Source organism: Streptomyces rubradiris (assembly GCF_016860525.1).
Classification (GTDB): domain Bacteria; phylum Actinomycetota; class Actinomycetes; order Streptomycetales; family Streptomycetaceae; genus Streptomyces; species Streptomyces rubradiris.
Genome location: NZ_BNEA01000001.1, coordinates 947501 through 1178186, shown reverse-complemented (window position 1 = coordinate 1178186; position 230686 = coordinate 947501). Strand labels below are relative to the sequence as shown.

Here is a 230686-nt window from a genome sequence, read left to right as displayed (position 1 = left end):
CACCGTCCCGTCCTGGCGGCCCGACCTGACCGACCCGAACGACCTCGCCGAGGAGGTCATCCGCCTGGAGGGCTACGAGAACCTGCCCTCCACGCTGCCCAAGCCGCCCTCCGGCCGCGGTCTGACCCACCGCCAGCGGCTGCACCGCCGGGCCGGCCGCGCGCTGGCCGGCGCCGGGTACGTCGAGGCGCCGAACTACCCCTTCGTCAGCGAGCAGGTCTTCGACCAGCTCCAGCTGGCGGCCGACGACCCGGCCCGCCGCGTCGTCAAGCTGGTCAACCCGCTCAGCGACGAGGAGCCCGCGCTGCGCACCACGCTGCTGCCGGGCCTGCTCGGCGCGCTGCGGCGCAACGCGGGCCGGGGCTCGCACGACCTGGCGCTGTTCGAGACCGGACTGGTCTTCCACCCGCGCGAGGAGAGCCGTGCCGCCGCGCACCTGCCCGTCGACCGGCGTCCCACCGACGAGGAGATCGCCGCGCTGAACGCCGCGCTGCCCGAGCAGCCGCGGCACGCGGCCGTCGTCCTGGCGGGCGCGCGCGAGCAGGCCGGCTGGTGGGGCAAGGGCCGCCCGGCGGACTGGGCCGACGCCGTCGAGGCGGCGCGCGCCCTCGCCCGCGAGGCCGGTGCGGAGCTGGTCGTGCGCAAGGGCCAGTACGGTCCCTGGCACCCGGGCCGCTGCGCCGAGCTGGCGGTCGTCGCCGACGGCACCGAGAAGACCGTCGGCCACGCGGGCGAACTGCACCCGCGGGTCCTGAAGGCCCTGGGCCTGCCCGAGCGCACCTGCGCGATGGAGCTGGACCTGGACGCCCTGGAGGCGGCGGGCGACGGCGTTCCGCAGGCCCCGGGCATCTCCGCGTTCCCGGTCGCCACGCAGGACGTCGCCCTCGTCGTCGACAAGCCGGTACCGGCCGCGGAGGTCGAGGCGGCGCTGCGCGAGGGCGCGGGCGAACTGCTGGAGTCCATCCGGTTGTTCGACGTCTACGAGAACGCGGAGCAGCTGGGCGAGGGCCGCAAGTCGCTCGCGTACGCGCTGCGGTTCCGGGCCACCGACCGGACGCTGACCGTGGACGAGGCGTCGGCCGCGCGGGACGCGGCGGTCGCCCTCGCGGGCGAGCGGACGGGAGCGGTCCTGCGCGGCTGAGCGCGGGTGGGTTCGGTGCCCCTTTTCGGGCACTGATCCCTCCACCAACTGCATAAATGCGGGTTGACTGACGGTCGGATCACTCATTTGAGTGGGAACTCGGGGTGATCCGGTCCGCCCGGGTCCTTCCCTCGACAGAATCGGACCGGCCTTTCGGGGTCGGTCCGACTGCTCTGTCAGGCCCACATGGGGGACCACAGGCATGATCCGCATCAAGGCACGGGCGCCCACCGGGCGGGCGACGGTACTGCCCGCGGTCTGGGGAGCCGTCGCGGTCGGCTACAAGTTCGGCTGCCCGCTCGCCCAGCAGAACGGCCTCGGGGCGCGCATCGTCACCAGCGCCGTGTTCTTCGCCGTCGGCACCGGCCTCATCCTGCACGTGCGCCACACCCTGCTCAGGGAGCTGCGGATCGCCCGGAAGGTGGCCCGTACCGCGCAGAACGTCGTACTGCGTCCGCCGCCGCCCCGTGTGGACGGGATCGACGTGGCCGCCGCCCAGCTCTCCGCCGACCGGGGCGCGAGCGTGGGCGGCGATCTGTACGAGGCCATCGCCACCGAGCACGGCGTCCGCGTGGTGATGGGCGACGTACGGGGGCACGGCCTGGCCGCCCTCGGCACCGTCGCCGCCCTGCTCGGCAGCTTCCGCGAGGCCGCCCACGACGAGCCCGCACTGGACCGGGTGCTGCGCCGGCTGGACCGCGCCCTCGCCCGCCACCTGCGCGAACGCGCCCGCGCCGAACATCCGGCGCACGGCGGCCCCGAGCCCGACGCCCCGGTCGCGGAGGAGTTCGTCACCGTGCTGCTGCTGGAGATCGGCCCGGACGGCGAGGTGCGCGCCCTCAACTGCGGCCACCCCTGGCCCTATCTGCTCAGCGGTACGACGGTCGGCCCGCTCTCGCACCTCGATCCGCTCCCGCCGCTCGGGCCGTTCCCGCTGCCGGCCGAGCTGACGGCCCGGTCCTGCGGCCGGCTGCTGCCGGGGGAGTTGCTGGTGCTGTTCACCGACGGGGCGGAGGAGGCACGGGACGCGCGGGGGCGGTTCTTCCCGCTGCCGAAGGTGCTGGCGAACGCGGTGCGGGGGCAGCCGGTGACCCCGCAGACGGTCCTGCGCACGGTCGTGAGCGCCCTCCTCGACCACACGCGCGGCACCCCCGACGACGACGTGGCGCTCCTGGTGCTGCGCAACGCGCGCGGACCCGGGCCCCGGGCGGCGGCCACGGAGCCCGGCGCCCGGTTCACACCCCGTGTGAAGGCGGAGCCACTACGCTGACGGCACCAGGCCACCCGGGGGGCATCCCATGCAGCCCAACACTCTGCTCGACGCGATCCTGGACGAGGCGGGGATCTCGCACGCCGGACTCGCCGCCCACGTCAACCAGGCGGGCCGCGCCCGCGGTCTCGCGCTGCGCTACGAACACACCGCCGTGGCGCGCTGGTTGAAGGGCCAGCGGCCCCGCGGCCAGGTGCCCGACCTGATCTGCGAGGTACTGGCGGCCCGGCTGCACAGACCGGTCACGCTGGACGACATCGGGCTCGGCGTGCCCGGCGGGCCGGGCAGCCCGCACGCCGGTTCGCTGGGCGGGTTCGTGGAGCGGGCCACCGCCCTGTGGCGGTCGGACGAACAGCAGCGGCCCCATGTGCTGGACGCCCCCGCGGTCACCGGCACCCCGGCCGTGATGCCGGTGTGGGAGTGGGAGAACCCGCCCGAGGACGTGGACGTCTCCCGGGGCGGCCGGCAGCAGGTCACCGAGGCCGACATCGAGGTGCTGCGCGCCGCCCGGGCGCACTACGAGCAGATGTACCGCAAGGCCGGCGGGATGGCGACCCGCACCCGGGTCGTCGGCTTCCTCAACTCCGAGGCCGCGCCGCTGCTGCGGGGCAGCTACACCGACGCCACCGGACGCCGGCTGCACCGTGCCACGGGCGCCCTGGTGGCGATCGCGGGCATCTGCGCGTACGACTCCGACGCCCATGGCCTCGCCCAGCGCTACTTCCACCAGGCGCTCAGGCTCGCCAAGGCCAGCGGCGACCGGGGACTCGGCGCCTATGTGATCGCGCTGCTGGTCAACCAGTCGCTGTTCATGCGGGAGTACCGGCAGGCCGTCGCCTTCGCCGAGGCCGCGCTGCGCACCGCCGGCCGGCACATCACCCCGGCGCTCGCCTCCGACCTGTACGCCATGCAGGCCAAGGCGTACGCCCACCTCGGCGACAGCGGCGGCGCGCTGTCCCGCATCCGGCGCGCGGAGACGGCGGCCGAGCGGATCCGGCGCGGCCACGAGCCCGCCGAGACCGGGTACGTGCAGCCGGGGCTGGTCAATGTGCAGGTGGCCGAGGCGCTGCTCAGTCTCGGTGACCTCACCGGCGCCCGGGAGCACGCGGCGGCGGCCGTCGGCACCCCCGCCCACGACCGGGGCCGGGTGCACCGGCTGGCCATGCTCAGCACCATCGAACTGCGCCGGGGCAACGCCGACCAGGCCGTGGCCACCGCCGTGCAGATGGCGGAGCAGTCCCGCGGCATGGAGTCCCAGCGGCTGCGCGACCGGCTGCGCGCGGTGCGCGAGCACCTGGTGCGCTGCGGCTCGGCGGGTACCGCCGAGGCCGCCGAACTGATCGACGGAGCGCTGCGCGTGCCTCTGTAGGCCCACTGTGGGGTACACGGTCCCTGCTGCGATATTGCCACTCCCCGACGGAAGGTGGCATACCGTGCAGTGGACGAAACACTGTGAGAAATCCGTGTATGAGACCCGCTGGTTCCGTGTCAATCTGGCGGATGTCGAGCTGCCGGACGGCCGGCACCTCGACCACTTCGTGATCCGGCTGCGGCCCGTGGCCGTGGCGACGATCGTCAACGCGGCGAACGAGGTGCTGCTGCTGTGGCGGCACCGCTTCATCACCGACAGCTGGGGCTGGGAGCTGGCGGCGGGCGTGGTCGAGGACGGCGAGGACATCGCGAGCGCGGCGGCCAGGGAACTGGAGGAGGAGACCGGCTGGCGGCCGGGGCCCCTGCACCACCTGATGACCGTGGAGCCGTCCAACGGCCTCACCGACGCCCGGCACCACATCTACTGGTCCGACCGGGGCGAGTACGCCGGACATCCCGTGGACGACTTCGAGTCGGACCGGCGGGAGTGGGTACCCCTCAAACTCGTCCCCGACCTGATCGCCCGTGGGGAGGTCCCGGCCGCCAACATGGCGGCCGCGTTACTCCTGTTGCACCACCTCAGGCCCGCCGAGGGCTAGTGGGCCGACAGCGCCTGCCAGAGCGTCACCACGAGCGCGCCGAGCGCGGTCAGCGCGGCGAGCGAGGGCAGCGGCCAGCGTGCGTGTTCCAGCGAGGCCATCCGGGAGTTCAGCTCGTCCAGTTCCTTGGCGGTCTCCTCGGTGCGGTGGCGCAGCAGCGCCAGTCCCCCCTCGACCCTGGCGTAGGCCACGTCGAGGCGGCGCCGTAACTCTGCGAGTTCTCCATGGACCACGGGATGCTCCGGTTCGGTGGTCACGGGTTCGTTCCTCTCGGTAGTCGAAATGAGTGGTTCCGCATCCCCTGCATGCGCATGATGAGTCAACTCGCCTGGTGGGCGCGTGGGGAGCGTGTGTGGCGGGCATATGTGTGCCCGGCGCGCACACGGTGTGTGAAACAGTCGGGCCCGGCACCGTACTCCGGTGCCGGGCCCGACGGGCGTCGCTCTTCGTAATCAGCCGTGGGTCAGCCGTAGGTGTAGAAGCCCGACCCGGTCTTCCGGCCGAGCCGGCCCGCCTCCACCATGCGCTGGAGCAGCGGGGGAGCGGCGTACAGCGGCTCCTTGTACTCGGCGTACATCGAGTTGGCGATGGAGACGATGGTGTCCAGGCCGATCAGGTCGGACAGCTTCAGCGGGCCCATCGGGTGGGCGCAGCCCATCTCCATGCCGTTGTCGATGTCCTCGCGGCTCGCGATGCCGGACTCGAACATCCGGATCGCCGACAGCAGGTAGGGCACCAGCAGCGCGTTCACCACGAACCCGGAGCGGTCCTGCGCGCGGATGGCGTGCTTGCCGAGCGCCTTCTCGGCGAAGACCTGGGCGCGGCTGAGCGTGCCCTCGGAGGTGGTGAGCGCCGGGACCAGCTCGACCAGCTGCTGCACGGGGGCCGGGTTGAAGAAGTGGATGCCGACGACGTGGTCCGGGCGGGAGGTGGCGACGGCCAGCTTCACCAGCGGGATCGAGGAGGTGTTGGAGGCCAGGATCGCGTCCGGCCGGGTCACCACCTGGTCGAGCACCTGGAAGATCTCGGTCTTGACCTGCTCGTTCTCGACCACGGCCTCGATCACCAGGTCCCGGTCGGAGAACTCGCCGAGGTCGGTGGTGAAGCTCAGCCGCGCCTGGCTGGCGTCCCGCTCCGCCTCGGTGATCTTGCCGCGCTCGGCGGCCTTGGCCAGGGAGTTGTACAGCCGGGTACGGCCGATCTCCAGGGCCTCGCCGGTGGTCTCGGCGACCCGCACGTCCAGTCCCGCACGGGCGCACACCTCGGCGATGCCCGCGCCCATCTGGCCGCAGCCCACGACTCCGACGCGCTCGATGTCGGTCACATCGTCCCCTTCGCTGGTCTTCCGGCTGGCTGGCAGGATCTCCGGGTTTCGGCGCCTGCTCCGACCGTGCACGTTACCGCCAAGTATCGATGATCGATCGCCGGGGTAGGGACATCCTGGAGCGTGAAACGATCCGTGACCGGACGGATCCGAGGCGTATGGGGAGACTCGGTGGCGCGTATCTCGCGACGGACCCTCGCACGGGCAGCGCTGTCCGCACTGGCCTTGCCGGCCCCCGTCCCGGGCGCGCCGGGGAACACCGGCCCCGTCCAGGCCGCACCGGGGGCGACCGCGGGCACCGGTATCGCCGCCCGGAGTGCTTCCGGGCCGCCGGGGCCGTACCGTCCGCCGCGGGCGACCGCGGAGATGCGGGGCGTCTGGATCGCGAGCGTGGCCAACCGGGACTGGCCCTCGCGGCCCGGCCTGCCGGCCGACCGGCAGCGGGCCGAGCTGATCGCCCACCTCGACCGCGCGGTCCGCCACCGGCTCAACACGGTGATCCTCCAGGTGCGGCCGGCCGCCGACGCGCTGTGGCCGTCGCCGTACGAGCCCTGGTCCGAGTGGCTCACCGGCACCCAGGGCCGCGACCCGGGCTGGGACCCGCTGGGCACTGCCGTGCGGGAGGCCCACGCCCGGGGACTGGAGCTGCACGCCTGGTTCAACCCGTACCGGGTGGCGAACCACGCCGACCCCACCCGACTGGCCGCCTCCCACCCGGCCCGCGAGCACCCCGGCTGGGTGGTGCCGTACGGCGGCCGGCTGTACTACGACCCGGGACAGCCCGAGGTCCGCGCCTTCGTGCTGCGGGCGATGCTGGACGCGGTCGCCCGCTACCCGGTCGACGCCGTCCACTTCGACGACTACTTCTACCCCTATCCCGTCGCCGGGCAGACCTTCGACGACGACGAATCCTACGACCGCCACGGCGGGGCCTTTCCCAGCCGGGCCGCCTGGCGTCGGCACAACATCGACACGCTGGTGCGCGAGACGGCCGCCGGAATCCGGCGCGTCCGGCCCGGCACCCGGTTCGGGATCAGCCCCTTCGGCGTCTGGCGCAACGCCGCCACCGACCCGCGCGGCTCGGAGACCCGGGCGGGCGTCCAGACGTACGACGACCTGTACGCGGACACCCGCACCTGGGTCCGCGAGCACTGGATCGACTACGTCGTCCCCCAGCTGTACTGGCACATCGGCAACGCCGACGCCGACTACGCGGCCCTCGCCGCCTGGTGGTCCGAGACCGCCGAGGGCACGGCGACGCGGCTGTACCTCGGGGAGGCCCTGTACAAGGCGGGCGACGCGGCGCAGCCGTCGGCCTGGCAGGACCCGGTCGAGCTGTCCCGCCATCTCACCCTCGCCGCCCGGTATCCGCAGGTGCGCGGGCACGTCTTCTTCGCCGCCCGGGACGTGGCGGCCGACCCCGCCGGGGCGATGGCGCGCGTGGTCGCCGACCACTACCGGGGGCCGGCGGGACCACCGCGCTGACTACCGCTGCGGGTGCTTCTCCTCGTGCTTGACCTGGCAGTCGGGCCCGGGGGACATGATCGTCTCGTGACCGTTCTCGGCGCGGACACGATAGGGCGGGTTGCCCTCGGGACCGAGTACCTCGACCACTTCCACGACATGGTCGTGCTGACCGACCACCCTGCCGTGCTGGACCAGCTTGTCGCCCTTGGATGCGCGCATCTGGGCCCTCCTTGCGCTCACGACCGCTGCGTGACGGCGATGCACACGAGCACGGCCACGGCGGTCAGCGGTGCGGCCACCGTGAAGTGTTCGCCCAGCAGCAGCGCCGACCACACCAGTGTGAGCAGGGGCTGGGCCAACTGCAACTGGCTGGCCCGCGGGATGCCGATGGCCGCCATGCCCCGGTACCAGACGACCAGGCCGAGGAACTGCGAGCCCAGGGCCACCCACAGCAGCCCGGCGACGCCGTGCCCGGTCAGGTGCACGGGTTCGTACGCCAGCGCCACCACGGTGGCCGGCACGCTGAGCGGCAGACACAGCACCAGCGCCCAGCCGATGACCTGCCAGCCCGGCATGACGCGGGCCAGCCGGCCGCCCTCGGTGTAGCCGGCCGCGCACACCAGCAGCGCCGCGAAGAGGTAGCCGTCGGCCGTGGTGAGCGCGCCGCCGCTCTGGGTGAGGGTGAAGGCGATGACGGCCGCCGCGCCCGCCACGGCCGCCAGCCAGAACCGGCGGGAGGGCCGGGCGCCGGTGCGCAGGGCGGAGAACACGGCGGTGGTCAGCGGCAGCAGCCCCACCACGACGGCCGCGTGGGCGGTGGTGGACGTCTCCAGCGCGAGCGTGGTCAGCATCGGGAAGCCCAGCACCACCCCGGCGGCGACCACGGCCAGCCCGGCCAGATGGCGGCGCGCCGGGAGCCGTACCCGCAGCGCCAGCAGACAGCCCCCGGCGACGATCGCGGCGAGGACCCCGCGCACCGCCACCAGCGACCACGGGCCGAAGCTCTCCAGGCCCCAGGCGGTGGACGGGAAGGTCAGCGAGAAGGCGATCACGCCGAGACCGGCCTGGACGGTGCCGAGGCCCCGCAGGTCCCCGGGGGCGGTGACTGCTATCGGGCTCGCGGTAGTAGCGCTACTCTGTGTTCTCATGCAACAGCGTAGCAGTGTGGGAGAGCTGACAGAACAGCTCCGGAGAGAGTTCGACCGCTACTCTCCTGGAGGAAAGCTCCCGTCGAGCAGGGCTCTGGTGGAGCGGTTCCGGGTCAGCCCGGTGACCGTCTCCCGGGCCCTCGCCCAGCTCGCCGCCGAGGGCCTCGTGGTCACCCGTCCCGGCGCCGGTGCCTTCCGGGCCCGGCCGCACCGGCCGGAAGGCCCCGCCGGGGACACCTCCTGGCAGGAGGTCGCCCTGAGCGCCGACGGCGCGGCCGAGCTCGTCCCGCGCACGGTGGACGCCTCGGGCGTCACCGTCTCGCTGGCCGCCCCGCCGCCCGGGGTGCTGGAGTTCAGCGGCGGCTATCCGCACCCCTCCCTGCAACCGGAGCGGGCCATGGCGGCGGCCCTGGCCCGGGCCGGCCGGCGCCCCGGCGCCTGGGAGCGGCCGCCGCTGGAGGGGCTGCCGGAGCTGCGGGAGTGGTTCGCGCGCGGGATCGGCGGTGCCGTCACCGCCGCCGAGGTGCTGATCGCCGCGGGCGGCCAGGCGGCCCTGGCCACCGCCCTGCGCGCGCTCGCCCCGCCCGGCGCCCCGGTGCTGGTGGAGTCGCCCACCTACCCGGGCATGCTGGCGCTCGCCCGCGCGGCCGGGCTGCGGCCGGTCCCGGTGCCCGTGGACCCCGACGGGGTCCGCCCCGACCTGCTCGCGGACGCCTTCCACGCCACCGGCGCCCGGGTCTTCGTCTGCCAGCCGCTGTTCCAGAACCCGACCGGTGCGGTGCTGGCCCCGGCCCGGCGCGCCGAGGTGCTGCGCATCGCCCGCGAGGCCGGGGCGTTCGTCGTGGAGGACGACTTCGTGCGCCGGCTCGTGCACGCCGACGCCGGTCCGCTGCCCCGCCCGCTGGCCGCCGACGACCCGGACGGCGTGGTGGTGCACGTCGGCTCGCTCACCAAGGCGACCTCGCCCAGCTTCCGGGTGAGCGCGCTGGCCGCGCGCGGGCCGGTGCTGGAACGCCTGCGCGCGATCCAGGTCGTGGACAGCTTCTTCGTGCCCCGCCCCCTCCAGGAGGCCGCCCTCGAACTCGTCGGCTCGCCGGCCTGGCCGCGCCATCTGCGGGCGTTGTCGGCCGAGTTGAAGATCCGCCGTGACGTCATGACGGGTGCGCTCGCCCGGGAGCTCCCGGCGCTGGCCCTGCCGCACATCCCGACCGGCGGCTACCACCTGTGGCTGCGGCTGCCCGACGGGCTGGACGAGGCAGCGCTGACCGCGGCGGCGCTCCGCGCGGGCGTCGCCCTCACCCCGGGCCGCCCCTATTTCAGCGCCGAAGCGCCCGCCGCCCACCTCCGGCTGAGCTTCGCGGCGGTGGCCGGCACCGGGGAGATCACGGAGGGGGTGCGGCGGCTGCGGGCGGCGTACGAGGAGGTGCGGTGAAAACCCCTGGTCCGTACGGAGCGCGGACTGTGAGGATCATCGTATGAGCGATGCATCCGACCTCCCCGAGGGTCCCGGCCTGCCCGAGCGTCCCGACCTCCCCGAGGCTCCGGCCCTTCCCGAGGGTTACGAGTTCTCCGCCGACACCGCCCGCGTCGACGTCGACCGCGTGCACGGCTGGCTGTCGTCCGACGCGTACTGGGCGCTCGGCCGCCCCCGCGACAAGCACGAACGGGCGATGGCGTCCTCGCTGAACTTCGGCGTCTACGCCACGGAGTCCGGGGAGCAGGTGGCGTACGCGCGGGTGGTCACCGACCGGGCGCTGTTCGCCTGGCTCGCCGACGTGTACGTGGACCCGTCGGTGCGCGGCAAGGGCCTCGGCACGGCGTTCGTCGGCCGGATCCGCGACCACCTGGCGCCCCTCGGGCTGAGCCGGCTGCTGCTCGCCACCGAGGACGCCCACGAGGTGTACGCCAGGCTGGGCTTCCGGCCGCTGGAGCGCCCGGAGCAGTACATGGCGCACTCCTTCGAGTGAGCGCCCGGCCTCCTTCGGGTGAGCGCCCGGTTCAGCCCTCGCGGGTGGTGTCCCCGGTGAGCACCTCGCGGGTGTAGTCCGTGGTGAGTTCCAGGTCCTTCGCCGGGCCGCCGACCCGCCACACCGTGCGCCAGCGGCCGGCGTCCAGCACGGTGAACTCGCCCCGGTAGAGGTCGGCCGCGCAGGGGTGGTCGGCGATGTACCGGCCCCGGGTCAGGTCCAGGTCGTGGAAGGGCCGGCCGTCCGCGAAGCGCACGTCCACCCGGCCCGGCGCGGGTCCCGGCAGGAACCGCAGGGTCCGGGTGGCCGGCCGGGTCACCCCGCGCCAGGTGAAGTCGCCGGACTCCTCGTGCAGCAGCCCGCCGCCGTCCAGCGGGCCGAAGACGGTACTCCCGGCGAAGTGCCCTTCGTCCCCGCTCGCCAGATCCCGCACCGCGCGCTCGACGCGCCAGCGGCCGGCCAGGTAGGCCAGCGGGTCGGCCACCGGCCAGAACTCGTCCTCACGCGCATCCGCGAGGGCCGGCCTCTCTTTCCGTCGCATCCTCTGCGGCCTGCCCCTCTTTCCGTACGGTCTCGGTCCGCCCCATTGACGTGCCCATACCCCTTCCCTATCTTGCCGTTCGAAGTGCTGACCAATGTCTGATATTTCGAACAATCGAGCCGCGGAGTATCCATGTCACGCACCACCCGCTTCAGACTCGGCCTGGGCGCGGGCGCCGTCCTGCTCGCCACGGCCGCCCTCCCCGCCCCGGCCCACGCCGAGGAGGTCACCGACTACGCGATCACCGTCGACCCCTCCGCCGCCGGTCCCGCGATCCCCCGCACCATGTACGGGGTCTTCTTCGAGGACATCAACCGCGCCGCCGACGGCGGCCTGTACGCCGAACTCGTCCAGAACCGGTCCTTCGAGTACTCGGCCGCCGACAACGCCTCCTACACCCCGCTGACCGCCTGGACGGTCTCCGGCACCGCCCGGACGGCCGACGACTCCGGCCGGCTCAACGAGCGCAACCGCACCTACCTCGCGCTGGCCGCCGGCTCGTCCGTCACCAACGCCGGCTACAACACCGGCATCGCCGTGCGAGACGGCGAGAAGTACGACTTCTCGGTGTGGGCCCGCTCCGAGACCGGTGCCGCGCTGACCGTCTCCCTCCAGGACTCCGGCGGCCCGCTCGCCACCGCCCGGCGGATCGCCGTGAAGAAGAACGGCTGGGCCCGGTACAAGGCCACCTTCACCGCCACCCGGACCAGCACCACGGGCCGGCTCACCGTGGCCGCCGACACGGCCGCCGCCCTGGACATGGTGTCCCTCTTCCCGCGCGACACCTACAAGCACCAGCCCAACGGCCTGCGCAAGGACCTCGCCGAGAAGGTCGCCGCCCTGCACCCGGGCTTCCTCCGCTTCCCCGGCGGCTGCCTGGTCAACACCGGTTCCATGCGGGACTACAGCGAGGCGTCCGGCTGGCAGCGCAAGCGCGCCTACCAGTGGAAGGACACCGTCGGCCCGGTCGAGCAGCGCGCCACCAACGCCAACTTCTGGGGCTACAACCAGAGTTACGGCCTCGGCTACTATGAGTACTTCCGGTTCGCCGAGGACATCGGCGCCATGCCGCTGCCCGTCGTACCCGCCCTGGTGACCGGCTGCGGCCAGAACCAGGCCGTCACCGACGACGCCCTGCTCAAGCGGCACATCCAGGACACCCTGGACCTCATCGAGTTCGCCAACGGCCCGGCGACCTCCACCTGGGGCAAGGTGCGGGCGCGGATGGGCCACCCGAAGCCCTTCCGCCTCACCCACATCGAGGTCGGCAACGAGGAGAACCTGCCCGCCGAGTTCTTCGCCCGCTTCCAGCAGTTCCGCGCGGCCGTCCAGGCGAAGTACCCGTACATGAAGGTCATCTCCAACTCCGGCCCGGACGACTCCGGCACGGTCTTCGACACCGCCTGGAAGCTCAACCGGGACGCCCGGGTCGACATGGTCGACGAGCACTACTACAACAGCACCCGGTGGTTCCTGCAGAACAACGACCGCTACGACTCCTACGACCGCTCCGGCCCCAAGGTCTTCCTCGGCGAGTACGCCTCCCAGGGCAACGCCTTCAAGAACGGCCTCGCCGAGGCGGCCTTCATGACCGGCCTGGAACGCAACGCGGACGTGGTCGAACTCGCCTCCTACGCCCCGCTGTTCGCCAACGAGGACTACGTCCAGTGGCGCCCCGACCTGGTGTGGTTCAACAACCACGCCTCCTGGGGCACGGCCAACTACGAGGTGCAGAAGCTGTTCATGACCAACGTGGGCGACCGGGTGGTGCCGAGCAGCGCGACCGGCACCCCGGGCGTCAGCGGACCCCTCGCCGGCGCGGTCGGGCTGTCCACCTGGAACACCCGCGCCGCCTACGACGACGTACGGGTCACCGGTGCCGACGGCACCCCGCTGCTCGCCGACGACTTCTCCGGTGACGCCTCGAAGTGGACCCACACCGGGGCCGGCAGCTGGACCGTCCGGGACGGCCGGTACGTCCAGACCGACGACACCGCCGAGAACACCATGGTCCAGGCCGGCGACCCGTCCTGGCACGACTACGACCTGCACGTGAAGGCCACCAAGGAGTCCGGCAAGGAGGGCTTCCTCGTCGCCTTCGGCGTCAAGGACACCGGGAACTACTACTGGTGGAACCTCGGCGGCTGGAACAACACCCAGTCGGCCGTCGAACAGGCAGTGGACGGCGGCAAGTCCACGCTGATGACCAAGGCGGGCTCCATCGAGACCGGCCGCGCCTACGACATCGACGTCAAGGTGCGCGGCCGCCAGGTCACCCTCTACCTCGACGGCGAGGAGTGGGGCGGCTTCACCGACGACAAGCCGGCCGAGCCGTTCCGCCAGGTCGTCACGCGCGACGCGAAGACCGGCGAGCTGATCGTCAAGGTCGTCAACGCCCAGTCCGCCGCCGCCCGTACCGCCATCGACCTGGGCGGCATCGAGGTCGCGTCCCGGGCCAGGGCGACCACGCTCGCCGCCGCGCCGGACGCGGTGAACACCGAGACCTCCACGGCGGTCGCCCCGCGCACGTCCACCGTCACCGGGGTCGCGGGGAAGTTCACGTACACCTTCCCGGCGAACTCCGTCACCTTCCTCAGGATCAAGGAGAAGTAGGAGCGGGCGGGCGGCTCAGACCCCGAAGTACCGCTGGGCCGCCCGCACCCCCGCCACCAGCGCGTCGACCTCCTCCGGGGTGTTGTAGACGTAGAAGCTCGCCCGGGTGGTCGCCGGCACGCCGAACCGCCGGGCGAGCGGCCGGGCGCAGTGGTGGCCGACGCGGACGGCGACGCCCCGCTCGTCCAGCACCTGCCCGACGTCGTGCGGATGGACGCCGTCCACGGTGAAGGAGACGGCCGAGCCGCGGTCGGTGAGGTCGCGCGGGCCGACGATCCGCACCCCGGGCACCTCGGCCAGCAGGTCCAGGGCGCGGGCGGTGAGCATGTCCTCGTGGGCCGCGACCTCCGCCATGCCCAGCCGCTCCAGGTACTCCACCGCCGCCGCGAGCCCCACCGCCTGCGCGGTCATCGGCACCCCCGCCTCGAAGCGCTGCGGCGGCGGCAGGAACGTGGTGCGGTCCATCTCCACGATCTCGATCATCGAGCCGCCGGTCAGGAACGGCGGCAGGCCGGCCAGCTCCGCCGCGCGGCCCCACAGCACGCCGATGCCGTTCGGGCCGAGCATCTTGTGCCCGGAGAAGGCCAGGAAGTCCGCGCCCAGCTCCGTCACGTCCACCGGGCGGTGCGGCACCGACTGGGCGCCGTCCACCACCACCAGCGCACCGGCCGCGTGCGCCCGGTCGGCCAGCTCCCGCACCGGGTTCAGCGTGCCGAGGACATTGGACTGGTGGGTGAGGGCGAGCACCTTGGTCCGCTCGTCCAGCAGCTCCGCCACCCGGGTCAGGTCCAGCCGGCCGTCGTCGGTCAGGCCGAACCAGTCCAGCGTGGCGCCCGTCCGCTCGGCCAGCTGCTGCCAGGGCACCAGGTTCGCGTGGTGCTCCATCTCCGTCACCACGATCCGGTCGCCGGGCCCGATCCGGCCGGCGTTGCCGAGCGCGTACGCGACGAGGTTGACGGCCTCGGTGGTGTTCTTGGTGAAGACCACCTCGTCGTCGGCGGCGCCGATGAACCGGGCGACCGTGTGCCGCGCCCGCTCGTAGGCATCCGTCGCCTCGCCGGCCAGCTGGTGCGCCCCGCGGTGCACGGCGGCGTTGCGGGTGAGGTAGAAGTCCCGCTCCGCGTCCAGGACCTGGAGCGGCTTCTGGGTGGTGGCCCCGGAGTCCAGGTAGACCAGCGGCGCGCCGCTCTCCACCGTCCGTCCCAGGATCGGGAAGTCCTTGCGCAGCGCGTCCACATCGAAGGCCAAGACGATCACCTCTAACGGTTTCTCGGATCATTCTCCGTGAGGCACGCTAAGCCCTCCTCACGGAGAACCGCAAGAATTGCCGTGAGAGACGGCTAGGATGTGGCCGTGGAGCACGAGACCCCCGTCTATCTGCACCAGCTCCCGGTCCCCGGCGAGGACCGGTACGCCTCGCTGGCGCTGGTCAACACCCGGTTCACCGTCAGCCACGGCCGGGTCGACCTGCTCGACGGCGCCGAGGCGGCGCACCTGTGGCTGGTCCGGCACGCCCTGCTGCCCGACCCGGTGGAGCTGAACGGCCGCCAGTCCGGCCGGCTGCGGGCCCTGCGCGAGGCGCTGCGGGCCCTCTTCACGGCCCGGGCCGCCGGGACCCGGCCGCCCGGCGACGCCCTCGACACCCTGAACGCCGCCCTCGCCGCCGCCCCCGCCACCCCCCGCCTGGCCTGGGGCGCCGACGGGCCGCGCCGCGCCGACCTCCCCGACACCGGCAACCCGGCCGCCGCCGCGCTCTCCCTGCTCGCCGAGGACGCCACCGACCTGCTCACCGGCGCCGACGCCGCCCAGCTCACCGAGTGCGCCGCCCAGGGCTGCGCCCGCTGGTTCCTGCGCTCCCACGGCGCCCGCCGCTGGTGCACCACCAAGTGCGGCAACCGGGTCCGCGCGGCCCGGGCCTACGCGGCCCGCAAGGCCGGTTCACCTTAAAAACACCTGCCGGAAATCCAGAGTTGTCCGGCCGGTCATCAAATTCACTCGGTGTTTCCCCGGTCCGGAGAAAGTCGCTCCATTTTTCGGTGAGCGCACAACCAATCGGAAACGGGCTCCGTCTAAGACCGCGAACAGACGGAGTACGCATTCTGTGAGGACACCGAAAATGCAGTGCAGCACTCCACCGGACGCGCCCGGCAATGCCGGGCGGAAGTCACGGCCGCACCCGGACGGGAACCGCGTGTGAAAGCGACCTCCCGGCCGGGGCGGGCCGCCTGCCTGCTCGCCGCCGCCCTCACGGTCACCGCGTTCTGCGCCGGCGACGCCCTCGCCCGCAGCTACCCCTTCGGTCCGCGCACCCGCGGCGTCAACGACCTGGGCAACCAGTTCGTGCCCTTCCACGCCCACCTGTGGGACCTGCTGCACGGCAGGGCCGAGGGCGGCCTCCTCGTCAACTGGCGGTCCGGCTACGGCGCCTCCTTCCTGCCCGACCTCGGCACCTACCTGGGCAGTCCGTTCGCCCCGCTGGTCGCCCTCTTCCCGCGCGACCAGATCGACCTCGCGGTGTACGTGATCACCGTCCTGAAACTCGCCTGCGCCGCCGCGGCCATGACCGGGCTGCTGCTCGCCTTCCGGCCCGGCCGCTGGTGGGCGGCGGGCCTGCTCGGCGCCTCGTACGCGCTGTGCGGCTGGACCCTGGCCGACGCCGACTACAACCCGATGTGGCTGGACGGGCTGATCGCCCTGCCCCTGCTGTGCCTGGTCGGCGAATGGGCGCGCGCGAAACGCCGGTTCCTGCCCGGCGTGCTCGTCGTCGCGCTCGCCTGGACCGCCAACTTCTACACCGCCTACATGGCCACCCTCGGCGCCGCCCTGGTGCTGCTGCTCCGGCTGCTGCTCGCCCGGCCGCCGGGCCGGCAGGCCCTCGCCACGGCCGGCCGGGCCGCCCTCACCACCGCCCTCGGGACGGGCCTCGCCGCCCCGCTCGTACTGACCGTGTACTTCGGCACCCGGCACGCCTATCCGGGCCGGGTGCGCGCCTTCGCCCCGGTGCCGGCCGAGGACGTGCTCGCCCGGCTGCTGCCGACGTCGTACGGCTGGGGCTCCCCGGCCCTCTACGTCGGCACCACCGCGCTCCTGCTCGCCCTCGCCCTGCCCTTCCACCGGGCCGTTCCCGGGCGGGTCCGGGCCGGCTGGACCGCCCTGGTGCTGCTGGCCGTCCTGTCCCTCCAGTGGGCGCCCACCCACCTGGTCTGGCACGCCTTCGCCACCCCGCAGGGCAGCCCCTACCGGCAGACCTTCGTCGTCTGCGGCCTCCTCGTCATCGCCGCCTGGCACACCCTGTCCCACGGCCCGCCCGGCCCGCGCGCCCTCATCCCGGCCGCCGCGCTGTTCGCCCTGATCACCGCCCTCGCCGCCCGCAGCACCGTGCTGCGGCCGCTCACCTGGCCGGTGCTGCTGCTCGCCGTCGCCGGCGCGCTGGGCGGCCTCGCGCTGCTGGCCCGCGCCGGACGGCGCGGACCGCTCGCCGCACTGGCCGTCGCCTTGCTGCTCGGCGCGCAGGCCGGGGAGAGCGCCGCCACCACGGCCGTCACCACCCGGCTGCACCTCGCGCGCCTGGACGACTACGCCCCCTGGGGCGAGCGGCAGGAGAGGCAGTCCGCGCTGATCGCCGAGGCCGACGGCTGGCCCCGCCACCGCACCGACCCCGGCCGGGAGCAGACCGTCGGCAACGACCCGCTGCTGGTGGGCGGCGAGGGCGCCCAGTACTACAGCAGCCTGACCTCCGACGTCCTCAGCCGCACCCTGACCGCCCTCGGCGGCGGCTGGACCTCCCGGGGACGCAGCGTGCAGAGCCTGGACAACGCCGTCACGGACGTGCTCTTCTCCGTCGGCGCCCGGGTGCACTCCCCGCCCGACCCGCACCAGCGGCACTCCCCGCCCGCCGCGTACCCGGCGCACCTGACCCGGCGGGACGTGCCGCCCCTGGTGACCGTGCGGCCCCGCCCGGACCACCGGCCCTTCGGCGACTCGCCCTACCGCAACCAGGAGATCCTGCTCGGCAGCCGCGTCTACACCGTCCCGCCGCTCGCCGTGCGGGACGACTCCGGCCGGCCCCTGCCCGACCGCCGGACCGGCACCGGCACCGCCCGGACCCGGCCGGTGATCACCGCCCGCTGCCCGGCGGGCACCCAGGTCCACCTGTGGGCCCCGCACTACTCCGGCACCGCCCGGCTCGCCGACGGCACCGCCACGCTCTTCAACGCCAAGGACACCCGCAGCCGCGCCGCCATGGCCCCGCTCGGCACCGCCCCCGCCTCCGGGCGGCTGACCGTCCGGCTCACCCCGAACCGGCCCGGCAGCATCCCGCCCGGCGCGATCGGCTGCCTCGACACCGGCCGGCTGCGCACCGCCGCCGCCCGCCTGACGGCCGGCGGGGCGCGGGAGGTCACCGTCTCCGACGGCACCGTGCACGCCCGGCTGCCCGCCGGGAGCCGGGGCCTCGCGGTCCTCGCCGCGCCCCGCATCGCCGGCTGGCGGTGCGCCACCGGGGACGGACCGGCCCGGCCGGCGGGGGAGTACCACGGCCTGATCGCCGTCCCCGTCGACCCCAGGTCCACCAGCCTGACCTGCACCTTCCACCCACCCGGCCTGCGGCTGGGCACGGCGGTCGGCGGCGCCTCGCTGCTCGTCCTCGCCGTGCTGACCGCCGGCAGTGCCCTGCGCCGCCGGCGCGCGCCGGCGACGCCCACCACCACATCACCGCGCGAGCGGGTGACCACCGCTCACTGATCGCGCCCAGGGGGAAACCGCCATGCTGATATCCATCGTCGCGCCCTGCTACAACGAGGAGGACGTCCTCGCCCGCTTCCACGAGGAGGTCCAGAAGGTCGCCGAGGAACTGCTGCCCCTCGGCCACGACATGGAGTTCGTCTACGTCGACGACGGCAGCCGGGACCGCACGCTCGCCGTCCTGAAGGAGCTGGCCGCGGGCGACGCCCGGGTGCGCTACGTCTCCTTCAGCCGCAACTTCGGCAAGGAGGCGGCCCTGCTCGCCGGGCTGCGGCACGCCTCGGGCGACTCGGTGATCGTCATGGACGCCGACCTCCAGCACCCGCCCGTGCTGATCAAGCGCATGGTCGAACTGCGCGAACAGGGCCACGACCAGGTCATCGCCCGGCGCACCCGCACCGGCGACCGGCTGACCCGGACCCTCACCGCGCGCCTGTACTACCGGCTCGTCAACCGCCTGGTCGACGTCGAACTCGTGGACGGCGTGGGGGACTTCCGGCTGCTGTCGCGCCGGGTGGTGGACGCGGTGCTGGACCTGACCGAGTACAACCGCTTCTCCAAGGGCCTGTTCGCCTGGGTGGGCTTCCCGAGCACCACCTTCGAGTACCAGAACGCCGTCCGCGAGGCCGGCCGCAGTTCCTGGAACCTGCGCGGACTGCTCAACTACGGCCTCGACGGCCTGCTGTCCTTCAACAACCGCCCGCTGCGCGCCGCCCTCTGGCTCGGGGTGACCCTGCTGCTGTGCGCGGGGGCGTACACCACGTGGATCGTGGGCGCCGCGCTCGTCCACGGCGTCCAGACGCCCGGCTATGTGACCATCATCACCGCCGTGACCGCCCTCGCGGGCGTCCAGATGGTCATGCTGGGAGTCATCGGGGAGTACACCGGCCGCATCTACTACGAGGTGAAGAGGCGTCCGCACTTCCTGGTGAAGGCTACCAATGCGGAACGGACGAAGGATCTCATTCCCTGATGCGGCAGATACTGACCTTCGCGGCGGTCGGTGTCGTCAATACGGCGACCTACTATTGTCTTTACCTGTTGTTCCTGACCGGCCTGCCGTATCTCGCGGCGCACATCCTGGCCTTCACGCTCGCCATGGTCGGCTCTTTCTTCCTCAATGCGCGCTTCACTTACCGGACCCCGCCGACCTGGCGGAAATTCCTGCTGTTCCCGCTGACGAACGTCACCAACTTCCTGATCACGACGGCCGGGGTGTATCTGATCGTGGACGTCCTGCACGCCGGGAGCCGCTTCGCCCCGCTGGTCGCGTCCGCCGCGGCGATCCCGGTCACCTACGTCGTGTCCCGCTGGGTGATGCTCCCCAAGTCCATTGCATAAACGTGCAGCGATACGTATAGTCATGCCATCCAGAGGAGGATGGACATGGCAGTACGTGCGGCGGTGGCCGGAGCGAGCGGATACGCGGGCGGAGAGGTCCTGCGGCTGCTCCTCGCACACCCCGAGGTCGAGATCGGTGCCCTGACCGGGAACTCCAACGCCGGGCAGCGGCTCGGAGCGCTCCAGCCGCACCTGCTGCCGCTGGCCGGCCGCGTGCTCGCCGAGACCACGCCCGAGGCCCTCGCCGGGCACGACGTGGTCTTCCTCGCGCTGCCGCACGGCCAGTCCGCGGCCGTCGCCGAACAGCTCGGCCCCGATGTGCTGGTGATCGACATGGGAGCCGACTTCCGGCTGAAGGACCCGGCCGACTGGGAACGGTTCTACGGCTCTCCGCACGCCGGCACCTGGCCCTACGGCCTCCCCGAACTCCCGGGCGCCCGCGCCGCGCTGGAGGGGTCCAAGCGCGTCGCGGTGCCCGGCTGCTACCCGACCGCCGTCTCCCTCGCCCTGTTCCCGGCCTACGCGGCCGGCCTCGTCGGGCCCGAGGCGGTGATCGTCGCCGCGTCCGGCACCTCCGGCGCGGGCAAGGCCCCCAAGCCGCACCTGCTGGGCAGCGAGGTCATGGGCTCCATGTCGCCGTACGGCGTCGGCGGCGGCCACCGGCACACCCCCGAGATGATCCAGAACCTCAGCGCCGTCGCCGGGGAACCCGTGCGGGTCTCCTTCACCCCGACCCTGGCCCCGATGCCCCGCGGGATCCTCGCCACGTGCAGCGCGTCCGCCGCCGCGGGTGTGACGGCCGACAGCGTCCGCGCCGCCTACGAGAAGGCGTACGCCGACGAGCCGTTCGTCCACCTGCTGCCCGAGGGCCAGTGGCCCGCCACGGCGTCCGTCCACGGCTCCAACGCCGTCCAGGTACAGGTCGCGTACGACGCCGCCGTGGGCCGTGTCATCGCGATCAGCGCCATCGACAACCTGACCAAGGGCACCGCCGGCGGTGCCGTCCAGAGCATGAACATCGCCCTGGGTCTCCCCGAGACCACCGGGCTTTCCACGATCGGAGTCGCGCCGTGAGCCGGGGGCACCTCCCAGCGGTGGCCGGGGGAGCGCGTGCGGCCACCGGGCCGCAGACGACGACGATGACCGCACCGCCGCACTGCACGGGCGGAGAAGCGAACAAGGAGACGCAGTGAGTGTCACGGCAGCCAAGGGATTCACGGCGGCGGGGATCGCCGCCGGGATCAAGGAGAACGGCGACCCCGACCTGGCCCTGGTGGTCAACGGCGGGCCCCGCCGTGCCGCCGCGGGCGTCTTCACCTCCAACCGCGTCAAGGCGGCCCCGGTGCTGTGGTCGGAGCAGGTCCTGAGGAGCGGCCAGGTCTCGGCGGTCGTCCTCAACTCCGGCGGTGCCAACGCCTGCACCGGGCCGAAGGGCTTCCAGGACACCCACGCCACCGCCGAGAAGACCGCCGAGGTGCTCGGCCGGGGCGCCATCGAGGTCGCCGTCTGCTCCACCGGCCTGATCGGCGAGTTGCTGCCCATGGACAAGGTCCTGGCGGGCGTGGAGACGGCCGCCGCCTCCCTGAGCGAGCACGGCGGCGAGAAGGCCGCCATCGCCATCAAGACCACCGACACCGTCCACAAGACCTCCGTGGCGACGCGGTCCGGCTGGACCGTCGGCGGCATGGCCAAGGGCGCCGGCATGCTCGCCCCCGGCCTCGCCACCATGCTGGTCGTCCTCACCACCGACGCCGACCTGGAGAGCGAGGTGCTGGACAAGGCGCTGCGCGCGGCCACCCGGGTCACCTTCGACCGCGTCGACTCCGACGGCTGCATGTCCACCAACGACACCGTGCTGCTGCTCGCCTCCGGCGCCTCCGGGATCACCCCCGACTACGACGAGTTCGCCGAGGCCGTGCGCGAGGTCTGCGACGACCTCGGCCGGCAGCTCATCGGCGACGCCGAGGGCGCCAGCAAGGAGATCAAGGTCGAGGTGATCAACGCGGCGACCGAGGAGGACGCCGTCGAGGTGGGCCGCTCCATCGCCCGCAGCAACCTCCTCAAGTGCGCGATCCACGGCGAGGACCCCAACTGGGGCCGGGTGCTCTCCGCGATCGGCACCACCCGGGCCGCCTTCGAACCCGACCGACTGAACGTCGCCATCAACGGCGTCTGGGTGTGCCGGAACGGCTCCGTCGGCGAGGACCGCGACCTGGTCGACATGCGCTACCGCGAGGTGCACATCGTCGCCGACCTGGCCGCGGGCACCGAGACCGCGACCATCTGGACCAACGACCTGACCGCCGACTACGTCCACGAGAACAGCGCCTACTCCTCATGACAACCCGCAAACACACCGCGCTGCCCAAGGCCCGCATCCTCATCGAGGCGCTGCCCTGGCTCACCCGGCACCACGGCAAGGTCGTCGTCATCAAGTTCGGCGGCAACGCCATGGTGGACGAGGAACTGAAGGCCGCCTTCGCCCAGGACGTCGTCTTCCTGCACCACGCCGGCCTAAGGCCGGTCGTGGTGCACGGCGGCGGCCCGCAGATCAGCGCCGCCCTCGACAGGCACGGCATCGCCAGCGAGTTCAAGGCGGGCCTGCGCGTCACCACCGAGGACGCCATGGACGTGGTACGGATGGTGCTCGCCGGGCAGGTGCAGCGCGAGCTGGTCGGCCTGCTCAACCAGCACGGCCCGCTCGCCGTCGGCCTCACCGGCGAGGACGCGCACACCATCAGCGCCACCCGGCACACCCCCGAGATCGACGGGGAACCGGTCGACATCGGGCGGGTCGGCGAGATCACCGCCATCGACACCGGTGCCATAGCGGCCCTGCTGGCCGACGGCCGCATCCCGGTCGTCTCCTCCATCGCCCGCTCCGAGGACGACGGACACGTCTACAACGTCAACGCCGACACGGCCGCCGCGGCACTCGCCGCCGCCCTCGGCGCCGAGACCCTCATGGTCCTCACCGACGTCGAGGGGCTCTACGTGGACTGGCCCCACTCCGACGAGGTGATCAGCCGCCTCACCGCCTCCCAGCTGGAGAAGCTGCTGCCCGACCTGAGTGCCGGCATGGTGCCCAAGATGGAGGGCTGCCTGCACGCCGTGCGCAACGGCGTGCACACCGCCCGGGTCATCGACGGCCGGGTCCAGCACTCGATCCTGCTGGAGATCTTCACCGACGAAGGCATCGGCACCATGGTCGTGCCGGACGAACAGGGGGAGTCATGAGCAACCAGGAACTGACCGCGCGGTGGCAGGGCGCGCTCATGGACAACTACGGCACCCCGCGCCTGCCCCTCGTCCGCGGTGCGGGCACCCGGGTGTGGGACGCCGAGGGCCGGGAATACCTGGACTTCGTCGGCGGTATCGCCACCAACGCGCTCGGCCACGCCCACCCCGCCGTCGTCGCCGCCGTCAGCGGGCAGATCGCCTCCCTCGGCCACATCTCCAACTTCTTCATGGCCGAGCCCACCGTCGCCCTCGCCGAACGGCTCCTGCGCCTCTTCGGCCGGGACGGCCGGGTCTTCTTCTGCAACTCCGGCGCCGAGGCCAACGAGGCCGCCTTCAAGATCGGCCGGCTGACCGGCCGCACCCAGGTGGTCGCCACCGAGGGCGGCTTCCACGGCCGGACCATGGGCGCCCTCGCGCTCACCGGCCAGCCCGCCAAGCAGGACCCGTTCCGGCCGCTGCCCGGCGAGGTCACCCACGTCCCCTACGGCGACGCCCAGGCGCTGGCCGCCGCGGTCACCGAGGACACCGCCCTGGTGGTCATCGAGCCGATCCAGGGCGAGAACGGCGTGGTCGTGCCCCCGGCCGGCTATCTCAAGGCCGCCCGCGCGATCACCGCCGCCACCGGCGCGCTGCTGGTCCTGGACGAGGTGCAGACCGGCATCGGCCGGACCGGGACCTGGTTCGAGTACCAGGCCCACGAGGGCGTGCTGCCCGACGTCGTCACCCTCGCCAAGCAGCTCGGCGGCGGGCTGCCGCTCGGCGCGACCGTGGCCTTCGGCCGGGCCGCCGAACTGCTCCGGCCGGGCCACCACGGGACCACCTTCGGCGGCAACCCGGTCGCCTGCGCCGCCGGACTCGCCGTGCTCGACACCATCGAGGCCGAGGGCCTGCTGGACAACGTCAAGCGGCAGAGCGAGCGGCTGCGGGAGGGAATCGAGGCGCTGAACCACCCGCTGGTCCACGGTGTCCGGGGCGCGGGCCTGCTCCTGGGTATCGTGCTCACCGGGCCGCGCGCGCCACAGGCGCAGGCGGCGGCCCAGGAGGCCGGGTTCCTGGTGAACGCGCCCGCCCCCGACGTCGTACGGCTCATGCCGCCGCTGAATCTGCGCGACGACGAGGTGGACGCGCTGCTCGGGGCGCTGCCCGGCATCCTCGACGCAGCGGGCCCCGTGGACGGGGACGGACGATCCGGAGAATGAGACGACGATGAGCGAGGCGCAGGACCACGAACAGGGCGTGGGGGCCGGGCCCGCCGTACCGCAGACCCGCACCGCACGGCACCGCCGGATCGTGGACATCCTCAACCGGCAGCCGGTGCGGTCGCAGAGCCAGCTGGCGAAGCTGCTCGCCGACGACGGGCTGAACGTCACGCAGGCGACGCTCAGCCGGGATCTCGACGAGCTGAACGCGGTCAAGATCCGCAACACCGACGGCGACCTGATCTACGCGGTGCCGAGCGAGGGCGGGTTCCGTACCCCGCGTGCCCCGCTGGGGGAGTCGGCGAAGGAGGAGCGGATGCGGCGGCTCTCCCAGGAGCTGCTGATCTCCGCGGAGGCCTCGGCGAACCTCGTGGTCCTGCGCACGCCTCCCGGCGCCGCGCAGTTCCTCGCCTCCGCCATCGACCAGGCCGAACTCCACGACATCCTGGGCACCATCGCCGGCGACGACACGCTGCTGCTGATCAGCCGGAACCCCACCGGCGGCCAGGCGCTGGCGGACCACTTGCTGCGACTGGCCCAGAACGGCCACTGAAGGGGGCGGCGGCGGGGGAGCGCCCGGTGCGGGCCCGCAGGCGCCGACCGCGCGGCCGGGACGCCGCACGGGCCCTCCGGCCGAGACCCCGGTGCCGGGGCGGACAGAGCTGGAGCGCGGTCCCGGGACGAGGAACCGCCGGCGGACCAGCCGGCCCGCCTCCGCGCCCATCCGGAGGTCAGGCCGCCGACGCTACCGAGTGCCATCGGGTGGCCGGCCGGCAGGCCCGGTGATCCGGCCCGCTCCCGGCATCCGGCCGGTGCCGTCGGCGACAGCCGGCGTGGTGTGCCACCACAGCCACAGCCGTAGCACGTCCGCCGCACCCGCCCGAGCGGCGAGCGGCAAGGCGGCCGGGGAACGGCGCGGGCGGGCGCGGCGCGTCCGGGGGCGCCTCAGTAGCGGGTGACGGCGGTGGCCCCGTCCTCGGTGCCCACCGCGATGTGCGGCTCGCGCTCCGGATCCGCCCAGCGCAGGATCCGCTCCATCGCCTCCTTGGGCACCGACACACAACCGGACGTCGGCCCGCGCCCGTTGACGTGCAGGAAGATCCCGGCGCCGCGTCCGCGCACGGGCCGGTCGTAGTTGAAGCCGATGACCAGGCCGTGGGCGTACTGCTCCCGGTAGTCGGCCAGGTGCTCGGACTCGGCGGCGCGGCAGTCGGCGGGCAGCGGGTCGACCCAGCGGTTGTAGGAGCGGGAGCCGTTGTCCTGGCACCACCAGGAACTGTCCTTCACGGCCCGGTACTCCACGCTCGTCCCGGCCGGCGCCGGCTCGGTCCCGAAGCCGAACGGGAGGTCGTACAGGCCGGTCGGGGTCGTTTCGGTGCCCTGTGTGCGGGTGGTGCCCTCGACCAGCCCGTGCGCTCCGAAGCGGGCCGGCGCGGTTCCGGCCCGGACCCATCGGCCGTCCCGGAGGTCCCACCAGGCGACCGTGCCCTCGGTGGCGCCGGTGTCCGGGGCCTGGGCGACGATCAGCTGGGAGCCGCCGCCGGTGTCCGCCATCCGGGCCGGCAGCGGTGCCGGTTCCCGGCCGGGGGCGGCGCCGAGCAGGGCGAGACAGGACACGGACACGAGGGCGAGGACCACACCGGGGCGCATGCCTCAGACGCTAGACGGGGGCAGCGGCAACGGCAGCCCGGGCAGTCCGTCCAGGCTGGTCGCGATGTGCTCCTTCTGGGTGAAGTACGCGCTCAGTGAGGCGTCGTCCTCGCGGGCGAAGCGCCTGCCGTGCAGGTCGCGGTCCTCCTCGTACGCCATGAAGGGGACGGCGTAGCCGCAGGAGTCGCGGACCACATCGGCGTGCACCACGATGACGGCGCGCAGTCCGTGCGCGGTGTGGTCGATGTCCGGGAAGCGGGCGAGGAGGTCCGGGAAGCGCGGGTCGTCACGGAAGACGGGCTCGCCTCGGCCGTGCACGCGCACGATGTTGGGCGGGCCCTGGAAGGCGCACCACATCAGTGTGATCCGCCCGTTCTCCCGCAGGTGGGCGATGGTCTCGGCGGTGGACCCGGCGAAGTCCAGGTAGGCGACGGTGAGTTCGTCCAGCACCACGAAGGAGCCCTTGAGCCCCTTGGGGGAGAGGTTGACCGTGCCGTCGCCGGAGAGCGGGGCGGTCGCGGTGAAGAAGAGCGGCTGTGCCTCGATGAAGGCGCGCAGTCTGCCGTCTATGCGTTCATAAGTCTTTCCCATGACTAACGATTATCGCGGAAGATCCTTCGCCTGTCTAAGTATTTCTCCCTCGAAGGGCTGATTGACGAATCATGCAGACTCCTGCATACTCATGCATATCAGCGAATGCACTGTGAGGAGAAAACTCGTGACCGAGCGCGTCGTACTGGCCTACTCAGGCGGTCTGGACACCTCCGTCGCCATCGGCTGGATCGCCGAGGAGACGGGCGCCGAGGTCATCGCCGTTGCGGTCGACGTCGGCCAGGGCGGCGAGGACCTGGACGTCATCCGCAAGCGCGCCCTCGCGTGCGGTGCCGTCGAGGCCGAGGTCGCGGACGCCAAGGACGAGTTCGCCGACGAGTACTGCCTCCCGGCGATCAAGGCCAACGCCCTGTACATGGACCGCTACCCGCTGGTCTCCGCCCTCTCCCGGCCGACCATCGTCAAGCACCTGGTCGCTGCCGCCAAGAAGCACGGCGCCACCACGGTCGCCCACGGCTGCACCGGCAAGGGCAACGACCAGGTCCGCTTCGAGGCCGGCATCGTCGCCCTCGCCCCCGACCTGAAGTGCATCGCCCCGGTCCGCGACTACGCCATGACCAGGGACAAGGCGATCGCCTTCTGCGAGGCCAAGCAGCTCCCGATCGCCACCACCAAGAAGTCCCCGTACTCCATCGACCAGAACGTCTTCGGGCGCGCCGTCGAGACGGGCTTCCTGGAGGACATCTGGAACGCCCCGATCGAGGACATCTACGAGTACACCTCCAACCCGGCCGCCCCCCGCGAGGCCGACGAGGTGGTCATCACCTTCGAGGCGGGCGTCCCGGTCGCCATCGACGGCAAGCCCGTCACCGTCCTGCAGGCCATCCAGCAGCTCAACGAGCGGGCCGGCGCCCAGGGCATCGGCCGGATCGACATGGTCGAGGACCGCCTGGTCGGCATCAAGTCCCGCGAGGTGTACGAGGCCCCGGGCGCGATCGCCCTGATCACCGCCCACCAGGAGCTGGAGAACGTCACCGTCGAGCGCGAACTCGCCCGGTTCAAGCGCCAGGTCGAGCAGCGCTGGGGCGAACTGGTCTACGACGGCCAGTGGTTCTCCCCGCTCAAGCGCGCCCTGGACGGCTTCATCAACGAGGCCAACCAGCACGTCTCCGGCGACATCCGGATGACCCTGCACGGCGGTCGCGCGGTCGTCACCGGCCGGCGCTCCCAGAAGTCGCTGTACGACTTCGACCTCGCCACCTACGACACAGGCGACACCTTCGACCAGTCGGCGGCCAAGGGCTTCATCGACATCTACAGCCTGTCGTCGAAGATCGCCGCGCGGCGTGATCTGGCAGGCGGAGCCTGACGCAGACCTGGCCTGACACACGAGGGTCACCTCACCCGCATCGGCCCGACAGCCGCCTCCCCGCCCGGAAGCGTGGGGAGGCGGTGGCACATCACGAGCTTCGAGGAGCAACGCAAGTGAGCAGCAACAGCGGTGACGTACGGCTCTGGGGCGGCCGTTTCGCCGACGGACCCGCCGAGGCCCTGGCGAAGCTGTCCGCGTCCGTCCACTTCGACTGGCGGCTCGCGCCCTACGACATCGCCGGCTCGCGTGCCCACGCGCGCGTCCTGCACAAGGCGGGGCTGCTCACCGAGGACGAGCTGACCCGGATGCTGGCCGGCCTCGACCGACTCGAAGCGGACGTCGCGTCGGGCGCCTTCGTCGGCACCATCGCCGACGAGGACGTGCACACCGCCCTGGAGCGCGGCCTGCTGGAGCGCCTCGGCCCGGACCTCGGCGGCAAGCTGCGCGCCGGCCGGTCCCGCAACGACCAGGTCGCCACCCTCTTCCGGATGTACCTGCGCGACCACGCCCGGATCATCGGCGGCCTGATCGCCGACCTCCAGGACGCCCTGATCGGTCTTGCCGAGGCCCACCCGGACGTGGCGATGCCCGGCCGCACCCACCTCCAGCACGCCCAGCCGGTGCTCTTCGCCCACCACGTCCTCGCCCACGTCCAGTCCCTGTCCCGGGACGCCGAGCGGCTGCGCCAGTGGGACGAGCGGACGGCCGTGTCGCCGTACGGCTCCGGCGCCCTCGCCGGCTCCTCCCTGGGCCTGGACCCGGAGGCGGTCGCCCGGGACCTCGGCTTCGAGCACGGCAGCGCCGGCAACTCCATCGACGGCACCGCCTCCCGGGACTTCGTCGCGGAGTTCGCGTTCATCACCGCGATGATCGGTGTGAACCTCTCCCGGATCGCCGAGGAGATCATCATCTGGAACACGAAGGAGTTCTCCTTCGTGACCCTGCACGACGCCTTCTCCACGGGCTCGTCGATCATGCCGCAGAAGAAGAACCCTGACATCGCCGAGCTGGCCCGCGGCAAGTCCGGCCGGCTGATCGGCAATCTGACCGGCCTGCTGGCGACCCTCAAGGCCCTGCCCCTGGCGTACAACCGAGACCTCCAGGAGGACAAGGAGCCGGTCTTCGACTCCTGCGACCAGCTGGAGGTGCTGCTGCCCGCCTTCACCGGCATGATCGCCACGCTCACCGTCCACCGCGAGCGCATGGAGGAGCTGGCCCCGGCCGGCTTCTCGCTGGCCACCGACATCGCCGAGTGGCTGGTCAGGCAGGGCGTGCCGTTCCGGGTGGCGCACGAGGTCGCGGGGGAGTGCGTCAAGGCCGCCGAGGCCGAGGGCAAGGAGCTGGACGACCTCACGGACGAGCAGTTCGCGAAGATCTCCCCGCACCTCACCCCCGAGGTCCGCACGGTCCTCAACGTCCCCGGCGCCCTCGCCTCCCGGTCCGGCCGCGGCGGCACGGCCCCGAGCGCGGTGGCGGTCCAGCTCGCGGAGGTCAAGGCGGACGTGGCACGTCAGCACGAGTGGGCGGTGGCCAAAAAGAAGCAGTAGGGGAGCGCCCCCTCAGGGGCGCGGAACTGCGCGACAAGCCACCACGCACACGCACTCGCCGACGAGCCGGTACCGCCCGGGTTCTCCAGGCGCCCGGCTCCACAAGTGGGGTGTCATCGCGGGTTACGTTGGCCGGAAGCCCACCGCTACCGACCGAACGGACCCCGCGATGCCCTTCGCCCGCCTCGCGACAGCGACCACCCCCACCCGCCGCATCGGCCTCGGCCTCGCCGCCGTCGGCCGCCCCGGCTACATCAACCTCGGCCGTGGCGAAGACCTCGGAGAGAACCGCGGCGTCGAGGCACTGCGCGCCCGGACCCACGCACTCCTCGACGCCGCCTACGCCCAGGGCGTCCGCTACGTCGACGCCGCCCGCTCCTACGGCCGCTCCGAGGAGTTCCTCGCGGACTGGCTGGCCGCCCACCCCGGCATCGACGACGTGGTCATCGGCAGTAAATGGGGCTACACCTACACCGCCGGCTGGTCGGCGGACGCCGAGACGCACGAGGTCAAGGACCACAGCACCGCCGCCTACGACCGGCAGCGCGCCGAGACCGACGCCCTGCTCGGCGACCGGCTCGACCTCTACCAGATCCACTCGGTGACCCCGGACAGCCCGGCCCTGACCGACAAGGACCTGCACGCGAGGCTCGCGGAGGCGGCCGCCCGGGGCCTCACCCTCGGCTTCTCCACCAGCGGCCCCGCCCAGGCCGACACCATCCGCGCGGCCCTCGCCGTCACGGTCGGCGGCGAGCCTCTCTTCCGTACCGTCCAGTCGACGTACAACCTCCTGGAGACCTCGGCCGGTCCCGCCCTCGCCGAGGCGCACGACGCCGGGCTCACCGTGATCGTCAAGGAGGGCATGGCGAACGGCCGGCTGGCCGGTCCGCACGCCCCGGACGCCCTCAAGGCCGTGGCCGCCGCCACCGGGCTCGGCTGTGACGCGGTCGCCCTCGGCTGGATCCTGCGCCGGCCCTGGGCGGGCGTGGTCCTCTCCGGCGCGGCGACCGTCCCCCAGCTGCTGTCGAATCTGCGCGCCCCCGCCGTCGACCTGGACCCGGACCGGCTGGCCCGTCTCGCCGTGCTGCGGGAGGAGCCGCACGCCTACTGGGAGCGGCGCCGGCAGCTGCCCTGGCACTGACACACACCCGCTACGAGCTGGGAAAATGAGCCACGCGTGCCCAGGATGAGACATCAACGTCTCATCTGGGCTACTCTTGTCTCATGGCCATCGACCGTGACCACGTGCTGCGCAGCGCAGCCGCCCTGCTGACCCGCAAATCCACCGCGACCATGGACGAGGTCGCCAAGGCCGCCGGGATCAGCCGGGCCACGCTGCACCGCCACTTCGCCGGCCGCGACGCCCTCGTCAGGGCCCTGGAACAGCTCGGCATCGCCGAATGCGAGGCCGCGCTGGACCGCGCCCGGCTGGAAGAAGGTCCCGCGGCCGAGGCCGTCCGCCGGCTGGTCCGCGAGATCCAGCCGGCCGCCGGACTGCTGTCGTTCCTCTACGGCGAGAACCAGCTGTGGGAGGGCGACGGGCTGAACGAGGGCTGGCAGCGCCTGGACGCCCGGATCAGCGCCCTGTTCCAGCGCGGTCAGCGCGCCGGCGCATTCCGTATCGATCTCAGCCCGGTCTGGCTCACCGAGGCGCTGTACGGGCTCATCGCCTCGTGCGCCTGGGCCACCCTGGACGGCCGGGTGGCCTCCCGGGACTTCCCGACCATGATCGCCGAGCTGTTGCTCGGCGGCGCACTGCGAAGAGAGGAACCATGACCAGCACCCTGCGGCCGGACCGGACGACCGAGGCGGTGAAGCGCCCGGGCCGCTGGCTGGCGCTGTCCGTCCTCGTCCTGGCCGTGCTGCTGGTGGCCGTCGACGCCACCGTCCTCGGCCTGGCGACCCCCTACATCAGCGAAGACCTCCACCCCTCCGGCACCCAGCTGCTGTGGATCGGCGACGTCTACTCCTTCGTCATCGCCGGTCTGCTCGTCTCCATGGGCAGCCTCGGCGACCGCATCGGCCGCAAGCGGATCCTGCTGGTCGGTGCCACCGCGTTCGGCGCGCTGTCCGTGCTCAACGCCTACGCCACGACGCCCGAGCTGATGATCCTGGCCCGGGCGCTGCTCGGCGTCGCGGGCGCGACCCTGATGCCCGCCACACTGGCCCTGATCCGCAACATCTTCCACGACCCGCGCGAACGCAGCCTGGCCGTCGGCATCTGGGGCGCCACCGCCTCCGCCGGCATGGCCGTCGGCCCGATCGCCGGCGGATTCCTCCTGGAACACTTCTGGTGGGGCTCGGTCTTCCTGATCAACCTGCCGGTGATGGCCGTCCTGGTGCTGGTCGGCGTGCGCACCCTGCCCGAGTCCCGCAACCCGCGCCCGGGGCCGTGGGACCTGACCAGCGTGCTGCTGTCGCTGGCCGGCATGATCGGCCTCGTCTACGCCGTCAAGGAGGCGGCGGCGCACGGCTTCTCCTGGCCGGCCCTCGGTGCCGGCCTGCTGGGCGCGGCGGCGCTGTACGGCTTCGTCCACCGCCAGCTGACCATGCCGGTGCCGCTGCTGGACATGCGGCTGTTCCGGCGGCGCGGCTTCAGCGGCGCGGTCCTCGCCGACCTGCTGACCGTCCTCGGCATGTCCGGCCTGGTGTTCTTCCTCTCCCAGTTCCTGCAACTCGTCCAGGACCGGCACCCGTTCGAGGCGGGCCTGGCCGAACTGCCCGCAGCGGTGGGCGCGGTGGCGGCCGGTCTGGTCGCGGGCCGCGCGGCCCGGCGCTTCTCGGTCCGCGCGGTCGTCGCGGGCGGCCTCGCCGCGGTCGGCGTCGCCCTGGCGGCACTGACCATGATCGGCCAGACCACCGGCTATCCCGTCCTCGGCGCCGCCCTGCTGGTGGTCGGCGTCGGCGCGGGCCTCTCCTTCACGGTGACCGCCGACGTCATCCTCTCCAGCGTCCCGAAGGACCAGGCGGGCGCGGCCTCGGCGGTCTCCGAGACGGCGTACGAACTGGGCGCCGCCCTCGGCATCGCCCTGCTGGGCTCCATCGTGACCGGCGTCTACCGCGACTTCGCGGGCCCGGCCGGCACCCCGGCCGGGGCCCACGAGTCGCTGGGCGCCGCGGTGCAGGCCGCCGCGCTCCTGCCCCCGCACCAGGCCGAGGGGCTGCTCGGCGCGGCCCGCGAGTCCTTCGTCCACGGCCTCCACCTGGCCTCGGCGGCGGGCGCGGCGGTCCTGCTGACGGCGTCGGCGGTGGCGTGGTTCCTGCTGCGGGGCCAGAAACTGGACGGCGACGCCGGGTGAGCCGAGCGCGCCGGCCGCGCCGCCCTCACTTCTTGTAGCCGAGGACCGTCATCATCCCGCTCTCCGAGTGGTACTGGTTGTGGCAGTGCAGCATCCACAGCCCCGGGTTGTCGGCGTCGAAGTCGAGCACCAGCTTGCGGTGCGGCAGCACCAGCGCGGTGTCCTTGCGCGCGCCCGCGGAGTCCAGCCCGGTCACCGCGAAGGTGTGCCCGTGCAGGTGCATCGGGTGCCACATGTCGGTGGCGTTGATGAGGGTGAGCCGCACCCGCTCACCGGCACGGACCGGGTGGCGCTGCTGCGGGGTGTAGGTCCTGTGGTCGAACCCCCAGTCGAACTTCGCCATCGTCCCGGTGATCCGGATGCGCACCTCGCGGTCCGGCTTCCGGTCGTCCAGGGCCACGGACTCGTGGGGCAGCAGCCGGCGCGCGGGGACGGTGTTGCCGTCGATCTCCCGCGGGCGGACCTCGCCGGCGGGCGGGGACTTGCGCGTCTTGCCGGTGTGCAGGACGGCGAGGGCCCTGCCCTTCTTGCCCTCGGGGAGGGCGACCAGCGGGAACATGCCGTCCCGGGCGGTGATCAGCACGTCGTACCGCTCCGCCATGCCGACGAGGAGCGCGTCGGTCTCCTTGTGCCGCACCGGGTAGCCGTCGGTGTGCGTGACGGTCATCTTGTGGTCGCCCAGCGCCACCCGGAAGGCGGTCTCGGAACCGGCGTTGATGATGCGCAGCCGCACCCGCTCGCCGGGGCGGCAGCGGAACACCGACGGCGCGTCGGGCAGCCGGCCGTTGATGAGGTAGTGCGGGTAGGCGACGCTGCCGCCCTCCCCGTTGAGCATGCGGCTGTGGGACTTGTGCAGCACCCGGTTGGGGCCGGTGGGCTTCTTGGACGGCTTCGGGTGCCCCTTCGTCGGGTGGCCGGGGCCCATGGCCATGCCTCCCATGTCCATGGCGCCGCCGGGCTTGAGCTGTTCCAGGACGTTCTCGGGGGTGGAGCCCTCCACACCGTCGAGCCAGTCGTCCAGGACCAGGACCCACTCCTTGTCGTAGGAGAGGGGTTCCCTGGGGTCCTCCACGACGAGCGGCGCGTACAGGGCCCGGTCGGGCTGCATCCCGACGTGGGAGTGCAGCAGGTACGTTCCCGGGTGCGCGACGGTGAAGCGGTAGCGGAAGTCGGTGTCCGGGTGGATGGCGCGCTGGGTCAGGTCGGGGACGCCGTCCATGTCGCAGCGCAGCCGCACCCCGTGGGAGTGCAGGGTGGTGGTCTCGGGCAGCCGGTTGGCCAGTGTCAGGTCGAGCACGTCCCCGGCGGTGACCCGCACCAGGGGGCCCGGCACCTCCTCGTTGTACGCCCAGGTACGGACGGAGCGTCCGCCGATGTCCAGCTCGGTCTCCGCCGCGGTGAACCGCAGGACGCGCTCGCGGCCGGCCCCGCGTCTGCGTTCGGCGGCCAGCACCTCCGGATCCGAGGGATTGACGTAGCCTCGGGGCCCGGCCGGGACGAACCTCTCCCCGCCGCCGGGATGTTCGGGTCCGGAGCCGGACTCCGGGCCGGAACTGGTGCAGGCTGCCAGGAATCCCGCGCCGGCGGCGGCGAGGGGGGTGCGGAGCAGGGTACGCCGAGAAGGTGTGAACATGTCTAAATAAGACATGTTGGGTGGTCAGGTGGCCCGGTAATGCGGCCGAATGCCCTATGTGTCGGGGGCAGATTCCACCGGCAGGCGGAGGGCGAGGGGCGGTACGCGCTCGCCCCGGGGGGCTCAGGCGGCCTTCGCCTTGGTGGCGTACATGTCCACGTACTCCTGCCCGGACAGCCGCATCACCTCGGTCATCACCGAGTCCGTCACCGCCCGCAGGACGTAGCGGTCCCGGTCCATGCCGTCGTAGCGCGAGAACTCCATGGCCTCGCCGAACCGCACGGTGACCCGGCCCGGCCGCGGGAGGCCCTTGCCGCTCGGCTGGAGCTTGTCGGTGCCGATCATGGCGAACGGCACCACCGGCGCTCCGGTCATCAGGGTCAGCCGGGCGATGCCGGTGCGGCCCCGGTACAGCCGCCCGTCGGGCGAGCGGGTGCCCTCCGGGTAGATCCCGAAGACCCGGCCCTCCTCCAGGACGCGGCGCCCGGTCATCAGCGCCGCCACACCGCCGTTCGCCCCGTCCCGGTCCACCGGGATCATGCCGACGCCGGTGAAGAACCAGGCCATCAGCCGCCCCTTGAAGCCCTTGCCGGTGACGTACTCGTCCTTGCCGATGAAGTGCACCTGCCGCTTGGTGACCAGCGGCAGCACGATCGAGTCGATGAAGGTGAGGTGATTACCGGCCAGAATCACCGGGCCGTCCCCCGGGATGTGCTCCGCGCCCTCCACCTGGGGGCGGAACATCAGGCGCATGATCGGTCCGAGCACTGCCTTGATGAGCGCGAAGCGGGACAACGGGTCCTCCGATGTCAAGGGGGGCGATATGAGTCTGTGCAGGTGAGGACATTACTCGCGGGGCACGCCCGCGCGCACATCGGAGGCGTCCGCTTCGCCGAGGTCTTACCAACTATTGACACGCGTTCACCTGGGGTGGCGCGGGCCGGACGGCGGGTAACGGCCTTGTGCGCGTGTGACGGACATCGCGCCGGCCCGGGTCCCGCCCCCCGGCCGACGCCCCGTCACCCTCCACCGCCCGCCGGACACCCGACGGCACCCCGGTGTTCGAACGAGGGCCTCCCTTCGGTCATGTGTACGCCCCTACGATCGGCGCGCACCGGCAGAAGCGAACGGCAGGAGGGCGCTCATGGGCGGCGACCAGGACAACGGGCAGACGCAGGCGACGGGACGGCGGGCACTGCTCGGCGCCGCGGTGCTCGGCGCGGGCGGAGCGGTCCTCGGACTGCCCGGAACCGCCCGGGCCGACGCGACCCGCCCGGCCGGACGCCCGGGCCGCGGGCTGAAGGGCCTGCCGGTGCCCACGGTCATCGCCCACCGGGGAGCCAGCGGCTACCGGCCCGAGCACACCTTCGGCTCCTACGACCTCGCGCTGGACCTGGGCGCCGACGTGGTCGAGGCCGGCGACCTGGTGCCGACCAAGGACGGCCACCTGGTGTGCCGGCACGAGCCGGAGATCGGCGGCACCACGGACGTCGCCGCCCACCCGGAGTTTGCCGGCCGCAGGACCACCAAGGTGCTCGACGGCGTCCCCACGACCGGCTGGTTCACCGAGGACTTCACCCTCGCCGAGCTGAAGACGCTGCGCGCCGTCGAACGCGTCCCGGCCAACCGGCCGCACAACACCCTCTACGACGGCCGCTGGGAGATCCCCACCTTCGAAGAGGTCCTGAAGTGGCAGGACGAGCAGACCCGCAGGCGCGGCCGGCAGGTCTGGATCTACCCGGAGACCAAGCACCCCACCTACTTCCGCGAGCTCGGCCTCGGCCTGGAGGAGCGGGTGGCCAAGCTGCTGCGCAAGTACGGCAAGGACGGCCGGCACTCCCCGGTCGTCATCCAGTCCTTCGAACCGACCAGCATCCAGCGGCTGAACCGGCTGGTCGACAACCCCCTGGTCGTCCTGCTCTCCTCGGCGAACAGCCGGCCCTACGACTTCGTGGCGGCGAACGACCCGCGCACGGTCGCCGACCTCGTCACCCCCAAGGGCCTGCGGGAGATCGCCGGCTACGCGCAGGGCATCGGCCCCACCGTGGACCTGGTCATCCCGAAGAAGGCGGACGGCACCCTGGCCGAGCCCACCACGCTGGTCTCCGACGCGCACCGGGTGGGACTGGTCGTGCACCCCTACACCCTGCGCAACGAGAACCCCTTCCTGCCCGCCGAGTACCGCAGGGGCGGCGCGGCCGACGGCTACGGCGATGCCCTCGGTGCCTTCCGGACGTACTTCGCGACCGGCATCGACGGCGTCTTCACCGACAACCCCGACACCGGACTGCTCGCCCGCGCCGACTTCCTGGCCGGCTGACGCCGTCAACCACCGCACCGGCCGTCCCCCCGTTCGGGGTGAGTGTGCGCCGCCCCGGCAACCCGCCGCCGGGGCGGCTCGTCGTTCCGCATATGACCCACGACCTGGTAGCCGCCCTGCGCCCGCTGCTGGCCGCCGAGGCCTCCGCCGAGGCATATGCCTCCGGAAGCGAGCCGGGCGATCTGGAGCAGGCCGTCTGGCTCCGGCTGCTGGAGCGGCTGCGGAGCGACGGGCCGCCGCCGGACCCGCCCGGCTGGCTGCGCGAGGCCGTCCGCGCCGAGGCCCGCCGCTCCCGGCACGCCACCTGGCGGGAGCGGCCGTACGACGGCGAACCCCCCGACGTCCTCGGCCCCGGGCCCGAACAGCACGCCCTGACCGCCGCCCGCCACCGCGCCCTGCGCCAGGCGGTCCGCCGGCTGCCCGGACGCTGCCCGCGCCTGATGGAGGCGCTGCTCTCGCCGCAGGACCTCACCTACCGGGAAATCGCGGGCGAGTTGGGTATCTCACAGGGCAGTCTGGGACCGGAACGTTCCAGATGTCTCGGTTGTCTGCGGAGATTGCTCACACCGGAGGTTGCGACGCGCGGAGCGCGGGGATAGGAGTGGGGGACGACAGGTGATCAGGTGAGCGGGAGGCGTGCGCACATGGGCATGAGCGTGACCATCTCGGCGGCGACCGAGCAGGACGCGGAGCAGATCTTCAGGCTCCAGTACCTCTGCTTCCAGAGCGAGGCCGCGCTGTACGGCAACTACCGCATCGACCCGCTCGTGCAGACCCTGGACTCCGTCCGCCAGGAAGTCGCCACCGACTGCGTCTTCGTCGCCCGGCTCGGCGAGGAGGTCGTCGGCTCGGTGCGCGGCAAGGTGACCGAGGACGGCGCGGCGGCCATCGCCAGGCTCTGCGTGCACCCCCGCCTCCAGGGCCACGGCATCGGCGCCCGGCTGCTGCACGCGGCCGAGGCCGCACTGGCCGAGCGGCACGGCGCCACCCGCTTCCGCCTCCACACCGGCCACCGCAGCGAGGGCAACCTCCGCCTGTACCGCAAGGTGGGCTACCAGGCGGTGGGCCGGGCCAAGGGCGACGACGGCGTGGAAATGATCATCCTGGAAAAGGAGACGGGCGCCTTCGTCGCCACGGCGTGACGAAAAGCGCCCCCGAAGGGGCGCGGGGAACTGCGCGACGAGCCACGGACGACCCGCACCCGCCGGCGTTCGTCAGGCCCCCCTCCGCTCCCGCGCCCTCCGCAGCCAGTACATCGCGGACAAGGGCAACAGCACGGGAATGAACACGTACCCCATCCCGTACTCGGACCACACGGTCGCGTCCGGGAACGCCGACGGCTCCACCAGCGTCCAGGTGCCGACGACCAGCACCCCCGCCAGCTCGGCGGCGCAGCACACCAGCGCCGCCCTGCGCGCCGTCTCCCCGCCCCGCACCAGCGTGTACGTGATGAACGCGTACACCACACCCGCCACGGCCGACAGCGTGTACGCCAGCGGCGCCCGGTCGAACTCCGTGGCGATCTGGTACACGGAACGCGACAGCGCGCCGACCACCATCACGCCGTAGAACCAGACCAGCAGCATGCCCGGCCCGCTGATCAGCCGGGCCGGCTTCTCCTGAACCGCCGTCACCTCAGCCTCCCCAGATGTCGTAGAGCCGTACTTCCAGGACGGCCAGCACCACCCCGGCCGCGGCGACCGTCACCGAGCCCCAGCGGGTCCGCTCGGCCAGCGACATGAGCCCCGCGGCCGGCACGCACGCGAACGAGCCCAGCAGATACGCCACGAAGATCGTCGTGCCCTGCTCCGGCTTCTCGCCCCGCGCCAGCTGCACGATCCCGGCCACCAGCTGGACGAGGGCCAGCACCGACACCACGGCCATGCCGATGAAATGCCAGTCCTTCGTCGGCTGGTCGCGATAGGCGGCCCAGCCGCACCACGCGGCGAGCAGGAGCGCGGCGACCCCGGTCACCAGCATCAGGGCGTTGAGCATGCCGTGACCTTATTACGGCCGAAACGTGCCCCGGCCGCCGCCCCCGCCGAACGCCGTAGGGCCTGCACCCATGACGATCCACGCGCACGCCCTCCTCTCCGACGACGACGGCACCCTCGTCTCCTCGCCCGACTCCGTCGAGCGCTGCTGCTCCTTCCCCCGAGGACTCCGGCAAGCTCCGTCCTCGGGGGGACCCCCACCACCCAGGAGTACGGGATCACCGCCGAGGAGTTCGGCCGCGTGGAACTGCGCGGGCGCCCGGCCGCCGAGATCGTCGCCGACCTGCCGCCCGCGCACCTGGTCCCGGAGGCGGTCGCCCGGGTCGAGCGGCTGGAGGTCGAGGACGTGCCGAACGGGGGCGTACGCCTGCTGCCCGGCACCCGGGACTTCCTGGACGCCCTGCCCTCCCCCAACTCCTCGGCTTCGCTCGGAGCCGGGGGACCCCCATCCGCTGGGCCGTGGTCACCTCCGCCACCCGCCGCCTCGCCGAGGCCCGCCTGGGTGCCGTCGGCATCACGCCGAAGGCCCTGGTCTCGGCCGACGACGTCACCCGCGGCAATCCTCACCCCGAGCCCTGTCTGCCGGCCGCCCGGCAGCCCGGCGTGGACACTGCCCAGTGCGTTGTCTTCGAGGACGCCCCCGCCGGACTGCCGGCCGGCCGCGCGGCCGGCATGACCACCGTGGCGTTGGCCACAACCCACCGGGCCGCGGACCTGGACGCCGACCTGGTGGTCGACGACCTGTCGGCCTTGTCCGCACTGGTCACCGACCGGGGCGTGACGACATCCCGCCGCGGCCGAGACCCCGGCCCGCACTGTCCGCCGTTGTCCAGCATCCGGACATCGGCGGCCGTCCGGGACCGCCCGTCTGGTTTACTGAGCGCATGACCACGACGAGCTGCCGCACCCTTGCGACCGAGGCGACCATGACGCCCGGTGCTCGTTGTATGTGTCGCCTGATGTGTCGAATGTGCGCCTTCTAGAGGGCCCCCGCATCAGCCAGCCTCGCGCCCCGAAGCGAGACCGTGGCATGTCCGTGCGCCGTAGGCCGTACGAGACGCACCCCCCGCTCCATGCCGCAACCGCATGCACCCGTGCCCGGGCACACCCACGCCCGCGCACTCGACAGTGACGGAAACCCACGTGATCACCACCTCGGGCCTGACCAAGGTCTACCGCTCCCGCGGCCGTGAGGTCACCGCCCTCGACGGCGTCGATCTGCACGTCCGCGAAGGCGAGGTCTACGGCGTCATCGGCCAGTCCGGCGCCGGCAAGTCCTCCCTCATCCGCTGCGTCAATCTGCTGGAGCGCCCCACCTCCGGCACCGTGACCGTCGCCGGGCAGGACCTCACCGCCCTGGCCGGGCGCGGCCCGCGGGCCGGCCGGGAGCTGCGCCGCGCCCGCAGCCGGATCGGCATGGTCTTCCAGCACTTCAACCTGCTGTCCTCGCGGACCGTCCAGGACAACGTCGAGCTGCCGCTGGAGATCCTCGGCAAGTCCGGCAAGGAGCGCTCCCGCAAGGCCCTGGAGCTGCTGGACCTCGTCGGCCTCGCCGACAAGGCCAAGGCCTACCCCGCCCAGCTCTCCGGCGGCCAGAAGCAGCGCGTCGGCATCGCCCGCGCCCTGGCCGGCGACCCCAAGGTGCTGCTCTCCGACGAGGCCACCAGCGCCCTGGACCCGGAGACCACCCGCTCCATCCTCCAGCTGCTGCGCGACCTGAACCGGCAGCTGGGCCTGACCGTCCTGCTCATCACCCACGAGATGGACGTCGTGAAGACGATCTGCGACTCCGCCGCCCTCATGGAGCGGGGCCGGATCGTGGAGTCCGGCACCGTCAGCGAGCTGCTGGCCACCCCGGGCTCCACGCTGGCCGCCGCGCTGTTCCCGGTGGGCGGCGAGGCCACCGGCGCCGACCGGACCGTCCTCGACGTCACCTTCCACGGCGAGAGCGCCACCCAGCCGGTCGTCTCCCAGCTCGCCCGCACCTACAACATCGACATCTCGATCCTCGGCGCCGCCATCGACACCGTCGGCGGCCTCCAGGTCGGCCGGATGCGCATCGAACTGCCCGGCCGCTACGAGGACAACGTGGTCCCGATCGGGTTCCTGCGCGAGCAGGGCCTGCAGATCGACGTCGTGGGCCAGGACGCCCCGCTGGTGAAGGAAGGTGCCAAGTGACCTGGTCGGAGATGCAGCCGCTGCTGTCGGACGCGTGTAGCCAGACCTTCACCATGGTGCTCTGGTCCACCGTGATCGCCGTCGTCGCGGGCCTGCCGCTCGGCATCCTCCTGGTCCTCACGGACCGGGGCGGCCTGCTGCAGAACGTCCTCGCCAACAAGGTGATCGGCCAGGTCGTGAACGTCGGCCGGTCCATGCCGTTCATCATCCTGATGGTCGCGCTGATGACCTTCACCCGCTGGGTCACCGGCACCACCATCGGCACCACCGCCGCCATCGTGCCGCTCGCCATCGGCGGCATCCCCTTCTTCGCCCGCCTGGTCGAGACGGCCGTGCGCGAAGTCGACCAGGGACTCGTCGAGGCCGTGCAGTCCATGGGCGGCAACACCTGGACGATCGTCCGCAAGGTCCTCGTCCCCGAGGCCCTGCCCTCGCTGATCGCCTCCACCACCACCACGATCATCGCCCTCATCGGCTACTCCGCCATGGCCGGCACGGTCGGCGGCGGCGGCCTCGGCGACCTCGCCGTCCGCTACGGCTACCAGCGCTTCGAGACCGAACTGATGTGGATCACGGTGGCGATCCTCGCCGTCGTCATCTCCCTCATCCAGTTCGCCGGCGACTTCGCCGCCCGCTCCCTGCACCGCCGCGGCGCCCGCTCCGGCCCGGCCCCCAAGCTCCGCCTGCTGAAGGCCAAGGAGCCCGCCGCGGCCGAGATCAGCAAGGTCGCGTAACGCACCCGACCGGCCAGGCCGCGCCAGGCACCCCAGGCTCCCCGGCCACTCGTACCCGGGGTCGCACCACCCTTAAGGAAAGGCACTTTTCGTGCGTAACACCGCCAAGCTCACCACCGCCGTCCTCGCCGCCTCAGCCCTCACCCTCGGGCTGACCGCCTGCGGCTCCGACAAGGACTCCGGCTCCCTCGACGCCGACGGCCCGCTGATCGTCGCCGCGAGCCCGACCCCGCACGCCGAGATCCTCAACTTCGTCAAGGACAAGCTGGCGAAGAAGGCGGGCCTCGACCTGGAGGTCAAGGAGTTCACCGACTACATCGCGCCGAACACGGCGACCGAGGACGGCTCGGTGGGCGCCAACTACTTCCAGAACCAGCCCTACCTCGACGACTTCAACAACAAGCGCGGCACCCACATCGTGCCCGTCGTCACGGTGCACCTGGAACCGCTCGGCCTGTACTCCCACAAGGTCAAGAAGGCCGACGCCCTCAAGAGCGGTGCGACCGTCGCCGTCCCGAACGACGCCGTCAACGAGGCCCGCGCCCTGAAGCTGCTCGCCGACAACGGGCTGATCACCCTCAAGGACGGCGCCGGCAACGAGGCCACCCCGCGGGACATCACCAAGAACCCCAAGAACCTCAAGTTCAAGGAGGTCGAGGCGGCCCAGACCCCGCGCTCCCTGGACGACGTCGACGCGGCCGTGGTCAACGGCAACTACGCCATCTCCGCCGGCCTGAAGCCCGCCAAGGACGCCCTCGTCCTGGAGTCCCCGAAGGACAACCCCTACGGCAACTTCCTCGCCGTGAAGAAGGGCAACGAGAAGGACCCGCGGGTGACCAAGCTGGCCAAGCTCCTCACCTCGCCCGAGGTCAAGAAGTTCATCGACGACAAGTACCAGGGCTCGGTCATCCCGTCGTTCTGAGCCGCCGAGGGGGACTGACGCCATGCGCACGTCCGTCGCCGCGGTGGCGGCCCTGGCCCTCGGCCTCGGCCTCACCGCCTGCGGCTCCGGCACGGACTCAGGCAAGGGCGGTGGCAAGGACGACACCCTCGTCGTCGGCGCCACCGCCGTCCCGGCCGGCGAGGTGCTCACCTACATCAAGGACCACCTCGCCGCCAAGGCCGGCCTGAAGCTGGAGATCAAGGAGTTCACCGACTACGTCCTGCCCAACACCGCCCTCCAGGAGGGCGAGCTGGACGCCAACCTCTACCAGAACCAGCCCTTCCTGGACGACTTCAACGAGTCCAAGGGCACCGACCTGGTCCCGGTCGTCAAGCCCTACCTGCCGCCCATGGGCGTCTACTCGCACCGGGTGAAGGACATCACCGGCCTCGCCGACGGCGCCACCGTCGCCGTACCCAACGACATCACCAACGAGGGCCGCGCCCTGAAGCTGCTCGCCGCCGGCGGTGTCATCAAGCTCAAGGCGGGCGCCGGCGCCGACGCCTCACCCCGGGACGTCACCGACAACCCCCGGCACCTGAGGTTCAGGGAGCTGGAGGCCGCCCAGCTGCCCCGCTCGCTCGACGACGTGGACGCCGCGGTCGTCAACAACAACTACGCGCAGGACGCGGGCCTGAGCCCCGCCGAGGACGCGATCCTGCTGGAGTCGGCGGAGGACAACCCGTACGCCAACCTCCTCGCCGTCAAACGCGGCCACGAGGACGACCCACGGGTGAAGAAGCTCGCCGGCCTGCTCGTCTCACCCGAGGTCCGCGCGTTCATCAAGGACAAGTACCACGGGTCCGTCCTGCCCGCGACCGGCGGCTGACGGCACGCACACCGGGTACGGCGACGCACGGGGTCCCCTCCCTCACGAGGAGCGGACCCCGTCGTGCGCTCCGGTGGTTTCATGCTGCATGCTGGGCAGTTCAGCGGACCTGACGGCCCTGACGGTCTTTCCGAGGAACTTCCGAAGGTTACGGAGCGGCGCATGACGAGCACCTTCCCCAGCATCTCCATCAGCACGGAGCGGTTGGTGCTGCGTCCCTTCGACGAGGACGACGTGCCCGCCCTGGCCGAGATGATGAACGACGAGCAAGTCGTCGCCTGGACCAGCGTCCCCCACCCCTACACCGAGGCCGACGCCCGCCAGTGGATCACCCGGCTCGCCCCCGAGGAGCGCACCGCGGGCCGCGGCATCGTGCTCGCCGTCACCGAGTTCCTCACCCAGCGGCTCGTCGGTATCGTGCACCTGAGGAACACGGACTGGCGCATCCGCTCCAGCGAACTGGCCTACGTCATCGCGCCCTGGGCCCGCGGCGAGGGCTACGCCTCCGAAGCCGCCCTCGCCACCGCCCAGTGGCTCTTCCACGACCAGGACTTCGAGCGGCTCGAACTGCGCACCGCCGCCGACAACACCGCCTCCCAGCAGGTGGCCCAGAAGATCGGCTGCATCAGCGAGGGCGTGCTGCGCAACGCCTGGATAGCCCGCGCCAGGACCGAGGACGGCACCTGGGCCCACGTACGCACCGACGTCATCGTCTGGAGCCTGCTGCCCGAGGACCTCGCCGGGGTCGGCGAGCAGCTGGCCGACGCGAGTGGTTTCACCTCGTACTCGGACTGGAACTGAGACTTCCGGGCCGCACCAGGTACGCTCACGGAGCCCGCGCACGGGCTCCCTCCCCGAAGACCCGAGCAGAACCACTGGAGACTGACGACGATGGCCGACCGGGTCACGGTGATCGGCTGGGACGGCTCGCCGCTGACCGCCGCGGCACGGGGCGCCCTCAGCGCCGCCACCCTCGTGGCCGGAGCCGCCCACCACCTGGCGCTGCCCGAGGTGCCGCCCGCCGCCGAACGCGTCCGCCTCGGCAGCCTCCCGCTGGCCGCCCGCCGCATCGCCGCCCACCGCGGCACCGCCGTCGTCCTCGCCGACGGCGACCCCGGCTTCTTCGGCGTCGTACGCACCCTGCGCGCGCCCGAGTACGGCCTGGAGGTCGAGGTCGTCCCCGCCGTCTCCTCCGTCGCCACCGCCTTCGCCCGGGCCGGCATGCCCTGGGACGACGCCCAGGTGGTCGTCGCCCACCCGCGCACCCTGCGCCGCGCCGTGAACGTCTGCCGCGCCCACACCAAGGTCGCCGTCCTCACCGCGCCGGGCGCCGGCCCCGCCGAACTCGGGCTCCTGCTGGAGGGCGTGCACCGCACCTTCGTCATCTGCGAGGAACTGGGCACCGAACGCGAACAGGTCAGCGTCGTCACCTCCGACAAGGCCGCCGACCACACCTGGCGCGACCCCAACGTGGTCATCGTCATCGGCGGACCGGCCGGCGCCGCGGAGGGCGGCGGCTGGATCGCCGGCCGCGACCCGGGCACGGGCCCGCGGGGCTGGGTACAGCCCGACGCGAGCTACGCCGTCGGAACGGCCCATGGCCCGGGCGGCGGTTCGGCCCATGGCTCGGGCGGCGGTTCGGTCAATGGTCCGGCCCACGGTCCGGGGGGTGGTCCGGGCGGCGGTCCGGCCGGGGTGCTCGGCGAGGGGGAGAAGGAGCTCCTGCGCGCCGCCCAACTCGCCCGCCTGGGGCCCCGGACCGGCGACCTCGTGTGGGACATCGGCTGCGGCGCCGGCGCGTTCGCCGCCGAGGCCGCCCGGGCCGGCGCGGCCGTCATCGCCGTCGACCGCGACCCGGCCGCCTGCGCCCGCACCGAGGGGGCCGCCCGCCGCTTCGGGGTCCAGCTCCAGGTGGTCCACGGCAGCGCCCCGCACGTCCTGGAGAACCTGCCCGAGCCGGACGTCGTCCGGGTCGGCGGCGGTGGCCCGGCCGTCGTCTCCGCGGTCGCCGACCGGCGCCCGCGGCGCATCGTCACCCACGCCGCCACCCGGGACGCCGCCGAGCGCGTCGGCCGCGACCTGACCGAGCACGGCTACCGGGTCCAGTGCGCCCTGATCCAGTCCGTCGAACTCGACACCAGGGCCTGGACCGAGACCGAGCGGAACGTCGCGTTCCTGCTCAGCGGGGTCCTGCCCGATCGCGCCCCGTGATCCGGTTGTCGTACCGCGCGCGGTAGGCTGGCCGATCGTTGTACCGCACCGGTGGCCCGGACTTCGTTCGCCAATGTCCGGATCGCACGCCCGTCTTGGGCGGGTGTGGTACTGCGGAACCGGAGGACGCGCAACGTGGCGCAGTCCACAGCGGGCTGTCGCGGATCATGCTGTCGCGACGGCGGAACGGCCGGGACAATGCCACTGAATGGCTTTGTCGCCTTTTCCGGCGGGTCGTTCGTGCCGCTGGGCACGGACGCTCGTTCTTCACTGCGGGGCGGTCGGTGCGCCGTTCCGGGTGAGCTGGTCGTAGGAAGCACTAACCGATGGGCGAGGGGTACGCATGACCGACACCGGCCAGGTCCCGGGCGAGGGGCAGCCGGAGAGCGCAGGCATGGTGGAACAGCCGGGCGTCCCCGCGCACGGCGCGTACACCTACCTGTCCGAGGCGCCCGCCGAGGACGAGGACCTGCTGCTGCCGGGTGCCCAGGGCGCGTGGGGCAACGAGGTGCCGCCACCCGCTCCGGAACCGGTGGTGGAGGCCGTCCACGAGCCGGGCCCGCACGAGACGGCCGGCCGTGACACCGGCTCGGTCGACCTCGGCGGCGTCCGCCTGCCCCACCCGGGTCCCGCGTCGGTGCCGCCGTCGCCCATCCTCTCGGCGCCGCACGACCCGGCCGCCGCGCCGCAGCCGCCGCGCCGTCCGCTGCACCTCGGTCCGCCGATCCCCGACGCCTCCGCGAGCCCGGTCCGCTCCCTCGCCGACCGCGGCCCCGCCGGAGCGCCGGTACGCCAGCCCGGCCCGGCGGCTTCCGGCCCCGAGTACCTCGACGCCCAGCCCCAGCCGGCCCCGCAGAACGCGACACCGTGGGGGGCGGCGCCCGAGCCCCAGGTTCCGGCGCAGACCGAGGCGCAGATTCAGGACGACGTGCAGGCTCAGGCAGGCGTACAGGGGCAGGGTGAAGCCCAGGCGCAGGCCGAGGTGCAGGCCCAGGCTCCGGTCGAGGGGCAGGCTGAGACGTATGTCCAGGCCCAGCCCGGGGTCGAGGCTCAGGTTCCGGCCGAGGTGCGGGCCGAGGTACAGGCCGAGGTTCCGGTCGAGGGACAGGCCGAGGTTCAGGGCCAGGACCAGGCTCAGGTTTCGGTCGAGGCGCAGGCACAGGCACAGGCTCAGGCCCAGGCGCCCGTTGAGGGCCAGCTCCCGGCTCAGGCTCCGGCCGAGGGGCAGGCCGTGATCCAGGCCCAGGCTCCGGCACCGGCCGAGGCTCCCGCCCAGGCTCCGGTCGGCGAGCAGGCACCGGCTGCGGAAACGGTTGTCCCGGCCGAGGCCGTCGAGCCCGTCGCCCCCGCGGCTCCCGCCCCCGCCGAGCCGGCCGACGCGGCCCAGGCCACGATGGCCCGCCTCGCGACCCAGGCGGCGGCCCAAGGCGCGTCCGGCGACACCGGTCAGTTTTCCGTCGTGCACGGTCAGGACGGGGCGTACACCGCACCGGCCGAGGCGCCGGCCGCCGACGCCGAAACCGAGGCGCCCGCCGAGGGCGTCGCGGCTGGCGCGGACGCGGCGGAGCCGGGCGTTCCGGCCCAGGTGGCGCCGCAGCAGGCCGTCGAGGACCCGGTGGCACCGGAGGAGGCCGTGCGGCTCGCGCAGGCTGCCGAGGCCGCCGCGACGAACGCCGAGGTCGCCGCCGCCGAGGCCCCTGCCGTGACCTCGGAAGCCGCCGTGACCGCCGAGACCGGCGGTTCTGCCGAGACCGGCGGTTCTGCCGAGACAGAGATCGCCGAGACCACCGTCGCCGAGCCGGCTGTGACGGAACCCGACGCGCCCGAGTCCGACGCGTCCGAATCCATGGTGGCCGAGGCCGCCGTGACCGAGGCGGTCCAGCCGGGCACGGACGCGGAGCCGATCGAGGCCGCGGAGCCGATCGAGGCCGCGGAGCCGGTCGAGCCCGCGCACCCCACCGAGGACCCGCAGATCACTCAGGCCGCCCAGCCGACCGAGGACCCGCAGACCGCCCAAGACACGCAGCCGGACATGGCCGCAGAGGTCGCCGACGCGCCGCAGGTCACCGGCTCCGCGCAGCCCCAGCCCGCCGTCGACACCCCGGAGCCGGTCGCGTCCGCCGGCCCGGCCGCCGATCAAGACGTGCCTCAGGACCCGGCCCAGCCCACCGCCCAGGTTTCCGCCGAACTCCCGGCCCCCGTCCAGGAGGTGGGTCCGGCCGCGGCCCAGGCCACCGACCAGGTGCCCGCCGAAGTCCCGCCCCCCGCCCAGGAGATGGCTCAGGCCCCTGCCCCGGCCGCTCCCGAAGCCCTGGCCGAAGACGTCGCCCCGGTGGCCGAGCCCACCGCCCCGACGGCCCTCGCCGAGCCCGGCCCCACCCCCACCGCCGTTCCGGCCCAGCCGGGCCCGGATGCCCCGGACGCCCCGGGCGTCGTACCGGCCGCCCAGCCCGCCGTAGCCCAGGCCCCGGAGGCACCACAGCCCCAGGCACCCGCGTCGGACGCACCCGCGCCGGACGCACCCGTGCCGGACGCACCCGTGCCGGACGCACCCGCGCCGGACGCCGCCGTACCGGGCCCCGAGCAGCCGCTCGGGCAGTTCGTACCGGTGCAGGGCCAGGTGCCCACCACCCCGCACCTGGCGCCCACCCCGCCGCAGCCCGTGGTGGCGCCCGCGGCCGAACCGCAGGTGCCGCAGGTACCGCACGTCGCGCAGGAGCAGCCGCAGCCGGTGGTCACGGTGCCCGCGCCCCGCGAGGGCGAGCCGGCCCAGGTACCGGCCGGGGCGGAGCCGCAGCCCGCCCCCGACGCCGTACAGCACACGGAGCGGACGGAGGACCCGGACACCAGGGCCGCCGACCAGGAAGAGAGCACGGCCGCGGTGGCGGAAGCACGACAGTCCACCGGCCCGGCCGCGCCCCCTTACGCCGACGCCGAACGCGAGGCCGTCCTGAAGGTGATGCGCGAGCGCCGCGACATCCGCAACGGCTTCCGCAGCGACCCCATCCCGCACGAGGTGCTGCTCCGGGTCCTGGAGGCCGCGCACACCGCGCCGTCCGTGGGCCACTCGCAGCCCTGGGACTTCGTCGTCATCAGATCCGCCGAGACCCGGCAGACGATGCACGAACTGGCGATGCGACAGCGCGAGGCGTACGCCAAGTCGCTGCCGAAGGGCCGGGCCAAGCAGTTCAAGGAACTGAAGATCGAGGCCATCCTCGACACCCCGGTCAACATCGTCGTCACCGCAGACCCCACCCGCGGCGGCCGGCACACCCTCGGCCGTCACACCCAGCCGCAGATGGCGCCCTACTCCTCGGCGCTCGCGGTGGAGAACCTCTGGCTCGCCGCCCGCGCCGAAGGCCTCGGCGTCGGCTGGGTCAGCTTCTTCGACGAGCGGGAGATGGTCCGCGCGCTCGGCCTGCCCGAGCACCTGGAGGTCGTCGCCTACCTGTGTGTCGGGTACGTCGACGAATTCCCGGACGAGCCCGAGCTGATGCAGGCCGGCTGGTCCAAGCGACGCCCCCTGTCCTGGGTGGTGCACGAGGAGACGTACGGCCGCCGCGCCCTGCCCGGAGAGGAACCCCACGACCTGCTCGCCGAGACCGTCGCACAGATCCGCCCGCTCGACGCCAAGGCGCTCGGCGAGGCATGGGAGCGCCAGAAGCGCATGACCAAGCCGGCCGGCGCGCTCGGCATGCTGGAGATCATCTCCGCACAGCTGTGCGGGCTGTCCCGGCAGTGCCCGCCGCCGATCCCGGAACCCGCCGCCGTCGCGGTCTTCGCCGGCGACCACGGTGTGCACGCCCAGGGCGTCACCCCCTGGCCGCAGGAGGTGACCGCCCAGATGGTGGCCAACTTCCTCGGCGGGGGAGCCGTCTGCAACGCCTTCGCCGCCCAGGTCGGCGCCGAGGTGTGCGTCGTGGACGTGGGCGTGGCCGCCGACCTGCCCGCCACGCCGGGCCTGCTGCCGCGCAAGATCCGCGGTGGTACGTCCGACATGACCGCCGGCCCCGCGATGACCCGCGAGGAGGCCAAGGCGGCCATCGAGGTGGGCATCGAGACCGCCCGCGACCTGGTGGCGGCCGGCAACAAGGCGCTGCTCACCGGTGAGATGGGCATCGCCAACACCACCGCGTCCGCGGCGCTGATCTCCGTCTTCACCGGCGCCGACCCGGCCGAGGTGACCGGGCGTGGCACGGGCATCAACGACGAGACGCTGGTCCGCAAGACCGAGGTCGTCCGCCGCGCGCTGGAACTCCACCAGCCGGACCCGGCCGACCCGCTCGGCGTCCTCGCGGCCGTCGGCGGCTTCGAGCACGCGGCCATGGTCGGCCTGCTGCTCGGCGGCGCGTCCCTGCGTACGCCGGTGATCCTGGACGGCGTCAGCGCCGGAGCGGCGGCCCTCGTCGCCCGCGCGATCGCCCCCGAGGTGCTCGCGGCCTGCATCGCCGGCCACCGCAGTGCCGAGCCGGGCCACGTCGCGGCGCTGAACAAGCTGGGCCTGCGTCCCCTGGTCGACCTCGACCTCCGCCTCGGCGAGGGCACGGGAGCCCTGCTGGCGCTCCCGCTGGTCCAGAGCACGGCGAGGGCCATGCACGAGGTGGCCACGTTCGACGCGGCGGGCGTCACCGAGAAGTAGGAGACAGGCGCCCGGCACGCGCGGCACCGGGCGCCTTCCGCCGTCCACGGGCCGGTTGCCGGGCATCCGGGGATGCCTTCCGGCGTACGGACCGGTGCCGGGCACCTGTCGACGCTCCCTCGCGTCGTCCACGGGCCGGTTGCCGGGCGCCCGCCGATGCCTTCCGGTGTCTGCGGGCCGGTTGCCGGGCGCCCGCCGATGCCTCCCGGCGTCCACGGGCCGCTGCCGAGCACCTGTCCATGCCCTCCTACGTCGTCCACCGGCCCGCGCCCGCCGGCTCCCACCACGACCGGTCCCCGGCGCTGCTGCCCAGTCACCGGACACCTGCCCCACCCACCCCGCCGTCACCGTAAAATCCGCACGTCAGCGCCACCGCAAAGCCACCGGAGGACGCCCTCATGGCCGAACATCCCGCCTACCCCGTAGGCCTCCGCCTCTCCGGCCGCCGCGTGGTCGTCCTGGGCGGCGGCACTGTGGCCCAGCGCCGCCTCCCCGCCCTGATCGCGGCTGGCGCGGACATCACCGTCGTATCCCCGCAGGCCACCCCCTCGGTCGAGGCCATGGCCGAGGCGGGGGAGATCACCTGGGAGCGGCGGGCCTATGCCGAAGGCGACCTCGCCGAGGCCTGGTACGCCCTCATCGCCACCAGCGACCCCGACGCCAACACCCGTGCCTCCGCCGAGGCGGAGCGGCACCGCGTCTGGTGCGTCCGCTCCGACGACGCCGACCAGGCCACGGCCTGGACCCCGGCGACCGGCCACAGCGAGGGCGTCACCGTCGCCGTACTGACCACGCACGCGCGGGGCCGCGACCCCCGCCACACCGCCGCCATCCGGGACGCGGTCGTGGCGGGCCTGCGCGATGGCACCCTCGTCGCCCCGCACCACCGCACCCGCACCGCCGGCGTGGCCCTGGTCGGCGGCGGCCCCGGCGACCCCGACCTGATCACCGTCCGCGGCCGGCGCCTGCTCGCCGAGGCGGACGTCGTGATCGCCGACCGGCTGGGCCCGCGCGATCTGCTCGCCGAGCTGCCGCCGCACGTCGAGGTGATCGACGCGGCCAAGATCCCCTACGGCCGTTACATGGCCCAGGAGGCCATCAACAACGCGCTGATCGAGCACGCCAAGCAGGGCAAGGCGGTGGTCCGGCTCAAGGGCGGCGACCCGTTCGTCTTCGGCCGGGGCATGGAGGAGGTCCAGGCGCTCGCCGAGGCCGGCATCCCGTGCACGGTGGTTCCCGGCATCTCCAGCTCCATCTCGGTCCCGGGCGCGGCCGGCATCCCGGTCACGCACCGAGGGGTCGCCCATGAGTTCACCGTGGTCAGCGGCCATGTGGCGCCCGACGACGAGCGGTCCCTGGTCGACTGGCCCTCGCTCGCCAAGCTCACCGGCACCCTGGTGATCCTGATGGGCGTCGACAAGATCGGGAAGATCGCCGAGACGCTCGTCGCCCACGGCAAGCCGCCGACGACGCCGGTGGCCCTGGTCCAGGAGGGCACGACGGCCGCCCAGCGCCGGGTGGACGCCACCCTGGCCACGGTCGCGGAGACGGTACGGTCTCAGGAGGTGAAGCCCCCGGCGGTCATCGTCGTGGGCGAGGTCGTACGGGTCGGCCCCGAGCCCGCCGCCTGATCACCCCCACGGGGAACCTCACGCCGGACCCCCGCGGAACCCTCTCGGGCAACCTCGAGTAACCTCAAGTAACCCCGGGTAACACAACCCTTACCCAGCCGTTGGCAGCCCATCCAGGACAAGGCAGTATCACCCTGTGGCCGATCTCATCACCGTCGAGGACCCCGACGACCCGCGCCTGGCCGACTACACGGGCCTGACCGACGTGGAGCTGCGCCGCCGGCGGGAGCCCGCGGAGGGCCTGTTCATCGCCGAGGGCGAGAAGGTCATCCGCAGGGCCAAGGAAGCGGGCTACGAGATGCGGTCCATGCTGCTCTCGGCGAAGTGGATCGACGTCATGCGCGACGTCATCGACGAGCTCCCGGCCCCGGTGTATGCCGTGAGCCCGGAACTCGCCGAACGGGTCACCGGCTACCACGTGCACCGCGGCGCCCTCGCGTCCATGCAGCGCAAGCCGTTGCCGACGGCCGGCGAACTGCTCCGCACCGCCCGCCGCGTGGTGATCATGGAGTCGGTGAACGACCACACCAACATCGGCGCGATCTTCCGCTCGGCGGCGGCCCTCGGCATGGACGCGGTGCTGCTGTCGCCCGACTGCGCCGACCCGCTGTACCGGCGGAGCGTCAAGGTCTCGATGGGCGCGGTGTTCTCCGTGCCGTACGCCCGCCTGGAGACCTGGCCGAAGGGGCTGGAGTCGGTCCGTGAGGCCGGTTTCACGCTGCTCGCGCTCACCCCGGACGAGAAGGCCCGCAGCCTGGACGAGGCCGCGCCGCACCGCATGGACCGGGTGGCGCTCATGCTCGGCGCGGAGGGCGACGGCCTGTCCACGCAGGCCCTGGTCGCCGCCGACGAATGGGTCCGCATCCCGATGTCCCACGGCGTCGACTCCCTCAACGTGGGCGCGGCGGCAGCGGTGGCGTTCTACGCGGTGGCGACGGGCCGGCCACAGCCCTGACGGCAGGGGCGGCACGCGATGCCCGTCCCCGGCGCCCGGTCACTGCCCTCGCAGCCCGGCGCGCGGAGCGGGCCGCCGGTACTCACCCCGGCCGCCGGTCCCCACCCCGCTGCGTCCGCTGGTGTTCACCTCGCCCCGGTGTGTGCCCCGGTGCCCCGTGCCCGCGCTTCCCCGGAAGCCCCCGGCTTGCGGTGCCGTGGCCCCGCGTCTACGCCGACCGCTCCCAGGTGAACCCGCCGTCACCCGACGGCCCCGTAACGCTCTGGTGTGCCGCGGCGCCCGGCTGGGCGTGCCGCTCCCGCTGGACCCCGCCGTCGCCGCCCAGCCCGCGCGCCGGACCCTGGCAGCCCTGGGCCACCGCGATGCCGAGCGCCACCAGCAGCGTCACCACCACGAACACGAACAGCCGCTGCCGCAGCAGCCGCGGATTGGCGGGCCGCAGACCGGTCCCCGTCGGGCGCCGCCCGGAGCCGCCGCGCGGACCCGGACGTCCGCCGCCGGAGCGCGGACCGCCGCCGCGCGGCGCCGGGGTGGGCCGTACCGCACCCGGCCGGACGGACGCGGCCCCGCCGCGCCCACCGCCGGCACCACGCGAGGGCACGCCCTCACGGGACGGCACGTCGCCGCGCGCGGAGACGCCTCCCCGGGACGGCATCCCGCCCCGGGCCGGGACGCCCGGGCGCGGCGGCGTGCCGGAGGAGCCCCGCCGCTGGGCGCGCTGCGGCTCGGGGTAGGTGTCGGCGAGCCGCCCGGTGGGCCGGTCGGCCTCGGCGGCCCGCGGGTGCGGCGGCCGTACGTCGTTCAGCCCCTGCGCCTCCCGGGCCGCGATCTCCTTCAGCCGCAGCGACAGCTGGAGCGTGCTGGGCCGCTCCTCGGGGTCCTTCGCCAGACACGCCCGGATCAGCGGGGCCAGCGCGTCCGGCACGCCGGCCAGCTGCGGCTCCTCGTGCACCACCCGGTACAGCATCACCTCGGAACTGCCGTGCCCGAAGGGCGAGTCACCGGTCGAGGCGTACGCCAGCGTGGCGCCGAGCGAGAAGACGTCGGTGGCCGGGGTGACGGCCGCGCCGCGCACCTGCTCGGGGGCGAGGAAGCCGGGGGAGCCGACCGCGGTGCCCACATGGGTGAGCGTGGAGGCGCCGGTGGCCCAGGCGATGCCGAAGTCGATGATCCGCGGCCCCTTGGGGGACAACAGGATGTTGGAGGGCTTCAGGTCCCGGTGGACGACACCGGCCTCGTGCACGGCGACCAGCCCCTCGGACAGGGCCGCGCCGATCGCCGCCGTGTCCGCCGCGCCGAGCGCCCCCTCCTCGGCGACCTTGTCGTGCAGGGAGGGGCCGGGCACGTACTGGGTGGCGAACCAGGGCCGCTCGGCCTCCAGATCGGCGGCGACCAGCCGGGCCGTGCAGCCGCCGCGGATCCGCCGGGCCGCGGACACCTCGCGCGCGAACCGCGACCGGAACTCCTGGTCCTCCGCCAGATCCGGCCGGATCACCTTCAGCGCGACCCGCTGCCCCTTCTTGTCGGAGCCGAGATACACCACGCCCATTCCGCCCGCGCCGAGCCGTCGGTGAAGCCTGAACGAGCCGACGACGCGCGGGTCCTCGCGCCTCAGGCGCATCATCGCCATGTTCATCCCCGCTGCCCGGTCCCTGTGACGTGGCCCAGCTTACGTTTCCACGGCCGCCCACGCGCATAGGCCGCGCCCTCTCGGCGGGACGGATTGCGCGGGCCGTCAGGGGAAGGTGAAACGCGGTCAGCAGTCCGGACCGCAGAGCGACTTCACGCCACCTTGACCCCCAACCCGCCTGCCGCTCCGGGAGGTTGAGCTCGCGCGGAGCCGGGGCACCCCGGGCGGCGCCCCGCCCTGCCGCCGACCGCCGGCCGCCCGCGGGCGGGGCCGGGCCCCGGACCGGGACCGACCTCCGGGACCCCTTCCGGTACCGGTCCGAGTGATCGAAGTCACTCCACCCGGTGAGCGGGACGCTTCCGAAATGACCGGACAGAGCGGACGACCCCTCCGGGAAGTCCCCGAGACCCGGGCCCGCGTCTCCACCCAGGGGAGTACTCGAAGGCTGGGGGCTCATCCTCCCGGAGGCCCGGCAATCGGTACGAGGGCATGACGTCAGCCCCGGGCGGCCCGCCTAGATTTGAGGACGACAAGCGGCGGGTGCGGTACTCGTCCCCCGAGGCCGGACATCCGCCGCTCGCAGCCGACAACCGAACAGTAAGGAGAAGGACCATGGCCCACACGGCACCGCGACGCCCGGCGTTCGCCTCCCGCCGCACGGGCCGCCGCCACCCGTTGGTGGCGACGCTCATGGCCCTTCCTCTCGCGGCCCTGCTCCTGCTCGTCTTCGACGGCTGGGAGACGGTGGCCACACAAGCGTCGTCCGTGGGTGCGATGCTGGGGCGCTGAGCGGCGACCCCAGGCCCGGAAGAGCGGTCCGGGCGGGGACATCGATCCATGAAACCCCGTGGGGACGGGGGTACGGCGGACGGCAGAATGCCGGCGCAGCTGGGGAGCTGCGCCGGCATCAGCCGTTTCCCGCCACGGCGTCCCGTAGGGGGCGCGCTTTCCCCCGGGCCCTTCTTGGCCGCGCGGGGGAGCGGCCGTCCCCGCGACCGGCCCCAGTACCCTCGGCCGGACAGCCACCCCTTCCCCGAGGCAACGGTGACCGCAGACACAGCCACCAGCACAGACACGCCCGCCGACCCCCTCATATCCGCCCTGACCGCCCGGGCCAGGGCGGCGGCCCACGGCACCCCGGCCCCCTGCCCGTGCGCCACCGCCGCCCTCGCCGTCCGCCCCGACGCCACCGTCGTCCGCCACGCCGGCGCCGTGGCCAAGGCCCACGCCCCGGACAGCGACCCCGCCGCCCTGACCCTCCGCGTCGCCACGGCCACCCGCCTCCCGGACGTGCTGCTGCCACCCCTCACCCCCGCCCCGGCCGCACTGCGCGACCCGCACGGCCGCCTGGTCACCCTCTGGCCGTACGGCGTCCCCGTGGACCGGGACGACCCCGAGGCGGCCCCCTGGGAAGCCGTGGCCACCCTCCTGGCCCGGCTGCACCGCACCCCCGTCCCCGCCGGCCTCCCCCCGATGCGCGGCCCCGCCAAGGCCGCCCGCGCCCTCGGCCGGCTCCGCGCGGCCCTGCGCGCCACGCCCGACGGCCCCGCCCGTCCCGCCGCCGGCCCGGTGCTGGCCGCCGGGGCCGCCCTGCCCGCCTGGGCCAGGGCCGAGGCCCCGATGCCCGGCCCGGCGGCCCTCTGCCACGGCGACCTGCATCTCGGCCAGCTCGTCCGGCACCCCGCGCCGGACGGCCCGTGGCGGCTCATAGACGTGGACGACCTCGGCCCGGGCGTCCCCGCCTGGGACCTGGCCCGCCCCGCCGCCTGGTACGCCTGCGGACTCCTCCCGCCCGGCGAGTGGACCCGCTTCCTGACCGCCTACCGGCGGGCCGGCGGCCCGGCGGTGCCCGCGGACGGAGACCCCTGGCCCGCCCTGGACGTCCCGGCCCGCGCGCTCACCGTGCAGACGGCCGCCCTGTCGATCGGCAAGGCGCTCGCCGCCGGCCGCCCGCTGGACGAGGTGGAGCAGGCCCTGGCCGACGCCTGCGCGCGCATGCCGTCCGCCCCCGCGCACCCTCCCGGTCGGACCCCCGGAACCCCGGGCTAGGCTGCAACCGCCCGGGGGCCGGACGGAGTCTGTCCCCGGGGAAGCACGAAGCAGTACCGACCGGCGAGGAGTTGAGCCGAGCATGCAGTGTCCGAAGTGCCATGCGCCGATGCACACCTACAACCGCAACGGCGTCCAGATCGAGCAGTGCAGCGGCTGCCGCGGCATCTTCCTCGACTACGGCGAGCTGGAGGCGCTGACCCGCCTGGAGGCCCAGTGGTCCCAGCCGGCCCCGCCCCCGCCGCCCGCCCCGCAGGCCTACCCCCCGGCGGCCCCGCCCGCGCCCGCCTGGGGCGCCCCGCACGGCGGCCACCACGGCGACCACGGTCACTACGGCCACCACCGCCACAAGAGCTTCGGCCACATGCTGTTCTCCAGCTGAGCGCACGAAGGAGCCCCCGGCCGTACGAGACGGCCGGGGGCTCCTTGCTGTGTGGACGATACTGGGATTGAACCAGTGACCTCTTCCGTGTCAGGGAAGCGCTCTCCCGCTGAGCTAATCGTCCGCGGACCGTGACCCGGGGGTCACAGGCAGTGCGCGATACTGGGATTGAACCAGTGACCTCTTCCGTGTCAGGGAAGCGCTCTCCCGCTGAGCTAATCGCGCGGGGGACCTTCGAGAAGATCCGGGATCCGAAGATCCAGTGGACGATACTGGGATTGAACCAGTGACCTCTTCCGTGTCAGGGAAGCGCTCTCCCGCTGAGCTAATCGTCCTTGGAGGTGGAGACGGGATTTGAACCCGTGTAGACGGCTTTGCAGGCCGTTGCCTCGCCTCTCGGCCACTCCACCAGGAGTGTAGGGGATCGGGATGACCCCTTCTTCCTTCGAGCGGACGACGAGGCTCGAACTCGCGACCTCAACCTTGGCAAGGTTGCGCTCTACCAACTGAGCTACGTCCGCTTGTCGTTTCGGTCCGCTTCCGCGTCCCGGCGACGTGTTGAACTCTAGCGGATTCCTGGGCCAGCACAAAAACGCGTTTGCGCAGCGTGCTGCGGTGCGCCCCGCGTACCCCGTGGTCAGCGCCCCCCGCGGGACATCCCGAGGTCACCCGGCGGACACCCGACCTAGACTCGACCACGTGCTCCACGACCCCTGCGGACTCCCTCCGCTGGCCCGTTTCGGCGACCGTGTCGCCACGGGTCTGCTCGACGTCACCAGCGACCCGGCCGCCCTGGACTCCACCGGCTTCTGGGCCGTCTGCGCGGACTACGAAGGCCGGCTGACCTGCGCCCGCTTCGCGGACGTACGCGAGGAGCCGGTGCCCGCGCCGCGCCCCGGCCGGTGGCGGGGCCCGGAGCCGGGGCAGTGGACGTCCTCCCTGGACCGCGCCGCGTACACGGCGGCCGTCCACCGCATCCGCGAGCACATCGCGGCCGGCGAGGTCTACCAGGCCAACCTCTGCCGCGTGCTCAGCGCGCCCGTCGCCCCCGGCGCCGACGTGGACGCCCTGACCGCCGTACTGGCCCGCGGCAACCCGGCGCCGTACGCCGGAACGATCCGCCTGCCGGAGCACGGCGTGGAGATCGCCACCGCCTCTCCCGAGCTGTTCCTGCGCCGGGACGGCCGGACCGTCGAGTCGGGCCCGATCAAGGGCACCGGACGGACCGAGGCGGACCTCCTGGAGAAGGACTACGCCGAGAACGTGATGATCGTGGACCTGGTCCGCAACGACATCGGGCGGGTCTGCGAGACCGGCAGCGTGACCGTCCCCGACCTGTGCGCGGTCGAGAAGCACCCCGGGCTCGTCCACCTCGTCTCCACCGTGCGCGGCGAGCTGCGCCCGGACGCCGGCTGGCCCGAGCTGCTGGCAGCGGCCTTCCCGCCCGGCTCGGTCACCGGCGCCCCCAAGCCGAGCGCCCTGCGGATCATCGAGGCGCTGGAGACGGCACCGCGCGGCCCCTACTGCGGCGGCATCGGCTGGGTGGACGCCGACCGGGGCACCGCCGAGCTGGCCGTGGGCATACGCACCTTCTGGATCGACCGCTGCGACGGCACCCTGCGCTTCGGCGCGGGCGCCGGCATCACCTGGGGGTCCGACCCGGAAGGGGAGTGGCGGGAGACCGAGCTGAAGGCGGCCCGGCTGCTCGCGGTGGCGTCGGGCGCGTACGAGGAGACCGAGGAGGCCCTCGGATGAGGATCTGGCTGGACGGCGGCCTGCGCGAGGCGGAAACCGCCCGAGTCTCCGTCCTCGACCGCGGCCTGACCGTCGGCGACGGCGTCTTCGAGACCGTGAAGACGGTCCACGGCCGGCCCTTCGCGCTCACCCGGCACCTCGACCGGCTGACCCGCTCGGCCCGCGTCCTCGGCCTGCCCGACCCCGACCACGACGAGATCCGCCGCGCCTGCACGGCCGTACTGGAGGCCAACCCGGTGCCGCTGGGCCGGCTGCGGATCACCTGCACCGGCGGTCACGGCCCGCTCGGCCCCGGCCGCGGCGAGCACGGCCCGACCCTGGTGGTCGCCGTCGCCGCGACCACCCGCCGCCCCGACTCCACCGCGGCGGTCACCGTCCCGTGGACCCGCAACGAGCGCGGCGCCCTCGCCGGCGTGAAGAGCACGTCGTACGCCGAGAACCTCGTCGCCCTCGACCGGGCCCGCCAACTCGGCGCCTCCGAGGCGCTGTTCGGCAACACGGCCGGACTGCTCTGCGAGGGCACCGCGACGAACGTCTTCGTCGTCCTGGACGGCGAGATCCACACCCCGCCGGTCGCCTCCGGCTGTCTGCCCGGCATCACCCGCGCCCTGGTCATCGAGTGGACGGGCGCCCGGGAGACCGACCTGCCGCTGGACGTCCTCGAACGCGCCGACGAGGTCTTCCTCACCTCGTCCCTGCGGGACGTACAGGCACTGCACCGCGTCGACGGCCGTGAACTGCCCGGCGCCCGGGGCCCGGTGACCGCCGAGGCGATGCGCGTCTTCGACGAGCGGTCCGGGAGGGACCTGGACCCCTGAGCCGGCGACCGGACCGACGACGGCGAGCCGCGGCCCGCCGGGACCGGGGAGCGAGGGACCGGTGGGCGGGGGCGAAAACCTGCTGACTCGGCCGGCCGGCACGGGTAGAACCTCTGTGATGACGACGACCCTGCGGCCGGCCGAGCCGCTCCGGCAGAACCCCGACGGGACCCGCTCACGGCGCTACGCGGTGTGCGTGAACAGCCGACCCGTCGGCGAGATCCACCTAGGCACCTCGCCGTCCCTCGGCGGCTCCGTGGCCCGCGTCATCGATCTGCGGATCGCCGAGCCCGACCGGCGGCGCGGGCGGGGCACGGTGGCGGCGCTGGCCGCGGAGGAGGTGGCCCGCGGCTGGGGCTGCGCGCAGTTGGAGGCCGCGGTGCCCGTCGCGGCGGACGCCGCCCTCGGCCTGTTCCGCACCCTCGGTTACACGGTGCGCAACCGCCGCATGGACAAACGCCTGGACGGCACCCCGCCCGCCCTGCCCGCGGGCAGCCGGGCGCGACCCATGACGGGCGAGGAGTTCGACGACTGGCTGGAGGCGGAGCGCGAGCGGTTCGCGCGTACATGGGCCGAGCGCGGCATCCCGGAGACCGCCGCCCGCGCCAAGTCCCGGGACGACCACGCACGGCTGCTGCCGCACGGCCTGGCGACCGACGGCATGCTCTTCAGCGTGCTGGAGCACGAGGGCAGCCCGGTGGGCACCCTGTGGGTGGCACTCCAGGAGGGCAAGGCGTACGTGTTCGACGTGCGGACGTATCCGGCCCACCGGGGCCGGGGACACGGCCGTACGCTCATGCTCCTGGCGGAACACCAGGCGACCGGCTCCGGCCGCCCGGTCCTGGGCCTCAACGTCTTCGCGGGCAACACTCCGGCCGAGGCCCTGTACACGTCACTCGGCTACGAAACGGTGACGTACTTCTTGAGCAAGCCCCTGTTGTAGACGCCCACGGTCGCTCCCGGGCCCGGTCGCACCCGGTGCGGTACTCAGGCCGGTCCGGTGGCCCGGCCGGTACCGCGGGGTTCCGTCCCGGCGGTGCTCAGCCCTGTTCCGGGCTGCGGCCGGCCAGCAGCCGGTCCGCGATCTGCTCGATGCGTTCGCGCAGGCCCGCCTGGCTCTTGCCGCCGTCGAGCCGCTCGCCCCCGATGACGTACGTCGGCGTGCCGGTCACGCCGATGGCCTTGCCCTCGGCGTGGTCGGCGTCCACGGCCAGGATGTGCCGGCCGTCGATCAGCGCGGTGTCGAATTCCTCCGCGTCCAGCCCGAGTTCCCGCGCCACCTCGACCAGGAAGGGTTCCCCCTGACGGTCCAGCTCCGCCACCCGCTCCAGCACGGCCTCCGCGTACGGCCAGCCCTTGCCCTGCTCCAGCGCCTCCTCGGCGGCCTGCGCGGCGGCGAAGGAGTGCTTGTGCTTCTCCAGCGGGAAGTGCCGCAGCCGCAGCTCCAGCCGGTCGCCGTAGCGGGCACGCAGGGCGCGTACGTCGTCCAGGGCCGTACGGCAGTCGGGGCACTGCAGCTCGCACCAGACGTCGAGGACGAGGGCTTCGGTGCGGGCGGGGGAGGAGTCGCTCATGGCCACCAGTCTTCCAGGCCGGGCCCGGGCGGCCCAACCGGACCTCGGCGCGCGGGCGGGCCGCGTGCCGGAACTCCAGCCGGGACGTGCCGGGACTCCAGTAGGAGAGAACCCGGAGATGTCCCTGATGTCCGGCTGGACCATGGCCTCCTGGGGAGCCGGCGGTGCACGATGGAAGCGACGGACGAACCCGCCAGGAGGACCGGATGATCGCCGAGACAGTCTGCTCCGCCGTTTCCGCGGCGGGCCTGGGTATCGCGGTGGTCACGGCCTACCGCAGACGCTTCCTGGCGGCGGCCCGCATCGCGGCCTATTCGCTGGTCCCGGTCGGCCTGGTGCTGACCGGGGTCGTCGGCTGGCTCGCCGACACCGCGCTGAGCCCCACCGCCTGGGCCGGCTTCGGAGTGCTCGGCGCGGCCTGGCTCCTGTTCACCGGCACCCGGGCCGTGGAGCGCCGGCGCGGAACGGCCGGCGCCGGGCGCAAGGCGGCGAGACGGGCGGAGCGGGAGGCGGTGGCCCCCGCGGCCACGGCGCCGCCCCTCGGCAGGACGACGGCCGGTCCCTCGGCACGCCCAGCCACTCCTCGGCCCGCCCCCCGGTCCGGCGACGCGTCGGAGGACTTCAGCGACATCGAGGCCATCCTCAAGAAGCACGGCATATGACAGTCACATGACTGGCCGAAGGGACACAGTGAGTCCCCGGGCGGCCGGAATCGTTCACGAGCCGGACGAGACCTCACGGTATTCGGCGAACTCCCGCAAGATCTCCGAGCGCTGATCGCGACCGGGCACCGGTTGCGCCATGATCTGCGGCGAGATGCTGGACACTACTCAGAGCGAGGCCGCGCCGCCCAAGGACGAGCCTCGCGGGTGCCTCTTCGCCCTTTCCCAGCCACCGCTGATGATCTTCCTGGCGGTGATCGGGTGTCTGCTGCTCATGGCTGCGCTGCACGATCTGCTGTTGCTGTGAGCCGTACACGTCCGTCCCGGCGCCACCCGCCGGGACCGACGTCGCATCGGGGGGCACCGTCCGGGCAGCAGCACAGGGCCGGCCGGCCCCGTCCGCCCCGCTCAGCCCGCCGCCTCCTTGCGCCGGGCCCGGTAGGCGGCGACATGCAGCCGGTTCCCACAGGTACGGCTGTCGCAGTAGCGGCGCGAGCGGTTGCGGGAGAGGTCCACGAAGGCGCGCCGGCAGTCCGGTGCCTCGCAGCGCCGCAGCCGCTCCTGTTCGCCGGCCACCACGAAGAAGGCCAGCGCCATCCCGCAGTCGGCGGCGAGATGATCGGCCACGGAGGCGCCCGGCGCGAAGTAGTGCATGTGCCAGTCGTAACCGTCGTGGTCGGTCAGCCGGGGAGTGGTGCCGGCGGCGGCGACCAGCTCGTTGATCATCAAGGCCGCCGACCGGGCGTCCGGGGCCGCGAAGATCGCCGCGAAGCGCCCCCGGAGCCTGCGCACCGCGGAGAGATCCAGCTCCGACAGCACGCCGATGTCGCTGATTTTGTGGCTTCGTACGAAATCCGTGAGTGCCTGGACGTCGGGCAGACCGTCCGCCGCCGCATCGTCCTCGGGCGCGGAGTTCACCAGATCCACCACGGTGTCGAGGGCGCACCGGGTGTCGTGGGTGATCAGCACGTTTCGCTCCCTGGCCTGGGGGTCGGGCGGGCGCCCGCCGATGCTGGCCGATGGTAGCGACTCCCGCGCCGACCGCACCCGTCCTTCCCCGACCCCGATTGCCGTGAGAACGCCCCCGCCCCGCACGGGGTTCCCGCCGCACCGGCCCGGCCGCGCGGCCCACGGCGCCGGGCCGGCCGCACGCGCACGACGGCCGGCCGCACGCCTGCCGCGCTCCCACGCGGGCATCGCGCACGCACGGCGTTCGTCCGCTCGCGGACCGCAGTCGACGACAGCAGACCGACGCCGCCCGTGAACGCTCACGAGGGCGGCGTCGGTCCGTTGCCGTATGCGGTTGTCCTGGCCCGAGCCGTCTCCCCGAGTGGACGGCGCCGGGCTGCTCTCAGGGGCCGCGGCCTAGCTCTCCGCCAGGATGTGCGAGAGCTCCTGATCCAGGTCGAAGTGCCGGTGCTCCGTGCCGGGCGGCACGGCGGCGTCGGTTCGCTTCAGGAAGGACTCCAGGGCCCGCGCGGGGGCCTCCAGCAGCGCCTCTCCCTCCGGGGAGCTGAGGGCGATGCACACGACGCCCTGACCATGGCTGCGGGATGGCCAGACGCGGACGTCGCCGGTGCCGGTGGGCCGGTGCAGGCCCTCGGCGAGGAGGTCGCGGGCGAACACCCACTCGACGGTCTCCTCGGCTCCGGTGTGGAAGGTGGCGTGCACGGCGTAGGGGTCGGCCGTGTCGTACCGCAGGCCTGCGGGGACAGGCAGGGAGGACTCGCTCGACACAACGAGGCGCAGGTGCAGCTCGCAGCTGACCGTGGTGTTCATAAGCGCCAGGGCCTTTCGCTCAGTGTGCGCTCGGGGATTCGCACGTCGGCGAAATCGACATGCCACCTACGGTGCCGTTGTAAACCCCTCTGAGGGTTTTGGGTGTGTTTACGTAACTCTTCCGGCCGAGAACTCGTACCGGATCTACGACCATCCCGGTGACTGGTTTCACTCGGGTAGGGTTTGTCTATATGAATACGGGGAGTGACGAACCGGGCGAGGTCGCCGTGGCATCCAACAAGGCCAAGACGGACCGGCAGGAAACCGCCGAGGAAGCCGGGAGCGGGCTGGGCTCGCGGGCGCCGGAATTCATCAAATCCCGCCGGCTCCTGCATCTGAGCTGGCAGGTCGGGGTCTTCGTGGTCGGCTTCGCGGTGGTCGTCGCGGGCATCATCATGCTGCCGCTGCCCGGGCCCGGCTGGGTCGTGATCTTCGGCGGCATGGCGATCTGGGCGACCGAGTTCGTCTGGGCCCAGCTCGTGCTCCGCTGGACCAAACGCAAGGTCACCGAGGCGGCCCAGCGGGCCCTCGATCCCAAGGTGCGCCGCCGCAACATCGCCCTCACCGTGATCGGACTGGTGATCATCGGCGTGCTCGCCGGGATCTACCTCTGGAAGTTCGGCCTCGTCATGCCCTGGAAGATCAAGGACCAGTGACGCGGCCTCGGGGGCCGGAGGCGTCCGCCGCCCGGCCCCTGGTCGGAAGCACCCCCTGACATGGGGTAATGTTCTTCCTGCGCCCGGGCGATTAGCTCAGTGGGAGAGCGCTTCGTTCACACCGAAGAGGTCACTGGTTCGAACCCAGTATCGCCCACCCGGACCGACGGCCCATCTGCGACAGTGCGGATGGGCCGTCGGCGTATCCGCACCGGCGCGGGCGCACGGCGGAGCCCCATCGGCACGGTCCAGGACAGGCGGGGGAGGGCACGGCTTGCGGTCGGGTGCGGGCGGGCGGTTCGCCGACAGGGCCGCCGGTCTCTGCGGGCCTCGGGCGGGCTCAAGGCCCATGAGGTTGCCTGGCCGGGCCCTTGCGGACTCGGAGCCCCCTGAGGCTGCCTGGCCGGGGCTCCTGGGCATTCCCGCTCCGCCCCCGTCCCCTGGCGGCATCAGGCGTCCTGCACCTCCGCAGGCTCCCCCCTCCGTGTCCCGTCCCTTGGACCCGTGCCCTCCGACCCCTTGGGCCTGCGAAGCCCCCCGCCCCGCGCGCGGCCCGGCTTGGCCCGCCGAAGGCGGTAGCGACCCTTGCGGCTGTGGCGTACCGACGTACGCCCTGTGGCACGCGGACGTACAGGGAGGCTCGGGACGCCCCCTGCGCTGGGCGTGCGGCCGGGCGTCGGTTCACGGACGGTGACCGGTTCGGACGCGCGGGCGTAGTCGGGGGCCGTCGGCCGTGGTCGGCCTCCACTCCGCCGCCGAGCGGACGCGTTTTGCCGAACCGGCAACAACCCTCGTCCCGGCCCGGCCACCCGCCGGATGATCGTGTTCAGGACCCCGGGCAAGAGTCACCCACCGTCTCCGGCACCCGTCTGCCCGTAACCCACGCGTCCAGCCCCCCGGGTCCGTTCCGGCCGGCCCTTTCGCGGGTCGCGCCCGGCACCAGCCGGTCTTCAGGTGCCGACCCACCCGACCCGCTCCCGGCGGGTCCGACCGCCCGCCCCGGCACCGCGCCACACCCCTGCCCGCTGCCCCTGCCCAGGACCCACCGAGGGCACCCGAAGAAACCCCAGGACCGCACCCAGACCCACTGGCCACCCCAACTCCCACAACCCCAGGAGATCCCGTGCCACCCACCGCCGGCTCCACCCCCGCCGCCTCCGTCGCGGCCGGCCGCTCCGCCCCCACCGGCCCCTCGTCCGCCGCACCCGCCTCCGCTCCAACCCACCGTCTCCTCCCTTCCCCGGCCGGTCGTGTCCACCTGGTCGAGCAGGGCAGCGGGCCCCTGGTGCTGCTCCTGCACGGCTTCCCGGAGTCCTGGTACGCCTGGCGGCACCAGCTGGCGGCGCTCGCCTCGGCCGGTTACCGCGCGGTGGCGATCGACGTGCGCGGGTACGGCCGTTCCTCCAAGCCGGAGGCCGTGGAGGCGTACCGGATGCTCGACCTGGTCGCGGACAACGTCGCCGTGGTGGAGGGTCTGGGCGAGCGTTCCGCCGTGGTCGTCGGGCACGACTGGGGCGCGACGATCGCCGCCATGTCCACCCTGACCAGGCCGGACGTGTTCCGGGCCGTGGGGCTGCTCGGCGTGCCGTACACCCCGCCCGGCGGCCCCCGCCCCAGCGAGGTCTTCGCCCGCATGGGCGGAGCCGGCGCGAGCGAAGAGCCCGGCGCGCACTCCCGCCCCCAGGAGTTCTACGTCTCCTACTTCCAGCGGCCGGGCCGGGCCGAAGCCGAGATCGAGCCCGATGTGCGCGGCTGGCTCGCGGGCTTCTACGCGGCACTGTCCGCCGACACCATGCCCGCCCCCGGCGCCCCCGACCCGCACTTCACCGGGGCCGGCGGGACACTGCGCGAGCGTTTCCCCGTAGGTGTGCTGCCGTCCTGGCTGGGGGAGGGGGACCTCGACGTCCTCGCCGGCGAGTTCGAGCGGACGGGGATGACCGGGGCGCTGAACCGGTACCGGAACATGGACCGGGACTGGGCGGACCTGGCCGGTTGGGCGGGGCGGCCGATCACGCGGCCCTCGCTGTTCATCGGGGGTGAACGGGACGCCTCCCTCGCCTGGCTGGCCGACGCCGTCAAGGCGTACCCCGAGACGCTGCCCGGCCTTCTCGGTTCGCACATCCTGGACGGTTGCGGGCACTTCGTCCAGCAGGAGCGTCCGGAGGAGACGAACCGCATCCTGCTCGACTGGCTGGCGTCCCTGCCCGCCTGATGCCCCGTCCGGCTCGTTCGGCCCGTCGGCCACGCTTCCCTCACCAGTGGGAACGGCCGACGGGCCGGTCGGTTTCCGGCGGTGGGGTCGGGTGCCGGGCCGGTCGGCCGGTCCGGGCGCCCGCAAGAAAATCCTGTCCGGGTCATTGACGCACCCCGGGCCCCTTCGTACCTTGTGCCAGCAAGCGCTTACTTGAAACGATTCATGCGCGTCGCGGAGATGCTGCGGGGAGGCCCGACTGTGGGAACCAGGAATCTTGACAGGCGTACGATCCTGAAGGCGGCCGGGGCGTCGGCGGCCACGCTCGGGCTCGCCGCGACCACCGGCTGCGGCGGCGGAAGCGGCTCCGGAGACGGCACGGTGACGATCCGTTACTCCTGGTGGGGTGCCGAGGAGCGGGCCAAGAAGATCAACCAGTCCATCGCCCTCTTCGAGCGGAAATACCCCAAGATCAAGGTCAAAACCGATTTCCAGACGTATGACTCGTTCTGGGAGAAGTTCCAGACCCAGGCCGCCGGCGGAAACCCCCCGGATGTTTTCCAAAACGCCGTCACTTTCCTCAGGAAGTACGACAAGCGCGGAATTCTCCTGGATCTCAAGCCTCAGGTGGAGGCCGGGAATCTGAGCCTGGGTCATTTCCGCGCGGGCGTCACGAAGGTCGGCGAGGTCGACGGCAAGCAGCTCGGAGTTCCGGTCGGCTCCAACACCATGTCACTCGTCATCGACAAGAAGGTCTTCCGGAAGGCGGGCGTCGAACCCCGGCCGGGCTGGACCTGGGACGAGTACTTCAAGGCCCTGAAGACCATCCGCGACAAGACGCGGGTCCCCGGGGACACCGGCTACTTCACCATCATGTACCTGTACGACCTCTACCTGCGCCAGAACGGCAAGGCGTTCTTCACCGACGACGGACTGGGCTTCGACCAGGCCGATCTGACGGAGTGGTGGACGGACGGCCTGGGCCGGGTCAAGGCCGGCGTCGTCACCGACCCCAAGGTCGTCCAGCAGGACAAGCCCAAGTCCTCCCTCTCCGCCGGCCACGGCGCCTCGGAGTTCACCTGGGACAACTTCACCGTCCGCTACTCGGCCGAGGGCGACAGCGAGTACGGCCTCGCGCCCATCCCCACCACGGACGGCAAGCACACCGGCCAGTACCTCGCCTCCCTGATGCTCAGCGCCTCCGCCCGCACCTCGCACCCCAAGGAGGTCGCGCAGTTCATCGACTTCATGGTCCACGACCCCCGGGTCGGCGAGATCATGGGTTACGACCGCGGCATCCTCACCAGCACCGAGCAGTTCGCGGCGTACAAGCCGGCCGACGCGGTCAACAAGGAGATCGCGCAGTACGAGGAGGACACCGCCAAGGCCGGCGTCCTCGGCACGATCACCCCGCACCCTTCCGGTGCCGACACCATCGAGGCCGCCTTCCTGCGCATCGGCGGAGACCTCGGACAGGGCAAGTCCAAGGTCTCCGACGCGGTGAAGCAGTTCTTCACCGAGGCCGAAGCCGCCTTCCAGGCCTGATGGGAAACGCCGTGACGCTCGTCAAGGACTCCGTGCCCGCGACCCGCGGCGCGCGCCGGGCCGCCACCGCGAGGACGGGGCGGCCGGGCCGGCGGCGGGAGAATCTCGCCGGCTATCTGTTCATGTCCCCGTGGATCGCCGGGTTCCTGCTGCTGACCGCGGGCCCGATGATCGCCTCCCTCTACTTCGCGTTCACCGACTACAACCTCTTCACCAGCCCCAAGTGGGTCGGTCTCGACAACTTCACCAAGATGTTCGACGACCCGCGCTGGCAGAAGTCGGTGGAGGTGACGGCCAAGTACGTCGTCATCGGCACCCCGCTCAAGCTGCTGCTCGCCCTCGGCGTCGCTCTGCTCCTCGCGCAGAGCCGCCGCGGCCAGGCCTTCTACCGGGCCGCCTTCTACGCCCCCTCGCTCATCGGCGCGAGCGTCTCGGTCGGCTTCGTCTGGCGGTCGCTGTTCTCCGACGGCGCCGTCGTGGACCGGACGCAGACCTTCCTCGGCTTCCACGTCGGCGGCTGGGTCGGCAACGCGGACTGGGTGATGTACTCCCTGGTCGCGCTGACCGTCTGGCAGTTCGGGGCGCCCATGGTCATCTTCCTGGCCGGGCTCAAGCAGGTGCCCAGGGAACTGTACGAGGCGGCCGAGATGGACGGCGCCGGAGCCTTGCGCAGGTTCTGGAACATCACCCTGCCGATGATCTCCCCGGTGCTGTTCTTCAACGTGCTGCTGGAGACCATCCACTCGTTCCAGATCTTCGGCTCGGCCTACGTCGTCTCCAACACCGCCTGCGGACCGGCCGACGCCACGCTCGTCTACACCTGCTACCTCTACCAGCAGGGCTTCAAGAACGCCCAGATGGGCTTCGCCTCCGCCATGGCCTGGATGCTGCTGCTCGCCGTGGCCCTGGTGACGGCCGTCCTCTTCTGGTCCCAGAAGAAGTGGGTGCACTACGAGGAGGACGCCCGATGAGCGCCACCATGACCAAGGCCCCGGTGCGCGCGGCCGGCACCCGGACCCCGGGCCCCGGCCGCCGGCGGGCCGGCTCCCTCGCCTGGCACCTCGGTGCCCTGCTGATCCTGGCCGTCATCCTCTATCCGGTCGTCTGGGTGATCGGCGCCTCGTTCAAGCCCAGCAAGGACATCATCAACAGCCTCACGCTGTTCCCGTCCCGCCCCATCCTGTCCAATTTCAAGGGCCTCGCCGACGGCATAGCGGACGTCAGGATCTGGACGTTCTTCCAGAACTCCCTGCTCTACGCGGGCGGCGCGGTCGTCGGCGTCCTGGTCTCCTGCTCGCTGACCGCCTACGCCTTCGCGCGCATCAAGTTCGCCGGCCGCAACCTGCTGTTCTCCCTCATGATCGGCACGCTCCTGCTGCCGTACCACGTGCTGCTGATCCCGCAGTACGTGATGTTCCAGAAGCTGGAGCTGGTCAACACCTACGTCCCGCTGCTGATCGGCAAGTACCTCGCCACCGAGGCCTTCTTCGTCTTCCTCATGGTGCAGTTCATGCGGAACCTGCCCCGGGAACTGGACGAGGCCGCCCGCCTCGACGGCTGCGGGCACCTGCGCACCTACTGGTCGATCGTGCTGCCGCTGTGCCGGCCCGCGCTCATCACCAGCGCGATCTTCACCTTCATCAACGCCTGGAACGACTTCATGGGCCCGCTGATCTACCTCAACGAGCCCGGCAAGTACACCGTCTCCCTGGGCCTGATGATGTTCCGCGACTCCGACGGCGTGGCCGCCAACTACGGCGGCATGATCGCCATGTCGCTGGTCGCGCTGCTGCCGGTGCTGCTGTTCTTCCTCGCCTTCCAGCGCTATCTGATCGACGGCATGGCGACCTCCGGACTGAAGGGCTGAACCATGTCCCAAGCTCGGGTGCGGCCGCGCCGGGAGTCCGGTTTCGCGGAGCGGTACGGCCTCTTCGCCGAGTCCCTGCTGACCGGGGTGTGGATCGCGGTGGCCTGCCTCGGCGTGGTCACCTACCCGGCCGCGTTCGCCGCCGGCGCCCGGCACCTGCGCCGGCGTACCGCCCACCAGGGCGGCGGATGGCGGGAGTTTACCGCCGACTTCCGCCGCGCGCTGCGCGGGGGATGGGCCGTCGGCGCCGTCGGCTGGGTCGCCGCGGCGGTCGCCTGGCTGGACGTCCGGGCCGTACGCGCCGGGCTGCCCGGCGGGCCCCTGGTCGGGGCCGTGGGGCTGCTCGCGCTGCTCGGGATCGCGGTGGCCGGGCTGCGGGCGGCGGCGGTGTGGGCGCCGGGGGAGCGCTGGCGGGCCCTGCTCGCCGACGCCGGGCGGCGTACCGTACGGGACCCCGCGGGCTCCTTACTGCTGGTCGCCGGAGCCGCCCTGACCTGCTGTTCCGCCCTGCTCATCGCCCCGCTGGCGGTGCCCGTGCTGGGAGCCGTGGCCGCGGCGGCCGTCGCCGTCGAGGAACGTCACCGCCGCCGCTGATCCCGGTCCCGCCGAGCCCGGCCACCGCCAAGACCGACGGTGCCCCGTCCGGCACCGGACGGGCTGGAAGCGGCGGCCCGCGGAGCGCGGCACCACCAGGCGACGGCAAAGCCGCGGATTCCGGAGCCGCCGGGACCCGCGTCCTCCGAAGACCGACGCCCCCTGGAACCCGCGGCTGCCGAGGACCGACGCCCTGGGACCCGCGGCCCCGGACCCCGGCTTCGCCGAACGGGCGGTCTGCGGGAGCCGGGCCGCTGAACGGGCGGTCCCCGGAGCCGGGCGCCGCTGAACAACGGGCGCTTCCTGGATCCAGGTGCCGCTGAACAGGTGGCTCCCGGACCGGGGCGCCGCTGAACGCCCGGCCCCGGGAGCCGGGCGCCGTCGGACCCCCGCCCCTTCTCGGGACCCGCGCCCCGAGCCCCGTACCGCACCTGTCATGCCCCTGACCGCACCGCCTCATGAAAGGAAAGGTCATGTCCCCCATCCCCCGCAGGTCCCTCCTCAAGGCCGCCGCCGTCGCCGGAGCGGCCGCCCAGTTCAGCTGGGCCCTCGGTGCCCGGGACGCCGAGGCCGCGCCCGCTGCCGCCGCCGACGGCGCCGACCCGGTGACCCTGGACTGGCTGGAGGACGGCGGCCTCGGCGCCGCGCCCGGGACCACCGTCGGCGTGCCCTGGCCGATGGGCGCCCACCAGCCGGACCAGTCCTTCGCGGTCACCGACGCCGACGGCGGGCACGTCCCCGTGCAGACCTGGCCGCTCGCCTACTGGCCCGACGGCTCCCTGAAATGGACCGCCCACGCCGTCGCCACCGGTACCGGCAAGCTCACGCTCACCACGGGCACCCCCGCCGAGCCCGCGCGGAAGGTCACCGTCGACAGCGGCGGCGGCACCATCGACGTCTCCACCGGCGTCATCACCGCGAAGATCGGCAAGAACGGCTCCACCCTCATCAAGTCCGTCACCCGCGGCTCCACCGAGATCGCCCGGAACGGCCGGCTCGTCCTCCTCCGCCAGCCCGAGATCGAGGACGAGGACCAGGGCACGGTCAGGACCGAACGCTTCGACGGCGCCGTCACCGCCGTCACCGTCGAACAGGACGGACCGGTCCGGGCCGTCGTCCGCGTCGACGGCAAGCACCGCAAGGGCGACCGGGAATGGCTGCCGTTCACCATCCGCCTGTACTTCTACGCCGGCTCCGACTCCTTCCGCATGGTGCACACCATCACCTACGACGGGAAGCAGGAGCCCGGCAAGGCGAGCGGCGACTTCATCCGCGGCCTCGGCGTCCGCTTCACCGTGCCGATGCGCGACGCGGCCTACGACCGGCACATCCGCATCGGCGGCGAGGGCACCGGACTGCTGCGCGAGGCCGTCCAGGGCATCACCGGACTGCGCCGCGACCCCGGTGCCGCCGTCCAGGCCGCCCAGTACGAGGGGAAGAAGCTGCCCGACCCCGCCACCTGGGACCAGCGGGTCACCACCCGACTGCGGTACATCCCGCACTGGGGCGACTACACCCTCGCCCAGCTCTCCGCCGACGGCTTCACCGTCCGCAAGCGCACCAAGAAGGGCCACGGCTGGATCACCGTCGGCGGCGGCCGGCGCGCCTCCGGCTTCGGCTACGTCGGCGGCGCGAGCGGCGGCCTCTCCTTCGGCCTGCGCGACTTCTGGGAGAAGTTCCCCGCCCAGCTCGACATCCGCGACGCCCACACCGACCAGGCCACCGTCACCCTCTGGCTCTGGTCACCCGAGGCCCAGCCCATGGACCTGCGCTTCTACCACGACGGCATGGGCCAGGACACCTACGCCGAACAGCTCGAAGGCCTCAACATCACCTACGAGGATCACGAGCCCGGCTTCGGCACCCCCTACGGCATCGCCCGTACCTCCGAACTCCTCTTCTGGGCCAACGACTCCACCCCCACCGCCGCCACCCTCGCCCGGCAGGCCGAGGCCGTACGCGTCCTGCCGCAGCTCGCCGCACCGCCCAGGCAGCTCATCAAGGCCAAGGTCTTCGGCCCCGGCCTGTACTCCGAGCCCGACCGCTCCACCCCCGCCAAGGCCAGGATCGAGGACCACCTCGACTTCCTCTTCACCTACTACAAGGACCAGGTGGAGACGCGCCGCTGGTACGGCTTCTGGGACTACGGCGACATCATGCACACCTACGACTCCGCCCGGCACGTATGGCGCTACGACATCGGCGGCTACGCCTGGGACAACTCCGAGCTCTCACCCGACCTGTGGCTCTGGTACGCCTACCTCAGAAGCGGCCGCTCCGACATCTTCCGCTTCGCCGAGGCCATGACCCGGCACACCGGCGAGGTCGACGTCTACCACCTCGGCACCTGGGCGGGCCTCGGCACCCGGCACGGCGTCCAGCACTTCGCCGACAGCGCCAAACAGCAGCGCATCGCCAACACCACCTACCGGCGCTTCTACTACTTCCTCACCGCCGACGAACGCGTCGGCGACCTCATGCACGCCAACGTCGACTCCGACGAGACCTTCCTCGTCCTCGACCCCCAGCGCAAGGTGCGCACCGACCCCTATACCCCCGACCGGCACGCCCTGTCCATCGGCTTCGGCACCGACTGGAGCGGCCTGGTGTCGGCCTGGCTCACCGAGTGGGAACGCAAGGGCCCCAAGTGGGAGAAGGCCAAGGCGCGCGTGCTGTCCACGATGGCGGGCATCGCCGCCCAGCCCAACGGCTTCGTCCAGGGCAGCGGGCTGTACGACCTCGACACCGGCGAGTTCGCCGTCGCCGACAAGCCGGCCGTCTCCGTCTCCCACCTCTCGGCCGTCTTCGGACTCAACGAACTGTGCGCCGAACTCATCCACCTCGTCGACATGCCGAAGTTCAAGGAGGCGTACCTGGACTACTGCCGCTACTTCAACGCCACCAAGGCCGAACAGGCCGCCCGCTACGGCACCCACTTCGGCAGCCTGCTGCTCTTCCAGGGCCACTCGCGCCTCGACGCCTACGCCGCCGTACAGACCGGCGACGCGGCCCTCGCCGAGCGCGCCTGGGCCAAGTTCTACGCCTCCGACGGCTACACCGAGTCCTCCCCCTGGAAGACCGAGAAGCTGACCGGACCGGCCACCTTGGTGGAGGGCGCCGAAGCGGCCTGGGTGTCCACCAACGACACCGCCCTCTACGGCCTCGCCGCCATCGAGAACCTCGCCCTGCTCGGCGACAGGATGCCCGCCTAGCCGGGAGGCGACTGGGGGAGCGCCGCAGCACGGGCGGCGGCGCTCGCCCACCCAGTGTGACCCGGCCCGCGGCGGGGCACATGAGTACGCGTACTCAGATTCACGCGCCCGCCCCGGCACACTCGCCCCATGGACCCCCACCACTACCGCTTCCACAGCACATGGCCCCTGCCCGCCACGCCGGCCGCCGTCTACGCGGTGCTGGAGCGCGCCGACGACTACCCCCGGTGGTGGCCCCAGGTACGGTCGGCGACCCGCCTGGCCGAGCACACCGGCCTCATCGTCATCCGCTCCGCGCTGCCCCTCGCCCTCACCGCCACCCTGCGGCAGACCCGCCGCGACCCGGCCGCCGGCGTCCTGGAAGCCGCCCTCTCCGGAGACCTCCAGGGCTGGGCCCGCTGGACGATCACCGCCGACGGCCCCGGCACCCTCGCCCACTACGAACAGGACGTCCGCGTGGCCCGGCCCCTGTTCAGGCGGCTCGCCCTGCCCGGACGGCCCCTCTTCCGCCTCAATCACCGCCTGATGATGCGGGCCGGGCGGCGCGGACTGCTGCGCCGCCTGGACGCGGTTTGAACGAAGGGCGCCCGGACCTGTATTGTTCAGTGCGTTCCCGGGCGATTAGCTCAGCGGGAGAGCGCTTCGTTCACACCGAAGAGGTCACTGGTTCGATCCCAGTATCGCCCACCGGGAAAGGCCGGTCCGCCGCGGCGGACCGGCCTTCTTCATGTCGCCGCCGTGCCCCCGCCGCCGCCCGGGTCACGCCGCCGCCGGCAGCTCCGGCCGCAGCGGCCACTCCGGGCACACCGTCTCCTCCGAACCACTGCGCGCGAACCACGCCTGCAACCCGCGCGCCTGCGCCGCGTGCCACTCCACCTGGAGCGCGTGCAACTCGGCCGGGGACAGCCGCTCCAGCCGGGACGCGAATCGCCGCCCCAGCGCCCGTACGACATCCAGCGCGGCCAGCGCGTCCGCCGCCGCGTCATGCGCGCCCCGCAGCGGCACGCCGTAATGCGCGCACAGATCGCCCAGCGTGCGGCGGCCCTTGCGGTACCGGTCCAGTTGCCGGTCGAGCACCCGAGGGTCCAGCACCTTCAGCGGCACCGAGTCGAACCAGCGCGCCAGCGACGACGCCCGGTGCCGGCGCAACTCCCGGTCCAGCAGCGTCAGGTCGAACGGCGCGTTCATCACCACCAGCGGGCGGCCCAGCGACGCGTGCTCCGCCAGCTGCTCCGCTATCTCGTACATCACCGGCGCCGGCCAGCGCCCGTTGTGCTGGAGGTGCTCCTCCGTCAGCCCGTGCACCGCCGTCGCCTCCGCCGGCACCGGCACCCCCGGATTCACCAGCCAGCGCGACACCCGGGGCCGGGTCCCCGGCGCGTCCTGGACGACGACGGCGGCCGACACGATCCGGTCGGTCTCCACGTCCACACCCGTCGTCTCCGTGTCGAAGGCGGCCAGCGGCCCCTCGTACCAGGTCGTCATCCCAACTCCTCGCTCACCCACGGCAGCTGACGTCCCGACTTCTGCCGTTCGGTGATACCCGGCCCGTTCGCACCGTACGCCGCCCGGAAACAACAGGAGTACGTGTACCCGCAGTTCAGCGGCCCACAGCGGCAACACCCCGGTCAGAGAAGGCAGTTGGACATGGCCATAGCGCAGCCCGAACGGGACGGGCTGCCGCCCACCCGGCCGGGCCCCTTCGCGGCACCCTCGCCACCACCGCCTGCGTGGAGACACTCCAGGTCGGCCTGGCCGGGCTGCCCGTCCGTGTGCGGGGCCGGCCGGAGCGCCGCGGCGGCTGCCGCAGACTCACCGGCGCCTCCGGCGTCGTCGTCGTACCCGTGGACGACGCCGAACCGGACCGGCCGCTGAAGTCCCTCCAGGAGCACCCCGGCTTCCCCGAGGAGCCCGGCGGGGACGGGTGACCGGGCGCGGACCGAGGGTGACCGTTTCGCGGTCTGTGCCGTCGGGTCGGTACGATCGCCTGTGCGCGCGCTCCTGGTATGGCGCCGCACCCACCTTCAGTCAGGAGAGACCGGTGTCAGACGTCCGTGTGATCATCCAACGCGATTCCGAGCGGGAAGAACGCGTGGTGACGACGGGCACTACGGCCGCCGACCTCTTCGCGGGCGAGCGCTCGATCATCGCCGCACGCGTGGGCGGCGAGCTGAAGGACCTCACGTACGCACTGTCCGACGGCGACGAGGTCGAGGGCGTCGAGATCTCGTCCGAGGACGGCCTGAACATCCTGCGCCACTCCACCGCGCACGTCATGGCGCAGGCCGTGCAGGAGCTGTTCCCCGAGGCCAAGCTGGGCATCGGCCCGCCCGTCAAGGACGGCTTCTACTACGACTTCGACGTGGACAAGCCGTTCACGCCCGAGGATCTCAAGGCCATCGAGAAGAAGATGCAGGAGATCCAGAAGCGCGGGCAGAAGTTCGCCCGTCGTGTCGTCACCGACGAGGCGGCCCGCGAGGAGCTGGCGGACGAGCCGTACAAGCTGGAGCTGATCGGCCTCAAGGGCTCCGCCTCGCACGACGACGGCGCGGACGTCGAGGTCGGCGCCGGCGAGCTGACGATCTACGACAACCTGGACGCCAAGACCGGCGAGCTCTGCTGGAAGGACCTGTGCCGCGGTCCGCACCTGCCCTCGACCCGGCTCATCCCGGCGTTCAAGCTGATGCGCAACGCGTCCGCGTACTGGCGCGGCAGCGAGAAGAACAAGCAGCTCCAGCGCATCTACGGCACCGCCTGGCCGTCCAAGGACGAGCTGAAGGCGTACCTCGACTTCCTCGCCGAGGCCGAGAAGCGCGACCACCGCAAGCTCGGCACCGAGCTGGACCTCTTCTCGATCCCCGAGCAGATCGGCTCCGGCCTGGCCGTCTTCCACCCCAAGGGCGGCATCGTCCGCCGCGTGATGGAGGACTACTCGCGCCGCCGCCACGAGGAAGAGGGCTACGAGTTCGTCTACACCCCGCACGCCACGAAGGGGAAGCTCTTCGAGACGTCCGGGCACCTGGACTGGTACGCCGAGGGCATGTACCCGCCCATGCAGCTCGACGAGGGCGTGGACTACTACCTCAAGCCCATGAACTGCCCGATGCACAACCTGATCTTCGACGCGCGCGGCCGGTCGTACCGCGAACTGCCGCTGCGCCTGTTCGAGTTCGGGACCGTGTACCGGTACGAGAAGTCGGGCGTCGTGCACGGCCTGACCCGGGCGCGGGGCTTCACGCAGGACGACGCGCACATCTACTGCACCCGTGAGCAGATGTCCGAGGAGCTGGACAAGACGCTCACCTTCGTCCTCGGCCTGCTGCGGGACTACGGCCTGACCGACTTCTACCTGGAGCTGTCGACCAAGGACCCGGAGAAGTTCGTCGGCTCCGACGAGGTCTGGGAGGAGGCGACCGAGACCCTGCGCCAGGTCGCCGAGAAGCAGGGCCTGCCCCTGGTTCCCGACCCGGGCGGCGCCGCCTTCTACGGTCCGAAGATCTCCGTCCAGGCGCGCGACGCCATCGGCCGGACCTGGCAGATGTCGACCATCCAGCTCGACTTCAACCTGCCCGAGCGGTTCAACCTGGAGTACACCGGCCCGGACGGCTCCAAGCAGCGCCCGGTCATGATCCACCGCGCGCTGTTCGGCTCCATCGAGCGGTTCTTCGCCGTCCTGCTGGAGCACTACGCGGGCGCCTTCCCGGCGTGGCTGGCCCCGGTCCAGGCGATCGGCATCCCGATCGGCGACGCGCACGTGGAGTACCTCCAGAAGTTCGCGACCGCGGCCAAGAAGAAGGGCCTGCGCGTCGACGTGGACTCCTCCTCGGACCGCATGCAGAAGAAGATCAGGAACGCGCAGAAGCAGAAGGTGCCGTTCATGGTCATCGCCGGCGACGAGGACATGTCCAACGGCTCGGTGTCCTTCCGCTACCGCGACGGCTCGCAGGAGAACGGCATCCCGTTCGACGAGGCCATCGCGAAGATCGAGCAGATCGTGGCGGAGCGCACCCAGGTCTGATCCGCACCGGCTCCGCGGCCCCCGGGACCATCGTCCCGGGGGCCCGCTCGTGCGCGGCGGTGACCCGAGTCCGCCCCGGCCGTACGGTGGGCCGGGGTGACGCCATATGCTGCCTAGCATGACGAGTGAGCCGGAGCAGCAGATCGGAGTGGGGACGCAGGACGCGTTCCAGCGCCTGTGGACGCCCCACCGGATGGCCTACATCCAGGGCGAGAACAAGCCGACCGGTCCGGGGGCCGACGACGGCTGCCCCTTCTGCTCGATCCCGGCCAAGTCGGACGAGGACGGGCTGATCGTGCGGCGCGGTGAGCAGGTGTACGCCGTGCTCAACCTGTACCCGTACAACGGCGGCCACCTGATGACCGTGCCCTACCGGCACGTGGCCGACTACACCGAGCTGACCGGGCCGGAGACCGCCGAGCTGGCCGAGCTGACCAAGCAGGCGATGACGGCCCTGCGCACCGCGTCCGGCGCGCACGGGTTCAACATCGGCATGAACCAGGGCACCGTCGCGGGCGCCGGCATCGCCGCGCATCTGCACCAGCACATCGTGCCGCGCTGGGGCGGGGACACGAACTTCATGCCGGTGGTGGGCCACACGAAGGTGCTGCCGCAGCTGCTGGCCGACACCCGCAAGATGCTCGCGGAGTCCTGGCCGTCCGCCTAGGCGTACGGCGGGTGCCCTCCATGGAGGGCACCCGGTCACGCGTCGTAGAGGTCGGCCTTCCTCGGCGTCGGGTCCTGGACGTTGCCGCTGAGGAACGACGAGCGGGCGCCGAACTTCTCGGTGTCCACGCCGTTCTCCTCCAGCACCTTGATCGCCGCCGAGTGCACCACGCGCAGCACCGGCGTGGCCGCGCGCAGCGCGTCGTCGGCCATGAAACGATGGCGCCACGGCTGGTCGGCCCAGGCGTGCCGCAGACCGAACGGCTCGGGCAGGCCGAGGGAGCCGCCGAGCCAGTTCAGCAGCGGCGGGTACCAGGTGAGCGGGGCGCGGACGGCGAGCCGTACGACCTCGTCGGTGGTGACCAGCGGCAGCTTGATCGTGCGGTTCTCCCAGGGCTTGAGGGACTTGGCGACTTCCTTGGTCGGTGCCTCCGGCTTGCTGGTGAACAGCGAGTTCACCGGTCCCAGCGCGTGCCCGGTGACCTCGATGCGCAGGGTCTGGTGCAGCACGGTGACGGTGATCAGCATGGTGATCACCAGCTGTCCGTCCCACAGGGTCCACTGCACGCCCAGGTAGTGCCGGTCGCCGCTGCCGAACTGCTGCTTGTTGCAGATCTCCTGTATGGCGTGCGGCTTGACCTGGAACGCCTCGACGTCGGCTCCCTCGGGCCGGGACACCGCCGTGGCCTTCTCGCCGATCGGCGTGACGATCCAGTGCCGTATGGAGGGCTTGGGGAAGCCGCCGGTATGCAGCGGGCCGCGCTCCAGCAGGGACAACTTGTCGTGGATCGCGCGTATCACGTCCCAGCTGCGGAAGGGGTGGATCTCCCGGCCGGGGTCGGCGGGCACCAGGTCCTCGGCGAGCTGCCAGGCGCCCCAGCGGGTGCCCATGCCGAGTATGCCCTTGGGGCCGGCGTAGAAGACCGAGTTGGACTGCTGCTCGGCGCTCAGCCGGGCCAGGGACTGGCGGAGCTCCTCGGCGGCGGTCTGGCCGGGGCCGCGCGGCACGGCCTCCGGGATCTTGGCGCCGACGCTGGTGCCGGAGAGCAGGCCGTCCCAGCGGGCGCGCAGATCGTGGGCGGTGCGTTCGCACAGGCGCTTGGCCCAGAACCAGCCGATCACGGGGGCGATGACACACGCGCGGGCGTACCAGGCCCAGAAGCCGCCGAAGGGCATCTTGACCAGGAACAGCGCGGCGAGCAGGCCGACGCCCAGCAGGAGTGTGGTGGCCAGTGTCCCGGCTCGCTTGTCGTCGCGCCGGGCGACGAAGGAGCGCAGCAGGAAGACCAGCAGCCAGGCGATGAACCCGGGCAGGAAGACGAGGCCGCAGACGACGGTGATGAGACTCAGCTGGTTGTCCCGCTCCCGGCGGATGTTGTTGGCGGCCAGGGCGTGTTCGACCACGAACTGCGGTTCGGTGCCGAAGGACTGGATGAGCGGTTTGCGGCCGGAGGACAGCATCCGGTCCACGAGGGCCCGGGAGAACGCCTCGCCCAGGTTGGGCCGGAACATCTTGATCCGGCCGGCCTTGACGGTCGACTGGTGCCACTCGTTGTCGGCCTTCTTGATCTCTTCGATCGGGCTGTCCCGGTAGGCCGCGGAGGCCAGGGCGGCGGTCGCCGCCTGTCCCTCGCCGACCGAGACGGGTACCTGGGGCCCGTCCCACTCCGTTCCTATCGACATTCCCGCCCCTATCGCCGCCGGTGCCGTGCCTGCGGCCTTCCCGACTTCCTTGCTCCGCACACCTGTTGGACCGGTCGCCGGGCCGCCGCCGGGTGGGCTGCGGCACGACGTCATCAGGTGATCAGCGTATCGGCCGGCACCGACAGCCGTGGGCGGACGGCCGAAGCCGCCCGCCCGTGCGCCGGTCCGGTGCTTCCGTGCTACCCCTCGTCCCCGGCCTGTTCGCGGACGCGTTCGGCGATCTGCGGCGGCATCGGTTCGTGCCGGGCGTAGGCGCGGTCGAAGCGCGCGGTGCCGTGCGAGAGCGAGCGGAGGTCGACGGCGTACCGGCCGATCTCGAACTCGGGCACCTCGGCGCGGATCAGCGTCCGTCCGGAGCCGGTCTGTTCGGTGCCGAGCAGCCGGCCGCGGCGGCCGGAGAGGTCGCTCATCACGGCGCCCACGTAGGCGTCGCCGACGAGCACGGTCACCTCGGCGACCGGTTCCAGCAGGTGGATCCGGGCGTCCGCGGCGGCCTCGCGCAGGGCGAGCGCGCCCGCCGTCTGGAAGGCGGCGTCGGAGGAGTCCACCGAGTGGGCCTTGCCGTCCACCAGCGTCACCCGGACGTCGATCAGGGGGTATCCGGCGGCGACGCCCTTGGCGGCCTGGGCGCGGACGCCCTTCTCGACGGAGGGGATGAACTGCCGGGGCACCGCGCCGCCGACCACCTTGTCCACGAACTCGATGCCCGAGCCGCCGGGCAGCGGCTCCACCTCGATCTCGCAGATGGCGTACTGGCCGTGCCCGCCGGACTGCTTGACGTGCCGGCCCCGCCCGGTGGCCTTGGTGGCGAACGTCTCCCGGAGGGAGACCTTGTGCGGGATGACGTCGACCTGGACGCCGTAGCGGCCGCGCAGCCGTTCCAGGGCCACGTCGGCGTGCGCCTCGCCCAGGCACCACAGGACGACCTGGTGGGTGTCCTGGTTCTGTTCCAGGCGCATCGTCGGGTCCTCGGCGACGAGCCGGGCCAGGCCCTGGGAGAGTTTGTCCTCGTCGGCCTTGCTGTGCGCCCGGATGGCGACCGGCAGCAGCGGGTCGGGCATCTGCCAGGGCTCCATCAGCAGCGGGTCGTCCTTGGCGGAGAGGGTGTCGCCGGTCTCGGCGCGGCCCAGCTTGGCCACGCACACCAGGTCGCCGGCGACGGCGTGGGTGACCGGGCGCTGCTGTTTGCCGAAGGGCATGGACAGGGTGCCGACCTTCTCGTCCACGTCGTGGTCCTCGTGGCCGCGGTCGGCGAGGCCGTGCCCGGAGACGTGCACCGGCTGGTCCGGGCGGAGGGTGCCGGAGAAGACGCGGACCAGGGAGAGCCGGCCCACGTAGGGGTCGGAGGAGGTCTTGACGACCTCGGCGACCAGCGGGCCGTCGGTGTCGCAGGGTTTCAGCTCGCGCGGCCTGCCGTCGATCGTGGTGACCCGGGGCATGGGGTGTTCGAAGGGGGTGGGGAAGCCGCCGGTGACCAGTTCCAGCAGTTCCACGGTGCCGAGTCCCTGCCGGGCGCCCTCGGCGGCGGGCGCGGCGGCCAGCACGGGGTGGAAGGAGCCGCGCGCCACGGCCCGCTCCAGATCCTGGACCAGGGTCTTGACGTCGATCTGCTCGCCGCCCAGGTAGCGGTCCATGAGGGTCTCGTCCTCGCTCTCGGCGATGATCCCCTCGATGAGCCGGTTGCGGGCCTCCTCGATGCCGGGCAGCTGGTCCTCGCCGGGCTCGGACTCCTTGCGTTCCCCGGTCGAGTAGTCGAACAGCTTCCCCGACAGCAGGCCGACCAGCCCGGTGACCGGTGCGTGCCCGTCGGGTCCCTCGGGGCCGCGCAGCGGCAGGTACAGCGGCAGCACGGCGTCGGGGTCGTCGCCGCCGAATGCCTCCGCGCAGATCCGGGTCATCTCCTCGAAGTTCGCGCGGGCGGCCTCCAGGTGGGTGATCACGATCGCGCGGGGCATGCCGACGGCCGCGCACTCCTCCCACACCATCCGGGTGGAGCCGTCGACGCCGTCCGAGGCCGACACGACGAAGAGGGCCGCGTCCGCGGCGCGCAGCCCGGCCCGCAGTTCCCCGACGAAGTCGGCGTATCCGGGGGTGTCGAGCAGGTTGACCTTGATGCCGTCCCATTCGACCGGTACCAGGGAGAGCTGGACCGAGCGCTGCTGGCGGTGCTCGATGTCGTCGTAGTCGGAGACGGTGCCGCCGTCCTCCACGCGGCCCGCCCGGTTCACCGCCCCCGCGGTCAGCGCGAGGGCCTCCACCAGGGTCGTCTTTCCCGAGCCGGTGTGGCCGACCAGCACCACGTTCCGTACGGAGGTGGGCCGGTCGGCCGTGAGAGCCCTGCCGGCGGCTCCGGGGTGGTGTGTCTGTGCCTTGTCGCCCATGATCCTGCCTCCCGTGCACGGTGAGGTCACTGTGGGCGCGGACACGCGGGATCCGCGTGCTCTGGCGGCTCCGGCGACGCCCGCGGTTATTCGAGCTTTCCACTCCCGTCACGTTGCGTCCATACGAAGGACTACGAAGAGTGCGCGTCATTGTCCGTTTCCGTCACGCCCGCCTCGTGGGGCGCCGTGCGCACCGCTTCCGGGCACCGGCCGCGGGTGCCCGCCCGTCGGCCACGCGCGCGCGTGGCTACGATGGGCCAGCCGGCGGCCAGCAGGGGCCGCGGCGTCACCGACCGTCGGGAAGGCCATGCTGAACAAGTACGCGCGTGCATTCTTCACGCGTGTCCTCACACCGTTCGCCGCGTTTCTCATCCGGCGGGGGGTGAGCCCTGACACGGTGACCCTCATCGGCACGGCCGGGGTGGTCGCGGGGGCGCTGGTCTTCTACCCCAGGGGGGAGTTCTTCTGGGGCACGGTCGTGATCACCCTGTTCGTCTTCTCGGACCTGGTCGACGGCAACATGGCCCGCCAGCTGGGCCGCTCCAGCCGCTGGGGCGCCTTCCTGGACTCCACCCTGGACCGGGTCGCCGACGGCGCGATCTTCGGCGGTTTCGCGCTGTGGTACGCGGGCCGCGGTGACGACAACGTGCTGTGCGCGGTGTCGATCTTCTGCCTGGCCAGCGGCCAGGTGGTGTCGTACACCAAGGCGCGCGGCGAGTCGATCGGGCTGCCGGTCGCCGTCAACGGGCTCGTCGAACGCGCCGAGCGGCTGGTGATCTCGCTGGTCGCGGCCGGGTTCGCGGGCCTGCACAAGTTCGGTGTGCCGGGCATCCAGTGGCTGCTGCCGATCGCGCTGTGGCTCGTCGCGGCGGGCAGCCTGGTCACCCTGGTGCAGCGGGTGGTCACCGTCCGCCGCGAGTCCGCGGAGGCCGAGGCGGCGGCCGGTCAGGCCGGCGGGGCCGCGCGGTGAGCGCCGCCGACCGGTTCGCCGACGCGCTGTACGGCCTCGGCTGGAGCACCGTGAAGAAGCTCCCCGAGCCGGTCGCCGTGCGCCTGGGCCGGACCATCGCCGACGCCGCCTGGAAGCGGCGCGGCAAGGGCGTACGGCGCCTGGAGGCCAACTACGCGCGCGTGGTGCCCGGGGCGTCCCCGGAGCGGCTCGCGGAGCTGTCCCGCGCGGGCATGCGCTCGTACCTGCGGTACTGGATGGAGTCCTTCCGGCTGCCGGCCTGGAGCGCCGAGCGGGTGAAGGCCGGCTTCGTCCCCAAGGACCTGCACCATCTGACCGAGGGGCTGGCCGCCGGCCGGGGCGTGGTCCTCGCCCTGCCGCACCTGGCCAACTGGGACCTGGCCGGGGCATGGGTCACCACCAAGCTCCAGACGCCGTTCACGACGGTCGCCGAGCGGCTGAAGCCGGAGTCGCTCTACGACCGTTTCGTGGCCTACCGCGAAGGTCTGGGCATGGAGGTGCTGCCGCACAGCGGCGGAGCGGCCTTCGGCACCCTGGCCCGGCGGCTGCGCGACGGCGGGCTGGTCTGCCTGGTCGCCGACCGCGACCTGTCCGCCTCCGGTGTCGAGGTCGACTTCTTCGGGGAGCGGGCCCGCATGCCGGCCGGTCCGGCCCTGCTCGCCCAGCACACGGGCGCGCTGCTGCTGCCCGTCACCCTCTGGTACGACGACTCCCCCGTCATGCGGGGCCGGGTCCACCCCCCGATCGAGGTACCCGGGTCGGGTACGCGCGCGGAGAAGACGTCCCTCATGACACAGGCGCTGGCCGACGCCTTCGCCGCCGGGATCGCCGAGCACCCGGAGGACTGGCACATGCTCCAGCGCCTGTGGCTCGCCGACCTCGACCCCGCGAAGGGACCCTCGTGAGAATCGGGATCGTCTGCCCGTACTCCTGGGACGTGCCCGGTGGCGTCCAGTTCCATATCCGTGACCTCGCCGAGTACTTCCTCCGCCTCGGCCACCACGTCTCCGTGCTCGCCCCGGCCGACGACGACACCCCGCTGCCGCCGTACGTCGTCTCCGCCGGCCGCGCGGTCCCGGTGCCGTACAACGGCTCGGTGGCCCGGCTGAACTTCGGCTTCCTGTCGGCCGCGCGGGTACGGCGCTGGCTGCACGAGGGCGCCTTCGACGTGGTGCACATCCACGAGCCGACCTCGCCCTCGCTGGGCCTGCTGACCTGCTGGGCGGCGTCCGGCCCGATCGTGGCCACCTTCCACACCTCCAACCCGCGCTCGCGCGCGATGATCGCCGCCTACGCGATCCTCCAGGCCGCGCTGGAGAAGATCAGCGCGCGGATCGCGGTCAGCGAGTACGCCCGGCGCACGCTGGTCGAGCACCTCGGCGGGGACGCGGTGGTCATCCCCAACGGCGTCGACGTGGACTTCTTCGCCAAGGCCGAGCCCAGGCCCGAGTGGCAGGGCGGCACCATCGGGTTCATCGGCCGGATCGACGAGCCGCGCAAGGGACTGCCCGTCCTGATGCGGGCGCTGCCGGGCATCCTCGCGGCCCGGCCGGAGACCCGGCTGCTGGTGGCCGGCCGGGGCGACGAGGAGGCGGCCGTCGCCGACCTGCCGGAGGAGCTGCGCCCGCGCGTGGAGTTCCTCGGCATGATCAGCGACCAGGACAAGGCCCGGCTGCTGCGCAGCGTCGACCTGTACGTGGCGCCCAACACCGGCGGGGAGAGCTTCGGCATCATCCTGGTCGAGGCGATGTCGGCGGGCGCGCCCGTGCTCGCCTCCGACCTGGACGCGTTCGTGCAGGTCCTCGACCAGGGCGAGGCCGGCGAGGTGTTCGCCAACGAGGACGCCGACGCGCTGGCCGAGGCCGCCGTACGCCTGCTCGGCGACCCGGCCCGCCTGGCCGAGCTGCGCGCGCGGGGCAGCGCCCACGTACGGCGCTTCGACTGGTCGACGGTCGGCGCGGACATCCTGTCCGTCTACGAGACGGTGACGGCGGGCGCGGCGGCGGTCGCCACGGACGAACGCGCGACGGGCCTGCGGGCGCGCTTCGGACTGGCACGGGACTGACGCGGGCAGGCTTGCCCCCGGGCGGACGCCGCGCCGGTCGCGCGTTCGTCCGGCGGCGGGCGCGGTTCCGGCCCCGGCGGCGCATGAGCCGGTGCCCCTGACCGGAGCCCCCCGGAGCGACGCGCGTCGGGTGCGACCTGTGCCGTACGGGACCGGGACGGCCGCCGAGTCCGCCGCCGTGCCGATTCCGCAGCGGCCCCGCCGACCCCGGCGGACGCCGCGGACGCCCACCGGCGCACCGGACCCCGCGGGTGTGCCGTACGCGGGACCGCGGCCCCCAGCCGGGCCCGGGCACACGGGCCCGGCGGCCGACGCGCACCGGGATCGTCCGGCCGTCCGCAGTCGCGGCGAAGCCCGAGGCGCCGAGTACGCGGCGAGGGCGGTGAGGCGCCGCCCCGGCCCGTGCGCCGCCGGGCACCGGAGGGAGCGGGACGAGCCGCCCCGCATCCGGCACCCGGGCGTCCGAATCCGGCACCCGGGCGTCCGCAGCCGGACGCCCGGCCCCTACGTGACAACCGGACCGGTGCGAGCCCGCACCGGTTTCCGGACAGCGCGGGCTCGCACCGGTCACGGTGGCTTGGAGGGGGCCGTGCGGCGGCCGATAGCCTTCGGGCGTGACCGCAACCCTCATCTGGATCCTCGTCGCGCTCGTCGCCATCGGCGTGTACCTCAGCTGGACGGCCGGGCGGCTGGACCGGCTGCACGTGCGGATGGACGCCGCCCGGGCCGCGCTCGACGCCCAGTTGCTGCGGCGCGCCTCGGTGGCCCAGGAGCTGGCGACCTCCGGCGTGCTGGACCCGGCCGCCTCGATCGTGCTCTACGAGGCCGCGCACGCGGCCCGGCAGGCCGAGGAGGAGCAGCGGGAGGTCGCCGAGAGCGAGCTGAGCCAGGCGCTGCGGGCGGTCTTCGAACACGCGGCCCAGGTGGAGGCGGTGCGCGAGGCCCCCGGCGGTGACGCGGCGGCCCGTGAACTGGCCGAGGCCGTCCGCCGGGTGCCGATGGCCCGCCGGTTCCACAACGACGCCGTGGGGGCCGCCCGCAGACTCCGCGAACACCGCAAGGTCCGCTGGTTCCGGCTGGCCGGCCACGCCCCCTTCCCGCTGGCCTTCGAGATGGACGACGAGCCGCCCGCGGCCCTGGTCGAGCGGGTCTCATGAAGCCCGGGTGAACAAAAGGAGCCACCGGCTTGTCATTGGCCCTTGCTGTGGCCTGGCCGGCTCGCGTTTCCTCAGGGGAGCACAAACCCTCTTTCCCATCAGTGAGGTCACCCGTGTCCACCACCGAGAACCAGGCTCCCGAGACCGGCACCGCCCGTGTGAAGCGCGGCATGGCCGAGCAGCTCAAGGGCGGCGTGATCATGGACGTCGTCACGCCGGAGCAGGCGAAGATCGCCGAGGACGCGGGCGCCGTCGCCGTCATGGCCCTGGAGCGCGTCCCGGCCGACATCCGCAAGGACGGCGGCGTGGCCCGTATGTCCGACCCGGACATGATCGAGGGCATCATCGACGCGGTCTCCATCCCGGTGATGGCCAAGTCCCGCATCGGCCACTTCGTCGAGGCCCAGGTGCTGCAGTCCCTCGGCGTGGACTACATCGACGAGTCCGAGGTGCTCACCCCGGCCGACGAGGTCAACCACTCCGACAAGTGGTCCTTCACCACCCCGTTCGTGTGCGGTGCCACCAACCTGGGCGAGGCCCTGCGCCGCATCGCCGAGGGCGCCGCGATGATCCGCTCCAAGGGCGAGGCCGGCACCGGCAACGTGGTCGAGGCCGTCCGCCACCTGCGCCAGATCAAGGGCGACATCGCCCGTCTGCGCGGCCTGGACAACCACGAGCTGTACGCCGCCGCCAAGGAGCTGCGCGCCCCCTACGAGCTGGTCAAGGAGGTCGCCGAGCTGGGCAAGCTCCCGGTGGTGCTGTTCTCCGCCGGCGGTGTGGCCACCCCGGCCGACGCGGCCCTGATGCGCCAGCTCGGCGCCGAGGGCGTGTTCGTCGGCTCCGGCATCTTCAAGTCCGGCGACCCGGCCAAGCGCGCCGCCGCCATCGTGAAGGCCACCACCTTCTACGACGACCCGAAGATCATCGCGGACGCGTCCCGCAACCTCGGCGAGGCCATGGTCGGCATCAACTGCGACACCCTCCCCGAGACCGAGCGCTACGCGAACCGCGGCTGGTAACCCACACAGGCAACGGCACCCCATGAACACTCCTGTCATAGGCGTCCTGGCCCTCCAGGGCGACGTACGGGAGCACCTCATCGCCCTGGCCGCGGCCGACGCCGTGGCCAGGCCGGTGCGGCGCCCCGAGGAACTCGCCGAGGTGGACGGCCTCGTCCTGCCCGGCGGCGAGTCGACCACCATCTCCAAGCTGGCCGTCCTCTTCGGCGTGATGGAGCCCCTCCGCGCGCGCGTGCGCGACGGCATGCCCGTCTACGGCACCTGCGCGGGCCTGATCATGCTCGCCGACAAGATCCTCGACCCGCGCTCGGGCCAGGAGACCATCGGCGGCATCGACATGATCGTGCGCCGCAACGCCTTCGGCCGGCAGAACGAGTCGTTCGAGGCATCGGTCGACGTCAAGGGCATCACGGGCGACCCCGTGGAGGGCGTCTTCATCCGCGCCCCCTGGGTGGAGTCCGTCGGCGCCGGGGCCGAGGTGCTCGCCGAGCACGACGGCCACATCGTCGCCGTCCGCCAGGGCAACGCGCTCGCCACCTCCTTCCACCCGGAGCTGACCGGCGACCACCGTGTGCACTCGCTGTTCGTCGACATGGTGCGCGGCGACCGGGCGGCGGAGTCCTTGTAGGATCTCCGGGGGTCCCCCCGGCCTTGCGACCGAGGGGCGTTCGTACAGGATGGGTTACGCGAAGGAGACAGGCAGATGTCCGGCCACTCTAAATGGGCCACGACGAAGCACAAGAAGGCCGTGATCGACGCCAAGCGCGGCAAGCTCTTCGCGAAGCTGATCAAGAACATCGAGGTCGCGGCGCGCATGGGCGGCGCGGACCCCGAGGGCAACCCGACGCTGTACGACGCCATCCAGAAGGCGAAGAAGTCGTCGGTCCCGAACAAGAACATCGACTCCGCGGTCAAGCGCGGCGCGGGCCTGGAGGCCGGCGGCGCCGACTACGAGACGATCATGTACGAGGGCTACGGTCCGAACGGTGTCGCGGTGCTCATCGAGTGCCTCACCGACAACCGCAACCGCGCCGCCTCCGAGGTCCGCGTCGCCATGACCCGCAACGGCGGCTCCATGGCCGACCCGGGCTCGGTGTCGTACCTGTTCAACCGCAAGGGCGTCGTGATCGTCCCCAAGGGCGAGCTGACCGAGGACGACGTGCTCGGCGCGGTGCTGGACGCCGGTGCCGAGGAGGTCAACGACCTCGGTGAGACCTTCGAGGTCCTCAGCGAGCCGACCGACCTCGTCGCGGTCCGCACCGCTCTTCAGGACGCCGGCATCGACTACGAGTCGGCCGAGGCCAACTTCGTCCCGACCATGCAGGTCGAGCTGGACGAGGAGGGCGCCAAGAAGATCTTCAAGCTCATCGACGCGCTGGAGGACAGCGACGACGTGCAGAACGTCTTCGCCAACTTCGACGTGAGCGACGAGATCATGGAGAAGGTCGACGCGTAACGCGTACGGCTGACGACCGGGCCGACGGGACACTCCCGTCGGCCCGTCGCGTTGTACGGCGTTGTCAGTGGCACCCGATAGCCTGCACAAACATGCGATCGGGTGACCGAAGGGAGCGGTGCGCGTGCGTGTTCTGGGGGTGGACCCCGGCCTGACCCGGTGCGGGATCGGCGTGGTCGAGGGCGTCGCGGGCCGCCCGCTGACCATGCTCGGCGTCGGTGTCGTCCGCACCCCGGCCGACGCCGACCTCAGCCACCGGCTGCTCGCCGTCGAGCGGGGCATCGAGGAATGGCTGGACGAGCACCGGCCCGAGTTCGTCGCCGTGGAGCGCGTCTTCAGCCAGCACAACGTGCGCACGGTCATGGGCACCGCCCAGGCCAGCGCCGTGGCCATGCTGTGCGCCGCCCGGCGCGGCATCCCGGTCGCCCTGCACACCCCCAGCGAGGTCAAGGCCGCCGTCACCGGCTCCGGACGCGCCGAGAAGGCCCAGGTGGGCGCCATGGTCACCCGCCTGCTGCGGCTGGCCGCGCCCCCGAAGCCCGCCGACGCCGCCGACGCCCTCGCGCTCGCCATCTGCCACATCTGGCGGGCCCCCGCCCAGAGCCGGCTCCAGCAGGCAGTGGCCCGGCACACAGTCCACGCAACGAAAGGCCCCACGGCATGATCGCCTTCGTCAGCGGCACGGTCGCCGCGCTCGCCCCGGATGCCGCCGTCGTCGAGGTCGGGGGCGTCGGCATGGCCGTCCAGTGCACGCCGAACACCCTGTCGGCACTGCGCGTGGGCCGGCCCGCCCGGCTGCACACCTCCCTCGTCGTCCGCGAGGACTCGCTCACCCTGTACGGCTTCGCGGACGACGACGAACGCCAGGTCTTCGAGCTGCTGCAGACCGCGAGCGGCGTCGGCCCGCGCCTCGCCCAGGCCATGCTCGCCGTGCACACCCCGGACGCGCTGCGCCGCGCGGTCGCCACCGGTGACGAGAAGGCGCTCACCGCCGTCCCCGGCATCGGAAAGAAGGGCGCCCAGAAGCTGCTGCTGGAGCTGAAGGACCGGCTCGGCGAGCCCGTCGGCGCCCCGGCCGTCGGCGCGCCCGCCGGCCAGGGCTGGCGCGACCAGCTGCACGCGGCCCTGATCGGTCTCGGCTACGCCACCCGCGAGGCCGACGAGGCGGTGGCCGCCGTGGCGCCCCAGGCCGAGGCGGCGGCCGGCACCCCGCAGGTGGGCCCGCTGCTGAAGGCCGCCCTGCAGACCCTGAACCGCGCCCGCTGACCTGCGCCACCCGCTAGGAGAACTTCGTGAACTGGGACGACACCACCGGTACCCCCGCCGAGGAGCGGCTCGTCGGTGCGTCCGCCGACCGGGAGGACCAGGCCGTCGAGGCCGCCCTGCGCCCCAAGGACCTCGGCGAGTTCATCGGCCAGGAGAAGGTCCGCGAACAGCTCGACCTGGTGCTGCGCGCCGCACGCGCGCGGGGCGCCACCGCGGACCACGTGCTGCTCTCCGGCGCGCCCGGCCTCGGCAAGACCACCCTGTCGATGATCATCGCGGCGGAGATGGGCGCCCCCATCCGCATCACCTCCGGCCCCGCCATCCAGCACGCCGGCGACCTCGCCTCGATCCTGTCCTCGCTCCAGGAGGGTGAGGTGCTCTTCCTCGACGAGATCCACCGCATGTCCCGGCCCGCCGAGGAGATGCTGTACATGGCGATGGAGGACTTCCGCGTCGACGTCATCGTGGGCAAGGGCCCCGGCGCCACCGCGATCCCGCTGGAGCTGCCGCCGTTCACCCTGGTCGGCGCCACCACGCGGGCGGGCCTGCTGCCGCCGCCGCTGCGCGACCGCTTCGGCTTCACCGCGCACATGGAGTTCTACTCCCCGCACGAGCTGGAGCGCGTGGTGCACCGCTCGGCGAGCCTGCTGGACGTCGGGATCGAACCGGACGGCGCCGCCGAGATCGCCGGCCGTTCCCGGGGCACGCCCCGCATCGCCAACCGCCTGCTGCGCCGCGTCCGCGACTACGCGCAGGTCAAGGCCGACGGGCTGATCACCCGGGACATCGCCGCCGCCGCGCTCGCCGTCTACGAGGTCGACGAGCGCGGCCTGGACCGGCTGGACCGCGCCGTCCTCCAGGCCCTGCTGAAGCTGTTCGGCGGCGGGCCGGTGGGCCTGTCCACCCTGGCCGTCGCGGTGGGGGAGGAGCGGGAGACCGTGGAGGAGGTCGCCGAGCCGTTCCTGGTCCGCGAGGGCCTGCTCGCCCGCACCCCGCGCGGCCGGATCGCCACCCCCGCCGCCTGGGCGCACCTGGGACTGACCCCGCCGCAGGCGCCGGCCGCGGGAAACGGACAACAGGACTTGTTCGGGGCGTGAGGGCGGCCGAGCGGCGAGGGCGATGGCCCGGCCGGAACCCAGGTGCCATGCTGAGCGTTGTTCCATGAGAGCGGACTCGCTTAGACTCCGCCGATGCCGCCCTTGCGGGCGGCGCCGACCACACCCCCATCCAACAGGCCGCTCACCCGCGCGGTCGCGCGAAGGAAACTCCGTCCCGTGAATGCCTATACCCTTCTCCCGTTCATCGTGCTCATCGCGGCCATGTTCCTGATGACGCGTTCGGCCAAGAAGAAGCAGCAGCAGGCCGCCGACATGCGGAACCAGATGCAGCCCGGATCCGGAGTCCGCACGATCGGGGGTATGTACGCGACGGTCAAGGAGGTCAACGAGGACACGGTCCTCCTCGACGCCGGGCCGGGCGTCGACCTCCTCTTCGCCAAGAACGCCATCGGCGCCGTCCTCTCCGACGACGAGTACAACCGCATCGTCCACGGCATCGAGCACGACCTGAAGTCCGACACCGGCATCGTCCCGGACGACGCCTCCTCCCTCACCGAGACCGACGAGACCGACGGATCCGCCGACGCTGCCGCCGCCTCGGACGACAAGATCGACCTCGGTAAGAAGGACGCCGCCGAGGCCGGTGCGGACGACCAGCCGAAGAAGACCGACGGCGACTCCGACGCGAAGTAGTCACCCCCCGGGATACGCGGCGGCGCCATGACGGGCGCCCGGCGTGTCCCGGGCGCGTCTGTTTCCCGCACGGGAGTCCGACACCATGTCATGGCCGACCGCGCCGACCGGGCGCGGGGCGGCCCGAGAGGGAGTACGAGAAGGTGGCAGCACCTAAGAGGGGCCGAAGCGCGAGCGCCCCGAGCAAGCCAGGGCGCTCGCTGGCCCTCATCCTGATCGCCATCGTGGCGCTCGCCGGAGGGATGTTCGCCTCCGGGCACACCACTCCGCGTCTCGGCATCGACCTCGCCGGTGGTACGAGCATCACGCTCAAGGCGAAGGCCGACCAGGGGTCCGCGATCAACAAGGCCAACATGGACACCGCGGTCGACATCATGAACCGCCGGGTCAACGGCCTGGGTGTCTCCGAGGCGGAGGTGCAGACCCAGGGGGACGACAACATCATCGTCAACATCCCCAAGGGCACCAACTCCAAGGAGGCCCAGGAGCAGGTAGGCACCACCGCCAAGCTGTACTTCCGGCCGGTCCTGGCGAGCGAGCCCAGCGGCCCCGCCACGAAGAGCCCGTCGCCGAGCGCGTCCGCCAAGGACGGCTCCTCGCCGAAGCCGGGCAGCAGCCCGTCGGCGTCCGCCTCGGCCGGCGAGAAGGCGTCCGGTTCCGGCAAGGAGACGGCGTCCGGTTCCGCGTCTCCCTCCGCCTCGGCCACTTCCCAGGGCCGCGCGGTCACCGACGCCCTGAAGGCCGACTCCACCCCCTCGCCGAGCGGCTCCGCCTCCGGCAGCGCCACGCCCTCGGCCACGCCCTCGGCTCCGGCCGGCGACGGCTCCGGCGCGGACGCCAAGCTCCAGGCGCAGTACGCGGCCCTGGACTGCACCAAGCCCACCGACCGGGCGAACGCCGGCAAGAACGCCAAGCCGGGCCGGCCCACCGTGGCCTGCGGCCAGATCGACGGCGCCTGGTACAAGTACCTGCTCGGCCCGGCCGCCGTGGACGGCACCGAGGTGAAGAAGGCGCAGGCCGTCTTCGACACCCAGGGCGCCGCCGGCTGGCAGGTCCAGATGAACTTCACCTCCAAGGGCGCCAAGAAGTTCGCCGACATCACCGGCGAGCTGGCCAGCAAGCCGCAGCCGCAGAACGAGTTCGGCATCGTCCTGGACGGCGAGGTCGTCTCCAGCCCGTACGTGCGGCAGTCCATCACCGGCGGCCAGGCGGAGATCTCCGGCAGCTTCCAGCAGGACGAGGCGCAGAGTCTCGCCAACATGCTGTCGTACGGCGCCCTGCCGCTGTCCTTCCAGGAGCAGTCCGTCACCACCGTCACCGCCGCGCTCGGCGGCGAGCAGCTGCACGCCGGTCTGGTCGCGGGCGCGATCGGCCTGGCGCTGGTCGTGATCTACCTGGTGGTCTACTACCGCGGCCTGTCGATCGTGGCCATGGCCTCGCTGCTGGTCTCCGCGATCCTCACCTACGTGATCATGTCGCTGCTCGGTCCGGCCATCAACTTCGCGCTGAACCTGCCGGCCGTGTGCGGCGCCATCGTCGCCATCGGTATCACCGCGGACTCGTTCATCGTGTACTTCGAGCGCATAAGGGACGAGATCCGTGAGGGCCGTACGCTGCGCCCCGCGGTGGAGCGGGCCTGGCCGCGCGCCCGGCGCACCATCCTGGTCTCCGACTTCGTGTCGTTCCTGGCCGCCGCCGTGCTGTTCGTCGTCACCGTCGGCAAGGTGCAGGGCTTCGCCTTCACGCTGGGCCTGACCACCCTGCTCGACGTGGTCGTGGTCTTCTTCTTCACCAAGCCGCTGATGACGCTCCTCGCCCGCCGCAAGTTCTTCGCCGACGGCCACAAGTGGTCCGGTCTCGACCCCAAGAGCCTGGGGGCCAAGCCCCCGCTGCGCCGTACCCGCCGTCCCGCCGGTCCCGCCGCCGGCCCCGTCGACCCGAAGGAGGCGTGAGCCATGTCGAAACTCGGCACCATCGGCGCCCGGCTGCACCGCGGCGAGATCGCCTACGACTTCGTCGGCAAGCGGATGATCTGGTACGGCGTCTCGATCCTGATCACCATCACGGCCATCGTCGGCCTGGCGGTGCGCGGCCTGAACATGGGCATCGAGTTCGAGGGCGGCGCCGTCTTCACGACGCCCACGAAGATGAACGTCTCGGTGGCCCAGGCGGAGGAGTACGCCAACGAGGCCTCCGGCCACCAGGCCATCGTGCAGAAGCTGGGCAACGACAGCCTGCGCATCCAGATCGCCGGCATCGACACCGGCCAGTCCGACCGCATCAAGCAGGAGCTGGCCAAGGACCTGAAGCTCGACCCCGAGAAGCTGGCCGCCGACCTGGTCGGCCCGAGCTGGGGCGAGCAGATCGCCAACAAAGCCTGGGAGGGCCTGGCGATCTTCATGGTCCTCGTGGTGATCTACCTGGCGATCGCCTTCGAGTGGCGCATGGCCGTGGCCGCGCTGGTCGCGCTGATCCATGACATCACCATCACGACCGGTATCTACGCCCTGGTCGGCTTCGAGGTGACGCCCGGTACGGTCATCGGTCTGCTGACCATCCTCGGTTACTCGCTCTACGACACGGTCGTCGTCTTCGACAGCCTCAAGGAGCAGACGAAGGACCTCACCAAGCAGACCCGGTTCACCTACAGCGAGATCGCCAACCGCTCGATCAACGGCACCCTGGTCCGCTCCGTCAACACCACGGTCGTCGCGCTGCTGCCGGTCGCCGGTCTGCTCTTCATCGGCGGCGGCTTCCTCGGCGCGGGCACGCTCAACGACATCTCGCTGTCGCTGTTCGTGGGCCTCGCAGCCGGTGCCTACTCCTCGATCTTCATCGCCACCCCGCTCGTCGCCGACCTCAAGGAGCGCGAGCCGGCGATGAAGAGCCTCACCAAGCGGGTCCTGGCCAAGCGCGCCCAGGCCGCCGCGGAGGAGGACCTCGCCGGGGTCCGCGCCACCGCCGGTGACGACGGCGACGACGGCGCCCCCGCCGTCGTGGGCCCGCGCAACCAGCCCGCACGCGGCCGAGGCCGCGGCCGTACCTCCGGAAAGCGCCGATGACCGACATCCAGGAACTGCTGCTGAGCCGCATCCGCGATGTGGCCGACTACCCGGAGCCGGGCGTGGTGTTCAAGGACATCACCCCGCTCCTGGCCGACCCGGCGGCCTTGACCGCGCTCACCGACGCGCTGGCGCAGATCGCCGCCGACACCGGCGCGACCAAGGTCGTCGGCCTGGAGGCCCGGGGCTTCATCCTCGGCGCCCCGGTCGCCGTCCGCGCCGGCCTGGGCTTCATCCCGGTCCGCAAGGCGGGCAAGCTGCCCGGGGCCACCCTGCGCCAGGCCTACGACCTGGAGTACGGCTCGGCGGAGATCGAGGTGCACGCCGAGGACCTGGCCGCCGGCGACCGTGTGCTGATCGTGGACGACGTCCTGGCCACGGGCGGTACGGCCGAGGCGGCGATCCAGCTGATCCAGCGCGCCGGCGCCGACGTGTCCGGCCTCGCGGTGCTGATGGAGCTGGGCTTCCTGAACGGGCGCGCCCGGCTGGAGGCCGCGCTGGACGGGGCTCCGCTCCAGGCGCTGCTCCAGGTCTGACGCGCGGTTGTACGACGGCCGCCCCGGCACACACATGCCGGGGCGGCCGGGTGTGTCCCGGTGGATCCGTACCCGGTGCCGATTCGACGTTTCCGCAGGCCGGAGCGGGTCCGCCCGTCCGCCGGGGACGTCGGTGCGGGCGTTTCACGACCGGCCGTCCGGAATCCCGTGGCAGCCTTCCGCGTTGCAGGGGTAGACGGTCCTCACAGCCGCCTGAAGGCGATGACCGGGCGCGGGATCGCTACCATGGGGTCTCCGGAGCCTGACCGGGGGACCCGGATCGCGCACGAGGAGTCCTCTTGCCAGACGAGGCCCAGCCACTGACCGCCGCCAAGCCCGAGCCCGCCTCGGCCGCCGCGGCGAAGCCCGCGCCGCGCGCTTCCCAGGTGAAGAACGACACCCGCGGGGCGGTGGAGCACGCCCACTCCGCGCCCGTGGAGAAGAGCGCGGAGTCGGTGCGTCCCAAGCAGGCCCCGGCCGAGCGCCCGGCGCAGCCCCCGGTGGTCCGCCAGCCGGCCGCGCAGCCCACCCGCACCGCCTCCTCCAACCGGGTCCGGGCCCGCCTCGCCCGCCTCGGCGTCCAGCGCGCGAACCCCTACAACCCGGTCCTGGAGCCGCTGCTGCGGATAGTGCGCAGCAACGACCCCAAGATCGAGAACTCCACGCTGCGCCAGATCGAGCGCGCCTACCAGGTCGCCGAGCGCTGGCACCGCGGCCAGAAGCGCAAGAGCGGCGACCCGTACATCACGCACCCGCTCGCCGTCACCACCATCCTCGCCGAGCTGGGCATGGACCCGGCCACCCTGATGGCGGGGCTCCTGCACGACACCGTCGAGGACACCGAGTACGGCCTCGAGGACCTGCGCCGCGACTTCGGCGACGTCGTCGCCCTGCTCGTCGACGGCGTGACCAAGCTGGACAAGGTCAAGTTCGGCGAGGCCGCGCAGGCCGAGACCGTGCGCAAGATGGTCGTGGCCATGGCGAAGGACCCGCGGGTCCTGGTCATCAAGCTCGCCGACCGGCTGCACAACATGCGCACCATGCGCTACCTCAAGCGCGAGAAGCAGGAGAAGAAGGCGCGCGAGACGCTGGAGATCTACGCTCCGCTCGCCCACCGCCTCGGCATGAACACCATCAAGTGGGAGCTGGAGGACCTCGCGTTCGCGATCCTCTACCCCAAGATGTACGACGAGATCGTACGACTGGTGGCCGAGCGGGCGCCCAAGCGCGACGAGTACCTGGCCATAGTGACCGACGAGGTCCAGTCCGACCTGCGCGCCGCCCGGATCAAGGCCACCGTCACCGGCCGCCCCAAGCACTACTACAGCGTCTACCAGAAGATGATCGTGCGGGGCCGCGACTTCGCCGAGATCTACGACCTGGTGGGCATCCGCGTCCTCGTCGACACGGTCCGCGACTGCTACGCCGCCCTCGGCACGGTGCACGCGCGATGGAACCCGGTCCCCGGCCGGTTCAAGGACTACATCGCGATGCCCAAGTTCAACATGTACCAGTCGCTGCACACGACGGTCATCGGCCCCAACGGCAAGCCGGTCGAACTCCAGATCCGCACGTTCGACATGCACCGCCGCGCCGAGTACGGCATCGCAGCGCACTGGAAGTACAAGCAGGAGGCCGTCGCCGGCGCCTCCAAGATCCGCACCGACGCGCCCCGGACGTCCGCGAAGGACAAGGACGCCATCAACGACATGGCGTGGCTGCGGCAGCTGCTGGACTGGCAGAAGGAGACCGAGGACCCGGGCGAGTTCCTGGAGTCCCTGCGCTTCGACCTGTCCCGCAACGAGGTCTTCGTCTTCACCCCCAAGGGCGATGTCATCGCCCTGCCGGCCGGCGCCACCCCGGTGGACTTCGCGTACGCCGTGCACACCGAGGTCGGCCACCGCACCATAGGGGCGCGGGTCAACGGACGGCTGGTCCCGCTGGAGTCCACCCTGGACAACGGCGACCTGGTTGAGGTGTTCACCTCCAAGGCGCCCGGCGCCGGCCCGTCCCGGGACTGGCTCGGCTTCGTCAAGTCGCCGCGGGCGCGCAACAAGATCCGCGCCTGGTTCTCCAAGGAGCGCCGGGACGAGGCGATCGAGCAGGGCAAGGACGCCATCGTGCGGGCCATGCGCAAGCAGAACCTGCCGATCCAGCGGATCCTCACCGGCGACTCGCTGGTCACGCTCGCGCACGAGATGCGCTACTCGGACATCTCCGCGCTGTACGCGGCGATCGGCGAGGGCCATGTCTCGGCGCAGAACATCGTGCAGAAGCTCGTCCAGGCGCTCGGCGGCGAGGAGGCGGCCACCGAGGAGATCGACGAGACGGTCCCGCCGTCCCGCGGCCGCGGGCGCAAGCGGCGCTCCACCGCCGACCCGGGCGTGGTCGTCAAGGGCGTCGACGACGTGTGGGTCAAGCTGGCCCGCTGCTGTACGCCGGTACCGGGAGACCCGATCATCGGCTTCGTCACCCGCGGCAGCGGCGTATCGGTTCACCGCAGCGACTGCGTCAACGTCGACTCGCTGTCCCGGGAGCCGGAGCGCATCCTCGACGTCGAGTGGGCGCCGACCCAGTCCTCGGTCTTCCTGGTCGCCATCCAGGTGGAGGCGCTGGACCGGTCCCGGCTGCTGTCGGACGTCACCCGGGTGCTGTCCGACCAGCACGTCAACATCCTGTCGGCGGCCGTGCAGACCTCCCGCGACCGGGTGGCCACCTCCCGCTTCACCTTCGAGATGGGGGACCCCAAGCACCTCGGCCACGTGCTGAAGGCGGTCCGGGGCGTGGAGGGCGTGTACGACGTGTACCGCGTGACATCCGGACGCAGCCGCTCGTAGCAGACGGCTCGCGCGGCCGCCTGACCACCGGGCACGACCCCAGGGCACCGAGAAGGGCCCCGTACGCGCGTACGGGGCCCTTTCAGCGGTGGGGTGAGGGGATCAGCCGCCGAACTCCTGGAGGCCCTTCAGGGCCTGGTCCAGGAGCGCCTGACGGCCATCGAGCTCCTTCTGCAGCTTGTCGGCCTTGGCGTTGTTGCCCTGGGCGCGCGCCTGGTCGATCTGCGACCGCAGCTTGTCCACGGCGGCCTGGAGCTGACCGGTCAGACCCTCGGCACGCGCGCGTGCCTCCGGGTTCGTCCGGCGCCACTCGGCCTCCTCGGCCTCCTGGATCGCCCGCTCCACGGCGTGCATCCGGCCCTCCACCTTCGGCCGGGCGTCCCGCGGGACGTGACCGATGGCCTCCCAACGCTCGTTGATCGAGCGGAAGGCGGCGCGCGCGGCCTTCAGGTCGGTGACCGGCAGGAGCTTCTCGGCCTCCTCGGCCAGCTCCTCCTTCAGCTTCAGGTTCTCCGACTGCTCGGCGTCCCGCTCGGCGAACACCGAGCTGCGGGCGGCGAAGAACACGTCCTGGGCGCCGCGGAAGCGGTTCCACAGGTCGTCCTCGTGCTCGCGCTGGGCGCGGCCCGCGGCCTTCCACTCCGCCATCAGCTCGCGGTACCGGGCGGCCGTCGGACCCCAGTCCGTCGACCCGGACAGCGCCTCCGCCTCGGTGACCAGCCGCTCCTTGATCCGCCTGGCCTCCTCGCGCTGCGCGTCCAGCTGCGCGAAGTGCGCCTTGCGGCGCTTGGAGAATGCCGACCGGGCGTGCGAGAAGCGGTGCCACAGCTCGTCGTCGGACTTGCGGTCCAGCCGCGGCAGCCCCTTCCAGGTGTCCACCAGCGCCCGCAGCCGCTCACCGGCGGCCCGCCACTGGTCGGACTGCGCCAGCCGCTCCGCCTCGGCGACCAGGTCCTCCTTGGCCTTGCGGGCCTCGTCGGACTGCCGGGCCCGCTGCGCCTTGCGCTCCTCGCGGCGCGCCTCGACGGTCGCGACCAGCTTGTCCAGCCGCTTGCGCAGCGCGTCCAGATCACCGACCGCGTGGTGCGCGTCCACCTGCTCGCGCAGGTGGTCGATGGCGGCCTGGGCGTCCTTCGCCGACAGGTCGGTAGTCCGCACGCGCTTCTCGAGGAGGCCGATCTCGACAACCAGGCCCTCGTACTTGCGCTCGAAGTAGGCCAGCGCCTCCTCGGGGGAGCCGGCCTGCCAGGAACCGACGACCTTCTCGCCGTCGGCCGTACGCACGTACACGGTCCCCGTCTCGTCGACGCGGCCCCACGGGTCGCTGCTCACAGCGCCTCCTCCACATGATGCCTGCGGGGGCCGCAGCACCCCGGGCATCGTCCACAGTTTCGTCACGGCCAACATAGGCGACCAGCGGGTGGCCTGTCCGCATCCAGCGCGACCGAAATTCCGCCGCCCGCCCCGTTGACCTTCGGGTCCGGGTGCCGGACGGGTGCCGGCAGCATCCCGGAACGGGGGTCAGGACTTGACGACCGTGGCCTTGTCGATCACGACCGTCGCGTTCGGCGCACCGTCGCCGGCGCCCGTGTTCTCACCCGCCGCCGCGATCTTCTCCAGCACCTTCATGCCCGCCGCGTCGACCGTGCCGAACGGCGTGTAGCTGGGCGGCAGCTGGCTGTCCTTGTAGACGAGGAAGAACTGGCTGCCGCCGGTGTGCGCCTGCCCGGTGTTGGCCATCGCCACCGTGCCCGCCGGGTAGGTGTTGTTCTTCAGGCTCTTGTCCTTGAGGTTCTCGTCCGGGAGCGTGTAGCCGGGGCCGCCCGAGCCGGTGCCCTGCGGGTCGCCGCACTGCAGGACGAAGATGCCCTGGGTGGTCAGCCGGTGGCACTTGGTGTGGTCGAAGTAGCCCTCGCCGGCGAGGAAGTCGAACGAGTTCACCGTGTGCGGCGCCGCCGACGTCTTCAGCGCGACGCCGATGTCACCGCACGTCGTCGCGAGCTTCAGCGTGTACTTCGCCGACGTGTCGATCGTCATCGCCGGCTCCTTCTTCCAGCTCAGCTTCTTCACCGAGCCGGCCGCCGGCTTCTCGCAGGGGTCCGGAGCCTTGCTGGTCGGCGCGGCGCTCGGGCTGACCTCGCCGCTCGCGTCCGTCTTCTTCTTGTCGTCGTCCTTGAGCACCCCGGTCGTGTACAGGGCGACACTGCCGATCACGACCACGCCCAGGACCGACGCGATCACGGAGTTGCGCACGCGCGCCTTGCGCCGCGCCTGGGTGCGCCGCTGCTGCTGCCGCAAGAACTTCTCCCGGGCGAGCTGACGCCGCCGCTGCTCCTGGCTGACCACCGGGTTCTCTCCTCATGCGTGTCGTGTGTCGGGCGGCACGCGTGCGTCCTCGTGCTCCGACCGCTGTGTGTAGCCCCGTACCGTATATGGGTTCGCTGAGGAAACGGCAGCGCCGGTAGGCTCTGGGAGCAGCTGAAGCCGCCTGCAACCGACACAACGAAGGACGATCGTGCTCATTGCCGGGTTCCCTGCCGGGGCCTGGGGGACGAACTGTTATCTCGTCGCCCCCGCCGCCGGTGAGGAGTGCGTGATCATCGACCCCGGCCACCAGGCCGCCGAAGGCGTCGAGGAAGCGCTGAAGAAGCATCGGCTCAAGCCCGTCGCCGTCGTCCTCACCCACGGCCACATCGACCACGTCGCCTCGGTCGTCCCCGTCTGCGGCGCACACGAGGTACCGGCCTGGATCCACCCCGAGGACCGGTACATGATGAGCGACCCGGAAAAGGCGCTCGGCCGTTCCATCGGCATGCCGCTGCTGGGCGAGCTGACCGTGGGGGAGCCGGACGACGTCAGGGAGCTGACGGACGGCACGGCCCTGGAGCTGGCCGGCCTCACGTTCTCCGTCGCGCACGCGCCGGGCCATACCAAGGGGTCGGTGACCTTCCGGATGCCCGAGAGCGCCGACGTCCCGTCGGTGTTCTTCTCCGGGGATCTGCTGTTCGCCGGCTCCATCGGACGCACCGACCTGCCGGGCGGATCCATGGAGGACATGCTCGAGTCGCTGGCCCGCGTGTGCCTGCCGCTCGACGACTCCACCGTGGTGCTGTCCGGCCACGGCCCCCAGACGACCATCGGCCAGGAGCGCGCCACCAACCCCTATCTGCGGCAGGTGGCCGCCGGCCCGGGAAGCGCGGACGCTCCCCGACGAGGAATGTGACGAGAGACCTACGTTGAGCACTTTTCAGGCCCCCAAGGGCACCTACGACCTGATCCCGCCGGACTCGGCCGCCTACCTCGCGGTCCGCGAGGCCATCGCCGCCCCGCTGCGCACCTCCGGCTACGGCTACATCGAGACCCCCGGCTTCGAGAACGTCGAACTGTTCGCGCGCGGTGTCGGCGAGTCCACCGACATCGTGACCAAGGAGATGTACGCCTTCGAGACCAAGGGCGGCGACAAGCTCGCCCTGCGTCCCGAGGGCACCGCGTCCGTGCTGCGGGCGGCCCTGGAGGCCAACCTGCACAAGACGGGCAACCTCCCGGTCAAGCTCTGGTACTCCGGCTCCTACTACCGCTACGAGCGCCCCCAGAAGGGCCGCTACCGCCACTTCTCCCAGGTGGGCGCGGAGGCGATCGGCGCGGAGGACCCGGCGCTGGACGCCGAGCTGATCATCCTGGCCGACCAGGCGTACCGCTCGCTGGGCCTCAGGAACTTCCGCATCCTGCTGAACAGCCTGGGCGACAAGGAGTGCCGTCCGGTGTACCGGGCCGCGCTCCAGGACTTCCTGCGCGGCCTGGACCTGGACGAGGACACCCGCCGGCGCGTCGACATCAACCCGCTGCGGGTCCTGGACGACAAGCGCGAGTCGGTCCAGAAGCAGCTCACCGGCGCCCCGCTGCTGCGCGACTACCTGTGCGACGCCTGCAAGGCGTACCACGAGGAGGTCCGCGAGCTGATCACGGCCGCCGGCGTCTCCTTCGAGGACGACCCCAGGCTGGTGCGCGGCCTGGACTACTACACCCGCACCACCTTCGAGTTCGTGCACGACGGTCTGGGCTCGCAGTCCGCGGTGGGCGGCGGCGGCCGGTACGACGGCCTGTCCGAGATGATCGGCGGCCCCGCGCTGCCGTCCGTCGGCTGGGCCCTGGGCGTCGACCGCACGGTCCTCGCGCTCCAGGCCGAGGGCGTGCGGCTGGACCTGCCGACCTCGACGTCCGTGTACGCCGTCCCGCTCGGCGAGGAGGCCCGCCGGGTGCTGTTCGCCAAGGTCACCGAGTTGCGCAAGGTGGGCATCGCGGCCGACTTCGCCTACGGCGGCAAGGGGCTGAAGGGTGCCATGAAGAACGCCAACCGCTCCGGCGCCCGCTACGCGATCGTCGCCGGCGAGCGCGACCTGGCCGAGGGCGTCGTCCAGCTCAAGGACATGGAGTCCGGCGAGCAGACCGCGATCGGCGTCAACGAGATCGTGGCGGAACTGGAGTCCCGGCTCGGCTAGCCGCACGCGCGCGTGGGCGCCGGACGCTCCCCGAGGGGGCGTCCGGCGCCCTTGTCACAGGAGGGCCGGCCGCTGTCCGGAACCCGGCGGGGGCACCGGTCGTACGCAGATCCTTATGCACAACGAACGGTGCGCACCCAGGTGCGTGCGGCACAATGACCCCTGCCCGAAGATGGTCCGACCCTCGAGTGACGGAATCGGCGTGATGAGCAAGACGACAGTGAACGACGTCTCCGCGGCGCCCGGTCCGGAGCGCGCCGCCGACGCCCCGGGCGCGGCCGGCGCCAGCCGTGCCCTCGCCATCCTGCTGGTGATCACCGGCGCGGCCGGACTGCTGGCCTCGTGGGTCATCACGATCGACAAGTTCAAGATCCTCGAAGCCAAGGTCGCGGGCAAGACCTTCACCCCCGGATGCAGCCTCAACCCGGTGGTCTCCTGCGGCAGCGTCATGGAGAGCAAGCAGGCCGCCGCCTTCGGCTTCCCGAACCCCATGCTCGGGCTGGTCTGCTACGGCATCGTCATCTGCGTCGGCATGAGCCTGCTGGCCCGCGCCCGGTTCCCGCGCTGGTACTGGCTCACGTTCAACTTCGGCACCCTGTTCGGTGTGGGCTTCTGCACCTGGCTGCAGTTCCAGTCCCTGTACCGGATCAACGCGCTGTGCCTGTGGTGCTCGCTGGCCTGGGTCGCCACGATCACCATGTTCTGGTACGTCACCTCGTTCAACGTCCGCAACGCCTTCCTGCCGGCCCCGCGGTGGCTGCGGTCCTTCTTCGGCGAGTTCACCTGGGTCGTGCCGGTCGCGCACATCGGCATCATCGGCATGCTGGTGCTGACCCGCTGGTGGGAGTTCTGGACCAGCTGACGGCCCCGGAGGGATTGTCAGTGCGGTGTTCTAGGGTTTCAGCGTGGAACCCGACCTCTTCACCGCCGCAGCAGAAGAACGCCAGGAGAAGGACCCGGCGGGCAGCCCCCTGGCGGTGCGCATGCGCCCGCGCTCGCTCGACGAGGTCGTGGGCCAGCAGCATCTGCTGGCGCCCGGCTCACCCCTGCGCCGCCTGGTCGGCGAGGGCTCCGGCGGGCCCGCCGGACCGTCCTCGGTGATCCTCTGGGGCCCGCCCGGCACCGGCAAGACCACCCTGGCGTACGTGGTGTCCAAGGCGACCGACAAGCGGTTCGTGGAGCTGTCCGCGATCACCGCGGGCGTCAAGGAGGTCCGCGCGGTCATCGACGGCGCCCGCCGCGCCACCGGCGGCTACGGCAAGGAGACCGTCCTCTTCCTGGACGAGATCCACCGCTTCAGCAAGGCCCAGCAGGACTCCCTGCTGCCGGCCGTGGAGAACCGCTGGGTCACCCTGATCGCGGCCACCACCGAGAACCCCTACTTCTCGGTGATCTCCCCGCTGCTCTCCCGCTCCCTGCTGCTCACCCTCGAACCCCTCACCGACGACGACATCCGCGGCCTGCTGCGGCGCGCCCTCGCCGACGAACGCGGCCTGAAGAACGCCGTCACGCTCCCCGAGGAGACCGAGGAGCACCTGCTGCGGATCGCCGGCGGCGACGCCCGGCGCGCCCTGACCGCCCTGGAGGCCGCCGCCGGCGCCGCCCTGGACCAGGGCGAGAGCGAGATCGCCCTGCGGACGCTGGAGCGGACCGTCGACCGCGCCGCCGTGAAGTACGACCGCGACGGCGACCAGCACTACGACGTCGCCAGCGCCCTCATCAAGTCCATCCGAGGCTCCGACGTCGACGCCGCCCTGCACTACCTGGCCCGCATGATCGAGGCCGGCGAGGACCCCCGGTTCATCGCCCGCCGGCTGATGATCTCCGCCAGCGAGGACATCGGCCTCGCCGACCCCACCGCGCTGCCGACCGCGGTCGCCGCCGCCCAGGCCGTCGCCATGATCGGCTTCCCGGAGGCCGCCCTCACCCTCAGCCACGCCACCATCGCCCTGGCCCTCGCCCCCAAGTCCAACTCCGCGACCACCGCGATCGCCGCCGCCCTGGACGACGTGCGCAAGGGCCTGGCCGGCCCGGTCCCCCCGCATCTGCGCGACGGGCACTACAAGGGCGCCGCCAAGCTCGGCCACGCCCAGGGGTACGTGTACCCGCACGACCTGCCCGAGGGCATCGCCGAGCAGCAGTACGCCCCGGACGCCCTGAAGGACCGCGAGTACTACACCCCGGGCCGGCACGGCGCCGAGGCCAGGTACGCGGACGCCGTCGAGTGGACGCGCAGACACCTCGGTCGCAAGCGGTCCTGAGCAGCCTGTAGACTGCTGCGAAGTGCCGAGTTCCGTGCTGTCAGAGCGGGACACCCGGCCGGAGACCCGGTTCCCCGTGGACCGGCTCCAGGAGCGTCGCGCACCGTCGAACGGTGTCGCGGGCAGCCCACCACCCCCCGTGAGATCCCGGGACGGTCGGTGGGCCACTCGCGTGCTGCACGTATGTGCCCAGACCAGGGAAGCGGCTGCCCGGCAGGTCCCGCGCGGACCCGACGGGTTTTCCCGGCTGCGGATGCGACCTCCCTAATCCTGACGAGCCGGAATCTAGGAAATGAGATAACTGTGGCGAACCAGTCCCGCCCCAAGGTCAAGAAGTCGCGTGCCCTCGGTATCGCGCTGACCCCGAAGGCCGTCAAGTACTTCGAGGCCCGCCCCTACCCGCCGGGCGAGCACGGCCGCGGCCGCAAGCAGAACTCGGACTACAAGGTCCGTCTGCTGGAGAAGCAGCGCCTGCGCGCTCAGTACGACATCTCCGAGCGCCAGCTGGTGCGCGCCTACGAGCGTGCCTCCAAGGTCCAGGGCAAGACCGGTGAGGCCCTGATCGTGGAGCTGGAGCGCCGCCTCGACGCGCTGGTCCTGCGTTCGGGCATCGCCCGCACGATCTACCAGGCCCGCCAGATGGTCGTCCACGGCCACATCCAGGTCAACGGCCAGAAGGTCGACAAGCCGTCCTTCCGCGTCCGCCCGGACGACGTCGTGCAGGTCCGCGACCGCTCCAAGGACAAGACGCTGTTCCAGATCGCCCGTGAGGGTGGCTTCGCCCCCGACGGCGAGACCCCGCGCTACCTCCAGGTGAACCTCAAGGCCCTGGCGTTCCGCCTGGACCGCGAGCCGAACCGCAAGGAGATCCCGGTGATCTGCGACGAGCAGCTCGTCGTCGAGTACTACGCCCGCTGACCCAGGTCACGGCGTAGACCTCAGCCCGCCGTCTCCCCGCCCTTCCGGGTGGGCGAGGCGGCGGGTTCGCGCTGTCCGGGGCCGGTGCCCGGGGCCGGGCCGCGCGGCGCCGGCAGCGCGCCCAGCGCCCCCGGCTTCCGATGCCGCAGCGCCCGCGCCACCGCCGCCTCCCGGTCCAGCCCGGCTCCCGCCCGCACGCACTCGGCGTACCGCGCGTCGCCCAGCGCCCGCCGCGCGGCGGCCTCACACCGCTCGTGCGGCGCGTTGAAGTACGCCGAACCGAACAGCGGCAGCCCCACCGAGGGCCACAGCCGCCCGGCGGCGCCCTGGAGCACCGCCGCCTCCACCGGATCGCCCTGCGCCACCGTCACCAGCGCCAGCAGCTCGATGACGAGCACCGAGCCCAGCAGATCCCGGAACACGTGCGCGTCGGCCAGCGCGCTCGCGAGCAGCTCCCGCGCGCCGGCCGGGTCCCCGTCGGCCCAGGCCGCGTACGCCAGCACATACAGCGCGTACGAACGCGCCCAGCGCTCCCCGTGGTCCTCGCAGACCCGGCGCACCTCCTCGCACAGCCGCACCGCGCCCGGCAGGTCGCCCCGGAACGCCCGGGCCATCGCCAGCTCCACCCGGCCCATCAGGACGTTGCTGTTCAGCTCGCCGACCGCCCGGTAGCGCTCCAGCGCCGAGCGCAGCAGCGTTTCCGCACCGGCCATGTCGTCCGTGACCAGGGCCAGACAGCCGGTGCGGTGCTCGGCGTACGCCACCGCCACCGGATCGCCCGCCCGCTCCGCCCCCTCGCGGCACGCCCGCAGGGCGCGCAGCGCCGGCCCGGTGTCGCCCTGGAGGATCGCCACGTAGCCCAGCACCCACAGCGCCTTCAGCCGGGCCCGCTCGTACCCCGATTCCGGCTCCAGGGTGCGCTCCAGCCAGCGTCTTCCCTCCGACAGCCGCCCGCAGCCCACCCAGCAGAACCACAGCGAACCCGCCAGGTGCTGGCCGAGGTGCGCCTCGTCCGGCCAGGTCAGGCTGCACTCCAGCGCGGCCCGCAGATTCGGCAGCTCCACGTCCACGCGCGCGGCCACCTCCCGCTGCCGGGGCGTGAACCACTCCAGCTCGCACCAGGTCGCCAGGCCCAGGTACCAGTCCCGGTGCCGTCTGCGCAGCCGGTCCGCGTCCCCGGCCGCCGCCAGCCACTCGGCGCCGTACTCCCGGACGGTGTCCAGCATCCGGTAGCGCGGGCCCGCCGGGGTCTCCTCACGGGCGACGACCGACTGCGCGAGCAGCTCCGACAGCACGTCCAGCACGTCCTCCGCGGGCAGCCCCGCCCCGCCGCACACGTACTCGGCCGCCTCCAGCTCGAAGGACCCCGCGAACACCGACAGCCGCGCCCACAGCAGCCGTTCGGCCGGGGTGCACAGCTCATGGCTCCAGCCGATCGCGGTGCGCAGCGTCCGGTGCCGGGGCAGGGCGTCCCGGGCGCCGCCGGTCAGCAGCCGGAACCGGTCGCCCAGGCGGTGCAGCAGCTGCGCCGGGGACAGCGCGCGCAGCCGCCCGGCCGCCAGCTCCAGCGCCAGCGGGATCCCCTCCAGCCGGCGGCACAGCTCCCGTACCTCGGGGCCGTCGGCCACCGGCACCCCGTGCGCCCGGGCCCGGTCGGCGAACAGCTCCACCGCCTCCTCGCAACCGAGCGGCGCCAGCGGGAACAGCCGCTCGCCCGCCAGGCCCAGCGGGCGACGGCCCACGGCCAGCACCCGCAGTTCCGGCAGTCCGCGCAGCAGCCGGGCCACCAGCCGGGCCGAGGTCCCCGCCAGATGCTCGAACCCGTCCAGCACCAGCAGCATCCGCTGGTCCGCCAGCTGCTCCAGCAGCGTCCGGCGGGGCGGCCGGGTGGTGTGGTCGGTCAGTCCCAGCGCCTCCACGACCGCGTACTCCACGAGCTGCGGATCGCGCACGTCGGCCAGCTCCACCCGGCCCCAGCCCGCACCGCCCGGCGCACCGGCCGCCCACCGCGCCGCCGCCCGCACCGCCAGCCGGGACTTGCCCACCCCGCCCACCCCGGTGACGGTCACCAGCCGGGCCCGGCCGAGGGCCGCCGTCAGCTCGGCCAGCTCCGCCGAGCGCCCGACGAAAGCGGTCAGTTCCAGGGGCGGGGCGCCGCCCGCCCAGGGGCCGGGAGCGTGAGGATCTCGCATGGGACACGGAGCGTACTGAACCGTGTTCACTGCGTACAATCACCCGGCGCGGCCGCTCCCGCCCCGGCGGGGAATCCGGTACGGAGCCGGGGCCCCGGCGCGATAGGCTCGGGACACGACTTTTCCGATGCTCAGGCACGTTTCAGGGAGCGGGTGCGCACAGTGTCCGGTACAGAGGTGGCCGGGATTCTGGTGGCCGTCTTCTGGGCGATCCTGGTCTCCTTCCTCGCGGTCGCGCTGGCGAGGCTGGCCCAGACGCTCAAGGCGACCACCAAGCTCGTCGCGGACGTGACCGACCAGGCCGTCCCGCTGCTCGCCGACGCCTCCCAGGCGGTGCGCTCCGCGCAGACCCAGATCGACCGGGTCGACGCGATCGCCTCCGACGTCCAGGAGGTCACCTCCAACGCCTCCGCGCTGTCGACCACCGTCGCCTCGACCTTCGGCGGCCCGCTGGTCAAGGTCGCGGCCTTCGGCTACGGCGTCCGCCGGGCGCTCGGCGGCCGCAAGGGGGAGGACGTGCCCGCCAAGTCGGCCCGGCGTACCGTGATCGTGGGCCGGACGGTCCCCGCCGCACGACGCAAGCGGAAGTAAGGACGAAGACCGAGCGATGTTCCGCCGTACGTTCTGGTTCTCCACCGGTGTCGCCGCCGGTGTGTGGGCCACCACCAAGGTCAACCGCAAGATCAGGCAGCTGACCCCGGAGAGCCTGGCCGCCACCGCGGCGAACAAGGCCCTGGAGACCGGTCAGCGCCTGAAGGACCGCGCGGTCGGCTTCGCGTTCGACGTCCGCGACAACATGGCCCGGCGGGAGGCCGAGCTGGAGGAGGCCCTCGGCATCCACGAGGACCCCGAGCTCCCCGCGCCCCGGCGGTACACCGCCATCGAGAACCACCACAGCGACAACCGCAGCACACCGAAGTACATCGAAGCCCCGATGTACTCGTACAACCGGAATGAGGACCACTGATGGAGTCGGCCGAGATTCGCCGCCGCTGGCTGAGCTTCTTCGAGGAGCGCGGGCACACCGTCGTCCCTTCGGCGTCGCTCATCGCGGACGACCCGACTCTGCTCCTCGTCCCCGCCGGCATGGTGCCCTTCAAGCCCTACTTCCTGGGTGAGGTCAAGCCGCCGTTCCCGCGCGCCACCAGCGTGCAGAAGTGCGTGCGCACGCCCGACATCGAAGAGGTCGGCAAGACCACGCGGCACGGCACGTTCTTCCAGATGTGCGGCAACTTCTCCTTCGGCGACTACTTCAAGGAAGGCGCCATCAAGCTCGCCTGGGAGCTGCTCACCACGCCCCAGGACAAGGGCGGTTACGGCCTCGACCCCGAGCGCCTGTGGATCACCGTCTACCAGGACGACGACGAGGCGGAGCGGATCTGGCACGAGGTCGTCGGCGTGCCGAAGGAGCGCATCCAGCGCCTGGGCATGAAGGACAACTTCTGGTCCATGGGCGTGCCCGGTCCGTGCGGCCCCTGCTCCGAGATCAACTACGACCGCGGCCCCGAGTTCGGCGTCGAGGGCGGCCCCGCCGTCAACGACGAGCGGTACGTCGAGATCTGGAACCTCGTCTTCATGCAGTACGAGCGGGGCGAGGGCATCGGCAAGGACAACTTCGAGATCCTCGGGGACCTGCCGAGCAAGAACATCGACACGGGCCTCGGCCTGGAGCGGCTCGCCATGATTCTGCAGGGCGTGCAGAACATGTACGAGATCGACACCTCCATGGCCGTCATCGACAAGGCCACCGAGCTGACCGGCGTGCGCTACGGCGACGCCCACGACTCGGACGTGTCCCTGCGCGTGGTCACCGACCACATGCGCACCGCCACCATGCTCATCGGCGACGGCGTCACCCCCGGCAACGAGGGCCGCGGCTACGTCCTGCGCCGCATCATGCGCCGCGCCATCCGCAACATGCGGCTGCTCGGCGCCACCGGTCCGGTCGTCAAGGACCTGATCGACACCGTGATCGGCATGATGGGGCAGCAGTACCCGGAGCTGATCACCGACCGCGAGCGCATCGAGAAGGTCGCCCTCGCCGAGGAGAACGCCTTCCTCAAGACGCTGAAGGCCGGCACCAACATCCTGGACACCGCCGTCTCCGAGACCAAGGCCTCCGGCGGCACCGTCCTCTCCGGCGACAAGGCGTTCCTGCTCCACGACACCTGGGGCTTCCCGATCGACCTCACCCTGGAGATGGCCGCCGAGCAGGGCCTGACCGTGGACGAGGACGGCTTCCGCCGCCTGATGAAGGAGCAGCGGGAGCGCGCCAAGGCCGACGCCCAGGCCAAGAAGACCGGTCACGCCGACCTGGGCGCCTACCGCGAGATCGCGGACAGCGCCGGCGAGACCGACTTCATCGGCTACACCGACACCGAGGGCGAGTCCACCATCGTCGGCATCCTGGTCGACGGCGCCTCCTCTCCGGCCGCCACCGAGGGCGACGAGGTCGAGATCGTCCTGGACCGCACCCCGTTCTACGCCGAGGGCGGCGGCCAGATCGGCGACACCGGCCGCATCAAGGTGGACTCCGGTGCCGTCATCGAGGTCCGCGACTGCCAGAAGCCGGTGCCGGGCGTGTACGTCCACAAGGGCGTCGTCCAGGTCGGCGAGGTGACCGTCGGCGCCAAGGCCCACGCCGCCATCGACGCCCGCCGCCGCCACGCCATCGCCCGCGCGCACTCGGCCACCCACCTGACCCACCAGGCCCTGCGCGACGCCCTCGGCCCGACGGCCGCCCAGGCCGGTTCGGAGAACCAGCCCGGCCGCTTCCGCTTCGACTTCGGCTCCCCGTCCGCCGTCCCGACGGCCGTGATGACCGACGTCGAGCAGAAGATCAACGAGGTGCTCGCCCGCGACCTGGACGTGCACGCCGAGGTCATGGGCATCGACGAGGCCAAGAAGCAGGGCGCCATCGCCGAGTTCGGCGAGAAGTACGGCGAGCGGGTGCGCGTCGTGACCATCGGCGACTTCTCCAAGGAGCTGTGCGGCGGCACGCACGTGCACAACACCGCCCAGCTGGGCCTGGTGAAGCTGCTCGGCGAGTCCTCCATCGGCTCCGGTGTGCGCCGTATCGAGGCCCTGGTCGGCGTGGACGCCTACAACTTCCTCGCCCGTGAGCACACGGTCGTCAACCAGCTGACCGAGCTGCTCAAGGGCCGTCCGGAGGAGCTGCCCGAGAAGGTCTCCGCCATGCTCGGCAAGCTGAAGGACGCCGAGAAGGAGATCGAGCGCTTCCGCGCCGAGAAGGTCCTCCAGGCCGCCGCCGGCCTCGCCGAGTCCGCCAAGGACGTCCGCGGCGTGGCCGTGGTCACCGGCCAGGTGCCGGACGGCACGACGCCCGACGACCTGCGCAAGCTGGTCCTGGACGTGCGCGGCCGGATCCAGGGCGGCCGGGCCGCCGTGGTGGCCCTGTTCACGGTCACGGGCGGCAAGCCGCTGACGGTCATCGCCACCAACGACGCCGCCCGTGACCGCGGTCTCAAGGCCGGTGACCTGGTCCGCACCGCCGCCAAGACCCTCGGCGGCGGCGGTGGCGGCAAGCCGGACGTGGCCCAGGGCGGCGGCCAGAACCCGGCCGCCGTCGGCGAGGCCGTCGAGGCCGTCGAGCGGCTCGTCGCCGAGACCGCCAAGTAGGAACGGCTCAAGCAGATGCGCAGAGGACGTCGGCTCGCGATCGACGTCGGGGACGCCCGGATCGGGGTCGCCTCGTGCGACCCCGACGGGATCCTCGCCACCCCGGTGGAGACCGTCCCCGGCAGGGACATCCCCGCCGCCCACCGCCGCCTTCGTCAACTGGTGGAGGAGTACGACCCGATCGAGGTCGTCGTCGGCCTCCCTCGCTCCCTCAAGGGGGGCGAGGGCCCGGCCGCGGTCAAGGTCCGCGCCTTCGCGCAGGAACTGGCCCGGGGGGTCCAGCCGGTGCCGGTGCGCCTGGTGGACGAGCGGATGACGACCGTGACGGCCAGTCAGGGACTGCGCGCCTCCGGCGTGAAGTCCAAGAAGGGCCGTTCGGTCATCGACCAGGCGGCGGCCGTGATCATCCTGCAGCAGGCCCTGGAATCCGAACGGGTGTCAGGCAAACCACCCGGTGAGGGCGTCGAAGTGGTCATCTGATCGCGATACGGTAACGTTCCGCGCGATGCGCCGGTGTTCGAACAGCCGGGGCACAGCAAGAGGCGGAACGGGATCCGGCCGACGGGCCGCGGGACCGTGGGCCTCGCGGCTCTAGGGGATCGATGACTGAGTATGGCCGGGGCCAAGGCTCCGAACCGTGGAATCCGGAGGACCCGTTGTCCGGGGACGGCGGATGGGGCGGACAGCAGGCCCAGCAGGGCTCGCAGTCCCCGTACGGCGACCGGCCGCAGCACTATCCGCAGGCGCCGGGGTACGGCGACGACTGGAGCCAGGGGCAGCAGCCCGGATACGAGGGACAGCAGCACCCGCACCACGACGGCCGGCAGTACGAAGAACAGCTCGCCGGGCACACCCAGCACCAGTTCCACCAGGGCGGCTGGGACGCGACCGGCACCGTCGGCCAGGTGCCCTACGCCGCCGACCCGGGCGATCCCTACGGCCAGCAGCCCGTGGCCTACGGCGGGGAGCAGCCCGACCTCTACGGCACCGAGGACGCCTACCCGCCGCCGGAGCCGCCCGGCCGCAGGCGGCCCGAGCCCGGCCCGGAGGCGGAGCCGGCCGAGGACGACGAGCACGCCCCGGCGGTGGCCGGCGGCGGCGCGGGTGACGACGGGGAGCACGAGCCCGCGAGCCGCCGGGAGCGGCGCGGCAAGGGCCGCAAGCCGGTCAAGAGCAAGAAGCGGCGCACCGGCTGCGCCTGCATGGTCGTCGTCCTGGTGTTCGGCGGCGGCCTCGGCGGAGTCGGGTATTTCGGGTACCAGTTCTACCAAAATCGTTTCGGCACGGCCCCGGACTACGCGGGCGAGGGCACCGGCGAGACGGTCACCGTCGAGATCCCCAAGGGCGCGGGCGGCTGGGAGATCGGCCGCCGCCTGAAGGAGGCCGGGGTCGTCAAGAGCGCCGAGGCGTTCGTCCACGCCCAGACCAACACCCCGGGCGCCGACGGCATCCAGGCCGGTGCCTACCTCCTGAAGAAGGAGATGTCCGCCGGCAGCGCCGTCCGGCTGATGCTGGACCCGCGCAGCCAGAACAACGTGGTCGTCACCCCCGGCGAGCGCAACTCGGGCGTCTACGCGGCCATCGACAAGAAGCTGGAGCTGTCCTCGGGGACGACCAAGAAGGTCGCCGAGAAGCAGTACAAGGACTTCGGACTGCCGGCGTGGGCGCAGAACCACGCCGACCTCAAGGACCCGCTGGAGGGCTTCCTCTTCCCCGGCACCTATCCGGCCGCCAAGGGCATGAAGCCGGAGGCCATCCTCCAGCAGATGGTCAGCCAGGCCAAGCAGAAGTACGCCGCCTACGGCCTGAACGACAAGGCCAAGGAATTCGACCTGGACAGCGCGTACGAGCTCGTCACGGTCGCGAGCCTGGTCCAGGCCGAGGGCAAGACCCACGACGACTTCCGCAAGATGGCCGAGGTGGTCTACAACCGCCTCAAGCCCGACAACACCGAGACCAACCGCAAGCTGCAGTTCGACTCGACCTACAACTACCTCCTCGGCAAGAGCAACATCCACATCTCCGAGGAGGAGATCAACAGCAACCCGAGCCCGTACAACACGTACAAGCACCCGGGACTTCCGCCCGGCCCGATCGGCAACCCCGGCGAGGACGCGCTGAAGGCGATGCTGAACCCGACGCACGACGGCTGGGTCTACTTCGTGGCGACCGACGGCATGAGCAACACCGAGTTCGCCAAGACGTACGCGGAATTCCTAGAGCTCAAGGACAAGTTCAATGCCAACACGGGCAACTGACGGCCGTCGTGCCGCCGTGCTCGGTTCTCCGATCGCCCACTCCCTCTCCCCGGTGCTGCACCGGGCGGCGTACGAGGCGGCCGGGCTCACCGGCTGGTCGTACGACAGCTTCGACGTCGACGAGGCCGCACTGCCCGGCTTCCTGGACCGGCTCGGGCCGGAGTGGGCCGGGCTGTCGCTGACCATGCCGCTGAAGCGGGCCGTCATCCCGCTGCTGGACGAGGTCAGCGACACCGCGGCCTCGGTCGACGCGGTCAACACGCTGATCTTCACCGAGGACGGACGCCGGCGCGGCGACAACACCGACATCCCGGGCATGGTGGCCGCCCTGCGGGAGCACGGCATCGAGGAGGTCGGCTCCGCCGCCATCCTGGGCGCCGGGGCCACCGCCTCCTCCGCGCTCGCCGCGCTGGCCCGGATCTGCACCGGGGAGGTCGTCGCCTACGTCCGCAGCGAGGCCCGCGCCGCCGAGATGCGGCAGTGGGGCGAGCGGCTCGACGTGGAGGTCCGCACCGCGGACTGGGCCGACGCCGCCCAGGCGCTGAGCGCCCCGCTGGTGATCGCCACCACGCCCGCCGGGACGACCGACGCCCTCGCCGCCGCCGTACCCGAACGCCCCGCCACCCTCTTCGACGTGCTCTACGACCCCTGGCCCACCGAACTGGCCGCGCGCTGGTCCATGTTCGGCGGCGCCGTGGTCGGCGGCCTCGACCTGCTGGTCCACCAGGCCGTGCTCCAGTTCGAACAGATGACCGGCCAGGCCCCGGGCCCGCTGGAGGCCATGCGGCAGGCCGGGGAGAAGGTGCTCGCCGACGGCTGAGCCCCCGGAGGCGTCCGCGTGCTGGACCGGCGGCTGTCCGGCGCCCCGGGACGTGGGAGGATCGGAGGTGGCGTGCCGGGGTCGCGCACCCGGTGACGCCGTCGCCGTGCGCCAGGACGCGCACGCCGGGCAGTACCGGGCGCGAGCACTGAGGAGCACCGTTGAGCAGGCTGCGTTGGCTGACCGCGGGGGAGTCCCACGGTCCCGCACTTGTCGCGACGCTGGAGGGTCTTCCCGCCGGCGTACCGATCACCACGGAGATGGTGGCGGACCACCTGGCGCGGCGGCGGCTCGGCTATGGCCGTGGTGCGCGGATGAAGTTCGAGCGGGACGAGGTCACCTTCCTGGGTGGTGTCCGGCACGGGCTGACCCTGGGCTCGCCGGTGGCGGTGATGGTGGGCAACACCGAGTGGCCGAAGTGGGAGCAGGTCATGGCGGCCGACCCGGTGGATCCGGAGGTGCTGGCCGGGCTGGCGCGCAATGCTCCGCTGACCCGTCCGCGTCCGGGGCACGCCGACCTGGCGGGGATGCAGAAGTACGGCTTCGACGAGGCCCGTCCGGTGCTGGAGCGTGCCTCGGCCCGGGAGACGGCGGCCCGGGTGGCGCTGGGCGCGGTGGCCCGTTCGTACCTGAAGGAGACGGCGGGGATCGAGATCGTCTCCCATGTGGTGGAGCTGGCCTCGGCGCGGGCGCCGTACGGGGTGTACCCGACGCCGGCGGATGTGGAGCGGCTGGACGCGGATCCGGTGCGATGTCTGGACGCGGACGCCTCCAAGGCGATGGTCGCGGAGATCGACCAGGCCCACAAGGACGGTGACACCCTGGGTGGTGTGGTGGAGGTGCTGGCGTACGGGGTGCCGGTCGGGCTGGGCTCGCATGTGCACTGGGACCGGCGGCTGGACGCGCGGCTGGCGGCTGCGCTGATGGGCATCCAGGCGATCAAGGGTGTGGAGGTCGGTGACGGTTTCGAGCTGGCGCGGGTGCCGGGTTCGAAGGCGCACGACGAGATCGTGACCACGGACGAGGGCATCAGGCGGGTCACGGGCCGTTCCGGTGGGACCGAGGGTGGTCTGAGCACGGGTGAGCTGCTGCGGGTGCGGGCGGCGATGAAGCCGATCGCGACGGTGCCGCGGGCGCTGCGGACGGTCGACGTGGTCACCGGTGAGGCGGCGCAGGCGCATCACCAGCGTTCGGACGTGTGCGCGGTGCCGGCCGCCGGGATCGTCGCCGAGGCCATGGTCGCGCTGGTCCTGGCGGACGCGGTGGCGGAGAAGTTCGGCGGCGACAGCGTCACCGAGACCCGCCGCAACGTCCGCTCCTACCTCGACAGCCTGGCGATCAGGTGAGCGCCATGCCGGCGATCGTCCTGGTCGGGCCGATGGGCGTGGGCAAGTCCACGGTGGGTCGGCTGCTCGCCGACCACCTCGGCGTGGGCTACCGGGACACCGACGACGACATCGTGGCCGCCCAGGGCCGCACCATCGCCGAGATCTTCGTGGACGAGGGCGAGAGCGCCTTCCGCGCGCTGGAGAAGGCGGCCGTGCGGGCCGCCCTCGCCGGGCACGACGGCGTCCTGGCGCTGGGCGGCGGCGCCGTCCTGGACGAGGAGACGCGGGCGCTGCTGGCCGGGCACCGGGTGGTCTACCTGTCGATGGAGGTCGAGGAGGCCGTCAAGCGCACCGGCCTGAACGTGGCCCGCCCGCTGCTCGCGGTCAACCCCCGCAAGCAGTGGCGCGAACTGATGGAAGCGCGTCGGCACCTGTACGAACAGGTCGCGGTCGCGATGGTCGCGACGGACGGTCGTACCCCCGAAGAGGTCACGCAGAGCGTGCTGGACGCACTGGAGTTGAAGCAGCGATGAGCGACGCAGTCACCCGGATCCAGGTCGGGGCCACGGCGGGCACGGACGCCTACGAGGTGCTGGTCGGCCGGCAACTGCTGGGCGAGCTGGCCGGACTGATCGGCGACCGGGCCAAGCGGGTCGCGGTGATCCACCCGGAGGCGCTCGCGGAGACCGGCGAGGCGCTGCGCGCCGACCTGGCCGGGCAGGGGTACGAGGCCGTCGCGATCCAGGTCCCCAACGCGGAGGAGGCCAAGACCGCCGAGGTCGCCGCCTACTGCTGGAAGGCGCTGGGCCAGTGCGGCTTCACCCGCACCGACGTCATCGTGGGCGTCGGCGGCGGCTCCACCACGGACCTGGCCGGGTTCGTCGCGGCGACCTGGCTGCGCGGGGTGCGCTGGGTGGCGATCCCGACCACCGTGCTGGCCATGGTGGACGCGGCGGTCGGCGGCAAGACCGGGATCAACACCGCCGAGGGCAAGAACCTCGTCGGTGCCTTCCACCCGCCCGCCGGTGTGCTGTGCGACCTGGCCGCGCTCGACTCGCTGCCGGTCCATGACTACGTCTCCGGCCTGGCCGAGGTCATCAAGGCGGGCTTCATCGCCGACCCGGTGATCCTGGACCTGATCGAGGCCGACCCCGAGGCCGCCCGCACCCCGGCCGGCCCGCACACCGCCGAGCTGATCGAGCGGTCGATCCGGGTGAAGGCCGACGTGGTCTCCGCGGACCTGAAGGAGTCCGGGCTGCGGGAGATCCTCAACTACGGCCACACCCTGGGCCACGCGATCGAGAAGAACGAGCGGTACAAGTGGCGGCACGGCGCCGCGGTCTCCGTCGGCATGCACTTCGCCGCCGAGCTGGGCCGCCTGGCGGGCCGCCTGGACGACGCGACCGCCGACCGGCACCGCGCCATCCTGGAAGCCGTCGGCCTGCCGCTGCACTACCGCTACGACCAGTGGCCCAAGCTGCTGGAGACGATGAAGGTCGACAAGAAGTCCCGCGGCGACCTGCTCCGCTTCATCGTCCTGGACGGACTGGCCAAGCCCACCGTCCTGGAAGGTCCCGACCCGGCCGTCCTCCTCGCCGCGTACGGCGAGGTCGGGCAGTAGGTCCCGGACTGTTCCCTCCGTCCGATTCCCTTCCCCGACCGGGCACTTCGGACCGCCCCCGGCCGTTTCACCGAGCGACGGCCGGGGACGGTACCGTTCGGTAGGCAGTGGGGGCGCGCCCCCGCCGCCGGCAGCACAGTGCCTGTACGAGACGAAAGTGGCAACGGATGCAGCACGCAGTGGGTTCTCCGCTGCCGCCGCCCCACCAGCCGGGGCAGGGGCCGCACGCCGGCTGGGCGCCGGCCCCCCATGAGCCGGCCGCCCACCGGCCGGTCTCCCATCAGCCGGCGGCCCACTCCCAGGGCCCGCACCCGGGAGCACCCCGGCGGCCCGCGCCCGTACCCCCGCCGCCCCCCGGCTTCCCGGCCACCCCGCCGGGCCCCGTCCCGCCGGCCCCGCGGCAGCCTCCGGCTTCCCACCGGTCCCCGGCGCCGCAGCCCCCCGGGCCACATCCGGCCACGGCTCCGCAACAGCCGCCCGCGCCCTCCGGTCCGGCGCCCGCGCGGCACGCTCCGGCGCCGTCGGGCCAGGACGCCACCGGGCATGTGCCACTGCCGCCCGGCGGTCCGGCCGGCGCGGCGACGGCGCCGCCCGCCCCGGCCCCGGACGCGACGGCCGCCACCCTCGCCGTTCTCCTCATCGGACCGGCCGGTGCGGGCAAGACCAGTGTCGCCAAGTACTGGGCGGACCACCGGCGCGTCCCCACCGCCCACATCAGCCTGGACGACGTGCGCGAATGGGTCCGCTCCGGTTTCGCCGACCCCCAGACCGGCTGGAACGAGAACTCGGAGGCCCAGTACCGCCTGGCCCGCCGCACCTGCGGCTTCGCCGCCCGGAACTTCCTGGCCAACGGCATCTCCTGCATCCTGGACGACGCCGTCTTCCCGGACCGCCCGGTCGTGGGCCTCGGCGGCTGGAAGCGGCACGTGGGCCCCGGCCTGCTCCCGGTGGTCCTGCTGCCGGGCCTGGACATCGTCCTGGAGCGCAACGCGGAACGCACCGGCAACCGCCGCCTCACCGACGAGGAGGTGGCCCGCATCCACGGCCGCATGGCCGGCTGGTACGGCTCGGGCCTGCCGATCATCGACAACTCCCAGCTCGACATCCCCGGCACGGCGAGGGTCCTGGACGAGGTCCTGGCGAGAGCGATAGCGAGCCCGCCGAGCTGGTAGGCGGCCGTCCGCGACCCCACTCGGCCCCTCCCGGTCGGCACAAACCGGACAAAACTCCTACGCTCATCTCATGTCAGAGGTGTACGCGAACCGCCGATCCCGGCTGAGGGACCACGTCAACGCGGCCGGCACCGCGGCAGCGCTCGTCACCCGTCCGGCCAACGTCCGCTATCTCGCCGCCGCGGCCCCGCGGGGCTCCGTCCTGCTGCTCGGCAGGGGCGAGGACCTGCTGGTGTGCGCAGGCCCGCCGGACGACCGCCCCTACGAGGGCAGGCCGGACGAGAGCGTGCGCCCGCATGTCCTGCCGGCGAACGGCGGCGACACCGCCGTGGCCGCGGCCGGTCTCGCCCTGGCCCAGGGCGCCGACTCCCTGGCGGTCGAGGAACACCACCTCACCGTGTCCCGCCACCGCGCCCTCGCCTCGGTCGCCCCCGGGCTGCGCCTGACCGACCTCGGCGGGGCCGTCGAACAGCTCAGGGTGGTCAAGGACGAGGAGGAGATCTCCTGCCTGCGCATCGGCGCCGAGATCGCCGACCAGGCCCTCGGCGAGCTGCTGGAGTCCATCCTGGTCGGCCGCACCGAACGGCACCTCGCGCTGGAGCTGGAGCGGCGCCTGGTCGACCACGGCGCCGACGGCCCGGCCTTCCCCACCTCCGTGGCCACCGGGCCGCACGCCGGCCGCCGCGGTCACCGCCCCACCGACCGCCGCGTGGAGGAGGGCGACTTCCTCTCCGTGTGCCTGGGCGCCACCTACCGCGGCTACCGCTGCGAGATCGGCCGCACCTTCGTCATCGGCACCTCGCCGGCCGACTGGCAGATCGAGCTGTACGACCTCGTCTTCGCCGCCCAGCGCGCCGGACGGGAGTTCCTCGCGCCGGGCGCCGCCTGCCGCGACGTCGACCGCGCGGCACGTCAGGTGCTGGACTCGGCGGGCTATGCGGAAGCCCTGCCACCGCTGACCGGGCACGGGGTCGGACTCGAAATCGAGGAGGACCCGCAGTTGGCCCCCTCGGCCATGGGTAAACTGGACGCTTGCGTGCCGGTCACCGTCGAACCGGGGGTCCACCTCCCGGGCCGGGGCGGTGTCCGGATCGATGACACGCTCGTCGTGCGCCCCGAGGCGGACGGCGGACCCGAGCTACTCACCATCACGACCAAGGAGCTGCTCGCGCTGTAGCGCGTGACCCGGGGTCGTACGTCAGTCCAGGAGATTCCGCAACCGTGGCTTCCACGAACGACCTCAAGAACGGCATGGTGCTCAAGCTCGAAGGCGGCCAGCTCTGGTCCGTCGTCGAGTTCCAGCACGTCAAGCCTGGCAAGGGCCCGGCCTTCGTGCGCACCAAGCTCAAGAACGTGCTGTCCGGCAAGGTGGTCGACAAGACCTTCAACGCCGGCGTCAAGGTCGAGACGGCCACTGTCGACAAGCGCGACATGCAGTTCTCGTACATGGACGGGGACTACTTCGTCTTCATGGACATGGAGACCTACGACCAGCTGATGGTCGACCGCAAGGCCGTCGGCGACGCCGCGAACTTCCTCATCGAGGGCTTCACCGCCACCGTCGCCCAGCACGAGGGCGAGGTGCTCTTCGTGGAGCTGCCGGCCGCCGTCGAGCTGACCATCGAGCACACCGAGCCGGGTGTCCAGGGCGACCGCTCCACCGGTGGCAGCAAGCCCGCCAGGCTGGAGACCGGCTACGAGATCCAGGTCCCGCTCTTCATCACCACCGGTGAGAAGATCAAGGTCGACACCCGCACCGGCGACTACCTCGGCCGGGTGAACAGCTAACCGTGGCTGCCCGCAACACGGCCCGCAAGCGCGCCTTCCAGATCCTCTTCGAGGGTGACCAGCGCGGCGCCGACGTCCTGACGGTCCTCGCGGACTGGGTCCGGCTCTCCCGGGCCGACACCCGGCAGCCCCCGGTCAGCGAGTACACGATGCAGCTGGTCGAGGGCTACGCGGAGCACGCGCGGCGGATCGACGAGCTGATCTCCCAGTACGCGGTGGGGTGGACGCTCGACCGGATGCCGGTCGTGGACCGCAACATCCTGCGGCTGGGCGCGTACGAGCTGATCTGGGTCGACGAGACCCCGGACGCCGTCGTCCTGGACGAGATGGTGCAGCTGGCGAAGGAGTTCTCCACCGACGAGTCTCCGTCGTTCGTCAACGGCCTGCTGGGCCGGCTGAAGGAACTCAAGCCGTCCCTGCGCCGGGACGAGGCGTAGAGCCCGGTACGACACCACAGGAGGGCCCGTGGCACGGTTCGTGCCACGGGCCCTCCTGCGCAGGCGCAGGCGCCGAGGAGCGGGAAAAAGCCGCCGGGGTGGCCGGAACCGTAAGATTCCGGCCACCCCGGCGGCACGTTTCTGCTCAGATTTGGCCGGTTGTCACGCCTCTTCGTGCGTGGCCACCGCGCGGCGCGCGTCCGCGTCCAGCACGCCCCAGCTGATCAGCTGCTCGGTGAGGACCGAGGGCGACTGGTCGTAGATGACGGCGAGTGTGCGCAGATCGTCCTGGCGGATGGAGAGCACCTTGCCGTTGTAGTCACCGCGCTGGGACTGGATCGTCGCCGCGTAGCGCTGCAGGGGGCCCGCCTTCTCGGCCGGCACGGTGGCCAGCCGCTCCAGGTCCAGGACCAGCTTCGGCGGCGGCTCGGCGGCGCCGCCCGGCGTGGTGCCCGGCAGGAGCTCCTGCACCGGAACGCCATAGAAATCGGCCAGCTCGGCAAGGCGCTGCACGGTCACGGCACGGTCGCCGCGCTCGTACGAACCCACCACCACGGCCTTCCAGCGACCCTGGGACTTCTCCTCGACACCGTGGAGGGAAAGGCCCTGCTGGGTGCGGATGGCCCGGAGCTTGGCCCCGAGCTGTTTGGCGTATTCGCTGGACATATAGCTCCCCGGACACTGTGTCGACGCGACCGGACTGTCTGCCCGCCGCGCGGCTGGTAACTCACTGTGAGGTTACGCAGCGTGACTCTCCTGCGTCAAGCCGAATGGTCCACACCGACTCTTCCGTGGTAGCGGCCCCCCGTTAGGCCAAGCGGGTGACAGAAGGCCCTCGGGAGACCTGGTACGGTGGATGGCGCAAATCCGACGTCCTTTAAGGTCCGTCCCGTGAGGCGGAGAAGGAGGTCCGTTTCGTATGGACAAGCACGACACGCCCGTGCATCCGCAAGCGTCCGATGCCCGGCCCGTGCTCGAAGGCCCCGACATCGCGCGGGTGCTGACCCGTATCGCCCACGAGATCGTCGAGCGCGCCAAGGGCGCCGACGACGTGGTGCTCCTCGGCATCCCGACCCGGGGCGTCTTCCTCGCCCGGCGGCTCGCCGCCAAGCTGGCGCAGATCACCGACCGCGAGATCCCGGTCGGCTCCCTCGACATCACCATGTACCGCGACGACCTGCGCATGCACCCGCCGCGTGCGCTGGCCCGCACCGAGATCCCCGGTGACGGCATCGACGGCAAGCTGGTCGTCCTCGTCGACGACGTGCTCTTCTCCGGCCGCACCATCCGCGCCGCCCTGGACGCCCTGAACGACATCGGGCGCCCCCGCGCGGTGCAGCTCGCGGTCCTGGTCGACCGAGGCCACCGCGAACTGCCGATCCGCGCCGACTACGTCGGCAAGAACCTCCCCACGTCGCTGCGGGAGACGGTCAAGGTCCAGCTCGCCGAGGAGGACGGTCGCGACACCGTGCTGCTCGGTGCGAAGCCGGCCGCCCAGTAGCACGACAGGCGCACGGCCGCCCCGGCGTGTCCCTGCACGCGCCTGTCTGCCCGAAATCTCCCGAATGAACTGCCTTACGGAGCCTGTCAGATGCAGCGCCATCTCATCTCGGCCGCCGACCTCACCCGCGACGACGCCGTCCTGATCCTCGACACCGCCGAGGAGATGTCCCGGGTCGCCGACCGGCCGATCAAGAAGCTGCCGACCCTGCGCGGCCGGACGGTCGTCAACCTCTTCTTCGAGGACTCCACGCGGACGCGCATCTCCTTCGAGGCCGCCGAGAAGCGGCTGTCCGCGGACGTCATCAACTTCTCCGCCAAGGGCTCGTCGGTGTCCAAGGGCGAGTCCCTGAAGGACACCGCGCAGACCCTGGAGGCCATGGGGGTCGACGCCGTGGTCATCCGGCACGGCGCCTCCGGGGCCCCGTACCGGCTCGCCAACTCCGGCTGGATCGACGCGGCCGTCATCAACGCCGGCGACGGCACCCACCAGCACCCCACCCAGGCCCTGCTGGACGCCTTCACCCTGCGCCGCCGGCTGGTCGGCCGCGATGCCGGGCTCGGCCAGGACCTGTCCGGCAAGCGGATCACCATCGTCGGCGACGTCCTGCACAGCCGGGTCGCCCGCTCCAACGTCGACCTGCTGCACACCCTCGGCGCCGAGGTCACCCTGGTCGCCCCGCCCACCCTGGTGCCGGTCGGCGTCGAGTCCTGGCCGTGCGCGGTCTCCTACGACCTGGACAGCACCCTGCCCAAGTGCGACGCCGTGATGATGCTCCGCGTCCAGCGCGAACGCATGAACGCGGCCTTCTTCCCGACCGAGCGCGAGTACTCCCGGCGCTACGGCCTCGACGGCGACCGCATGGCCCGGCTGCCCGAGCACGCGATCGTGATGCACCCCGGCCCGATGGTCCGCGGCATGGAGATCACCGCCGAGGTCGCCGATTCCGGCCGCTGCACCGCCGTCGAACAGGTCGCCAACGGCGTCTCCATCCGGATGGCCGTCCTCTACCTGCTGCTCGGTGGCAACGAGCCCGCCGTCACCCACTCTCGTACCGAGGAGAAGTAAGACCATGAGCAAGATCCTGATCCGTGGTGCGAAGGTGCTCGGCGGCGAGCCGCAGGACGTGCTGATCGACGGCGAGACCATCGCCGAGGTCGGCACGGGCCTGAGTGCCGAGGGCGCCGAGGTGGTCGAGGCCGCCGGTAAGGTGCTGCTGCCGGGCCTGGTCGACCTGCACACCCACCTGCGCGAGCCGGGCCGCGAGGACTCCGAGACCGTCCTCACCGGCACCCGCGCCGCGGCGAGCGGCGGCTACACGGCCGTCTTCGCCATGGCCAACACCTTCCCGGTCGCCGACACCGCCGGCGTGGTCGAGCAGGTCTGGCGGCTGGGCCGGGAGCACGGCTACTGCGACGTCCGGCCCATCGGCGCCGTCACCGTCGGCCTGGAGGGCAAGAAGCTCGCCGAGCTCGGCGCCATGCACGAGTCCGCCGCCGGCGTCACCGTCTTCTCCGACGACGGCAAGTGCGTGGACGACGCGGTGATCATGCGCCGCGCGCTGGAGTACGTGAAGGCCTTCGACGGCGTCGTCGCCCAGCACGCGCAGGAGCCCCGGCTCACCGAGGGCGCCCAGATGAACGAGGGCGTCGTCTCCGCCGAGCTGGGCCTGGGCGGCTGGCCCGCCGTCGCCGAGGAGTCGATCATCGCCCGGGACGTGCTGCTCGCCGAGCACGTCGGCTCCCGCGTCCACATCTGCCACCTGTCGACCGCCGGCAGCGTCGAGATCGTCCGCTGGGCCAAGTCCCGCGGCATCCGGGTCACCGCCGAGGTCACCCCGCACCACCTGCTGCTGACCGACGAGCTGGTGCGCACCTACAACCCCGTCTACAAGGTCAACCCGCCGCTGCGCACCGAGCGCGACGTCATGGCCCTGCGCGAGGCGCTCGCCGACGGCACGATCGACATCGTCGCCACCGACCACGCCCCGCACCCGCACGAGGACAAGGACTGCGAGTGGGCCGCCGCCGCCATGGGCATGGTCGGCCTGGAGACCGCGTTGTCAGTGGTCCAGGAGACCATGGTCGACACGGGCCTGCTGGACTGGGCCGGCGTCGCCGACCGGATGTCCGTCAAGCCCGCGCGGATCGGACAGGCCACCGGCCACGGCCGTCCCGTCTCGGCTGGTGAGCCCGCCAACCTCACGCTCGTGGACACGGCATACCGTGGCCCGGTGGACCCCGCGGGCTTCGCCTCGCGCAGCCGCAACACCCCCTACGAGGGCCGTGAGCTGCCGGGCCGTGTGACGCACACGTGGCTGCGGGGCAAGGCCACGCTCGTCGACGGGAAGCTCACGTGACACCTGTAATCCTGCTGGCCGAGGCGCAGAAGTCGGCCGAGGTCACCGACTGGGGGGCCCGGATCGGCTGGCTCGTCGGTCTGGCCCTGTTCATCGCGCTGGTCTACTGGCTGATGCGCGAGGGCTGGAAGTGGCGCGGCACCCTCCAGGCGGGCCTGCCGCCGCTGCCCGCCGCGCCCGAGGACGCCGGCCCGGTCAGACTGAGCATGAGCGGCCGCTACCACGGCTCCACCACCGCCGGGCAGTGGCTGGACCGCATCGTGGCCCACGGCCTGGGCACCCGCAGCCGGGCCGAGCTCACCCTGACCGACGCGGGCCTTGAGGTCGAGCGCCCCGGCGCCGCCGACTTCTTCGTCCCCCGGGCCGCCCTGCGCGGCGCCCGCCTGGACAAGGGCATCGCGGGCAAGGTCCTCACCGAGGGCGGACTGCTGGTGGTGACCTGGCAACACGGCGACAAGCTGATCGACTCCGGCTTCCGCTCCGACCACTCGGCCGAGCACACCGAGTGGGCCGACACCCTGAACAAGATGACCAACGACACGGAAGGCGCACGATGACGACCTCCACCAGGGGAACCGCGAGGGTTCCCGCCGTACTCGTCCTGGAGGACGGCCGCACCTTCCGCGGCCGCGCCTACGGGGCCGTGGGGGAGACCTTCGGCGAGGCCGTGTTCTCCACCGGCATGACCGGTTACCAGGAGACCCTCACCGACCCGTCGTACGACCGCCAGATCGTCGTCGCGACCGCCCCGCAGATCGGCAACACCGGCTGGAACGACGAGGACGACGAGTCGGGCCGCATCTGGGTCTCCGGCTACGTCGTGCGCGACCCCGCGCGCGTGCCGTCCAACTGGCGGGCCAAGCGCTCCCTGGACGACGAGCTGGAGCGCCAGGGCGTGGTCGGCATCTCCGGCATCGACACCCGCGCCCTCACCCGCCACCTGCGCGAGCGCGGCTCGATGCGGGCCGGCATCTTCTCCGGCACCGCGCTCGACGGCGCCTCCGAGGCGGAACTGCTCCAGCGCGTGCAGGCCCAGCCGCAGATGAAGGGCGCGAGCCTCTACGAGGAGGTCGCGACCAAGGAGGCGTACGTCGTCCCGGCCGTCGGCGAGAAGCGCTTCACCGTCGCCGCCATCGACCTCGGCATCAAGGGCATGACCCCGCACCGCATGGCCGAGCGCGGCATCGAGGTGCACGTCCTGCCCGCCACCGCCACCGCCGACGACGTCTACGCCGTCGAGCCGGACGGCGTGTTCTTCTCCAACGGCCCCGGCGACCCGGCGACCGCCGACGGCCCGGTGGCCCTGATGACCGCCGTCCTGGAGCGCAAGACGCCCCTGTTCGGCATCTGCTTCGGCAACCAGATCCTCGGCCGCGCCCTCGGCTTCGGCACCTACAAGCTGAAGTACGGCCACCGCGGCATCAACCAGCCGGTCCAGGACCGTACGACCGGCAAGGTCGAGGTCACCGCGCACAACCACGGCTTCGCCGTGGACGCGCCGCTCGACAAGGTCAGCGAGACGAAGTTCGGCCGCGCCGAGGTCTCGCACGTCTGCCTGAACGACAACGTCGTGGAGGGGCTCCAGCTGCTCGACCAGCCCGCCTTCTCCGTCCAGTACCACCCCGAAGCGGCAGCCGGTCCGCACGACGCCGCCTACCTGTTCGACCGCTTCGTTTCCCTGATGGAGGGCCAGCGTGCCTAAGCGCACCGATATCCAGTCCGTCCTGGTCATCGGCTCCGGCCCGATCGTCATCGGCCAGGCCGCCGAATTCGACTACTCCGGCACCCAGGCGTGCCGCGTGCTCAAGGCCGAGGGCCTGCGCGTGATCCTCGTCAACTCCAACCCGGCGACGATCATGACCGACCCGGAGATCGCCGACGCCACCTACGTCGAGCCGATCACCCCCGAGTTCGTCGAGAAGATCATCGCCAAGGAGCGCCCGGACGCCCTGCTGCCCACCCTGGGCGGCCAGACCGCGCTGAACACGGCGATCTCGCTGCACGAGAACGGCGTCCTGGAGAAGTACGGCGTCGAGCTGATCGGCGCCAAGCCCGAGGCGATCCACAAGGGCGAGGACCGCGACCTGTTCAAGGACGTCGTGGAGGAGGTCCGCAAGAAGATCGGGCACGGCGAGTCCGCCCGCTCGGTGATCTGCCACTCCATGGACGATGTCCTCAAGGGCGTCGAGACCCTCGGCGGCTACCCGGTCGTCGTCCGCCCGTCCTTCACCATGGGCGGCGCCGGCTCCGGCTTCGCGCACGACGAGGAGGAGCTGCGCCGCATCGCCGGCCAGGGCCTGACGCTCTCCCCGACCACCGAGGTGCTCCTGGAGGAGTCCATCCTCGGCTGGAAGGAGTACGAGCTGGAGCTGATGCGCGACAAGAACGACAACGTCGTGGTCGTCTGCTCCATCGAGAACTTCGACCCGATGGGCGTGCACACCGGCGACTCGATCACCGTCGCCCCGGCGATGACGCTGACCGACCGCGAGTACCAGGTGCTGCGGGACGTCGGCATCGCGATCATCCGTGAGGTCGGCGTCGACACCGGCGGCTGCAACATCCAGTTCGCGGTCAACCCCGAGGACGGCCGCGTGATCGTCATCGAGATGAACCCGCGCGTGTCGCGTTCCTCGGCGCTCGCCTCCAAGGCCACCGGCTTCCCGATCGCCAAGATCGCCGCCAAGCTGGCCGTCGGCTACACGCTGGACGAGATCCCGAACGACATCACCGCCGAGACCCCGGCTTCCTTCGAGCCGACCCTGGACTACGTGGTCGTCAAGGCCCCCCGGTTCGCGTTCGAGAAGTTCCCGCAGGCCGACTCCTCGCTGACCACCACCATGAAGTCGGTCGGCGAGGCCATGGCCATCGGCCGCAACTTCCCCGAGGCCTTCCAGAAGGCGCTGCGCTCGCTGGAGAAGAAGGGCAGCCAGTTCACCTTCGTCGGCGACCCCGGCGACAAGGACACCCTGCTGCGCGAGGCCGTACGGCCCACCGACGGCCGGATCAACACCGTCATGCAGGCCATCCGCGCCGGCGCCACGCCCGAGGAGGTCTTCGAGTACACGAAGATCGACCCCTGGTTCGTGGACCAGCTCTTCCTCATCAAGGAGATCGCGGACGAGCTGGCCGAGGCGCCCGAGCTGACCGGCGACCTGCTCGCCGAGGCCAAGCGGCACGGCTTCTCCGACCAGCAGATCGGCGAGATCCGCGGCCTGCGCGAGGACGTCGTCCGCGAGGTCCGGCACGCCCTCGGCATCCGCCCGGTCTACAAGACGGTCGACACCTGCGCCGCCGAGTTCGCCGCGAAGACGCCGTACTTCTACTCCGCCTACGACGAGGAGAGCGAGGTCGCCCCGCGCGAGAAGCCGGCCGTCATCATCCTCGGCTCCGGCCCGAACCGCATCGGCCAGGGCATCGAGTTCGACTACTCCTGCGTCCACGCCTCCTTCGCGCTGGCCGACGCCGGGTACGAGACGGTGATGGTCAACTGCAACCCGGAGACCGTCTCCACGGACTACGACACCTCCGACCGCCTGTACTTCGAGCCGCTGACGCTGGAAGACGTGCTGGAGATCGTCCACGCGGAGCAGCAGGCCGGCCCGGTCGCGGGCGTCGTCGTCCAGCTCGGCGGCCAGACCCCGCTCGGCCTGTCGCAGGCCCTGAAGGACAACGGCGTGCCGATCGTGGGCACCTCCCCGGAGGCCATCCACGCGGCCGAGGACCGCGGCGCCTTCGGCCGCGTCCTCGCCGAGGCGGGCCTGCCGGCTCCCAAGCACGGCACGGCCACCACCTTCGCCGAGGCCAAGGCGATCGCCGACGAGATCGGCTACCCGGTCCTGGTCCGTCCGTCGTACGTGCTCGGCGGGCGCGGCATGGAGATCGTCTACGACGAGACCCGCCTCGCCTCCTACATCGCCGAGTCGACCGAGATCAGCCCCTCCCGGCCGGTCCTCGTCGACCGCTTCCTGGACGACGCCATCGAGATCGACGTCGACGCGCTCTACGACGGCGAGGAGCTGTACCTCGGCGGTGTGATGGAGCACATCGAGGAGGCCGGCATCCACTCCGGCGACTCGGCGTGCGCCCTGCCCCCGATCACCCTCGGCGGCTTCGACATCAAGCGGCTGCGCGCCTCCACCGAGGCCATCGCCAAGGGCGTCGGCGTGCGCGGACTGATCAACATCCAGTTCGCGATGGCCGGCGACATCCTCTACGTCCTGGAGGCCAACCCGCGCGCCTCCCGCACGGTGCCCTTCACCTCCAAGGCCACCGCGGTGCCGCTCGCCAAGGCCGCCGCCCGCATCTCGCTGGGCGCGACCATCGCCGAGCTGCGCGCCGAGGGCCTGCTGCCGAAGACCGGCGACGGCGGTGAGCTGCCGCTGGACGCGCCGATCTCCGTCAAGGAGGCCGTCCTGCCGTGGTCGCGGTTCCGCGACATCCACGGCCGGGGCGTGGACACCGTCCTCGGCCCGGAGATGCGCTCCACGGGCGAGGTCATGGGCATCGACTCCGTCTTCGGCACGGCGTACGCCAAGTCGCAGGCGGGTGCCTACGGCCCGCTGCCCACCAAGGGCCGCGCGTTCATCTCGGTCGCCAACCGCGACAAGCGCTCGATGATCTTCCCGGCGCGCGAGCTGGTCGCCCACGGCTTCGAGCTGCTGGCCACCTCCGGCACCGCCGAGGTCCTCAAGCGCAACGGCATCAATGCCACGGTCGTGCGCAAGCAGTCCGAGGGCACCGGTCCGAACGGCGAGCGGACCATCGTCCAGCTCATCCACGACGGCGAGGTCGACCTCATCGTCAACACGCCGTACGGCACCGGCGGCCGCCTCGACGGCTACGACATCCGCACGGCCGCGGTGGCCCGCTCCGTGCCGTGCCTGACGACCGTCCAGGCGCTCGCCGCGGCCGTCCAGGGCATCGACGCCCTCAACCACGGAGACGTGGGCGTCCGCTCCCTCCAGGAACACGCGGAACGCCTGACCGCCGCCCGCGACTAGCAGCCCCGAGGGGGACACCGGAAACGGTGTCCCCCTCTTCACGAGGACACCATGTACAAGTTCTTTTTCCAGCTGGTCTTCCGCCGCATGGACCCGGAGCGGGCGCACCACCTGGCCTTCCGGTGGATCCGTCTGGCCGCCCGCGTCCCCGTGCTGCGCACCTTCGTCGCCGCCGTCCTCGCGCCCCGCCACAAGGAGCTGCGCACCGAGGCGTTCGGGCTGCGGATGCACGGCCCGTTCGGGCTGGCCGCCGGCTTCGACAAGAACGCCGTCGCGATCGACGGGATGTCGATGCTGGGCTTCGACCACGTCGAGATCGGCACGGTGACGGGGGAGCCGCAGCCGGGCAACCCCAGGAAGCGGCTGTTCCGGCTCGTCGCCGACCGCGCGCTGATCAACCGCATGGGCTTCAACAACGACGGCTCGCTGGCCGTGGCCGCCCGCCTGGCCTCGCGCGAGGCGGTTTTCAAGACCGTCGTCGGCGTCAACATCGGCAAGACCAAGGTCGTCCCCGAGGCGGAGGCCGTCGCCGACTACGTGAAGTCGGCCGAGCGGCTCGCGCCGCACGCGGACTACCTGGTCGTCAACGTCTCCTCGCCCAACACCCCCGGCCTGCGCGACCTCCAGGCGGTGGACCACCTGCGCCCGCTGCTCACCGCCGTGCGCGAGGCCGCCGACCGCGCCGTCCCCGGCCGGCGCGTCCCGCTGCTGGTGAAGATCGCCCCCGATCTCGCGGACGAGGACATCGACGCGGTCGCCGACCTCGCCGTGGAGCTTGGCCTGGACGGCATCATCGCCACCAACACCACCATCGCCCGCGAGGGCCTGGGCCTCAGCTCCGCGCCCGCGCTGGTGGCGGAGACCGGCGGCCTGTCCGGAGCGCCGCTCAAGGCGCGCTCCCTGGAGGTCCTGCGGCGCCTGTACGCGCGCGTGGGCGACCGGATCACCCTGGTGGGTGTCGGCGGCGTCGAAACCGCCGAGGACGCCTGGCAGCGCATCCTGGCCGGTGCGACGCTGGTCCAGGGCTACAGCGCCTTCATCTACGAGGGCCCCTTCTGGTGCCGGTCCATCCACAAGGGCCTCGCCGCCCGCCTGCGCACCAGCCCGTACGCCACCCTCGCCGACGCGGTCGGCGCCGATGTGAGGAAGCCCGCATGACTCTCCTGGAACCCTTCGGTGCCCGGCTGCGGCGTGCCATGGACGAGCGCGGCCCGCTGTGTGTCGGCATCGACCCGCACGCCTCCCTGCTCGCCGAGTGGGGTCTGGACGACGACATCGCCGGCCTGGAGCGGTTCAGCCGCACGGTCGTCGAGGCGCTGGCAGGTCGGGTGGCCGTCCTGAAGCCGCAGAGCGCCTTCTTCGAGCGGTTCGGCTCGCGCGGCCTCGCCGTGCTGGAGAAGTCGGTCCAGGAGGCGCGCGCGGCCGGTGCCCTGGTCGTGATGGACGCCAAGCGCGGCGACATCGGCTCCACCATGGCCGCCTACGCCGAGGCGTTCCTGCGCCCGGACGCCCCGCTGTTCTCCGACGCCCTGACCGTCTCGCCGTACCTCGGGTACGGCTCGCTGTCCCCGGCCGTCGCGCTGGCCCGGGAGAGCGGCGCCGGGCTGTTCGTGCTGGCGCTCACCTCGAACCCGGAAGGTCGCGAGGTGCAGCACGCGGTGCGCGCCGACGGCCGCACGGTCGGGGCGACCATGCTGGCCCACCTGGCGGCCGAGAACGCGGGGGAGGAGCCGCTCGGCTCCTTCGGCGCGGTCGTCGGCGCCACGCTCGGCGACCTGTCGTCGTACGACCTGGACATGGGCGGCCCGCTCCTCGCCCCCGGCATCGGCGCCCAGGGCGCGACCCCGGCCGACCTCCCCCGGGTCTTCGGGGCGGCCGTCCGCAACGTCGTGCCCAATGTCAGCCGGGGTGTGCTGCGGCACGGTCCCGACGCGGGCGCGCTGCGCGGGGCGGCCGAGCGGTTCGCGGCGGAGATCCAGCAGGCCGTCACCGCCGGCTGAGCCGCGGTGGCGGTGCCCCGCGGAGCGTGATCACGCCGTCCGCGGTGTGAATACACCCTCAAATCAGGGGCAATATGTGCAAAATGTCCGACCTGACGGAGGCTGACCAGGACTTTTCCGCTGTTCTCGCTGACTCTTGCGGACTTGCCCGCTAGTCTCCGAGGCAGTGGGGAACCTCCCGTGCCCCTCAAGGCAGTGCGGGGAGGTCGGGCGATGTGTTGTCCGTAGCCCCCAGGTGTGGGGCGTCCAAGGTTCCTCACCGGTCCGTATCCGACAGTTCGACATCCGAGGTGACGTAGGCGTGGCTCTTCCGCCCCTTACCCCTGAACAGCGCGCAGCCGCGCTCGAAAAGGCCGCCGCGGCTCGCCGGGAGCGGGCCGAGGTCAAGAATCGACTCAAGCACTCCGGCGCCTCCCTGCACGAGGTCATCAAGCAGGGCCAGGAAAACGACGTCATCGGCAAGATGAAGGTCTCCGCGCTGCTGGAGTCCCTGCCGGGCGTGGGCAAGGTCCGCGCCAAGCAGATCATGGAGCGTCTGGGCATCTCCGAGAGCCGCCGCGTGCGCGGTCTCGGTTCGAACCAGATCGCCTCCCTGGAGCGTGAGTTCGGCAGCACCGGCTCCTGAGTCCGCCCGCCCGGCGGACCGGGAGTCCCGGGCACCCCGGGATTGCTGGAATAATCGCTGCATGAGTGAACGTCCGCGGCTGACCGTGCTCTCCGGCCCCTCGGGGGTCGGCAAGAGCACGGTCGTCGCCCATATGCGCAAGGAACACCCCGACGTCTGGCTCTCGGTGTCGGCAACCACCCGTAAGCCGCGCCCTGGCGAGCAGCACGGAGTCCACTACTTCTTCGTCACCGACGAGGAGATGGACAAGCTGATCGCCAACGGTGAGCTGCTGGAGTGGGCCGAGTTCGCCGGCAACCGCTACGGCACGCCCCGCGCGGCCGTGCTGGAGCGGCTGGAGAAGGGCGAGCCCGTCCTGCTGGAGATCGACCTCCAGGGTGCCCGGCAGGTCCGCGAGTCCATGGCCGACGCGCGGCTGGTGTTCCTGGCCCCGCCCTCCTGGGAGGAGCTGGTGCGCAGGCTGACCGGCCGGGGGACCGAGTCGCCGGAGGTCATCGAGCGCCGTCTTGAGGCGGCGCGGACCGAGCTGGCGGCCGAGCCGGAGTTCGACGTGACCTTGGTCAACACCTCCGTCGAGGACGTGGCCCGCGAGCTGCTAGCCTTGATGGACGTTGTGTGATCGTGACTGTGATCACGATGTCTGATTCTTTTCCATCCATCGGAAGGTAGAGCGTGTCCTCTTCCATCACCGCGCCCGAGGGCATCATCAACCCGCCGATCGACGAGCTTCTTGAGGCGACCGACTCGAAGTACAGCCTCGTGATCTACGCGGCCAAGCGTGCCCGCCAGATCAACGCGTACTACTCGCAGCTCGGTGAGGGCCTCCTCGAGTACGTCGGTCCGCTCGTCGACACCCACGTGCACGAGAAGCCGCTCTCGATCGCCCTGCGCGAGATCAACGCCGGTCTGCTGACCTCCGAGGCTGTCGACGGCCCCGCGCAGTAGTACTTTCAGATCGCGATTGACTTATCCACAGGCCCGGCAGTCACGCTGCCGGGCCTGTGGTGTGTCATGGGTGGTGCAGATTCTCGAATGCGAGGAGCCATGGTGGACAAGCCGAAGGTCGTGCTGGGGGTCAGCGGCGGTATCGCCGCGTACAAGGCCTGTGAGCTGCTGAGAAGGTTCACGGAGTCGGGCCATGACGTCCGGGTGGTGCCCACCGCCTCCGCGCTGCGCTTCGTCGGCGCCGCCACCTGGTCCGCGCTGTCCGGCAACCCGGTCGCCACCGAGGTCTGGGACGACGTCCACGAGGTCCCGCACGTCCGCATCGGCCAGCACGCCGACCTGGTGGTGGTGGCCCCGGCCACCGCCGACACGCTCGCCAAGGCCGCCCACGGCCTCGCTGGCGACCTGCTGACCAACACCCTGCTCACCGCCCGCTGCCCGGTGGTCTTCGCCCCCGCGATGCACACCGAGATGTGGGAGCACCCGGCCACCCAGGAGAACGTCGCCACCCTGCGCCGGCGCGGAGCCGTCGTCATCGAGCCCGCCGTCGGCCGCCTCACCGGCGTCGACACCGGCAAGGGCCGGCTGCCCGACCCGGGCGAGATCTTCGAGGCCTGCCGCCGGGTGCTGGCCCGCGGCAGCGCCGCGCCCGACCTCGAAGGCAGGCACGTCGTGGTCTCCGCCGGCGGCACCCGCGAACCGCTCGACCCGGTCCGCTTCCTCGGCAACCGCTCCTCCGGCAAGCAGGGCTACGCCCTCGCCCGCACCGCCGCCGCCCGCGGGGCCCGGGTCACGCTGGTCGCGGCCAACACCGGCCTGCCCGACCCGGCGGGCGTGGACGTCGTCCGGGTGGGCACCGCCGTGCAGCTGCGGGAGGCCGTCCTGAAGGCCGCGGCGGACGCCGACGCCGTGGTCATGGCCGCCGCCGTGGCCGATTTCCGGCCGGCCGCCTATGCCGCCGGGAAGATCAAGAAGAAGGACGGCCAGGATCCCGATCCGATCGTCCTGGTGCGCAATCCGGACGTCCTCGCGGAGATCTCGGCCGAACGGGCCCGGCCCGGACAGGTGATCGTCGGCTTCGCCGCCGAGACCGACGACGTCCTCGCCAACGGCCGCGCCAAGCTCGCCCGCAAGGGCTGTGACCTGCTCGTTGTCAACGAGGTGGGGGAGCGCAAGACCTTCGGCGCCGAGGAGAGCGAGGCCGTGGTCCTGGGCGCCGACGGCAGCGAGACCCCGGTGCCGTACGGCCCCAAGGAGGACCTCGCCGACACCGTCTGGGACCTGGTCGTCCGGCGCCTGGGCTGACCGCGTCACCCGGGCGGGCCGGCCTTGAGTCGTGTTCACGCCACGCTTGAATTGGGCGTGGCGACCCTGGTCAAGGCCGCCCGGCATTGGGCAGAATGCCCGTGCCGCAGGTCACAGCGCTCCCGAGAGGCGAGACGGGTGGCCCGTCGGCGGAGTCTGACCGATAAACTGTTCACGGTCGACGCCGGGCGCAGCCCCGCGTCGACCGCAAATGATCAGCCAGCAGCCGCTGCAACCACAGGGAGCGTTGTGTCCCGTCGCCTGTTCACCTCGGAGTCCGTGACCGAAGGTCACCCCGACAAGATCGCTGACCAGATCAGCGACACCATTCTCGACGCGCTTCTGCGTGAGGACCCGACCTCCCGGGTCGCCGTGGAGACGCTCATCACCACCGGCCTGGTGCACGTGGCCGGCGAGGTGACGACCAAGGCCTACGCGGACATCGCGACCCTCGTCCGCAACAAGATCCTGGACATCGGTTACGACTCCTCCAAGAAGGGCTTCGACGGCGCCTCCTGCGGCGTGTCGGTGTCCATCGGCGCGCAGTCCCCGGACATCGCGCAGGGCGTCGACGCCGCGTACGAGGCCCGGGTCGAGGGCGACGAGGACGAGCTGGACCGGCAGGGCGCGGGTGACCAGGGCCTGATGTTCGGCTACGCGTCCGACGAGACGCCGACCCTGATGCCGCTGCCGATCTTCCTGGCGCACCGTCTGTCCAAGCGCCTGTCCGAGGTCCGCAAGAACGGCACCATCCCCTACCTGCGCCCCGACGGCAAGACCCAGGTCACCATCGAGTACGACGGCGACAAGGCCGTCCGCCTGGACACGGTGGTCGTCTCCTCCCAGCACGCCTCCGACATCGACCTGGAGTCGCTGCTCGCCCCCGACATCCGCGAGTTCGTCGTGGAGCCGGAGCTGAAGGCCCTGCTGGACGAGGGCATCAAGCTGGAGACCGAGGGCTACCGCCTGCTGGTGAACCCGACCGGCCGGTTCGAGATCGGCGGCCCGATGGGTGACGCGGGCCTGACCGGCCGCAAGATCATCATCGACACCTACGGCGGCATGGCCCGCCACGGCGGCGGCGCCTTCTCCGGCAAGGACCCGTCCAAGGTGGACCGCTCGGCGGCGTACGCGATGCGCTGGGTCGCCAAGAACGTCGTCGCGGCCGGCCTGGCCTCCCGCTGCGAGGTCCAGGTCGCCTACGCCATCGGCAAGGCCGAGCCCGTCGGTCTGTTCGTGGAGACCTTCGGCACTCACAAGATCGACCCCGAGAAGATCGAGAAGGCGATCGACGAGGTCTTCGACCTCCGCCCGGCCGCGATCATCCGCGACCTCGACCTGCTCCGCCCGATCTACGGCCAGACCGCCGCGTACGGTCACTTCGGCCGCGAGCTGCCCGAGTTCACCTGGGAGCGCACGGACCGAGTCGACGCCCTGCGCGCCGCCGCGGGCCTGTAACCCACACCCGACCGCCCTCCGAGGCCCGGCTTCCCTACTGGGGGCCGGGCCTCGGCGTGTCCGAGATGGCGTCTATCCGCCCTCGTATTCGTCCTCGGCAGGCCTTTCGGGGTCGTGCCCCTCCCCGTTGCCGCCGTCCCTGTCGTCGGTGAGGCAGCTGCCTCGCAAGGCGGCCTCGGCGTGGTGTTTGCCGTGGGCCCTCGCCACATCGGCGAGGCGCGTGGCGAACAGGTCCCGGTCGGGGTCGTCGGGGGAGATACCGAAACAGGCGAGCACGGAGTCTGCGGGGAAAGGAGGCTCAGTCTCGTCGGCCGATCCGGTACCGACCGGGTCGTCGGGTGTCAGCGGGGTCTCGCCGGGTTCCGCTTCGGCGGAGCGGTCTCCGGGCCGGTACACCATGTGCTCGAATTGCGGCGCCACGCTTTCGTTCCTGGCCGCCGCGGACAGTTGCGCGAACACCCCGATGCGATCGACCGCACCCTCCACCTCCTCCTCGTTCCTGGAAAGCCACCACACCACGGCACTGCCGGTGTCCTTCAGGACGTCCTCCCCCAGATAGGCCCTCTTGCTGCGCTCGTAGTTGCGTTCGTGCTCCCACACGTCTTCGTCCTTGCGCACGTTCGAGAGCCGGGTGAGGCGCTCGCGGTCGTGTTCAGGCAGGTCCAGTTCGACACTGTGTGCCATGGCCATCACACGCCCGCTGGCGTCCACCCGCATGGTGGCCAGGGCGCCGTCCAACTGGTGCCGGGCCAGCGAGCTGCGGTTCGGGGGCTGCTGTGCTGCGACGGACCTGGCCCGCTCCAGTATCGCCTCCACCGCGAGCCCTGCCGCATTGATCCAAGGGGCATCGTCAGGGGCGTCCAGCACGGTCCAGCGGACGGTGGCCGAGAAGGAGAAGTCGTAGTCGGCGACGGAACTGGGCAGTGCGACATGCGTGATCCGGTGCTCCTGCCGTTGCGCTTCGGGTAGCGGAAGGTCCGGCGTGGACAGGCCGTCATGCGCGATCTCCGACCGTTTCGGGCGCAGCATTCGATAGGTCGCCAACGCGGTGATCAGTAACAGCGGGCCACTGGCCGACCAAGCCCACCAGGGCCAGCCCATGGTCAGACCGAATATGACGAGTGTCAGCCCCAGAAGAAGGGTGACGAAGAGGGTCATGGCCCGATGGCCAGAACTCATGAAGAGCTCCCGTCATGGTGTTCTAGATGGGACACGGCGCAGGGCCGGCGTCAGGCGGTGCGGACGTACGCGTGGATGCCCTGAGCCTCGTTGATCGCCAGCAGGAGACGGGACGCCATGTCCGCCCGGCTGGGCTCGGGCCGGATGCGTACCCAGTCAAGAGCGACCCGGTAGAGGCGTCCGAACAGCTGCGTCTCCTGGGTGCAGGCGGCAGCGAGAACGCGGGCGACGAGATCGCGCTCGGCCGCGGTCTCACCGGCTTCGAGCCAGAGACACAGATGCGCAGGCCAGTCCGCCGAGCCGCTCAGGAGGCCGGCCCAGCAGGCTGCAAGCGCATGGCGCACGCTTCGGCGGCCGATGAGGCGGACGGGGTCCGGCAGCGCCCGGAAAACATCCAGATCGGCTTGGGATGATCGCTGACCGACTCCGGCTGCGAGTCGCTCCAGCATCAGCTGGTACAGACGGTCGTCGGCTGCCGACAACTGGATCATGGCTTTTCGTGCTTCCCACCGCACTCCCTCATGGGAGCGGCGGGCCAGATGATGCAGCCGCACCAGCGCCTGATCGGGGTGTGAGCGCGCCATCGTCTGCGAACACACCATGATCAGGACCCGGAGGAAGTGCACGCTTGTGTCGTCCGAGGTGGCCCAGTCGTAGATGCGCTGACGGAAGAAACGGCCGTGGCGGTCGTCCTCCAGACCTAGGACAAGTGCGCGGGCGGCCTCCGGGATGAGCCAGGCAGGGGCTCTGGATGCCGTCCACTGCTGTGCGAGCCAGGCGAGATCCTCAGGACGGGCGACACGGAGGGCCTCGTGAGCGAATCGGTTGACCGCCTCGCGTCGTACCGCGGCATCCAGTGCGGGATTGGCGGCTTGTCGCATGAGCCAATCCCGCAGTTCTCGGCGTATGTCCGGCAGGAATGTCCAGAAGTGCTGCCGTACGGCACGGTCGTAACCGTCGACGGCGAAGCGGACGCGACCGTCCGGGCCCGTTTCCGCGTGGACGGCAGCCAGCTCTGCGTAGAGGTCCGCCTGTTCCAGGCGAGGTGCCGGATCCGGAGGATGGCTCAGCAGTCCCAGCAGTCCGTTCGCCGCGTACAGAACCATGTCCGGGGTCGCCTCGTGAAACATGGCGACCGCCAGCTGAAGCGCTCTGTGACGTCCGTTCTGAGCTGCCGAGAAGTCCGCCGCGACCCTCTCGGTCTGGTCGTGCTGTTCTCGCAGTGCCTGCTTCAGCCAGTCCGGGAAGCCCCGGTCGGCGGGGGAGGCCATCCGAAGCCGGTTGATGCGATCGGCGAGCGCGGCCACGTCGCGCAACGGTGCCCGGGCCAGGAAGGAGGCGAGTTCAGCACCGCCCAGCAGCGCCTCGGACGGATGGATACCGGCACACCTGAGATGGGTGGCGAGCACCCGTCGGGCGCTCGGACGGGAGATCTCCGCCATGAGATACCGAAGGTCCCCGCGAAGGAGATAGCCGAGATGGTGGGGCAGTACCACCACGAGGTAGGCGTCGTTGGCGGCCACGGAGCTGCGAAAGTCCGACAGCGCGTTCTGTACGGCGATGTAGCGAGTCTCGTCGGCCTCCGAGAGATCCAGCAGCAGCCGGTCACCGCGGCCGACGTCACGGCCGTCCAGAGGCGGGCCCGCGGTGTCGTCGGAGGTGTCCGGCAACTCGTGCAAAGTGCCCTCACGCGCCGGCAGCTCATGGAGCAGCATCAGGGCTGCCGCACGCCGCCCACTGCCCGAGTGACCGCGGACGAGAACCGTGTGCTCGGCCCGCAACAGATCGCGCGCGTGTTGCATGCCGGGCGGGGCCACGAAACGTTCATGGAGGTGCCGGCGGTCCTCTTCGGCGACGGAACGTGGACGCCTGCGCGCCTGGTCACGCAGCCACTCTTCGGTGGACTGGAAGTAGAAGTTGTACTGGGCTCCCTCTCCGCTGTGGACGGAGCCGTGGGCCTTCCCGACGAAGGAGGCGAAGTGCAAAGCAGCGGTCACCGTTCGTCGCCTCCGCGAGGCGTCCGGGTGCCGAATCCCTGGCGGATGCCGCCGTGGTTGTCACCGGCGACGTAGTTCGTGCCGTCCCCGCTGAAATGCGGGCCGCCGTAGATGTCGCCGCGGCCGGTGTGGAACGGAGCGTGCGCTTCGTTGACGTAGGTTCCCACCGACCCGCCGACGTTGCCTATGCCACCGCTCTGGTGATCGGTGTGCACGCCGGAATCCGATTGGCGGTCGTCCGAGACCGCACGCTGTGCCCGGTCCAGTGCGGCGAGGGCCGGGACGCGTCGCACGAGGCTGTCCGCCAGCCTGTTCAGATCCGCCGCGAGAGTGGCGTGGCCCACCCGTGCGTACTGGCATTGAGCGAGTTCGGCGATCGAGTGCGGCAGAGTGCGCGCGTCCAACTGCTCCACCTTGCGAGCGATCAGGAGCGGGACCACGACCGCTCCCGAGGCCAGCGCCTCCTCTATCTCACGTCGCACCCAGTCATCAGGGTTGTCCAGAGCACGCCGGTCCGGCTGTCGCCGGTCGGGCGTGTTCAGCCACTCCTCGTCGATCAGCGCCAGCAAGACCCGGCAGTTCCGGGCCCCTCGTAACAGGGCCTCGGCGAAGTCCGTCCCCTCGGCGATCGACTTCCTGGCGAGAAAGACGCTGTCTTCGCCAAACCGGTTCGCGAGCACGTCGTGGCACCTGTACGCGAAGGGTTTGCCACCTTTGGTGCGGTAGTTGATGAAGATCTCGTGCATGTTCGGATTCCTCCTCAGTGATGAGCCGGGTGCGCTGCCGAGGCCGTCAGCTCCGGCAGCAACTCCCGTACCGCCGCGTTGCGGGCATGCCTCCCCAACGTTCGGCAGAGGCGGTGTACGTCGGCCTGCACGGTCGCGGAGTTGATGGTCCGCGAGGTGGGAAGCAGTTCGGCGGTGATGTGGCAGGCCTGGTCGAGATCACCGGCCGAGGCATGGGCCAGAGCACGGCGGACCCCGTACCGCGTCCTGGTGCGGAGCGCGTGCTCGGGGATGCGGGCGGTCTCCTCGTCGAGGATGGCGGCGGCCTGCCGGGGGCGTCCCAGGTCGTACAGGCACCAGCCGGTGAACATCGAGACCACGTCGGGGAGGTTCGAGGCACCGAGTACCGGCTGTGTGGGGTCCATCGCTGCCTGCGCGAGTAATTCCCTGGCGCGGTCGAGGCTGCGCATACAACCGGTGTGGTCCCCGTTCACTGCCCTGCCTTGTGCCAGATGCTGTGCGGCCAGTCCCCGAACACGCGTCGGCGCCTCGCTTTCCAGGGCGTATGCGGCCAATTCCATCGATTCCGCGACGTCTCCGCGATAGAGACTGATCAGGGACCGTCGCACTTGGGCGTAGACGGCGAGATCCTTGTCCGCGCCCGCCGAGGCGAGTTGTACGGCACGGTCCGTCCACCAGAGAGCGGCCGCCTCGTCACCCGACTCCTGCGCCATCCAGCCCGCGTACTCGGCGTAGCGTGAGGCCAGCACCAAGAGCTCCTTGCGGCCCCGGGGCCCGCTGGCCACCGCCAACTGCTCGAGGCTGTGAGTCTGGGCAATGAGCGGTGGCAGCACATGGGCCGCTCCCGCCGCCTGGCCGAGCCGGCGCAGTTGCTCGAACAGCAATCGAGATGCGTCGACCACCGCCTCGGCCCCCTCCAGACGAGGCAGCGCCGGCTGCGGAACGGATGTCTGAAGAGTCAGCACCGACGCAGCGCCGGCCGCGATCAGATCACGCCGCCTCAGGCGTTGGAAGGAACCGGAACCGTCCTTGCGGAGTTGCATCAGCCACACCTCGTCGTCGTTGCCGGAATTGGGCGAAGGCGGCTGAGGGTGCGGGATCTCGACCAGACAGGTCAGTTCACCACCGGCACCGAGTGTGGAATCGCAGAGGCGCGCCAGCTCCGCTGTGGGGCGTTTGAGTCCTCGTTCCACCTTGCTCAACTGGCTCTTGCTGTAGTGGACCCGTTGTCCCAGCTGTTGCAGAGAAAGCCCGGCCGCGATGCGCCGTCTGCGGAGCTCACGCCCGAAATCCTGCCAGTGCTCCCGCACTCCTACCTCCGTTGCTCCCCGGCCGGCAGCCGAAGGGAGACGCGAATCAGAGTGCGCCGGGCGGCTGGGCCGGACAAGGTGAAACAGGCGTTTCCCGTTTCCTCATCCGGAGCGAAACCGAATGGCGGGGACATGTCGAGAAAGCGATTCCGGCCACCAGTGGCGCCGTCGTGAAAACCGGGTGTGAGGAGCGGTCGAACAGGGCACCGACGCGTCGGAGGAAAGCAGTGTGGACGTGGGGACACCGCTGGAGGGCACGGGTACCGCTGCCGATAGCCCGCAGGAGGTCGGCACCCCGGGGGCATTGTCGGTGCCGTTTGGTAAGAATGCTGGCGTGAGCAGCGAGGACGGGGTTTCCCGGGGAGACGGGGGCGGTGGGGCCGAAGGGGCGCCGCCGGAGCAGCTCGCGCTGATCCGGGAGAGTGTGCGCAAGGCCAGGGTGCCGCGGGCCAAGCCGCGGACCTGGCGGGGGGCCGCGCTGGCGCCGGAGCTGCCGGTCGCCCGGGTGCTGGTCGACAAGGGCGTGCTCCACCTCGACCGGTACTTCGACTACGCGGTGCCCGCCGAGCTGGACGCCGAGGCACAGCCCGGGGTGCGGGTGCGGGTGCGGTTCGGCGCCGGGCGGCACCGGGTGCGCGAGGGGCGCCGGGAGGGCGGCGGGCTCATCGACGGCTTCCTCATCGAGCGCCGGGCCGAGTCCGACTACTCCGGACCGCTCGCCGCGCTCGCCCAGGTCGTCTCCCCGGAGCCGGTACTGGGCGAGGAACTGCTCGGCCTCGCGCGGGCTGTCGCCGACCGGTATGCCGGCAGCCTCGCCGACGTGCTCCAACTGGCCGTGCCGCCGCGCAACGCCCGCGCCGAACAGCGGCCGTCCCCCGTGCCGCTGCCCCCGCCGCAGGCACCCGACGCCGGTTCCTGGGCGCGATACGAGCACGGGGGCGCCTTCCTCGACGCGCTGGCCTCCGGCGGGGCGCCCAGGGCCGTGTGGCACGCGCTGCCCGGCCCGATGTGGAGCGAGGAACTGGCCCGGGCCGTCGCCGCCACCCTCGCCTCCGGGCGGGGCGCCCTGGTCGTCGTACCGGACGGGCGGGCCGCCGCGCGCGTCGACGCCGCGCTGACCGCTCTGCTCGGCCCCGGCCGGCACGCGCTGCTCACCGCCGACGCCGGCCCCGAGAAGCGGTACGCGCAGTGGCTGGCGGTGCGGCGCGGTTCCGTGCGCGCCGTCGTCGGGACGCGGGCGGCGATGTTCGCGCCCGTGCGGGACCTCGGGCTCGTCGCCGTCTGGGACGACGGCGACGACAGCCACAGCGAGCCGCACGCCCCGCAGCCGCACGCCCGCGATGTGCTGCTGCTGCGGGCCGCGCTGGACCGGTGCGGCTTCCTGCTGGGCAGTTGGGGCTGCACCGTGGAGGCCGCCCAGCTCGTCGAGACCGGCTGGGCCCGGCCGCTGGTGGCCGGGCGCGAGCAGGTGCGCCGGGCCGCGCCCCTCGTCCGCACCGTCGGCGACGAGGACCTCGCGCGCGACGAGGCGGCCCGCGCCGCCCGGCTGCCCAGCCTCGCCTGGCAGGCGGCCCGCGAGGGGCTGCGGCACGGGCCGGTGCTGGTGCAGGTGCCCCGGCGCGGCTACACCCCCCGCATGGCCTGCGCCCGGTGCCGCGCGCCCGCCCGGTGCCGGCAGTGCTCGGGGCCGCTGGAGGGACAGGACGGCGGCGTGCTGCGGTGCGGCTGGTGCGGGCAGGGCGAGAGCGCCTGGCACTGCCCGGAGTGCGGCGGTTTCCGGCTCCGCGCCCAGATCATCGGCGCGCGCCGCACCGCCGAGGAACTGGGGCGCGCGTTTCCCGCCGTACCGGTGCGCACCTCGGGGCGCGAGCACGTACTGGACACCGTTCCGGACACGCCCGCGCTGGTGGTCAGCACGCCGGGCGCCGAACCGGTGGCCGAGGGCGGCTACGCGGCGGCCCTGCTCCTGGACGGCTGGGCCATGCTCGGACGTCCCGATCTGCGGGCCGGGGAGGACGCGCTGCGCCGGTGGATCGCGGCCGGTGCGCTGGTGCGGCCGCAGGGCGAGGGGGGCACCGTGGTCGTGGTGGCCGAGCCCACCCTGCGGCCCGTCCAGGCGCTGGTGCGCTGGGACCCCGTCGGGCATGCCGTGCGGGAACTGTCCGAGCGGGCCGAACTGGGCTTCCCTCCGGTGTCCCGGATGGCGGCCGTGTCCGGGCCGCCGGCGGCCGTCGCCGAGTTCCTGACGGCCGTCGAGCTGCCGCCGGACGCCGAGGTGCTGGGCCCGGTCCCGCTGCCGCCCCCGCAGCCCGGCCGGCCGCGCCGGCCCGGCGCGCCCCCGCCCGGCGAACACTGGGAACGGGCGCTCGTCCGCGTCCCGCCGGGCAGCGGCGCCGCCCTGGCCACGGCCCTGAAGACCGCCCAGGCCGCCCGCATGGCCCGGGGCAGCGCCGACCAGGTACGGGTCCGCGTCGACCCACCGGACATCGGCTGAGCCGCGGAAGGTGCTGCGGCTGGCGGGCGCCTCCGAGCACCCCGTCGCACAGGTACTGGCCAGGGAGCGGTGGAGCGGTCGGGCCGGGTGCCGGGCAGGAGACGGGCTACTGGCCATCTGATGGGCCCCGGGGTGGCCGACCCGGCTCGGATGGGCCCCGAGGGTGACCGACCCGGCTCGGATGGGCCCCGGGGTGGCCGACCCCGGCGCTGATACGGCCCGCACGCGGCCTCGTGTTCCCCGCCACACGCCAGCCGGGCCACTCCGGGCCACTCCGGGACACACCGGCTCCGCCGCCCTCGGCGTGAGGTGAGCCCCGCTGCCCGGCTCTCGTCGCCCGCGCCACACAGGCGAGCCCCGCTGCCCGGCCCCCGTCGCCCGCCCCACACAGGCGAGCCCCGCCGTCGGCCCCCCGTCGCCCGCGCCGCACATCCGCCCTCCCGGCTCTCTCCGGGAGGGCGGGGTCGGGTGGTCGGTGGGATCAGCCGTTGCGCGGGCTGGGGAACGGGGCGGGGCGGGTGTCGTCGCGGCGGGCGGGGGCCGTCGCGGTCGGCTGGGTGGGCATGGAGCGGGCCGCGGGCACCGTCGGCACGGCGGGCAGCCCGGTGTTCACATTGATCGTGCGGGTGCCGGACGGCTCCGGTGTCCGCTCCGCCTCGGCCGCAGCCTGGGCCGCCGCCCGGCGGGCGCCGTAGCGGCGGTGCACCGCCTGTTTGGTGACCCCGAGTGCCGAGCCCACCGCGTCCCACGAGAAACCGAGTGAGCGGTCGAAGTCCACCGCGGCCGTGACCAGTGTCTCGACACTGTCGCGGAGTTCCTGGGCGAGGCGGACCGTCGGGGCGGGGGCGCGTCCGTAGACGACGAAGCCCGTGGACGGGCCGGAGCGGCGCGGGCGGTAGACGTTGCCCAACTGGGCGGTGAGCGTGCGCAGCGCGTCCACCTGCCGGCGGACCCGCTCGATGTCCCGCACCAGCAAGTGCAGGCTGGCCCGGGCCTGGGCGTCGTGGGTTGCGTGGTCGGCCATGAACAAGCCTCTCGAACCGGCGTTGAAAGGAATTCGGCCGCGAAAGCGGCCCGATGTGGTCAACTCTTTCTTGACCAACGCGCCGGCCCTCCGCTGGTCACGGGGTGGGGGCGTACGGGCATATGCGTACGCCGGTCGCCCACCCGTGCGCCGTCCATGGTCATACACTGGTGCGCTGCCCGACCGACCCCCGCCCGAGAGGCCCGATCCCGCCCATGAAGCTCGTCTTCGCCGGTACCCCCGAGGTCGCCGTTCCCGCCCTGGACGCCCTGCTCGCCTCCGGGCGGCACGAGGTGGCCGCCGTCGTCACGCGGCCCGACGCGCCGGCCGGGCGCGGGCGCAGGCTGGTCGCGTCCCCCGTGGCCGAGCGGGCGGAGGAGGCCGGGATCGAGGTGCTGAAGCCGCTCAAGCCCCGGGACCCGGACTTCCTGGAGCGGCTGAAGCAGATCGCCCCGGACTGCTGCCCGGTCGTCGCCTACGGCGCCCTGCTGCCCCGTCCCGCCCTGGACATCCCGGCCCACGGCTGGGTCAACCTGCACTTCTCGCTGCTGCCCGCCTGGCGCGGTGCCGCGCCCGTGCAGCACGCCATCATGGCGGGCGACGAGATCACCGGGGCGTCCATCTTCCTCATCGAGGAGGGCCTGGACTCCGGGCCCGTCTACGGCACCGTCACCGAGGCGATCCGCCCCACCGACACCAGCGGCGACCTGCTCACCCGGCTCGCCTTCGCGGGCGCCGGACTGCTCGCCGCCACCATGGACGGCATCGAGGACGGCTCCCTGGAGGCCGTGCCGCAGCCCGCCGAGGGCGTCTCCCTCGCGCCGAAGATCACCGTCGAGGACGCCCGGGTGGACTGGGCGGCGCCCGCGCTGCGCGTCGACCGGGTCGTGCGCGGCTGCACCCCGGCGCCCGGCGCCTGGACCACCTTCCGCGGCGAGCGGCTCAAGCTCGTTCAGGTCACCCCCGTGCCCGAGCGGACCGGTCTCGCGCCGGGCCGGCTCGCGGTGGGCAAGAACAGCGTGCACGTGGGCACCGGCTCGTACGCGGTGGAACTGCTGTGGGTGCAGGCCCAGGGCAAGAAGCCGATGCGCGCGGCCGACTGGGCGCGCGGGGTGCGCATCGCGGAGGGCGAGACGCTCGGCGGCTGACGCCCCGGACGGCGGTGGCGGGGACGCCCCGACGTAGGCTGGAGGGGCATCCCCTTCTATCCCCGGAGCACCTTTTTCGTGAGCGAGTCCTCCCGGCGGCCGCGCAGGCCCGCCAAGCCCTACCGCCGTCCCCAGAAGGACCCCGTCCGCATCCTGGCCTTCGAGGCGCTGCGCGCGGTGGACGAACGGGACGCCTACGCCAACCTCGTGCTGCCCCCGCTGCTGCGCAAGGCCCGTGAGAAGGGCGACTTCGACGCCCGGGACGCCGCGCTCGCCACCGAGCTGGTGTACGGCACGCTGCGCCGGCAGGGCACGTACGACGCCGTCATCGCCGCCTGTGTCGACCGGCCGCTGCGCGAGGTCGACCCGCCGGTGCTGGACGTGCTCGGCCTCGGCGTGCACCAGCTGCTCGGCACCCGGATCCCGACGCACGCCGCCGTCTCCGCCACCGTGGAGCTGGCCCGGGTGGTGCTCGGCGACGGCCGGGCCAAGTTCGTCAACGCCGTGCTCCGCAAGGTCGCGCGGGACGACCTGGCGGGCTGGACCGAGAAGGTCGCGCCGCCCTACGACGAGGACCCCGAGGACCACCTGGCCGTCGTGCACTCGCACCCGCGCTGGGTCGTCTCCGCGCTCTGGGACTCCCTCGGCGGTGGCCGGGCCGGCATCGAGGAGCTGCTGGCGGCCGACAACGAACGGCCCGAGGTGACCCTGGTCGCCCGCCCCGGGCGGGCCACCACCGAGGAACTGCTGCGCGAGGACGCCGCCGTACCGGGCCGCTGGTCGCCGTACGCCGTCCGGCTCGCGGAGGGCGGCGAGCCGGGCGCGGTCGAGGCCGTGCGCGAGGGCCGGGCCGGCGTGCAGGACGAGGGCAGCCAGCTGGTCGCCCTCGCGCTCGCGAACGCCCCGCTCGACGGGCCCGACGCGAAGTGGCTCGACGGCTGCGCCGGTCCCGGCGGCAAGGCCGCGCTGCTCGGCGCCCTGGCCGCCGAGCGCGGTGCCGTGCTGCTCGCCTCCGAGAAGCAGCCGCACCGGGCCGGTCTGGTCGCCAAGGCGCTGCACGGCAACCCGGGCCCGTACCAGGTCATCGCCGCCGACGGCACCCGCCCGCCGTGGCGCCCCGGCAGCTTCGACCGGGTGCTGGTGGACGTCCCGTGCACCGGCCTCGGCGCTCTGCGCCGCCGCCCCGAGGCCCGCTGGCGCCGCCGCCCCGAGGATCTGGACAGCTTCGCCCCGCTCCAGCGCGCCCTGCTGCGCACCGCCCTGGACTCCGTACGCGTCGGCGGGGTCGTCGGCTACGCGACCTGCTCCCCGCACCTCGCCGAGACCCGGGCGGTGGTGGCCGACGTCCTCAAGCAGCATCCCGAAACCGACCTGATCGACGCCCGCCCCCTGCTTCCCGGTCTGCCCGGCCTGGGCGAGGGCCCGGATGTCCAGCTGTGGCCCCATCTGCACGGCACGGACGCGATGTACCTGGCCCTGATCCGCAGGACCGGGTAGCGCGGGCCGCCCTGGGCCCGGCCCGCCCCGTCCGGCAGGGCATAGGCTTGGGGCCATGTCCGTGCAGATCAATCCCAGCATCCTGTCCGCCGACTTCGCCCGCCTTGCGGACGAGGCCGAGGCGGTCCGCGGCGCCGACTGGCTCCATGTCGACGTCATGGACAACCACTTCGTCCCGAACCTCACCCTCGGCGTGCCGGTGGTGGAGTCCCTGGCCCGGGCGACGGACACCCCGCTGGACTGCCACCTGATGATCGAGGACCCCGACCGGTGGGCCCCTCAGTACGTCGAGGCGGGGGCGTCCTCGGTCACCTTCCACGTGGAGGCCGCGGCCGCCCCGGTGCGGCTCGCCCGGGAGATCCGCGCGAAGGGCGCCCGCGCGTCCATGGCGCTGAAGCCCGCGACGCCCATCGAGCCGTTCGAGGACCTGCTGCCGGAACTCGACATGCTGCTGGTCATGACGGTGGAGCCGGGCTTCGGCGGCCAGGCGTTCCTCGACATCATGCTGCCGAAGATCCGCCGCACCCGGGAGCTGATCAAGAAGCACGGTCTGCAGCTGTGGCTCCAGGTCGACGGCGGTGTGTCGGCCGCCACCATCGAGCGGTGCGCGGACGCGGGAGCGGACGTGTTCGTCGCCGGCTCGGCCGTGTACGGCGCCGAGGACCCGGCCGAGGCGGTGCGCGCGCTGCGCGCCCAGGCGGAGTCGGCCACCGCCAAGGCGTCCTGGGCATGCGACCACTGAGCCACGGCGAAGTGAACGGTTGAATGAAGGCCGCCCATCAGGGCGGATCAGTCGCCCCGAATCTGCGAGGATGAACGGCGAATCCAGAGTGTGAACAGCAGTGAGGAGATCGCCGTGTCGGGTATGTCGGCGGGCCGGTCAGCCATGCGGATGGGACCCGCTGAGCTGGTGCAGGCGGCGGCCATGGCCCGCCGCTTCTACCTCGAGGGCAAGTCCAAGATCCAGATCGCGGAGGAGTTCGGCGTCAGCCGCTTCAAGGTGGCCCGGGTCCTGGAGACCGCCCTTGAGCGGGACCTCGTACGCATCGAGATCCGTGTGCCGGCCGAGCTGGACGCCGAGCGCTCCGACGCGCTCCGCGCCCGCTACGGCCTGCGGCACGCCGTCGTGGTCGAGTCCCCGGCCGAGGCGGAGGAGACCCCGGACCCCGAGAACCTCGGTGAGGTCGCCGCCGACCTGCTCGGCGAACTCGTCAACGAGGGCGACGTGCTCGGCCTGGCCTGGGGCCGGTCCACCATCCACATGGCGGCGGCGCTCGACCGGCTGCCGCCGTGCACGGTGGTGCAGCTGACGGGCGTGTACGACGCCGGGACCGCCGAGCGCGGCTCGGTGGAGGCCGTCCGCCGGGCCGCCCAGGTCTCGGGCGGCGACGCGCACCCCATCTACGCGCCGATGCTGCTGCCGGACGCGGCCACCGCGGCGGCACTGCGCAACCAGACCGGGATCGCCCGGGCCTTCGAGTACTTCGACAAGGTCACGGTCGCCTGTGTCTCCATCGGCTCCTGGGAGCCGGGCATCTCGACCGTGCACGACATGCTCAGCGACGAGGAGCGCGCGCACTACGCCTCGCTCGGTGTCGCCGCCGAGATGTCGGCGCACCTCTTCGACGCCGAGGGACGCCGGGTCGGCCGGGACCTGGGGGAGCGGTGCATCACGGTCAAGGCCGACCAGCTGCGCCGCATCCCGGAGGTGGTGGCGATCGCGGGCGGGCAGCGCAAGGCCGCCGCGATCGACGCGGTGCTGCGCTCCGGGCTGGTCACCAGCCTGGTGACCGACACCTCGGCCGCCGACCACCTGCTGACGGCGGGCCAGGCGCCGAGGCCGGCGCTCAGCCGTCAGGACCCCGACGGGGGCTGACGGCGCCTCCCGGCGGGCCCGGACGGGACGGCCGTGGCAGCATCGACGCATGCCGCCACGGTTCGTCCCCCGCGTCCTCGCCGGGCTGCTGGTCTGTCTCGCCGTCCTCCTGACGGGATGCTCCGGCGGCTCTCCGCCGGCCTCCCCGGGCGCCTCCGCCCCGGCCTGGGCGCACGGCATGGCCACCGTCCCCGCGTCCCGGCTGCCCGCCGAGGCCCGCAGGACCCTGGCCCTCATCGACCGGGGCGGGCCCTTCCCCCACGCCCAGGACGGGGCCGTCTTCGGGAACTTCGAGGGGCACCTGCCCAAGCACCGGCGCGGCTACTACCACGAGTACACCGTGAAGACCCCCGGCTCCCGCGACCGGGGCGCCCGGCGCCTGGTCACCGGACAGGGCGGGGAGATCTACTACACCGATGACCACTACGACTCGTTCCGGGCGGTACTGAGATGAGCCAAGACCCGGCCGGCCCGCTCGTGGCCGTGCTCGACCTCGACGGCGTCACGGACAAGGCGGGCCTGATGGACCGTGTCGCCCGGGCCCTGGCGCTGCCCGACTGGTTCGGCCGCAACTGGGACGCGCTGGCCGACTCCCTGTCCGATCACACGGTCTGGCCCGAGGGCGCCGTGGAGCGCGGGCTGCTGCTCGTCGTACGGAACTGGCGGCCGTACGCCGGGGCCCGGCCCGCGGAGTGGCGGACCGCCGAGGAGGTCCTCACCGAGGCCGCGGACCGCACGACCGCCCTCACCGTCGCCCTCGCCCTTGGAGGAACCTCCTAGCCGGTCGGTGGCGACCCTGGATGTTCTGTCAGGGCATGACAGACACCCGGCCATGGGAGAATGAAGTACGTGCTCTTTCCCCCTGGCACACCTGCCAGGGGGTCACCTCTGATCGACTGGGATGTGCAGCACGTGCGTTTCCTCAATGACATCCAGCCCGCGTACGACCTGACGTACGACGACGTGTTCATGGTGCCGCGCCGCTCCGCGGTGGGCTCGCGTCAGGGCGTGGACCTCGCCTCGCCGGACGGGACGGGCACCACCATCCCGCTCGTCGTCGCGAACATGACCGCCATCGCCGGCCGCCGCATGGCCGAGACGGTGGCCCGCCGCGGCGGGCTCGTGGTCATCCCGCAGGACATCCCGATCGACGTCGTCACCGATGTGATCTCCTGGGTGAAGAGCCGGCACCTGGTGCTGGACACCCCGATCGTGCTGGCCCCGCACCAGACCGTCGCCGACGCCCTGGCGCTGCTGCCCAAGCGGGCGCACAACGCCGGTGTGGTCGTGGACGACAACCACCGGCCCGTCGGTGTCGTCACCGACGCCGACCTGACCGGTGTCGACCGCTTCACCCAGCTCGAAGTCGTCATGTCCAAGGACCTGCTCCTGCTGGACGCCGACATCGACCCGCGCGAGGCCTTCAACACCCTCGACCACCACAACCGCCGCTACGCCCCGGCCGTCGACAAGGACGGCAGGCTCGCCGGCATCCTCACCCGCAAGGGCGCCCTGCGCGCCACGCTGTACAGCCCGGCCGTCGACGCCGACGGCAAGCTGCGGATCGCCGCCGCCGTCGGCATCAACGGCGACGTGGCGGGCAAGGCCAAGCAGCTGCTCGACGCGGGCGTGGACACGCTCGTCATCGACACCGCGCACGGCCACCAGGAGTCGATGATCAGCGCCATCCAGGTGGTGCGCGCCCTCGACCCGAAGGTGCCGATCGTCGCGGGCAACATCGTCTCCGCCGAGGGTGTGAAGGACCTCATCGACGCGGGCGCCGACATCATCAAGGTCGGTGTCGGTCCGGGCGCCATGTGCACCACCCGCATGATGACCGGTGTGGGCCGCCCGCAGTTCTCCGCCGTCCTGGAGTGCGCCGCCGAGGCGAAGAAGTACGGCAAGCACGTCTGGGCCGACGGCGGTGTCCGCCACCCGCGCGACGTCGCCATGGCCCTCGCGGCCGGCGCGTCCAACGTGATGATCGGCTCCTGGTTCGCCGGCACCTACGAGTCGCCGGGCGACCTCCAGCACGACGCCCAGGGCCGTGCCTACAAGGAGTCCTTCGGCATGGCCTCCGCGCGTGCCGTGCGCAACCGCACCTCGGAGGAGTCGGCCTACGACCGCGCCCGCAAGGCGCTGTTCGAGGAGGGCATCTCCACCTCCCGGATGTTCCTCGACCCGGCCCGCCCGGGCGTCGAGGACCTGATCGACTCGATCATCGCGGGCGTCCGCTCCTCCTGCACCTACGCCGGCGCCGGCTCGCTGGAGGAGTTCGCCGAGAAGGCGATCGTCGGCATCCAGAGCGCGGCCGGCTACGCCGAGGGCAAGCCGCTGCACGCCAGCTGGAGCTGACCCGCGGCCTGCCGCACCCCCGCACGACGGCCCCCGCCGTTCCCCACCCGGGAACGGCGGGGGCCGTCGCCGTATCCGCCGGCTTCCGATCCGCCGACCTCGCCAAAAGGTGCTCTTCAGGGCATCGCGCAACGGTCGACAGCACACGCGCAACGATTTGTCATCAGGGGCGGATGAACGCAATGATTCTGCGGGGATGCGCAAGGTTGCTGCATTACGCCCGTGAAGGCCCGCCTCATAGGGTGCTGCGCTAGTACGTGCGTGGCGGGGACCCCGCTCGGTGGGTTCCCGCCCTTGCGAGGCCCACCGGTCCCCGTCCACGAGGGCCGGCTCAGCCGCCGGTCCGCGTCCGCACCACACCGGCAGCGATAAGGAGCCAGCGCGTGCTCGACCAAGGCGCACCCCCGCAGAACCAGATACCGGCCGCCCCCGCGTCCCCGGGCGTCGCCGCGCGCCTGATGCGTCGCAAGCCGGTGGAACGCCTGGTCGCGGAGGGCGGCCACGGCGAGGGAGGACAGCTTCGGCGCTCCCTCGGACTGTGGCAGCTGACCATGATCAGCATCGGTGCCACCCTCGGCACCGGCATCTTCGTCGTCCTCGGCGACGCCGTCCCCGAGGCCGGCCCCGCGGTCACCCTGTCCTTCGTGATCGCCGGGCTCACCGCGCTGTTCTCGGCCCTGTCCTACGCCGAGCTGGCGGGCAGCATCCCGGTCGCCGGCTCCTCGTACTCGTACGCATACGCAACGATGGGCGAGCTGGTCGCCTGGGTCTGCGGCTGGTGCCTGATCCTGGAGTACGGCGTCTCGGTGGCCGCCGTCGCCGTCGGCTGGGGCGAGTACCTGAACGAGCTGCTGGACGGCACCATCGGCGTCACCATCCCGGGCGTGCTGTCCTCGGCCCCCGGCGAGGGCGGCGTCATCAACCTGCCCGCGCTGGTCGTCGTCCTGCTGGCGATGGTGTTCCTGCTCGGCGGCGCCCGCGAGTCCGCCCGCGCCAACACGATCATGGTGTGCGTGAAGATCGTCGCCCTCGTGCTGTTCTGCGCGGTCGGCATCATGGGCTTCAAGTCCGGCAACTACGCCGACTTCATGCCGCTCGGCATGACCGGCGTCAGCGCCGCCGGCGCCACGCTGTTCTTCTCGTACATCGGCTTCGACGCCGCCTCCACCGCCGGCGAGGAGGCCAAGGACCCCAAGCGGGACCTGCCGCGGGCGATCATGCTGTCGCTGATCATCGTCACCGCGCTGTACGTGCTCGTCGCGGGTGTCGCCGTCGGCGCCTGGAACTGGAAGAAGTTCGACGGCTCGGAGGCATCCCTCGCCGCGATCATGAACGATGTCAGCGGCCAGACCTTCTGGGGCACGATGCTGGCGCTCGGCGCGGTCATCTCCATCGCGAGCGTGGTGCTCACCGTGCTCTACGGCCAGACCCGCATCCTGTTCGCGATGTCCCGCGACGGCCTGGTGCCCAAGGCGCTCGGCAAGGTCCACCGCAAGACCGGCGCCCCCCGCCTCAACACGGTGATCGTCTCCCTGTTCTGCGGTGCGCTCGCCGCCCTCATCCCGCTGGGCAAGCTCGTCGACGCCACCAGCATCGGCACCCTGTTCGCCTTCGCCCTGGTCAACATCGCGGTCATCGTGCTGCGCTACAAGCGGCCGAACCTGGAGCGGACCTTCAAGGTGCCGTTCGGGCCGGTGCTGCCGGTGCTCGGCTTCCTGTTCTGCGCGTACAACATGTTCAGCCTCGACACCGTGACCTGGGTCGTCTTCGGATGCTGGATGGCCGCCGGGCTCGTGTTCTACTTCCTGTACGGCTATCGCCGTTCCCGTCTCGCGACCGGCGACGACCTCGCGGTGACGGCAGTGAAGTGACCGAACCGAAGAAGTGAACGACCCCCTGTGCTGAACGATCTCGACGAACGCATCGTGCACGCCCTCGCCGAGGACGCCCGCCGCTCCTACGCGGACATCGGGCAGCTGATCGGACTGTCCGCGCCCGCGGTGAAGCGGCGCGTGGACCGGCTGCGGGCCACCGGCGCCATCACCGGGTTCACCGTCCGGGTGGACCCGGCGGCGCTCGGCTGGGAGACCGAGGGATACATCGAGATCTACTGCCGGAGCAACACCTCCCCGGAGACCATCCAGCGGGGTCTGGAGCGGTACCAGGAGGTCGTGGCCGCGTCGACCGTCACCGGCGACGCGGACGCGATCGCCCAGGTCTTCGCCTCCGACATGCGGCACTTCGAGCGGGTCCTGGAGCGGATCGCGGGCGAGCCGTTCGTGGAACGCACCAAGTCCGTCCTGGTCCTGTCACCACTGCTGCGCCGCTTCTCCTCCGGGGCGCCGGGGTAGGAGCGGACGGCGGCTCGGGGCGTCTCGTCGTCGTCGGCTGCGGGTAGTGCCGGGGTTGCTCGCGCAGTTCCCCCGCGCCCCTTCAGGGGCGCGGGGGAACTGCGCGCTCGGCCACAGCAGGCCCGCACCCGCCGACGACGAGGCGCCCCGAGTCCTTTTCCGCGCCCTTCCGCCGCCCTCACTTGGACCGCGCAACAAATCGCCGCCCAGTCCGGATTCCGCGCAACGAACTGCGCACGCGCGCGCAACGGCTCCTTCTTGTCCGGCCGAGCACACCGCCCGTACCGTCTTCCTGACCCCCAACCCCCCCGTTCCGGTGAGGATCACGCATGCGCACCGCCCTGCTCCAGAGCTCCGGCCGTCCCGGCTCCATCGCCGAGAACCTCAAGGTCCTCGACGAGGCCGCGGGCCGCGCCGCCGCCGCGGGCGCCGGGCTGCTGGCCGCACCGGAGATGTTCCTCACCGGGTACGCGATAGGCGACGACATCGCCCGCCTCGCCGAGCCCGCCGACGGCGACTCCGCCGACGCGGTCGCCGAGATCGCCACCCGGCACGGCCTGGCCCTCGTCTACGGCTACCCGGAGCGCGACGGCGACACCGTCTTCAACTCCGCCCAGCTGATCTCGGCCGACGGCACCCGGCTCGCCAACTACCGCAAGACCCACCTCTTCGGCTGCTTCGAGCGCGACCACTTCACGCCGGGCGAGCGGCAGGTCGTCCAGGCCGAGCTGAACGGCCTCACCGTGGGCCTGCTGATCTGCTACGACGTCGAGTTCCCGGAGAACGTCCGGGCCCACGCCCTGGCCGGCACCGACCTCCTCGTCGTGCCGACCGCGCAGATGCATCCCTTCCAGTTCGTCGCCGAGTCGATGATCCCGGTGCGGGCCTTCGAGAACCAGATGTACGTCGCGTACGTCAACCGGGTCGGTGAGGAAGGGGAGTTCGAGTTCGTCGGCCTGTCCGTCCTCGCCGGTCCCGACGGCGTCGCCCGCACCCGTGCCGGCCGCGCCGAGCAGCTCGTGCTCGCCGACGCCGACCCCGCCTTCCTGGCCGCCTCCCGGGAGAACAACCCGTACCTGGCGGACCGCCGCCCCGGTCTGTACGGGTCCCTGGTCTGAGCCGCGGACCGACCGCGAAGGAGAGCCGCGCGCGAGCGGCCGCAACAGCCTCACCCTGTTCCACCACGCAAGGAGTCCGTACCCCCATGACGTCCACGGTGCCCAACGCCGTCGAGCACACCGACGAGCAGCAGCCGCCGATCACCATGTTCGGCCCGGACTTCCCCTACGCCTACGACGACTTCCTCGCCCACCCGGCGGGCCTCGGCCAGATCCCGGCGACCGAGCACGGCACCGAGGTCGCGGTCATCGGCGGCGGCCTGTCCGGCATCGTCGCCGCCTACGAGCTGATGAAGATGGGCCTCAAGCCCGTCGTCTACGAGGCCGACCAGATCGGCGGCCGGCTCCGCACGGTCGGCTTCGACGGCTGCGACGACTCGCTGACCGCTGAGATGGGCGCGATGCGCTTCCCGCCGTCCTCCACCGCCCTCCAGCACTACATCGACCTGGTCGGCCTGGAGACCAGGCCCTTCCCGAACCCGCTGGCCGAGGCCACCCCGTCGACCGTGGTCGACCTCAAGGGCGAGTCGCACTACGCCGTCACCATCGACGACCTGCCCCAGGTGTACCGGGATGTCGCCGCGGCCTGGAACAAGTGCCTGGAGGAGGGCGCCGACTTCTCCGACATGAACCGCGCGATGCGCGAGCGGGACGTGCCGCGCATCCGGGAGATCTGGGCGAAGCTGGTCGAGAAGCTCGACAACCAGACCTTCTACGGCTTCCTGTGCGACTCCGAGGCGTTCAAGTCCTTCCGGCACCGGGAGATCTTCGGCCAGGTCGGCTTCGGCACCGGCGGCTGGGACACCGACTTCCCGAACTCCATCCTGGAGATCCTGCGCGTCGTCTACACCGAGGCCGACGACCACCACCGCGGCATCGTCGGCGGCTCCCAGCAGCTGCCGCTGCGCCTGTGGGAGCGGGAGCCGGAGAAGATCGTGCACTGGCCGCACGGCACCTCGCTGAAGTCCCTGCACACCGGCGGCGAGCCGCGCCCGGCCGTGACCCGGCTGCACCGCACCGCGGGCAACCGGATCACCGTGACGGACGCGAACGGCGACATCCGCACCTACCAGGCGGCGATCTTCACCGCCCAGTCCTGGATGCTGCTGTCCAAGATCGCCTGCGACGACTCCCTCTTCCCGATCGACCACTGGACCGCGATCGAGCGCACCCACTACATGGAGTCCAGCAAGCTCTTCGTGCCCGTGGACCGGCCGTTCTGGCTGGACAAGGACGAGGAGACCGGCCGGGACGTCATGTCGATGACGCTCACCGACCGCATGACCCGCGGTACGTACCTGCTCGACGACGGCCCCGACAAGCCCGCCGTGATCTGCCTGTCGTACACCTGGTGCGACGACAGCCTGAAGTGGCTGCCGCTGTCCGCTAACGAGCGGATGGAGGTCATGCTGAAGTCGCTCGGCGAGATCTACCCGAAGGTCGACATCCGCAAGCACATCATCGGCAACCCGGTGACGATCTCCTGGGAGAACGAGCCCTACTTCATGGGCGCGTTCAAGGCCAACCTGCCCGGCCACTACCGCTACCAGCGGCGCCTGTTCACCCACTTCATGCAGGACCGGCTGCCCGAGGACAAGCGGGGCATCTTCCTCGCCGGCGACGACATCTCCTGGACGGCCGGCTGGGCCGAGGGTGCCGTGCAGACCGCGCTGAACGCGGTGTGGGGCGTGATGCACCACTTCGGCGGCACGACCGACCCGTCGAACCCGGGCCCGGGTGACGTCTACGACGAGATCGCCCCGGTGGAGCTTCCCGAGGACTGACCCGGGAGACGAGCCGAGGCGCGGGCGGCCGGACCAGGATTCCGGCCGCCCGCGCCTTTCCGACCCTTCAGCCGGGAAGGGGAGTCAGCAGCATCCGGCCCGCGAACCCCACCGCCGCGTCCAGCCGTTCGGTGAACTCCTCGGCGATCCCGCCGCAGTGCCGCAGCGCCCACAGGGCGCGGGCCGCCGCCCAGGCCGCGTCCCGGGCCCGCTCCAGGCTCCACGAGCCCAGCAGATGGGTGAGCGGGTCGGCGAGCTGGAGCAGGTCCGGGCCCGGCATCAGGTCCTCGCGGACGCGTTCCTCCAGCGCCACGAGCAGTTCGCCCACCCGGTCGAACTCGTCCTCCAGAGCGGCCGGTTCGCAGCCGAGCGTCCGGCAGGTGTCGACCACGGCCAGGGCCAGGTCGTGCCCGATGTGGGCGTTGACGCCGGCCAGCGCGAACTGGAGCGGGCGCACCCCGGGGTGGCGGCGGAGCTGGAACAGCGGGCGCCAGCAGGCGGGCGGGCGGCGGTCCTCGTCGGCCGCGTCGACCGCCGTCAGATAGCGCTCGGCGAACCGCACGTCCAGGGTGCCCGCCGCCCGTGGATCGGGGAACTCGCCCGCGCCCAGCCGCCGGCCGACCTCCTCGGTGACGGTGAGGTAGACGCGGTTGAACACGGCGACGCCGTCCCGCGCGGGCAGGGCCGCGTCCAGGGCGCGCATCCGCGCCACGACGGCGTCGACGGGGGTGGTGGGTGCCGCGGGCCGCGCCAGGGGGGAAGCCATGGCGGAAGCGTCCCAGCCCGGTGCCGGCCGGCGTGCCGACCGGCCCGGTGCTTCCCCGGAACGGGGGAACGGCGCAAGGCGGGAGCGCCGGCTAGGACTTGGCGTGCGGCGCCCGGGTGTCCGCCCGCGAGCCGGTCTCCGCGTCCGCCTCCGTGTCGTACGTCGACGTGCCCTCGTCCAGCAGCGGCTCCTGTGTCTTCAGGTGGGCCGGGGCGAAGGCGCGCAGCGCGTGGTAGCCGGTGATGACGACCAGGGTGCCGAGGGCGATGCCGCTGAGCGAGAAGGTGTCGGTGAACTTCATCGAGACGTTGCCGACGCCGATGATGATGCCGGCGGCGGCCGGGACCAGGTTCAGCGGGTTGCGCAGGTCCACCTTGGCGTTGATCCAGATCTGGGCGCCGAGCAGGCCGATCATGCCGTAGAGGATGACGGTGATGCCGCCGAGCACCCCGCCCGGGATGGCCGCCACGACCGCGCCGAACTTCGGGCAGAGGCCGAAGAGCAGCGCGAAGCCGGCGGCGGCCCAGTAGGCGGCGGTGGAGTACACGCGGGTCGCGGCCATCACGCCGATGTTCTCGGAGTAGGTGGTGTTCGGCGGACCGCCGACGGCGGTGGAGAGCACCGAGGCGACACCGTCGGCGGAGATCGCCGTGCCGAGCTTGTCGTCCAGCGGGTCGCCGGTCATCTCGCCGACCGCCTTGACGTGGCCCGCGTTCTCCGCGACCAGGGCGATGACCACGGGCAGGGCGACCAGGACGGCCGACCACTGGAAGGACGGCCCGTGCAGATGGGGCAGCCCGATCCAGTCGGCGTGGGAGACCGCGGACAGGTCCAGGCGCCAGTGGTCGGTGACCTTGCCGCTCGGGCCCACGGAGTGGATCTTGCCGAAGACCCGGTCGAAGGCCCAGGAGATGCCGTAGCCGAAGACCAGGCCCAGGAAGATGGCGATGCGCGACCAGAAACCGCGCAGGCAGACGACTGCCAGCCCGGTGAAGAGCATCACCAGCAGGGCGGTCCACTGGTCCTGCGGCCAGTAGGTGGACGCGGTCACCGGGGCCAGGTTGAAGCCGATCAGCATGACGACGGCGCCGGTCACGATCGGCGGCATGGCGGCGTGGATGATCCGCGCGCCGAACCGCTGCACGGCCAGGCCCACCAGGAACAGCACCGCGCCGACGACGAGCACCGCGCCGGTCACGGTCGCGCTGGTGCCGCCCTGGGCGCGGATGACGGCGGCCACGCCCACGAACGACAGGGAGCAGCCGAGGTAGCTCGGCACCCGGCCGCGGGTGGCGAGCAGGAAGATCACGGTCGCCACGCCCGACATCATGATCGCCAGGTTCGGGTCCAGGCCCATGAGTACGGGGGCCACGAAGGAGGCGCCGAACATCGCGACCACGTGCTGGGCGCCCAGGCCCACGGTGCGGGGCCAGGACAGCCGTTCGTCGGGGCGTACCACCGCTCCGGGAGCGGGCGTGCGCCCGTCACCGTGCAGTTTCCAGCGCACGCCGAGGTCCATGGTGGGGTTTCGCTTTCTTACGTACATCAGGACGGTCCGAACCATTGTGCGGGTAAGCGGCGGTTCTCCGCCCACACGACCGGGTATGTGAACTTGGTTCACATACCCGGTCGCCTCAGGAGTGCGGTCCGGACACCGCCGCGCTCTGCGGACCGGCCTTCGCGCGGTCCCCGCGTTCGGCGGCGCGCAGGACGCCCGAGAACAGGACGAGCCCGCAGGCCAGCGCCGTCACCACGCAGAAGGACACCATCAGGCTGGTCGCCTGGGCCACCCCGCCGATCAGGCTCGGCGCGATCAGCCCGGAGGTGTAGGTGACGGTCGCCACGCCCGCGATGGCCTGGCTCGGGTTGGGGCCGGCGTGTCCGGCGGCGGCGAAGCACAGCGGGACGACCACCGCGATGCCGAGCCCCATCAGCGCGAACCCGGTCATCGCCGATGCCGGGTGCCGCGCGAGCACGATCAGCAGCCCGCCCAGCACGGCCAGCGCCCCGCCGGCCCGCACGGTACGGACCGCGCCGAAGCGGTTCACCACCGCGTCCCCGGCGATCCGGGCCACGGCCATGGTCAGCATGGAGCCGGTCGTGGCGGACGCCGCCAGCCCGGCCGAGCCGTCCAGCCGGTCCCGCAGGAACACCGCCGACCAGTCCAGGGTCGCGCCCTCGGCGAACACCGCGCAGAACCCGACCGCGCCGATCAGCAGGGCCGAGCGCGGCGGCAGCGCGAACCGCGGCGGCGGCTCCTCGTCCTCGGCGGGCTGGACGTTAAGCACCCAGGCGCAGACCGCGCAGCCGAGCACGGTGAGGACGGCCGAGGCGAGCGCGAAGTGCGCCCGCGCGTCCGCGCCGAGATGTGCGGCCAGGGTGCCGGCCGCCGAGCCGGTCAGGGCGCCCGCGCTCCACATGCCGTGCAGCCCGGACATCACCGATTTGCCGAGCAGCCGCTCGACCTCCACACCGAGCGCGTTCATCGCGACGTCGGCCATGCCCGAGGAGGCGCCGTAGACGAACAGCGCCAGGCACAGGGTGACCAGGTTCGGCGCGACGGACGGCAGCACCAGGGCCAGCGTCCACATCGCCAGCAGCCCGCGCAGGGCCGTACGGCTGCCGAACCGGTGCGTCACCCGGCCCGCCAGCGGCATCGCGCACGCCGCGCCGAACGCGGTGAAGGCCAGCGCGAACCCCAGCTGCCCGGCGCTCAGCCCGGCATGGTCCTGGATCCAGGGCACCCGCGTGGCGAACGACCCGGTCACGGAGCCGTGCACCGCGAACACGGCCGCCACGGCATACCGGGCGCGCCGGACCTCCTCGCGTGCGGGGCTCATGTCACCCATGTTCCTGTCCCTCCCCGGCCGACCCTCGCGGCAATCCGGCGCGTAAATTATCAGGAACCCTGCCTGATAGATAGGGCGGCGGCCCTGCGAGGCGTACGACCGTCCGGTCCGCAGCGATCTGGGAGGATTCCCGACATGCCCGCATCACCCAGCACCGCCCGGGCCCTCAACGACCGGCTGGCCCTGCGGCTGTTGCAGCAGGAAGGCCCGCTGACGGCGGGGCAGCTGAAGCAGCTGACCGGCCTGTCCCGGCCGACCGTCGCCGACCTGGTCGACCGGCTCACGGCCGCCGGCCTGATCACGGTGGTCGGCGAGTCGGGGGAACAGCGCCGGGGTCCCAACGCCCGGGTCTACGGCATCGTCGCCGGCCGCGCCCACCTCGCCGCGCTCGACGTGCGCACCGAAGGCGTCCTCGTCCTCGTCTCCGACCTGCTCGGGCGGGTGCTCGCCGAGGCGTCCGCGCCGATCGGCGGGGACACCGGGACCGGGCCGGCCGTGGAGCGGGCGGTGGCCGCGGTGGAGCGGGCCGTGAAGGAGGGCGGCGCGGACCGGCTGCACACGGTCGGCATCGGGGCGCCGGGCCTGATCGACCCGGCCACCGGCGACCTCAGGGACTCCGCCGGACTGCCCGCCTGGCACCGCAGCCTGGTCGCCGCCCTCCAGGACCGGCTGCCCGGCGCCCGGGTGACCGTCGAGAACGAGACGAACCTGGCCGCCCTGGCCGAGCAGCGCGAGGGCGCCGCCCGCGACCGGGACACCTTCGTCCTGCTGTGGCTGGGGCACGGCGTCGGCGCCGCCGTCGTCCTGGACGGCACCCTGCGCCGCGGTGCCTCCGGCGGCACCGGCGAGATCGGCTTCCTGCCGGTCCCGGGCACGAGCACGCTGCCCTCGGCGACCGACTGCGACGGCGGCTTCCACTCGCTGGCCGGGGCGGCGGCGGTCGTCTCGCTGGCCGCGGAGTGCGGACTGCCGGTGCCCGGGACGGTGGACGGGCCGGCGGACGGGACGGCAGACAGGCCGGACGGGCCGGTGGACGGGCCGGGTGTGGCGCGGGTGGTGCGTGGCGCGGCGGACGGGGTGGAGGCGGCGCGGGTGGTGCGCGGTGCGGTGGCGCGGGCGGCCGCGGCCGACGAGCGTTTCCTGCACACCCTGGCCGACCGGATCGCCATCGGCGCGGCCTCGGTGGCGGCCGTCCTGGACCCCGGCTGCGTGGTGCTCGGCGGGGAGGTCGGCCGGGCCGGGGGAGCGGTGCTGGCCGACCTGGTGGGGGAGCGGCTGCGCCGGATGTCGCCGCTGGCCACGGAGGTGCGGGCGAGCGGCCTCGGCGGGGCGGCCGTGCTGCGCGGGGCGCTGCTCACCGCGCGGGAACGCGCGCAGGACGAGCTGTTCGGGCCGCCGGAACACCACAGCCGGCGTCGCCCTGAGTGACCAGAATGCGAGACGGGGTGTCTCGATATATGGGTTCGGTGCCATAGTCTCACTCCTCCACCGACCCATCGAGGGAGGCGTGCTGTGCGGCGTTGGATCATGCTGGCGCTGGGGACCTCGGCGCAGACGGTGGCCTGTGTCTTCGTCTACGGACTGCCCTACCTCTCCCCCGAGCTGAGGGAGGCGAACGGGCTGTCACTGGCCGAGGTCGGCCTGATCGTGGCCTGTCCCACCGTGGGGCTCGTGCTCACCCTTGTGGCCTGGGGCGCGCTGGCGGACAAGTACGGGGAGCGGATCGTCATCGCTTCCGGGCTCGCGGCGACGACGGTGCTTCTCGCGCTGGCCTCGGCCCCGCACGGACTGGTCACGCTCGGGGCGCTCTTCGCGCTGGCGGGCGCCGCGAGCGCCTCCGTGTACGCGGCGAGCGGGCGTCTGGTGATCGGGTGGTTCTCCGCGCGGGAACGCGGGCTGGCCATGGGAATCCGGCAGACGTCGACCCCGCTCGGCATGGGCATCGCCGCCCTGGCCGTGCCCTCGTTGGCCGAGTGGACCGGGCTGACCGGCACGATCGTCTTCGCGGCGGCGCTGTGCGGGACGGTCGCCGTGCTCGTCGGTGTGTGCGCGGCGGACCCGCCGCGGCCGGCGGACCCCGCGGCCGACGGGTCCGGCGCGGACAACCCGTACCGGCGCCCGGAGTTGTGGCGGATCCACGCCTCCAGCGCGCTGCTGTGCGTCCCCCAGTTCACCGCGAGCGCCTTCGGCCTGGTGTTCCTGGTCGAGGTGCGGGGGTGGAGCCCCGTGCACGCCGGTCAGCTCCTCGCGCTCGCGCAGGTGCTCGGCGCCCTTTCGCGCGTCGTGGCGGGGCGTTGGTCCGACCGCGTGGGCAGCCGGGTCCGGCCGATGCGCCGGCTGTCCCTCGGTATCGCCGCGGTGATGGCGGCGACCGCCCTCGGCGCGGTGTGGCCCTCCCCGCTGTCCGACGTGGCGATGATCATCGCCTGCGGCATCACCGCGAGCACGAACGGGCTGGCCTTCACCGCCACCGCGGAGCTCGCGGGCCGGGCCTGGTCCGGACGGGCCATGGGCGTGCAGAACACGGGCCAGAACCTGACCGCCTCCCTCACTCCGCCGCTGCTCGGCGGATTCATCGGCGCAGTCGGGTACGGCTGGGGGTTCGCCCTCGCCGCCGCGGTGGCCGGTGCCGCCGCGCTCATCGTGCCGACGGGGCGGCGGCCCGCCGCCGTGCGCCCGGCCGCCACGGGCGGGAGGCCCGCGGCGGCGCGGCAGGGCGAGTGATCCGCGCAGCCGGGACGCCCGGCGGCGCGCCCGGCTCCGGACGGACCGGCCGGTCCCGGCGGGGAGGGAGGCGACCGGCCGTCGCCTCGTACGCGCACGACGGTGCCCGTACTGGCGGCCCGGCGGCGGGCAAGGGCCGTCGTCACCGCCGCCGAGCCCGACCGCACCCTAAGAGGACTAGACCAGTACGGTCAATGGTCCGGACCAACCTCGACTCCGTTGACCCGGCGACCGGTTCTCCGCGACGGTCGCGCGGCGCCAGGGCGTCGGTACGCACTGTGAGGGAGGCCACACGACCCACCCGTATGGACGAGTGGCGGGCGTGGCACACTGGGCCTGTACCAGAAGCAGCGCACTCCGGGGTCGGTGAAAGTCCGAACCGGCGGTTACAGTCCGCGACCCGGTCGCTTCCAGCGGCCGGTTGACCAGGTGAAATTCCTGGACCGACGGTTAAAGTCCGGATGGGAGGCAGTGCGCGGCGGGCGGGCATACGTGTATCCGTGTGCGCGCCGCCGTACCGAGGCTCGTCCCTGCGCGGACGCGTCCGTTCGGCGACGCCTCTCGGTGTGTGCTCACCCGTGGATTCTGTCGTCATCGACAGCCCCGGAGTCCGTGCCCGAAGAGGCAGGAGGACCCGGGAAGTGTTCACCGGAATCGTCGAAGAGCTGGGTGAGGTCACCGCCGTCGAGAACCTCGGCGACGCCTCCCGCTTCCGGCTGCGCGGCCCCGTCGTGACCGAGGGCGCCCGGCACGGCGACTCCATCGCCGTGAACGGGGTCTGTCTCACCGTCGTCGAGCACGAGGGCGACGAGTTCACCGCCGACGTCATGGCCGAGACCCTGAAGCGCTCCAGCCTGGGCGCGCTCGCCGTCGGCTCCCGCGTCAACCTGGAACGCCCCACCGCCGTCGGCGCCCGCCTCGGCGGACACATCGTGCAGGGACACGTCGACGGCACCGGCGAGATCCTGGCCCGCACCCCCTCCGAGCACTGGGAGATCGTGAAGATCTCCCTCCCCGCGGACCTCTCCCGCTACGTCGTGGAGAAGGGCTCCATCACGGTCGACGGCATCAGCCTGACCGTAGTGGAGGCGGCCCGGGACCACTTCACGGTCAGCCTCATCCCGACCACCCTCGCCCTGACCACGCTCGGCGTGAAGCAGCCCGGCGACCCGGTCAACCTCGAAGTGGACGTCATCGCCAAGTACGTGGAGCGGCTGCTCGCGCACGGACAGGAGGCCGGCCGGTGAACTGGCTGAACTCCGAGGCGTTCACCCTCTTCGGCCAGCACATCATCTGGTCGGACATGACCGGCAACGTCCTGGGCCTGATCACCCTCGCCCTCGGCTGGCGCCGCTCCCTGTGGACCTGGCCGGTGCAGTTCCTCTCCGGCCTCGTCCTGTTCGCCGCCTTCTACGGCCATCTGACCGGCAGCGCCGGCAAGCAGGTCGTCGTCATGGCCGTCGCGCTGTACGGCTGGTGGCAGTGGCAGCGCACCCGGAACCGGTCCGGCGACGGCCAGATCACCCCCCGGTTCGCCTCCTGGCGCGAGCGCGCGGCCATGGTCGCCGCCGCCGGGGCCGGCACGGTCGCCGTCGCCCTGCTGTTCCAGGCCTACCCGTCCCTGTCCTGGGACCCCTGGCCCGACGCCTACATCTTCGTCGGCACCATCGTCGCGATGTACGCCCAGGCCAAGGGCATGGTCGAGTTCTGGTTCGCCTGGCTCCTCGTCGACCTGGTCGGCGTCCCCCTGAACTTCGCCAACGGCTACGCCTTCTCCGGCTTCGTCTACGTCATCTACGGCGCACTCGTCCTGTGGGGCATGCGCGACTGGTGGCTGCGTTCCCGCAAGGCCGCGCGGCCCGCACTGGAAGGAGCGCCGGCATGACCTCGGCACCCGTCCTCCACGACACCCACGACATCGGCGACTTCGCGCTCGACCCGGTCGAGCAGGCCATCGCCGACATCGCCGCCGGACGCCCGATCGTCGTCGTCGACGACGAGAACCGGGAGAACGAGGGCGACCTCGTCGTGGCCGCCGAGAAGATCACCCCCGAGATCGTCGCCTTCATGATGAGCGAGTGCCGGGGACTGATCTGCGCCCCCATGGAGAGCGGGGAACTGGACCGGCTGCGGCTGCCGCAGATGGTCGAGGACAACACCGAGTCGATGAAGACCGCGTTCACCGTCTCCGTGGACGCCACCGCCGCGCACGGTGTGAGCACCGGCATCTCGGCCGCCGACCGCGCCACCACGCTCCGGCTGCTCGCGAGCGGCACGGCCGAGTACACCGACTTCGTCCGCCCCGGCCACGTCTTCCCGCTGCGCGCCAGGGACGGCGGCGTCCTCGCCCGCAATGGCCACACCGAGGCCGCCGTGGACCTCGCCCGGCTCGCGGGCCTGCGCCCGGCCGGCGCCATCGTGGAGATCGCCGGCGAGGACGGCCGGATGCTCCGCCTGCCCGAGCTGATCCCGTTCGCCCGCAAGCACGGCCTGACGATCATCTCCATCGAGGACCTGATCGCCTACCGCCGCAGCAGCGAGCCCACCGTCCGCCGCGAGGCCGCCACCCGCCTGCCCACCCGGCACGGCACCTTCACCGCCTACGGCTACCGGTCCACCGTCGACGGCGTCGAGCACGTCGCCCTCGTCCACGGCGACCTCGGCGACGGCCGGGACGTCCTGGTCCGCGTCCACTCCGAATGCCTCACCGGCGACGTCTTCGGCTCCCTGCGCTGCGACTGCGGCCCCCAGCTGGACACCGCGCTCGGCCGCATCCAGCAGGAGGGCCGCGGAGTCGTCGTCTACCTGCGCGGACACGAGGGACGCGGCATCGGCCTGCTGTCCAAGCTGCGCGCCTACGAACTCCAGGAACAGGGCCACGACACCCTGGACGCCAACCTGGAACTCGGCCTGCCCGCCGACGCCCGCGACTACGGCGCCGGCGCCCGCATCCTCGCCGACCTCGGCGTGCGCGAGGTCCGGCTGATGACCAACAACCCCGACAAGACCGACGCCCTCAGGCGCCACGGCATCGAGGTCACCGGCCGGGAGCCGATGCCCGTCCAGGCCGGTGAGCACAACCTCCGCTACCTGCGCACCAAGCGGGACCGGATGGGGCATGACCTGCCCTGGCTGGACACGTCCGCCGTGTCGGCCTGCGGCAACCAGTAAGCGAAAGAGCACGGAGGTAAGAGTGAGCGGCAAGGGCGCACCGGACGTGACCGTACGCAAGGTGGACGACCTCAGGGTCGCCGTGATCGCGGCGCAGTGGCACGAGAAGGTGATGGACGGCCTGGTGGACGGCGCCCTGCGCGCCCTGCACGACCTGGGCATCGACGAGCCGACCCTGATCCGGGTCCCCGGCAGCTTCGAGCTGCCGGTCGCCGCCAAGGTCCTCGCGGGCCGCGGCTACGACGCGATCGTCGCCCTCGGCGTCGTCATCCGCGGCGGCACCCCGCACTTCGACTACGTGTGCCAGGGCGTCACCCAGGGCCTCACCCAGGTCTCCGTCGACACCGGCGTCCCCGTCGGCTTCGGCGTCCTCACCTGCGACACCGAGGAGCAGGCCCTGGACCGGGCCGGCCTGGAGGGCTCCAGCGAGGACAAGGGCCACGAGGCGGTGACGGCGGCCGTGGCGACGGCGGCCACGCTCCGCTCAGTATCCGAACCCTGGCACTAGCCCGGCCGCCACAACGGCTAGGGTGGGGCTCACCATGTCCAAGAAGACGTTCGAGGAGCTGTTCACCGAGCTCCAGCACAAGGCCGCCCACGGCGATCCCGCCACCTCCCGCACCGCGGAACTGGTCGGAAAGGGCGTCCATGCCATCGGAAAGAAGGTCGTCGAGGAGGCCGCCGAGGTCTGGATGGCCGCCGAGTACGAGGGCAAGGAGGCGGCGGCCGAGGAGATCTCGCAGCTGCTGTACCACGTCCAGGTGATGATGGTCGCCCGCGGCATCTCCCTGGACGACGTCTACGCCCACCTGTAAGCCGTAGCCCGCACACACCGTCCCGTAGAGAACGAACGAAGGAAGCCGACCTCATGCTGCGCATCGCCGTCCCCAACAAGGGTTCACTGTCCGGCCCTGCGGCGGAGATGCTGCATGAGGCCGGCTACCAGCAGCGCCGCGAGTCCAAGGAGCTGCGCATCGTCGACCCGGAGAACGAGGTCGAGTTCTTCTACCTCCGCCCCCGCGACATCGCGATCTACGTCTCCTCCGGCCGCCTCGACATCGGCATCACCGGCCGTGACCTGCTGATCGACTCCGGCGCCGACGCCGAGGAGATCCTGCCGCTCGGCTTCGCCCGCTCCACCTTCCGCTTCGCCGCCAAGCCCGGCACCGCGCACGGCATCGAGGACCTCAAGGGCCGCACGGTCGCCACCTCCTACGAGGGGATCGTCGCGGGGCACCTCGCGGACAGGGGCGTCGACGCCGCCGTGGTCCACCTGGACGGCGCCGTCGAGACCGCCATCGAACTCGGCGTCGCCGAGGTCATCGCCGACGTCGTGGAGACCGGCACCAGCCTGCGCAACGCGGGCCTGGAGGTGTTCGGCGAGCCGATCATGAAGTCCGAGGCCATCGTCGTCCGCCGCACCGGCGCCGACGCCGAGGAGCCCAAGGTCCAGCAGTTCCTGCGCCGCCTCCAGGGCGTCCTGGTGGCCCGGACGTACGTGATGATGGACTACGACTGCCGGGTGGAGCAGCTGGAGAAGGCCGTCGCGCTCACCCCCGGCCTGGAGTCCCCGACCGTCTCCCCGCTGCACAACGAGGGCTGGGTCGCCGTCCGCGCCATGGTCCCCGCCAAGGAGGCCCAGCGGATCATGGACGACCTCTACGGCATCGGCGCCCGCGCCATCCTGACCACGGCCATCCACGCCTGCCGTCTCTGAGGGGTACGCCAGAGATGTCCGACCTGCCCGACCTCCCCGCTCTGCCCGTCACCTTCCGGCCCGGCCGCACCCGGGCGATCCTGCTCACCGCCGGAGTCCTGATCTTCGTGGTGATCTCCGGGATCTCGCTGCTGCTGGAGGACCTCGGCCCGGGCTCCCGGCTCAGCTTCATCGTCACCGGCGCGCTCTGCCTCTGGGTGCTGGCCCAGCTGGCCCGGGTGCGGGTGGTCGCCGACGAGTCCGGCGTCACCGTCGTCAACATCGCGAGCAAGCGGCGCCTGGCCTGGGCGGAGATCCTCCGGGTGAACCTCCGGCCGGGTGACCCCTGGGTGTTCCTCGATCTCAGCGACGGCACCAGCCTGCCCGCGCTCGGCATCCAGCCGGGCATCGCCAAACGGCAGGCCATCGCCGACGCCCGGACCCTGCGGGAACTCGCCGAGGCCCGCTCCGGCTCGCCCGCCCTGCCGCACGAGCCCAGATCTTGATTAATCTGGTGGGCGGAGGCCGTCCCGCTGCGCCTCCGCCCCTGCGTGCCACCCGGTGCCAGGGGTTCCTGCTACCCGAGGAGTGACCGACTCCGGCGATGGACGGATCGTCCTGTAGTACCCGCGCCACCCCTGCCCGACATAGCGGCAAGGCGGTGGCAGCGTGACCATCCCCCTGCTGTTGCTCGCCGCGGCCTTCCTGCTGATCCTCGCCAACGGATTCTTCGTGGCGGCCGAGTTCGGCCTCGTGACGGTCGAGCGCCCGGACGCCGAGAAGGCCGCCGCCGACGGCGACCCACGCGCCCGCACGGTCGTGGAGTCGCTGAAGGAGCTGTCCTTCCAGCTCTCCGGCACCCAGCTCGGCATCACCATCACCTCCCTGGTCGTCGGCATGCTCGCCGAACCCGCGCTGGCCGAGCTGCTGCGCGGCCCGTTCACGGCGCTCGGCGTCCCCGAGGGGGCTGCGGCCGGCGTCGCGGTGGTCGTCGGCATGCTGCTGGCCTCCGCGATCCAGATGGTGATCGGCGAACTCGTGCCCAAGAACTGGGCGGTGTCCCGGCCGCTGCAGGTGGCCCGCTTCGTGGCCGGCCCGCAGCACCGCTTCGCCCTCCTGTTCCGCCCGGTGATCTCCGCGCTGAACACGGTCGCCAACCGGCTGGTGCGCGCCCTGGGCGTGGAGCCCGCCGAGGAACTGGCCTCCGCCCGTACCCCCGGCGAACTGGTCTCCCTGGCCCGGCACTCCGCCTTGGCCGGCGCCCTGGAGCAGGACACGGCCGACCTGTTCGTACGCACCCTGTCCCTGGGCGAGCTGACCGCACAGCACGTGATGACCCCGCGGGTGAAGGTCAGCGCGTTGCAGGACTCGGCCACCGCCGAGGACGTGGTCAACCTCACCCGCGCCACCGGGCTGTCCCGCTTCCCCGTCTACCGGGAGAAGATCGACGAGATCGTGGGCATGGCCCATCTGAAGGACGCGCTGGCCGTCCCGGCCCACGACCGGCTGCGCACCCCGGTCGGCCGCATCGCCCGCAAGGCGCTCCTCGTCCCCGAGACCCTGCCCGTGCAGCCCCTGCTCGCCCGGCTGCGCAGCGAGCAGCCCATCGCGGTCGTCGTGGACGAGTACGGCGGCACGGCCGGCGTGGTCACCCTGGAGGACATCGTCGAGGAACTGGTCGGCGAGGTCCGCGACGAGCACGACGCCAAGGACATGCCCGAGCTGGCCCCCGCCCCGCCCGAGGACGGCAGGCCCGCCTGGGACGTGGACGGCGGCTGCCGCGTCGACATCCTGACGCGCATAGGCCTGGACGTGCCGGAGGGGCCGTACGAGACCGTGGCCGGACTGGTCGCCGATCTGCTCGGCCGGATCCCGGCCCCCGGTGACCGGGCCGAACTGCCCGGCTGGCGACTCTCGGTCCGCCAGGTCGGCCACTACCGCGCCGAACGGGTCCGCCTGGTCAGGACGGCCCCGGTGGCGAGCGTGCCGGAGGCCGCCCGATGAGCGTCCTGCAACTGGTCTTCGCGGCGCTGCTCGTGTTTGCTAACGGTTTCTTCGTCGGCGCCGAGTTCGCGCTCGTCTCCGTCCGCCGCAGCCAGATCGAACCGCTCGGCACCGCCCGCGCCCGCCAGGTGCTCCACGGCCTGGAACGGCTGCCGCAGATGATGGCCGCCGCCCAGTTCGGCATCACCGTCTGCTCCCTGACCCTCGGTGCGGTCGCCGAGCCGACGGTGGCGCACCTGCTGGAGCCGCTGTTCGAGTGGATCCACCTGCCGCACGGCATGATCCACCCGCTCGGCTATGTCGTCGCGCTGGCCGCGGTGGTCTTCTTCCACCTGGTCATCGGCGAGATGGTGCCGAAGAACCTGGCCATGGCGGCGCCCGAGAAGGCGGCGCTCTGGCTCAGCCCCGGCCTGGTCTGGTTCGCCCGCCTGTGCAGGCCGGTCACCGTGGCCCTCGGCGCCTGCGCCCAGGGCATCCTGCGGCTGTTCCGGGTCGAGCCGAAGGACGAGGTGGAAGCGGTCGTCACCACCGAGCAGCTCAACCGCCTGCTGGAGGACTCCGGCGAGGCCGGGCTGCTCGGTCCCGAGGAGCGCGAGCGGCTGGAGGACGCCCTGGAACTGGGCTCCCGCCCGGTGACGGACGTCCTGCTGCGCCGCGAGTCCCTGGTCGTCGTGGACCCGTCGGTCACCCCGGGGGACATCGTGGAGCTGACCGCCCGCACGGGCTACTCCCGCTTCCCGGTCGCCGCGGCCGGCCAGGGCCCCTTCATGGGGTACGTGCACGTGAAGGACGTCCTCGACCTGGAGGACTCCGACCGGGCCGTCCCCCAGCAGGTCTGGCGGCCCATGGCCACGCTCCGCGCCGAGCTGCCGCTGGACGACGCCCTCACGGTGATGCGCCGGGCGGCCACGCACCTGGCCCAGGTCGCCGACGCGTCCGGCAAGGTGCTGGGTCTGGTGGCCCTGGAGGACGTACTGGAGATGCTGGTGGGCGAGGTCCGGGACCCGGCGCACCGGGAGATGCCGGAGCCCAGGGTGAGCGGGGAGCCGGAGGAGGCACTCGCCGGATAGCTCCGGCGGTGGCGCCGATCCGTGCGGCGGCCGGCCGGTGCCGGGCCGCCGCACGCGTCCCAGCGCCCCTGCGGCGGGCTCACCCCGTACCCGGACGGGCCCGGGGCTCCCTAGTACGACGCGGACGGGTCCTGCGGTCCCCGCCCCGACAGCACCTCGCCGTAGGCCTGCATCAGGTCGGGCAGCCGCAGGGTCGCCAGGTCCTCCCGGGACAGCGGGCCCGCGTACGACGACAGCCGCAGGTCCCGGTACGCGCAGCTCTTCTCGTACAGCGTCCGCAGGAACCGTCCGTTGCCCAGCTCGTCGATCCACCCCTGGCCGACCACGTGCCCGGCGATCGAGCGCAGTTCCTCCAACGCCTCCTCGTCCCACTGGTCGCCGTTCTCCGCCGCGAGCACCTTGCCGATCTCGGTGAGCTCCTGCGGCCGGTACGAGGGGAAGTCCACCCGGGTGGTGAAGCGGGAGGACAGTCCGGGGTTGGCGGCCAGCAGGCGGTCCATGCCCTCCGGGTAGCCGGCCAGGATCACCACCAGGTGGTCGCGGTTGTCCTCGGCCCGCTTCAGCAGCACCTGGAGCGCCTCGTCGCCGTAGGCGTCCCCCTTGCCGTACCCGGAGTTGGACAGCGAGTACGCCTCGTCCACGAACAGCACCCCGCCGATCGCGGAGTCGATCAGCTCGTTGGCCTTCACGGCCGTCTGCCCCAGGTACTCGCCTACCAGGTCGGCCCGCTGGGCCTCCACGAGGTGGTCGCCGCCGAGCAGGCCCAGGGCGTAGAACACCCGGCCCAGGATGCGCGCGACCGTGGTCTTGCCCGTGCCGGACGGCCCGGAGAAGACGAAGTGCCGCTTGGGCGGCTGCACCGGCAGGCCCTGTCCGGCCCGCAGCCGGGCCATGTTCAGCTGCGCGGACAACGCCTTGACCTGGCGCTTGACCGGCTCCAGGCCCACCATGCGCTCCAACTCGGCGAGCGCCTGCTCGAGCAACGCGGGGTCGGTCGGCCCGGCCGGGACCGGCGGGGCGGAACCCTGGGGGCCGGTCCTGGTCCGCACCGAGGGGTCGGCCACCGACGGCAGCGGCCCGGCCGGCGGGTCGGGCTCCGGCAGCCGCAGATCGCGGCCCTCGGTGCCGAACAGCGGATCGAACCCGTCGGGGCCGTCCACCGTGTCCTGTCCCGCGCCGGTCAGGGTGATCGCGGCGAGGTCGCCCGTCTCGTCGTACCCGTCGCCCTCGGCGATCGCCGCGAGCCGGGCCGAGGTGTCCATGAAGGCCGGGTCCACCCGGTGCACCGCCCGGTACAGGGGGAGCGCGGCGGCCGACCGCCCGGTGCCCTCGTGCGCCCGCGCCAGCCAGTAGCGCAGCTCCTTGCGCTGCGGCTGCTCGCTGCGGCACCGCATCAGCGCGGCCGACAGCAGCGGTTCGGCCTGGCCGTACATCTCCAGCCGGACCCGGGCCATGCCGCCGAAGAGGCCGGCCTCGATGCCGAGCAGCGGATCGTCCAGCAGCGGGTCGGTGTGCCGGACCAGCTGGTCCCAGTCCTTGACCAGATAGGCGCGGCAGGCGTGCAGGAAGCGGACCTGGGCGTCGGTGTCGACCGGGGGCAGTCCGGCGAGCGCGCGGTCCAGCTCGGGCACGTGCCGGCCGTCCAGCCAGTGGGAGGCGTGCGCCAGCAGCAGATCGCGCGGGCTCTCCAGCACCGGCTGCACCCACCAGCCCAGCCAGTACCAGGAGTTGAGGGCGCGGCGGTGCCGGGCGCGCTGTTCGCCGAAGCGGTCGCGGTGCCGGAACATGCGCAGCAGCGCGGTGGTGGTGTCGACCCGGAGCGCGTGCAGCCCGAGCCAGGCGTCCGCCATGCCCGGGTCCATCCGCACCGCGGTGCGGAACTCCTCCTCCGCCTGCGGGTAGGCGCCCATCGTGTAGGCGTCCACGCCCCGCAGCCAGGCGAGGTCGGCCGGCGCCTCGGGGCCCTGTGTGCCGAAGTCCATCACGTCCCCCACAGACCATGCACCCGTGGTTCACCACCGGGCAGTCGCCCGATGGCCACCGCGGTCGAATCTCCGTACCGCGGACCGGAGTTGCAGGTGCGCGAGGCCGCCGCTCGAAGGTCGCACCGAGGGCATCGTACCCGCGGGGCGGGTACCTGCCGAAGGGTGCGGCACAGGGCGTTCGGCGAGGTGGGAGCAGACGGGGCGCACGGGATTTCGTGACCGAGGGTGAGAGGGCCGCCGCGCCGGCGCGCGGGATGCGGGCGCCGCGGGCAGAACGAAGCCCCCGGTCACGGGGGAACAACCGGGGGCTTCGTGTGGGCGGGCGGCTCCGAAAGCCGCACATTCAGAACGTAAGTCCTGTACGGGCCCTCGGTCAAGCGAAGTTGAGGTACTGGGGAAACTTCTGCCGCAAGAGTCTTCACAGGTTCACCACATCGCGGAGGGTGTGTCACCGAGCGTCACATCAGGCGTGGGTCCGGGGGCTCGCGGCCGGTCCCGGCAGCATCTCGTACCCCTCCGGTCGCTGGAGTACCAGGAGATCCGCGTGGGGGCGTGAGGGATCGGTGACGAAGTGCGCGTGCTCCGCCGCGACCCATCCGTCCCAGAAGTCCCGTTGCTCCGCCCCGTCCCGCCGACGGCCGCGCGCCCAGGACTCCTCCCGGGGCAACTCCATCCACAGCAGCCGGGCCAGATGGGGCCGCAGCGCCCGGCGGCCGGCGCCGACGCCCTCGATCAGCACCACGGGCGCGGCCGGCACCGGGCGCGGGGCGCCGAAGGCGCGGGCCCGCCAGTCGTAGGGGGTGACGTACCCGTCCTCGCCCCGGCCCAGCGGTTCGATCACCTGGGTCATGAGCCGGCCGGTCCAGGCGAACAGGTGCTCATGGCTGGCGAAGTCGTCGAGGTGGACCACCGGCGCCCCGCCCAGCGCCCGCGCCAGCCGCCCGGCGAAGGTCGACTTGCCGGATCCGGCGTGCCCGTCCACGCCGATCAGCCGGACCGGCCCCAGGGACGGGGGAAGCCCGCGCAGCCGGGCGGCGAGGTCGTGGATGGTCATTCCCGGGGTGTGGTGCGAGGGGGGCGTTTTCCGCACGCCAGTCTAGTTTTCCGCACGCCAGTCTAGTGGCGGGCCCGGCGCAGGGCGGGGGCGGCAGTCTGCGAGGGCCGGCCGCCGGAAGCCGACGAGCACCGACGGGAGTGGCCGCGGGGAAAACGTCCCGCCTTGAATCACCGGCCGCGGGCCAGTCGAAGGCGTCGATGAACAATCCGAATCCGCTGACCGATATGTCGAATTCAGCGTTCCGGGTGTGGCCCACGCTGAGTAAGGTGCCTCCTGCGCAACGTGATGCGTCGCACGGTGACGGGCAGGGGGATATGGCCGCGGACTTATTCGAAGGGCACTATGTGTGGCATCCGGCGGCCGACGACCGGGTGCTGGCGCGTGTCTGCGTCGACGTGCGAGCCGGGCGCTACCGGTCCGCCGACGAGGCCCTCGCCGAGACCCGTACCGACTTCGGCCTGCGCGCCCACCGCTCGCTGGTGCTCGCCTCCGAGGCGGCCGGCACCGATCTGGTGGAGCGCTGGCTCGCCGAGGAGCCGACCCCCGAGGCCGCGCTGATGTGGGCGCGGGTGGCCGTGCAGCGGGCCCTGCGGGCCGCCGACGCGCGCGACGAGCGCGCCGAGGCGCTGGAGCGGATAGCGCTGGCCGCCTGCGACCGGGCCGCCGAGGCGGCCCCCGCCGACCCCACGCCCTGGGTCGCCCGGCTCTCCATGGCCCGGCTGCACCGGCTGCGCGACCCGGCCCCGAAGGGCCTGCTCACCTCCCCGCCGGGTCCCTGGCGGCTGTTCGCGCACATCCTGTCCCTGGACCCCTGGCACCGGGAGGCCCACCACCGCTTCCTGTCCTGCTTCTTCACCCGCCACGGCGGCTCGGTCACCGCCGCCTGGGACGTCGCCGCCTTCCTCAGTCAGCGGGCCCCCGCCGACTCCCCCCTGCGGCTGCTGCCCCTGGTGGCCCTGGTGGAGAGCTACAACCCCACCCAGCTGCTCGCCGACCGGGTCTGGGAACAGCCCCAGTGGCGCTCCACCGCGCTGGCGATCTACCAGAACTGGCTTCCCACGGTGGCCGGTTACCGCTTCACCCCGGTGCTCGACCTCGCCTACCTCGCGCACGCCCTGGTGATGGCCCAGCGCGAGTTCGAGGCCCGGGCGGTGTTCGCGGCGATGGGCCCGTACGCCTCGCGCATGCCGTGGAGCGCCTTCGGGGACCCCGTCGAGCAGCTGTCCCGGGCCCGGCGCGCCTGCGGCCTGCCCGTCCCGGGTCCGGGCTGACCCCGCCCGTCCTCCCCGCCCCTTCTTGCCACTCCTCGTCCCCGTCCAGAGAAAGGCCGATCCGTGTCGGAACGGATGTCGACTGCCCGGGCGCGCGCCCGGGGCGCGGACGCCGTCGTGCTCGACGACGACGCCACGCTGCACGCGATGGGTTATCCGCGCAAGCTTACCCGGCGCTTCAAGGCGTTCGACAATTTCGCGATCTCGTTCACCATCATCAATATCCTCTCGGGAATCTTCTCGTCCTTCGGATTCGGTCTGAACGCGGGTGGCCCGCGCATTCTCGTGTTCGGCTGGATCGGCGTCTCGGTGATGGTCCTGCTCATCGGAGCGGCCATGGCGGAGGTCGCCTCCGCCTATCCCACGAGCGGCGCCCTCTATTTCTCCGCCGGTAAACTCGCCAAGCGGCACAAGGGCGCCTGGTCCTGGTTCACGGGCTGGCTGAACTTCGTGGGCCAGATCGGCGGCACGGCCGCCACCGGATACGCCGCGGCCACCTTCATCCAGGTGTTCGTGGAGCTCCAGTGGCCGTCCTACCACCCGACCGCGCACCAGACGGTGCTGATCACGGCCCTGATCATCGTCCTGCAAGGGCTCGCCAACACCTTCACCGTGCAGCTCGTCGCCATACTGAACCGCATTTCCGTATGGTGGCTGCTGATCGGACTGGTCGTGATCGTGGGCGCACTCATCGTGATACCCGACCAGCATCAGTCGGCGTCCTTTGTCACGCATTTCGAGAACAACACCGGCTTCACCAGCGGGCTTTACGGCGGCATGCTCGGCCTGCTGGTCACCAGCTGGACGTTCACCGGTTTCGACGGCAGCTTCCACATGTCCGAGGAAACCGTCCAGGCGACGGTCAGCGCCCCGAAGGGCATCACCCGTGCCATCGCCTGTTCGGCGGTCGCCGGCCTGGTGCTGATGCTGGCACTGGTCTACAGCATCGGCGACTACGCCAAGGTGGCCGGCGCCGCCGCCCCGCCCGTCCAGATCCTCATCGACGGCCTCGGGCTGCGCACCGCCAAGGTGCTGCTGCTCATCGTCATCGGCGCGATGCTCTTCTGCGGTCTGGCCAACCTCACCAGCAACACCCGGCAGATCTTCGCCTTCTCCCGGGACGGCGCCATGCCCGGCTCCCGCTGGTGGCACTCGGTCTCGCTGCGCACCCGTACGCCGGTGAAGGCGGTGTGGCTCGCGGTCGGCTGCTCGCTGGCGCTGGTGGTGCCGGGCTGGTGGTCGCACACGGCGTTCACCGCGATCGTCAGCGTCAACGTGGTCGGCCTCTTCCTCGCCTACGCCGTGCCGATCTTCCTGCGGCTGCGGCTCGGTGACTCCTTCCAGCCCGGCCCCTGGCACCTGGGCCGCTGGGGCAGGCCGATCGGCTGGCTGGCGGTGGTGTGGATCCTGCTCAGCAGCGTGCTGTTCATGCTCCCGCAGGCATCGCCGATCACCGTCGACTCCTTCAACTACGCCCCGATCGCGCTCGCCGTCGTCCTGCTGATCGCCACGGTGTGGTGGTTCGCCACGGCCCGCCGCCGCTTCCAGGGACCGGTGAGCTACGGGCGGCCCGACGAGGTCGCCGCGATGGACCTGGTCTGACCCCGCCGGGCCCGGGCGGCCGTCCGCCCGGGCCCGCGGACAAGGGGACACCCCCGGCTCCCGCCGCCAGTGGCCGAGACCAATATTCCTGGCGCGGCGTGCGCCGAAGTGCTGGCAGCGCGCTACGGCCTGCTCCATAGTTACCGCACCGGACCAGCCCGACTCGGACCCCAGGGGGTCGTCGCGCCCATGAGCAGAGCCGAACAGCCCTCCCGCAGAACCGTTCTGGCGGCGGCCGTCGCCGCGACCGTGGCCGGCACCGCGACGGTGGCCGGCCCCGCGGCCCCCGCTGCCACCGCCGCGCCGCGATCCGCCCTCGACGCCGACGGCCCCGCGCCGGCGCAAGCCCGCCCGGTCGACCACCACGCCTGGACCACGTACCGCGACTGGCGCCTGGGGACGGCCGAGGGCACCCGGGCCGTCGCCGGACGCCGGCCCGGCCTGGTGATCGGCACCCCCGCAGGCCGTACCGACTACACCGACCCGCACACCGGCACCACCGCCGCCTGGGAGTACGCCACCTGGACCGGCCCCGAACACCGGCTCACCGTGCCCGCGACCGAGGTCGTCGCCTCCTGGAACGCGCACACCCCCGGCGGCACCTGGCTCCAGGCCGAGCTGCGCGGCACGTACTCCGACGGCACCGGCACGCCCTGGTACGTGCTGGGTCGCTGGGCGGCCGGCGACCAGGACATCCGGCGGACCTCGGTGGACGGCCAGAGCGACGGCAAGAGCACCGTGTGGACCGACACCCTCGCCGTCGACGACCCGGGCAGCGGCCTGCGCCTGACGTCGTACCGGCTGCGCCTGACCCTCTACCGCAGGCCCGGCACCCGGCTCACCCCGACCGTCTGGCGGCTGGGCGCGATGGGCTCCGACGTCCCCGACCGCTTCACCGTCCCGGCCTCCACCCCCGGCCTCGCCCGGGAACTGGCCGTCCCGCGCTACTCGCAGGAGATCCACAAGGGCCAGTACCCCGAGTACGACAACGGCGGTGAGGCCTGGTGCAGCCCGACCTCCTCGCAGATGGTCATCGAGTACTGGGGCGGCCGGCTCACCCCCGAGCAACTGTCCTGGGTGAACCCGGCCTACGCCGACCCACAGGTGTGCCACGCGGCCCGCCACACCTACGACCACCAGTACGCGGGCTGCGGCAACTGGCCCTTCAACGCCGCCTACGCGGCCACCTTCCCGGGCCTGCAGGGCGTGGTCACCCGGCTCTCCTCGCTCACCGACCTGGAGACGCTGATCGCGGCCGGCATCCCGGCCATAACGTCCCAGTCGTTCCTCAAGAGCGAGCTGACCGGGGCCGGTTACGGCACCGCCGGCCACCTGATGACGGTCGTCGGCTTCACGGCCGACGGGGACGTGATCGCCAACGACCCGGCCTCGCCGAGCGACGAGGAGGTGCGGCGCGTCTACAAACGGCGCGAATGGGAAAACATCTGGTTGCGGACGAAGCGGTACAACGCCTCCGGCAAGGTCGTCTCCGGCACCGGAGGGGTCTGCTACCTGTACTTCCCGGCCCGTCCGACCCCGCGCCAGCGCAGGGCGCTCGCCGCGGTGGGCGTGCGCTGAGCCGCCGCCCTGTGACCAAGCTCATCGTCGCGAACGCCGACGCGGGTGGCATGGTGGACGTCAGGGGTGGGGGATTTGCTCCGTAGACGTCTGATTTCTGTGAGTGACACCATGACCGCACACCCGGCCACCGCCGCCCGCGCCGTCACCGGCGGCCCCAAGGAAGACGGCCCCGACCTGCTTGAGCACGTCATGGGCTGGGTCCTCGTCGCGGTGTTCGCGATGCTCGTGACCCAGCTCGGACTGCTCTGAACCGACGCCTCGAAGCGGCGCCTTCCGTCGCCGGCCCGGTCGCCCGCGCCGCCGCCCGCCCGCCGGGACGACTGACGGGCGGGCGGACGGCCGGGGTGGCCGACCGGGCTAGTTGATCGCCTTGATCAGCTCACCGTTCGCGGTGTCGCCGCTCAGCTCCCAGAAGAAGGTGCCGCCGAGGCCCTGCTGGTTCTTGTACGTCATCTTCGTGGCGATGGTCGCCGGGGTGTCGTAACTCCACCAGTCGCTGCCGCACTTGGCGTAGGCCGTACCGGCCACCGTGCCGGTCGCCGGGCACTTGGTCTTGAGCACCTTGTAGTCGTCGATGCCCTGCTCGTACGTGCCGGCCGCCGGGCCCGTGGCCGTACCGCCGGGCGCCGCCTGGGTGACGCCGGTCCAGCCGCGCCCGTAGAAGCCGAGGCCGAGCAGCAGCTTGCCGGCCGGGACGCCGAGCCCCCTGAGCTTGCTGATCGTCGCGGAGGTGTAGTAGTTCGCCTTCGGGATGCCCGAGTAGGAGTTCAGCGGGGAGTGCGGGGCGGTCGGGCCCTTCGCGTCCCAGGCGCCGAAGTAGTCGTACGTCATCGGGTTGTACCAGTCGACGTACTGGGCGGCACCGGCGTAGTCCGCCGCGTCGATCTTGCCGCCGCTGGTGGCGTCCGCGGTGATCGCCGCGGTGACCAGGTTGCCGGAGCCGAACTTCGCGCGCACCGCGGCCATCAGGGTGCGGAACGCGTCCCGCCCGCTGGTGTCGCAGGTGTTGCCGCAGGCGTTCGGGTACTCCCAGTCGATGTCGATGCCGTCGAAGACACCGGCCCACTTCGAGTTCTTCACCAGGTCGTAGCAGGACTGGGCGAAGGCGGCCGGGTTCTTCGCCGCCTCGCCGAAGCCGCTCGACCAGGTCCAGCCGCCGAAGGACCACAGGACCTTCAGGCCCGGGTGCTTCTTCTTCAGCTTCAGCAGCTGGTTGAAGTTGCCGCGCAGCGGCTGGTCCCAGGTGTCGGCGACGCCGTCCACGGACTCGGCCGCGGTGTAGGCCCGGTCGGTGGCCGCGTAGGAGTCGCCCATGGCGCACTTGCCGCCGGTGACGTTGCCGAAGGCGTAGTTGATGTGGGTCAGCTTGGCCGCGGAGCCCGAGGTCTCGATGTTCTTGACGTAGTACTTGCGGTCGTAGGTGCCCCATTCGGTGAAGTAGCCGACGACCTTGGAGCCGGCCGTGACCTCGGGGGCGCTCGGCGCCGCCGCGGTGGCGGTGCCCGTCCCGGCCAGCAGCCCGGCGCCGAGGGCCGCGGTGCACGCGGCCGAGACGAGCGCCCGGACGAGCGAGCGGTGGGGAGTGTGCATCGGGTGTCTCCTCGTGGGGGAGGGGAAAGCGCGCCGATTGGCATGAACGCGGTAAGGCGTGGGCTGCACAGTAGGAGGACTAGACCAGTAGGTCAATGGTGCGGACCAATTTCACGGGCGAGTGAAACCCGCGCCGGAATCCTGAAGTGAGCGGTCGTTAACTGGTGACGGGAGGTCGCCGATCGGGCATACTCACAGCGCATGCCGCTGGTCAGCAGGCTTCCGAGACCCGGAAGCGGGCGCCTCGGCACAGCGGAACGAGCAGGCGGAGCCGCCCTCACCACGGGCCGTGCCGCCGGTGTCCGAACAGGGAGGAGCCGACGCCATGTCCGACCGTGCGCCGCAGCCGGTGGAGCGTCAACTGCCGACGGAAGAGGCGAAGGATCTCCTCGCCCTCGTCCGGGAGATAGCCCAGCGCGAGATCGCGCCGAAGGCCGCGGAGGAGGAGGACGCGGGACGCTTCCCGCGCGAGGTCTTCACCCTGCTCTCCGAGTCCGGCCTCCTGGGCCTGCCGTACCCCGCCGAGTACGGCGGCGGCGACCAGCCGTACGAGGTCTACCTCCAGGTGCTGGAGGAACTGGCCGCCGCCCGGCTCACCGTCGGCCTCGGCGTCAGCGTGCACACGCTCGCCTCCTACGCCCTCGCCACCTACGGCAGCAAGCAGCAGCAGGTCGAGCACCTGCCCGCGATGCTGGGCGGCGGCCTGCTCGGCGCCTACTGCCTGTCCGAGCCGTCCTCCGGGTCCGACGCCGCCTCCCTGCGCGCCAAGGCCGTCCGAGAGGGCGACACGTGGGTGATCGACGGGACCAAGGCCTGGATCACCCACGGCGGCATCGCCGACTTCTACACCGTGATGGCCCGCACCGGCGAGGACGGCCCGCGCGGGATCACCGCCTTCCTCGTCCCCGGCGACGCGCCCGGCCTGAGCGGCGCGGCGCCCGAACGGAAGATGGGCCTGAAGGGCTCGCCCACCGCCCAGGTGCACCTCGACGGCGTCCGCGTCCCGGACAGCCGGCGCATCGGCGAGGAGGGCCAGGGCTTCTCCATCGCCCTGTCGGCGCTCGACTCCGGCCGGCTCGGCATCGCGGCCTGCGCCGTCGGCCTCGCCCAGGCCGCCCTGGACGAGGCGGTCCGCTACGCCGTCGAGCGGCGCCAGTTCGGCCGGCCCATCGCCGACTTCCAGGGCCTGCGCTTCATGCTCGCCGACATGGCCACCCAGATCGAGGCGGGCCGCGCGCTCTACCTCGCCGCCGCCCGGCTGCGGGACGCGGGCCGGCCGTTCGCCAAGCAGGCCGCCATGGCCAAGCTGCACTGCACCGACACCGCCATGAAGGTCACCACGGACGCGGTGCAGATCCTCGGCGGCTACGGCTACACCGCCGACTTCCCGGCCGAACGCTACCTGCGCGAGGCCAAGGTCCTGCAGATCGTCGAGGGCACCAACCAGATCCAGCGGATGGTCATCGCCCGTCATGTGGCGGGCCCAGAAGATCGCTGAACTGGCCCGGGTGGACCGTCGGGGCCGCCAGCCTGGCCCACTCCGGGTCGTGGCGGCCCGGCAGAGTGCGGCCCCGGTCCGCCCAGGCCCGCATCAGATCGCGGTAGATCGGCGGGTCCTGGGACGGGGGCGGCGGAAGCGTCTCCGCCGGGCGGGGGACGAAGATGCGGCGCTGACGCCCGGTCGCCGGGTACGTGGGGGTCATACCCGGGCAACGCGCCGACGGCTGGACAGGTCACCCCCCGGCGGAATCGAGCGTCAGTCCACACACGTCCGACGCCCCCACCGTTCTGACGATACGTCAGTGGACCGTTGACCGGCGGATGTTCGCCGGCCGATGACCGTCTGCGCACTCCGGAGAGCTTGATCGCGACGACTTGTCCCGCCGGAACCGTCCGGGCCGGGCGGGGCGGACCCGGGCACGCCGATCCCGCACCACGACAGCCGGTGCGCCATGGTGCGGGGTGGAAGACGGGCAGGGGTGAGCCGGCTCAGGCCGCCTGGTCGCGCATCACCGGTACGCGCATCGGGCGCGAGCCCGGGCCGCCGACGTGCGAGAAGGGCTGCGTCCGCCAGTCCAGGCCCTGGGGGAGCGTGAGCAGCAGGGCGGTGTCCTGCTCCTGCGGCTCGACGGACTCGTCCGCGGGGCGGGCGTCGGCCGCCGGACGGCCCGTGCCCGCGCACACCGTGAGCCCGAAGGGGTTCCACGGCGAGGCGCACAGCGCGTGCTCCGGCAGGGTCTCCTCGTCCGCCAGCAGCGCGATCGGCTGTGCGCAGTCCGGGCAGATCACCCGGTACATCTCGAAGGTGTCGTAGGCGTCCGGTTCCTCGTCGTAGGCGTCGGGTTCGACGCCCTCCGGCTCGGGCTCGACGACCGGCTGCGGCCGTGCGGACACAGTTCGACCAGGGCGATGGGTACTCTGCATGGGATTCTCCCCCTAAGGCTGGGCCGTGAAAGGCACTGCGGCCTCGACCACACCAAGCACTTCCCGTCCGGTCCCGGCGGTAATCACGAGAACATCACGGAGCCCGCCCGGACCGTGTGGTGTTCGTCACATGCCGCGCGCAGATGCCCGTCCCGGCGCATTTTCCGGGGAACGGGGCACGGCCCGCGTCTGCGAGGTATCCGTGGAGATCAAGCGCACTGTAGGTTTTGGCGGCATGGAGGAGCTGGACCGTCAGATCGTGCAGCTGCTCGTCACGGACGGGCGGATGAGCTACACAGACCTGGGCAAGGCCACGGGCCTGTCCACGTCGGCCGTGCACCAGCGGGTGCGCCGGCTGGAACAGCGTGGCGTCATCCGCGGCTACGCCGCGGTGGTCGACCCGGAGGCCGTCGGGCTGCCGCTGACCGCGTTCATCTCGGTCAAACCGTTCGACCCCAGCGCCCCCGACGACATCGCGGACCGCCTCGCCGACGTCCCCGAGATCGAGGCATGCCACAGCGTCGCCGGGGACGAGAACTACATCCTCAAGGTGCGCGTGGCCACCCCGCACGAACTGGAGGAACTCCTGGCCCGCGTGCGCTCGCTGGCGGGAGTGTCGACCCGTACGACGGTGGTCCTGTCGACCCCGTACGAGGCCCGCGCGCCGAAGATCTGACCCGGCCCGGCGCGGCGCACCGGCTTCCGGTGCCGCCCGGACCCGCCCCGGGCGCGGCCTTTCCCGGGCGCCGGGAGAAACTGTCGGCCATGAGCAACCGCACCGCCGAGCCCCCCAAGACCGTCCTGCTCCGCCGCGGCGAGGTGCACAGCCCCGCCGACCCCTTCGCGACGGCGATGGTCGTGGAGGCGGGCCATGTCGCCTGGGTCGGCTCCGAGGGCGCAGCCGACGCCTTCGCCGACGGCGTCGACGAGGTGGTCGACCTCGACGGCGCCCTGGTCACCCCGGCCTTCACCGACGCCCATGTGCACACCACCGCCACGGGCCTCGCCCTGACCGGCCTCGACCTGTCCGGCGCCCCCTCCCTGGAGGCGGCCCTCGCCCGCGTCCGTGAGTTCGCCGCCGCCCGCCCCGGCGACCGGGTGCTGCTGGGCCACGGCTGGGACGCCGCCCGCTGGCCCGGCGGCCGCCCGCCGACCCGCGCGGAACTGGACGAGGCCACCGGCGGACGCCCGCTGTACCTGTCCCGCATCGACGTGCACTCGGCGGTCGTCAGCACCGCCCTGCTGGACCTGGTCCCCGCCGCCGTGCCCCGCGACGACGCCCCGCTCACCCGGGACGCCCATCACGTCGTACGCGAGGCCGCGCTCGGCGCCATCACCCCCGCCCAGCGGGAGGAGGCCCAGCGCGCCGCGCTGGCGCACGCCGCCTCGCTCGGCATCGGCACCGTGCACGAGTGCGGGGGCCCGACGATCTCCTCCGAGGACGACTTCACCGGCCTGCTGCGGCTCGCCGCCGAGCTGCCCGGCCCCCGCGTGGTCGGCTACTGGGCCGAACAGGCCGGCGAAGGAGTGGCCAGGGCCCGTGAGCTGGGCGCGGCCGGTGCCGCCGGCGACCTGTTCGCCGACGGTGCCCTCGGCTCGCACACCGCCTGCCTGCACGAGCCCTACGCCGACGCCGGCCACCGCGGCACCGCCTACCTGGACGCCGACGCCGTCGCCGCCCACGTGGTGGCCTGCACCGAGGCGGGCCTCCAGGCAGGCTTCCACGCCATCGGCGACGCCGCCGTGACCGCCGTGGTCGAGGGCGTGCGCGCCGCCGCCGAGAAGGTGGGCCTGGCCCGGATCCGCGCCGCCCGGCATCGTGTCGAACACGCCGAGATGCTCACCCCCGAGACCGTCGCCGCCTTCGCCGAGCTGGGCCTGATCGCCTCCGTACAGCCCGCCTTCGACGCGCTGTGGGGCGGCGAGGAGGGCATGTACGCCCGGCGGCTGGGCGCCGAGCGGGCCCGCACCCTCAACCCGTTCGCCGCGCTGCTGCGCGCCGGAGTACCGCTGGCGTTCGGCTCGGACAGCCCGGTCACCCCGCTCGACCCGTGGGGCACGGTCCGGGCCGCCGCCTTCCACCGGACCCCCGGGCACCGGATCTCGGTCCGGGCCGCGTTCACCGCGCACACCCGCGGCGGCTGGCGGGCCGTGGGCCGGGACGACGCGGGCGTCCTGGTGCCAGGCGCCCCCGCCGACTACGCCGTCTGGCGCACCGACCGGCTCGTCGTGCAGGCCCCCGACGACCGGGTGGCACGCTGGTCCACCGATCCGCGCTCCGGCACCCCCGGCCTGCCCGACCTCACCCCGGGCCGTGACCTGCCGGTCTGCCTGCGCACCGTGGTGGGCGGACGGACGGTGTTCGTACGGCCGGGCGAGTGATCTCCCGGGGTGGCGCGGCGGCCACCGGCCGCCGCGGCCCCGCCGCCCCACCTGCGCATCCTCCCCGCCGCCCCCGGCTCCGACCCCGTTACCCCAGCTCAGAGGGCTGTTGACAGTCGGCGGCCGGGGGCCGGTAGGTTCGGCCGGGTCCACCACCGAAAGGCCCGACCGGGGCTGTTCGCACGGCTCGTCGCAGCGCCGCCGGGTCAGGGACGGTGTGCCGCACCGGGGCACCGTCGCTGGGAGCCAGGCTCAGCGCCCGCGCCGGCGAGGGAACGCCCCGGACGGTCGGCCGGTGCGACCCGGGTGGGGCCCGGGCGCTCCCTAGACAACGGCTCTCGGTAGATCCGCAGCCAGCGGGTCCCAGGTCGGCCCGAAGGGCGCCGGGCCCCCATCCGCCGTGGCGCGTTCCGTTCGGCGCTCGGCGGGAAGGTACCGAAAAGCATCACCCCTACCCCGTTTCCGGGGAAACGACACCACAAGATGCCTGCGCCATCGCGTCTTCCCAGGCGGCGGCCACTATGGTGGACCCTTGCGTACGACATGAAGGGGCAGCAGTGAACGACGGCGACGGGGCCCTCGCGGCCACAGCCCAGGGACGACAGTTCGGTCCGCTCGGCACGGCCTTGGTGATCATTCCGACCTACAACGAGGCGGAGAACATCAAGACCATCGTGGGCCGGGTACGCGGCGCCGTTCCCGAGGCGCACGTACTCATCGCGGACGACAACAGCCCCGACGGCACCGGCAAGCTCGCCGACGAACTCGCCGCCGACGACGACCACGTCCACGTGCTGCACCGCAAGGGCAAGGAGGGCCTCGGCGCCGCCTACCTCGCGGGCTTCCGCTGGGGCCTGGAGCGGGACTACGGCGTGCTGATCGAGATGGACGCCGACGGCTCCCACCAGCCCGAGGAGCTGCCCCGGCTGCTCACCGCCCTCAAGGGCGCCGACCTGGTCCTCGGCTCCCGCTGGGTGCCCGGCGGCCGGGTGGTGAACTGGCCCAAGTCCCGCGAGTTCCTCTCGCGGGGCGGCTCGACCTACTCGCGCCTCATGCTCGACGTGCCGATCCGCGACGTGACGGGCGGCTTCCGGGCCTTCCGCCGCGAGACCCTGGAGGGCCTGGGCCTGGACGAGGTCTCCTCGCAGGGCTACTGCTTCCAGGTCGACCTGGCCCGCCGCGCCGTGAAGGCCGGCTATCACGTCGTCGAGGTCCCCATCACCTTCGTCGAGCGCGAGCTGGGCGACTCCAAGATGAGCCGGGACATCGTGGTCGAGGCGCTGTGGCGGGTCACCTCCTGGGGCGTCGGGGACCGCATCGGCCGGTTCGGCGGCAAGGACAAGCGCGCTTAGCACACCGGGTCACGGCCACGGCCGGTCACTCCCTTATCCGGTGCTGAGCCGCGCCCAGGCACACTGGGACCATGACGACTGGCGCTCCGACCTCCCCGTACACCGCCCGCCGCCGGCGCTCACGGCTGCGCAGGTATCTGCCGCTGGGCCTGGCCGCCTGGCTGGTGCTGGAGATCTGGCTGCTGACCCTGGTCGCGGGCGCGGCGGGCGGGCTCACCGTGTTCCTGCTCCTCGTCGCGGGCCTCGTGGCCGGCTCCGTGGTCATCAAGCGGGCCGGCCGCCGCGCCTTCGCGAGCCTGAACGAGGCCATGCGCCAGGGCGGCTCGCCGGCCCGCGGCGGCGGCAACGGCCTGATGATGCTCGGCGGTCTGCTGCTGATGATCCCGGGCCTGGTCTCGGACGCGGCGGGCCTGCTCCTGCTGCTCCCGCCCGTCCAGCGGGCGGTCGGCCGGCTCGCCGAGAACGCCCTGGAGCGCAGCCTGCGCCGGGTCGCCCCGGGCAGCCTCGGGGACGTGTTCCAGCAGGCCCGCATGCACCGGCCCGACGGCAAGGTGGTGCCGGGCGAGGTCATCAGGGACGACGAGCCGCACGACGCCCCGCCGGGGCCCCGTCCGCCGCTGACGCGCTGAGCGGTCCCGGTGGGGGGCGCGCCCCCGCGCCCCCACCGCATACGACGGCGGGCGCCGTACATGGAGACCATGTACGGCGCCCGCCGTCGTATGCGTCGCGCTGTGTATCGGCCGTGCCGCGCGGGGACTAGGCGCTCTTGCGGCTGTCCCGGGGGTGCACCGCGATGTTCATCGCGCCGGAACGCAGCACCGCCAGACGCTCCTCGAGGACCTCTTCGAGCTCCTCGCGGGTGCGCCGCTCCATCAGCATGTCCCAATGGGTACGCGCGGGCTTGGCCTTCTTCTCCTCAGGGCCGTCGCCGTCCACCAGGAGTGCCTGGGCACCGCAGACCTTGCACTCCCACTCCGGCGGGATCTCCGCCTCCACAGAGAAGGGCATCTCGAAGCGGTGCCCCTTCTCACATGCGTACTCCACGGCCTGGCGCGGGGCCAGGTCGATGCCGCGGTCCGTCTCGTAGCTGGTCACCACGAGGCGCGTACCGCGAAGAGCTCGCTCACTCATGAATCGTGCCTCCCGGGCTTGTCGCCCACAGGACAGGTGTCGCTGTCGTCGTCATCCGGTCAACGTCCGGTCGGCGGTAAAGATTCCCGTTCCGGGTCATGCGTCGCCGTCGTAGCCGCCCCTTGTTCTACCCACAGGCGCCCGGTTTGTCACATCTGCTAGCAGATGTCACCCAGCGTTTCGGCATCTTTGACGCGCAGTAACGGTACGCCTGGCAGGCCAAACGCGTACACTACCGCCCTTTCGCTCCGAGTGCGAAATCGCTTCCGGAACCACCGGCACCGGCCCCCCTCGCGCAGGCCGGGAAGGAGGCGTTCGGGGCGGTCAGGCCCAGACGCCGCGCTCCTCCATGACCTCGCGCAAGGTGCCGATGTGATCCGTCATGATGCCATCGACTCCGAGGTCCAGGAGCCGGTGCATCCGCTCCGGCTCGTTGACCGTCCACACGTGCACCTGGAGTCCGCGCGCGTGGGCGGCGCGGACGAAGCGGTGGTCGGCGACCGGCACGCCCGACTGGAACTCGGGCACCTGTGCGGCCACGGCCGACCGGCGCACCGCGGCCGGCAGGCCCCAGGAGCGCAGCCGCAGGCCCAGCACCCCGCGCGTGCCGAACGAGGTGGCGAGCCGGGGCCCGGCCAGTCGCTGCGCGCGCAGCACCCGCGCCTCGGAGAAGGAGCCCACGCAGACCCGGTCCCAGGCGTCCGCGCGCTCGACCAGCTCCAGCAGGGGGCGCAGCGCCGGCTCCGCCTTGACGTCGACGTTCCAGCGCACCCCGGGGAAGGTCTCCAGCAGCTCCTCGAACAGCGGCACCGGCTCCCGGCCCGCCACGCGCGCGTGCCGTACCTCCGCCCAGGGCAGGTCGGCGATGCGGCCCGCGCCGTCGGTCACCCGGTCCAGCGTGGCGTCGTGGAAGGCGACCAGCCGGCCGTCCGCCGTGGCGTGCACGTCGGTCTCGATGTACCGGTAGCCCAGCTCCACCGCCCGCCGGAACTGCGCCACGGTGTTCTCCAGGCCGTCGGCCGCGCCGCCCCGGTGGGCGAAGGCGATCGGCCCGGGGTGGTCGAGGTACGGGTGGCGCGGGGCGGGCGGCGTCAAGGTCACGGATGCAGTATCACTCGCTCGGGTGTCCCGCCGGCGACGATCGTGCTGCCCGCCGGTGCCGGCGGGACGGCGAACCCGCGCAGGAACACCTGCGCCAGCGGGCCGATGGACACGGCGTACAGCACGGTGCCCACCCCGATGGTGCCGCCGAGGACGAACCCGGTCACCACCACCACGACCTCGACCGCCGTCCGCATCAGCCGGATCGACCGGCCGGTGCGCCGGTGCAGCCCGGTCATCAGCCCGTCGCGCGGGCCGGGGCCGAAGCGCGCCGCGATGTACAGGCCGGTCGCCATGCCGTTGAGGACGATGCCGGCGAGGAGCAGGGGCACGCGCAGGGCGAGGGAGCGGACGTCCGGGAGCAGCGCGAGGGTGCCGTCCATCGCCAGGCCGACCACGAAGACGTTGGAGACCGTGCCCAGTCCGGGCCGCTGCCGCAGGGGGATCCACAGCAGCAGCACCGCCGCGCCCACGATGATCGACAGCACCCCGATGCTGAGTCCGGTCAGTTCCGCGAGCCCCTGGTGCAGCACGTTCCACGGCTCCAGGCCCAGCCCGGCCGCCACGAGCAGCGCGGAGGAAGCGCCGTAGAGCGCGAGCCCCGCGTACAGCTGGACCAGGCGCCGGCCGAGCCGTCGGCCGGACGCGGGTGTGCCTGCGGTGGACGCGGTGGACGCCGAGCCGGCAGTGGACATGGAAATACCCCCCTGGGTGGTGGCGGTGGCCTGACGCATGTCACTCTGTGGCTTGGCGATCCTCGCCATCCATGGCCAATCCGGGGAAGGTGGACTGATCTTCATGGCGCAGTGGACCTCGGCGGTGGGGGCCGCACAGCTCGCCCGGCTCCTCACCTCCCAGCAGGACCGACCGGCCGGCCCCGGCACCCGCCGTCCCCCCGCCTACCGCGCCCTCGCCGACGGCATCCGGCTCCTCGTCCTGGAGGGCCGCGTCCCGGTGGCCGCGCGGCTGCCCGCGGAACGCGAGCTCGCCCTCGCCCTCGCCGTCAGCCGCACCACCGTCGCGGCGGCCTACGAGGCGCTGCGCGGGGAGGGCTTCCTGGAGTCCCGGCGCGGCGCCGGCAGCTGGACCGCCGTACCGGCCGGCAACCCGATCCCCGCGCGCGGCCTGGAACCGCTGCCCCCGGAGGCCCTCGGCTCGATGATCGACCTGGGCTGCGCCTCGCTCCCGGCGCCCGAGCCGTGGCTCACCCGGGCCGTGCGGGGCGCCCTGGAGGACCTGCCGCCGTACGCCCACACCCACGGCGACTACCCGGCCGGGCTGCCCGCGCTGCGCTCGATGATCGCCGAGCGCTACACCGCGCGCGGGATTCCCACCATGCCGGAGCAGATCATGGTGACCACCGGCGCGATGGGCGCCATCGACGCGATCTGCCATCTCTTCGGGGGCCGCGGCGAACGCATCGCCGTCGAGTCGCCGTCCTACGCCAACATCCTCCAGCTGATGCGTGAGGCGGGCGCCCGGCTGGTCCCGGTCGCGATGGCCGAGGGGCTGTCCGGCTGGGACATGGACCGCTGGCGCCAGGTGCTGCGCGAGGCCGCGCCGCGCATCGCCTACGTGGTCGCCGACTTCCACAACCCCACCGGTGCGCTCGCCGACGAGGACCAGCGGCGCCGGCTGGTGGACGCGGCGCGCTCGGCCGGCACCGTGCTCGTCGCCGACGAGACGATGAGCGAGCTGTGGCTCGACGCGGACGTCCGGGACGGCATGCCCCGGCCGGTGTGCGGCTTCGACCCGGCCGGCTCCACGGTGATCACGGTCGGCTCGGCCAGCAAGGCGTTCTGGGCGGGCATGCGCATCGGCTGGGTACGCGCGGCGCCGGACGTCATCCGCAGCCTGGTCGCCGCGCGGGCGTACGCCGACCTGGGCACGCCGGTGCTGGAGCAGTTGGCCGTCAACTGGCTCTTCAGCACGGGCGGCTGGGAGCAGGCGGTCGAACTGCGCCGGGCACAGGCCCGGGAGAACCGGGACGCCCTGGTGGCGGCGGTGCGCCGGGAGCTGCCGGACTGGGAGTTCGAGGTGCCGCGCGGCGGGCTGACCCTCTGGGTCCGGGCCGGCGGCCTGTCCGGCTCCCGCCTCGCCGAGGCCGGCGAGCGCACGGGCGTCCGGGTCCCGTCCGGGCCGCGCTTCGGCGTCGACGGCGCGTTCGAGGGTTACGTGCGGCTTCCGTTCACCGTCGGGGGAGCGGTGGCGGACGAGGCGGCCTCCCGGCTGGCCGCGGCGGCCCGCCTGGTGAAGTCGGGGGCGACGGGGGCGACGGAGTCGCCGCGCACGTTCGTGGCGTAGTCCGGCCGGCGAGTTCCCCCGCGCCCCCGGCCAGCGCCCGGCACCGGTCCCGTCAGGACTCCGCCGTCATGGCTTCCGCCGGTACCGGCGTCTTCTCCGCTGCCGGTTTCGCCAGGTCGGCCGGCCCGGCCCCCACGGCGGCGGCCCGCGGGGGCAGCAGCCCCAGCACCGCCTGCCGGTCGGCGTCGCTCGTGGCGTCGTCGTAGGGGTCGGGCGTACGCGGCACCTGGAGCCGGTGCACCGGGCCGGAGCCCAGCCGGGCGTACCCCCGCCCGGGCGGCACCCGCGTCGGCGGGGTCGTGTGCGGCGCCGCCCCGAGCACCGCCTCCACCTGCTGCGGCGCGGTGGCCCCCAGCACGACCCGCGCGCGTGTGTGCTGCCGTACCGCGTCGCCGAGCGTCTCCGCGCTGTCGAACTGCTCGGCGACCACCACCGTCACGTTCGCCGCGCGGCCGTGCCGCAGCGGCACCTGGAGCAGCGCCTGCGGGTCCTTCCGCCCGTCGGCCGCCGCGAGGTGCGTGAAGACGGCGGGCCGGTCCAGCACGATCCACAGCGGACGCCGGGTGTCCGCGGGCGGCGGGTCGCCCGCCTGCCGGGCCAGGTTGACCGCGATGAGCCGCCGCTCGGTCTCCCGCGCCGCCCACTCCAGGCTGGCCAGCGCCCCGGCGAGCGCGCACTCCACGGCCAGTACGCCGTCCCGGCCGGTCAGGCAGGCGTACTCGCCGGTGCCGCCGCCGTCGACGATCAGCACATCGCCGTGGCGCAGGGCCTGCAGGGCAATGGAGCGCAGCAGGGTGGACGTGCCGCTGCCGGGGTGGCCGACGGCCAGCAGGTGCGGCTCGGTGGAGCGGATGCCGGTGCGCCAGACGACCGGCGGGACGTCGATCCGTTCCTCTCCGTAGGAGAGGGGAAGCGTGCGCTGGACCTCGCTGGGGTCGGTGTAGCCGAGGACGGTCTCGCCGGGCGCGGTGACGAAGGGCTGGGCGGGGATGTCGGCGGGCAGCGGGGCGAGGACGGTCACGGTGAGCCGGTTGCCCTCCTCGTCCCAGTCGAAGTGGTACTCGCGGCCGCGCCCGGCCTTGGCGGTGAGCAACTGCTCGACCCGCGCGCGGGCCTCGGGTTCGCCGTCCGGGAAATAGGCGGGGTAGCGGATCACCAGGTGGCCGACGCGCCCGGCGTCGTCGAACTCGTAGGCGGTGAGGGCCTTTTCCCACTCCCCGCCGTGCGCGTACAGCGGCGCGGGGTCCTCGGGGGCGGAGAAGTACGGCACCAGGGCGTCGTAGAGCGCCTTGAGGCGTTCGGTCTGGGAGGCGTCGGGTCCCGCGGGCACCGACGGGGTGCGGTCGCGGCCCTGCCAGGCCGCCGCCGCCATCACCGTGACGACGGCGAGCAGCGGCCCGTACGGCATCAGGGCCACGACCATGACCGCGGAGGCCGCGAGGAACAGCAGCGGCCCGCGTCTGTCCTTGGGCGTGTCCGCCCACCTGCGACGGCCGGCCGAGGCCAGCACCCGCAGCCCGCGCGAGACGGTGATCAGCGGATGGAGGACGTCGGTGGCGCTGTCGGCCGCCGTCCGGGCCAGTTCCCTGCTCCGGGCGAGCTGCATCCGCGCGAGCTGGGCGCTGTCCTTGCTCAGAATGCGGGGGAGAGGGCGCCGGGCCACTGCTGACTCCTGATCATGCGTGCGGGCGGTACGGGCGGGGTCAGAACTTGATGCCGCCCAGGAGGCTGGCCAGGCTCTCTCCTCCGGCTTTGATGCTCGGGGCGATGCCTGTGGTGGACAGGTAGAAACCGAACAGGGCCGACACCGTGGCGTGCGAGCCCTTCAGTCCGTCCTTGCGGAAGAACAGGAAGACGACGATGCCGAGCAGCAGCACGCCTGAGAGGGACAGGATCATTTGGGGCCTCCTGGTGTCGAAGGTGGGGGACAGTCACCATGAGTTCTTCCAGGATCACAGGATGTATCCATACGATTAAAGGTGCAACTGGGTGAAAAACGGCTTTTCTCGCTCCCTCGGAGGAAGCGGTTGCGGCCCGGTTGACCAGTGCTGTTGCCTCCTGCGGGGCCCGTCGGTGATCTTTACCTCGGGCACATCGGGTCATGTGCCCCGAGAGCCAGTACGCTGGCGATTCACTCGTACGAAGCAGTCCCCCGCATCAGCGAAGCAGTCCCCCAATCAGCATGGAGAGGCGGTCCGGCCATGAGTGAAGCCCCCGACCCCGAGGTCGTGGAGCTGGCGACCAAGATCTTCGATCTGGCCCGGCAGGGGCAGACCGAGGCGCTCGTGGCGTATGTCGACGCGGGCGTCCCCGCCAACCTCACCAACGACCGCGGCGACTCCCTGGTGATGCTCGCCGCCTACCACGGCCACGCCGACACGGTCCGCGCGCTGCTCGCCCGCGGCGCCGCCGCCGACCAGATCAACGACCGGGGCCAGACCCCGCTCGCGGGCGCCGTCTTCAAGGGCGAGACCGAGGTGATCAAGGCCCTTCTGGAGGGCGGGGCCGACCCCGCCAAGGGCACGCCGTCGGCCGTCGACACGGCCCGGATGTTCGGCAAGGCGGAGCTCCTGGAACTGTTCGGCGAGCGCTGAACCGAGTATTCCGACCAGCAACGACACGGAAAACGGGGGAGGCGGTACAGGGCCGCCGGAAATACGGTCGCGGCAGCACACGGCGCGGGTCATCATGACGACGTGATTCACGGACGCGATGGCTGGGCAAGTGTTGCCGCACCGCGCGGGCCGTGATGCGGTCCGCATGGGCCACCGACGAGAGGCAGAGAGAGATGGTCTACAGCAAGCAGGAAACGGCGGGCGCCCCGACGTTGTGTCGCGCGGCCAGGTAACGCGTGTTCACCGGTTGCGTCGACGCTTGATGTGAGGCTGTTTCCCATGTTCGAACCGGTCATAGCGCCCAGCGGCACCCTGCTCGGGCTGCTCCAGCGCGGCCGTGGCGACGGCACGCTGCACGCGCTGACGGCCCCGCGCGCCGAGGCGCTCGCGGCCCTGAACCACTGTGTGCTGCGCGACCCCCGCCACGACTGGCAGGTGGAGAACCGCTCCCTCTACTACGCCCGGCTCTACCTCGACCTGAACGGCGATCTGGATGCCGTGGAGGCGCACCTCTTCGACGCCGAGGACGTGCTCGACACCGACGAGTCCCGCACCGGCCTGGCCCTCGCCGTCCTCGGCCACCTCGCCTCCTACGGCCGGCGGGACGCCCTCGACCTGCTGCGCAGATACGCCGCGCACGGCTCCAACTGGGCCTGGGCCCTCGACGAGCTGGCCCTGCGGGACGACGACGCGGGCCTGCGCGCCCTCGCCGCCCCCGTCCTGGCCCGCTTCGCCACCGACCCCGAGGGCGAGGCCGAACTGGCCGCCGCCGTGCGGGACGCCTTCGAACCGCGGCCCTGGCGATTGTGGGCCGAGGACCCGCGCCCGTCGATCGCCGCACGCGTGCGTGCCGCCCAGGAAACCGGCTGTTTCGACCGCTGGCAGCGGCAGCTGCGCCCCACCGGACCCCGGCCCGGCTGGAGCGTGCGCGCCGTCTTCGAGTGGGCCCAGCAGGGCATGGAGCGCGGTGCCGCCCTCCATGTGCCCGCCGCCCGCTGTCTGGTCGCCGTCGCAGGCCCCGAGGACCGGCCCGAGATCCTCCAGGCCGCCAGGAACGGCGTCGACGGAGCCCGCTGCACCGCCCTGCGCTACCTCGCCGACGGCGACGACCCCGACGCCCTCCAGCTGATCGAGGCCGCGGTCGCCGACGGAACCGCCGTCGTCGTGGAGGCCGCCGTCGACGCCTTCGAACGGATGCGCAGTGCCGCCGCCGTGGACCGCGCGCGAGGCTGGGCCCGGCGCCACGACGCGCTCGGCGCCGCCGCCGGCCGCATCCTGGCCTGCCGCGGCGGTGCCCGCGACCGCGACCTCGTCCTCGCCGCCCTGCGCGAGGCCGTGCGCGGCGAGGGGCCCGACGCGCCCACCCTGTGGACCCTCGTCGACGGCGCCGGACGCCTCGGCATCGGCTGCGCGGCCCCCGTCCTGCGGCACGTCTACCGCGAGACGGCCTCCTCCCACCTGCGGGGCCGCACCGCCCGCGCGCTGGCCGCGACCGACCCCTCCTTCGCCGCCGGCTTCGCCGTCGAGTGCCTGTGGGACTGCGAGGAGACCACCCGCGAACTCGCCGCCCGGCACGCCGAGACCGGTGACACCCGGGTCGTGGAGCGCCTGCGCCGGCTGGCCGCCGACCCGGCCGAGGAGGCCGAGGTGCAGACCGCCGTACGCAGCCGCTTCGGGCCCGACGCCGCCCTCGGCTGACCCTCCCTCGCACTTCCGGCCGGGGTGGACGACCGCCCGGCGGGTGAACTCCGGATGACCCGCGGGCCAGGCCGCCGTGACAGCCGCCCGACCTGCGGGGGCGAGCGGTGCGGGGGCTGCCTGGACCGTGGGGGCGGGGTGCCGTGAGGGGGCGCGGGCGGGGTGCCGTGAGGGGGCGCGGGCGGGCCGCCCAACGCTCATGGGACGTTCCCCGCGCGGAAAGATCGAAGTTGGCGTGGGCACGTCCGGCACGGCGACAACACCGCTATGCGTGTCGTCATCGTGACCGAGTCCTTTCCCCCCGATGTGAACGGCGTGGCCCACTGCGCGCTCCAGACCGCCCGGCACCTCGTAGACCGCGGTCACCACCCGCTCGTCGTCGCCCCCGCCCCGGCGCCCGGCACCGGCCCGGACCCGGACGCCCCCTGCCAGGTCGTCCGGGTGCCCTCCCTGCCGCTCCCCGGCTACCCCCAGGTCCGTATCGCCCTGCCCAGCCGGCGCCTCGCCGCCGCCCTCGTCGCGCACCGCCCCGACGTGGTCCACCTGGCCGGTCCCTTCGTCCTCGGCGTGCGGGGCATGGCCGCGGCCGCCCGGCTCGGCATCCCCGCCGTCGCCGTCTACCAGACCGACCTGGCCGGATACGCCCGCATCTACATGGGCGCCGGAGAGGCCGCGGCCTGGCGGCGGATCCGCTCCGTGCACGCCGCCGCCGACCGCACCCTGGCCCCCTCCAGCGCCGCGCGGAACGCTCTCCAGGAACACGGCGTACCGCGGGTGGCGCTGTGGCCGCGCGGCGTGGACACCGTACGGTTCCGGCCGGACCGCCGCGACGAGGCGCTGCGCCGCGCACTCGCCCCGAACGGCGAGCGGATCGTCGGCTACGTCGGACGGCTCGCGCCCGAGAAGCACGTCGAACTCCTCTCCGGGGTCTGCGGGCTGCCCGGCGTGCGGGTCGTGGTCGTGGGCGACGGGCCCAGCCGCGGTCAGCTCACCGAGGCCCTGCCCGGCGCGGTCTTCCTGGGTCGGCGCACCGGCGGGGAACTGGCCCGGATCTTCGCCTCGCTGGACCTGTTCGTGCACACCGGCCCCTACGAAACCTTCTGCCAGACCGTCCAGGAGGCCATGGCCGGCGGGGTGCCGGTCGTCGCGCCCGCCGCCGGCGGCCCGCTCGACCTGGTGGCCCACGGCCGCACCGGCCTGCTCGTCCCGCCGCGCGACGCCACCGCCGTCCGGGAGGCCGTCCGCGCGCTGGCCGCCGACCCCGCCCGGCGGGCCGCGTACGGCGCCGCCGCCCGCGCGAGCGTCGAGGGCCGCACCTGGGCCGCCGTCGGCGACCAGCTGCTCGACCACTACGACCAGGTCCTCGCGGCCCGCCGGACGGTGGTGGCGGCATGAGCGGCCCATCCCTGCGCATCGTCCGCCTCGCCAACTTCGTCACCCCCGCCTCCGGCGGCCTGCGCACCGCCCTGCGCGAACTCGGCAAGGGATACCTGGCCGCCGGCCACGAACCCGTCCTGATCGTGCCCGGCGAACGGCACACCGACCGCGAGACCGAGCAGGGCCGGGTCATCACCCTGCCCGGCCCGCCGCTGCCCGGCACCGGCGGCTACCGGGTCCTCACCGACCGGCGGCGGGTGGCCGCCCTCCTGGCCGAGCTGGCCCCGGACCGCCTGGAGGTCTCCGACCGGACCACCCTGCGCTGGACCGGCCGCTGGGCCCGGCGCGCGCGTGTGCCCGCCGTGATGGTCTCCCACGAGACCGCCGACGGCGTCCTGCGCACCTGGGGCCTGCCCGAACCGCTCGCCCGGCGCGCCGCCGACTCCCTCAACACCCGTACCGCGCACGTCTACTCACGGGTGGTGTGCACCACCGGTTTCGCCGAGCGGGAGTTCGTCCGCGTCGGCGCGCGCAACGTCGTACGCGCCCCCCTGGGCGTCGACCTGATGGAACGCCACCCCGCGCTGCGCGACCCGGGCTTGCGGGCCCGCCACGCTTGCGTGGACGAGACGCTGCTCGTGATGGCCTCCCGGCTGTCCGTGGAGAAGCGACCCGGCATGGCCCTGGACGCCCTGGAGGCGCTGCTGCGGCGCGGACGGCGGGCGGTGCTCGTGGTCGCCGGAGACGGGCCGCTGCGGCCCCGGCTGGAGCGACACGCCCGCGCCCGCGCGCTGCCGGTGACCTTCCTCGGGCACGTGTCCGACCGGGCCGCCCTCGGCGCGCTCCAGGCGTCCGCCGACGTGTGCCTCGCGCCGGGGCCCGCCGAGACCTTCGGCCTGGCCGCGCTGGAGGCCATGGCGTGCGGCACGCCCGTGGTGGCGAGCGCCCTGTCCGCGCTGCCCGAGGTCATCGGCTCCGCCGGGGCCACCGCGGCCGGCGGCCCGGAGACGTTCGCGGACGCCGTGGAACAGCTCCTGGCACGCGCCGAACCCGGGCGGCGGGAAGCGGCACGCGCGCGTGCGGAGTGCTTCGGCTGGGGAGCGGCCGTGGAGGCGTTCCTCGCGGCCCACGACGCGCCGGAGGTGCCGCGCCGCGCCGAGGCCCGGCCCGCCGTGCCGGAGCCGGAGGGCGTGGCGTGACAGCCGGCGCCGTGCGCCGCCCGGGCCGGGCGCGGTGCCGGGGCGGCCGGTGCCCGTGGTCCGGGCAGGCTCCGGCGCCGGGCCACGGCCGGTCGGGCGGTCGGTGACCGCTCTGGTTCGCCGCTCGGTGTCCGCTGGTGCGGCGGGCCTGGGGCGCGTTTCGTCCGTCGTGCGGCCGGTGACCGCTGCGGTTCGCCGGTCCCCGCGGGAGACCACCGGCAGGGCGCCGTTGGTGCCTTTCCGGCGGTGCTGTCCCGGACGTTGGGCCGGAGGGGCGGCCGGGGTCAGCGGCGGCGTACCGGGACGAACCTGACCGGCGTGCCCGGCGGGGCCTGGGCGGCGGCCGGCAGGTCGGCGGCGCGCACCACCGCGATCACCGGGTAGCCGCCGGTGGTCGGATGGTCCGCGAGGAAGACCACCGGACGCCCGTCCGGCGGCACCTGGACCGCACCGAGCACCATCCCCTCGCTGGGCAGTTCCCCGGGCCGGGCCCGCTCCAGCGCGGGCCCCTCGGTACGCAGACCGATGCGGTTGCTCGCCGGGGAGACCCGGTACGGGCGCGTGGTGAGATCCCGGACCGCGCCCGCCGTGAACCAGTCGTCGCGCGGCCCCAGCGTCACCCGGAGCACCAGCTCGGCGGGCGGACGCGGCTGCGGAGCGCCGTCCACGCGCGCGGGAGGGCCGGCCGGGATGCCCAGCGGCAGCACCGTCCCGTCCGTGAGCGGGGCCGGGCCCAGGCCGGACAGCAGGTCGGTGGCGCGGCTGCCCAGGACCGGCTCCACGGCGATGCCGCCGGATACGGCCACGTAGCCGCGTACTCCGGCCGTGGCCGCGCCCACCTCCAGCAGCTCGCCCGCCGGTACCACGACCGGGGCGCCCCACGCGGCCGGGCGACCGCCCACCGACACCGGGCCCGGCGCGCCGCCGACCGCGACCGTCACTGTGCGACGCGGGCGCAGCGCGCAGCCGCTGAGCGTGGTCTCCAGGACGGCGGCGTCCGGCGGGTTGCCGACGAGCCGGTTCACCAGCACCGCCGCGGGTGGATCGAGCGCCCCGGAGCGGGGCACGCCGAGATGCGCGTACCCCGGCCGTCCCAGGTCCTGCACGGTGGTCAACGCCCCGGCGCGTACGACGACGAGCACCCGGTCGCTCATACGCCCACCTTCCCGGAGGGGGCCACGAGGTCGCCCGTGGCGCACGCCGGTACCCCGGCGGTAGCCGCCCGCGCGGTGGCAGTCCGTGCCCCTGCGGCGGCCACGCGCGCGTGGCCGGCAGCCGTCCGCCGCCCCTGCTTCCCCTTTCCCGTCACGCGTCCCCCAGGGGTACGAACCGCACCCGTGCCCCCGGCGTCAGCAGCGCGGCCGGTGTGCGCGTGTGGTCCCAGAGCACCGCGTCCGTCGTGCCGATCAGCTGCCAGCCGCCGGGGGAGGAGCGCGGGTACACCCCCGTGTACGGCCCGGCGAGCGCGACGGCGCCCGCGGGGACCGCCGTGCGCGGGGTGGCGCGGCGCGGGACGGCGTAGCGGTCCGGCAGCCCGGTGAGATAGCCGAAGCCCGGGGCGAACCCGCAGAAGGCCACCGTGAACTCGGTACCGGCGTGGATGCGGGCCGCCTCCCGCTCGGTCACCCCCCAGAGCCCGGCGACCACCGCGAGGTCCGGTCCGTCGTAGCGCACGGGCAGTTCGATCAGCTCGCGCGCGTGGGAGGGCGCCTCCGGTATGCGCGAGGTGGTCAGTTCCGCCGCCCAGCGGTCCGGGTCGGCCAGCCCGTCGAGCAGGACCGTACGGGCCGCGGGAACGATCTCCCGCACGGTGAGCGAGCCCTCCGCGCGGCGGCGCAGCAACACCGCGTGCAGGGCCTGCGCCTCCTCCCCGGAGGACACCTCCACGAGGAGCGCGTCGTCGCCCACGGGAAGCGCCCTCACGCGAACGCCTCCACCCGCACGCCCGCCGCCACCAGCCGCTCGCGCACCCGGCGGGCCAGACCCACCGCGCCGGGCGTGTCGCCGTGCAGGCACAGCGACCGGGCGCGCACCGTGATCCGCGCGCCGGAGTGCGCGATGACCGCGCCGGAGCACGCCAGACTCACCGAGCGCTCCACGACCGTGTCCGGGTCGGTCACCACGGCGCCCTCCCGGCCGCGCGGCACCAGCGTGCCCTCGTCGGTGTACGCGCGGTCCGCGAAGGCCTCCGGAACGGCCGGCAGCCCCGCCTCGGCGGCCAGCGCCAGCAACCGCGAGCCGGGCAGGCCCAGCACCGGCAGCGAGGGGTCCGCGAGCCGCACCCCGTCGATCACCGCGCGGGCCTGCTCGGCGTCGTGCACCACCCGGTTGTAGAGCGCGCCGTGCGGCTTGACGTACGCCACGCGCGCCCCCGCCGCCCGGGCGAACACCTCCAGGGCGCCGATCTGGTAGGCCACCTCGGCCGCCAGCTCGGCGGACGGCACGTCCATCGCGCGCCGCCCGAAACCGGCCAGGTCCCGGTAGGACACCTGCGCGCCGATCGTCACGCCGCGCCCGGCCGCCAGCTCGCACACCCGGCGCATGGTGGCCGCGTCCCCCGCGTGGAAGCCGCAGGCCACGTTGGCGCTGGTGACGACGGACAGCAGCGCCTCGTCGTCGGTCAGCCGCCAGCGCCCGAAGCCCTCGCCGAGGTCGGCGTTCAGATCGATCGCGGTCATGGTGTCCTCGTTCTCCAGTATCCCGTCTCGTGCGGGCCGCCCGTCCGGCCGTTCCTGACGGTGTTCGCCCGCGGTGGTTCTCGTAGGGCCGGCGGTCCGGCCGCCCCGCGCGCCTAGGCCAGCTCCCTCCCGCGCGTCTCCGGCAGCCCCAGCAGGGCCAGTGCGGCGACGCCGTAGCCGATCGCGCCGAAGACCAGCGCGCCGCCGACGCCCCAGCTGTCCGCGAGGAACCCGACCACGGTCGGGAACACCGCGCCCACCGCCCGGCCCGTGTTGTACGTGAAGCCCTGCCCGGTGCCGCGCACCGCCGTCGGGTACAGCTCGCTCAGGTAGGAGCCGAAACCGCTGAAGATGGCCGACATGCAGAAGCCGAGCGGGAAACCGAGCACCAGCAGCAGGGTGTCGGCGCCGTGCGGGATGTTCGCGTACGCCAGGATGCACAGCGCCGACAGCAGCGCGAACAGCCAGATGTTGTTCCGCCGGCCCAGCCGGTCGGTCAGCACCCCGCCGGTCAGGTAGCCGAGGAAGGCACCGGAGATCAGGAAGGCCAGATAGCCGCCGGTGCCCACCACCGACAGGCCGCGTTCCGACTTCAGGTACGTCGGCACCCAGGTCGCCAGCGTGTAGTAGCCGCCCTGCACGCCCGTCGACAGCAGGCTCGCCAGGAGCGTGGTGCGCAGCAGGCCCGGCTCGCCGTCCCGGCCGGGGCGGAAGACGGCCGCGAACGAGCCGCGCCGCGGGTCCTGTTCCCGGGCCGCCGTCGCCGTGGGAGCGTCGCGCACCCGGCGGCGCAGCCACACCACGAGCAGCGCCGGCAGCGCCCCGGTCCAGAACATCACCCGCCAGGCCAGGTCCTCGTCGACGAAGGAGAACACCAGCGTGTAGACCACCGCCGCCAGTCCCCAGCCGACCGCCCAGGAACTCTGGACCGCGCCGAGCGTACGGCCCCGGTGGCGCGCGCCCGTGTACTCGGCGACCAGGATCGCGCCGACCGCCCACTCGCCGCCGAAGCCGAGGCCCTGGAGGGCGCGGAAGACCAGCAGCGTCTCGTAGGTGGGCGCGAAGCCGCAGGCGACCGTGAACACGGCGTACGTGGCCACCGTGATCATCAGCGCCCGGACCCGGCCGACCCGGTCCGCGACCACGCCGGCCACGGCCCCGCCGACCGCCGAGACCACCAGCGTCACCGTGGTGAACAGACCGGTCTGGCCGCTGTCGAGGCCGAAGTACGCCGCGAGCGCCACCATGCTCAGCGGCAGGGTGAAGTAGTCGTAGGAATCCAGGGCGTATCCGCCGAAAGCTCCGGCGAACGCGCGCCGGCCGCGCGGGCCGAGGGCGCGCAGCCAGCCGAACGCGCCGTCCTCACCGGCCTGTTCACCGCGCGCCGACCGTACGTCGGGGGAGGGACCGGACCGGGGTGGTGGGGTCGTGCTCATGGGCACCTCGCAGAAGGGACGGAGGGTGCGGGGAAGTGAGCCGTGCGGAGCACCGTAGAGGATCGTTCAACGATCCCTCAATACCCATGTTGTTTCGTCCTGATGTCTGCGCTTGAATTCCGGGCATGGCAGAGCAGCTGACGGGACTGGCCGGCGACCGTGTCCTCCTGGGCCGCACCAGCACCGCGGAGCGGGTCTCCGACATCCTCAGGAGCCGCATAGCCGAGGGGTACTTCCCGCCCGGCACCCGGCTGTCGGAGGACAGCATCGGCGGGGCCCTCGGCGTCTCCCGCAACACCCTGCGCGAGGCGTTCCGGCTGCTCACCCACGAGCGGCTGCTGATCCACGAACTCAACCGGGGCGTCTTCGTCAGGGTGCTGACGGTCGAGGACGTGGAGGACATCTACCGCACGCGCGCGCTGGTCGAGTGCGCCGTCGTCCGCGGCCTCGGCGCGCCGCCGTACCGGCTCGGCGGACTGGTCGCGGCGGTCGAGGAAGCGCACACGGCCGCCGCGGAGGACGACTGGAAAGGCGTGGGTACGGCCAACATCCACTTCCACCGGGAACTCGTCGCCCTGGCCGGCAGCGAACGCACCGACGAGCTGATGCGCAGCGTCTTCGCCGAACTGCGCCTGGCCTTCCACGTGGTGGACGACCCGCGTCGGCTGCACGAGCCCTACCTCGCCCGCAACGCCGGGATCCTGCGGGCGCTCCAGGCCGGGGACACGAAAGGCGCGGAACGGCTCCTGGAGAGGTACCTCGCGGACTCCCTGGAACGGGTCGTCGAGGTCTACCGACGCCGCGTGGGCGAGGACACGGCCGGCCTCTCCTGAGCGACGTGGCCGGGCCCTCCTGAGCGACGCGACCGGCTCCTCTCTGAACCAGGCGCGCCAGGCCTCCCTCGAACCGGTGTGTCCGGCCCTTCTCGGACCGGCGTGCCCGGCCCCGCCCGAACCGCCCGGCAGGCTCTCTTCCGCCTCTGTGACGGTCGTCGCTTCTGAGCCGTTTGGGCCGATGTCAGACCCAGGACCTAGTCTGTGCACCGTGACTTCGCCTGCATCGACGGACAGTGTTCCGCCCCAGCTCAGCGCGGGGCCGCGCCCGGCGCAGGGCCCGGCCGCCGACGAGGGGCTGGCGCGTCGGCTGCGCGCGCTCGCCTGCACCGCGCCGCTGCACGACCTGGACGCGCGCAAGGCCAACCTGGCCGGCGAGTACTCGGTGTACGGGATGGCCGAGGTGGCCCTGGCCGCCATCGACCTGGTCACGCTGAACATGGACTTCGACACGGGCGCCGACCACGAACAGGTCGTCGGCCGCCTGGTGCCGCGCATCGCCGCCCAGGCGCCGCACCGGCCCACCGCCGAACACGAGCGCGTGGCCCGCTGGGTCCTGGAGAACCTGATCAACGTCGGCAGCGTGGACCGCGGCTTCCGCGCGGTCTACGGCACCTTCGCGCCGGACGGCACCTACGTCCGCCGCGACTACGACTTCAAGCTGATCGAGGAGGTCCCCGGCCCCGGCGGCACGGTGTACCTGCGCACCACGGACGAGGCGGTCAACGTCCTGGTCGGCGCCCTCGACACGGACGTCACCAGCGCCCAGATCGCCGCCGAGGTCAAGCTGGAGGTGCTGATCAGCCGCGGCCGGCTCGCCGACGCCCAGCTCGCCGCCGAACAGGCCCGCTACCGCACGGTGCAGTACTCCGAGTCGCTGCGCCGGGCCCTGGAGGCCACCCGGCGCAACGTCCGCGCGGTCGACTGGCTCAACACCGTCCCCGACATGATCGCCGAGGCCCTGGACCACGTGGCCGAGCGCTACCGCCACGAGAACGCCATCCTCACCAACATCCGCAAGGCCCGCGACGAGACCGAGGAGCCCGAGCACAAGCGCCGCGCCGCCGAGCTGGTCGACATCGTCAAGGACTGCATCCGGCGCCACACCCAGCTCCAGTCGCGCCTGCTGGAAGCCGGCCCGCTGTTCCGCGCCGAACAGGACCGGCAGGCGTTCGCCACCCCGGCGGCGACGGCCGGGATAGACCTCTACGGCCATCTCGTCGCCCCCGTCCTGCCGTTGCCGCTGGAGCGGGCGATCCGGGTCACCGACGCGTTCTTCGCGCGCGGCACCGGACCGCGCACCCCGGTGTCCGTCCGGGTCGGCGACCTCGTCGACATCCTGCTCACCCCGCCGGTGGAGCGGGAGCACCTGGGCGCGGAGATGCCCGAGCCCGACCTGATCGCCACGCCCGACGACAGCCGGTTCAGCGAGGAACAGCTCGCCGCGGCGACGCAGCTGCTGGACCTGCCGCCGGACGCGCCCAGAAGACTGTCCGGGCTGCTCGCCGAGGCCCGCCGCAGCGGCGACCCCGACCTCGCCTACCTGGTGGCGCTGCTGGCCGTCCACGCGGCCAGCCCCGCCGTCGGCACCGCGTACCGGCAGGGCGAGGAGAAGCTGCTGTTCGCCGTGGACGACGGCACCGAGCTGGACGATCCCGAATTCGGCGGGGCCGACCTCATCGTGGGAACGGCCCTGCTGGACGCCGCCGGGATGGCGGCCGACCGGACGGAAGCAGCATGACCGAGCACCACCGCGACAAGGAGCCCAACCCGTGACCGAGCACGTCGAGTGGAGCGAGGCGGAGACACCCGCCCCGCCGGCGTCCACCGCCGTCACCCCCGCCGACGCCGCCGACGCGGCGCGGCTCGTCGCCTTCGGGCTCCAGCCCAAGCTGGCGCCCGCCCGCGACCAGGAGTACACCGAACTGCTGCGCCGCTACCGCGAGGACCCGGCCTTCGCCCGGCTCGCCGACGCCGTCGCCGCCGGACTGGGACTCGTCGTGCTGGAGGTCTCCCCGCGCGCGGGCATGGCCGTCACCGCCGCCGAGGACTCGGTCTTCGCCGTCCGCATGGGCGACTACGCGCGCCGCACCGCCGCCGACTCCGGCGACCGCTTCCTGCACGGCCTCGCCCACCTCGCCATCGCCGCCCTGGCGTTCCCGCGCCCCGAGGACCTCGCCGACGACTCCTACATCGGCCGGGTCACCGTCAACGGCGTCGACGCCTTCGTCCGGCAGGCCTGCCGCCGCCTGGAGGAGCGCGCCGAGGAGCAGGGCGAGAACACCGACCCGGCCACCGACGCGCCCGGCCTGGAGGCCGCCTGGCGGATCTGGGCCCGGCGCAGCGCCACCGGCGCCACCAAGGACGCCCGCCGCCCCGCCGCCTCCACCACCGGCATCGTCGCCAAGGCCCTGGCCTTCCTCACCGACTCCGGCTTCCTGCAGCGCACCGGCGACGACAACGGCGGCACCTACCGCACCACCGCCCGCTACCAGCTCCAGGTCCGCGACATGGCCGGCAACGCCGCCCTGGCCGAACTGTCCGAGCTGGGCGTCGTACCGGTCACCGACGGCACGGCCACCCTGCTGCCCGCCGAGGACACCGACGACCTGGACCTGGTGGCCGACGCCGGGCTGCCGTTCCACTCCTGAACGCCACGCACGACCAGAAGCCCGAACGCCCCGCACCGCAAGAACCCTGATCCCCCTCCACCGCAAGAACACTGACGAGAGTCCGCCATGTACGAGCTGTCCCGGGTCCGCCTCTACTCCATCGGTCCCGCCGGTGCGCGCTACGCCGACACCGTGCTTGACCTGCGGGGTGTCGGCGAACCCGTGCCCGACCCGGCGCCCACGCAGGCGGAGTTCTTCGAGGAGGAGCCGTCCGGCCCGCCGCGCCGTCCCGCGCCCGCGGGCGTGCTGTTCCTGGAGAACGGCGGAGGCAAGTCCGTCCTGCTCAAGCTGATCTTCTCGGTGATGCTGCCGGGCCACCGCAACACCCTCGGCGGCGCCAGCTCCGGTGTGCTGCGCAAGTTCCTGCTCGCCGACGACTGCGGCCACGTGGCCCTGGAATGGCAGCACGTGCAGACCGGCGAGTGCGTGGTCGTCGGCAAGGTCAGCGAGTGGCGCGGACGGCAGGTCTCCAACGACCCGCGCAAGTTCGCCGAGGCCTGGTACTCCTTCCGCCCCGGACCCGGCCTGAGCCTGGACAGCCTGCCCGTCGCCGAGGCCACCGCCGTACGGCCGCCCGCCGAGGGCACCTCCGGTGCGCACGGCCGCCGCCGCACCATGAAGGGCTTCCGCGACGCCCTCATGGAGGCCGGCAAGGCCTACCCGCACCTGGAGGTCCACTGGGAGGAGATCCACGAACGCTGGACCGAGCACCTCGGCGATCTCGGCCTTGACCCCGAACTCTTCCGTTACCAGCGGGAGATGAACGCCGACGAGGGCGAGGCGGCCGGCCTCTTCGCGGTCAAGAAGGACTCCGACTTCACCGACCTGCTGCTGCGCGCCGTCACCGACACCCGCGACACCGACGGCCTCGCCGACCTGGTCAGCGGCTTCGGCAACAAGCTCGGCCGGCGCGCCGAGCTGATCGCCGAACGGGATTTCACCGCCGGCTCGGTCGACCTGCTCGGAAGGATCGTGGAGGCGGCCGACGCCCGGGCACGCGCGCGTGACGTGCACGCGGGCGCCGAACGCCGTACCCGCACGCTGGCCCGGCGGCTGTCCGCGCGCGCCGTGCGGGAGCGGGTCCGGGCCGCCGACCTCGCCCAGCGGGTCACGGCCGCCGCCTACGCCGTCACCCACTCCGAGGGCGCCCGCGAGCGCAGTGCCCTCATCGCCGCCGAACTCGCCTACCGGCACGCCTCCCTGGCCCTGGCCGCCGCCGAGAAGTCCGCCGCCGCGCAGAAGCGCGAACTGGCCGACGCCCGCACCCTGCACTCCGCCTGGCAGGCCGCCGAGGCCGTGCTGCGCCACCGGGCCGCCGCCGACCGTGTCGCACGCGTGTCCGCCGCCATCCAGGAGGCCGAACGGGACGCGGCCCCCGCGCTCGCCGCCCGCGCCAAGGCCGCCGTGGACCTCGTACGGGCCCTGCACGCCGCCGCCGAGAGCGCCGAGAACCTGGCCAACGAGGAGGAGGAGCGGTCCGCCGCCCTCCAGGAGGCCGGCGACTCGGCCTACCGCGACTCCACCGCCGCCGCCACCGAGGCGCAGCGGGCCCGCAGCGAGGCCGGGCACCTGCGCCAGCGGCTCGCCGAGGTCGAGCAGGAGACCGCCGAGGCGGTCCGCGCGGGCTGGCTGGACGACAGCTCCCCGGACGCCGACCCGGCACGGGCCGCGCTCGCCGCCAGCGACGCCGAGAAGACCGCCGTGGCCGCCTGGGACGCGGCCCGGGAGGCCGCCCGCAAGGCCACTGAGCACGCCCGCGAGGCCGCCGCCGCCGAGTCCCGTGCCGAGCTGACCGCGGCCCGCGCGGCGGACGCGGCCACCGCCGCCGAGCGAGCCTACGAGGCGGAGCGGCGCCTGGCCGAGTCGCTGGCCGCCGAGGAACGGCTGGCCGAACTGCTGAGCCTGCCCGGGGCCCCGGGCACCGTCCGCGTGCCCGGCCCGCGCACCGGGTCCGACCCTGCCGCCCCGGCTCCCCGCACCGGGTCCGACCCCGCCGCCCCGGCTCCCCGCACCGTCGCGGAAGGCGCCCTCACGCCCGAAGAGCTCGACCGCTTCGCCGACGAACTGCGCGAACTCCTCGACGACGCCGTGTCCACCGCCGAACGGCACCTGTTCGACCTGCGCACCGCCGCCGCCGACGACGCCCGCATCCTCGGCGCCCTCGGCGACGGCGGCCTGCTGCCGCCCGGCCCGGACGTTCTGGCCACCGTCGAGTTCCTCGGCGAGCACGGCATCCCCGCGCTCCCCGGCTGGCGCTACCTCGCCCAGGCCGTCGACCCGGCCGACCACGCGCGCGTGCTCGCCGCCCGCCCCGAGCTGGTCGACGGCGTGATCATCACCGACCCGGACACACACGCGCGCGCCCGCGAGGCCCTCGGCGACGCCGCCCTGCTGCCCCGCTCCGCGGTGGCCGTCGGCACCGCCGCCGCGCTGCTCGCCCCGCCGCCCGCCGCCGACGCCACCCCCGGTGACGTGTTCCTGGTGCCGCCGAACCCGGCCATGCACGACGAACACGCCGCCGACGAGGAACGGCAGGCACTGCGCGCCCGGGCCACCGAGCGCGACGAGGAGATCCGCGTCCTCGCCGCTCGCCTCGGCAAGGACCGCGAACTGGCCGCCCGGCTCGCCTCCTGGCGCACCGGCTGCCCCGCCGGGCGCCTGACCGAGCTGGCCCGGGCCGCCGAGGAGGCCCGCGCGTTCGCCGAGGAGGCCGAGGCCGAACTCGGCGAGGCGCGGACCGTCCGCGCGGAGGCGGAGGAGACCGCGGCCGAGGCCGTGCGGGTCCGCGACGAGCGGCAGGAGGCCGCGCAGAAGGCGCGGCGCGCCGCCGACGCCCTCGCCGGTCTCGCCCACCGGCTGCGCGAGCGCGCCGGCTGGCAGGTGAAACTGCGTGAACTCGCCGACGAGGCGGCCGAGTCCGAGGCCCGCGCCCAGACCTGCCTGGAGCGCGCCCGCGCCGCCGACGAGGACCGCCGGGCCGCGCAGCGCGCCGCCGACGACGCTCGCCGCACCGCGCGCGCCCTGCGGGCCGAGCGCTCCGAGATCGCCGGCGCCCCCGACGACGTACCCGTCGCGGACGCGGACGCCCCGGAGGCGTCCCTGCCCGCCCTCCGCGAGGCCTACCGGGCCGCCTCCCAGGTGTACGAGAAGGTCGGCGTCGGCGCCGACCTGCGCGCCGAGCAGGCCCGCGCGGAGAGCGACGAGAGCGCCGCCCGCGCCGAACTGGACCGGCTCAGCAACAAGGTCCGCACCCGCGCCGAGCAGCTGCTCCAGTCGCCCGACGGCTCCGACGGGCCGTCCCGGCAGGCCGCCGCCGCGCGCGCGGAGGAGCTGGTGCAGCTCCTGGAGACCCGCATGTCGACCGCGAGCGAGCAGCTCGGGCGGCTGCGCGGTGAGGCCGAGCGGCACGCCCCCGAGGACGGCGAGGCGCACACCGAGCTGCCCGGGGAACTGATCCCGCGCGACGCCGAGCACGCCCAGGCGCTGCTGCGCACCGCCACGGCCGAACTCGCCGCGCGCACCGAGGCGCTGGCCGAGGCCCGGGAGGCGCACGCGGAGCTGCTGGAGGCCCACCGCGCCGCCGAGGACGCGGCCGGCGGCTTCGACGAGATCGCCGCCATGCTCCGCGACCTGCTGCGCGAACAGGCCCCCGAGGAGGATCCGGAGGAGCCGGAGCCGTACCCCGGCACCCTGGAGGAGGCCCGGCACTCCGCCGCCGAGGCCCGCCGCTCCCTGCGCGGCTGCGCCGCCGACCTGTCCGCCGCCGAGGCGGCCGTGCGCGAGGCGAGCGACGTCCTCGTCCGGCACGCCAACTCCACGCGCTACGAGCAGGTCCGCACCCCCGCCCGCCAGCAGATCCGGGAACTGCCCGCGTCCGCGCTGCCCGAGCACGCCCAGAAGTGGGCGGACGCGTTCGCGCCCCGGCTGCGCGTGCTGACCGACGAGCTGGCCCAGCTGGAACGCAACCGCGACTCCATCGTGGACCGGCTGCGCGGCCTCGTGGAGTCCGCCCTCGCCACCCTGCGTTCCGCCCAGCGGCTCTCCCGGCTGCCGGAGGGACTCGGCGAGTGGTCCGGGCAGGAGTTCCTGCGCATCCGCTTCGAGGAACCCGACCAGGCCACGCTCACCGAACGGCTCGGCGAGGTCATCGACGAGGCCACCCGCGCGGCCGTGAAGAAGAACTCCGACCTGCGCCGCGACGGCATGTCCCTGCTGCTGCGGGGCGTCGCCGCGGCCCTCCAGCCCAAGGGCGTGGCCGTCGAGATCCTCAAGCCCGACGCCGTACTGCGCGCCGAGCGTGTCCCCGTCGGCCAGATGGGCGATGTGTTCTCCGGCGGTCAGCTGCTCACCGCGGCCATCGCCCTGTACTGCACGATGGCCGCGCTCCGCTCGAACGACCGGGGCCGCGACAAGCACCGGCACGCGGGCACGCTGTTCCTGGACAACCCGATCGGCCGCGCCAACGCGACCTATCTGCTGGAGCTCCAGCGGGCCGTGTCCGACGCGCTGGGCGTCCAGCTGCTGTACACCACCGGCCTGTTCGACACGACCGCCCTCGCCGAGTTCCCGCTGGTCATCCGCCTGCGCAACGACGCCGACCTCCGGGCGGGCCTGAAGTACATCAGCGTCGAGGAACACCTGCGGCCCGGTCTGCCCCAGCCGCCCCAGGCGGGGGAGACGGTGCACAGCGAGATCACGGCGACGCGCATGTTCAGGAAGCCGGCGCCGAGCGCTCCGTAGCGGGCCCACGTTCGCCCGGCCCGTTCCGCGTCGCGCAACACACCGCGCGACGCGGAACGGGCCGGCGGCGCGGCGCGGTGCCGTCGAGCGCCGCCGTCAGAAGCCGTACCCCATCCGCCGGGACAGCTCGGCGCCCGCCGCGGCCGTACGCCGGGCCACCTCGGGCAACCGGTCCGCGTCGAGCCGGTACACCGGACCCGAGACGCTGATCGCCGCGATCACCTCGCCGTCGTGCGCGCGCACCGGGGCCGCGACGGCCGCGAGACCCAGCTCCAGCTCCTCCACCGTGACGCCGTACCCCTGCCGGACCACGGCCTCCAGCTCGGCGCGCAGCATCGCCGCACCCGTGACCGTACGATCCGTGAACCGCGTCAGCGGCCGCGCCAGCAGACCCTCGCGCAGGGTCGGCGACAGGTGCGCGAGGAGCACCTTGCCGCTGGACGTGGCGTGCAGCGGGGTGCGCCGGCCCAGCCAGTTCTGCGCGGTCACGGCCGCGGTGCCGCGGGCCTGCATGATGTTGACCGCCGCGTCGTCGTCGAGGACGGCGATGTTGACCGTCTCACCCAGCTCGTCGGCGACCTCCCGGCACACCGGGACGCCCTCCTGGGAGATGTCCAGACGCACCGCCGCCGCTCCCGCCAGGCGCAGCACACCGGCCCCCAGGTAGTACTTCCCGCGGTCCTTGGCCTGGGCCACCAGGCCCCGGTGCTCCAGGACGCCGAGCAACCGGAACGCCGTGGACTTGTGGACGTCCAGCTCCTCGGCGATCTCGGTGACGCCCGCCTCGCCGTGCCGGGCGAGGATCTCCAGCACGCTCACGGCACGGTCCACCGACTGCACCGCGCCGGCCGCCCCACGGCCGCCCCGCCGGTGTGCGCGCCCCGGCTCCCGGCCGGCCTCGTCCTCGCCGCCGTCGGGCTGGTTCTGCGTACGGGGCATGGCTCGGCTCTCGTCACCTGGTGGACCGGGTTGGTTGCGCACAGCGCCTCGTCGTGCGCCATACGGAATTCGATGCTATCGAAGCGCCCGGTCAGGAGTGCGACAGCTGCCCCGCCCCACCCCTGCGACGTATCCGCTCCTGGTCCCGCAGGGCCGCGCGCTCCTCGCGGCGACGGGCCCGCCGCTCCCGGCGGAGGGCCCGGGCCGTGCTGCTCGGCTCCGAGAGGACGCCGTGCCGCTGGTTCCACACCTGGCGGGTCACCCACACGTCGACCGCGGCCCACGTGGCCACCACCGTGGCGGCCACACTGGCCATCACCATCGGGAACGCCAGCCAGGAACCGGCCAGCGCGCACAGGAACGCGATCATCGCCTGGATCAGCGTCACCGCGATGACGAGGACGGCCCGCACCGCCGCCGCACGCACCGGATCGGGCACCGGATGCCGGCGCGCGGGCTCCTCGACCCACAACGGCCGGTAGCCGTACCGCGGTTCATCACCGCCGGGCGCCCTGCCGTCCTGCGCTGCCGTGCGGCCCCACCGTGCCCGCGAATGCCCCGCCCCGCTGTTCCCGGGCGCCTCGCGCCATTCCGCCGTGCCCGTCACCGTGTCACTCCCCACCGCCGGCAGACCGCTCGCCCCCGGAGTCCCAGGACCCCGTCTCCCCAGTGGCTGCCCGGCTTGCGCCGCTTTACGCCGCCAGGGCGCGGGATGCGGCCGCTGTGGCCTGATCCGCCCCCAATTCCCATAGAGGAGGACGAACGAGACCGTGCGAAGATTCCCGCACGCCGAAAAAATCCGGCCAACCGCCCGTCAAAGTTGCCACAAGCGGCCGGCCGTGGCCCTCCGGATCGCGGTGGCAATCTCCCCTAATGCCCGGACAACTCGCCATCTCTCGCGTGCGGTGCGGAACTTCACCCACCGGACGTGTCTTCGAGTTACCTGTGCGGCGGTAGTAGGCTCGCGCCGTTTGCTGACGGACATCAACACCCCCGACCTGCGGGGGTCGAGCTGGGGGAGGCCATGCGCTTTCGCGGGAAGTCGATCCGCCGGAAGATCGTGGCGCTGCTTCTCGTGCCGCTGGTGTCCCTGACCGGCGTCTGGGCGTTCGCCACGGTGTTCGCGGGCCGGGAAGTGGCCCAGCTGTTCCGCGTGTCGGACGTCGTCGAGGACATCGGCTACCCGGCCGAGGACACCGTCCGCGTCCTCCAGCAGGAACGCCGCCAGGCCCTCGTCTACCTCGCCGACCCGCGGGCCTCCGAGGCCCTGTCCGCGCTGCACCGCACCCGCGCCGCCACCGACCGCTCGATCGACAAGCTCCGCCGGAACGCCGGGGACCAGGACACCCGGGACGACCTGGAGGCGGACGGCCGTGAACACCTGACCGCCGTCCTGGACTCCCTGGACGGCCTCGACTCCCTGCGCCACAGCGTCGAACAGCGCTCCCTCACCCGGGCCCAGGCGTTCGGCCTCTACAACCGCCTCGTCGACCCCTGCTACGCGCTGCTCGCCTCCCTCGTCGGCATCGACGACGTCGAGGTCGAGAAGCAGGCCCGCGCCCTGGTCAACCTCACCCGGGCCCGCGAACTGCTCGCCCGCGAGGACGCCCTGATCGGCTCGTCCCTCGTCGTCGGCCGGCTCACCCGGGACGAGACCCGCCAGATCTCCGACCTCGTCGCCCAGCGCACCCTCCTGTACGACATCAGCCTCCCGCTGCTGCCCGCCGCCGAACGCGCACGCTACGAACGCTTCTGGAAGAACGCCACCACGGCACCCCTGCGCGGAGCCGAACGGACCGTGGCCGCCATGGACTCCGGCACCCCCCGCGGGGTCACCGCCAAGAGCTGGGACTCCGCCGCGGCCACCGTCCTGGACGAACTGGGCACCATGGAAGACCAGGCGAGCGACCGCTACCAGGACCGCATGCGCCCGGTGGCCTTCGGCGTCATCGCGCAGGCGGCCGTCGTCGGCCTCCTCGGCCTGATCGCCCTCCTCGTCTCCATCGTCCTGTCCATCCGGATCGGCCGCGCCCTCATCCGCGACCTGCGCCAGCTGCGGCAGGAGGCCCACGAGGCGTCCGGCGTCCGGCTGCCCAGCGTGATGCGCCGGCTGTCCGTCGGTGAGCAGGTCGACGTCGAGACCGAGGTGCCGCGCCTGGAGTACGACAAGAACGAGATCGGCGAGGTCGGACAGGCCCTCAACACCCTCCAGCGGGCCGCCGTGGAGGCCGCCGTCAAGCAGGCCGAACTGCGGGCCGGCGTCTCCGAGGTCTTCGTCAACCTCGCCCGCCGCAGCCAGGTGCTGCTGCACAAGCAGCTCACCCTGCTCGACAGCATGGAGCGCCGCACCGAGGACACCGACGAACTCGCCGACCTGTTCCGCCTGGACCACCTCACCACCCGCATGCGCCGGCACGCCGAGGGCCTGGTGATCCTCTCCGGAGCCGCGCCCTCCCGGCAGTGGCGCCGCCCGGTGCAGCTGATGGACGTGGTCCGCGCCGCCGTCGCCGAGGTCGAGGACTACGAGCGCATCGAGGTCCGGCGCCTGCCGCGGGTCGCCGTCACCGGGCCCGCCGTCGCCGACCTCACCCACCTCGTGGCCGAACTCCTGGAGAACGCCACGGTCTTCTCGCCCCCGCACACCGCCGTCCAGGTCGTCGGCGAGCGGGTCGCCAACGGCTTCACCCTGGAGATCCACGACCGGGGTCTCGGTATGACGGCCGAGGCGCTCCTCGACGCCAATCTCCGCCTCGCCGAGACACCCGAGTTCGAGCTCTCCGACACCGACCGGCTGGGCCTGTTCGTCGTCAGCCGTCTCGCCCAGCGCCAGAACGTCCGGGTCTCCCTCCAGCCGTCGCCGTACGGCGGAACCACCGCCGTGGTGTTCATCCCCGACGCGCTGCTCACCGAGGACGTCCCGGACACCAACGGCGTCGGTTTCCGGCTCGACCGGGACCGCGCGGGCAACGGCGGCGAGCAGGCGCTCGGCCGCGGCGGCGGGCGGTCCCCGGAACCGCTGCGGCTGCCCGGTCCGCCGACCTCCGTGCTGGACGGCCCGGTCGAGCTGGAGGCGCCCGTCGACCTCGACGCGCTGGAGGACTTCCCCGGCGCCCTCCCGGACGAGGACAGCGAGCGCGGCGGCCTGTTCCGCCCCCGCCGGTCCCGGCCGGGCGGCGACGAGCAGTCGCACCACGACACCGGCGACCACGGGGCCGTACCGCTGCCCCGGCGGCAGACGCCCAAGCTGGTCAGCTCGCACGGCAAGCCCGTCACCGACCAGCGGCCCCGCCGCGGCGAACCGGCCCCGGAACCCACCGCCGGCCCGCAGGGCTCCGGCCCGGGCGGACTGGCCCCGCTGCCCACCCGCCGCCGCGGCACCGCAGCCCGGCACCTCCCGGCCGACCCCGCGGGCGAGCGGGCCGGGACCCGGGACGAGAGCGGCGGCGAGACGCCCGGGGCCCCGGCGCTGCCCAGGCGCACCCGGCCCCGGACATCCGGCCCCGGTGGATCGGCGGACCCGGCCCCGCCCCCCGGCGGCACCACCGCGCCGGCCGGCGACCCGGCCGCGGAGCCGGGCGTCAGCCCGCTGCCCCGGCGCGTACGCCAGGCGAACCTGGCCCCCCAGCTCAAGCAGGACACCGAACGGCGCGCCCGGCGCGCGGAGCAGCCCGCCGACCGTGACGCCGACGAGGTCCGCAGCCGGATGGCCTCGCTCCAGCGCGGCTGGCAGCGCGGCCGGGAGGAGAACGCCGCCGGCGACGGGGCCCACAACGGCACAGCACAAGGAACGACCAAGGGAGACGGTCGATGACCGCACCGAAGGCCACCGGCCACACGACGACGAACAAGGGGGAGCTGAACTGGCTCCTGGACGACCTGGTGGACCGGGTCGCCAGCATCCGCAAGGCCCTCATCCTGTCCGGCGACGGACTGCCGACCGGGGTGTCCAAGGACCTGACCAGGGAGGACAGCGAGCACCTGGCCGCCGTCGCGTCCGGCTTCCACAGCCTCGCCAAGGGCGTGGGCCGCCACTTCGACGCGGGCGGCGTCCGGCAGACCATCGTCGAGCTGGACGGTGCCTTCCTCTTCGTCACCGCCGCCGGTGACGGCAGCTGCCTCGCCGTCCTCTCGGACGCCGACTCCGACGTCGGACAGGTCGCCTACGAGATGACGCTGCTGGTCAAGCGGGTCGGTGTGCATCTGGGCACCGCCCCGCGCACCGATCTGCCCGCAGGCGGGTAGTGGGATGGCATGAGCGGAGACGGTCAGGGAAGAAACCACTGGTTCGACGACGAGGCGGGGCCGGTCGTCCGGCCGTACGCCATGACGCGTGGCCGCACCACGAGTGAGGGCCAGCACCGCCTCGACCTGATCGCGGTGGTCGTCACCGAGCTCGACGCCGACGACCCGGAAACGGACCCGACGCTGTCCCCCGAGCACGTGGACATCGTCGGGCTCTGCCGGGACGAGCCCCAGTCGGTCGCCGAACTGGCCGCGGAGCTCGACCTGCCCATCGGCGTCGTCCGCGTGCTCATCGGCGATCTGGTGCACACCGGCCACGTCCATGTGACGCGTCCGGTGCCGCCGGCGGAGCTGCCGGACGAGAGTATTCTGCGCGACGTGATCAACGGCCTCCGGGCGCTGTGACCGGCGCGAGAGCGGGGTAGTGACGTGACTGGCTGGCAGTTCTGGGTCGACCGAGGCGGCACCTTCACGGACATCGTCGCGCGGCGCCCGGACGGCCGGCTGCTCACGCACAAGCTGCTGTCCGACAACCCGGCCCGGTATCCCGACGCCGCCGTGGCCGGGGTGCGCGAACTGCTCGGCGACTCCCAGGAACCCGTCGAGACCGTCCGCATGGGCACCACGGTCGCCACCAACGCCCTGCTGGAACGCAAGGGCGAGCGCACCCTCCTGGTCGTCACCCGGGGCTTCGGGGACGCCCTGCGCATCGCCTACCAGAACCGGCCCCGCATCTTCGCCCGCCGTATCGAGCTGCCCGAACCGCTCCACGAACGGGTCGTGGAGGTGGACGAACGCCTCGCCGCCGACGGCACCGTCCTGCGCGCCCCCGACCTGGACGCCCTGGCCGGCCCGCTCCGGCAGGCGTACGACGACGGGATCCGCGCGCTCGCCGTCGTCTGCCTGCACAGCCACCTCGATCCCGGCCACGAACGCGCGACGTCGTCCAGGCCTATATGCGGCACGTCCAGGACAACGCCGAGGAGGCCGTCCGCCGCGTCATCGACGCCCTGGACGACGGCGAGTACGCCTACGAGACCGACTCCGGTGCCGTCATCCGGGTCACGGTCCGCGTCGACCGCGCCGCACGCCGGGCGACCATCGACTTCACCGGCACCTCCGCGCGACTGGCGACCAACTTCAACGCGCCCCGCGCGGTCGTCGGCGCGGCCGTCCTGTACGTCTTCCGCACCCTGGTCGCCGACGACATCCCGCTCAACGAGGGGTGTCTGCGCCCCCTGGACATCGTGGTGCCGCCCGGCTCCCTGCTCGCTCCCGAGCCGCCGGCCGCCGTCGTCGCCGGCAACGTCGAGACCTCGCAGGCCATCACCGGCGCCCTGTACGCCGCGCTCGGGGTGCAGGCCGAGGGCTCCGGCACCATGAACAACGTCACCTTCGGCAACGAGCGCCACCAGTACTACGCAACCGTCGCCTCCGGTTCCGGCGCCGGCCCGGGTTTCCCCGGCGCCGACGTGGTCCAGACCCATATGACCAACTCCCGGCTCACCGACCCGGAGGTCCTGGAGTGGCGGCTGCCGGTGCGGCTGGAGGAGTTCACCGTCCGGCGGGGGAGCGGCGGCGCCGGGCGCCGGCGCGGCGGTGACGGTGCCGTGCGCCGCATCCGCTTCCTGGAGCCGATGACCGTCTCGACGCTCTCCCAGCACCGCCGGGTGCCCCCGTACGGCATGGCCGGCGGCGCACCCGGAGCGCTCGGCGCCAACCGGGTGGAGCGGACCGACGGCACGGTCACCGACCTCGGCGGGAGCGGCTCGGCCGACGACGGCCCCGGAGACGTACTCGTCATCGAAACCCCCGGTGGCGGCGGCTACGGCCGACCGTCGCCCGACCCCCATCAAGCAGGAGAAGAGATCGATGATCTTCGGGCGTTCTGAGCGCGGCAAGCCCCCGGTCGAGCCCGTCACGCTCAAGATCCTGGTGGCCGGCGGCTTCGGCGTGGGCAAGACGACCCTCGTCGGCGCGGTCAGCGAGATCAGACCGTTGCGCACCGAGGAGCTGCTCACCGAGGCCGGGCGGCCGGTCGACGACATCAGCGGTGTGGAGGGCAAGCACACCACCACGGTGGCCATGGACTTCGGCCGCATCACCCTGCGCGAGAACCTGGTGCTCTACCTCTTCGGCACACCCGGGCAGGAACGGTTCTGGTTCATGTGGGACGAGCTGTCCGAGGGCGCCCTCGGTGCCGTCGTCCTCGCCGACACCCGCCGCCTGGAGGACTGCTTCGCCGCCGTCGACTACTTCGAGCGGCGTTCCATACCCTTCGTCGTCGGCGTCAACTGCTTCGAGGGCGCCGCGCGGTACCCCGCCGAGGCCGTCCGCCAGGCGCTGGACCTGGACGACGGCGTGCCCCTGCTGCTGTGCGACGCCCGGGACCGGGAGTCGGTCAAGGAGGTGCTCATCGGCCTCGTCCGGCACGCGATGGCGCACTCGGCCGAACGCCGCCGGGCCGCCGTCGGCTGACCGCCTCCTGCGCCACCCGTCCGCGGACACGGCCCGTACCCCCGCCGACCGGGGTACGGGCCGTGCGACAGGACAGACCCGTGCCCTGGTGCCGGATAACACCGAAAATGTACGGCGATGTCGTCTGACACCGGGAAGTTTTCACCGGTGCCGCAGGGCCGTCAAGGCTGTGGACGGCGACGGTGTCACCGGCCCGCCGGCCGCATGCCGGCCGCGCATGTGCTCTGACGGCCGTTCACCGCTGTGGCTCGGCGGCCGCGAACCCGGTCTGCGCGGGGGCCGGTCCGGGAATGCCGCGCCGGACCTCGTGGCCGGGCAGCCCGGCCCGGCCGAGCACCCAGCTCGCGCCGTGCAGCGCCTTGGCCGCCTTCTTCAGCGGGGCGAGCCGGGCGGCGGCCTGGTGGTGGTCGCCAACGCTGCCCGGAGCGCAGACGACGGTGGCCAGGGACAGCGTGACCGGCCGTCCGCCCGCCGTCCAGGACGCGTCCAGTACGGCCGCCACCAGCGGATCGAGCGCCTCCTCGTCGGCCAGCACCAGGAAGTCGTCCCCGCCGATGTGCCCCACCGGCGCCTGCCCCGCCGCCCGCTGGAGCGCACCGCCGACCGCCCGGATCAGCTCGTCGCCCGCGGCGAACCCGGCCCCGTCGTTGACCTGCTTGAAGTGGTCGATGTCCAGCCAGCTGAGCGCGAACGCCCGCCCCTCGGCGATCCGCCGGTCCACCTCGCTCACGATCGCGTCCGAACCGGGCAGCCTGGTCAGCGGGTTGAGCCCGGCCGCCTCCTCCACCCGGCTCTCGGCCAGCGCCCGCACCAGGTCCGCCAGCCGTACGGTTCCCACGCACCGGCCCTCTTCGTCCACCACCGCCACATCGTCCGAGGTCCGGTCCCGGCCGCCGACCGCCACCACGTCCAGCACCTCCCAGGCGGTCGCGTCCACCCCGACCGTGCGAGGCGTGTCGCCCAGCTTGTGCGCCGGCCGGTCGGCGTACAGGGCGTGTCCGTAGCGGGTGGACATCGACAGCAGGAACCGCGAGCGGTGCACCGACCGGACGGGCCGCCCGGCCGGGTCCACCAGCAGCACCCCGGACACGTCCGGGGAACCGGTCAGCAGGGCCCGCACCCGCTCCGCCGAGGCGGACAGCGGCAGTACGGCGGCGGGCCGCACGAACTCGCGCACCGACGGCCCGGGACGGGGCGCGGTCAGGGCACCGGGCGCGAGGGACGGTACGTACACGTCCACGGCGGGAATCCGGGCCGGCGGCGCGAACAGCTCGCCCTGTGCCAGTTGCGCCCCGGCCGCGAGGGCCGCCGCGCACTGGTGCTCGGTCTCCACGCCCTCCACCGCCACCAGGGCGCCCAGTTCCTCGCACAGCGTCCGCATCGCCCGTACCGCGGCCGGCCGCGCCAGCAGCGAGGCGTCGAGCTTGACCAGGCCGGGGGAGAGGTCGGTGAGCAGCCTGAGCGGTACGTCGCCGTCCCCGATGCCGTCCGCGCTGATCCGGAACCCCTGCTCGCGCAGCGCGGCGACCGCCTCCAGCAGGGCCCGGTGCGGTACGTGCGTGTAGGGCGGGACGATGTCGAGCGTCACCTCCCAGGGCATGCGCCCCGCGCCGCGCACGGCGTCGTGCAGCGGGGCGAGGCCGCCGAGGTCGGCGAGCGTGGCCGCGAACACGTTCAGGTGCAGCGGCAGCAGCGTCTCCTTGCGCGCCGCCGCGCGGAACGCCAGCACGGCCAGCCTGCCGTCCAGTTCCGGGTCGCGGCGGGCCTCGGCCAGGATGTCGCCGGTTTCCGGGCGGGCGAGTGTCTCCAGGGCGGCGACCGCGCCCGTCCTCAGGTTGACCACCGGCTGGAAGGCGAAGCGGAGAGTATCCGTCCAGGAGTGCACGGGAGCATGATGTGCACCGCCCGCGCACGCCCGCGCTCAGTTCATGAGACGTTCACGCAGGATTCCGTGGCGGTCACACCGGGTGGTCCGCCCCGCGTCGGCCGGGCCGCGCTCACCGCACGGCGATCACCGAGGACCCGTGTCCGAACAGCCCCTGGTTGGCGGTGACGCCCACCCGCGCCCCGGCGACCTGGCGTCCGCCCGCCGTCCCTCTCAACTGCCAGGTCAGCTCGCACACCTGGGCGATCGCCTGGGCCGGTACGGCCTCTCCGAAGGAGGCCAGCCCCCCGCTGGTGTTCACCGGTGTCCGGCCGCCCGGCGCGGTCGCGCCCTCCCGGAGCAGCCTCGCGCCCTCGCCCTCGGCGCACAGCCCCAGGTCCTCGTACCACTGCAGCTCCAGCGCGGTCGACAGGTCGTACACCTCCGCCAGGGACAGGTCCCCGGGGCCGATGCCCGCCTCCTCGTACGCGGACCGGGCGATGGAGGCCCGGAACGTCTCGGCCGGGGGCGCCACCGAGACCGCGGAGTCCGTGGCGATGTCCGGCAGGTCCAACACCGTGTTCGGGAAGCGGGGGGTCACCGTGGAGACCGCCCGGATGCGCACCGGCCGGGCGGCGCCGTGTCGGCGGGCGAAGTCCAGGCTCGTCAGCACCAGGGCGGCCCCGCCGTCGGAGGTGGCGCAGATGTCCAGCAGCCGCAGCGGGTCGGCGACCACCGCGGAGGCGGCCACCTCCTCGGCGGTGACCCGCTTGCGGTAGCGGGCGTACGGGTTGAGCGCCCCCAGGGCCGCGTTCTTCACCTTGACCAGCGCGAAGTCCTCGGGCGTGTCTCCGTGCAGTGCCATCCGCCGTCGCGCGTACAGCCCGAAGTACGCGGGATTCGTCGCGCCGAGCAGGCGGAAGCGCAGCCAGTCGGGGTCGTCGGGGCGGTCCCCGCCCGCGGGCCGGAAGAATCCCTTGGGGGCCGCGTCCGCGCCCACCACCAGGACGGCGTCCGCGAGACCGGCGAGGATCTGCGCGCGGGCCGTGGCGATGGCCTGGGCCCCGGACGCGCACGCCGCGTACACGCTGGCCACCCTGGCGCCCTGCCAGCCCAGGGCCTTGGCGAACGTGGCTCCCGCGACATACCCGGGATAGCCGCCGCGCACGGTGTCCGCGCCCACCACGGAGCCTATGTCCCGCCAGTCCAGGCCCGCGTCCGCGAGCGCCGCGCGGGCCGCGGCCGTCCCGTACTCCACGAAGCCGCGCCCCCACTTGCCCCATGGGTGCATGCCCGCACCGAGCACCGCCACATCGGCCGTCACTCCGTCACCCCCGTCGGCCGCCACCGCCAGACCGTCCAGGCCGTCTCCGCGTCCTCGTACAGCACGCCGGGGACGGCCTCCACCTCCATGCCCACCGTCAGACCGGCGACGGTGACCCCGGGAGCCGCCTGCCCCAGCACCACGATCCGCTCGGCCGCCAGCTCCGCCGCGATCAACGCGTACGGCTCCCACGGAAGTTCCGGATTACTCACATAGGGTGACGGAGGCCGGTAACGGCTGTCGGTATACGACCAGATGCGCCCCTTTCGTGACAACGGAATCTCCTCCAGGGAGCCGCCCGCGCAGTGCGGATTGCGGCAGTGGACGTCCTCGCGCGGGAAGAAGACCGAGGCGCAAGCCGAGCAGCGGGTGCCCAGGAGGCGGAAGCCGTCGCCCTCGCCGGTGAACCAGCCGGCGACCGCCGGTGTGCGGGTGTGTGACAAGACGCCTCCCCGGGAAGGGATCTGACGGATCGTCAGAAGTGTGCCACGGGCAGCCGGAAATGGGCAGGCCCGAGCGGTGAACCGCAAGGCCCCGGACGGCGTCGTGTTACAGCGGGGGCGGCCGGGACCGACGGGGGTGATCCCGGCCGCCACTTCCCGATCCGCCCGTTCCTGACGGCTCACTGCCGGAACGCGTCCCTCCCGTGATCGGATACAGTCCGCGCGTGTCCGAAACTCAACAACCCACTGTCAATTCCGCGCCGGACTCCCACTGTTCGAGCTGCGGAGCGCCCTTTGGAGAGGGCATCTCCGGCTGGCCGCGCACCTGCCCGTCCTGCGGAACCGTGGCCTACCGCAACCCGCTGCCGGTCGCCATCGCGCTCCAGCCCGTGTACGACACCCAGGGCACGGCCCTGGTCGTCATCACCCGCACCGTCGCACCCGCGCGCGGAGGAACCGCCCTGCCCGGCGGCTACATCGACGACCGCGAGGACTGGAAGCAGGCCGTCGTCCGCGAACTCAAGGAAGAGACCGGCATCGACGCGGCCGCCCGTGACGTACGGCTCGTGGACGCCATGAGCGCGCCCGACGGGCACCTGCTGCTGTTCGGGCTGCTGCCGGAACGCCCGGCCGACGGGCTGCCGGCCTCCGGCCCCACCGACGAGACCGAGGGATGGCACCTGCTGCGCAGGCCCGAGGAACTCGCCTTCCCGCTGCACACAGCGGCCGTCAAAGCCTGGTTCGAGGGCCGCTACGTGTGAGCCGGGCGGTTCAGCCCAGCCCGCGCACGCGCACCGGGTAGGGCGGCTCGGCCGCGCCGTCCTCCCGCTCCCGGGTCACCACCACCCGTCCGTCCCGCTCGCGGGCGGCATACCGCTCGATCTCCGGCTCGTCCCACCCGTCGCCCGCGTCCGGCACCACCAGACCGCCCCCGGTCCGCCCGCGCGCGGGCGCCCACACCTCCAGCTCCAGCCCGCCGTCGGCGCCCCGCACGGGCAGCACCGACCCCGCGCGCGCGAAAACCGGTACCCGGGACAGCGGCGCGTCGACCACGACCCGCGCCGGCCCCTCGTAGGCCTCCTCCGTCACCGTGTCGTACCAGCGGCCCCGCGGCAGCCGCACCGCACGCCGGCCGGCACCGGGCTCCAGCACCGGCGCCACCAGAAGGCCGTCGCCCAGCAGGAACGCGTCCTCGCAGTCGCGCAGCGCCCGGTCCTCCGGCGAGCCCCACCACAGCGGCCGCGCATACGGCGCCCCGGTCCGCCGGGCCAGATGCGCCAGCGTCACGAAGTACGGCAGCAGCCGCCGGCGTTCCAGCAGCGCCACACGCGCGTGCCCCAGCACCTCGGCACCGAACTCCCACGGCTCCCGGCGCCCCGCCCGCGGACCCGCGTAGGTCCGGAACAACGGCAGATACGCGCCCAGCTGGAACCAGCGCAGATACAGCTCCGGCGACGGACCGCCGTCGGCACCGCCCACGTCCGCACCCGAGTACGGCACCCCGCACAGCCCCAGCCCCAGCACCAGCGACAGCGACGCCCGCAGCCCCGGCCAGCCCGTCGCCACGCCCCCCGCCCACGTGCCGCCGTACCGCTGCGACCCCGCCCAGCCCGAACGGGAGAGCACGAAGGGCCGCTCCCCGGGAGCCAGCTCGCGCAGCCCCTCGTAGGCCGCCCGCGCCATGCACAGCGCGTACACGTTGTGCGCCTCCCGGTGGTCACCGCCGCGCCCCTCCAGGGCGTGCCGGGCCGAACGCGGCAGCGTCGGCTCACCGAAGGCGCCGAACGACGTCGGCTCGTTCATGTCGTGCCAGAACCCCGCGAAGCCCTGCCCCAGCCGCTCCTCGTAGAGCCCGCCCCACCACGCGCGCACGCGCGCGTGCGTGAAGTCCGGGAAGACCGACTCGCCCGCACACGTGAGACCCTCCACCGTGCGGCCCCGCGCGTCCCGCACGAACGCGTCCTCGGCGGCGCCGCCGTCGTACACGGCTTCGCCCGGTTCCGCCCGCACCGCCGGGTCCACGACCGACACCAGCCGGATCCCGTCCCGGCGCAACTCCTCCGCCAGCACCGGAAGCTTGGGGAAACGTTCCTGGTCGACGGTGAACACCCGGTGGCCGTCGTAGTGGCCGGCACCGAGGTGCACGGCGTCCAGCGGCAGCCCCCGCTCATGATGGCCGGCGACGATCCGGCGCACCTCCTGCTCGCTGCCGGAGCCCCACCGCGCGTGCTGGTACCCCAGGGCCCACGCGGGCGGCAGCGCGGGCGCCCCGGTCAGCGAGGCCCACGTGTACAGCACGCGCGCGGGCGTGCCCACCACCACCCAGCAGCGCAGCGGGCCGCCGTCCATGTGCACCTCGCAGCGCCCCGCCCGGTCGTGCCCGGACCCGGCACCCTCCGCACCCTCCCGCAGCACCACCGCACCGTCCCAAGTGGTGTCGTGGAACACCAGGTGCGTGCCCGCGTCCGCCACCACCAGCTGCACCGGCATGGTGAGATACAGCGGATCGTCACCCGGCCCGAACGCCCGGCCCGGATCGGTGTTCCACAGCCGGTACCTGCCGTCCCGCAGCCGCGGACCGGACGCCCGCCCGCCCAGCCCGAAGAACCGGGCGTCCGCCGCCACCTCCGACCGCTGCACCCACCGCGCCGCACCCCCGCCCACCGGCTCCCACCAGCGCGGCGGCAGCTCCCGCCGCAGCACCACCCCGCCCGGCGTGCACACCTGCACCGCGCCGTGCCGCGACACGACCACCGTCACCCGCTCGGCCACCACCCGCCAGCCGCCGTCCTTGTCCGGCTCCAGCACCGCCCGCGGATCCGGCTCCGGACCACTCCCGGCCAGCGCGTACGACGGCAGCGCGCCCGCCCCGTCCCACCCCCAGAACACCGCTCCGTTCGCCGCCACCACGATCCGCAGCTCGGAACGGCCGAACCGGATCAGACCGCCGCCCGGACCCGGCTCCACGTCCCGCACCTGGCCCGGCACCCGGGCCCGCTCGGGCCCCCGCCGCGGCAGCCCCACCGCGTCGATACGCCGCCTGCGCCACGCGGCCCGCACGGTGCGCAACCCCCGAGCCGCCCTCCCCGAACCGACCACACTCACCGAACGCACCAGGTCACGACCGTCCATGCTGCTCACCCTGCCACTGAGCGCCCCACACGCGCGTGGCGTTCAACTGCCGTTCACCCGTGCTCGGGCCACATCTTCACGACACCGACTATGTGGGGCGAACCCTGGTGTAGAAGTCGATCACATGGCATCGTCCGTGTCAGCCGCGTCACGCGCACACCCCAGCCCGTGCGCGGACCGACGCACACGACGCGCACAGCCCGGGAGCCTCCCATGTCGACCGCGAACCCCCAGCCGCTCTGGCAGCCCGATCCCGAGCGGATCGCCAAGGCCCGCATCACCCGGTTCCAGGCATGGGCCGCCGAACACCACGGCGCCCCCGCCGAGGGCGGCTACCCGGCCCTGCACCGGTGGTCCGTCGACCAGCTCGACACCTTCTGGAAAGCCGTCACGGAGTGGTTCGACGTACGCTTCTCCACCCCCTACGCGCGCGTGCTCGACGACCGAGCCATGCCCGGCGCCCGGTGGTTCCCCGGTGCCACCCTCAACTACGCCGAACACGCCCTGCGCGCCGCGGCCGACCGCGCCGGCGAACCCGCCCTCCTGTGCGTGGACGAGACCCACGAACCCCGCCCGGTGACCTGGTCCGAGCTGCGCCGCCAGGTCGGCTCCCTCGCCGCCGGACTCCGCGCGCTCGGCGTACGCCCCGGCGACCGCGTCAGCGGCTACCTCCCCAACATCCCGCAGGCCGTCGTCGCCCTCCTCGCCAGCGCCGCCGTCGGCGCCGTATGGACCTCCTGCGCCCCCGACTTCGGCGCCCGCAGCGTCCTCGACCGCTTCCAGCAGGTCGAACCCGTCGTCCTGTTCACCGTCGACGGCTACCGCTACGGCGGCAAGGAACACGACCGCCGCGAGATCGTCGCCGAACTGCGCCGCGAACTGCCCACCCTGCGCGCCGTCGTCCACGTCCCGCTGCTCGGCACCGAAGCCCCCGAAGGTGCCCTCGAATGGTCGGCGCTGACCGCCGGGGACACCGAGCCGGTCTACGAACAGGTCCCCTTCGACCACCCGCTGTGGGTGCTGTACTCCTCCGGCACGACCGGCCTGCCCAAGGCCATCGTCCAGTCGCAGGGCGGCATCCTGGTCGAACACCTCAAACAGCTCGGCCTGCACTGCGACCTCGGTCCCGGGGACCGGTTCTTCTGGTACACCTCGACCGGCTGGATGATGTGGAACTTCCTCGTCTCCGGCCTCCTCACGGGCACCACGATCGTCCTGTACGACGGCAGCCCCGGCCACCCGGACACCGGCGCCCAGTGGCGGATCGCCGAACGCACCGGGGCCACCCTCTACGGCACCTCCGCCGCCTACGTCATGGCCTGCCGCAAGGCCGGCGTCCACCCCGCCCGCGACTACGACCTGTCCAGGGTCGACTGCGTCGCCACCACCGGCTCCCCGCTGCCGCCCGACGGCTTCCGCTGGCTGCACGACGAGTTCGCCGAGAGCGGGGCCGACCTGTGGATCGCCTCCGTCAGCGGCGGCACGGACGTCTGCTCCTGCTTCGCCGGCGCCGTACCCACCCTGCCCGTGTACACCGGCGAGCTCCAGGCACCCGCCCTCGGCACCGACCTGCACTCCTGGGACCCGAGCGGCCGGCCCCTCGTGGACGAGGTCGGCGAACTGGTCGTCACCCAGCCCATGCCGTCCATGCCGATCCACTTCTGGAACGACCCCGACGGCAGCCGCTACCACCACAGCTACTTCGACACCTACCCCGGCGTCTGGCGCCACGGCGACTGGATCACCCTCACCTCCCGGGGCTCCGTGATCATCCACGGCCGCTCCGACTCCACCCTCAACCGGCAGGGCGTGCGCATGGGTTCGGCCGACATCTACGAGGTCGTCGAACGCCTGCCAGAGATCAGGGAATCGCTCGTCATCGGCGTCGAACAGCCCGACGGCGGCTACTGGATGCCGCTGTTCGTGCACCTCGCACCGGACGCCGTCCTGGACGAGAACCTCCTGAACCGCGTCAAGCAGGCCATCCGCGAACAGCTCTCACCCCGGCACGTCCCCGACGAGATCATCGAGGTCCCCGGCATCCCGCACACCCTCACCGGCAAGCGCATCGAGGTCCCGGTCAAGCGCCTCCTGCAAGGCACCCCCCTGGACAAGGCGGTCAACCCCGGCTCCATCGACAACCTCGCCCTGCTCGCCTTCTACGAGGAACTGGCCCGCAAGCGCGCCTGACCCACCGGAACCTCACCCTCCGCACAGGCCCCGGACCCCGCCGAACCCCACCGCGGCGTCCGGGACCCACCCACCCGCACCAGCTACGACCTGGGAAGACACCCCCATACCCCCGGTCCGCGAACGCCGGCGGGCAGCCGTTGTCAGTGCCGACCGTTACGGTGAGTGAGCATTGATCGACCGCGCATTGGGGGAATCATGGCGCACACCGACCACCAGACCCTGCGACGCGTCCTGCGCCGCGAGATCGCCGGCACCATCGGCGTCCTCACCGACGACCACGACTTCCGCGCCATGCGGCGCTACCGCAGCTTCACCTTCGACGACCACACGACATACCTCCGGCAACTGGAGACGGTCCTGAAAGCCCGCGACGCACAGGGCAGCCACACCACACTCGCCCTGTTCGACCCGGAGGACTACGCCGCGTACTGCGCCGACACCGGACTCGACCCGGACGCCCCGGCCAGCCGCAGCCGCTTCACCGCACAGCTCGCGGCCACCGGCCCCACCATTCCCTACGACGGCCGCCCGCTCACCGACCTCCTGCCCCAGCTCGTGGACGAAGCCGTACGCCAGGCCACCTGGGAATACGCCACCACCCTCCTCACCCGCCTGGGCCCCTGCCCGACCTGCGGCGAGGACATCGGCAGGGCCGCCTTCACCCGCGCCTCCGAACTCCTCGTCCGCATCCTCGACACCGCCCCGCCCGGCGAGAGGCACCTCGTCTGCACCGTCTCCAGGCCACCGGACACCCTCGTCTCCGTCCTGCACGGCGACCAGGACGGCACCGGCGCGACCCGCCTGGACGAGGCGGAGGCCCTGGAGTTCACCAGCGTCCTCGCCCTCGGACTGGCCACCCGCAGCCCCGGCGGACTCGTCATCCGCACCAGCGCCGCCGGCGCCGCCGACCGCGTCTACGGCTGGCGACTGCGCGGCGGCGCCCTCGAACCCCTGACGGCCGCGGAAGTCTTCGACGCCTACTGCACCGACGTCGAATCCGGCGACCTCATCCCACCCGAGTCCGGCGTCGACTACGGCGCACCCCCGGACCTCGGAGACGACGGCACGGCAGCGGCCCACCGCCACTGACACACCGGGCACCGCCACAGCAACGGCAGGGGCGCCCCGCCCGAAGGCAGGACGCCCCTGACCGACGGCACCCGAAGGCACCGGCACGGCTACGGCACCGGCCGGCTACTCACCGGACAGCACCGCCTGGGCCGCGGCGCGCGCCTCCTCGGCGCTGTCCGCCGCACGCGCCGCCGCCGCGGCCCGCTCGCACTGCGCCAGCGTGTACTTCGCCAGCGTGGCGCGGACATACGGAATCGACGCCGACCCCATGGACAGGGAGGTGACACCCAGACCGGTCAGCACACAGGCCAGCAGCGGATCGGACGCGGCCTCACCGCACACCCCGCAGCTCTTGCCCTCGGCCTGCGCCGCCTCGGCCGACAGCGCCACCAGGTCGAGCAGCGCCGGCTGCCACGGGTCCTGCAGCCGCGACACCGCACCCACCTGCCGGTCCGCCGCGAACGTGTACTGCGCGAGGTCGTTGGTGCCCAGCGACAGGAACTCGACCTCCCGCAGGATCGAACGCGCCCGCAGCGCGGCCGACGGGATCTCGACCATCGCACCGAACTTGGCCTGGAGCCCCGCCTCCCGGCAGGCGTCCGCGAACGCCTTGGCGTCCCGGCGGTCCGCCACCATGGGCGCCATCACCTCTAGGTGGACCGGCAGCCCCTCGGCGGCCTTCGCCAGCGCGGTCAGCTGGGTACGCAGCACCTCCGGGTGGTCGAGCAGCGTCCGCAGGCCCCGCACACCCAGCGCCGGGTTCGGCTCGTCCGCCGGCGTCAGGAAGTCCAGCGGCTTGTCCGCGCCCGCGTCCAGCACCCGCACGACCACACGACCCTCGGGGAACGCCTCCAGCACCTGCCGGTAGGCCTCCACCTGCTTCTCCTCGGAAGGAGCCTTCTTGCTGTCGTCCAGGAACAGGAACTCGGTACGGAACAGACCGACGCCCTCGGCACCCGCCTCGACCGCCGCCGCCACATCCGCCGGCCCGCCCACGTTGGCCAGCAGCGGCACCTTGTGCCCGTCCGCGGTCACACCGGGACCCGTCGAGGCGGCCAGCGCCGCCTTGCGCTCGGCAGCCGCTGCCGAAAGCTGTGCCTTCTTCTCCTCGCTGGGGCTGACGAAGACATCGCCGGTGCTGCCGTCCACGGCGACCACCGTGCCCTCGGCCAGCTCACCGGCGCCCGGCAGCGCCACGACGGCCGGCACCCCCAGCGCCCGCGCCAGAATCGCGCTGTGGCTGGTCGGACCGCCCTCCTCGGTCACGAAACCGAGCACGAGGGAGGGGTCCAGCAACGCCGTGTCGGCCGGGGCCAGGTCCCGGGCCACGAGTACATAGGGCTGGTCGCTGTCCGGGACACCCGGCATCGGCACGCCCAGCAGCCGCGCGACGATACGGTTCCGCACGTCGTCCAGGTCCGCCACGCGCCCCGCGAGGTACTCACCGGCACCGGCCAGCAGTTCCCGGTACGCCGCGAACGCGTCGTAGACCGCGCGCTCCGCGGTGCTGCCGACGGCGATCCGCCGGTCCACGTCCGCCATCAGCTCGGGGTCCTGGGCCATCATGGCCTGCGCTTCGAGCACGGCCTGGGCCTCGCCGCCCGCCAGGTTGCCGCGCGCCATCAGATCGGCGGCCACGGCGTCCACGGCCTGCCGGGCGCGCCCCTGCTCCCGCTCGGCGTCCTCGGCGGGGATCTGCTTGGCCGGCGGCTCCAGCACCGCCGTGCCCATGTGCCGAACCTCGCCGATCGCCACGCCATGGCTCACGCCGACGCCTCGCAGCGTTGTCTCCATCTCACCCGTCTCCGATAGTGCGGCGGGTCCCGCCGCGGTGGTTGTCCTGTGCGCCGCTCTGGGACGGCCCGGCCGTCAGTTCCAGGAGAAGAGGCTGTCGCCGGTCTTCACGTCACCACTGTCACGCAGTTCGGAGAGGGACTCGGCAGTGGCTTCCAGGGCGACGACCGGGCACACCGGGGACTTGCCGGCGGCCTCGACGGCGGCCGGGTTCCAGCGGACCACGGCCTGACCGCGGGTGACCTTGTCCCCCTTGTTGACGAGCAGCTCGAAGCCCTCGCCATTGAGCTGCACCGTGTCGATGCCGAGGTGGGTGAGCACCCCGTGGCCGCTCTCGTCGACGACGACGAACGCGTGCGGGTGCAGGGAGACGATGACGCCGTCCACGGGCGCCACCGCCTCGGAGGCCTCGCGCACGGGATCGATCGCGGTACCCGGGCCGACCATGGCCCCGGAGAAGACCGGGTCCGGCACTGCGGCCAGTCCGATGGCCCGTCCAGCGAGAGGGGACGTCACGGTGGTCATGGGAAGCCTCCCAAGGAGTGGAGCTGCTCGCGGGCCGTCACCGCCTGTCCCGGACGGCGCACTGAGCAGCAGCGTATGTCAAATGAACTGGCGGTTCCGGATAGAAGCTACCAGCTAGTGGTCTAGACCACCAACCAAGGCGATTTGCATGGCCTTCAAGGGCGCGTGTACAGTCGTAACCCTGCTCGGGGCAGAGAGGCACGAAACAGTGCCCAGCCCCTGGCGGAAACCAAACTCATCAGATCCTGATCTCTGGATCTTCTTCTGCGTGCTCGCAGGAGGGTGGTCAGAGAGACGGAAAAACCCTGGTAG

199 protein-coding genes, 7 tRNA genes, 3 pseudogenes and 1 riboswitch (1 of these 210 only partly in view) are annotated in these 230686 nt (G+C 72.7%); of the genes and pseudogenes, 152 read left to right on the top strand and 57 right to left on the bottom strand.

Annotation, left to right across the window (positions count from 1 at the left end; genetic code table 11):
* The 4 genes from pheT to Srubr_RS05470 all read left to right on the top strand — a co-directional run.
* Nucleotides 1-1141, top strand: the end of a protein-coding gene (gene pheT, locus Srubr_RS05485; protein ID WP_189996202.1) for a phenylalanine--tRNA ligase subunit beta. It extends 1373 nt beyond the left edge of the window; 1141 of the gene's 2514 nt are visible here — the last part of the coding sequence; its start codon lies off the left edge, out of view; the stop codon is at nt 1139-1141.
* A 202-nt stretch (nt 1142-1343) separates the two neighbouring features.
* Complete coding sequence (locus Srubr_RS05480) at nt 1344-2411, top strand: PP2C family protein-serine/threonine phosphatase (RefSeq protein WP_189996203.1); 1068 nt, start codon at nt 1344-1346, stop codon at nt 2409-2411.
* A 28-nt stretch (nt 2412-2439) separates the two neighbouring features.
* Nucleotides 2440-3780: a transcriptional regulator gene (locus Srubr_RS05475; RefSeq protein WP_189996204.1), complete on the top strand. Its 1341-nt coding sequence runs from the start codon at nt 2440-2442 to the stop codon at nt 3778-3780.
* 64 nt (nt 3781-3844) lie between these two features.
* Complete coding sequence (locus tag Srubr_RS05470; RefSeq protein WP_189996205.1) at nt 3845-4381, top strand: NUDIX hydrolase; 537 nt, start codon at nt 3845-3847, stop codon at nt 4379-4381.
* Here the strand turns inward: Srubr_RS05470 and Srubr_RS05465 are convergent.
* A complete protein-coding gene (locus Srubr_RS05465; protein WP_189996206.1) occupies nt 4378-4638 on the bottom strand; it encodes a hypothetical protein in 261 nt (86 codons plus the stop codon). The genes Srubr_RS05470 and Srubr_RS05465 overlap by 4 nt on opposite strands.
* Nucleotides 4639-4844: 206 nt before the next feature.
* Nucleotides 4845-5705, bottom strand: coding sequence for a 3-hydroxybutyryl-CoA dehydrogenase (locus Srubr_RS05460; protein ID WP_189996207.1), 861 nt, complete (start codon nt 5703-5705; stop codon nt 4845-4847).
* 171 nt (nt 5706-5876) lie between these two features.
* Here Srubr_RS05460 and Srubr_RS05455 point away from each other — a divergent pair, with 171 nt between their 5' ends.
* Nucleotides 5877-7190, top strand: coding sequence for a glycoside hydrolase family 10 protein (locus tag Srubr_RS05455; protein WP_373313533.1), 1314 nt, complete (start codon nt 5877-5879; stop codon nt 7188-7190).
* On the opposite strand, the gene Srubr_RS05450 is transcribed toward Srubr_RS05455, so the two are convergent.
* On the bottom strand, nt 7191-7391 hold the full coding sequence (locus Srubr_RS05450; protein ID WP_189996209.1) for a DUF1918 domain-containing protein: 201 nt from the start codon (nt 7389-7391) through the stop codon (nt 7191-7193).
* 17 nt (nt 7392-7408) lie between these two features.
* Nucleotides 7409-8320, bottom strand: coding sequence for a DMT family transporter (locus tag Srubr_RS05445; protein ID WP_189996210.1), 912 nt, complete (start codon nt 8318-8320; stop codon nt 7409-7411).
* Here Srubr_RS05445 and Srubr_RS05440 point away from each other — a divergent pair.
* Nucleotides 8319-9752, top strand: a complete 1434-nt coding sequence (locus tag Srubr_RS05440; protein ID WP_189996211.1) for an aminotransferase-like domain-containing protein — start codon at nt 8319-8321, stop codon at nt 9750-9752. The two genes, Srubr_RS05445 and Srubr_RS05440, sit on opposite strands and share 2 nt — an antisense overlap.
* Before the next feature lie 43 nt (nt 9753-9795).
* The gene (locus tag Srubr_RS05435) at nt 9796-10287 is read left to right on the top strand and encodes a GNAT family N-acetyltransferase (protein WP_189996212.1); all 492 of its coding nucleotides are present in this window, start codon (nt 9796-9798) and stop codon (nt 10285-10287) included.
* A 31-nt stretch (nt 10288-10318) separates the two neighbouring features.
* Here Srubr_RS05435 and Srubr_RS05430 read toward each other — a convergent pair whose 3' ends face one another.
* Entirely contained in the window at nt 10319-10828 is a 510-nt protein-coding gene (locus Srubr_RS05430) for a DUF6314 family protein (protein WP_189996213.1), read from the bottom strand.
* A 132-nt stretch (nt 10829-10960) separates the two neighbouring features.
* On the opposite strand from Srubr_RS05430, the gene Srubr_RS05425 reads away from it, so the two are divergent.
* The gene (locus tag Srubr_RS05425) at nt 10961-13441 is read left to right on the top strand and encodes an alpha-L-arabinofuranosidase C-terminal domain-containing protein (protein ID WP_189996214.1); all 2481 of its coding nucleotides are present in this window, start codon (nt 10961-10963) and stop codon (nt 13439-13441) included.
* 15 nt (nt 13442-13456) lie between these two features.
* Here Srubr_RS05425 and Srubr_RS05420 read toward each other — a convergent pair whose 3' ends face one another.
* Entirely contained in the window at nt 13457-14689 is a 1233-nt protein-coding gene (locus Srubr_RS05420) for a cysteine desulfurase (protein ID WP_189996215.1), read from the bottom strand.
* Nucleotides 14690-14794: 105 nt separating this feature from the next.
* Between Srubr_RS05420 and Srubr_RS05415 the strand changes: the two genes are divergently transcribed.
* From Srubr_RS05415 to Srubr_RS05375, 9 genes are all read left to right on the top strand, one after another.
* Nucleotides 14795-15388, top strand: coding sequence for an ABATE domain-containing protein (locus Srubr_RS05415; RefSeq protein WP_189996216.1), 594 nt, complete (start codon nt 14795-14797; stop codon nt 15386-15388).
* A gap of 246 nt (nt 15389-15634) precedes the next feature.
* On the top strand, nt 15635-18184 hold the full coding sequence (locus Srubr_RS05410; protein ID WP_189996217.1) for a YfhO family protein: 2550 nt from the start codon (nt 15635-15637) through the stop codon (nt 18182-18184).
* A 22-nt stretch (nt 18185-18206) separates the two neighbouring features.
* Nucleotides 18207-19157, top strand: a complete 951-nt coding sequence (locus Srubr_RS05405; protein ID WP_189996218.1) for a glycosyltransferase family 2 protein — start codon at nt 18207-18209, stop codon at nt 19155-19157.
* The gene (locus Srubr_RS05400) at nt 19157-19525 is read left to right on the top strand and encodes a GtrA family protein (protein WP_189996219.1); all 369 of its coding nucleotides are present in this window, start codon (nt 19157-19159) and stop codon (nt 19523-19525) included. The genes Srubr_RS05405 and Srubr_RS05400 overlap by 1 nt, the downstream gene beginning before the upstream one ends.
* 45 nt (nt 19526-19570) lie before the next feature.
* Nucleotides 19571-20599 (top strand): N-acetyl-gamma-glutamyl-phosphate reductase, encoded by a 1029-nt coding sequence (argC, locus tag Srubr_RS05395; RefSeq protein WP_189996220.1) that lies wholly within the window; start codon nt 19571-19573, stop codon nt 20597-20599.
* Between the two features lie 115 nt (nt 20600-20714).
* A complete protein-coding gene (gene argJ, locus Srubr_RS05390; RefSeq protein ID WP_189996221.1) occupies nt 20715-21866 on the top strand; it encodes a bifunctional glutamate N-acetyltransferase/amino-acid acetyltransferase ArgJ in 1152 nt (383 codons plus the stop codon).
* Complete coding sequence (gene argB, locus Srubr_RS05385; protein ID WP_189996222.1) at nt 21863-22762, top strand: acetylglutamate kinase; 900 nt, start codon at nt 21863-21865, stop codon at nt 22760-22762. Before argJ ends, argB begins: the two co-directional genes overlap by 4 nt.
* Nucleotides 22759-23964 (top strand): acetylornithine transaminase, encoded by a 1206-nt coding sequence (locus tag Srubr_RS05380; RefSeq protein ID WP_189996223.1) that lies wholly within the window; start codon nt 22759-22761, stop codon nt 23962-23964. The genes argB and Srubr_RS05380 overlap by 4 nt, the downstream gene beginning before the upstream one ends.
* A 7-nt stretch (nt 23965-23971) precedes the next feature.
* The gene (locus tag Srubr_RS05375; protein WP_189996224.1) at nt 23972-24517 is read left to right on the top strand and encodes an arginine repressor; all 546 of its coding nucleotides are present in this window, start codon (nt 23972-23974) and stop codon (nt 24515-24517) included.
* A 392-nt stretch (nt 24518-24909) separates the two neighbouring features.
* On the opposite strand, the gene Srubr_RS05370 is transcribed toward Srubr_RS05375, so the two are convergent.
* Nucleotides 24910-25614, bottom strand: a complete 705-nt coding sequence (locus Srubr_RS05370; RefSeq protein WP_189996225.1) for a L,D-transpeptidase family protein — start codon at nt 25612-25614, stop codon at nt 24910-24912.
* A gap of 3 nt (nt 25615-25617) precedes the next feature.
* Entirely contained in the window at nt 25618-26205 is a 588-nt protein-coding gene (locus Srubr_RS05365) for a pyridoxamine 5'-phosphate oxidase family protein (RefSeq protein ID WP_189996226.1), read from the bottom strand.
* Between the two features lie 127 nt (nt 26206-26332).
* Between Srubr_RS05365 and Srubr_RS05360 the strand changes: the two genes are divergently transcribed.
* The 5 genes from Srubr_RS05360 to Srubr_RS05340 all read left to right on the top strand — a co-directional run bounded on the left by Srubr_RS05360 (nt 26333) and on the right by Srubr_RS05340 (nt 32384).
* Nucleotides 26333-27535: an argininosuccinate synthase gene (locus Srubr_RS05360; protein WP_189996227.1), complete on the top strand. Its 1203-nt coding sequence runs from the start codon at nt 26333-26335 to the stop codon at nt 27533-27535.
* Between the two features lie 116 nt (nt 27536-27651).
* On the top strand, nt 27652-29085 hold the full coding sequence (argH, locus tag Srubr_RS05355; RefSeq protein ID WP_189996228.1) for an argininosuccinate lyase: 1434 nt from the start codon (nt 27652-27654) through the stop codon (nt 29083-29085).
* 169 nt (nt 29086-29254) lie between these two features.
* Nucleotides 29255-30226 (top strand): aldo/keto reductase, encoded by a 972-nt coding sequence (locus tag Srubr_RS05350; RefSeq protein ID WP_189996229.1) that lies wholly within the window; start codon nt 29255-29257, stop codon nt 30224-30226.
* A gap of 83 nt (nt 30227-30309) precedes the next feature.
* Nucleotides 30310-30861, top strand: a complete 552-nt coding sequence (locus Srubr_RS05345; RefSeq protein ID WP_189996230.1) for a TetR/AcrR family transcriptional regulator — start codon at nt 30310-30312, stop codon at nt 30859-30861.
* Nucleotides 30858-32384: an MFS transporter gene (locus tag Srubr_RS05340; protein ID WP_189996231.1), complete on the top strand. Its 1527-nt coding sequence runs from the start codon at nt 30858-30860 to the stop codon at nt 32382-32384. The genes Srubr_RS05345 and Srubr_RS05340 overlap by 4 nt, the downstream gene beginning before the upstream one ends.
* 25 nt (nt 32385-32409) lie before the next feature.
* Here Srubr_RS05340 and Srubr_RS05335 read toward each other — a convergent pair whose 3' ends face one another.
* Nucleotides 32410-34017, bottom strand: coding sequence for a multicopper oxidase family protein (locus tag Srubr_RS05335; RefSeq protein ID WP_189996232.1), 1608 nt, complete (start codon nt 34015-34017; stop codon nt 32410-32412).
* Nucleotides 34018-34140: 123 nt separating this feature from the next.
* On the bottom strand, nt 34141-34830 hold the full coding sequence (locus tag Srubr_RS05330) for a lysophospholipid acyltransferase family protein (RefSeq protein WP_189996233.1): 690 nt from the start codon (nt 34828-34830) through the stop codon (nt 34141-34143).
* Between the two features lie 331 nt (nt 34831-35161).
* Between Srubr_RS05330 and Srubr_RS05325 the strand changes: the two genes are divergently transcribed.
* The 3 genes from Srubr_RS05325 to Srubr_RS05315 all read left to right on the top strand — a co-directional run bounded on the left by Srubr_RS05325 (nt 35162) and on the right by Srubr_RS05315 (nt 37479).
* Nucleotides 35162-36337, top strand: coding sequence for a glycerophosphodiester phosphodiesterase (locus Srubr_RS05325; RefSeq protein WP_189996234.1), 1176 nt, complete (start codon nt 35162-35164; stop codon nt 36335-36337).
* A gap of 92 nt (nt 36338-36429) precedes the next feature.
* Nucleotides 36430-36936: an RNA polymerase sigma factor gene (locus Srubr_RS05320; protein ID WP_189996235.1), complete on the top strand. Its 507-nt coding sequence runs from the start codon at nt 36430-36432 to the stop codon at nt 36934-36936.
* Between the two features lie 45 nt (nt 36937-36981).
* On the top strand, nt 36982-37479 hold the full coding sequence (locus Srubr_RS05315) for a GNAT family N-acetyltransferase (RefSeq protein WP_189996390.1): 498 nt from the start codon (nt 36982-36984) through the stop codon (nt 37477-37479).
* 72 nt (nt 37480-37551) lie between these two features.
* Here Srubr_RS05315 and Srubr_RS05310 read toward each other — a convergent pair whose 3' ends face one another.
* Together Srubr_RS05310 and Srubr_RS05305 are read right to left on the bottom strand one after the other, a co-directional pair.
* Nucleotides 37552-37971 (bottom strand): hypothetical protein, encoded by a 420-nt coding sequence (locus Srubr_RS05310; protein ID WP_189996236.1) that lies wholly within the window; start codon nt 37969-37971, stop codon nt 37552-37554.
* A 1-nt stretch (nt 37972) separates the two neighbouring features.
* The gene (locus Srubr_RS05305; protein ID WP_030613715.1) at nt 37973-38332 is read right to left on the bottom strand and encodes a hypothetical protein; all 360 of its coding nucleotides are present in this window, start codon (nt 38330-38332) and stop codon (nt 37973-37975) included.
* A gap of 70 nt (nt 38333-38402) precedes the next feature.
* Here Srubr_RS05305 and Srubr_RS05300 point away from each other — a divergent pair.
* From Srubr_RS05300 to Srubr_RS05255, 10 genes and pseudogenes are all read left to right on the top strand, one after another.
* A pseudogene (locus tag Srubr_RS05300) lies at nt 38403-39126 on the top strand (HAD-IA family hydrolase); the annotation flags it as partial.
* 291 nt (nt 39127-39417) lie between these two features.
* The gene (locus tag Srubr_RS05295) at nt 39418-40509 is read left to right on the top strand and encodes a methionine ABC transporter ATP-binding protein (RefSeq protein WP_289967422.1); all 1092 of its coding nucleotides are present in this window, start codon (nt 39418-39420) and stop codon (nt 40507-40509) included.
* Entirely contained in the window at nt 40506-41243 is a 738-nt protein-coding gene (locus Srubr_RS05290) for a methionine ABC transporter permease (RefSeq protein ID WP_189996238.1), read from the top strand. The genes Srubr_RS05295 and Srubr_RS05290 overlap by 4 nt, the downstream gene beginning before the upstream one ends.
* Before the next feature lie 91 nt (nt 41244-41334).
* Nucleotides 41335-42165, top strand: coding sequence for a MetQ/NlpA family ABC transporter substrate-binding protein (locus Srubr_RS05285; RefSeq protein WP_189996239.1), 831 nt, complete (start codon nt 41335-41337; stop codon nt 42163-42165).
* A 22-nt stretch (nt 42166-42187) separates the two neighbouring features.
* Nucleotides 42188-43015, top strand: a complete 828-nt coding sequence (locus tag Srubr_RS05280; RefSeq protein WP_189996240.1) for a MetQ/NlpA family ABC transporter substrate-binding protein — start codon at nt 42188-42190, stop codon at nt 43013-43015.
* 162 nt (nt 43016-43177) lie between these two features.
* Complete coding sequence (locus Srubr_RS05275; RefSeq protein WP_189996241.1) at nt 43178-43816, top strand: GNAT family N-acetyltransferase; 639 nt, start codon at nt 43178-43180, stop codon at nt 43814-43816.
* Between the two features lie 90 nt (nt 43817-43906).
* The gene (gene cbiE, locus Srubr_RS05270) at nt 43907-45226 is read left to right on the top strand and encodes a precorrin-6y C5,15-methyltransferase (decarboxylating) subunit CbiE (protein WP_189996242.1); all 1320 of its coding nucleotides are present in this window, start codon (nt 43907-43909) and stop codon (nt 45224-45226) included.
* Between the two features lie 343 nt (nt 45227-45569).
* Nucleotides 45570-49865: a nicotinate-nucleotide--dimethylbenzimidazole phosphoribosyltransferase gene (gene cobT, locus Srubr_RS05265; protein WP_189996243.1), complete on the top strand. Its 4296-nt coding sequence runs from the start codon at nt 45570-45572 to the stop codon at nt 49863-49865.
* Between the two features lie 398 nt (nt 49866-50263).
* On the top strand, nt 50264-51496 hold the full coding sequence (gene cobA, locus Srubr_RS05260; protein ID WP_189996244.1) for a uroporphyrinogen-III C-methyltransferase: 1233 nt from the start codon (nt 50264-50266) through the stop codon (nt 51494-51496).
* Nucleotides 51497-51632: 136 nt separating this feature from the next.
* On the top strand, nt 51633-52451 hold the full coding sequence (locus tag Srubr_RS05255; protein ID WP_189996245.1) for a TrmH family RNA methyltransferase: 819 nt from the start codon (nt 51633-51635) through the stop codon (nt 52449-52451).
* A gap of 208 nt (nt 52452-52659) precedes the next feature.
* On the opposite strand, the gene Srubr_RS05250 is transcribed toward Srubr_RS05255, so the two are convergent.
* The gene (locus Srubr_RS05250) at nt 52660-54087 is read right to left on the bottom strand and encodes a serine/threonine-protein kinase (RefSeq protein WP_189996246.1); all 1428 of its coding nucleotides are present in this window, start codon (nt 54085-54087) and stop codon (nt 52660-52662) included.
* Between the two features lie 606 nt (nt 54088-54693).
* Between Srubr_RS05250 and Srubr_RS05245 the strand changes: the two genes are divergently transcribed.
* From Srubr_RS05245 to Srubr_RS05235, 3 genes are all read left to right on the top strand, one after another.
* The gene (locus tag Srubr_RS05245) at nt 54694-54870 is read left to right on the top strand and encodes a hypothetical protein (RefSeq protein ID WP_030613749.1); all 177 of its coding nucleotides are present in this window, start codon (nt 54694-54696) and stop codon (nt 54868-54870) included.
* Nucleotides 54871-55125: 255 nt separating this feature from the next.
* The gene (locus Srubr_RS05240) at nt 55126-56130 is read left to right on the top strand and encodes an aminoglycoside phosphotransferase family protein (RefSeq protein ID WP_189996247.1); all 1005 of its coding nucleotides are present in this window, start codon (nt 55126-55128) and stop codon (nt 56128-56130) included.
* Between the two features lie 82 nt (nt 56131-56212).
* A complete protein-coding gene (locus tag Srubr_RS05235; RefSeq protein ID WP_078637490.1) occupies nt 56213-56512 on the top strand; it encodes a TFIIB-type zinc ribbon-containing protein in 300 nt (99 codons plus the stop codon).
* A gap of 52 nt (nt 56513-56564) precedes the next feature.
* On the opposite strand, the gene Srubr_RS05230 is transcribed toward Srubr_RS05235, so the two are convergent.
* The 5 genes from Srubr_RS05230 to Srubr_RS05210 all read right to left on the bottom strand — a co-directional run bounded on the left by Srubr_RS05230 (nt 56565) and on the right by Srubr_RS05210 (nt 57033).
* A tRNA-Val gene (locus Srubr_RS05230) sits at nt 56565-56636 on the bottom strand.
* Nucleotides 56637-56665: 29 nt separating this feature from the next.
* Nucleotides 56666-56737: transfer RNA gene (locus Srubr_RS05225), tRNA-Val, on the bottom strand.
* A gap of 38 nt (nt 56738-56775) precedes the next feature.
* A tRNA-Val gene (locus Srubr_RS05220) sits at nt 56776-56847 on the bottom strand.
* A gap of 1 nt (nt 56848) precedes the next feature.
* A tRNA-Cys gene (locus Srubr_RS05215) sits at nt 56849-56922 on the bottom strand.
* A gap of 38 nt (nt 56923-56960) precedes the next feature.
* Nucleotides 56961-57033, bottom strand: a tRNA-Gly gene (locus Srubr_RS05210).
* A gap of 178 nt (nt 57034-57211) precedes the next feature.
* On the opposite strand from Srubr_RS05210, the gene Srubr_RS05205 reads away from it, so the two are divergent.
* The 3 genes from Srubr_RS05205 (at nt 57212) to Srubr_RS05195 (ending at nt 60028) form a co-directional block, all read left to right on the top strand.
* Nucleotides 57212-58267: a chorismate-binding protein gene (locus Srubr_RS05205; RefSeq protein ID WP_189996248.1), complete on the top strand. Its 1056-nt coding sequence runs from the start codon at nt 57212-57214 to the stop codon at nt 58265-58267.
* Complete coding sequence (locus Srubr_RS05200) at nt 58264-59085, top strand: aminotransferase class IV (protein ID WP_189996249.1); 822 nt, start codon at nt 58264-58266, stop codon at nt 59083-59085. Before Srubr_RS05205 ends, Srubr_RS05200 begins: the two co-directional genes overlap by 4 nt.
* A 118-nt stretch (nt 59086-59203) precedes the next feature.
* Nucleotides 59204-60028: a GNAT family N-acetyltransferase gene (locus tag Srubr_RS05195; RefSeq protein ID WP_189996250.1), complete on the top strand. Its 825-nt coding sequence runs from the start codon at nt 59204-59206 to the stop codon at nt 60026-60028.
* Between the two features lie 97 nt (nt 60029-60125).
* On the opposite strand, the gene Srubr_RS05190 is transcribed toward Srubr_RS05195, so the two are convergent.
* On the bottom strand, nt 60126-60659 hold the full coding sequence (locus tag Srubr_RS05190) for a DsbA family protein (RefSeq protein WP_189996251.1): 534 nt from the start codon (nt 60657-60659) through the stop codon (nt 60126-60128).
* A 206-nt stretch (nt 60660-60865) separates the two neighbouring features.
* Between Srubr_RS05190 and Srubr_RS05185 the strand changes: the two genes are divergently transcribed.
* Both Srubr_RS05185 and Srubr_RS05180 read left to right on the top strand, forming a co-directional pair.
* Nucleotides 60866-61321, top strand: coding sequence for a type 2 periplasmic-binding domain-containing protein (locus Srubr_RS05185; protein ID WP_189996252.1), 456 nt, complete (start codon nt 60866-60868; stop codon nt 61319-61321).
* 154 nt (nt 61322-61475) lie between these two features.
* Nucleotides 61476-61628: a hypothetical protein gene (locus Srubr_RS05180; protein ID WP_167345734.1), complete on the top strand. Its 153-nt coding sequence runs from the start codon at nt 61476-61478 to the stop codon at nt 61626-61628.
* A gap of 101 nt (nt 61629-61729) precedes the next feature.
* On the opposite strand, the gene Srubr_RS05175 is transcribed toward Srubr_RS05180, so the two are convergent.
* Together Srubr_RS05175 and Srubr_RS05170 are read right to left on the bottom strand one after the other, a co-directional pair.
* Nucleotides 61730-62290, bottom strand: coding sequence for a CGNR zinc finger domain-containing protein (locus Srubr_RS05175; RefSeq protein WP_189996253.1), 561 nt, complete (start codon nt 62288-62290; stop codon nt 61730-61732).
* Nucleotides 62291-62686: 396 nt separating this feature from the next.
* Nucleotides 62687-63100, bottom strand: coding sequence for an SsgA family sporulation/cell division regulator (locus Srubr_RS05170; RefSeq protein ID WP_004002642.1), 414 nt, complete (start codon nt 63098-63100; stop codon nt 62687-62689).
* A gap of 191 nt (nt 63101-63291) precedes the next feature.
* Between Srubr_RS05170 and Srubr_RS05165 the strand changes: the two genes are divergently transcribed.
* From Srubr_RS05165 to Srubr_RS05120, 10 genes are all read left to right on the top strand, one after another.
* On the top strand, nt 63292-63756 hold the full coding sequence (locus tag Srubr_RS05165) for a TIGR02611 family protein (RefSeq protein ID WP_189996254.1): 465 nt from the start codon (nt 63292-63294) through the stop codon (nt 63754-63756).
* Between the two features lie 85 nt (nt 63757-63841).
* Nucleotides 63842-63913, top strand: a tRNA-Val gene (locus Srubr_RS05160).
* A 966-nt stretch (nt 63914-64879) separates the two neighbouring features.
* Nucleotides 64880-65968 carry an alpha/beta fold hydrolase gene (locus Srubr_RS05155; RefSeq protein WP_189996255.1) on the top strand — a complete coding sequence of 363 codons (1089 nt, stop codon included), beginning with the start codon at nt 64880-64882 and terminating at the stop codon, nt 65966-65968.
* Nucleotides 65969-66208: 240 nt separating this feature from the next.
* The gene (locus Srubr_RS05150) at nt 66209-67492 is read left to right on the top strand and encodes an ABC transporter substrate-binding protein (RefSeq protein WP_189996256.1); all 1284 of its coding nucleotides are present in this window, start codon (nt 66209-66211) and stop codon (nt 67490-67492) included.
* Nucleotides 67493-67503: 11 nt separating this feature from the next.
* Entirely contained in the window at nt 67504-68463 is a 960-nt protein-coding gene (locus Srubr_RS05145) for a carbohydrate ABC transporter permease (protein ID WP_189996257.1), read from the top strand.
* The gene (locus tag Srubr_RS05140; RefSeq protein ID WP_189996258.1) at nt 68460-69359 is read left to right on the top strand and encodes a carbohydrate ABC transporter permease; all 900 of its coding nucleotides are present in this window, start codon (nt 68460-68462) and stop codon (nt 69357-69359) included. The genes Srubr_RS05145 and Srubr_RS05140 overlap by 4 nt, the downstream gene beginning before the upstream one ends.
* Nucleotides 69360-69362: 3 nt before the next feature.
* The gene (locus tag Srubr_RS05135; RefSeq protein WP_189996259.1) at nt 69363-69953 is read left to right on the top strand and encodes a hypothetical protein; all 591 of its coding nucleotides are present in this window, start codon (nt 69363-69365) and stop codon (nt 69951-69953) included.
* A 473-nt stretch (nt 69954-70426) separates the two neighbouring features.
* Entirely contained in the window at nt 70427-73165 is a 2739-nt protein-coding gene (locus Srubr_RS05130; protein WP_189996260.1) for an exo-rhamnogalacturonan lyase family protein, read from the top strand.
* A 129-nt stretch (nt 73166-73294) separates the two neighbouring features.
* On the top strand, nt 73295-73741 hold the full coding sequence (locus Srubr_RS05125; protein ID WP_189996261.1) for an SRPBCC family protein: 447 nt from the start codon (nt 73295-73297) through the stop codon (nt 73739-73741).
* A gap of 39 nt (nt 73742-73780) precedes the next feature.
* Nucleotides 73781-73852: transfer RNA gene (locus tag Srubr_RS05120), tRNA-Val, on the top strand.
* Between the two features lie 72 nt (nt 73853-73924).
* On the opposite strand, the gene Srubr_RS05115 is transcribed toward Srubr_RS05120, so the two are convergent.
* Complete coding sequence (locus tag Srubr_RS05115; protein ID WP_189996262.1) at nt 73925-74650, bottom strand: 3'-5' exonuclease; 726 nt, start codon at nt 74648-74650, stop codon at nt 73925-73927.
* A gap of 245 nt (nt 74651-74895) precedes the next feature.
* Between Srubr_RS05115 and Srubr_RS05110 the strand changes: the two genes are divergently transcribed.
* The 3 genes from Srubr_RS05110 (at nt 74896) to Srubr_RS05100 (ending at nt 77850) form a co-directional block, all read left to right on the top strand.
* Nucleotides 74896-75093 carry a hypothetical protein gene (locus Srubr_RS05110; RefSeq protein WP_189996263.1) on the top strand — a complete coding sequence of 66 codons (198 nt, stop codon included), beginning with the start codon at nt 74896-74898 and terminating at the stop codon, nt 75091-75093.
* 113 nt (nt 75094-75206) lie between these two features.
* Nucleotides 75207-77183, top strand: coding sequence for a threonine--tRNA ligase (gene thrS / locus Srubr_RS05105; RefSeq protein ID WP_189996264.1), 1977 nt, complete (start codon nt 75207-75209; stop codon nt 77181-77183).
* Between the two features lie 106 nt (nt 77184-77289).
* Nucleotides 77290-77850 (top strand): HIT family protein, encoded by a 561-nt coding sequence (locus Srubr_RS05100; protein WP_189996265.1) that lies wholly within the window; start codon nt 77290-77292, stop codon nt 77848-77850.
* Between the two features lie 35 nt (nt 77851-77885).
* Here the strand turns inward: Srubr_RS05100 and Srubr_RS05095 are convergent, their stop codons facing one another.
* On the bottom strand, nt 77886-79532 hold the full coding sequence (locus Srubr_RS05095) for a hypothetical protein (protein ID WP_189996266.1): 1647 nt from the start codon (nt 79530-79532) through the stop codon (nt 77886-77888).
* Nucleotides 79533-79732: 200 nt separating this feature from the next.
* Complete coding sequence (locus Srubr_RS05090; protein WP_189996267.1) at nt 79733-81934, bottom strand: elongation factor G-like protein EF-G2; 2202 nt, start codon at nt 81932-81934, stop codon at nt 79733-79735.
* A 307-nt stretch (nt 81935-82241) separates the two neighbouring features.
* Between Srubr_RS05090 and pgsA the strand changes: the two genes are divergently transcribed.
* The 15 genes from pgsA to relA all read left to right on the top strand — a co-directional run bounded on the left by pgsA (nt 82242) and on the right by relA (nt 98053).
* A complete protein-coding gene (gene pgsA, locus Srubr_RS05085; RefSeq protein ID WP_189996268.1) occupies nt 82242-82904 on the top strand; it encodes a phosphatidylinositol phosphate synthase in 663 nt (220 codons plus the stop codon).
* Nucleotides 82901-83809, top strand: a complete 909-nt coding sequence (locus Srubr_RS05080; protein WP_189996269.1) for a phosphatidylinositol mannoside acyltransferase — start codon at nt 82901-82903, stop codon at nt 83807-83809. Before pgsA ends, Srubr_RS05080 begins: the two co-directional genes overlap by 4 nt.
* Nucleotides 83806-84969: a glycosyltransferase family 4 protein gene (locus Srubr_RS05075; protein ID WP_189996270.1), complete on the top strand. Its 1164-nt coding sequence runs from the start codon at nt 83806-83808 to the stop codon at nt 84967-84969. The genes Srubr_RS05080 and Srubr_RS05075 overlap by 4 nt, the downstream gene beginning before the upstream one ends.
* 614 nt (nt 84970-85583) lie before the next feature.
* Nucleotides 85584-86126 carry a LemA family protein gene (locus Srubr_RS05070; RefSeq protein WP_189996271.1) on the top strand — a complete coding sequence of 181 codons (543 nt, stop codon included), beginning with the start codon at nt 85584-85586 and terminating at the stop codon, nt 86124-86126.
* Between the two features lie 113 nt (nt 86127-86239).
* Nucleotides 86240-87145, top strand: a complete 906-nt coding sequence (gene pdxS / locus Srubr_RS05065) for a pyridoxal 5'-phosphate synthase lyase subunit PdxS (protein ID WP_030781005.1) — start codon at nt 86240-86242, stop codon at nt 87143-87145.
* Between the two features lie 22 nt (nt 87146-87167).
* Entirely contained in the window at nt 87168-87773 is a 606-nt protein-coding gene (gene pdxT / locus Srubr_RS05060; RefSeq protein ID WP_189996272.1) for a pyridoxal 5'-phosphate synthase glutaminase subunit PdxT, read from the top strand.
* Nucleotides 87774-87848: 75 nt separating this feature from the next.
* Complete coding sequence (locus tag Srubr_RS05055) at nt 87849-88601, top strand: YebC/PmpR family DNA-binding transcriptional regulator (protein ID WP_189996273.1); 753 nt, start codon at nt 87849-87851, stop codon at nt 88599-88601.
* 124 nt (nt 88602-88725) lie between these two features.
* Nucleotides 88726-89265 carry a crossover junction endodeoxyribonuclease RuvC gene (gene ruvC / locus Srubr_RS05050; RefSeq protein WP_189996274.1) on the top strand — a complete coding sequence of 180 codons (540 nt, stop codon included), beginning with the start codon at nt 88726-88728 and terminating at the stop codon, nt 89263-89265.
* Nucleotides 89262-89867: a Holliday junction branch migration protein RuvA gene (ruvA, locus tag Srubr_RS05045; protein ID WP_189996275.1), complete on the top strand. Its 606-nt coding sequence runs from the start codon at nt 89262-89264 to the stop codon at nt 89865-89867. The genes ruvC and ruvA overlap by 4 nt, the downstream gene beginning before the upstream one ends.
* A gap of 26 nt (nt 89868-89893) precedes the next feature.
* The gene (gene ruvB, locus Srubr_RS05040; protein ID WP_189996276.1) at nt 89894-90964 is read left to right on the top strand and encodes a Holliday junction branch migration DNA helicase RuvB; all 1071 of its coding nucleotides are present in this window, start codon (nt 89894-89896) and stop codon (nt 90962-90964) included.
* A gap of 177 nt (nt 90965-91141) precedes the next feature.
* Nucleotides 91142-91618: a preprotein translocase subunit YajC gene (gene yajC, locus Srubr_RS05035; RefSeq protein WP_030780990.1), complete on the top strand. Its 477-nt coding sequence runs from the start codon at nt 91142-91144 to the stop codon at nt 91616-91618.
* Nucleotides 91619-91761: 143 nt separating this feature from the next.
* On the top strand, nt 91762-93570 hold the full coding sequence (gene secD, locus Srubr_RS05030; RefSeq protein WP_189996277.1) for a protein translocase subunit SecD: 1809 nt from the start codon (nt 91762-91764) through the stop codon (nt 93568-93570).
* Between the two features lie 3 nt (nt 93571-93573).
* Nucleotides 93574-94680, top strand: a complete 1107-nt coding sequence (secF, locus tag Srubr_RS05025) for a protein translocase subunit SecF (protein WP_189996278.1) — start codon at nt 93574-93576, stop codon at nt 94678-94680.
* A complete protein-coding gene (locus tag Srubr_RS05020) occupies nt 94677-95216 on the top strand; it encodes an adenine phosphoribosyltransferase (RefSeq protein ID WP_189996279.1) in 540 nt (179 codons plus the stop codon). The genes secF and Srubr_RS05020 overlap by 4 nt, the downstream gene beginning before the upstream one ends.
* Before the next feature lie 299 nt (nt 95217-95515).
* Entirely contained in the window at nt 95516-98053 is a 2538-nt protein-coding gene (gene relA / locus Srubr_RS05015) for a GTP pyrophosphokinase (RefSeq protein ID WP_189996280.1), read from the top strand.
* Between the two features lie 102 nt (nt 98054-98155).
* On the opposite strand, the gene Srubr_RS05010 is transcribed toward relA, so the two are convergent.
* Both Srubr_RS05010 and Srubr_RS05005 read right to left on the bottom strand, forming a co-directional pair.
* On the bottom strand, nt 98156-99385 hold the full coding sequence (locus Srubr_RS05010; RefSeq protein ID WP_189996281.1) for a DUF349 domain-containing protein: 1230 nt from the start codon (nt 99383-99385) through the stop codon (nt 98156-98158).
* 189 nt (nt 99386-99574) lie between these two features.
* The gene (locus tag Srubr_RS05005; protein WP_189996282.1) at nt 99575-100399 is read right to left on the bottom strand and encodes a peptidylprolyl isomerase; all 825 of its coding nucleotides are present in this window, start codon (nt 100397-100399) and stop codon (nt 99575-99577) included.
* Nucleotides 100400-100568: 169 nt separating this feature from the next.
* Here Srubr_RS05005 and Srubr_RS05000 point away from each other — a divergent pair, with 169 nt between their 5' ends.
* From Srubr_RS05000 to rpsD, 5 genes are all read left to right on the top strand, one after another.
* Nucleotides 100569-101276, top strand: coding sequence for an MBL fold metallo-hydrolase (locus tag Srubr_RS05000; protein ID WP_189996283.1), 708 nt, complete (start codon nt 100569-100571; stop codon nt 101274-101276).
* Nucleotides 101277-101289: 13 nt separating this feature from the next.
* Nucleotides 101290-102552: a histidine--tRNA ligase gene (hisS, locus tag Srubr_RS04995; protein ID WP_189996284.1), complete on the top strand. Its 1263-nt coding sequence runs from the start codon at nt 101290-101292 to the stop codon at nt 102550-102552.
* 205 nt (nt 102553-102757) lie between these two features.
* Complete coding sequence (locus Srubr_RS04990; protein WP_189996285.1) at nt 102758-103414, top strand: vitamin K epoxide reductase family protein; 657 nt, start codon at nt 102758-102760, stop codon at nt 103412-103414.
* A gap of 43 nt (nt 103415-103457) precedes the next feature.
* On the top strand, nt 103458-104813 hold the full coding sequence (locus Srubr_RS04985; RefSeq protein WP_189996286.1) for a replication-associated recombination protein A: 1356 nt from the start codon (nt 103458-103460) through the stop codon (nt 104811-104813).
* A 303-nt stretch (nt 104814-105116) separates the two neighbouring features.
* Nucleotides 105117-105731, top strand: coding sequence for a 30S ribosomal protein S4 (gene rpsD, locus Srubr_RS04980; protein WP_020938857.1), 615 nt, complete (start codon nt 105117-105119; stop codon nt 105729-105731).
* 20 nt (nt 105732-105751) lie between these two features.
* On the opposite strand, the gene Srubr_RS04975 is transcribed toward rpsD, so the two are convergent.
* Nucleotides 105752-107923, bottom strand: coding sequence for an ATP-binding protein (locus Srubr_RS04975; RefSeq protein ID WP_189996287.1), 2172 nt, complete (start codon nt 107921-107923; stop codon nt 105752-105754).
* Nucleotides 107924-108076: 153 nt separating this feature from the next.
* Between Srubr_RS04975 and Srubr_RS04970 the strand changes: the two genes are divergently transcribed.
* The 13 genes from Srubr_RS04970 to nusB all read left to right on the top strand — a co-directional run bounded on the left by Srubr_RS04970 (nt 108077) and on the right by nusB (nt 120986).
* Complete coding sequence (locus Srubr_RS04970) at nt 108077-108514, top strand: DUF948 domain-containing protein (RefSeq protein WP_106980632.1); 438 nt, start codon at nt 108077-108079, stop codon at nt 108512-108514.
* A gap of 16 nt (nt 108515-108530) precedes the next feature.
* Entirely contained in the window at nt 108531-108890 is a 360-nt protein-coding gene (locus Srubr_RS04965) for a hypothetical protein (protein ID WP_030780949.1), read from the top strand.
* A complete protein-coding gene (alaS, locus tag Srubr_RS04960) occupies nt 108890-111562 on the top strand; it encodes an alanine--tRNA ligase (RefSeq protein ID WP_189996288.1) in 2673 nt (890 codons plus the stop codon). Before Srubr_RS04965 ends, alaS begins: the two co-directional genes overlap by 1 nt.
* Before the next feature lie 15 nt (nt 111563-111577).
* Nucleotides 111578-112042 (top strand): Holliday junction resolvase RuvX, encoded by a 465-nt coding sequence (gene ruvX, locus Srubr_RS04955; RefSeq protein WP_189996289.1) that lies wholly within the window; start codon nt 111578-111580, stop codon nt 112040-112042.
* Nucleotides 112043-112164: 122 nt separating this feature from the next.
* The gene (mltG, locus tag Srubr_RS04950; protein WP_189996290.1) at nt 112165-113820 is read left to right on the top strand and encodes an endolytic transglycosylase MltG; all 1656 of its coding nucleotides are present in this window, start codon (nt 112165-112167) and stop codon (nt 113818-113820) included.
* A complete protein-coding gene (locus tag Srubr_RS04945) occupies nt 113801-114640 on the top strand; it encodes a shikimate dehydrogenase (RefSeq protein ID WP_189996291.1) in 840 nt (279 codons plus the stop codon). Before mltG ends, Srubr_RS04945 begins: the two co-directional genes overlap by 20 nt.
* A gap of 161 nt (nt 114641-114801) precedes the next feature.
* Entirely contained in the window at nt 114802-115986 is a 1185-nt protein-coding gene (aroC, locus tag Srubr_RS04940) for a chorismate synthase (RefSeq protein WP_189996292.1), read from the top strand.
* Nucleotides 115987-115991: 5 nt separating this feature from the next.
* Nucleotides 115992-116501, top strand: coding sequence for a shikimate kinase (locus Srubr_RS04935; protein ID WP_189996293.1), 510 nt, complete (start codon nt 115992-115994; stop codon nt 116499-116501).
* Entirely contained in the window at nt 116498-117589 is a 1092-nt protein-coding gene (gene aroB, locus Srubr_RS04930) for a 3-dehydroquinate synthase (RefSeq protein ID WP_189996294.1), read from the top strand. Before Srubr_RS04935 ends, aroB begins: the two co-directional genes overlap by 4 nt.
* A gap of 167 nt (nt 117590-117756) precedes the next feature.
* On the top strand, nt 117757-118761 hold the full coding sequence (locus Srubr_RS04925) for an AAA family ATPase (protein ID WP_189996295.1): 1005 nt from the start codon (nt 117757-117759) through the stop codon (nt 118759-118761).
* Nucleotides 118762-118831: 70 nt separating this feature from the next.
* Nucleotides 118832-119938 carry an aminopeptidase P family protein gene (locus tag Srubr_RS04920; protein WP_189996296.1) on the top strand — a complete coding sequence of 369 codons (1107 nt, stop codon included), beginning with the start codon at nt 118832-118834 and terminating at the stop codon, nt 119936-119938.
* A gap of 44 nt (nt 119939-119982) precedes the next feature.
* Complete coding sequence (efp, locus tag Srubr_RS04915; protein ID WP_189996297.1) at nt 119983-120549, top strand: elongation factor P; 567 nt, start codon at nt 119983-119985, stop codon at nt 120547-120549.
* Nucleotides 120550-120551: 2 nt separating this feature from the next.
* Nucleotides 120552-120986 carry a transcription antitermination factor NusB gene (gene nusB / locus Srubr_RS04910; protein ID WP_189996298.1) on the top strand — a complete coding sequence of 145 codons (435 nt, stop codon included), beginning with the start codon at nt 120552-120554 and terminating at the stop codon, nt 120984-120986.
* 162 nt (nt 120987-121148) lie between these two features.
* On the opposite strand, the gene bldD is transcribed toward nusB, so the two are convergent.
* On the bottom strand, nt 121149-121652 hold the full coding sequence (gene bldD, locus Srubr_RS04905) for a transcriptional regulator BldD (RefSeq protein WP_014671524.1): 504 nt from the start codon (nt 121650-121652) through the stop codon (nt 121149-121151).
* Nucleotides 121653-121905: 253 nt separating this feature from the next.
* On the opposite strand from bldD, the gene pyrR reads away from it, so the two are divergent.
* The 13 genes from pyrR to metK all read left to right on the top strand — a co-directional run bounded on the left by pyrR (nt 121906) and on the right by metK (nt 136182).
* On the top strand, nt 121906-122487 hold the full coding sequence (gene pyrR, locus Srubr_RS04900) for a bifunctional pyr operon transcriptional regulator/uracil phosphoribosyltransferase PyrR (RefSeq protein WP_030795014.1): 582 nt from the start codon (nt 121906-121908) through the stop codon (nt 122485-122487).
* 90 nt (nt 122488-122577) lie between these two features.
* Nucleotides 122578-123555 (top strand): aspartate carbamoyltransferase catalytic subunit, encoded by a 978-nt coding sequence (locus Srubr_RS04895; RefSeq protein ID WP_189757156.1) that lies wholly within the window; start codon nt 122578-122580, stop codon nt 123553-123555.
* Nucleotides 123556-123559: 4 nt separating this feature from the next.
* Complete coding sequence (locus tag Srubr_RS04890; protein ID WP_189996299.1) at nt 123560-124846, top strand: dihydroorotase; 1287 nt, start codon at nt 123560-123562, stop codon at nt 124844-124846.
* The gene (locus tag Srubr_RS04885; protein ID WP_189996300.1) at nt 124843-125403 is read left to right on the top strand and encodes a PH-like domain-containing protein; all 561 of its coding nucleotides are present in this window, start codon (nt 124843-124845) and stop codon (nt 125401-125403) included. Before Srubr_RS04890 ends, Srubr_RS04885 begins: the two co-directional genes overlap by 4 nt.
* Entirely contained in the window at nt 125400-126548 is a 1149-nt protein-coding gene (gene carA / locus Srubr_RS04880) for a glutamine-hydrolyzing carbamoyl-phosphate synthase small subunit (protein WP_189996301.1), read from the top strand. Before Srubr_RS04885 ends, carA begins: the two co-directional genes overlap by 4 nt.
* On the top strand, nt 126541-129849 hold the full coding sequence (carB, locus tag Srubr_RS04875; RefSeq protein ID WP_189996302.1) for a carbamoyl-phosphate synthase large subunit: 3309 nt from the start codon (nt 126541-126543) through the stop codon (nt 129847-129849). The genes carA and carB overlap by 8 nt, the downstream gene beginning before the upstream one ends.
* Nucleotides 129850-129900: 51 nt before the next feature.
* Entirely contained in the window at nt 129901-131007 is a 1107-nt protein-coding gene (locus Srubr_RS04870; RefSeq protein WP_189996303.1) for a quinone-dependent dihydroorotate dehydrogenase, read from the top strand.
* Nucleotides 131004-131849 (top strand): orotidine-5'-phosphate decarboxylase, encoded by an 846-nt coding sequence (gene pyrF / locus Srubr_RS04865; protein ID WP_189996304.1) that lies wholly within the window; start codon nt 131004-131006, stop codon nt 131847-131849. The genes Srubr_RS04870 and pyrF overlap by 4 nt, the downstream gene beginning before the upstream one ends.
* 301 nt (nt 131850-132150) lie before the next feature.
* Nucleotides 132151-132474 carry an integration host factor gene (locus Srubr_RS04860; protein ID WP_003977346.1) on the top strand — a complete coding sequence of 108 codons (324 nt, stop codon included), beginning with the start codon at nt 132151-132153 and terminating at the stop codon, nt 132472-132474.
* A gap of 61 nt (nt 132475-132535) precedes the next feature.
* The gene (gene gmk, locus Srubr_RS04855; RefSeq protein ID WP_189996305.1) at nt 132536-133093 is read left to right on the top strand and encodes a guanylate kinase; all 558 of its coding nucleotides are present in this window, start codon (nt 132536-132538) and stop codon (nt 133091-133093) included.
* Nucleotides 133094-133146: 53 nt separating this feature from the next.
* Nucleotides 133147-133419 (top strand): DNA-directed RNA polymerase subunit omega, encoded by a 273-nt coding sequence (rpoZ, locus tag Srubr_RS04850; protein ID WP_030620214.1) that lies wholly within the window; start codon nt 133147-133149, stop codon nt 133417-133419.
* 99 nt (nt 133420-133518) lie between these two features.
* Nucleotides 133519-134724 (top strand): bifunctional phosphopantothenoylcysteine decarboxylase/phosphopantothenate--cysteine ligase CoaBC, encoded by a 1206-nt coding sequence (gene coaBC, locus Srubr_RS04845; protein ID WP_229926725.1) that lies wholly within the window; start codon nt 133519-133521, stop codon nt 134722-134724.
* 249 nt (nt 134725-134973) lie between these two features.
* On the top strand, nt 134974-136182 hold the full coding sequence (gene metK, locus Srubr_RS04840; RefSeq protein WP_189996307.1) for a methionine adenosyltransferase: 1209 nt from the start codon (nt 134974-134976) through the stop codon (nt 136180-136182).
* Nucleotides 136183-136254: 72 nt separating this feature from the next.
* Here the strand turns inward: metK and Srubr_RS04835 are convergent, their stop codons facing one another.
* From Srubr_RS04835 to Srubr_RS04820, 4 genes are all read right to left on the bottom strand, one after another.
* Complete coding sequence (locus tag Srubr_RS04835) at nt 136255-137340, bottom strand: hypothetical protein (RefSeq protein ID WP_189996308.1); 1086 nt, start codon at nt 137338-137340, stop codon at nt 136255-136257.
* Between the two features lie 71 nt (nt 137341-137411).
* A complete protein-coding gene (locus Srubr_RS04830; RefSeq protein WP_189996309.1) occupies nt 137412-139358 on the bottom strand; it encodes a hypothetical protein in 1947 nt (648 codons plus the stop codon).
* Nucleotides 139355-140104 (bottom strand): toll/interleukin-1 receptor domain-containing protein, encoded by a 750-nt coding sequence (locus tag Srubr_RS04825; RefSeq protein WP_189996310.1) that lies wholly within the window; start codon nt 140102-140104, stop codon nt 139355-139357. The genes Srubr_RS04830 and Srubr_RS04825 overlap by 4 nt, the downstream gene beginning before the upstream one ends.
* 14 nt (nt 140105-140118) lie before the next feature.
* Nucleotides 140119-141414: a helix-turn-helix domain-containing protein gene (locus Srubr_RS04820; protein WP_189996311.1), complete on the bottom strand. Its 1296-nt coding sequence runs from the start codon at nt 141412-141414 to the stop codon at nt 140119-140121.
* 334 nt (nt 141415-141748) lie between these two features.
* Between Srubr_RS04820 and Srubr_RS04815 the strand changes: the two genes are divergently transcribed.
* Nucleotides 141749-143908, top strand: coding sequence for a primosomal protein N' (locus Srubr_RS04815; protein WP_189996312.1), 2160 nt, complete (start codon nt 141749-141751; stop codon nt 143906-143908).
* Between the two features lie 481 nt (nt 143909-144389).
* Here Srubr_RS04815 and Srubr_RS04810 read toward each other — a convergent pair whose 3' ends face one another.
* Nucleotides 144390-144932 (bottom strand): hypothetical protein, encoded by a 543-nt coding sequence (locus tag Srubr_RS04810; RefSeq protein WP_189996313.1) that lies wholly within the window; start codon nt 144930-144932, stop codon nt 144390-144392.
* Nucleotides 144933-145147: 215 nt separating this feature from the next.
* On the opposite strand from Srubr_RS04810, the gene fmt reads away from it, so the two are divergent.
* From fmt to Srubr_RS04755, 11 genes are all read left to right on the top strand, one after another.
* Nucleotides 145148-146080: a methionyl-tRNA formyltransferase gene (gene fmt, locus Srubr_RS04805; RefSeq protein WP_189996314.1), complete on the top strand. Its 933-nt coding sequence runs from the start codon at nt 145148-145150 to the stop codon at nt 146078-146080.
* Nucleotides 146081-146158: 78 nt separating this feature from the next.
* The gene (locus Srubr_RS04800) at nt 146159-147577 is read left to right on the top strand and encodes an RsmB/NOP family class I SAM-dependent RNA methyltransferase (RefSeq protein ID WP_189996315.1); all 1419 of its coding nucleotides are present in this window, start codon (nt 146159-146161) and stop codon (nt 147575-147577) included.
* 55 nt (nt 147578-147632) lie between these two features.
* A complete protein-coding gene (gene rpe, locus Srubr_RS04795; RefSeq protein WP_189996316.1) occupies nt 147633-148319 on the top strand; it encodes a ribulose-phosphate 3-epimerase in 687 nt (228 codons plus the stop codon).
* A gap of 90 nt (nt 148320-148409) precedes the next feature.
* Complete coding sequence (locus tag Srubr_RS04790) at nt 148410-149453, top strand: sugar-binding transcriptional regulator (RefSeq protein ID WP_189996317.1); 1044 nt, start codon at nt 148410-148412, stop codon at nt 149451-149453.
* A gap of 49 nt (nt 149454-149502) precedes the next feature.
* Entirely contained in the window at nt 149503-149907 is a 405-nt protein-coding gene (locus Srubr_RS04785; RefSeq protein WP_189996318.1) for a guanyl-specific ribonuclease, read from the top strand.
* Complete coding sequence (locus Srubr_RS04780) at nt 149904-150233, top strand: barstar family protein (protein WP_189996319.1); 330 nt, start codon at nt 149904-149906, stop codon at nt 150231-150233. The genes Srubr_RS04785 and Srubr_RS04780 overlap by 4 nt, the downstream gene beginning before the upstream one ends.
* Nucleotides 150234-150365: 132 nt before the next feature.
* Nucleotides 150366-151808, top strand: coding sequence for a GuaB1 family IMP dehydrogenase-related protein (locus tag Srubr_RS04775; protein ID WP_189996320.1), 1443 nt, complete (start codon nt 150366-150368; stop codon nt 151806-151808).
* A 383-nt stretch (nt 151809-152191) separates the two neighbouring features.
* A complete protein-coding gene (locus Srubr_RS04770; protein WP_189996321.1) occupies nt 152192-153679 on the top strand; it encodes an amino acid permease in 1488 nt (495 codons plus the stop codon).
* A 27-nt stretch (nt 153680-153706) separates the two neighbouring features.
* Nucleotides 153707-154159: an Lrp/AsnC family transcriptional regulator gene (locus Srubr_RS04765; RefSeq protein WP_030620185.1), complete on the top strand. Its 453-nt coding sequence runs from the start codon at nt 153707-153709 to the stop codon at nt 154157-154159.
* Nucleotides 154160-154488: 329 nt separating this feature from the next.
* Nucleotides 154489-155277 carry a carbon-nitrogen hydrolase family protein gene (locus Srubr_RS04760; RefSeq protein ID WP_030620182.1) on the top strand — a complete coding sequence of 263 codons (789 nt, stop codon included), beginning with the start codon at nt 154489-154491 and terminating at the stop codon, nt 155275-155277.
* Between the two features lie 86 nt (nt 155278-155363).
* Nucleotides 155364-157061: a flavin monoamine oxidase family protein gene (locus tag Srubr_RS04755; RefSeq protein WP_189996322.1), complete on the top strand. Its 1698-nt coding sequence runs from the start codon at nt 155364-155366 to the stop codon at nt 157059-157061.
* Between the two features lie 67 nt (nt 157062-157128).
* Here Srubr_RS04755 and Srubr_RS04750 read toward each other — a convergent pair whose 3' ends face one another.
* The 3 genes from Srubr_RS04750 to Srubr_RS04740 form a co-directional block, all read right to left on the bottom strand.
* Nucleotides 157129-157827 (bottom strand): DUF5995 family protein, encoded by a 699-nt coding sequence (locus Srubr_RS04750; protein WP_189996323.1) that lies wholly within the window; start codon nt 157825-157827, stop codon nt 157129-157131.
* A 91-nt stretch (nt 157828-157918) separates the two neighbouring features.
* A complete protein-coding gene (locus tag Srubr_RS04745; protein ID WP_189996324.1) occupies nt 157919-159346 on the bottom strand; it encodes a uracil-xanthine permease family protein in 1428 nt (475 codons plus the stop codon).
* Nucleotides 159347-159461: 115 nt separating this feature from the next.
* The gene (locus Srubr_RS04740) at nt 159462-160667 is read right to left on the bottom strand and encodes an MFS transporter (RefSeq protein WP_373313538.1); all 1206 of its coding nucleotides are present in this window, start codon (nt 160665-160667) and stop codon (nt 159462-159464) included.
* 144 nt (nt 160668-160811) lie between these two features.
* Here Srubr_RS04740 and Srubr_RS04735 point away from each other — a divergent pair, with 144 nt between their 5' ends.
* The 11 genes from Srubr_RS04735 (at nt 160812) to Srubr_RS04685 (ending at nt 171341) form a co-directional block, all read left to right on the top strand.
* A complete protein-coding gene (locus Srubr_RS04735) occupies nt 160812-162104 on the top strand; it encodes an ROK family transcriptional regulator (protein ID WP_189996326.1) in 1293 nt (430 codons plus the stop codon).
* An 84-nt stretch (nt 162105-162188) separates the two neighbouring features.
* The gene (locus Srubr_RS04730; protein ID WP_229926726.1) at nt 162189-163400 is read left to right on the top strand and encodes an MFS transporter; all 1212 of its coding nucleotides are present in this window, start codon (nt 162189-162191) and stop codon (nt 163398-163400) included.
* Nucleotides 163401-163748: 348 nt separating this feature from the next.
* Nucleotides 163749-163879, top strand: a riboswitch (FMN riboswitch).
* 162 nt (nt 163880-164041) lie between these two features.
* Complete coding sequence (locus tag Srubr_RS04725; RefSeq protein ID WP_189996327.1) at nt 164042-164647, top strand: riboflavin synthase; 606 nt, start codon at nt 164042-164044, stop codon at nt 164645-164647.
* Nucleotides 164644-165285 (top strand): nicotinamide mononucleotide transporter family protein, encoded by a 642-nt coding sequence (locus Srubr_RS04720; RefSeq protein ID WP_189996328.1) that lies wholly within the window; start codon nt 164644-164646, stop codon nt 165283-165285. The genes Srubr_RS04725 and Srubr_RS04720 overlap by 4 nt, the downstream gene beginning before the upstream one ends.
* Nucleotides 165282-166571: a bifunctional 3,4-dihydroxy-2-butanone-4-phosphate synthase/GTP cyclohydrolase II gene (locus tag Srubr_RS04715; RefSeq protein WP_189996329.1), complete on the top strand. Its 1290-nt coding sequence runs from the start codon at nt 165282-165284 to the stop codon at nt 166569-166571. Before Srubr_RS04720 ends, Srubr_RS04715 begins: the two co-directional genes overlap by 4 nt.
* Nucleotides 166572-166593: 22 nt before the next feature.
* A complete protein-coding gene (gene ribH, locus Srubr_RS04710; protein ID WP_189996330.1) occupies nt 166594-167079 on the top strand; it encodes a 6,7-dimethyl-8-ribityllumazine synthase in 486 nt (161 codons plus the stop codon).
* Nucleotides 167080-167113: 34 nt separating this feature from the next.
* Complete coding sequence (locus tag Srubr_RS04705; RefSeq protein WP_007491392.1) at nt 167114-167386, top strand: phosphoribosyl-ATP diphosphatase; 273 nt, start codon at nt 167114-167116, stop codon at nt 167384-167386.
* 53 nt (nt 167387-167439) lie between these two features.
* Nucleotides 167440-168288, top strand: a complete 849-nt coding sequence (hisG, locus tag Srubr_RS04700; protein ID WP_189996331.1) for an ATP phosphoribosyltransferase — start codon at nt 167440-167442, stop codon at nt 168286-168288.
* A gap of 14 nt (nt 168289-168302) precedes the next feature.
* The gene (locus tag Srubr_RS04695; protein WP_189996332.1) at nt 168303-168773 is read left to right on the top strand and encodes a PH domain-containing protein; all 471 of its coding nucleotides are present in this window, start codon (nt 168303-168305) and stop codon (nt 168771-168773) included.
* 163 nt (nt 168774-168936) lie between these two features.
* Nucleotides 168937-170271, top strand: a complete 1335-nt coding sequence (locus tag Srubr_RS04690) for a hemolysin family protein (protein WP_189996333.1) — start codon at nt 168937-168939, stop codon at nt 170269-170271.
* Nucleotides 170268-171341: a hemolysin family protein gene (locus Srubr_RS04685; RefSeq protein ID WP_189996334.1), complete on the top strand. Its 1074-nt coding sequence runs from the start codon at nt 170268-170270 to the stop codon at nt 171339-171341. The genes Srubr_RS04690 and Srubr_RS04685 overlap by 4 nt, the downstream gene beginning before the upstream one ends.
* Before the next feature lie 110 nt (nt 171342-171451).
* On the opposite strand, the gene Srubr_RS04680 is transcribed toward Srubr_RS04685, so the two are convergent.
* Both Srubr_RS04680 and Srubr_RS04675 read right to left on the bottom strand, forming a co-directional pair.
* On the bottom strand, nt 171452-173323 hold the full coding sequence (locus Srubr_RS04680) for an AAA family ATPase (protein ID WP_189996335.1): 1872 nt from the start codon (nt 173321-173323) through the stop codon (nt 171452-171454).
* A gap of 466 nt (nt 173324-173789) precedes the next feature.
* Nucleotides 173790-174380 carry a uridine kinase family protein gene (locus Srubr_RS04675; protein ID WP_189996336.1) on the bottom strand — a complete coding sequence of 197 codons (591 nt, stop codon included), beginning with the start codon at nt 174378-174380 and terminating at the stop codon, nt 173790-173792.
* A 317-nt stretch (nt 174381-174697) separates the two neighbouring features.
* On the opposite strand from Srubr_RS04675, the gene Srubr_RS04670 reads away from it, so the two are divergent.
* The 4 genes from Srubr_RS04670 (at nt 174698) to Srubr_RS04655 (ending at nt 179086) form a co-directional block, all read left to right on the top strand.
* Nucleotides 174698-175654, top strand: coding sequence for a hypothetical protein (locus Srubr_RS04670; protein WP_189996337.1), 957 nt, complete (start codon nt 174698-174700; stop codon nt 175652-175654).
* 63 nt (nt 175655-175717) lie between these two features.
* Nucleotides 175718-177256: an amino acid permease gene (locus tag Srubr_RS04665; protein WP_189996338.1), complete on the top strand. Its 1539-nt coding sequence runs from the start codon at nt 175718-175720 to the stop codon at nt 177254-177256.
* 189 nt (nt 177257-177445) lie between these two features.
* A complete protein-coding gene (locus Srubr_RS04660) occupies nt 177446-178834 on the top strand; it encodes a peptidase C39 family protein (RefSeq protein ID WP_189996339.1) in 1389 nt (462 codons plus the stop codon).
* A 111-nt stretch (nt 178835-178945) separates the two neighbouring features.
* The gene (locus Srubr_RS04655; RefSeq protein WP_189996340.1) at nt 178946-179086 is read left to right on the top strand and encodes an SCO1431 family membrane protein; all 141 of its coding nucleotides are present in this window, start codon (nt 178946-178948) and stop codon (nt 179084-179086) included.
* A 108-nt stretch (nt 179087-179194) separates the two neighbouring features.
* Here Srubr_RS04655 and Srubr_RS04650 read toward each other — a convergent pair whose 3' ends face one another.
* Nucleotides 179195-180427 carry a glycoside hydrolase family 18 protein gene (locus Srubr_RS04650; protein WP_189996341.1) on the bottom strand — a complete coding sequence of 411 codons (1233 nt, stop codon included), beginning with the start codon at nt 180425-180427 and terminating at the stop codon, nt 179195-179197.
* A gap of 325 nt (nt 180428-180752) precedes the next feature.
* Here Srubr_RS04650 and Srubr_RS04645 point away from each other — a divergent pair, with 325 nt between their 5' ends.
* On the top strand, nt 180753-181925 hold the full coding sequence (locus Srubr_RS04645; protein ID WP_189996342.1) for an acyl-CoA dehydrogenase family protein: 1173 nt from the start codon (nt 180753-180755) through the stop codon (nt 181923-181925).
* A gap of 491 nt (nt 181926-182416) precedes the next feature.
* On the opposite strand, the gene Srubr_RS04640 is transcribed toward Srubr_RS04645, so the two are convergent.
* Entirely contained in the window at nt 182417-182851 is a 435-nt protein-coding gene (locus tag Srubr_RS04640; protein WP_189996343.1) for a hypothetical protein, read from the bottom strand.
* 235 nt (nt 182852-183086) lie between these two features.
* Here Srubr_RS04640 and Srubr_RS04635 point away from each other — a divergent pair, with 235 nt between their 5' ends.
* The 4 genes from Srubr_RS04635 to fxsA all read left to right on the top strand — a co-directional run bounded on the left by Srubr_RS04635 (nt 183087) and on the right by fxsA (nt 187214).
* Nucleotides 183087-183527 carry an Lrp/AsnC family transcriptional regulator gene (locus Srubr_RS04635; protein WP_189996344.1) on the top strand — a complete coding sequence of 147 codons (441 nt, stop codon included), beginning with the start codon at nt 183087-183089 and terminating at the stop codon, nt 183525-183527.
* 89 nt (nt 183528-183616) lie between these two features.
* A complete protein-coding gene (locus tag Srubr_RS04630; RefSeq protein WP_189996345.1) occupies nt 183617-185233 on the top strand; it encodes an amidohydrolase in 1617 nt (538 codons plus the stop codon).
* Between the two features lie 557 nt (nt 185234-185790).
* Complete coding sequence (locus tag Srubr_RS04625) at nt 185791-186585, top strand: polyprenol monophosphomannose synthase (protein WP_189996346.1); 795 nt, start codon at nt 185791-185793, stop codon at nt 186583-186585.
* A gap of 71 nt (nt 186586-186656) precedes the next feature.
* Nucleotides 186657-187214, top strand: a complete 558-nt coding sequence (gene fxsA / locus Srubr_RS04620; RefSeq protein ID WP_189996347.1) for an FxsA family membrane protein — start codon at nt 186657-186659, stop codon at nt 187212-187214.
* A gap of 127 nt (nt 187215-187341) precedes the next feature.
* Here fxsA and Srubr_RS04615 read toward each other — a convergent pair whose 3' ends face one another.
* The 3 genes from Srubr_RS04615 to yczE form a co-directional block, all read right to left on the bottom strand.
* Nucleotides 187342-187716, bottom strand: a complete 375-nt coding sequence (locus tag Srubr_RS04615) for an RNA polymerase-binding protein RbpA (protein WP_003977404.1) — start codon at nt 187714-187716, stop codon at nt 187342-187344.
* Nucleotides 187717-188040: 324 nt separating this feature from the next.
* Nucleotides 188041-188811 carry a glycerophosphodiester phosphodiesterase gene (locus Srubr_RS04610; RefSeq protein ID WP_189996392.1) on the bottom strand — a complete coding sequence of 257 codons (771 nt, stop codon included), beginning with the start codon at nt 188809-188811 and terminating at the stop codon, nt 188041-188043.
* A 2-nt stretch (nt 188812-188813) separates the two neighbouring features.
* The gene (yczE, locus tag Srubr_RS04605; protein ID WP_189996348.1) at nt 188814-189512 is read right to left on the bottom strand and encodes a membrane protein YczE; all 699 of its coding nucleotides are present in this window, start codon (nt 189510-189512) and stop codon (nt 188814-188816) included.
* Between the two features lie 103 nt (nt 189513-189615).
* On the opposite strand from yczE, the gene Srubr_RS04600 reads away from it, so the two are divergent.
* Nucleotides 189616-191121, top strand: coding sequence for an SCO1417 family PLP biosynthesis transcription factor (locus tag Srubr_RS04600; RefSeq protein ID WP_189996349.1), 1506 nt, complete (start codon nt 189616-189618; stop codon nt 191119-191121).
* Nucleotides 191122-191173: 52 nt separating this feature from the next.
* Here the strand turns inward: Srubr_RS04600 and Srubr_RS04595 are convergent, their stop codons facing one another.
* Both Srubr_RS04595 and Srubr_RS04590 read right to left on the bottom strand, forming a co-directional pair.
* The gene (locus Srubr_RS04595; protein WP_189996350.1) at nt 191174-192784 is read right to left on the bottom strand and encodes a hypothetical protein; all 1611 of its coding nucleotides are present in this window, start codon (nt 192782-192784) and stop codon (nt 191174-191176) included.
* Between the two features lie 40 nt (nt 192785-192824).
* Nucleotides 192825-193019, bottom strand: coding sequence for a hypothetical protein (locus Srubr_RS04590; RefSeq protein WP_030620070.1), 195 nt, complete (start codon nt 193017-193019; stop codon nt 192825-192827).
* 303 nt (nt 193020-193322) lie between these two features.
* Between Srubr_RS04590 and Srubr_RS04585 the strand changes: the two genes are divergently transcribed.
* The 4 genes from Srubr_RS04585 to Srubr_RS04570 all read left to right on the top strand — a co-directional run bounded on the left by Srubr_RS04585 (nt 193323) and on the right by Srubr_RS04570 (nt 198010).
* The gene (locus Srubr_RS04585) at nt 193323-193715 is read left to right on the top strand and encodes an ankyrin repeat domain-containing protein (protein WP_189996351.1); all 393 of its coding nucleotides are present in this window, start codon (nt 193323-193325) and stop codon (nt 193713-193715) included.
* 300 nt (nt 193716-194015) lie between these two features.
* Complete coding sequence (locus Srubr_RS04580) at nt 194016-195434, top strand: HEAT repeat domain-containing protein (RefSeq protein ID WP_189996352.1); 1419 nt, start codon at nt 194016-194018, stop codon at nt 195432-195434.
* A 267-nt stretch (nt 195435-195701) separates the two neighbouring features.
* Nucleotides 195702-196829, top strand: a complete 1128-nt coding sequence (locus Srubr_RS04575) for a glycosyltransferase family 4 protein (protein ID WP_189996353.1) — start codon at nt 195702-195704, stop codon at nt 196827-196829.
* Nucleotides 196826-198010: a glycosyltransferase gene (locus Srubr_RS04570; RefSeq protein ID WP_189996354.1), complete on the top strand. Its 1185-nt coding sequence runs from the start codon at nt 196826-196828 to the stop codon at nt 198008-198010. The genes Srubr_RS04575 and Srubr_RS04570 overlap by 4 nt, the downstream gene beginning before the upstream one ends.
* A 284-nt stretch (nt 198011-198294) precedes the next feature.
* On the opposite strand, the gene Srubr_RS04565 is transcribed toward Srubr_RS04570, so the two are convergent.
* The 4 genes from Srubr_RS04565 to Srubr_RS04550 form a co-directional block, all read right to left on the bottom strand.
* On the bottom strand, nt 198295-199164 hold the full coding sequence (locus tag Srubr_RS04565; RefSeq protein WP_189996355.1) for a 5-oxoprolinase subunit C family protein: 870 nt from the start codon (nt 199162-199164) through the stop codon (nt 198295-198297).
* A 151-nt stretch (nt 199165-199315) separates the two neighbouring features.
* On the bottom strand, nt 199316-199933 hold the full coding sequence (locus Srubr_RS04560; RefSeq protein ID WP_189996356.1) for a 5-oxoprolinase subunit B family protein: 618 nt from the start codon (nt 199931-199933) through the stop codon (nt 199316-199318).
* Nucleotides 199930-200688, bottom strand: a complete 759-nt coding sequence (locus tag Srubr_RS04555; RefSeq protein ID WP_189996357.1) for a LamB/YcsF family protein — start codon at nt 200686-200688, stop codon at nt 199930-199932. Before Srubr_RS04555 ends, Srubr_RS04560 begins: the two co-directional genes overlap by 4 nt.
* Nucleotides 200689-200801: 113 nt before the next feature.
* On the bottom strand, nt 200802-202124 hold the full coding sequence (locus tag Srubr_RS04550) for an MFS transporter (protein WP_189996358.1): 1323 nt from the start codon (nt 202122-202124) through the stop codon (nt 200802-200804).
* 125 nt (nt 202125-202249) lie between these two features.
* Here Srubr_RS04550 and Srubr_RS04545 point away from each other — a divergent pair, with 125 nt between their 5' ends.
* The 4 genes from Srubr_RS04545 (at nt 202250) to Srubr_RS04530 (ending at nt 210369) form a co-directional block, all read left to right on the top strand.
* A complete protein-coding gene (locus Srubr_RS04545; protein ID WP_189996359.1) occupies nt 202250-202957 on the top strand; it encodes a GntR family transcriptional regulator in 708 nt (235 codons plus the stop codon).
* 211 nt (nt 202958-203168) lie between these two features.
* The gene (locus Srubr_RS04540; RefSeq protein WP_189996360.1) at nt 203169-204698 is read left to right on the top strand and encodes a hypothetical protein; all 1530 of its coding nucleotides are present in this window, start codon (nt 203169-203171) and stop codon (nt 204696-204698) included.
* Between the two features lie 31 nt (nt 204699-204729).
* Nucleotides 204730-205608 (top strand): hypothetical protein, encoded by an 879-nt coding sequence (locus Srubr_RS04535; RefSeq protein WP_189996361.1) that lies wholly within the window; start codon nt 204730-204732, stop codon nt 205606-205608.
* 87 nt (nt 205609-205695) lie between these two features.
* Nucleotides 205696-210369 (top strand): hypothetical protein, encoded by a 4674-nt coding sequence (locus tag Srubr_RS04530; protein WP_189996362.1) that lies wholly within the window; start codon nt 205696-205698, stop codon nt 210367-210369.
* A gap of 96 nt (nt 210370-210465) precedes the next feature.
* On the opposite strand, the gene Srubr_RS04525 is transcribed toward Srubr_RS04530, so the two are convergent.
* Nucleotides 210466-211308, bottom strand: coding sequence for an IclR family transcriptional regulator (locus Srubr_RS04525; RefSeq protein WP_229926727.1), 843 nt, complete (start codon nt 211306-211308; stop codon nt 210466-210468).
* Between the two features lie 91 nt (nt 211309-211399).
* Complete coding sequence (locus tag Srubr_RS04520; RefSeq protein ID WP_229926728.1) at nt 211400-211915, bottom strand: hypothetical protein; 516 nt, start codon at nt 211913-211915, stop codon at nt 211400-211402.
* A 417-nt stretch (nt 211916-212332) separates the two neighbouring features.
* Between Srubr_RS04520 and Srubr_RS04515 the strand changes: the two genes are divergently transcribed.
* From Srubr_RS04515 to Srubr_RS04495, 6 genes and pseudogenes are all read left to right on the top strand, one after another.
* Nucleotides 212333-215119 (top strand): nitrate- and nitrite sensing domain-containing protein, encoded by a 2787-nt coding sequence (locus tag Srubr_RS04515; RefSeq protein ID WP_189996364.1) that lies wholly within the window; start codon nt 212333-212335, stop codon nt 215117-215119.
* Nucleotides 215116-215550, top strand: a complete 435-nt coding sequence (locus tag Srubr_RS04510) for a roadblock/LC7 domain-containing protein (protein WP_189996365.1) — start codon at nt 215116-215118, stop codon at nt 215548-215550. Before Srubr_RS04515 ends, Srubr_RS04510 begins: the two co-directional genes overlap by 4 nt.
* Before the next feature lie 9 nt (nt 215551-215559).
* The gene (locus tag Srubr_RS04505) at nt 215560-215955 is read left to right on the top strand and encodes a DUF742 domain-containing protein (protein WP_189996366.1); all 396 of its coding nucleotides are present in this window, start codon (nt 215560-215562) and stop codon (nt 215953-215955) included.
* Between the two features lie 24 nt (nt 215956-215979).
* Nucleotides 215980-216432, top strand: a pseudogene (locus Srubr_RS41815) (hydantoinase/oxoprolinase N-terminal domain-containing protein); the annotation flags it as partial.
* 56 nt (nt 216433-216488) lie between these two features.
* Nucleotides 216489-217442, top strand: a pseudogene (locus Srubr_RS04500) (hydantoinase B/oxoprolinase family protein); the annotation flags it as partial.
* On the top strand, nt 217423-218028 hold the full coding sequence (locus Srubr_RS04495; protein ID WP_189996367.1) for a GTP-binding protein: 606 nt from the start codon (nt 217423-217425) through the stop codon (nt 218026-218028). The pseudogene Srubr_RS04500 and the gene Srubr_RS04495, both read left to right, overlap by 20 nt.
* A gap of 235 nt (nt 218029-218263) precedes the next feature.
* Here the strand turns inward: Srubr_RS04495 and Srubr_RS04490 are convergent, their stop codons facing one another.
* The 3 genes from Srubr_RS04490 to Srubr_RS04480 form a co-directional block, all read right to left on the bottom strand.
* A complete protein-coding gene (locus tag Srubr_RS04490) occupies nt 218264-219913 on the bottom strand; it encodes a GGDEF domain-containing protein (protein ID WP_189996368.1) in 1650 nt (549 codons plus the stop codon).
* 112 nt (nt 219914-220025) lie between these two features.
* The gene (locus Srubr_RS04485) at nt 220026-221216 is read right to left on the bottom strand and encodes a lipid-transfer protein (protein WP_189996369.1); all 1191 of its coding nucleotides are present in this window, start codon (nt 221214-221216) and stop codon (nt 220026-220028) included.
* A complete protein-coding gene (locus Srubr_RS04480) occupies nt 221213-221659 on the bottom strand; it encodes a Zn-ribbon domain-containing OB-fold protein (protein ID WP_189996370.1) in 447 nt (148 codons plus the stop codon). The genes Srubr_RS04485 and Srubr_RS04480 overlap by 4 nt, the downstream gene beginning before the upstream one ends.
* A 224-nt stretch (nt 221660-221883) precedes the next feature.
* On the opposite strand from Srubr_RS04480, the gene Srubr_RS04475 reads away from it, so the two are divergent.
* The gene (locus tag Srubr_RS04475) at nt 221884-222420 is read left to right on the top strand and encodes an NUDIX domain-containing protein (RefSeq protein ID WP_189996371.1); all 537 of its coding nucleotides are present in this window, start codon (nt 221884-221886) and stop codon (nt 222418-222420) included.
* A 10-nt stretch (nt 222421-222430) separates the two neighbouring features.
* On the opposite strand, the gene Srubr_RS04470 is transcribed toward Srubr_RS04475, so the two are convergent.
* A complete protein-coding gene (locus Srubr_RS04470) occupies nt 222431-224791 on the bottom strand; it encodes a glycoside hydrolase family 31 protein (protein ID WP_189996372.1) in 2361 nt (786 codons plus the stop codon).
* A 213-nt stretch (nt 224792-225004) separates the two neighbouring features.
* On the opposite strand from Srubr_RS04470, the gene Srubr_RS04465 reads away from it, so the two are divergent.
* On the top strand, nt 225005-226981 hold the full coding sequence (locus tag Srubr_RS04465) for an acetoacetate--CoA ligase (protein ID WP_189996373.1): 1977 nt from the start codon (nt 225005-225007) through the stop codon (nt 226979-226981).
* Nucleotides 226982-227179: 198 nt separating this feature from the next.
* Entirely contained in the window at nt 227180-228073 is an 894-nt protein-coding gene (locus Srubr_RS04460) for a hypothetical protein (RefSeq protein ID WP_189996374.1), read from the top strand.
* A gap of 105 nt (nt 228074-228178) precedes the next feature.
* Here Srubr_RS04460 and ptsP read toward each other — a convergent pair whose 3' ends face one another.
* Entirely contained in the window at nt 228179-229849 is a 1671-nt protein-coding gene (gene ptsP / locus Srubr_RS04455; RefSeq protein ID WP_189996375.1) for a phosphoenolpyruvate--protein phosphotransferase, read from the bottom strand.
* Nucleotides 229850-229924: 75 nt separating this feature from the next.
* A complete protein-coding gene (locus tag Srubr_RS04450) occupies nt 229925-230374 on the bottom strand; it encodes a PTS sugar transporter subunit IIA (RefSeq protein ID WP_189996376.1) in 450 nt (149 codons plus the stop codon).
* Between the last annotated feature and the right edge of the window lie 312 nt (nt 230375-230686).

Coding starts and splice junctions, on each gene's coding strand:
- Srubr_RS05480 (WP_189996203.1), top strand. CDS start 1,344: ATGATCCGCATCAAGGCACGGGCGCCCACCGGGCGGGCGACGGTACTG.
- Srubr_RS05475 (WP_189996204.1), top strand. CDS start 2,440: ATGCAGCCCAACACTCTGCTCGACGCGATCCTGGACGAGGCGGGGATC.
- Srubr_RS05450 (WP_189996209.1), bottom strand. CDS start 7,391: ATGCGCGCATCCAAGGGCGACAAGCTGGTCCAGCACGGCAGGGTGGTC.
- Srubr_RS05440 (WP_189996211.1), top strand. CDS start 8,319: ATGCAACAGCGTAGCAGTGTGGGAGAGCTGACAGAACAGCTCCGGAGA.
- Srubr_RS05445 (WP_189996210.1), bottom strand. CDS start 8,320: ATGAGAACACAGAGTAGCGCTACTACCGCGAGCCCGATAGCAGTCACC.
- Srubr_RS05435 (WP_189996212.1), top strand. CDS start 9,796: ATGAGCGATGCATCCGACCTCCCCGAGGGTCCCGGCCTGCCCGAGCGT.
- Srubr_RS05430 (WP_189996213.1), bottom strand. CDS start 10,828: ATGCGACGGAAAGAGAGGCCGGCCCTCGCGGATGCGCGTGAGGACGAG.
- Srubr_RS05425 (WP_189996214.1), top strand. CDS start 10,961: ATGTCACGCACCACCCGCTTCAGACTCGGCCTGGGCGCGGGCGCCGTC.
- Srubr_RS05405 (WP_189996218.1), top strand. CDS start 18,207: ATGCTGATATCCATCGTCGCGCCCTGCTACAACGAGGAGGACGTCCTC.
- Srubr_RS05400 (WP_189996219.1), top strand. CDS start 19,157: ATGCGGCAGATACTGACCTTCGCGGCGGTCGGTGTCGTCAATACGGCG.
- argC (WP_189996220.1), top strand. CDS start 19,571: ATGGCAGTACGTGCGGCGGTGGCCGGAGCGAGCGGATACGCGGGCGGA.
- argB (WP_189996222.1), top strand. CDS start 21,863: ATGACAACCCGCAAACACACCGCGCTGCCCAAGGCCCGCATCCTCATC.
- Srubr_RS05380 (WP_189996223.1), top strand. CDS start 22,759: ATGAGCAACCAGGAACTGACCGCGCGGTGGCAGGGCGCGCTCATGGAC.
- Srubr_RS05375 (WP_189996224.1), top strand. CDS start 23,972: ATGAGCGAGGCGCAGGACCACGAACAGGGCGTGGGGGCCGGGCCCGCC.
- Srubr_RS05370 (WP_189996225.1), bottom strand. CDS start 25,614: ATGCGCCCCGGTGTGGTCCTCGCCCTCGTGTCCGTGTCCTGTCTCGCC.
- Srubr_RS05365 (WP_189996226.1), bottom strand. CDS start 26,205: ATGGGAAAGACTTATGAACGCATAGACGGCAGACTGCGCGCCTTCATC.
- Srubr_RS05350 (WP_189996229.1), top strand. CDS start 29,255: ATGCCCTTCGCCCGCCTCGCGACAGCGACCACCCCCACCCGCCGCATC.
- Srubr_RS05345 (WP_189996230.1), top strand. CDS start 30,310: ATGGCCATCGACCGTGACCACGTGCTGCGCAGCGCAGCCGCCCTGCTG.
- Srubr_RS05340 (WP_189996231.1), top strand. CDS start 30,858: ATGACCAGCACCCTGCGGCCGGACCGGACGACCGAGGCGGTGAAGCGC.
- Srubr_RS05335 (WP_189996232.1), bottom strand. CDS start 34,017: ATGTTCACACCTTCTCGGCGTACCCTGCTCCGCACCCCCCTCGCCGCC.
- Srubr_RS05325 (WP_189996234.1), top strand. CDS start 35,162: ATGGGCGGCGACCAGGACAACGGGCAGACGCAGGCGACGGGACGGCGG.
- Srubr_RS05320 (WP_189996235.1), top strand. CDS start 36,430: ATGACCCACGACCTGGTAGCCGCCCTGCGCCCGCTGCTGGCCGCCGAG.
- Srubr_RS05315 (WP_189996390.1), top strand. CDS start 36,982: ATGGGCATGAGCGTGACCATCTCGGCGGCGACCGAGCAGGACGCGGAG.
- Srubr_RS05305 (WP_030613715.1), bottom strand. CDS start 38,332: ATGCTCAACGCCCTGATGCTGGTGACCGGGGTCGCCGCGCTCCTGCTC.
- Srubr_RS05295 (WP_289967422.1), top strand. CDS start 39,418: ATGCACCCGTGCCCGGGCACACCCACGCCCGCGCACTCGACAGTGACG.
- Srubr_RS05280 (WP_189996240.1), top strand. CDS start 42,188: ATGCGCACGTCCGTCGCCGCGGTGGCGGCCCTGGCCCTCGGCCTCGGC.
- Srubr_RS05275 (WP_189996241.1), top strand. CDS start 43,178: ATGACGAGCACCTTCCCCAGCATCTCCATCAGCACGGAGCGGTTGGTG.
- cbiE (WP_189996242.1), top strand. CDS start 43,907: ATGGCCGACCGGGTCACGGTGATCGGCTGGGACGGCTCGCCGCTGACC.
- cobT (WP_189996243.1), top strand. CDS start 45,570: ATGACCGACACCGGCCAGGTCCCGGGCGAGGGGCAGCCGGAGAGCGCA.
- cobA (WP_189996244.1), top strand. CDS start 50,264: ATGGCCGAACATCCCGCCTACCCCGTAGGCCTCCGCCTCTCCGGCCGC.
- Srubr_RS05250 (WP_189996246.1), bottom strand. CDS start 54,087: ATGAACATGGCGATGATGCGCCTGAGGCGCGAGGACCCGCGCGTCGTC.
- Srubr_RS05245 (WP_030613749.1), top strand. CDS start 54,694: ATGGCCCACACGGCACCGCGACGCCCGGCGTTCGCCTCCCGCCGCACG.
- Srubr_RS05235 (WP_078637490.1), top strand. CDS start 56,213: ATGCAGTGTCCGAAGTGCCATGCGCCGATGCACACCTACAACCGCAAC.
- Srubr_RS05200 (WP_189996249.1), top strand. CDS start 58,264: ATGAGGATCTGGCTGGACGGCGGCCTGCGCGAGGCGGAAACCGCCCGA.
- Srubr_RS05195 (WP_189996250.1), top strand. CDS start 59,204: ATGACGACGACCCTGCGGCCGGCCGAGCCGCTCCGGCAGAACCCCGAC.
- Srubr_RS05190 (WP_189996251.1), bottom strand. CDS start 60,659: ATGAGCGACTCCTCCCCCGCCCGCACCGAAGCCCTCGTCCTCGACGTC.
- Srubr_RS05185 (WP_189996252.1), top strand. CDS start 60,866: ATGATCGCCGAGACAGTCTGCTCCGCCGTTTCCGCGGCGGGCCTGGGT.
- Srubr_RS05180 (WP_167345734.1), top strand. CDS start 61,476: ATGCTGGACACTACTCAGAGCGAGGCCGCGCCGCCCAAGGACGAGCCT.
- Srubr_RS05170 (WP_004002642.1), bottom strand. CDS start 63,100: ATGAACACCACGGTCAGCTGCGAGCTGCACCTGCGCCTCGTTGTGTCG.
- Srubr_RS05165 (WP_189996254.1), top strand. CDS start 63,292: ATGAATACGGGGAGTGACGAACCGGGCGAGGTCGCCGTGGCATCCAAC.
- Srubr_RS05140 (WP_189996258.1), top strand. CDS start 68,460: ATGAGCGCCACCATGACCAAGGCCCCGGTGCGCGCGGCCGGCACCCGG.
- Srubr_RS05135 (WP_189996259.1), top strand. CDS start 69,363: ATGTCCCAAGCTCGGGTGCGGCCGCGCCGGGAGTCCGGTTTCGCGGAG.
- Srubr_RS05130 (WP_189996260.1), top strand. CDS start 70,427: ATGTCCCCCATCCCCCGCAGGTCCCTCCTCAAGGCCGCCGCCGTCGCC.
- Srubr_RS05125 (WP_189996261.1), top strand. CDS start 73,295: ATGGACCCCCACCACTACCGCTTCCACAGCACATGGCCCCTGCCCGCC.
- Srubr_RS05115 (WP_189996262.1), bottom strand. CDS start 74,650: ATGACGACCTGGTACGAGGGGCCGCTGGCCGCCTTCGACACGGAGACG.
- Srubr_RS05100 (WP_189996265.1), top strand. CDS start 77,290: ATGCTGCCTAGCATGACGAGTGAGCCGGAGCAGCAGATCGGAGTGGGG.
- Srubr_RS05095 (WP_189996266.1), bottom strand. CDS start 79,532: ATGTCGATAGGAACGGAGTGGGACGGGCCCCAGGTACCCGTCTCGGTC.
- Srubr_RS05090 (WP_189996267.1), bottom strand. CDS start 81,934: ATGGGCGACAAGGCACAGACACACCACCCCGGAGCCGCCGGCAGGGCT.
- pgsA (WP_189996268.1), top strand. CDS start 82,242: ATGCTGAACAAGTACGCGCGTGCATTCTTCACGCGTGTCCTCACACCG.
- pdxT (WP_189996272.1), top strand. CDS start 87,168: ATGAACACTCCTGTCATAGGCGTCCTGGCCCTCCAGGGCGACGTACGG.
- Srubr_RS05055 (WP_189996273.1), top strand. CDS start 87,849: ATGTCCGGCCACTCTAAATGGGCCACGACGAAGCACAAGAAGGCCGTG.
- ruvA (WP_189996275.1), top strand. CDS start 89,262: ATGATCGCCTTCGTCAGCGGCACGGTCGCCGCGCTCGCCCCGGATGCC.
- secF (WP_189996278.1), top strand. CDS start 93,574: ATGTCGAAACTCGGCACCATCGGCGCCCGGCTGCACCGCGGCGAGATC.
- Srubr_RS05020 (WP_189996279.1), top strand. CDS start 94,677: ATGACCGACATCCAGGAACTGCTGCTGAGCCGCATCCGCGATGTGGCC.
- Srubr_RS04990 (WP_189996285.1), top strand. CDS start 102,758: ATGAGCAAGACGACAGTGAACGACGTCTCCGCGGCGCCCGGTCCGGAG.
- Srubr_RS04975 (WP_189996287.1), bottom strand. CDS start 107,923: ATGCGAGATCCTCACGCTCCCGGCCCCTGGGCGGGCGGCGCCCCGCCC.
- Srubr_RS04965 (WP_030780949.1), top strand. CDS start 108,531: ATGTTCCGCCGTACGTTCTGGTTCTCCACCGGTGTCGCCGCCGGTGTG.
- alaS (WP_189996288.1), top strand. CDS start 108,890: ATGGAGTCGGCCGAGATTCGCCGCCGCTGGCTGAGCTTCTTCGAGGAG.
- ruvX (WP_189996289.1), top strand. CDS start 111,578: ATGCGCAGAGGACGTCGGCTCGCGATCGACGTCGGGGACGCCCGGATC.
- mltG (WP_189996290.1), top strand. CDS start 112,165: ATGACTGAGTATGGCCGGGGCCAAGGCTCCGAACCGTGGAATCCGGAG.
- Srubr_RS04945 (WP_189996291.1), top strand. CDS start 113,801: ATGCCAACACGGGCAACTGACGGCCGTCGTGCCGCCGTGCTCGGTTCT.
- Srubr_RS04935 (WP_189996293.1), top strand. CDS start 115,992: ATGCCGGCGATCGTCCTGGTCGGGCCGATGGGCGTGGGCAAGTCCACG.
- aroB (WP_189996294.1), top strand. CDS start 116,498: ATGAGCGACGCAGTCACCCGGATCCAGGTCGGGGCCACGGCGGGCACG.
- Srubr_RS04925 (WP_189996295.1), top strand. CDS start 117,757: ATGCAGCACGCAGTGGGTTCTCCGCTGCCGCCGCCCCACCAGCCGGGG.
- Srubr_RS04920 (WP_189996296.1), top strand. CDS start 118,832: ATGTCAGAGGTGTACGCGAACCGCCGATCCCGGCTGAGGGACCACGTC.
- bldD (WP_014671524.1), bottom strand. CDS start 121,652: ATGTCCAGCGAATACGCCAAACAGCTCGGGGCCAAGCTCCGGGCCATC.
- pyrR (WP_030795014.1), top strand. CDS start 121,906: ATGGACAAGCACGACACGCCCGTGCATCCGCAAGCGTCCGATGCCCGG.
- Srubr_RS04895 (WP_189757156.1), top strand. CDS start 122,578: ATGCAGCGCCATCTCATCTCGGCCGCCGACCTCACCCGCGACGACGCC.
- Srubr_RS04890 (WP_189996299.1), top strand. CDS start 123,560: ATGAGCAAGATCCTGATCCGTGGTGCGAAGGTGCTCGGCGGCGAGCCG.
- carA (WP_189996301.1), top strand. CDS start 125,400: ATGACGACCTCCACCAGGGGAACCGCGAGGGTTCCCGCCGTACTCGTC.
- Srubr_RS04870 (WP_189996303.1), top strand. CDS start 129,901: ATGTACAAGTTCTTTTTCCAGCTGGTCTTCCGCCGCATGGACCCGGAG.
- pyrF (WP_189996304.1), top strand. CDS start 131,004: ATGACTCTCCTGGAACCCTTCGGTGCCCGGCTGCGGCGTGCCATGGAC.
- gmk (WP_189996305.1), top strand. CDS start 132,536: ATGAGTGAACGTCCGCGGCTGACCGTGCTCTCCGGCCCCTCGGGGGTC.
- coaBC (WP_229926725.1), top strand. CDS start 133,519: ATGGTGGACAAGCCGAAGGTCGTGCTGGGGGTCAGCGGCGGTATCGCC.
- Srubr_RS04835 (WP_189996308.1), bottom strand. CDS start 137,340: ATGACCCTCTTCGTCACCCTTCTTCTGGGGCTGACACTCGTCATATTC.
- Srubr_RS04825 (WP_189996310.1), bottom strand. CDS start 140,104: ATGCACGAGATCTTCATCAACTACCGCACCAAAGGTGGCAAACCCTTC.
- Srubr_RS04810 (WP_189996313.1), bottom strand. CDS start 144,932: ATGGCCGACCACGCAACCCACGACGCCCAGGCCCGGGCCAGCCTGCAC.
- fmt (WP_189996314.1), top strand. CDS start 145,148: ATGAAGCTCGTCTTCGCCGGTACCCCCGAGGTCGCCGTTCCCGCCCTG.
- rpe (WP_189996316.1), top strand. CDS start 147,633: ATGTCCGTGCAGATCAATCCCAGCATCCTGTCCGCCGACTTCGCCCGC.
- Srubr_RS04785 (WP_189996318.1), top strand. CDS start 149,503: ATGCCGCCACGGTTCGTCCCCCGCGTCCTCGCCGGGCTGCTGGTCTGT.
- Srubr_RS04780 (WP_189996319.1), top strand. CDS start 149,904: ATGAGCCAAGACCCGGCCGGCCCGCTCGTGGCCGTGCTCGACCTCGAC.
- Srubr_RS04760 (WP_030620182.1), top strand. CDS start 154,489: ATGCGCACCGCCCTGCTCCAGAGCTCCGGCCGTCCCGGCTCCATCGCC.
- Srubr_RS04755 (WP_189996322.1), top strand. CDS start 155,364: ATGACGTCCACGGTGCCCAACGCCGTCGAGCACACCGACGAGCAGCAG.
- Srubr_RS04750 (WP_189996323.1), bottom strand. CDS start 157,827: ATGGCTTCCCCCCTGGCGCGGCCCGCGGCACCCACCACCCCCGTCGAC.
- Srubr_RS04745 (WP_189996324.1), bottom strand. CDS start 159,346: ATGGACCTCGGCGTGCGCTGGAAACTGCACGGTGACGGGCGCACGCCC.
- Srubr_RS04740 (WP_373313538.1), bottom strand. CDS start 160,667: ATGAGCCCCGCACGCGAGGAGGTCCGGCGCGCCCGGTATGCCGTGGCG.
- Srubr_RS04735 (WP_189996326.1), top strand. CDS start 160,812: ATGCCCGCATCACCCAGCACCGCCCGGGCCCTCAACGACCGGCTGGCC.
- Srubr_RS04715 (WP_189996329.1), top strand. CDS start 165,282: ATGACCTCGGCACCCGTCCTCCACGACACCCACGACATCGGCGACTTC.
- Srubr_RS04705 (WP_007491392.1), top strand. CDS start 167,114: ATGTCCAAGAAGACGTTCGAGGAGCTGTTCACCGAGCTCCAGCACAAG.
- hisG (WP_189996331.1), top strand. CDS start 167,440: ATGCTGCGCATCGCCGTCCCCAACAAGGGTTCACTGTCCGGCCCTGCG.
- Srubr_RS04695 (WP_189996332.1), top strand. CDS start 168,303: ATGTCCGACCTGCCCGACCTCCCCGCTCTGCCCGTCACCTTCCGGCCC.
- Srubr_RS04685 (WP_189996334.1), top strand. CDS start 170,268: ATGAGCGTCCTGCAACTGGTCTTCGCGGCGCTGCTCGTGTTTGCTAAC.
- Srubr_RS04680 (WP_189996335.1), bottom strand. CDS start 173,323: ATGGACTTCGGCACACAGGGCCCCGAGGCGCCGGCCGACCTCGCCTGG.
- Srubr_RS04675 (WP_189996336.1), bottom strand. CDS start 174,380: ATGACCATCCACGACCTCGCCGCCCGGCTGCGCGGGCTTCCCCCGTCC.
- Srubr_RS04670 (WP_189996337.1), top strand. CDS start 174,698: ATGGCCGCGGACTTATTCGAAGGGCACTATGTGTGGCATCCGGCGGCC.
- Srubr_RS04660 (WP_189996339.1), top strand. CDS start 177,446: ATGAGCAGAGCCGAACAGCCCTCCCGCAGAACCGTTCTGGCGGCGGCC.
- Srubr_RS04655 (WP_189996340.1), top strand. CDS start 178,946: ATGACCGCACACCCGGCCACCGCCGCCCGCGCCGTCACCGGCGGCCCC.
- Srubr_RS04650 (WP_189996341.1), bottom strand. CDS start 180,427: ATGCACACTCCCCACCGCTCGCTCGTCCGGGCGCTCGTCTCGGCCGCG.
- Srubr_RS04645 (WP_189996342.1), top strand. CDS start 180,753: ATGTCCGACCGTGCGCCGCAGCCGGTGGAGCGTCAACTGCCGACGGAA.
- Srubr_RS04640 (WP_189996343.1), bottom strand. CDS start 182,851: ATGCAGAGTACCCATCGCCCTGGTCGAACTGTGTCCGCACGGCCGCAG.
- Srubr_RS04635 (WP_189996344.1), top strand. CDS start 183,087: ATGGAGGAGCTGGACCGTCAGATCGTGCAGCTGCTCGTCACGGACGGG.
- Srubr_RS04630 (WP_189996345.1), top strand. CDS start 183,617: ATGAGCAACCGCACCGCCGAGCCCCCCAAGACCGTCCTGCTCCGCCGC.
- fxsA (WP_189996347.1), top strand. CDS start 186,657: ATGACGACTGGCGCTCCGACCTCCCCGTACACCGCCCGCCGCCGGCGC.
- Srubr_RS04615 (WP_003977404.1), bottom strand. CDS start 187,716: ATGAGTGAGCGAGCTCTTCGCGGTACGCGCCTCGTGGTGACCAGCTAC.
- yczE (WP_189996348.1), bottom strand. CDS start 189,512: ATGTCCACTGCCGGCTCGGCGTCCACCGCGTCCACCGCAGGCACACCC.
- Srubr_RS04600 (WP_189996349.1), top strand. CDS start 189,616: ATGGCGCAGTGGACCTCGGCGGTGGGGGCCGCACAGCTCGCCCGGCTC.
- Srubr_RS04590 (WP_030620070.1), bottom strand. CDS start 193,019: ATGATCCTGTCCCTCTCAGGCGTGCTGCTGCTCGGCATCGTCGTCTTC.
- Srubr_RS04585 (WP_189996351.1), top strand. CDS start 193,323: ATGAGTGAAGCCCCCGACCCCGAGGTCGTGGAGCTGGCGACCAAGATC.
- Srubr_RS04580 (WP_189996352.1), top strand. CDS start 194,016: ATGTTCGAACCGGTCATAGCGCCCAGCGGCACCCTGCTCGGGCTGCTC.
- Srubr_RS04575 (WP_189996353.1), top strand. CDS start 195,702: ATGCGTGTCGTCATCGTGACCGAGTCCTTTCCCCCCGATGTGAACGGC.
- Srubr_RS04570 (WP_189996354.1), top strand. CDS start 196,826: ATGAGCGGCCCATCCCTGCGCATCGTCCGCCTCGCCAACTTCGTCACC.
- Srubr_RS04565 (WP_189996355.1), bottom strand. CDS start 199,164: ATGAGCGACCGGGTGCTCGTCGTCGTACGCGCCGGGGCGTTGACCACC.
- Srubr_RS04555 (WP_189996357.1), bottom strand. CDS start 200,688: ATGACCGCGATCGATCTGAACGCCGACCTCGGCGAGGGCTTCGGGCGC.
- Srubr_RS04550 (WP_189996358.1), bottom strand. CDS start 202,124: ATGAGCACGACCCCACCACCCCGGTCCGGTCCCTCCCCCGACGTACGG.
- Srubr_RS04545 (WP_189996359.1), top strand. CDS start 202,250: ATGGCAGAGCAGCTGACGGGACTGGCCGGCGACCGTGTCCTCCTGGGC.
- Srubr_RS04530 (WP_189996362.1), top strand. CDS start 205,696: ATGTACGAGCTGTCCCGGGTCCGCCTCTACTCCATCGGTCCCGCCGGT.
- Srubr_RS04525 (WP_229926727.1), bottom strand. CDS start 211,308: ATGCCCCGTACGCAGAACCAGCCCGACGGCGGCGAGGACGAGGCCGGC.
- Srubr_RS04515 (WP_189996364.1), top strand. CDS start 212,333: ATGCGCTTTCGCGGGAAGTCGATCCGCCGGAAGATCGTGGCGCTGCTT.
- Srubr_RS04510 (WP_189996365.1), top strand. CDS start 215,116: ATGACCGCACCGAAGGCCACCGGCCACACGACGACGAACAAGGGGGAG.
- Srubr_RS04505 (WP_189996366.1), top strand. CDS start 215,560: ATGAGCGGAGACGGTCAGGGAAGAAACCACTGGTTCGACGACGAGGCG.
- Srubr_RS04495 (WP_189996367.1), top strand. CDS start 217,423: ATGATCTTCGGGCGTTCTGAGCGCGGCAAGCCCCCGGTCGAGCCCGTC.
- Srubr_RS04470 (WP_189996372.1), bottom strand. CDS start 224,791: ATGGACGGTCGTGACCTGGTGCGTTCGGTGAGTGTGGTCGGTTCGGGG.
- Srubr_RS04465 (WP_189996373.1), top strand. CDS start 225,005: ATGTCGACCGCGAACCCCCAGCCGCTCTGGCAGCCCGATCCCGAGCGG.
- Srubr_RS04460 (WP_189996374.1), top strand. CDS start 227,180: ATGGCGCACACCGACCACCAGACCCTGCGACGCGTCCTGCGCCGCGAG.
- ptsP (WP_189996375.1), bottom strand. CDS start 229,849: ATGGAGACAACGCTGCGAGGCGTCGGCGTGAGCCATGGCGTGGCGATC.
- Srubr_RS04450 (WP_189996376.1), bottom strand. CDS start 230,374: ATGACCACCGTGACGTCCCCTCTCGCTGGACGGGCCATCGGACTGGCC.